Origin of the sequence: Bacillus cereus group sp. MS39 (assembly GCF_040448665.1) — a bacterium.
Taxonomy (GTDB): domain Bacteria; phylum Bacillota; class Bacilli; order Bacillales; family Bacillaceae_G; genus Bacillus_A; species Bacillus_A wiedmannii.
Map to the genome: position 1 here is coordinate 2,125,263 of NZ_CP123058.1, position 230,686 is coordinate 2,355,948.

The following is a 230,686-nucleotide window of genomic DNA, read 5'->3' on the forward strand; positions in this document are numbered from 1 at the left end:
TTTAATTACATGGACGATACCAGAATCAACCATAGTTTGTAGCTGTCTATATAGTGTTGCTTGTGGTACATTTTTAATGATTTTTACCATTTCTAATGGTGTTAGCCCATCTTCCTTATTTCTCATTAACACTTGGCAAATTTTCATTCTTACAGGATGCATTAAAATTTCAACTTTATTACTCATTATATCACCTTATGTATTGTTTTTTTATTCTCATTATAAATAATGAGAATAATGATTGCAATCCATCCGTTTTTATTTTATCATTATCAATAATGATAATGAGATTTGAAAGGAGTGATGACAATGAAAATACATTATGGATTGAATGATCTTAAAGACATTGATATTATGGCTTTTCTACCCATTATATTACCAGTTATTGCAGTCGGGGCACTTTTAGTTTTCATTGCATTAATTGATTTATACCGAAATAGAAAAACTAGAAAAAATGTACTTGTATGGACGCTAATTATTATTTTTGTTAACGTATTGGGACCTATTCTGTACTTTGTTATAGGGAGAAAGGACAGTGAGAAATTATGAAATTAGAGATTAGAAATGTAACAAAATCATTTAAAGGGAAAATTGCTGTCAATACTTTCTCGATGGAACTGCAATCAGGGGAATGTGTAGGGTTAATTGGACCAAATGGAGCAGGGAAATCTACATTAATAAAAGTGATTTCAGATATTATTAATCCAGATGTTGGTGAAGTGTTATTGAATGGGATAAAAATATCAAAAATGAAAAGGGAAATTGGCTACTTACCGCAATACCCTAATTTTTTTCATTGGATGACAGCGCGAGAAACCCTTATGTTTATGGGGCAACTTTCAGGGATGAAAAAAGAAGCATTGTCAAAGTCGATACCAAAAATTTTGGAGAAAGTTGGATTAAGTGGAGAAGAAGGTTCAAAGGTGAGTACCTTTTCTGGGGGAATGAAACAAAGACTTGGTATTGCACAAGCATTATTACATAAGCCTTCGCTTATTGTCATGGATGAACCAGTATCTGCATTAGATCCAATAGGTAGAAGGGAAGTATTAAATCTGATTGAAGAAATAAAAAAAGATACGACTATTTTATTATCAACCCATATATTAAGTGACGCAGAAGAAATCTGTGAACGATTTGTCATGATTAAAGATGGAACAAAGATAGAAGATACAACAATTACTGAGCTTTTGCACTGCAATAGCGAAAATAAATTAATCATTGAAATTACAGCTAAAGATCGAGAGTGGATTGACGTTGTAAAAAATTTGCCTTATGTGAAGGACGTAGAAGTAATTGGGCTTAAAGTCAAAGTGAAGGTTGACAGCATTGAAATAAATAAAAATATGTTACTGCAAAATGCACTTGAACATAAAGTGGACATCGTTAAATTTGAAATAAACAACGATACTTTAGAAGAAATTTTCTTGAAATTGGTGGTGCAAAAATGAATAATCTAATGGTATTGATAAAAAAAGAATGTGTTCAAATGTTACGTGATTTTAAGGTGATTTGGCTACCAATTGTTTTTATATTTTTAGGGGCAACACAGCCAATAGTAACGCATTACTTGCCATCAATTTTGGAGGCATTTGGTGGAGGACAGGGAATTACCATCGATCCAAGTATGACATCACAAAAAGGAGGCGAAGTACTAGCGAGTACTTTGGGGTCTCAGTTTGATCAGCTCGGACTTATGATTCTAGTAATCTCTATGATGGGTGCCATTCAAACAGATAAAGCTAACGGTATGTTAGCCTTTATTTTAACAAGACCTGTTACGGTTACTTCGTATATAGCTGGGAAAATAGTATCAAATTATGTAATAGTAGCGCTTAGTGTAATGATTGGATACTTTACCTCTTATCTATATACAAACTATCTTTTTACTGTTGTTCCGTTTTCGTACATGATTACTGGATTACTATTTTATTTAATTTGGGTTCTTTTTATCGTATCTTTCACAACTATGATAAGTGCTATTTTTCACAGTCAAGGTATTATTGCGCTAATTTCAATTGCTTTTCTTTTAGCTTGTAGAATAATCGTCGGTTTGATTCCAATAGTAGATCAGGTTAATCCAGCCAGTATGAGTAAACATGCAATGGAAACGTTGGTCACAGGGGAAGTGAATGCAACCGCAATGATCAATGTACTACTAACGATTATTTGGATTTTATTGACACTCTTCGTAACAAATTATTGGATTGCTAATAAAAAGTTTAATGATGAATAACTTTGATGAGGATAGTGGCTTCAAATAAAACACCCTAATAAGAAAAAGCTTCCACTACTGTGGAAGCTTCTCTAAATGATGTGCAATATCAATATACATATTTGAGTAGACTGAATGTATTTCATTACTTGGCGTAGCGTTAGAAGAGAAGTGGACAATGACCATATTTGCTTTCGGATCGATGTAAAGTGTTTGTCCGTAACTACCTAACACTTCAAAAGCACTTTGTTCATTGTGCGGAATCCACCATTGATTATGATAAGAAATGGAAGCCCCAGGGCCAACTGCAAGTTCACCTTCTTGGACATTTTTTATATCTTCAGTAATAGAAGAAGGGAGAATTTGTTTTCCGTTATATTCCCCGTTGTTTAATAGTAATTGCCCGAATCTAGCCATATCTCTAGCAGTTGCATTTAAGCCAGCGCTTGCTTGCTCTATTTTCGTTTCATCTGTAACGTAATACGCGTTTTCTTCCATACCAATTTGAGACCATATTTGTTCGCTAACATTTTCAGCTAATGATTTACCAGTGATCGTTCGAATCACCCAAGCGAGTGTTTCCGCTGATCCGTTATCGTAAGAAAAATCGGAACCAGGCGGTGCAGTTTCTTCTGCTTCTCGTAACATATCATAAATTTTCATCGGACCGTCGTAGTTTTTACCGCGTGGTAAAATATTGCTAGCTAAATATAGTTGTGCATCTTGATTTTCTAACGCTGGATGTTCATATCCATGAGTAGGGTATTCTACAGAAACTTGCATATCCATTAATTGCTGAAGTGTGGCATTACCGAACGGTGTATTTTTTAATTCTTTTATATATGCGTCAGCTGTTTTTTCTAAGTCAATACGGTTTTCTTCAGCGAGAGATTGTATAATTGCTCCGGTAAAGACCTTTGCTAATGACGCCATGCCATGAGGTTCACTCTCGTTATATCCATTGAAATATCGTTCATAAACAAGTTGTCCATTATGTACAACGACAAAAGCATCCGTTTTGTTATCGTCTAAAAGTTTTTTTAGAGGAGTTGTATTTCCAAATCTACGCTCCACAGCAAAATCGTCTAAGTTTTGCGATGTGGTAGAGAAGTGGGAAACGTGATCCGGGTTATTATTTACCTCGTTAATTAAAGTGAATTCTTTCATATGTGTGTACGACCAACGTAAGTAAGGATCATCTAACCAATTTTTCTTCGTCACGTTATTTTTCGATGGGATTGTTTTATTATGTTTGAAGTATGTAAAACCGAGCCCTGTAATTACAAATATGAATGTGATTATGAGTAAGAGTAGGGGAGATTTTTTAAGTTTCATATCGGTCCCTCCTTTTTTATTTCTATTATAAGTATACGCTTCTATTAAAAGAAATACAAAATAAGGAAAGTAAACGGGGAAGTTTACTTTCCTTATTCATGTTAAGCGGAAACTTTTTCATCTGTATGCTGTTTCTTGAATTTTTGTTTTCGTCCGTGTAATCCATAATATAGAAGTAAAGTGAAGGCAACGATAATAGCTGCGATAAAATACATATTATGGTAACTGGATTTCGCTGCGACGATACCTAAAATGAAAGAACCAAAGCCAATACCACTATCAAAGAATGAGAAGTAAGTAGCTGTCGCAGAACCACGTCGGTGGTTTGGAGCGGCAGAAATTGCAATCGTTTGGAAGCTAGGAATTAATGTCCCGTAGCCTAAACCGATTAGCATACCTGCGCCAAGGAACCAAAATGAAGTTTGTGCTTGGCTTAAAATAAACATCCCAATTGTGAAAATAATGATAGCAGGGTAAACAAGTACATTTTCACCGAAGCGATCAAAAATCTTTCCTGTAAATGGACGAGAAATTACAACAACGAGTGCGTATACAATAAAGAAGTAACTAGCAACTTCTCCTAAACCGATCTCTTTCGCATAAATAGGAATAAAGGATAAAATGCCACTATAAGAAAAGGCTAAAACAAATCCTGTTAGAGCAATCGGAATAGAGGATGGTTCAATTAAGTCCTTCCATTTCATTTTTTCTCGTTTTTGTTTGTTCACTGGTGCTTCATGCGGAATATTTACAAGTAGTCCTAATAAAAATGCAAGCAATGAAAATACGGAACAAACGATAAATAGTACAGTAAATGAAAAATGAGAAATAATTGTTAAACCTAAAAAAGGACCAATTACCATCGGCAGACTCATGAATACGCCGAAATAGGCAAGTGCTTCGCCTCGTCTATGAGCAGGCGCAACATCTGTGACAATCGTACCAGTTGCTGTCGTTGCCATACCGAACCCAATACCATGTAAGAAGCGAAGGGCAAGTAATAAAAATAAACTTTGCGCACCGAAATACATAACAGTAGCAGCTAAAAATAATGAAAGTGAAATAAATAATATTTTCTTTCTTCCTAAATCATCGAGCCATTTACCTGTAAATGGTCTACATAAAACAGATGAAATAAGAAAAACAGTTGCAACTAAACCAATTTCCTCAGGTTTTCCTTTTAGGCCGTCTATTACATAGACAGGCAGAGTAGTCATAAGCATGTAAAATGTTAAGAAGAGAAATAGACTACTAAAACAAGTTCCGAGGAAATCCTTCGTCCAAAGTTTCTCACTTTGCATCGTCATCCCTCCAATTTAATCTAAATTTTTAATGATTTTTTGTAACACTTCAAATGCTTGATGTAAATCATCTTCGTTAATACTTTCTAGTGTTTTTTCTTCGAAAGTATCAACTTCTTCTTGCCATACCGGAATCATTTTTATCGCTGTTTCCGATAAAGAAATAAGCTTCTCACGGCGATCTTTTCCTTCTGTACGAATAATCCATCCCATCGTTTCCATACGTGTTAACGTACGAGTCATCGTTGGTGATTCAACATTTAAATACTGGCATAACTCTGTTTGTGTACAAGAACCAGTTTGATTGATGCGGAAAATAACAGCCCATTGCGCACTAAATAACCCAGTGGGAGATACGCGTTCATTAAATTTCTTCGTAAACTTGCGAGAAGTCTGGCTGACAATGTGAAAAAAATGTTGTTTTTCGTCCATGTATTTTGATCCTTTCAAATTAGTTACCTAGCTAACTATATACTTTTTCATTATAATTGTCTAGTAATAGACATGTTGATTTATGTAAAAATTTCGTATAGGTTTTATGTTGCGAACGTATATTCTGTATGCTATTCTTTAAGTAAGTAAAGAATTTTCTTTCTATTAAAAAGAATGGGGGAACTTGTGATGATTAAGCCTGCAACAATGGAGTTTGTTTCACTATCGAACGGAGAAACGATTGCGTATCAGGAAGTTGGAAGGCAAAATACAGAAATTCTTGTACTCATTCACGGGAACATGACGTCGTCACAACATTGGGATTTAGTAATTGAAAAGCTGCAAGACCGATACCATATTTACGCTCTTGATTTAAGAGGATTTGGCCAATCAACATATAATCAATCGATAGATTCATTACAAGACTTTGCAATAGATGTAAAACTATTTATCGATCAATTAAAACTAGAAAAATTTTCATTAATGGGCTGGTCAATGGGCGGGGGTGTTGCGATGCAATTTACAGCAAATCATCCAACGTTTGTCGAAAAGTTAATTTTAGTAGAATCAGTGGGCATGAAGGGATATCCAATTTTTAAAAAAGATATAAACGGGCAGCCAATCGTATCAAGTTTAGTAAAGACGAAGGAAGAAATCGCGCAAGATCCCGTACAAATTGCACCGGTGCTAGACGCGATAAAAAATATGAATAAATTATATTACCGAACAGTATGGAATCTATTAATATATACACATAATCAACCGGAACCGGATCGTTATGAAAAGTATTTAGATGATATGTTAACGCAACGTAATTTCGTGGATGTAAATTATGCGCTCATTACATTTAATATTTCGGATGAACATAACGGGGTTGTAGAGGGAAATAAGCAAATTCATCATATTAAAGCTCCAACACTCGTCATACAAGGTGACAGAGATTACGTCGTACCGCAAGTAGTCGGTGAGGAATTAGCAAAACATTTACTGAATGCAGAGTTGAAGATATTAGAAGATTGCGGACACTCACCGTTTATAGACTGCTTAGATGTATTTATAAAACATGTAGAGGACTGGTTAGAATAGAAATAATCCCCGAAATGAGAGGTATTGCATATACTATAACATTGTAGGTAAAAGGGGAGATTATCCATGCATCATCCGTTCTTAATTGCGCATTCGCCATATAATCATCACTTATATACAAAAATAATGATAGCTCCGATGTATATGCAAGTTTCACCAGCTGTAGTTCCTTTACAAATGCAATACCCGCAGCCACCAATTGCTCATGCACAGCAATACGTGTATGAAACTGCTTTTTATAAACATCCGTATTTCAAGCAATTCCATAACAATGTGAAAGCTCAAGTATGGGAAGGATAAGAAGCTAAAAGGTTCATTCTTTTAGCTTCTTTTTTATTCATAATATTCGTACACGCATTTGGAGAAACAGTTTATAATGAAAAGTGGAAAGCGTGAGAAGGAGAGGGAAAAGGATGTCGATGCGTTTTACTTTTTGGATTATGGTTGGAATTGTAGCAATCTCGGGTTTATCACAAGGGATGCTTTTACCTGCCATTGCAATGATTTTTGAACAAGAAGGGGTTAGTTCAAGTATTAACGGTATTCATGCGACGGCATTATACATTGGGATATTAGTTATTTCACCGTTTCTTGAAAAACCGATGCAAAAGTTTGGAATGAAGCCAATTATCGTTATTGGTGGGTTTCTCGTTATTATTTCATTATTCTTTTTTACACAAACTTTTTCATTTTGGGTATGGTTTATTCTTAGATTTCTAGTTGGAGTCGGAGATCATATGCTTCATGTCGGAACACAAACATGGATTACGACAACATCAGACCCGAGTAAAATAGGGAGACAAGTATCGATATACGGTGTATTCTTCGGAATTGGTTTTGCTGTTGGCCCGTATTTAGCAAGCACTGTGCAGTACGGTCTTGCAACACCATTTATTATATCTACTATACTTTGCTTAATAGGTTGGCTATTATTACTTCCAACGAAAAATGCATTCCCGGCGCAAGATGAAAGAGAAATGGAGAGTGAATCATCAATTTCTCGTTATAAACAAGTTGTTGGATTAGGTTGGATTGCATTACTAGGACCACTTGCATATGGCGTACTGGAAGCAATGTTAAATAGTAACTTGCCAGTATACGGGCTTCGTAAAGGATGGTCTGTTTCAGATGTATCCTTCTTATTACCAGCGTTTGCAGTTGGGGGCATTATTACACAAATTCCACTCGGTATATTAAGTGATAAATATGGAAGAGATCGTATTTTAACGTGGACGTTCAGCGTAAGTACAGGTATTTTCCTACTTGCAGCAGTATTTGATCAATATTACTGGATCGTCTTTGCCTGTATGCTGTTAGCGGGTATGGTCATTGGATCGTGCTTCTCATTAGGTCTTGGATTTATGACAGATTTATTACCGAGGCACTTACTACCAGCAGGTAATATATTATCTGGAATCGCCTTTAGTTTAGGAAGTATTATGGGACCTGTATTAGGAGGCGTATTTATAGAAAAAATACAGTATACAAGCTTTTTTATTGCGGTTATGATTATAATGGGAATTCTCGCAATGGTATATATGGTCTACATGAAGAATCAATTCGCATCAAGAAAAATAGAAAGTAGGTTAGGGCATGACAAAACAACCTAATAAAAAGAAATTTGAAGTACTCGAAAACGAAACAATTACAGACTGCTTAGCACGTATGGAACAAGAAGGCTACGCACCGTCTCGTCGTATGGAAGAACCAATCTTTCATGAAGTGAAGAAAAACGGAAAAACAGAAGTTGAACCGTGCGGTAGAAAGATTGTTTTTGAAGGGAAATTGAAGTAATACAAATAGCAAATTCTCTTTATAGTATAGAGCCACCCAATTCATTTGAGTTGGGTGGCTTTTTTTTATACTGACCAATGAAAGACTAGGCTAAACGATCTTCATTTGTAAAGGTAGTATGGAGAGGAATTAACTACATAAAATTGAAGAAAAATGCGAAACCTTTTTATAAAATATGGAAATGTTAAAACCCCTTTGATAAAATAGCAATATGTAAAAATAATTATTTATAAATTCTCAATGTAATGAATATTCATGTTTAAATATACGAATTTAACTACATAGTTATTGTAATAAAGGGGGAGAAAGATGTTAGATGAATTGTATAATGCTTTTTTAAATGCATCGGGTTTTACAGAAAGCGCGAGGAAACGAGACCAGTATGATAAATTACATGATTATTTGAAAGATCAAGAAAGAGAGTTAAAACGATTCATTCAAGAGGCTGAATCAGCGAAAAGAGATTATGAGAGTAAAAGTAATGGTTTAGAAGCTAATAAAATTCCGGCAGTTGAATTTGAACAAAAACGTCATGAAAAGGATGAAGACTTAAATACAGTATTATCCTATTTTAAAAGTGAATTAAGCAATGTTGGATCTGCGATAGGTACAGCTTATGCAAAGTATTTGGAATATAAAGCGAAAGCAGAAGCGGAGAAAGCGTCAGCATACGCTGCCGCGACCAGAGCTTTCGAAGAAAAGAAAAAGGAAATTGAAAAACTTATCCATTAAGTATACAAAGAATGGAGGGAATCCACATGAGTGGCAAAGAGGTTGAAATTATAGGAAGTAACACTGCAAGTGCCATTTCTTACGCACAAAACATAGAGAACGGCATGAAAGATTCTTTAAATCAAGCGAAAAACTTAAAAGCATACGTTACATGTGCGAAATGGAATGGAAAAACGAGAGATGCCTTTTTAAGTTATCTTGATTTAATCATTCAATATAACTCAGAAATGGTAGAGGCATTTGAAGGACATACGAAAGCTTTGAAAGAGTTAGAGAAAAGTATTCAAACGTATGGCGATATATCGGAAGTAAGGGCGATAAAAAAATTGTGATGGAGAAATGAGGAATAAAAGAATGGGGAAAGAAATGATTTTTGCACCTGCTGAATTATATGTTCTCGCAGGTGCAGCTGGGGTTACCGATATATTTGGATTGCCAAACCGTGACGTAATTATTTTACTTGATGAAGAATGTGTCACGAAAGCAACTACGAGTTTAAAAGAAAAAGGCTTACTTACAAATGAAAACGGAATTACCCCTGCAGCTTTTCAAATGATTGAGCTATTAAAAGAATATGAAAATTGTCATGAATACACGAGAATGAATAATGTATTAATTGGATTTTTGAAAGAGGATAAAGACCGAGTGGCTGTATTAACGGAAATAGAGCCAAATAAAAAATACGAGATCGACTACATACCAAAGCCAGACGTATATTTTTCCTTATTAACACGCATCCCTTTCTTATTGAGAGAACCGAGGGAAATAGAAGATACATTTTTCTCAAAGAGAATGACAGAGGCAGAACAACAAACATTTGAGGAAAAAGATTTATCAAATAAAGATGTTATAGCGATAGAAACGTATACGAGGCCTCGGAGTAATAGAGGAGGAAAATGGGAATGTTTCTTATATTTCACTGAAGGAGAAGATTTCGTTCAAATTGATGTAGAACGTAATCAATATGACTGGGTGAGTCTCTATGCGGTAAATAAGAAATTGTATGACGTGTTAAAAATGCCGTATAAAAAATTAATTGACCCGAGACAATTTTCGTTAGGAGGTATTGAATAATGCAAGTATCAATGGGAGATGGTGGTTCTGGTGGTGGAGAAGAAGTATTAGTTAATTTTCAAGAACTACTTGATATAGTAATGAAATTAGAAGATATATATAAAATCCATGTAGACGTCATTGGAACGAATATTGAGAGTTTATTAAGCAGTGATTTTTATCAAAAAGGTGAAGCGATGAGAGTAATTGAAAAATATCCTGATATATTACACAAAACACTTGAATTTGCTCAACACTATTCTAGGTCGGCGACACTTGTAAGGAACGCATGTGTAGAAATGCTTGAAAAGGACGAACAATTACGTGAAATATTAAGTAAGTTGTAGAAATCACCATACGGCTGGGGGATGAAAACGAAATGGATGTGAAATATAGACCTGAACCATGGCAAAACATGGGAGATGGTATGAATCGAATTACAAAAGATACACTCATAAAATTACGGCACGCAAATGAATTATTGAAAAAAATTGATGGAAGAATACGAGATTTAGACTCAGATGGTAGTATACATTTTAACCCAAAAGATCAATCGCAAAAAATCGGGGAATTACTCGAGAGCTATTCGATATTACAAAAATATTGCGGAGAAGCAGGGCGATTGGTCTCTGAACATATAGATAAACCTTTTTTAGTAGAAATGGATAAATTCGCTCAAAAAATGAGAGATACATCTATTCTCAGTTTCAAAACAGATAACCGAATTGGCTCCACAACAACGACAGTATTACCAGATGCGCATGCAGGGTACGGAAGTGTACCACAAACAATAAAAACAAAAAAAGATAAAATAACAATAGAAGATATTTTTAAAGATTCACCTGCATTTGATAACGTACTGAGAGAGGAATACAAAGAACTAAAAAAACAAAATCCGGATGCAAAACTAAATTATGAAGAATACAAGAAAGTAGTCCCATCCACACGAGGATTTGAATACAAATCGATAGAAGATGAACAGAAAAAACTAGAAATGGTGCGAGACATAGGAATAGGCGTAGGAATCATCATCACAACAATCCTTTGTCCACCACTCGGGGCCGCTGCCGCAGTAGTATACGGAGGTGTACAAATAAAAAGCGGTATCGACGGAGAAGACTGGGGAACACATAGGAAATTGAGCCAAGAAGAGCGGGTAGGAAACATCATTTTTGGCGGATTAGATGCCATCCCAGTTGTTGGAGCAGTAGGAAAAGGAGTAAAAGCATTCAAAGGCACGAGTGAATTAGCTGATTTAGCGAAATTATTAAAATTCAAAGAAGGAATGCCTGGTTTTAATCCAAATTTGGGTAAAAATGTGGTACAATCGCTTAAGGAAAATAATCTATTAAAAAATTTAAAAATACAAGGCTGGAAAACCGTAGATAAGATTAATGATGCGGACTATTTCATTAAAGGTCTAGTAGCAAAAGGTGTGGACGAAACAACCGCCTTCATTAGAGGTGAAGAAGTATTACTTGATGGAAGCGTACGTAGATACGGTGGAACGAACTTCAGTGAAAGCGTAAAAGAAGCCCATGATGCCTCAAAGGCGAGTATTCAGAGTAGGATCTCGAATTTGGAGAGTGGTGGGGTTAAGGGTACTGGTAATAGAGAGGCTGAAGTTCCACCAGCCTTCAAGCAAGAGGAATTTGCCAGTACATATGAATCAAGATTCAAGCAAACACCCGCAGAAACGAATTCAAATGTCGTTTTTGAAGGGGTTAGAGGTGAGTCTTTATGTACCCTAAAACCACCACCAGATCCTACGTTACAGAAAATCTTAAATGAAGCTGGTATTAATGGAATTGAGTATAAAAATGGAGTTCCTGATTTTTCACCAGTAGCAAAAGCGCAATTTGAAATTGAATACATGTTAGGCGGGACCGGCAAGCACGGAACAAAAGCTAGAACTATTAATTTTAAACAAGCAGATCAAAAGTTGGCTGAACAGCTTAACAATTCACCAGAGTTGGCAAGCAAATTTGGAATGACTCCTGGGAAAATTAAAGCGGGAGACATTGCAGATTATCGAGAAGAATACAAGTTAACGTGGCACGAATTAAATGATGTGAAGACTATCCAACTTGTACCATCAGAAATAAATGGCAAATTTGGGCATCTTGGCGGCGTAGGAGAGATAAATGCAGGAGCGTTTAAGCCAGGGGAATTTGCCAATAAATAGAAAGGGGAAAATTTAAAATGAAAATAAATGATGAAGTTTTTGGTGAGCTTGAATATGATTATGTCTGGAGTAGAGATACTACCATTGAGTTTTGCGGCAAAGAAGCCGATATTGCTTTGATGATAGATGGTGAAGAAGATGGTGAATTTAGTGAAAAACAGTATGCTTCGTATAATTCTTTAATACAAAATTGGGGGCATCTTCAACAAAGTATTTTGCAACCAATTTTAGATTATTACAAGCAAAAACGACATGAGCTTGGGTATGATGTTTCATATAATGAAAATTATCCTTTAATTGAAACGATTGATCAGCTTCTTGAAAGGATCAGGCTAGTGGGGATTTATGTCCCATCTGCTAGACGCTTTGAAGGCAGATATATTGGACTAACATTTGACTGTACATGGGACATGGAAAATGGGTTAGGTATTCGTCTAATAAATGAAGAAGTAGCTAGGGTAGGATACCAAGATGTTGCAATTTAAGCATTACTATTTGTTATAAATACACATAACAGAGTATGAAAAATTAGTTCGTTTTGGAAGTTAATGAAAAAACAGTAGAGATAGGTACTAGAAATCTCTGCTGTTTTTTTATGCAAATGGAAAAATTAATCTTGAAGGTTATTCCTATCGTACATACCATTGAGGTCTTTTCCTAAAGATATTGAATTTGTAAATCCATCTGATAAGGGTACGGGTGAAGTTAATAGGCTTATTCCCAGTACTCCCGGAAAGGTGACAGGAGGAAGTTCTACAAAACTGGGGAAAAATATGTTTGAAGAAATGGGTTTACCTAAAACTACAAAACGAACTCCTTATGAAGCGCAACATATTATTCCTAAGGAATTTAGAAGTCATCCTGTATTACAAAAAATAGGTATGGACATGGACGATGCTTCAAATGGATTTTTTCTTCGAGTTCCAGATGCTGATGTTAGTGCAACTTCTAGACATAAAGGATATCATGCAGTTTATAGTAATTTTGTGAGGGGAAAATTGGATGAAATAGATATTAGGCAAGATATATCTATAATAGAAAAATAAGTTTTTGAATTGCAACAAAAGTTAAGACTACTTCAAGAAAAGGGATTACCACTATACATGAAGGGTAATTATCTTGAAAAAGAACTTAAAAAGATTAAAGAAATTGGATTGGAACAATACAAAATAGAAAGAATGGACAAAGAGGTTGCGACCCTTGTATGGAAAAGAGGAGGAGGGGCAACAGTTGACCTTTGGGAAAGGTGGTATAATAAGTAATGAACTATGGTGAATTTAATAATTTAGTTGAAGAGGTAATTCAGTTCTCGAAAAAATTCCAGAGCGAACTTACTAATAATATTTCCAATGAGATTGTTATTATTAATGATATAAAAAAAGCAGAGCATTTAGCTTATGATGAGCTTTTTGGCGAGGATGAGTATAATTGGAAAGATATCAGAGAATTGGAAATGAGTGCAGTTTGGGGTATTTATTACGCAATGCCAGAAAATGAAAAGCCTAAAGGATTGGAAGAATTATTAGAAATTATTGCTGATAATGTGAGAAGAAGCTCATTTAAATATAGTATATTTTATAACGATGTTGTAGCTGACCTTACTAATTGTGCCATCAATAGAGCGATAAACGGAAAGAGTAGTTCCTTTTTTGAAGAATTGTTTGAGATATATCAACTCGGTGCTTTTCCTTGCGGTTGGAATGGTGATTATCCAGAAGGAAAAATTGTAGCGTTTAAATTAGATTAATGAAATTTGTCAAGACATGCAGGGTACCATACTGTAATTATCAAATGATTGTATGTATAAACCTAAAGTGACTAACGACTTATAAACCTAGAAAACACTTGAACTTAAAGCACTTGATTGTCTATGATAGGCAACAAGTGCTTTTTTAATTGAAAGGTATGCTATAAATTTAAAGAAATTATTTTTATGAATTAAAGCTAACGAAAATTACCAGTATTATATAATTGAAAATACAGTAGCAAAAGGTGTGGACGAAACAACCGCCTTCATTAGAGGTGAAGAAGTATTACTTGATGGAAGCGTACGTAGATACGGTGGAACGAACTTCAGTGAAAGCGTAAAAGAAGCCCATGATTCCTCAAAGGCGAGCATTCAGAGTAGGATCTCGAATTTGGAGAGTGGCGGGGTTAAGGGTACGGGTGAAACTAAAGGTTTTAAGTTTAGTAGCGAAACATATTCTCATGTAGAATATCAGGGGAGAAGGGTTTACCAAAGGAATGATATTGATTGGAAGATGGTTGATCCTAATACAGGTCTTTCAAATTTAGAGAGGGCACAAATGGGATGGGCACCTTTAGGGAAGGATGGTAAGACCATTAATTTGCATCATATATTACAGCAAGAACCAGGACCAATGGTAGAGATTCTTCAAACCGTACATCGGAAAAATTATCGAATTCTGCATGGACTTTTAGAAAAAAATAAGTTTAAAAGGATTAAGCCTCTTGATAAAATAAGTTTAAAGGCTAATAAATTTATAGATGAAATTGTGGAAATTAGAAAAGAAAGAAAGAGAATAAAAAGACGAAGTTTCAGGAGCGACCCAGAGTTAGATAAACAATATAATGATTTTCGGGAACAGTACTGGAAATGGCGGTCAGATGAATATGTTAAGAAGTTTGATATATAAGGGAGGATGGTACCTTTGAGTAAAGAAACAGTTATTGAGTTAATAAAGAACGCACCAAAAAAATTTTTTGTTGGAGCTTTAGATGATAACAAAATTAATAATATTGAGAAGAAACTTGATGTGAAGTTACCAGATAGTTACAAATGGTTTTTGAAGGAATATGGAACTGGAGGAGTTTTTGGGGTTGAAATTTTCGGAGGTGGACTTCTCGATGTTCCAACTTGTGTAAGAGAAACTGAAGAATGGAGAGAATACGGTTTACCAATGGAGTTCGTTGTAATCCAGAACTATGGAGCAGGTGTGTATTGTCTTGATACTTCACGATTAGTCGATAATGAGTGTCCAGTTATTGACTGGGAGCAAGACGAAGAAGATGGAATAAATGAATATAAAAATTTCTATACATTTTTGGTAGAGAAGTTTTCAAAATAATTCATTAAACCTTGATTGGGTATTGGTCACTCAACCAAGGTTTTTTATTTAATTTCATTCCATTTTCTTAATATCAGAATGTTAAAAAAGTAAACTTGATGTGTTTTAAAGACTCAGCCTGCATGCAAGTAGTGAAAAATATATATCTATCTTATGATTCAAGCGGTTATAGTGTTCTGTTGATGGTAGTGAGGAAGAATCTGATAACAATAAAGATTTTAAGGGTACGGGTGAAGGCGGCAGTACTGTAAGTGAAGTTAAAACATTTGTGGACAAAGGAAAACATTTTACAAATGGAAGAAAAAATAGATTAAAGCCTAATATTAGATATAAAACGGGAGAGTATGATTACTTTTATGAAACAGATAAATTAAAATTAACTGATAGAGAAAAGAGATTATCTCATAGTAAAAATACGTTAGGAAAAGTAAAAGGGCAAGACCATGCAGGACATTTGGCAGGTGATAGGTTTGGAGGATCACCTAAAATTGATAATTTGGTATCGCAATTATCTGATGTTAATATGAAGCAGTATAAGAAAATTGAAAATGAATGGGCTGCAGCTTTGAAAGCAAAACCCCCTAAAGAAGTAACAGTTGATGTTGAAATAATCTATCATGGCAATGATATGCGTCCGAAGGAATTTATAGTTAATTACTCGATTGATGGTAAGGCGGACTTCAGAGTTATTAAAAATTGATTTAAGGAGTGAAAAAGTAGTATGAAAGAATTTGAAGATAAATTTAGTGAATTGCAAGCAGATATGATATCTATATGTATGGAATATATTGAAGATAGGGCGGATAAAGTGTACGTTTATGCTTCGCGTGAGGAAGGAATTATTTCGGGAAGTTTCTTTTATTGCATTAACAATAAGTATGTAGAACGTCATAAAGTAAATGATGCATTGGAAGATGAAGACGGAAGATATGATGTGTCTACCAAAAGACAGTCTATGGTATTGCGCATTATATGTGAAGATATTGAGAAAATTGAAGAATTATGCAAAGAATATGAGCGTGACATGCCAACTGAGATGAAATTGATATATGATGTTCATAGTGGCAAGTTTAAAGCTCAATATAAGTATGATTTAGTATATACGAATGATGAAGTTAAAACAGCTAGCCATATTGCTGATGAGTGGTTTGAGGAAGTGAAAAATAATAACCTTTAAAAAATTTATAGTAATAGATATATTTAAATTGAATTAATAACTCATGAAAGTTTTAGCATCCATTTGTAGAATAGTATTTGCATACAAGAGTGACAAAGTATTGCTGTAATTAGTTTAAAACATATTATGAAGTATACAGGGAAATAATGGGATGTTAGAGAATACGTACTTCATGATGGTTGTACCATCATAGAGTATTACGTGCAATGATAGAATAGAAAACGAAGTATGAGCTTAGGTAAGATGACATTTTACTTGGTGGCCAATATAAACACATGGATTGTATATTAAACTAACGAACTCGTACAAACTCGTAAGTTTTAACGTAGTAGTTGTTACCACATATAAAAGGTGTCAAACTGTTACTACAAAACTTACAAATTTATGCTATTTAAAAATACATGAACTTAAAGCACTTAATTGTCTATTTGAGGCAACAAGTGCTTTTTTAATTGAAAGGTATACTATAAATTTATAGAAATTATTTTTATGAATTAAAGCTAACAGAAATTACTAGTATTATATAATTGAAATTAAACTAGCAAAAGGTGCGGACTCCGTATCCCCAATCTTTAAAGGTGTAGAAATACTGCCAGATGGAAGTGTCGTTAGATCTGGAACGAACTATAGCGGGAAATTCCAAGAAGCCCATGATGCCTCAAAGGCGAGTATTCAGAGTAGGATCTCGAATTTGGAGAGTGGTGGGGTTAAGGGTACGGGTGAAGTTAATAGGCTTATTCCCGGTACTCCCGGAAAGGTGACAGGAGGAAGTTCTACAAAACTGGGGAAAAATATGTTTGAAGAAATGGGTTTGCCTAAAACTACAAAACGAACTCCTTATGAAGCGCAACATATTATTCCTAAGGAATTTAGACGTCATCCTGTATTACAAAAAATAGGTATGGACATGGACGATGCCTCAAATGGATTTTTTCTTCGAGTTCCAGATGCTGATGTTAGTGTAACTTCTAGACATAAAGGATATCACGCAGTTTATAGTAATTTTGTGAGGGGAAAATTGGATGAAATAGATATTAGGCAAGATATATCTATAATAGAAAAACAAGTTTTTGAATTGCAACAAAAGTTAAGACTACTTCAAGCAAAGGGATTACCACTATACATGAAGGGTAATTATCTTGAAAAAGAACTTAAAAGGATTAAAGAAATTGGATTGGAACAATACAAAATAGAAAGAATGGACAAAGAGGTTGCGACCCCTGTATGGAAAAGAGGAGGAGGGGCAACAGTTGACCTTTGGGAAAGGTGGTATAATAAGTAATGAACTATGGTGTATTTAATAATTTAGTTGAAGAGGTAATTCAGTTCTCGAAAAATTTCCAGAGCGAACTTACTAATAATATTTCCAATGAGATTGTTATTATTAATGATATAAAAAAAGCAGAGCATTTAGCTTATGATGAGATTTTTGGCGAGGATGAGTATAATTGGAAAGATATCAGAGAATTGGAAATGAGTGAAGTTTGGGGTATTTATTACGCAATGCCAGAAAATGAAAAGCCTAAAGGATTGGAAGAATTATTAGAGATTATCGCTGATAATGTGAGAAAAAGCTCATTTAAATATAGTATATTTTATAACGATGTTGTAGCTGACCTTACTAATTGTGCCATCAATAGAGCGATAAACGGAAAGAGTAGTTCCTTTTTTGAAGAATTGTTTGAGATATATCAACTCGGTGCTTTTCCTTGCGGTTGGAATGGTGATTATCCAGAAGGAAAAATTGTTGCGTTTAAATTAGATTAATGAAATTTGCCAAGACATGCAGGGTACCATGCTGTAATTATCAAATGATTGCACGTATAAACCTAAAGTGACTAACGACTTATAAACCTAGAAAACACTTGAACTTAAAGCACTTGATTGTCGACTACAGGCAATGAGTGCTTTTTTATTGAAAGGTATGCTATAAATTTAAAGAAATTATTTTTATGAATTAAAGCTAACGAAAATTACCAGTATTATATAATTGAAAATACAGTAGCAAAAGGTGTGGACGAAACAACCGCCTTCATTAGAGGTGAAGAAGTATTACTTGATGGAAGCGTAGGTAGATACGGTGGAACGAACTTCAGTGAAAGCGTAAAAGAAGCTCATGATGCCTCAAAGGCGAGTATTCAGAGTAGGATCTCGAATTTGGAGAGTGGTGGGGTTAAGGGTACGGGTGATAGTAGTAAGACAAACCCAAACAAAATTAAGCTAACTCCGGAAAGAGAAAAATACTATCGAATGAAAATAGATGAAGCCAAAGCGCGAGGGGATTATAAGGAAGCAGATAACATTAGGTATAATCGTCATTGTGAAGAAACAGAAGAGCCTTTAGAACGTAAAGAGTGGGATGTTAAGCGTGAAAATTTAAGGAAAAGTCAAGAGCGTGGAAGAGAAGAAATAAAAGGGAGAAAAGCTTTGGGAGAACACCTAAATCGTACATTAGAGGACAATAACTCTGGCAAGGTTGTTACGTATACATCCAGTGAAGGGCATCTTACGCGTCCGGATAGTATAGGTCGTAATGCTAAGGATGAAATCGATTTAGTTCATGATCACAAACACAAAATAAGTGACAAAGAACACGTTATTCATAATGACAGTCAAATGCTCGAAGATAAAAATGGAAGTCATATTGTGACAATATCAAGTGATAAACCCGATTTGAATGGGATTCCTCCTCATCCAAGACCAAGTGGGCCTTTAGCGAAAGAGAGTGACATTTTCTATACTGATCCAAATAGTGGTAAAGTAACACATAAGTGGGAAGCGCACCCAGATATCCCTGGTGGAGGTATATGGATAAAAATATAGATAAGTATGTAACTTTACTTTTTAGTATTAAGGAGGATTTAAATGAAACCTAATTATTTTACAATTGCAATGTATCCTACAGTATCGATTAATCAGGAAGAGATACTAGTTCGTCTTTTGAGCGTGTTTGATTCGAATGAAAAATTTGCTCCTACTCATTGGGGTAACAGTGAAACCGTACGGGTAGAATATAATCGTGAGGAAATTCTTGAAAAGGTGATTTTGGAACGTAAAGTATCAGAAGTACACTTATATCGTGATAAAGCAGTGCACTATAGAGGAAGCTTTAAAGTTAACTGGAGTCATAGGTCATATCTTGAGTTTGAGTTTCATAAATCAATACCTAAAAGTTTATGGTCTGCTTTTTTTGAGTTATCCGATCAAATCGCAGAAATTGTAAAACCACGTTTTGGGGTGTCGCAAATTTTTTGGAAAGCGTCTTATCCATGGAATACGGAACGTGAACGGTTACATATGTGGATGAATATGTCTGCCTTACCTATACCGGTAAGGTTTCTTCCTAACGGTCCTTTGGGGGTAGGTGCTAGAACATATTTGAGTGGTCATATTTTAGACATGTTTGATAAGGAATTATTACTAAATAGCCCAGCTGTCGTATCAGAGCTGGATTGGGGTGGGATTTGTATAGACCTTTTACAAAATCCATTAGAAGCCGATATAGATATGTTACTTGATAGTTGGTTACATGTGATGAAATACTTAGAACCAGCTCAAGTAATGGCCATGCCAAGTTTTCATGAAAGTCGAATGGTTGTAACTTATTCTCCAAATGTTGCTTGGAAGGAGTATCTGGAAAGTTAAATGAAAGGAATTTGTAATCATGGATGAGAAAAATAATGATAGAATAAGAGTCATGGAAATATTAAATAGATCTCAATACAATGATGAAATTATAGATGGGCTATATATGAGTGATTTAGATCTTACTTTTTCAGATTTGTCAGAGGTGATGGCAGAGGGTATCATGGCAAAACAAGTCCATTTAAGAGCTTCTTCACTAATGAGAGCATCTTTTTTTGATTGTGATTTTGAGTTGGCTGATTTCAGGAGCTATAATTTAGAGGAAATACATATTGCAGATTGTAGATTTGGTGAAGCTAATTTCTCTAAAGCCAATATGAAATATGCAAAGATAAATATAAGTAGTTGTTTTGAAACATGTTTTGATGAAGTTGATTTTTCATATGGAGAATTAGTTGGAACGATATTAAATCATGCTACTTTTCGACGAGCAAATTTATATAAAATAGATGCAAAACAGGCCGACTGTACGGGAACGGATTTCAGCAACGCGAATCTTACAGAAGGTAACTTTGAAAAAGCATATTTAGAAGATGCTAATTTATCAGAAGTAAACGCTAGAAATGCAGATTTTACTGACGCAGATTTAACGGGAGCGACCCTTTTAAATGGTGATTTTACTGACGCGAATTTTACCGGTGCTAAACTTGACAATGTAGTTTGGACAGGAGCAAAGGTAGAAGGAGCTAAATTTGATGAAAATGTGAAGGAACAAATCTTAAAAATGATTTAAATATGATGGGGATTATATACATTTGAGCACTCGAAAACCTATGATTGGTAGCGAGTGCTTTTTTCGTAGAGATTGATAAATAAGTGAAAATCAATATAGATTATTTTTAAGGATTGTTAGATAGATTAAGTCGGGAATATTATATAATTGAAAATACAGTAGCAAAAGGTGCGGACTCCGTAACCCAAAACTTTAAAGGTGTAGAAATACTGCCAGATGGAAGTGTCGCTAGAACTGGAACAAACTATAGCGGGAAATTCCAAGAAGCCCATGATGCCTCTAAGGCGAGTATTCAGAGTAGGATCTCGAATTTGGAGAGTGGTGGGGTTAAGGGTACGGGTGAAAGTGGAATTCCTCCTAGGTACGGTGAGAGAGAGATTACAGATGAAGAATATAAAGCATTAAGAAAAAAACACCGACAGCAAAAATAAGAAAACAAGTAAATAAAGGCCACAATAAAAAGATAGAAACGGAAGATCAAGCTCTTCCTGGAAAAAATTTTATAGGTTCACTAGAAGCAGATCATATTGTGTCTATGGACAGAATTGCAAGTATGGATGGTTTTGGTAATTTAACAGAAAAACAACAGTTAGAAGTATTAAATAACCCAGAAAACTTTACAGGATTAAGTAAATCTGTAAACACTTCAAAGCAATCTAAATCGTATGAAGAATGGACACATTATAAAAAGGGAACACCAGATGAGATAGAAGTTAGTCCTGACTTTAGGAGCAAGATGATTACAAGAGAAAAACAGCTTGAAAGAATATTGCAAAAACAAATTGATGATTTTAACAAAGAATAATATAAAATAATATTAAAAAGGATGGGAAAAAAATGAGTTCTAAGTTAGATATATTAAGAGAGTATAATGAAGATATTCAATTGATTAATGCAAATGAATTTAAGAATATAAACGCATCTTTAATTCCTGATTTATGGGTGGAAGTATTTAGTGAACATGATAGAGAAAAGAGAATCAAGAAAATTTTAAGTATATGGAAAAAATATGTGAATAATAATTTATCTAATACTATTGCTTACTTATCAGAATACCTTGAGGATATTGAACTGATGGTAAGTGAGGACACCTATTCAATCTTGTATACAATAAAAAATCAAGGTGGAGAAGATTTATATTATGAAGGAAGAAATCCTAAAGATAGTTTTAATAATGAGGAATTAGAATCTTCATGGAGAGAAATTCCTGAATCTATTAGGGACTTTTACGAAAATGTTCATAATGGATTTTATGATTACACAAGTGAATCGATGGGATTGATGCCATTAGAAGCTATAACTTACTTTGGGGATGATGACTTAGAGTGGGGGATTATAGATGAATTGGAAGAACCGATAAGGGTTAATTTAAAAACATCTTTTGGATTCTTTAGTAATGGTATGGGGAGTTACATAGCTATAGATTATGAAAATTGTAAGAATAACAATGCTACTTTTTGGTCAGCTAAGAGTCAGCCTAAATATAATGTTCACTTTTGGAATTTTGTAGATGAATGGATTGTTATCGGTTTTGAATAAAAGGGTTTTAAAATTTTGCTACAAAGTCTATAAACTTAAAGAGATTTTTAGGTTTAGAAAACATTTCCCCCAATATGATTTAAAAGAATTATATAATGACACTTTATTACATCATCACATTGGTGGTGGAGGTCAAACTGTGGATGTACTCTCAAAGCTACATCCAGGTTTAGGAGGGATTCATAATGCTGAGAAAAGCGCAGGAATTTGGGGAAATGACCAAAAAATGCTGAACTATTAGAAAAGTGAAGGTGATTATTTTGGTAATGAAGGATGCTATGAGCAAATATTTTAATTTAAGAAAAGAATATTTTGATAAAGGGTTAGATTTTTTATTTAAAACGCCATATAACGAAGAAGTGGATTCATTTATATATCAGGGTGAAATGGGTGATGAAGAAGAGATTTCATGGAAACCTATTGAAAAAAATAATAAGAATGATTTAACGACGATTGAGGAAAGATTTGAAATTAAACTGCACACTTCAATTGATGATTATTTTAATTCTTATTGGTTTGCTGATTTAGATGGATTTATTGGTAATCATTATATTAGGCTAGAACCTGTATTACCAAATATTGAATTGGATTCCTTCGAAAGTAATTTAGAAGGGTATAAAAACAATCATAATAAGGTTGATAAGACTCCAATAGGTGTAGAAGGGAACGGTTTGATAGTTGTGTTAGATAATGTAAGTGGTAAGGTTGAATTGGAGGGTTTTGAACGAGGTTCGTTTGAAGCGCTTTCGGATAGTCTAGATGAGTTAATTTCTAATTTAAAGTTACAAAAATAATATACTAAGAACATTTATATGAAAAAATGTCTGATATGAAGTGTAGACCGAGTGTTAGATACAATTGGACTGCAGTATTTTATAGAAAGATATGATTAAGATCAAGCTAAGACCTACAAAATTTATGCTATTTAAAAAACATATGAAATTAATGCACTTGATTGTCTACTTGAGGCAAGCAAGTGCTTTTTTATTCGTGCATGCAATACTATAAACTTATTTTATATGAATTCAAGTTAACAAAATTTGCTAATATTATATAATTAAAAATAGATTAGCAAAAGACATGGACAATACCCCATTCTTCATAAAAAAGCAAGAAACATAACTTAATGGAAGTACACGTAAATAGTGTGGAACGAACTTCGGTAGAAAGAGTAAACAATAAAGGAGATATGTAATGAAAATAAATGATACAGTTTTTGGCGAACTTGAGTTTAATAATTATGATTGGATTGGATATAAAAACATTGAGTTTTTTGGGAACGAAGTTAAGGTGGCATTAATAGTCAGGGGAGAAGATGATGGTCATTTTGAGAAAGAACAATATACGGCACATAACTTTTTAATAGAAAGATGGCTACAATTACAACAAAGTATTTTAGAGTCTATATTAGATTATTATAAACAAAAAAGATATGAACTTGGTTACGATGTTGAGCCTAACGAAAGTTATCCTTTAATAGAAACAGCTACTCAAATTCTTGAAAAAATAACTTTAGTTGGAATTTTTGTTCCAGATAATGATCTTATCGATTTTCTTGATATTGGACTTATATTTGACTGTACATGGGATATGGAAAATGGATTAGGCCTTTGTCTTATGAAAGGTGAAGTAACAGAGGTAGGTTATCAGGATGTTGTACTTTAAATTTTGAAGCCTATTTTTATAGAGACAATAATATTGTTTTATTATTCATTCGTAATAAACGAGCTGCAGCTTTAAAAGAAAAACCACCAAAAGAAGTAACAGTTAAGATGGATATTATATAATTTGGAAATGAATGGTATAAATCTGAAGTATATAGGATCGGTAATTTATGAAGATTAGAAGTTTAATGTAATAATAGGGATGGAGTAAAAATGACAATGATACAATTTAATTCTTATCATCAAAAAGTAGAGATAAAGAGAAATTTAGAACTTATGAACTTAGAATATAAAAAAATTAGAGAGTATGTAAATTTTGATGTATGTTCTTTTGAGCAATTAGATGAATTTCAAGTAGGATACAGCATTGACACCGATGGAAACTCCCTTGTAACCGATGAGGAAGATACTTGGGATGCAAATTGGATTGTTATTGCATATGAAACTATGTGTGGAGATCCAATTATTATTGATTTAAATGAGGAAGGGTACCCTATATCTTCAATCATGCACGGAATGGATAGTTGGAGTGGTGGCGATTTTCTTGCAGATTCCATGGAATCATTTATTAATTTTATGAAAGATATAGGTGATTTTCTAACTGAGCAACAAGTGTTAGAAGGTAAAAGAATGATAAAAACTAAAGAATTGGAAATATTGCTAAATGAGTTTTTGGAAAGAAATAAATTTACTGATTTTGAAATATGGCACTCTTTATTAAGTCCATTATTTGATATTGCAGAAGAATATGAGCAAACAATGGAGATAAAAGTAAAAAAGATGAAGGAAGAAGGAAAGAAAATAACGGAGATTGCCCACATGCTTAATATAAAACCTAAAGAAGTGTATGAGTATATTAAGAAAGTTTAATAGCAACTCTTCACTTTTAAGAGAATAATCAAGCGCGATGATGGAGCAATACAGGCAGAAAATGCTCGAATTCTTATAAAGCCGAAACAAAAAATCTGCTGAAGAAGAAACCATTTTGCTCAATCTTTTTTCAAAATGGTTTCTTTTTATTTATCGTAAAACTTAGGATTAAGAGTTGTTTTTGATTAGACTTTATTTCTATTGATCATATAAATATTCTTGAAGAAGTAGAAAGAGACCTTGAGATGTGTGCACTAAATCGTTTAGTAAATGGAAAAGTGGATAATTTTTATCCCGCATTAACGGGCAGTAAGACCCCCACCTCAAAATTCAGCGAAAACAAAGAAGTTAGGTGGGGGATCAACTGCCAGTAAAAGCCCGATTGGTTCAACTAATAATCAGTGGGTGATGAACAAAACCCCCACTGAAAAGGTATTTAAGGTGTATAAAATGGGAGGATGGCCTTGTGGATGGAAAGGTGAGTACATGAAAGGGGAAATGATTGTCTACTTACCAAATGAAAAATGAAGGCTTACATACCGACATACTTTATGAATTTCATGAAATCTATTGCGAAACGATTATAGAGAGATGACAGGCGATACGTTTAAATATCTTGATAGTTTAGGAGGAATTATTAAATGATTAATCTATTTAATATTCCAGATTTGATAGAAAAGTCAGCAGCGAGTGATATTGAAATCCAAGCAGTAGAAAATCGTATGAATGTTACATTACCTAATGTATATAAGGAATTATTGAGATGTACAAATGGCTTTTCAATCGGTAGTGGATTACTTATTTATGGTACGGAGCATATTGCAGAAAGGAACGAGGTTTGGGAAGTAGATGAGTATGCGAGGGGGTATGTCTCAATTGGTGATGACGGTGGGGGAAATGTATTTTTAATGGCTCAACATGCAGAGGAAAAAGAGGTGGTAGTAATTGATTCTGGGGACATGAATCCAAGCCATGCTACTGTAATTACCGCTGATTTTAAAAAATGGGTGAATAGTGGTTGTGTAAGTGAAATAGAACAGAAAACAATACATAAGTCATCTGATATTTGTAATATAGTGTTAGTGAAAACTCCTAGTGAAGGTTTGAAAGATTTAATAAGAATAAAGAACGTATTAGGGTTTGAGATTGCCGCGGTAGATTTGCTAAAGGGTTCAAAAAATCTTCCTTATATATTAGTAGAGAGATTTCCATACGGTAAGGCGAAAAAACTCATTGAAAAATTAGCAATTGATAGTACTATACTGAGTATAGAAACGACTGGAAAAAACAGTTAGTGTTAGAGGGTAACTTTCATACGATTAGAGAAATCGATATGGATCCAAGAGAGTAAATGGGGAGAGTTAAAAATGATTATAAATGATGCAGTTTTTGGTGAGATTGAGTATACATATGGATGGGTTAAGGACATTACCGTTGAATTTTGTGGAAAAGAAGTTGAAATAGCATTGATAGTGAAAGGTGAAAAAGACAGTAAGTTTGATGAAGAACAATATACTGCTTATAATTCATTATTGCAAAATTGGGAACAATTGCAGCAAGTTTTTTTACAAGCGATTTTAGACTATTACAAGCAAGAACGTCAACAATTAGGATATGATATTGGATTTAATGAAAACTATCCACAAATCGAAACAACTAATCAATTACTTGAAATGATAACTTTAGTTGGAATTGTTGTTCCATATGGAGATATTCATGAAGAGCGAGATATTGGGATAACTTTCGATTGTACGTGGGATACAGAGAATGGATTAGGAATACGTCTACTAAATGAAAAAGTAATTGAAGTGGGGTATCAAGACGTTGCTATTTGAATTTTAATCTAAGGAGTGAAAAAGTAATATGAAAGAATTTGAGGAAAGGTTTAGTGAATTGCAAGCTGATATGATATCTATATGCATGGAATATGTTGAAAATAGAGCTGATAAAGTATATGTGTACGCTTCATGTGAAGAAGATATGATTTCTAGTAGTTTCTTTTATTTCATTAACAATAAGTATGTAGAGTGTCACAAGGTTAATGATGCATTGGAAAATGGGAAAAAAAGATATGATGTATCTCCAGAACGAATGTTTCAGGTTCTACAAATTATAAGTGAAGATATTGAAGGAATTGAAATGTTATGCAAAGAATACGAAAAAGATATGCCAACTGAGATGAAATTAATATACGATACTAAGAGTGGTAAGTTTAAAGCTGAATATGAGTATGATTTAATCCATACAAATGATGATATAAAAACGGCGGATGATTTTGCTGATGAGTGGTTTGAGGAAGTGAAAAATAATAACCTTTAAAAAATCAAAATCAAAATCAAAATCAAAATTAAAATTAATAGATATATTTAAATTGAATTAATAACTCATGAAGGTTATAACATTCATTTGTAGAATAGAAATAACACCAAATTCCAGATAAAGTGCAATTGGTATGAACCACTTAGATGAGTCATATAGAATGGGATAACCAAGAAAAACTTGTTAGTCGGTATTATGTGCTAGGGGGAGCCCGGAAAATGGGTGTTCATTTTCCACAAGATTATATTGAATGTGTACTTGAAAATAATGGTGCAAGTGCGGAACCAGAAGCTTTTGATGTAAATGAAGTAGTGAGGTGATTTGGCTCGTTACTTTTTTATGATGAAAAACGCATAGAGAATATATTAAAGGTTTATGAAAATTATAAAGGAACGATTCCTAATCAGGTTATTCCTTTTGCAATTGATCCTTCAGGAAATTTGATCTGTTTTGGCTATAAAAATCATGAAGAAAATCCAATTGTCATCTATGGGGAGCATGAAGGCGCATGGGAGAAAAAAGTGTTAATAGAGGGTGAAGGGATTACAACAGAAGAAGCAGAGAAAGTTAGTGAGGGTTTCCTTTTTTATGGATTCAATCTTTAATAAAGGCTCTGTTAAGGGTAAATGTTGATATTTAAAACCTATCTGAAATCTTATTATTAAATACATCATAAATAGAGAGAGGAGGAATAACAATATGAATTTAGTAGAGCAATATGATACGTTATTAATTAATGCAGAAAGTCTTTTAAATACCTATGAGGATATTGTAAAGAATAAAGATTTTTATAAAGAAGGACAACGGGTAATTGGTATATGTAAAGAATGGATAACAAATAATGAAATTACTGCTGATGATATATACGAAACTGTTGATTCACAGGATGGATACGATATAGTAGAATTTGGTTGTTTGAAAGGTATAACCGAGGAAGAATCGTATATGTGGGCTTTATTAACGAATATAGTGTGTGTATTATGTAGTCTTGCCTATCAAATGGAAAATCAAAAATATGTGCCACAGGCTATCGAGTGCATTATAGAGGAGAGAATAGAACTATTTGTAATATTTATTAATCAAAATATGGGTGTACATGAGAACGTTAAAGAGTGTATCAAGTATTTTAATGAAAACTTAGGTTATTAATATAGCCTACTATCAGCATTGTTCTTTAACAAAGCCTTAATAAAAAAGTTAGTTTGATAGCAAAAAGTAATACCCTCAAAATAAAAAATACGTTATTCTTTCTGTAGAATCAATGGAGGAAAGTAAATGAATACAGAGAACTTGGAAAGTATTTATCAAAAAGTAGTTTTACAGTTAAACAGTATTATTCCAGAACCGTGGGAAAAAGTAATGGTATATTCAGAAGTTGATGAATATAGTGATTCGACGGTATTTTTCTACTATCCAAAAAATAAGCAGGAACCGATATACAATTTAGATATTGAAGATATGGAAGGGATTGATGAAGACGAGACTGATCGTCAATTAAATATTCTTGACAGTATCTTCAGAGCGTTATGGGAAGAATTTAAAAGAAATAAGCAGGAACCTTGGACCAATTTAACATTTGAGTTATACTCTACTGGTAAGTTTGATGTTGAATTTGATTATACTTTATTAGAGGAAGAAAATAATTATAATCATTATGAGAGATTACTTATATGGAAGTATAAAAAGTTAGGAGTTTCTCCTGATGAAAAGAGAGAAAGTGATCTGAAACTAATTAAAGAATATATTCATACACAAAAATAATCTCTACTAGGTTTATAGATATAAGGTGTTTGAAAATACATACTCCATGATAGCGGTCCTATCATAGGAAACCTCGTGCAATGATTGAGGAGAAAATAGGTGAGATGAAGTTTTAAAGACATAAAAAATGGCACGTATTGTTATAGTTACGAGTACAGTGACGCGTTTTATATTGAAAATAAAACAAGCATAGCCACGCCTAAGTTTAGCAAGGTGTTATGCTCGTTTTAGGTTTTAAGATTAAATAACTTTATTGCATTTTTACAATTTCGGGTAATACTCCGATAGTTAGGAAAGATTCTAATCTTCTTCCTCTTGAGCTAAAGATAAAGAGATATCATCACGTACAACAGACAGCTTCTTCTTTTCTCCATTTGGATACACAATACTCCATAACGCATATCCATTGTAACGATCTGTGTAATTTTCATCACCTTTAACATAATTTACTGCCGCAATGGCAGCAGCTGAAGGACTACTATATTCTTTCCCTTCAAAAAGGATTTTGCCACTTGTTAAGTCGATTTCTGCTTTTGTTATGGAACCTCCATAAGTAGCCTCTAGGTATTTTTCGTCTTCGTTTAGTCGTGAATATACCTCTTTCCAAGAAATGTTTGATTTACGAATCGGAGAAGACGTTTTTACCTTTCTTTCTTCAGGTGTCTCATTTTTCACTGCATCGAATATCTCATCTAATACGTCCTTATATTTATCATATATAGCTACACACAACTCATCGTTTACTCTTGCCATCGGTTTATTCACTCCTTTATAGACCATGCGAAGATTATGGATATATTCCTCTAAAATATTTTTATTTGCTGTTGTAATTTTTGGGTGATTCACACAAGGCAATATAACAAAATCATATAGCCCTTGATAATCAATTTGAATAAATTCGGGACATTTAGGTTTTATCGTGGCATCTGGAGACAAAAAGACCTTTAGTTCATACTGATACGATTCCTCCATCTGTTTTAAGATTTTCGTATAGGTTTCAGTCTGGTCTTTGTTTTCTCTTGCCAATACCTTATTTTCCACAATGATTCTCATCGAATCATTTGTCATATATAAATCAAATCGAGCCCGCAATTCCTGGTTTGTTTCTGGAATAACTACAGACTCGGCTACCTCAGTTGCCACTTCTAATTCCTCTAGTTTAAGTGATGGATCCGATTCGATTAAAGCAAAATTAAAACTGGTTTTCTTACTTGATATATTTTCCTCACTAATATAGTAGAGAAAACGCTTCAGTGGGAAAGTACCTAGATTCAATGAAGACATTGGCGAAAGTAACCAACTGATAAAAGAACTATGCATCGTTTCGCGGTGTCCAAAACCCAATAATTGAAACAAGCTTTCTTTTTCAAAAGATTCTTGTAAGCGCAAGAAATCAGGGTCGCTAATTAACTTATTCAATTGGGTTTTCAACTCTTTTTCATTTCTTATCATCTTTTAACCTCCAAATCTTAGTAGATATAAATATCGTAAACTAAAGTTACTGTAATAATCAAATTTTTTATAAAAATAATAAAAAATACGAAACTTTTCTCCAAGTGTATAATCAATATTTCCCCTGCTATTTGTAGGTAGTAAAACTCCATCTCAACATTCAGCTAGAGTAAAGAAGTGAGAGTCAGGCTGCTCGTAAAAGCTCGATTGGTAAGTAAAGGCTAATAATTGGTGTGGGATGAACAAAAACTTACTAACTAAAGTTTTACTTTATTTTAAACCTACAATCATCAAGTGGTTGATCGCTTTATGTCACAACAGATTATTGGTAAAACCTTATAATCAAAATTTAAAAAAAATTAAACAAAATGTTAAAGTATGTAATTATTTGTTTTATAATGGAATTGTATTTTGGTAAGAATATTTTAAATGTTTGTAATGTAAATCAAACAGGAGGTTGTAAATATGGGGAGGAAATATGTAATTAGGATTCTAGCTTTACTCTCTGTCATATCTCTTTTCTTTAACTTAATGTTACCAAAGGCTAGCGCAGAAATTGAAAAGATTCCATCATTGAAAACAACAGCTACAAACAAAGCTGATGGCGGAAAAGAGATGCATGCAAAGGAGTCTATCACGATCCAAGACAAAGTAGAGTACACTAACTTAGTTGTTGGTAAAGAGTACACTGTAAAAGGTAAACTAATGAACAAAGTTATTAACAAGCCATTATTAATTGATGGAAAAGAAGTAACAGCTGAGACTAAGTTTACAGCAAAAGAAACGAATGGTGTTGTAACATTAGACTTTCCTTTCGTTGGTGCAGAGCAGCAACGAAGAGAAGTGGTAGTGTTTGAAGAACTATATGAAGATGGTGTTTTAGTGGCAACTCATGCTGACATTAATGATGTAGGGCAAACGGTTCGATTTGTAGAACCAACAATCAAAACAACAGCTACAAATAAAGCGGATGGTGGAAAAGAGATGCATGCAAAAGATTCCATCACGATTCAAGATAAAGTAGAATACAAAGATTTGATCGTAGGGAAAGAATATGTTGTAAAAGGTAAACTAATGAACAAAGTTACGAACGAACCATTATTAATTGATGGAAAGGAAGTAATAGCTGAGACTAAGTTTACAGCAAAAGAAAAGAACGGTTTTGTAACATTAGACTTTCCTTTCGTTGGTGCAGAGCAGCAAGGAAGAGAAGTGGTAGTATTTGAAGAGGTATATCAAGACGGTGTTTTAGTGGCAATTCAATCTGACATTAACGATGTGGGGCAAACGGTTCGATTTGTAGAACCAACAATTAAAACAACAGCAACAAACAAAGCAGACGGTGGAAAAGAGATGCATGCAAAAGATTCCATCACGATCCAAGATAAAGTGGAATATAAAGATTTTATTGTAGGTAAAGAATATGTTGTAAAAGGTAAATTAATGAACAAAGTAATGAACAAACCATTATTAATAGATGGAAAGGAAGTAACAGCTGAGACTAAGTTTACAGCAAAAGAAAAGAACGGTTTTGTAACACTAGACTTTCCTTTCGTTGGTGCAGAACTACAAGGAAGAGAAGTAGTAGTGTATGAAGAGGTATATGAAGACGGTGTTTTAGTGGCAGTTCAATCTGACATTAACGATGTAGGGCAAACAGTTCGATTCGTAGAACCAACAATCAAAACAACAGCAACAAATAAAGCTGATGGTGGAAAAGAGATGTATGCAAACGAATCTGTCACGATTCAAGATAAAGTGGAATACAAAGACTTAATCATAGGAAAAGAATATGTAGCAAAAGGTAAACTAATGGATAAAGCAACAAAGAAACCTTTACTAGTTGATGGTAAAGAAGTAGCAGTAGAATCTAAATTTACTGCAAAAGAGAAGAATGGTTCTATCACACTTGATTTCACATTTAATGCTTCTAAACTACAAGGTAAAGAAGTAGTAGTATTTGAAAAACTATATCAAGATGATATCTTAGTAGCAATCAACGTTGATATTGAAGATGAGGGCCATACAGTGAAGTTCAAAGCGGAAAAATTAGGAAAACCGCAGCAGGAAAAGCCGCAATTAGAGCAACCTAAAACAGGAAAAACATCAAAAGCTGGAACATTACCAGCTACAGGTGGAAATACGTCCTTTATGTGGTTCTCAGTCGGAGCCGGTCTTTTGTTATTAACTCTTGGAGCAATATTATTTATGAAACGTAGAAATGCATAATAATTAAATAGTCTTTTAGACAGAAGATGTGGATAGGAAATATAGTCATAAAGAAGGGCTCTCTTTTGATTCGTTTTTTCAAAAGAGGGTCTTTTCTTAGTAACATGCTGGTTGGTAAACGAAATGTTACTAAGGAATATATGTATAGAACTAGATACAAGTAATAGTTGAGAAAAAAACATTGTTATTTTACTAATGGGCTTGATGTATGATTACAAAAATTAATGAAAAATGGCGTTGAAGCAGCATTTGACTTTAATCGAGAGAATACTTGTAAATAAAATAGAATTCAGCCTTTTTTCTAGTATAGGGGGGATAGTTTGTGGAAAAAGATGAAATTGCAAACTTATTAGACAGTATGTTAGATAAAGAATTAGAGGATTTAGATTCCCCTTCAGATAATGATTGGAGGGAACTGGAGAAAAAATTTGGATGTCAATTTCCTAAAGAATTTAAATGCTTTATTGAACTAATGTCTGAATATGTATTTCCAGGGGATATTTTAAATGTTTCTAGTGGTAAGACTAACGGAAATGATACTATTGAATTTATTTATGATTATGAAATGAAAGAAGGTTTTTGGAAAAACGAACTAATCCCTTTTTATAGTATAGGTAATGGAGATTACTTTTGTCTTCATTCAAAAGAGGGCCAGCAAACGGGAGTTTATTTTTATTTTCATGAAGAGAATTGTGTAACTAAGGAAGCGGATAATTTTGAAGAATGGTTAAATCAATTACCAATTTATTTGAATTAATAACTAAAGATAGATTTGTATTCTAGAAGTTAATTCTTTTATTAAACTATAAATTTTTTGAAACTCATCAATAAACTCTACTCAAAGTATGGAGGGAAATAAATGTCATTAGAAAAAAAGATATTTATTTTAAAAAGAATACGTTTTCTGGATCATGAAGATGATAGTATTGAGCTATTTGAGGAAATCTTAAATGAAATATTGCAAATGGCAGATAATAAAGTAATTATTGATTTGTGCAGTATATTTCATGATGAAATAGATGAACCTTCGATTGTTGGTGATTTAATTGAATCGATTTTTTATATAATCGAAAAAAATGGAGTTGAAGATGGTTTAAGTAAACTGATTGAAGGGATAAGCATTGTTTTGTCACAAGCTAAATATTGTGCTAAAAGATTCTATAGAAGTCTTCTAGCTTCAGATGATTTTATTATTCCATTTATTAATGTATTGAAGAAGGCTAAAACTACAAATAAAGAAGACGTTATTAAAATTTTGAAAGAAATAAGTGAGAAACAACCACAACAATATTTTGAAAAAGTTGATTTGATTTGTAAAGAGGTTATTTAATACTTTAATTATAAAATAACTCTAAAGTTTGCGTGTAGGATCATGAAAATAGCTTTAATATGTTTCATTAAAATATCAATCTAGATAAATCATATGGTTAATACTAGCTAGAGTGGCTTCGAAAAATATTTGAATAGCACGCCAAAAGCAATGGGCAATTTGAAACCAATCTTTGTAATGGGGCGTACTATTGAGGATTACTTTGTGTAATTCTAGCCTAGAAAAGGATTGAATATTTATTAGAAGGTGAAGTTATGTGGAGAGAGAAGATTAGTCATATATCCAAAATAAGAGAGAAACGAAATCGAAAACTCAATTTACCTATTAACGAAAAGGAGTTATCAAAATTTCGTAAATCTGTAGTAGAAAAATTTGGTGAAGATGTCCTGCCACAGCAGTACTATGAATTTTTACAAACAGTTAATGGAATTGAATTTAATGGATTAATAATATATGGGATTGATCAAAGTTTTTTAGATTTTAAGCCAATAAATCAGGTAGATAGTTTTTTTGATGCTAATGAAATATGGGAATCAATTAAAGACGAAGATGAACTGATTTTTTTCGGAGATTCAGATATAGCTTGGTATTGTTATAATGTTTCCAAAAAGAAATTTGTTGAACTAGACAAGCCTTCAGGCGAGCATATGGAAACTTTTTGCGATTTTGATACTATGCTTAAATCTGCTCTCTCAGCAGCACTTAGCTAAATGTATAGTAGTCAATGTCTAACTGTTTAATCTAGATGAAAATAGTGCAGGGGGATTCTATGGAAAGTAAGGGAAAAGCGATAAAAATCTATGATTTCATTAAAAAAGGGGATATAGAACAAGCGAAAGAGATCATTATTACTGATAAAAGTTTGCTTGATTTTGTAACGCCTTATGGAACGTGGCTACATGCTGCAGCTAGAGCTGGTGAACTGGATATGATAAAATTTCTTGTTGAATCTGGTATGGATATTAACCTTAATGAAGGTGTACCAAAGTCAGCGCCTATTGCACATGCAGCTAGTGAAGGTGAAATTGGTATTGTAGAGTACTTATTTGATAATGGTGCAATATTAGATGTTAGTGACCCAAATAGAAATCCTCTATTCTCAGCGATTTATGGTGGGCATCTTAATATTGTAAAGTATCTTGTTCAGAATGGTATTGATAGTACTGTAAAGTATACAGGGGATACTATGAAAGAGATGGGAGCTTACGAATTTGCTATTGAAAGAGGAGAAGTGGAAATTGCTGAATATTTAAAAATGTAAACTTGAGATGGAAGCCATATATTGATGTAATAGAAAAGTTGAAAACTAATGATCATATTAATTTAATTATCCAATTCATTTAAAAGGAGAAATTTATATGGACTATCAATCTGAGGTTAAGAGATTATATAGTTGTAGATTTTTAAAAAATCAATCGGAATGTGAAGAGTTTGACAGTGTATTAGAAAACTTAGCAGATTGTGATGATGAGAAGCTTATTAAAGAGTTGTGTATAGTATTTGAGGATGAAACACAAGAGGAAGAAGTTATGTTTGGTCTAGTTCATTTTATTGAAGATTTTGAAATGGGAAAATATCTAACAGAGATGCCTAGAGCTTTACCAAAAATGGTTGAGAGTGCAAAAGAGTGGGCAATGTTACTAAACAAAAGAATTTTAAATAGTGATTTATGTAGAAGTGAGTATGCTAAAGTACTTGTAGGAATGAATCATGATATACAACTAACGATAATTAATTTACTTAATGAAATTATTGCTGATAACCCTAAAAGATTTGAGAGGACTGCCAATGAGGTTCTTAGTCAATTACAAGGAGTTCATAAAAATAAATAAGAATTGTAGAACTACTGTATTATAGATAAAACTAAGAACACCCTAGCGAAGAGCTAGGGTGTTTGTGTTATATAGTTTCACCATATGCTTCCGAATTAGGAGCAGGAGTAATCAACGAACCTTTTGTAGCGTTTCTTATAATAGAATGAAAGTGTTTAACGCTTAAATATAGGAAGAAAAACAATTAAGCTTTTATTTTATTTAAAATGGTTACTCTATTAGTAGTGAATAATAAATAATTTTGTTTTACTGTCTTAATTAAAATACGATCAGTTGTACCATATGCTGTTCCAATTCGGATTGCGCTTTTTTCTTCAACACCAGCATATGTATTATCTTCCGTTACCTCAGTGATTTCACATAATGGAATATGAATTTTAGAGAATTGCCATGAAATAATTAGTTCATCTTTTGTTTTTTCAACATGAATACCTAACATATTACCAGAACCTTTCTATAATAAAATTTTACTCGTACTATGTTATTATACAAATTTATAAATTTTATTTCTATTTTTTTACAGAGAGTATACAATTAACAACGAGAAAATGTTCATTATTACTTTCATTCCTATTATAACGAATTCTACAATAGAAAACAGAACGTATATTTGGTATAATCGAAATATACTATATGAAACGATGTACATGAGTTTGAGATTTATGAAAAAAGGTAAATACATAATAATACATACGCTATAGGATTCAGTTCATGTTATACAAATCAATCGTTAGAAAGGAAAAGAAGTATGAATCAAATTTCATTCGAAGATTTATTTGAAGAAGAAAACAAACGAGAAAAGGTGGAGGTAGCTGAGATTCCCGTACCTTTATCGCCCTTACAAAAGGATATTTTAGAATTAATTAATTCTGAAGAAATAAGTGCACTTGAGTTATGCGAACAATTAATACGAGCTGGTAAAATATCAGATGAGAGATTCACAACGAATAAGCCTAAAGCATACGGGCAAGTATGCTTACTGTTAGAAGGTTTTGTTAAAGAAGAAAAGCTTATTTTTGTCAAAAGTGATGAGAAAAGAGATAGAGTATATAAATTGAAAGACGAAGATTCTAACGAATAAAATGTATAAAGTATAGTAATGAAATAAGGAAGTCCTCATATTTGTGTTGAAAGATTATTTTCACATAAGCGTGGGGATTTTTTTGAGGGAGGATGTATGAAAGATTGGGAGTATAATGAATTATTTCATGCAATCCGGGAGGCGTATGAAGAGTTATTAGATGAAGAGAGAGGGTATCGATATGCTATAGCAAAGCTAGCGGATGAATTTGATAATGTAGGAAAGATTGAAGATGTTATCGTTGATATTGCCATAGGAGAAATAGCAGTCAATCATCATATGGTTTTTGTTGGGCGTGTTAAAGGTATAACAAAGAGGCTAAGTATGTTTAATCTTCAAGAGGCAGAAGGTGAATTGACAGTAGAGGAAATAAAAGATTTATCGATAAAAATAAATAATGTAATAGAAGAATTAAAAAATGTAAAGAGTGATTATAAATCTTTGGTTGAATAATTCATGTTTCTGCAAATGTAAGAGACATAGCTAAACAAGAGAATAGAAATCGCTGCATACATAAAACGTAAGATGGATGAGAGATAATAAAGGTTGGAAAAAGAATAAGACTAAAATAAAGAAATTAATAGTCATATGGTTATCAAAAATAAAAAAATTTATCTTATAGATAGTAAAATGGTTATTACTATATTACAAATAACCAACTTTTGGTTTATTTTTTATAGGAAAACAAAAGAGTAATCGTAAAGACTACTCTTTGATTTTTTTCTTTTCTTCCTTTTCAATTTCGGATACGGATTTTTCAGGGTCTTTTATAAGGTTTCCTAATTCCCCGGAACAGTCAAATTTATCTTCGAAATTTTCAGTAGTACTAATACGAGCTACAAAATCTAATTGTTGGTCATTATTTATATACCCTTTTAGTCTAGGTATGCCCATAGGACTAGTTTCGTGTTCTGTAAATGTAATAGATTTAACATCTTTAACATTATAATGAATATATTTTGCTACTCTTGTTTCTTGTACTTTCCAAAACTTTTCCTCTTCTTCTTTATGTTTTAAGTATTCCAAAGTAAAAAATCCTCCTGCCATGAGTAACAAAGCAGATACGCCCAAAATAACTACTTTCTTCATTGGAAATCTCCTTATGAAAAACTTACGATTGCATTCTTCTTAAAATGGGGTAGGGAAGACAAGAGTAGTGCAGAGACTATTCTTATTTCTTTTCTTTCTCTTCCTTTTCAATTTCGGATACTGATTTTTTCGGTTTTTTAACATAGTTATCGTATAGTTCTCCAGAACATCCAAAATGATCTTCAAAATTCTCTGTGGTACTAATACTTGCTACAAACCATAATTCTTGATCACCATTTATATATCCTTTTATAGTAGGGATTCCCATCGGGTTCACCTCATGTTTTGTAAACGTAGTAGATTTCACATCTTTAATATTATAATGAATATATTTTTCTACCCTTGTTTCTTGTGTTTTCCAAAACTTTTCTTCTTTTTCTTTATGTTTTAAGTATTCCATTGAAAAAAAACTCCTGCTATAATACAAATAATGGATAAAATCATTACTTTCTTCATAAAAAATCCCCTTATAAAAAACTTACCATTGCACTCTTCTTAAAATAGGATACAGAAAATAAGAGTAGTGCAAAGACTACTCTTGATGTTTTTCTTTCTCCTCCTTTTCAATTTCGGATACCGATTTTTCAGGGTCTTTTATCAGTTTTCCTAATTTCCCAGAACGCGTAAATTGGCCTTCAAAGTTTTCAGTTGTACTTATACGAGCTATGAAATCTAATTCTTTATTATTATTTATATAGCCTTTTAATCTAGGGACTCCCATAGGACTTACACTCTTTTCTGTAAACGTAATCGATTTTACATCCTGAATATTATAACGAATATACTTTTCTACCCTTGCTTCTTGTACTTTCCAAAACTTTGCCTCTTCTTCTTTTTGTTTTAAGTATTCCATTGTAAAATACCCTCCTGCTATAATACAAATAATGGATAAAATAATTACCGTTTTTTTCTTCATAGAAAATCCCCTTGTATTTAAATATAGTTAAAATATACCATGAAACGAGTTGAAACATATGGGTGAATTTAAAAAGAATCCAATTGCGACAGATGAAAATTATTTCGAACTAGCAGATCAAGTTTATGATGACCAAGTTTTAGAAAAAGGTAAAGAAATAAAAATGGCAGATGGTAAAAAGTGGGTAGTTATAGAATCAATTGATGCAGATTGTCAAAAAGTAAAAAATGGATTAGAAGCTATCGCAGTAGTACCAGCAGACAAATATGATGAAAATGCAACACATTATGATGATATAATCCTAGCATTTCGTGGAACAGAGCCTACGCAATTAGCAGATTTCGAAACAGATATCGATCAGATTACGTTTGGAATTAAAACACATTCTAAAGTAATTACTCCAAGTAACAGTCAAACTATAAAACCTGATTCTGAAACATCATTTGATACTGGATTAAAATGGGCAAAAAATGACATCGTAGCAAAATATAACCCTTCTTCTCTTCATACTACTGGACATAGTAAAGGTGGTGCAGAAGCGGACCTTATCGCTGCAGAATTAGATTGTTATGCAACTACATGGGCTGCACCGAATCCCTATGGTGTACTAAGTCCTGAAGCAAAAAAACGAGTAAATGAAGGAAAAATGGAAAATAAAGCAACTGATTATACACATGAAAATGACCCGATTGGTAACCACACTCAATTCGGTGCACCTCTAATTGGTAAGCAATACACAGTGAGACAGAACGATACAAAACAAGGACTTTTTACACGTTTAACTATGGACGGACACGGCAGAGATACATTTATGGGATCCTTTCATTCAAATGGAAGTCCCCTATTAAAATTAGAACCTGAAGATATTATAAGACAAGCACAAAAAATTCAAATGCTCAGTAATCGATTATCAGATATAGCAAAAAATATAGAAGAGTTTCAAAGAAGAGAAGCTGAAGCGGTTCAAAAGTTGAAAAGTCAATTAAAATATGAAACAGGGCCAGGTGGGAAATATCATCTATTAGAAGCCTATGAAATAGATGAAGCCATCTCACGAATTGCCAAAACGAAAGAAGGTGGAAATGACTATTTTCACGATGTATACATGGCAGAAGAATTAATTCATCTTTTAAGAAAAGAACAAAAAAGTTTAAGTAGATTTGGGGACGAAATTAGTGATGCAGCAAATTCACTTAGGGATAAAGATAATCAATTAGCGGGGAATTTTCAGTTTAGATAAGGAGAGAATTATATGATGGATTTTATGGAGGAAATTAAAAAGATAGAAAAGCAAATCGAAAGTGTTACAGGAGATTTAGCAGATCAGGTTGTTGAGGAGTTACAAGCTGCTAAAAAACAGATTGAAAGAGAAATGCAGCGTATGATGTTAAAAACAGAAGTAGGGTTTAAATCAATAGACATTATAAAAGAAGATACATATGCTCTTCAAAAAAACATAGGGGCATTTCATGAATTACAAACAAGTCTAAGAGATATAGCAGCAGAATTAGAGAAAAGTTTTGAAAGTAAAACTGGCAGTAAAATCAATGAAGAATTAAAGAAATATGAAAAACAAATTAACAACAACATTTTTAATGAACATGTTCACTTAGCAAACAGTTGTGGGAAAAAATAAGAGAAGAGGAAAAACTAAAGATAGTTTCTATTACTTTAATTTACTGAAAGAGATGCACTATGTAAATGTGAGGTTTGAATTGAACAGAAAAGTATGTCTAGTGATAAGTTATATGAATGAATAGATAATACAAATTGTATAGAAATATAGGAGTTCGTTGAAGGTGAGAGTGAATTAAGGGAAAAGGCTAAAGAAGGAAATAGATGTATTCATAGGAAGGATGCAGTTATGAATCAAAAAAAGTTAGAAATGGCTTTTAAAAGATATAGCAAAAATTTTGTGGATGGAATCAAATTTGAAGATGTTAAAGATAAGTATAATGTCAGTAAAAATAAGATTGAGAAAATTGTTGAGCAAAATGAAACAGAGAAAGATCACATCTTATTAATAAATTTAAGCAAAATTTTCTCATATCACTTGTCACTATGGAAAAACGATGTATTGATAAGCGGTGGAAACAATGTAGAAGGATTAAAGAACATGCAGAAAGTCTTATTTTACCAGTGCATGGGACAAGATCTTTATAAAATCAGATATCCAAAGATGATTTTGGGGTATACGTTTAGAGAAGTCGTCCTCACATTAGTTCATTTTGCAATGTATGGATGGGAGAAAGAAGAAAATATATTATATGATTTTATGGTTCATCACTTCGGTGAACATTTAATAGATGCCAATGAAGAGGATAGACATATTTGGTTTTTGCTAGAGCTGTACTTGCAGTATAAAAATAAAACCATCATGGGAACGAATAAAAAATTGCATCTAGCTGTGAAAAATAAGTTTAAGGAAGCTGAACTGCGATGCGGCTCAATCCCTGAAGACCTGAATATTTATGATGAAGTGCTGGAACGTTGGTCGACTGGTGATTTAGAAGAAATAGAACATCTAATTTCGATAATGTCACAGTATCATTCTGCATTAGTTTCTGAAATCGGACAACTAGGTGAATTTGGCGATTTCAGATACGGGTTTTATCCTGTTGAAATCTTATTTTTAATTCATGTAAGGAAACAACTAGGGTTGCCAGTACCTACTCAAATCGATAATTTTCTGATGAATACTCCAGAAACTAGAATGGTATTTGGGGAACATGAGTCATATCCTGAATGGGATCCCGTACTTCAGATGATTGATCAATTTTATCGTAAAAACTATCCGGAATATATTCCTAACAAGCATGGAGAATTATTTTAATAAAAAAGGAGGAAGCTAAGATGCCTGATCAAGGGATAGCGCAGATTATATTTCCTGATAGCGAGGGTTTGGAAACATTTTTGAAGGAACAAGGAGGTTATGACTTACATGAAGACCTATTAAAATATGGATTGACAACGAAACAGTTTTTATACGTTGACTATAAAGGTGAGCAATACCAAGAAATTGTCAATTTTATTCTCGATTACGAATTTGCCCACCAAATTGAATTAGCAACACAAGAAGAACTTGAGAGATTAGAAGCATTTAATTATAAATTTTTACCCGATAAGATCAAGATGGCCAACAAAATACTGTCACCAAAGGGGTATGGACTATTTTCATATCCTAATTCGGGCGATTTTTTCGCATTATTCATTGCGAAAATAGAGGATATAATAAAGTTTCTGCAAGAAGAAGTGCTGTTTGATGATAGAATCCCTTTCCAAGAAAGGTGCATTAAGTACTATAAATAAACTTAAGATAATGCAGTTTTGAAAGAGACACGACATTATCCCTATGATATAGTACGTTATCAAGAAGAGTAAATGTAAGAATCTACAGTGATATATTTTTAGACTGTAGTTTTTTTATTTGTGCGTAATTAATACATACTGTGCAAAATGAAAAATAACTAAGGGGATCTGTTAGTTCATTAGGCGATTGAGTAGTGAATTTAAAAATCAGAAAAAATATGTGAAAATAACAGAAAATATGTAGTTAAATGTTAAAATTATATATTGAAGGGAGAATTTACATGAAACCTGATTTTTTCTTTATTACAATGTATCCAACAGTATCTTTTAATGAAGAAGAGATACTGGGGCGTCTTTTGGATGTATTTGAGTCAAATGAGAAATTTACTCCTACTCATTGGGGGAACTGTGAAACAGTGAAGGTAGAATATAACCGTCAGGAAATTTTAGAAAAAGTAATTTCAGAGCGTAGAGTATCTGAAGTTCACTTGTATCGTGATAAGTCTGTGAACTACACAGGAAGTTTTCAAGTTAACTGGAGTCATCGTTCGTTTTTAAACTTTGAGTTTCATAAGTCGATACCTAAAAAATTATGGTCTGCTTTTTTTGAGTTATCTGATCAAATCGCAGAAATCGCGAAACCTCGTATTGGAGTAACTCAAATTTTTTGGCCATTGTCCTATCCATGGAATACCGAACGCGAGCGCTTACAAATGTGGATGGAAATATCTTCTCAACTCATACCAGTTAGGTTTCTTCCGAATGGTCCATTAGGATTAGGAGCTAGAACATATTTGAGTGGTCATATTTTAGACATGTTTGATAAAGAATTATTATTAAATAGCCCAGGGGTGGTATCAGAACTGAATTGGGGTGGAACTTGCATAGATCTTTTACACAACCCTTTAGAATCTGATATGGATTTGTTGCTTGATAGTTGGCTATCTGCAATGAAATATTTAGAACCAGCTCAAGTAATGGCTCTACCAAGCTTTGATGAGGATCGGATGGGAGTATCTTTTTCTCCGAATGTTGCCTGGAAGGATTATTTAACAAGATAAATGAAAAGGGATCGCAGTTATGAATGAGAATAATAGAATAAGAGTCATGGAAATATTAAATCGATCTCAATACAATGATAAAATAATAGATGGGCTAGATATGAGCAATGTAGACCTTATTTTTTTGATTTGTCAGAGGTGATGGCAGAGGATATTATGGCAAAACAAGTATGAGAGCATCGTTTTTTGATTGTGATTTTGAGTTTGCTGATTTCAGAAGCTGTAATTTAGAGAAAATACATATTGCAGATTGTAGATTTGGTGAAGCGGACTTCTCTAAAGCAAATATGAAATATGGTGAGAAGTAAATGAATTTTGAACATTTAAAGGCCTATGATGGATAGTATACGTTATAAACGAATATTGGAAAATATCTCTCATTGTATATAGAAATTACATAATAAAAATAGAAGTATATTACGATAAAAACTTACTTTTACATAACAAACAGCTTAACCATTAGCTAATATTGTAAAGGAGGATTGAAAATGTTAAATGATGTGTTAACGAAGGAGTACATAATACAGAATGGCCTTGAGTTTGAAGAGTGTTTAGAATATGGGGGACCTTATGGGTTAGGAATAGTAGAGTGTGCGGTTGATGGTAAAGAAAAATTGTTTACTGGCTTAGCTTATGATGTTTATGAGAACGGAAATATAGAATGTTATTTCTATGTAGAAAATGGTGTGAAACAAGGAAAGTATGTGGAGTTTTACATGGATGGAAATATAAAAAGAATCAGCAATATGAATAGAAGCGCGGTTGAAGGCTACTATGTTGAATTTTTTCAAAACGGAATGAAGAAGCATGAGTCTGAATATATTGCGGGACGTGAAATGACTTTTAAAAAGTATGATGAACAAGGGAATGTTGTAAAACAAAAAATAGAACCAACTGAATTCGATATATTATATGCGGAAAAATTCAGTAGCGGTTTAAACAAGTAAGGAACACTACATTAAAAATATTGAATATTAATAAAATAACGAATTATAATTCGATTGAGAGATAGTCGTAGAAAGATATAGAGGAAATGTGAAGAGGTATCGAAATATAGAAGTATGCTTATGGCGCGAACAAACAAATATAAATGAGAAAAAGACTTGAGGAGATTCAGTGGGGGGGCAAGAGATGAGTAAAGTAGAATGGAGATTACCAGATAAGCCTTTATTGCGAGAAAATGTAAAGAATGTGGAAAAAGAGTTGGGCATTCATTTTCCTTTAGATTATATAGAATGTGTAATGAAGAATAATGGAGCACATGTTAGCCCAGAAGTATTTGAAGTTGAGGAGAAGAGAAAAGTTTTTGGTACATTACTAACTTATGATATGGATGATGATGAAAATATTATTGAGGTATTCTATGACTACAATGACACATTACCGAGTGCATTGGTACCATTCGCATTTGATCCAGCAGGAAATTTAATTTGCTTTGATTATAAAAATCATGAAGAAGATCCAATTGTCGTCTTTTGGGAACATGAAGGGGCATGGGAAAAGGAAGCATTGATGGAAAGTGAAGGGATTACGGCTGAAGAAGTAGAGGAAGTAGCGAGAGAAAATGTATTCTATATTGCTAATAATTTTACGGAGTTTTTAAATAAGTTACATGGTTAATAGTGGGAAAGGATTCAAACTTATTTGGCAGTGATAAATGAAAATAGTTACATAACCTCGTTCCTAATAAAGTGGGGATTAAAATGAAACCGAATAATTTTACAATCGCAATGTATCCTACAGTAGCATTTAAAGAAGAAGAGATATTAAATCGTCTTTTAGATGTATTTGAGTCAAATGAAAAATTTGCTCCTACTCATTGGGGGAACTGTGAAACGGTGCAGGTAGAATATAATCGCCAGGAAATCATAGAAAAAGTAATTTTGGAGCAAAGGGTATCTGAAGTTCATTTGTATCGCGATAAAACAGTGCACTAGTAACCCTAAAATCAACCATTATGTATAGAGTTAATAAATTATTTAAATAAAAAACTGTTAATAAAAAACTAGAATTAATGAAGGGGTATATTCACTTAAGAATATAACCCTATTTATCAGAACCAGTAGTACATAAGGAGATTATCCCACGGGTTATTTGCAAATATTAGACGGGGGATATTTGACGCTGTAAAAGAAAAAATATTGACTCTTATATCATTATTGATGTTGTCCTCAATTTTCCTCATGTAGCACTTGAAAATCAGTAACAAGTGAAACGATTTTTCCTGCTTCATCGATTCCCCAATAGGAAGGGTAAAATCCATCTCCATAACCTGAACGGAATATAATGATATTACTTCCTGTTTCCTCACACACCACGCAATTTCCCCAATCTTCATCATGTTCTGTTAGTATGTCATCTATAAGATCATCATACAAACTAGTAAATTCTTCTCCTAGTTCTTGTTGTAACCTGTCTTCTATTTCTTCTAACTTACCAATTGCTTCAACATCTGCAAAGCACCCTAAGCCTGTATCAACTGGGTAACCAAAAATATAACCGTCTTCCAGTTCACTTCCATTTTGTCCTGGTTTTGTTGCCATCTTCCATCCTACCGCTTTTGACTCCGACAATTTCAATTCAGCACCAGCAATGACTCCATCTTCCTTATGCCACCAAGCAACAATTGGATATGTACCTGGCTGAATTGTTTGTTCGAAGTGATTTTTATTAAAAATAAGAGGATCACAAGCAACAATTTTACCTGAAGTAACTTTCAACTGTTCTAGTGCTTCGGAACGCAGGGCCTCACTATCCGGTTTAGATAATTCACGTAATAACTTTGACATAATGTTTCTCTCCCTTTCCTTTTAAAATATTTGTTGGTGCTGCCTCCCATATATTTTTACATGAGTTACATTTGTGTTCTGTGGTATTTCTAGCGCCTTTGTATGTTCCTATAACATCGCCATGAACTTCTAAAACCTCTGCGGCATATTGTACCCGCGTTTTCTAATAGTTCCGCAACATATTCTTCATGCGTTTTACGTTTTCGGATATATTGCTCCCCCGTACAAGTGTAGATAGAACAAACCTTTATTCATTGAAAAATATAACAAATGAATTTGATTTTAAAATTAGACCCAGTTTTGAGGATGTAAATAATAATCCACCCGTTGATTATATTATTTTAAGGGTAAAATTGCATTAATTAAAAATTCAATAAAATAAGATCGAACTAGATAGTCTTTCTAGATTGATCTTCTTATTTTATATTCTCAAGGGATATTCCACTTCACTGCGACTCATTGCAATATGTCTACTTCTGTGACACATTACACAATTGTACAGAGATAATGAAGTAATATGAAAAATAAAATAAAGATTTAAATTTAATCCTATATATTTTTTATAAATTCTAAAAGTAAATCCCTTATTTTTGGTATGATTGACAGATACTATTTAATTTCTTATGAATATTCTTAAAAAGGGAGTGATGCTGTATGAAATCAATAAATGTAAATGGGAATATATATCATATTGAATCTGTTCCTTTTGAAGATAAGAGTGAGCAGGATGAAGAAGGATACTACGAATATTTTTACAAAGGAGTCAATTTATCGTTTCACTCGGACAAAGAAATAATTAAAGCCCGAATTTATGACGACGAAGAAATAATATATTTCTTAAAAAATCCATTTCTTGCTTTTGGTAAAGATTTTGAAGCTATAAAAGTATATATAATTAAAGAATATGATGTAAATAAATTTAAAATTCCAGGTGAAAAAAACGCCTATATAGAATTATAGCTATAATTCTATATAGGCGTTACCATGACCAATTATAATAAAACAGGAAAACTCACAAAGTACTTATGCCTGTGGGCTATGAAAGGAATGTATTCGAAATTGAGTAAATCAAGTGAAATAAGTAGATTTGAAAATAGATTCTCAGAAAATGTGATTGAAATAGCAGCTGTCACAGGGGCATTAGGAATCGGTGCATCAAAAGGCGGTGACAACATTTTGTGGACTGCGTCAATTGATTTGATTGCGTGGAAAGACTTACATAACAATGAAACGATTACAAAAGAAGACATACGACTGGCATGGTTGGTTGATGATGCAATTAGTTATTTTGGATAAACGTGATGTGATTTGTTAGGAGGTGAAGTTAAATGAGAAATGACTTAACATGGCCAGTACCGGATGAGCCAGTTTCAGCAGAATATATAAACAATGTGGGAAAAGAGATAGGGTGTATATTTCCAAGTGACTATGTAGAATGTGCTACAAATAATAATGGTTCAGCTGTATTACCTTATAAATTTGAAATAGATACGATAACAAAGGTATTTGGAACTTTACTTTCTTATGATGTAGATAGTAGTGAATATATCGTTAAAGTATATAACCAGTATATTTCTACTCTGCCAAATGAATTGGTACCATTTGCATTTGATCCAGCAGGAAATTTAATTTGCTTTGATTATAAAAATCATGAAGAAGATCCAATTGTCGTCTTTTGGGAACATGAGGGGGCATGGGAAAAGGAAACATTGATGGAAAGTGAAGGGATTACGGCTGAGGAGGCAGAGGAAGTAGCGAGGGAAAATGTATTTTTTGTGGCTAATGATTTTACGGAGTTTTTAAATAAGTTACATGATTAGAAGAAGTTAAATCGTAAAAAAGAAATAGTAAAGAATATAGTGAGATAAAAAATACATATAAGCAGTAGGCGGTAAAAAGCATTAAAGGATAAAATAGATGAGAAATGGTTGTTGACAGGGGCAATTTGTATTTTATATAGATTAAAAGGCGGAATATAATGAAAATATGGAAAATTATTAGTGATTCACAGTTTGATCAATTAGAGTGTGAGAATGAAGAAGGACAAGAAATTTTTAATAACTATTTTCAAGGTCAATCAGTAATTAATACGTGGAATCCATTGCAAATGAAATTGTCAAACAAAGGAGAAGTATCTGATTTATTAAGTGAAATACCACTTGTTTTTACAAAAGCAGCGATAGAAGTAGTATTTGATTTAATAAAAGGGAAAGTTGAAGTTCTTCCGCTTGTTCATGAAGTATACGAATGCTATGCAATACATGTATTAAACGTATTGGCATGTATTGATTATAAAAATGCGAAACCTGATGATTTTGGTGGATTCGATAAATTTGCTTTTATTGCAGATAAAATTAAGGGTGAACATATTTTTTGTACAATGAACACAAAGCATAAATACGGAGATTTTCCAATTGTATCTGTACAAACATTCGTATCAGATGAATTTAAAGATTGTGTTGTGGAAAGTGAACTAAAGGGGTTTAATTTTCAGTTAGTATGGGAATCCGATGAGAAAAATCATGAACAAAAAATAGAAAATAACCCAGTGATACGTCCAACCTCAATAGAAGATTTTAAATCACATATTCAGCAGCATTATGGACTGATTACGAATCATATAGAAGCAAATACAAAAAGGATTACCGATGTAGAATTATATGATGTTGGACCAAATAAAATAGTTGATTACCATACAGTAGTGACATATCGGAATAGCTATTTCCGTATGCCAGCTCCATCAAGTGTAGATAGTGGTTATTCAGAACTTGTCATGCATCTACCGAAGGATTGGGATGTTTCAGTAACCGCTTTGGCGAGTTCGAAATACAGTTGGCCTTTGCGTCTTTTACAAGAATTTGGAGAAACGACAAGGGAATATGGATTAGGGCAATGGCTTATATTTCCGAATCAATTAGATGAAGGTAAGGAAGATTGCAATGCGTCAATTCATCCATATAGCAAAGAGACGGAATTTTCTGGTGTTATGATTGTGCCACCAATTCCACAGTGTTCAGGGGCATTCAAAATGGAATTTCGTGAAGATGGTAAAAGAATAGAGGGTGACTGGCCGGTTTATTTTCATACCCTATTACCGTTATATAAAGAAGAAATTCAATGTTATTTCGAAGCAGGATTAGATACGTTATTACAAAAATTACTGAAAAATGGTATTGAAGCAGCATTTGACTTTAATCGAGAGAATACGTGTAAATAAGGCAGGATCGATTGAAGAGATTTATAGTGGAAAAGTAATAAGAATCGCTATATAACTTTACTATTAGTATGAAGGTGGGATATGAAATCCAATTATTTTTCAAATATTAATAATTCAGTAGGAAATGAAATCCTATTAGGTGTTATTGGGAAGGGGAAAACATGGAAATAAAAAAAGCGTTAGATCGGTATTTTAAAGCACTTATGAATGTATGGGAGAAAAAATATGGAACGTATCCTAAAGTACCGTGGGATGCAGAAGTGGATTCTTTATTATATTTAAGTAATCCAGATGAAGAAGGATATGTATATTGGAAACCTCTTGAGAAAAATAATATAGATAATTTTATAGAAATTGAGAAAGAACTGAGTGTAAATATTCACGATGCGATAAAAGAATACTTTAATTCTTATTGGTTCTTAGACATACAAGGCTTTTACGGTACAAAATTAGTTGTCCTTGAACCTGTGGAACCGAATAAATCTATAGTAGAATTTATTCAAATAGTGAAACGGTATGAGGAGAGTGAAGGGGGAGAATTTAGGTATATACAGATAGGATTTATCTCTCCGGAAGATAAGGCTATTATTTTTGACAATGAAACAGGAGAAGTATTAATGGAAAACTTTGAAACAGAAGAAAAGGAGTTTCTTTCTAATTCCCTAGTTGAGTTGATAAGTAATTTAAAAATGGAGCAGAGATAATAATATGATATGCAGGAGGATAAAATGATCTCACCACAAGATTTTTTAGTGAATTGGAATGAAGAAATATACGGTTTAATTCATTATAATGAAAAAATCATTCACTCGTTTTCCTTCTCGAAAGAAACGAAAGACTTCTTAATTAAAGCAGGTTTTCCCGAGTCTGCTCCTCCATTTCTTACATTTGAATCTGCGGATAACGGTGGCGGGATAAGGTTGAGCGAGATACAAAATGAATTAGGTACGATGTATGATAAGTTTATATACTTTGGATTTACTGGTAGTGGAAATCCAGTCTGTATTGATGAATCTAAATCACAACTCGTATATATAGATTATGACAATGAAAATAAAGTCGTTCTTATAAATAGTACGATAGAGAAGTTTGCAGAATCTTTACTTGTCTATGTGGAATTTATAAAAGAAGTAAAGGCTGCCAATGGAAGAAAGGCTTATATTGAAAAAAATATACCTAAAGGTTTGGTGGAGTGGATTTCTAATGCACTTCGAAAAACTGATGCAGTTGCTTTAACGGAAGGATGTTTTTGGACAGAAGAAATAGGGAGTTTTAGTGAATAAGTGTAGATAATAATAGATGGTATTTTTATAGTTGTAAAAAGTTATTCTAAAAGGGGTATGTGGGGTGAATCATAGACGCAAGAAAAAGAAGCCGAAACAAATAAGAAAAGAAGCTGTTCGGATAAAACCGATAGTAGAAGAAGAAAAACCACTAAAGAAGAGTAGCAACAAGTTGGTCGATATTCTCCTAGGTATTCTTCTTTTTCCAATTCTTATATGGGCTGTCTTGGAAGGTTGTACAACACAATTAAGCAAAGGGAAGACTTTCCTTATTATCGTTTTCTTTCTCTTAATTGCAGTAGGGTTATCTATGATAGGAAACAAATAAGGGGGAGTTTAGATGTTTAAGAAGAAGGAGAAAAAAACATTTACGTTAGACTTGTAAACACACAAGGGGAAATCATTCGAGAGTTTGATTGTACAGAAAAAGACTTGCGGAAAGTAAAAGAAAATGGTGCTGAAATTCGTGTGGTTGGAGATAACTCATATGAGATGGTAGCAACCGATGAACAACTAGAAAAATTAGCAAGAGCTGAAGCAGAAATCGAAGCGGAAATTAAGGCATGGGAAGACGCTTTAAATGAGAGTTTAGATGAACGCGAAGAAAGAGAAGCGAGACAGAAGGAATTGAAAGAAAAGAATAAATGGAGTACAAAGAAGAAAGTGACCGTATTTGGGCTGATATTCTTTGTATTTATTGGATTACCTATTATCGAAGGGTATCAAAATAGTAAACTAGTTGAAGAAGGTACATCATTACATGCAGAAATTGTAGGTAGGCATGTAGAGAAGGAATTCATGTTTACACATCCAACCTTAGTAGTTGAGGTAGACAGTAAAAAGCATAATGTATGGGTAAGTGAAGAGACATATAACGGAGCAGAGTGGTTAGGTAGACTAAAAGTCATAAAAACAAAAGATGGTAAAGTTGAGAAAGACCCTAGATATGAAGGCGAAGACTTAATTACGAGTTATTAAGGGACTAGATAAGGGTAGAAGGAAATGGTTCACTAGTTGTTTTAAATAATGTAAGTGGAAAGACTCAATTGAAGGAATTTGAACGCGGGTCGTTTACAGAGGTTTCGAATAGTTTAAATGAGTTAATTTCTAGTTTGAGGTTACAAAAATAGTAAAGTGAAGAATGTTTATATGAATTATAGACCGGCTAGATGGGGTGGGAAAGTGGAATATAGTGGAATGGTTTCAGTTTGGTTTGGAATTTCTAAATCACTCCAAAATCTTGAGGATTATGTCGATATAGATTACACGATAGATGGTGATTCAGTTCATTCAAAGTTTGGGACGAGCTTTGAATTCGGTTATTTTGATGAAGATAATATTGAAATTTGTTTTTATGAGAATAATAAAAGGGAAGTTGAACATATTTTAAGTGATTTTTCTTATAGTGAACGAATTATTCCTAAAATAAAAAAGCTAGTAAATGGAGATAGTTTAGCGAACGATATTAACTTTGCTATTGTTCTTTATGATTTTAAATATAATGAAGCGAAAAGAGAAGATATGTTTGATGGTTTAGAGGTTACATTTATTGGTTCTATGCCGTACAGGTAGTTTGCAGGGAGCTGCAAATTCATTTCATAAACACATAGATAAACCTTGTAAAGGAGGGATACAAATGCATGCTTTGCCAAATCGTTTAGAAGAAGTTTTGGAAGAAGATATATATAAACGGGAAGATAAAGATCAGGTGAATGAAGTAATGAATAGATTAGGTGTAAAAGTGTCTAATACATTTAGAGAGTTTTATTATCGATTTGCAGGACCATTTTGGGAAGAGCACGTTCCTTATGAACTACTTGATATTATAGATGAAGAGAATAATATTGAATACTACACAATTATTGCTCGAAAGGAACATGGATTTCCTAATAAGTATTTAGTATTAACGGAAATGACAGCAAATGCTGCATTGGTCCTTGATAGTGTAACTGATAAAGTTTACTCAGTGAATTTTGAAGGTGGAGATGAATTACTTTTAAATGGAGAATTAAAGGAGAGTTGGCCAACGTTTTATAAGTTTTTGAAAGAATATTTCAAATGTTAAATGTTGATGGGAGTTAACAATAAGCAGGGACACCTTAGTAATAAGTGCGAGAGGAATGACGGATAAATGAGAGTGAACGATTCAGTTTTTGGAGAGATTGAATATAATTATGCTTGGGCTAAGTGTATGCCTATAACTTTTATAGGCAATGTAACTGAGATTGATTTGATGATAGATGGTGAAGAAGATGGGATGTTTGATGAAGGGCAGTATGTAGCGTATCAATCATTAATAAAAAATTGGGAAGAGGTACAAATAAGTTTATTACAGTCTATATTAGACTATTACAAACAAAGGCGATGTGAATTAGGATATGGTATTGGAGTGCGAGAAAATTATCCATTAGTTGAAACAACTGATCAAATACTAGAGATGATCAGTTTAGATGGTATTGTTGTTCCGTATGCAGATATTACGGACGGACGAGAGGTTGGAATTACATTTAATTGTACGTGGGATATAGAAAATGGTGTAGGAGTTCGTTTATTAAATGAAAAGATAATGGAAGTAGGTTATCAGGATATTATTTTTTAATATAAGTTAAAAGTAAATGTGGAGATTATATAACCTAAATGAAAAAGGTGTCAATCTTTCTCGAATTGACACCCAGATACGAATTTGTTTAACATCTTACATACTTACGTTTGAAACCTAGTCTTCCTCTATCAAGTTCTTTCTGAATACTTTCTGTAGCATGTAGCAAACTGCTTTTTTTATTATCACGTTTGACTTCAACTATACCAACTTCTTTTGCAATTTCGACTGCTTTTTCGTGTAGTGGTACATATGAAATTGCCACTGTGTTTAGGAAATTATTCATAGCGGATTTTGTTCGTTCTGGCGAATGATGAATTGTATCTTTCACCATTTCAAGCATATCGGAAATTTTACTTTCGGAAAACTCATTGTCTTTGCGATTTCCTAAAAGCCAACAGTAGCAACTCCAGCCTGCAGACATTTTAGGCTCGTCCCCACTTGCAATCCATGTATCAGCAACGTCTTGTGCAAGATTTGACTCCGATAAAGTTACTGCTACTACATAATCAGATAGCATATAAAAATAAGCTCCATCTATCCAACGATTAAAATCCGATTCACTCATAGCTTTTGGGTCGGCAATAATGCCTGCAAAGTACATAGCATCGTAGTTGCCTGTGGCATAAAGTTCTTCAGCTAATTCTTGATTTAATTTTATTTTTTTAGCGATTGGTTTCATGGCACCTGTAGCTACGCCAAAAACTGGCTCGTGGGCGCCGTTAGATATGTATATTTTTTTCGTTCGTTCCTTACCTAGAGCTTCAAGTTCTTGCATAACTGTTTTAAAATCCATAGCTGTGCACTTCCTTCCTTCATGTAAGAGCCTTTTTCAGTCTTTCATATTTCTAATGTTAATACTAATTGTATTCAAGAGGTATGTCCACTTTCTAAAGGTATCGAAACTTGGTTTGATTTTTGAATACAATAAATTGCATTTTATTGTAAATGAAAACAGAGCCTATTGAGAAGGTGGTATAATATAGAAAAAAGTGGGCGGTAAAAATATGGATAAGATTCAATTTGCGAAAAAGATTAGAGAGTCTATAAAAAATGGTCAATTGGACACGTTAAGAGATTTGCTGGGCAAAGATCGAGAAATGTTATCGTATGTCACACCATTTGGTACGTGGTTACATGTAGCGACGGCCTATGGGAATTTAGAAATAATAGAGTATTTAATCCATTCAGGGATAGATATTCATGCAAAGTGTGGGACTTTCTCTACAAATGTACTTGAAAGAGCAGCTACGAAAGGGCATTTACATATTGTAGAGTACTTTATTAAACATCAAGTTGAAATGGATACTAGTGAGCCGGATCGAAATCCTCTGTTTGCTGCCATATATAGTGGGCATTTTAAGATTGTTAAATTGCTAGTTATGAATGGGATAGATATAACGATAAAATATTCTGGTAATAATATGAAAGAAATGGACGCTTATATGTTTGCTGTTGAAAGAGGGGAGATGGAAATTGCAGAGTATGTAAAGCGTAAGTTGAATGAGAATATATATTCATAATGGAGGACGCTATTAATGGAAGTACATGGAATGGTTTCAATATGGTTAGGTAATATGAAAACGCAAGGTCAATTGGATACATATATGGATGTTACGTATGATGAAGAAGGAGACGCTATACCAGCAAGATTTTTTGTTGATTTTAATATAGATATGATTGATGTAGATGAGGATTTTATTGAAAAGGAAGTGTTAGAAGAAGCAAGTGATGACATTTCTATGTTATTAACGGGATGTTCATATGATGATAAAATACTATCTCGAATTAAGGGAGTAGTTAAATTAAATAAATCCTATAATTCTATCGTTTTAATTTATAACTTTCAATATGACAATTCAGTTAGTAATTTTGAAGGCTTTGATTTTGCAACTGCTACAAGCTATCTATAATGGTAAGAAGGTCACTGTAAGGTAAGGAAGAATGAAAAGTATGTATAGTTTTTCCAATAAATATTTGGTATGATGGTGAATGGGAAAATATACAAGTTGTTAGTGGCTCATAAAAGGGGGATTGAATTGAAAAGAACGCTTGAATTCGTACTAGGTTTAATTGGTGGCATTATAGGAATTATTATTTCCATACTATTAATAGTTGTAGCGTTTAATATTATGGAAGGTTTTGATTATGAACTTTTAGCTTATTACTCTATTATTTTAACGGTTCAAATAGGGTTGCTTATTTTATCATGTTTAGTAAACAAGGTTAATAATAAAGTTTATGGAGTTTGTATGATTGTGATTCCTATAGTTACGTTATTTATGTCATTATTCTTTTTACTTATTCCAACAATATTACAAATTATGTCTGGTTCATTTGCATTTAGAACACTAAAGTTAGAATCGAATGTAGGATAAATATAATTGTTCACGTCTGAATATTCGGTTTTTTTAATGTTTTCGTTTGCAGTTCAAATTAACATAAGGTACAAAGTTGTGCGCTTTAGGAGGAGAAATAGATGATTATTTGGTCTGGTTGGGGTTTTTTAGTCGCAATTATTGTAATTATTAATACTCTTTTGGGTAAGGTTATCTTTGGATCTATAACGGGGGACGCTACATATTTTCAAGACCATAGTTGGCCAATGGCGGTAATGTTAATTATATCAGGGGTTATGTCTTGGTATTTAGGAAGATATATTAATAAGCCAAATGGGAAAGTTTATATAGATGCCGAAACTGGTGAAAAAGTTATGTTTAACAAAAAGCATTCACTATTTTTTATAAAAATGGAATATTGGGGACCGATTTTAGGAGTTATTGCGATTGTAACTTTAATTACAAGATAAAAAAGAGGATGGGTATAGTAAGAGTAATCTATTTAAGTAGAAGGAGAAATCAGTCATGAATGCAAAGAAACTACTAGGGGTAGCAGTTCCGGTCATGTTGTTATTTGGTTGTGGAGTGTCTGAGAAAACGAACACTTCTAAACAGGAGAAAACGGAAGAGTCTAAAGTAAAAGAATCGAAGTCTAATAGTAAGAAAGAAAAAGTTTCAAAGGAAGACTATCCTAATAAAGTGTATAAATTAGGGGTAGAGTTTGATAAGTTGTTTGCGGAGCATAACAATATTACAAGAGAGGTTTTTGACGGTAAGAAAAAGAAATCAGATGTAGTAGATAGTGTGAAAGAATTAAATAAAATGTTAGATAAATTCGAGTCGATAGATCCCCCTGCAGAGTATGTAAATCAACAAAAGGATTTTGAAAAAGCAATTGGTTATTTTAGAGAGTCTTTTTCTTTAATAAATGAAGTATTCACTCGAAAAGAAAAACGAGAAAAAGGCGATAAAACTGATAAAGAGTTAATCGAGAAATCCGAAAAGTTAGTGAAAGAAGGAGATATCTACTGGCTTAAGGCATTCAAAGATCTTGAAGGGGATATTAAAATCGGTGATGGTACAGTATCTGTGAAAGATTTGAAAGAGTTAGATAAGAAAGCTGGAATTAATACGGATAACGTTATGAAGAATGTGAAAGATGGTACGGAATTAATCGGTAATTGGGGATTCAAAGGAACAGACGGTTTCATTATGTCACTCATTCTAAAAGGTGATAAGACATTTGAAACGTATGGTAAAGGTGAGTATCCAAATAAAAAGAATTATATTGAAGGAACTTGGGAATATGATAAGGAAGCTTTTACAATCTATTTACATCTCAATAAACGTTTAGTAGATGGTGTAGAAGATACAATTCAAAAAAAGAAAATAGCATATAAAGTTCAAGATTATGATGGGGAAAACTTACGATTATTTAATGAGACTTCATTCAATACAATTAAGTATGTGAAGCAAAGGTAAAGTTATGTAGGACCAGGTTTAAATGGCCTGGTCCTTAATTAAATTGTGGGAATGCAACGAATATTTTATCGTTGGCTTTGCCTATTTTATATCATGTTATGTTTTAATAAGTGGATAAACGGAATTTAAATGTAAGTATGGGGAGTTGCTTATAAATGATAAAGAAATTTACTAGAGTAGTACTAACTACGGTGATGCCAATTAGTCTTATCATGGGTTGTGGGAACGCTGAAAAAACTAAAGCACAAGAGACGAAAGCGGTACAATCTGAGAAGAAGGACTATATGGATTATTCATATGGTAGCAAAGGTATATTAGTAAGCAGCAAAGCGAAAGAGCGTCAACAATACGAGGTTGGGTTTATAGATGACAACAAGTTAATTGGGGTTGATGAAAATATTGAGGACTGTATTATTTTAGATAATAAAGATGAAGCAAGTCTCGTTTGGAAACAAATAGAGCGTGGATCCATTATTGAAGTACAATATGGTAAGGACCGCAATGATATTGTAGGCGTACAATTAGTAGGAGATCGTGAGTCATACGAAATTAGTGATAAGTTTGATCGAAATACGATAAATGAGATTGTTGAAAACGTTAAAGGGAATTCGTAATAGATGTATTTCGATAGTATAGGATTCCTTATCATGAAATTGTGAATCAACGGCATTTTTTATATGAAAATGCCGTTGATTTGTGTTAAAAAGTAAATGCTATCTTATAGTCTTGTAGAAAAACACGTATTAATCATAAGTGAATTATTCTTCGTTCAGCTGTGATGATCGCCGTAAAGTTATTATCCAAAATAAAAGAGCGCAAGCACTAACAGATACACCTAATATACATACTCCATCCCAACCATATTTTGCATACATATTTGTTGAAAGAATGGCACCTGTTGCACTACCGATGGAATAAAAAATCATGTAACTGGCAGTGAGTCGACTTCTTGCTTCGGGACGCACTGTGAACAGTATACTTTGATTGGTGACATGTACAGCTTGCACAGCTAAATCTAGAAGGATAATGCCGAAAACTAGTAACAATAGAGAGTGGTTAATAGATTTAATTAGGAGCCATGAAAGTACTAATAATAATAAGGCTATGCCAGTTGTTCTTTGGCCTAAACCTTTATCAGCTAATTGTCCAGCTTTAGTAGCAGCTAATGCACCCGCCACTCCAGCAAGACCGAACGCACCAATAGCTGTATGTGAAAGATTATGTGGTGTAGCACTTAGGGGCAATACTAAAGAAGTCCATAAAATACTGAATGAAGTGAAAATAAGCAATGCTAATATTCCGCGAATGCGTAAAAGTCGTTCTTCTATAAATAATAAGAAAACAGAGTATATTAATTTTCGGTAAGATAGAGTTGTCACTTTTTTATGTTCAAGAGTAGGTAAATTTCGGTGTAACAAAAAAGTTACGCAGAGTAAAAGGATAGCAGAGGTGAGATAAACGGATCGCCATCCAGCTAAATCTGTTAATGTGCCTGCAAATGTACGAGCAAGGAGTATACCTATTACAACGCCACTTGTAACGAAACCTACTATGCGTCCACGTTCTGCTGGATTAGCTAAAATTGATGCATATGCGACAAGTGTTTGCGTAACAGTTGCAAGAATTCCTACTAAGGCCATACCTATAAAAAGTACGATGGTTGAGGGGGCGACTCCAATTATAATTAAAGCGATAACGGATAAAAGCATTTGGACAATTATTATTTTCTTTTGGTTTAATAAGTCACCAAGTGGAACGAATAAAAGTAATCCAAGTGCATAACAAACTTGAGTAATAGTAATTACAATACCGATAGTTGAATGACTAATCTTAAATTCATTTGATAAAGAATCAAGAAGTGGATGAGCGAAATATATATTTGCTACAGCCATTCCGCAAGCTATTGCGAATAATAGAGTCATATAACGAGACATTGTTGCATGAACAGGTGAATGTATATGAGTGTGAGTATGTTTTCGAATGGTCATCATTTTTTCTTTACTATTCATAAAATCAGCTCCTTTTTGTATTGTTAAAAATAACGTACCGAACGGTATGTTATTTTGTAAGTAAAATATAATCTTGAAGAAACATATATGTCAAGTTTATTTTGAATTTAATGTGATTTTTTGACACATCGTTTATAATTTAATACGATATATACTATACTGATTGGTACACAAATGGTGATGTGTAATCTTAATAACTAGATGTAGAAAGGAGATTGTTTTAAATGGCACGACTACGCGAATTTGATGAAGAAAAAGCTTTGGATGCTGCTATGCAACTCTTTTGGGAGAAGGGATACGCAGCTACCTCATTAAGCGATTTAACTGCTAAAATGGAAATACAAAAGCCTAGTTTATATTCAGCCTTTGGTGATAAAGAGGGATTATTTGAAGCGGCATTAAGGAGATACACAAATTTACATGCGGCTAATATACGAACAAAACTTCAAAACGAACAATCTGTAAAAGAAGCAATTCGGACGTTTTTTGAAAATATAGTGGAAGAGGAATATAAAAAAGAGTTCAGTAAAGGTTGTTTTTGTATTAACACAATGGTCGAACTTGCTCCTCATAATGAAAAATTTGAAGTACTGACTAGAGAACATCAAATGTATCTTGCAGTTGTTTTTCAAGAATTAATTACGAAAGGAATTCGATCAAGAGAACTTCAAAGTGATTTGAACGCTAAAGCATTAGCGCAAACATTAGTCACATCCTTAATTGGATTAACAGTGTTAATGAAATCACGTCCAGAACGTTCTGTTATAGATAATTCGGTATCAATAATAGTATCGTTAGTAAAATGATCTTTGGGTGAGGTGTTAATCAGCAAATTAGATAATAAGAAAGTCGATTCCTTATTAACATAAGAAATCGACTTGTTATAATTACTTATTTTGTAAGTTGTCTTTCCAAAAATTATAGCTATTATCAATAACTTCTTTTAATTTGAAATAGTTTTCCCAAGTATCTTGCACATGGTAGAGAGTTTCTTCATCTATAAAAACGTCTGAGTAATCAATTATATACTTCCACTCCTCATCATTATTAAAGTAATACATGGCGAATTGGTTGCCCTCATCATTTAACATGTCGTCTGCCAAAACGCCATCCCAATTCATATAAATTTCTGTGCCAGTCATTTGTCTAAGTTTAAACTGGTTAATTTCGTCTTGAGACTCTTCTTCAAATTCTTCACTACATAAATGATGTTCAATTATCCATCCTAAAAACATACCAGTATGTACAAAAGCTTGATCGATTGGTAAGTCCTCAGGAAAATTACCTTCATAATGGTACTTCGCTTTATCATAAACCATCGTATGTAACAATCAGTTCATCCCCTTTAACGTATTATCTCATAAATTCGTACTATTTGTTTTAATATTTTAACTATTTTTCAAGCCATTAGATTATTCGAGTTTGAATATATCATTGAGATTGTGAAGGTTATTTACTTAAACTGACGGGCAATAATGATCAATTAAAAAGAAAGGTAAAGTTAGCGAAAAGAACAAGGGTTGAAGAACGTATGGATTCATTCATTGTAATCCATTATAAGGTTTTACGTGGCGTGTTATTTGAGAAGTAAGAATGATTTCATCAAAAAAATCCATTGGAGTTCCAATGGATTTATACATTACAATTTTATCGAGACCTCATTCAACATCATAACAAATTATAATTAAACAGTCTATATTTTGGGTTGGATTTTTTATATAGTTTGGTTGACAGCAAAACTATATAAAAGGGGTGTTATTCATTGGGAAACACTTGTCACCTTGATCAATCTGATTTACAGGAGTATATGCAAAAGGTATTTGGTACCAGTTATTTGGTTTCTAATGTAACGAAAATGCATGGCGGTGCACAAAAGGTAGTCTATAAGATTGACTGCAGCAATGGATTTTCCAGCGTTCTGTATGTGTGGGATCTTACCATGAATTATTTTCAAGAAGAAATAGCAAACGGAGATATACATGAACAATCCTATAGTAGTGATTTATTTGAATTAAATAACAAGTATTTAATTCAACAGGGAATTCAAACCCCCATTCTATATGATCTGAATAAGGAAAGAAACCGTTATCCTTATGATTATGCTCTCGTTGAATATGTAAATGGACAAAAGGCAGAAGTGTATTTTCAAAATTCCGATTCATATGTAAAAGATAAAGTGTTTCAGCGGTTAGGAGATATGCTGACAGGCATGCATGCCAATGAGAGAAATACTCATGGGAAAGTGAATCAAAGTGGAATCAATACGAAAAAATGTCATCACTTGCAAATGAAGCATGCAAAAAAAGATTTAGATTATGCATCCCAACATATTGACAGCATCAAGGCAAGTCATAGCAAGCTACTCGATACATTGTACGAGCTTGAATCAAAAATTGAGCCAAGAAATCGATATGGATTTATACATGGGGAACTAGGCCCTGATCATGTATTAATTAATGACAAACTAGAACCTTATTTGATTGATATCGAAGGAGCAAAGTTCTTTGATATTGAGCATGAGCACAGTTTTTTACAGTTTCGATTTGGGGATTATTATCGATATTTAAAGAATGATACTCTTGATCCCAACAGGATGTTATTTTATCGGTTACATCATCATATATCCTTAACTTCAGGCGGCTTGAGATTGCTTCACAGAGGGTTTCCGAATCAACAGTTTGCAAAAGATCTAACCGATTACCATTCTCATTGTACACTGCGTTTTATTGAAGGGTGATGTCTTTAAGTTAAATATTATCTTTCCTTATAACGACAAAACTACCATGATAGTAGTTATGAAAAATTATAAAGATTCTTCTTGTTGAAGAAAATCAGTAAAAGGTATCCTCATCTATTTTTGAGAGTAGTAGTGTGTATGAGGGGAAGTGCTTTTGACGGCAATTGCAATTGGTTATAAAATAATGTCTGTTAAGGGATTTTATAGAAACTATCATTCACCTGCTGGGGATAAAATGAAAGTATTTATTAAAGGGTGGAATAAACATAGTTTTATACATACATAGTAGATTTATAGTTTTTCACGAATGAGAATATAAAGGGAGGTTGAGATACTACACGAACAGTGTAGGTATCGATTACAGCGATGAATACAATCATGAAAAAAAGAGTAATGGCACTATCAACAAGTTTAGTAATGTTAGGGAGCGCTCCTTTAGCAATATCAGCAGAAGAGAGTAAAAAAACCTCAAACTGATCAACTTCGTATCGCACAAGGAGAACGTGGAACGAGCGGGTTAAGTTATTCTAATTTCAATCTAGAAACTCCAGATCACATGCAAATTAACGAAGCGGAAGTATCAGAGAATGAGAAAATTCTCTTAGAAGAATATAAACATAAACATGATGAAACAGAAGCGTTACATAAAATGAAAGAAGCGAAAACAGGTCAAGTAGCGGAAGATGAAGCTATTTCAAACATTGAAAGGGTCTTTGAACATGTAGACGGTCGAAATGATGGTTCTACTCGCGAAATGAAGCCGGTTGAAAAGCCAAGAGCTATTCAATATAGTGCGTCGATGACTACAAAGAAATATGGAACACTTTACAGATCAACATTTGATCGCATACAAACAGTCTGTTCAACGATTATACAGCTTACAGGTAGTTACTGGTGTTGGAGATAACAAGTTTAATCTTAAAGGTACAACAACTCGTGGTGAGGCAGCTGCCTTTTTAGTGAAAATGTTAGACTCTATGCAGAAATAAATGAATGGTATGTAAAAGTTTGTACTGATGCAAGAAAAAGTAATAAGGATGTTAAAGGAGCTATCCAAAATGAAAATTTGGAACAGCTCCTTTTTATTTTAGCCCCTATGAAGCCCCTTCTAAGCCCCTTCTAAGCCCCTTCTAAGCACCTACCAAGTAATAAATCACTAAGAAAAAACAAAACAAAAACAAAAACAACTACAAGAACAAAAAAGCGCGAAAAAATAAAACTGGCGTTGTAGTAGTTAAAAAAATTTGGAATTCAAATGCAAAAACAAAGCGCTCATTCCTATATGTATATTGAAGGGTTGAATTCTGTCTTTTTATGAATAAAAGGAGGGGGTAAACATATGGCGGTGTACCGTAATGTGCAGGTGAACTTTTGGCAAGATGAATTCATATTAGATTTAACGCCAGAGGAGCGTTATTTTTACATATATTTGTTAACTGGTACGAAAACGAAGCAATGTGGAATTTACGTATTACCGAAGCGTGTGGCAGAACTGGAAACAGGCTACAGTATGGAAACTGTTGAGAAGCTGTTAAATAGATTTGTTGCATATGGAAAGATTTTATACGATGCGGAAACGAAAGAGTTATACATACTAAAATGGCTACAATATAACCCTATTTTAAATACGAATGTAGAAAAGTGTGTGTTACGGGAATTAAAGACTGTGAAAAATAAAGAGTTCATACATACGTTTTTACGTACATGTCTTGAAGAAGAATGGAAGATTCCATTGTTATTGCAGCATTTTGGTATGCCGGCAGAAGAGGATAATAGTAGTTTACAAGAAGTTGTTGAGGAGAAGGAAGAAGAGATAGAAGAGACAGAAGAGGGTACGTCGCATAGTGAAGTTTATAAGTTTTACAAACAAAATATAAGTAGTCTATCTCCATATATCGTGAAGGAATTAAAAGAGTGGATACAAAAAGTTTCAGGAAAGACAGTAATAGAGGCGCTTAAAATTGCATTTGAACATAATAAGCGAACGCTCGCTTATGTGAAGGGAATTTTGAGGAATTGGTGTAAGAAAGGGCGAGTAGATTTCATTGAAAGAAAGGAAGGCGTACATAAGAGAGCGGTATGTAGTTTGTATGATCCATAGTATGAGAAAGTATGGGTTTTTCAACTTTTCTAAAAGGTGCTTCCTTAAATAGAAGCGAATAGTTTCAGGAAGGAGGGGTTATATGTGGAAGTCGTTATAAAGAAGAAACGAACTAGGGGTAAGAGAATTTTTATTTGGTCTAGTAGTGTCGTTCTTTTGTTAGTTATTTGTACAGTGATTTTTTTGAACATATATACGCTTAGTTCTGTGCCAAAGATAGATGGAACGATAAAGATAGAGGATTTACAACATGCTGTTCAGGTAAAGCGGGATAGTAAAGGGGTACCGCATATTAAAGCGGAAAATGCACATGATTTATATTTTTCGCAAGGGTATGTACAAGCGCAAGATCGTTTGTTTCAAATGGATTTAAGTAGAAGGCAAGCTTCTGGGATGTTGAGTGAAGTTGTAGGGGAAGCAGCTGTTGATCGAGATAAGTTGTTTCGAACGCTCGGTTTACGGCGAGCAGCCGAAGCATCTGTTAGTCAATATGATGGAGAAGCGAAGTATGCCCTGCAGTCATTTGCTGATGGGGTGAACGCTTTTATACGCGAGGCAAAAGAGGAAAAGAAATTGCCAGTTGAGTTTACTGTATTAGGTTATGAGCCTGCTGAATGGTCAATCGTGGATTCTTTGACGATTGGAAAGTATATGGCGTTTGATTTAGGAGGACATTGGCACGGACAGGCGTTTCGATATTGGGCGCTGAAAAATCTACCGAAAGAGCAAGCAAATGAGCTATTTCCTACATATCCGAAAGATGCGCCTAGATTGTTAGCTGAACTGAAAAATACAAATGTGGACGTAGCGCAAAGTTTTGCAAAAACGATCATTCCGCCAGAGTTTAACGGTAGCAATAATTGGGTCATAAGTGGTGAGAAGAGTGCATCTGGTAAGCCGATTTTAGCAGACGATCCTCATTTATCTCTTGCGACACCTTCTATTTGGTATCAATCAAAACTTGAAATGAAAGATTTACATGTGAGTGGCGTTATTTTCGCTGGAGTACCAGGCGTTATATTAGGACACAATGACAAAATAGCATGGGGCGTTACGAATACAGGTCCTGATGTGCAAGATTTATATATTGAGAAGCGAAATCCTAATAATGAAAATGAATTTCTGTATAACGATAAGTGGGAAAAAGCTACCGTTGTTGATGAATCTATTAAAGTAAAAGGCGGGAAAACAATTCCGTATAACGTTACGGTTACGAGGCATGGGCCAGTTATTTCAGAGTTTGCGGATAAAGGGAAAGAGAAAACGAAAACAGTATTCGCTTTGAAATGGACTGCTTTGGAACCGTCCGCTGAATTAAAGGCTGTATTAAATATGAATAAGGCGAAAGATTGGAATGAGTTTGAAACTGCACTTCAAGATTTTCATACACCAACTCAAAACTTTGTGTTTGCATCAAACGACGGCACAATTGCGTATAAAGCGAATGGAAATATACCAGTGCGTAAAAAAGGAGATGGTAGTTTACCAGTGCCGGGATGGACAGATGAATATGAATGGGAAGGGTATATCCCGTTTGATCAGCTTCCAAAAGTAATAAATCCAAAACAAGGGTTTATTTCAACTGCGAATAATAAAATTGTTGATGATAATTATCCGTACCATATTAGTAATACGTGGGCGCAGCCATATAGGCAAATGCGTATTCAAGAGTTTTTACAAGAGAAAGAAAAGTATACGGTGAAAGATTTAGAAGATTTACAGATGGATCAAAAAAATTTATATGGGAAAGAGTTTGCTCCTATATTTTTAAAAGAGTTAAATAAAGCATCTTTAAATGAAGTAGAGAAAGAAGGCGTAAAACAATTAACAAAGTGGAATTTTTACGATAGTAAAGATGAAGCGGCACCATTACTATTCCATTTGTTAATGAAAGAGATTTCGAATACGTTATTTTCAAAAGAAATACCGAAAGATGTGATGGAGTTATTTGAAGGGAAGTCACAAGTTGTTGATGAATTGATTCGAAAAGAAGTAGCGGGAGAAAACGGCGCTTGGTTTATGAAGTACGGAGGCTTCACGAAAGTTGTGCATACTTCGTACGAGAATGTAATGAAGAAACTACAGAAGGAATATGGACTGAATGTTGCGGAGTGGAAGTGGGGCGATTACCATCAACTGGCGTTCACACATCCAATTTCAAAATCATCTAGTATGCTAGCACTACTTGCATTTAATCGTGAAAAACCAATTCCAATCGGCGGAAGCCAAGTTACCGTTCAAGCAGCGAGTTACGGAGATAACGGTATTGTAAACCATGGAGCGTCTTGGCGATTCGTGATTGATACGAAAGATATGTCAAACGGTTATCATATCGTAGGACCAGGACAATCGGGACATTTTAGAAGTGATTGGTACCATGATCAAATAGATGATTGGGTAAATGGAACGTATCATACGACTACACTGAATACGGAGGGGATAGAGGGGAAGGTGTTAACTTTACAGCCGAAATAATGTTAGAAGAGGCTCTTACTATAGGTAAGGGTCTCTTTTTCGTTATGTGACAAAATTTGACAAAATATTCTGTAGAACTTTGTTATAATTTTTTTTGGAATATTTTGTTTAAGGTTTTACAGCAATAGGGATACATGTATTCTAAATTAAAGGGTTTTATAGGGGGATAAATACAAGAATGAACGACATGGAGAAATATCGAGAGAAAATTAAAGTGATTTCTTTTGATAGAGAAAAAAATCAAATGGTTGAAGTGGAAGAGAGTAAAATAACTTTTGATGATGTTGGCGGAATGGAAGATATTAAAAAGAAAATCAATATGGACTTTATTATGCCGATTAAGAATCCGGAGTATTTTCAGGCTTTTGGTAAGAAAGTAGGAGGCAGTTTATTATTTTATGGGCCACCTGGATGTGGTAAGACATTTTTAGCGCGAGCAGTTGCAGGCGAGATAAATGCTAATTTTATTCATTTAGAGCTGCAAGCAATACTCTCGATGTGGTCAGGAGAAGCAGAGAAAAATTTACATGAAGTGTTCGAAGAGGCAAGAAAAACAAAGCCTTGTATTTTATTTATAGATGAATTAGACGCATATGGCGGGAATAGACAGAAGATGGGGGCTCATCATCAAAGAACGTTAGTTAATCAATTGCTAGTGGAGATGGACGGAAGCAATTCTTTTAATGAGGGTGTGTATATAATTGGGGCAACAAATACACCATGGTATATTGATCCAGCGTTACGACGACCAGGCCGTTTTAATTCACTTGTTTTTGTGGCACCACCAAATAACGAGGAAAGATTGACAATACTAGAGTTGAAAACAAAGGATAAACCGAGAATGGAATTGCAGTTAGATTTTGTTTCGAAGTATGCAGAGCATTTTTCAGGGGCAGATTTAACATATTTAGTGGAAGACGCTATTAATGAAGCTATTCAGCGTTCATTTGAAACGGGACAGTTACAACCCTTATCCAATGAAGATTTATTAAAAGCAATGAAAAAAAGGCAACCGACAACTTTAGACTGGTTCTCAACCGCAAAAAATTATGCAACGTTTAGTGATGTAAATAAAGATTTTGACAAAGTATTAGAGTATATGGAAGAACACCAATTGAAATAAATGATATTAGATTGGAGGGAAAGGAATAGATGGAAGAGCAACTTAGGAGAATCTCGCACTTATTGAAACTTGGTGATGTTGAGCTTGCAAAAGAAGAAGCGGAATGGATGATTAAAGAAGATCCAGAAGATGCTACTGGTTATATTTGTTTAAGTCATGTGTACTACTTTGGTTTTCGTCAAATTGATGAAGCGAGTAAATATTTAGAAGAAGCACTAAAAATAGATCACTTAGATGAAAATGTTTTGTTAACAGCGTTAGATATTTTTTATGCGCAAGAAAATTTTGAGAGATTAAAAGAGATAGCAGAAATAGGGATAAAAAATTATCCGGAAGAAGGCGTATATTACTTTTATGTGGGCGAGGCAAAAATACATACCGAATCGCTAAATAAAGGTATTACTTACTATAACAAAGCGATAGAGTTAGAACCTGAAAATGATATGTATGTAGGAAGATATGCTTTTATTCTTTTGAGTTATTATCCGAAACGAATAGAAGAGGGTATAAAGGCGGAAAAACGTGCTTTAGAGCTGAATCCGGAAAATGTAACAAATCTAGTCTCTTTTGCAAATGTAGCAAGAGAAAAAGGGAATTTTAAAAAAGCAAGAATGCTAGCTGAAACTGCAATACGATTAGAGCCGAATCATGAAGGTGCCTACAAAATTTATAGAGATACAATCGGAACGAAAAATAAGTATTGTGCTTTTATGGCAAGTTTTACGTATACATTTTGGAATGCTTTTTCTAAGTTTTGTAAAATATTTTCGTTTGCAAGTAAGAGGAATCTTAAATTGCATTATATTTTAGTTATTTTAAGCCTTTTAGGTTGGATAATCCTCCCTGTATATTTAACAGGTTGGTATGCCGGTTCCGTGTATATAGTTATTTTTATGATGTATAGCATTTCATCTATTATAAAAGGACGGATTCATAAAGAAGTAGGATTAGGAACCCCCTTTGATGCTGAATACAATGTGAAAAGAAATAAAATCATTCGAAATCGTGAAATTTCCAATATGGAGAGTACAGTTAAAAAAGAAGAGGCTACTACTATTCCGACTGCGAAACTATCAAAAGAGGAACTGGAAGCACAATTAGAAGGGTTTTGGAGTAAAGGAACTGTGTATGAGGGGCAGCAAGAGGTTGCTGCGGCAGTGAAAGAGCCAGCTTTATCATCAGCTGAACATAAAAAGATTCAATCCTATTCAGATATTGAATCACCTAAATATAATAAATGGTATATTTGTTTAATTATCGTTTTATCGATATCCTTTATATTTAAAGTTGGGAAATTGTATAGCTTAAATAATACAAATGCGACGCATACGACACCGAAAATTAGCCAAGAAACGAAGGGTATTATTGTGGAGCAACAAGATAAAGCGCTCAAAGATACAAAAGAATCATTCGATAAGTTAGAAGTAGTAACTGTATTATACGTATTAAGAAAAGGTGATTGGAATGGAAGTACAATTGAGGGAGCTATAGAGAAAAGTTATGTACCGGTTATGTTAGAAAAAGTAGGACAGCCAGCCGGGGAGAAGTTAAAAAAAGCAACTCCTATGAAAATATATAAAGAAGATACAAGAACGTATGCATTACTTCAAAATGGAGATAGCTCTTTTATTATTGAAATAACGTCAAGAAAGTTAACTCATATTTATGGTGAGAGCTGGAATAATGCGCAAGAAGAGATGCAAAAATATGAAGAGTTACTTGGGAAAATAGAGTCACAAGGTGTTGAAGCAGGGGGGATTTAGCATGAGTATTAAAGTTGTAAGGACAACAGGAATGATGGGAGGAGCAGCAAGAGTCGCTGTAAAGGTAGATAATGAAGTAGTAATGAAACTTGAAAATAACGAAGAATATACGCTTCCTTGCGAGTTAGATGAAGCAAATATAAAAGTGAAACAATTCTTTTTTGGAAGTAAAGAAAAGAAAGTAAAGGATGGCGATGTAGTAGAAATTAAGATAAATAGTATTGCCATGCTATTACTGATGGTGTCAATGATGGCTGTTTTATTTGGTTCGTCAATTGGTATAAATATTGTTGTTTTTGGTGTTATAGGAGCATTAGTTACGTTAATATATGGATTGAATAACTGGTTTAGTTTAGAAGTTAAATAAGTATGGTATCTGTTTTTGTATTAATTCATTTCATTTACTATATACGAAGTGTAATTATTTTTAAGAGGGAATGGGGAGGATCATTATGAAGAAAATGATTATAGCATCTAGTTTGGCGTTAATAGTAGGTTTGACAAGTGGTTGTAGTAGTGAGAAAACGAATGTTACAAAACCAGTATCTGTACAAAAAGAAAAAGAATTAGTAGCGAAAGATATTTTTAAAAAAGCAGGTGATAAATTAAAACAAGAGGAATTTCTCACATTAACGTCTCTTATGTCAATGAAGGGGAACAGCCAATCAGAAGAGATTAAAATGAACATTCAAATGGAGCCGAAACGAAAGAATTCTAGAGCAGAAATGAAAATAAGTGGAACAGATATTATAACGTACGAAGTAGATGGAAAGGTCGCTGTTCAAGTGAAAGATCCTAATACAGGAGAGTTAGTTACGATACCAAATGATCAATTTAATGTTGATGACGTAATGGTAAGTAAAAATTTACTTAATGAGTTAGATTTACCGGAAGCTTTAGCTAAAAAAATGAAAGCAAAGAAGGATGGAGATACATATAAACTTACACTTGACTTAAAGGGGAAAGAAGCAGTAGATACATTACAGAAAATTAATGGAGATATGAAAAAATTAACGGAAGGATTTAATATGGATGCGTTAACTGTTGAATATATCATAACAAAAGATTATAAATTTGAAGAGATGCGCACAGCTATAAAACTGAGTGAACGTAATACAGATAAGAAATCTAGTGAGGATAAAGAAAAATTGGATACAGTTGTGAGCATAAAAATTGATTCATATGATAAATTTGATCCAATTAAGTTACCTGAAGGAAGTCAATAAATTCAATCATATAAGGGAAAAAAAGGAGCGGAAATACGCTCCTTTTTTATTTACCTTACTATTTTTAGGAGGTTAGTATGAATAAGGGTTGAATAAAGGATGAATAGCATTTTTATGGATGAAAATCCCCCCTTTTTTTTATGGAATATATGTGAAACATTGTATAGAATAAGCAAGAATGCCAAAAATTATAGGGGGAAAGTTGTGAAGAAAAATAAGAGTTTAATAAGTTTTTTAGGAGTGTTTATTATGTTGCTTTCTTTTTGTTTTCAAGTAAATGTACAGGCAGATGTAAATACTGTTCAATCTGGAAAAATAAAATCAGGAAACGTAACGGTATGGGAAGTTGGAAATGTGGAGAAAGTGTTAGCTGATGTAGAGCGCTTAAATTTAAATACAGTAAATGTACCGATTCAGGTAGATATTCCGAACGTGACTTCTACGAACATGGTAATTAATCAAGAGCAAAAGCAACAGGCGATTATTTTAATTCAAGAATTATTAAAGCGTAATATTCAAGTTATTGTGGAACCGTTCCCATATATTCAGCAAGGAAATGTTGGGGAAACGGAATGGAATCCAAGTAATATTAATGATTTCTTCTGGAATTGGAAAACGGTAATTCTACAAGACATCTTTCATTCCATTACAAGTAAATACAATGTGTACGGGCTCAAGATTGCTTCTAATTTCGTTAATATGGAATATGCAGAAGGATATTGGAGCGATACGATTGATTTCGTCCGCCAGCAGTATAAAGGAAATATTTTGTATCAAATGAATTGGTGGTTAACAGCAAATTGGGATCCATCTCATGAAGCGAAGTTTGTAGAGAAAATAAACCGTCCGTATTTAAAGAAGGTAGACATTGTTAGTATCGATAGTTGGTTTGAAGTTTCAGGAAATAGAAATCCAACATACGAAGAAGTGAAGAAAAGTTTATATGCGACGACAGTATATAATCGTGGGCAAAACGTTGTTCAGCAATTGGAACAATTACATAAAGCAACAGGAAAGCCAGTTTATTTTGGTGGGTTTAACGTTCCAGCGCGTGAACTTGGACTACAAAATCCGTGGAATCCAGATGTTTCAAATGTGTTTTCAAAAGACGTACAATTAAACGGATGGCGCGCTTACCGTGATGTATTAGAACCGAAACCGTATTTTAAAGGTTTTTCAATTTGGTTTATTGGCTCTAATGATAGTACACATGCGTATCAAATACATAGTAAAGAAGCCGAAACGGTTATTAATGGCTGGTACCAAAAATAATTTTTATTAAATAGGTAAGTTTTGAATTTCACCACATATATTTCTAGTGAAAGGCCTTTCACCATCTTATCACCTAGGGGGCAATCATAATGAAATTTTTGTCTTACCTTACAGTAATTTTGGTGATTCTTGGCGGTTTGAATTGGTTATTTGTGGCGTTAGATTACAATGTAGTTGAGAAATGGTTTGGTTCTATGCCGGCGCTTGTGGACACTATTTATTGGCTCTTTGGTCTTTCTGCTATTTATCAAATTTTTGATCGGTTCTTTACGAACAATTAGCTATTATTCTTTTATTACTAGAGTGTTAAGTACGATTATGTACTTAACACTTTTTTGTATGTTTGTGAAAAAAGTATTTGCACATGCAAGCGATTCCATTGCTTCTTGCGCCGTAATAATAGAAAACAAATTGACCGTATATTATATTTCGGGTTATAATTCAGAAAGTTTAAAAAATAATAAGAATGAGAAAGAGGGAGGTTATTAGGGTGATGGAGAGAGTATATAATTTTTCAGCTGGACCATCTATACTCCCTTTGCCAGTTTTAGAGAAAGTGCAAAAGGAGCTTGTAAATTATAACGGGACAGGCATGTCTATTATGGAAATGAGTCATCGATCTTCTTATTTTCAAAGTATTATTGATGAAGCGAGTAGCCTAATTCGTGAATTAATGAACATTCCTAATGAGTATGAGGTATTGTTTTTACAAGGCGGTGCGTCATTACAATTCTCTATGATACCGTTAAATGTAATGAATACGTATAAAAAAGCAGGATACGTATTGACTGGCTCATGGTCTAAGAAGGCGATGCAAGAAGCTGAAAAAGTAGGAGAAGTGCAAGTGATTGCTTCTTCTGAAAATGAGAAGTTTACGACAATTCCTAAACTGGATGGTTTACGAAGCGATGAAAACCTAGATTATGTACATATTACAACGAACAATACAATTGAGGGGACGAAATATGTGGACATTCCACATGTAGATAAAGTACCGCTCGTTGCGGATATGTCCTCAAATATTTTATCAGAACAATATGATGTTTCGAAGTTTGGTCTTATATATGCGGGAGCGCAAAAGAATTTAGGGCCAGCGGGCTTAACGATTGCGATTATAAAAAGAGATTTAATTGGAGGAGCAGATCGCTCTTGTCCTACAATGTTAAACTATGAAACTTACAGCAAAAATAACTCCTTATATAATACACCGCCATCCTTTAGTATTTACGTAACGAAACTTGTACTAGAGTGGCTAAAAGAGCAGGGCGGGGTATCTGCGATTGAAGAACAGAATAGAATGAAATCTTCACTTCTTTACAATTTCTTAGATGAATCAAAATTGTTTACTTCACCAGTTGATCCTACGTATCGATCACTTATGAATATTCCGTTTACAACACCGTCAGAAGAGCTGAACAATGAGTTTTTACAAAAAGCGAAAGAACGCGGTCTTGTTACGCTAAAAGGACATCGCTCAGTCGGTGGTATGCGCGCTAGTATTTACAATGCGATGCCAGCACACGGCGTACAGCAATTAGTAAATTATATGAAAGAATTTGAGCTTGAGAATAGATAGGGAGATGGGGATATGTTTCGTGTTCAAACGTTAAATCAAATTGCAGAAAAAGGTTTGCAAGTGCTTAGCGGAGAGCGCTATGAAGTAGGGGAGAGAATGGACCACCCAGACGGTATTTTACTTCGCAGCTATTCTTTACATCAAGAAGAGTTTTCAAAAGATTTAAAGGCGATTGCCAGAGCTGGTGCTGGTGTAAATAATATTCCTGTAGATCGCTGTACAGAAAAAGGGATTGTAGTATTTAACACACCAGGGGCTAATGCCAATGCAGTAAAGGAACTTATTATTGCCAGCCTTATTATGTCTTCACGTAACATTATTAATGGAGTAAGCTGGACGAAAAATTTAGAAGGTGAAGAAGTACCTCAGCTTGTTGAAACAGGGAAAAAACAATTTGTTGGATCTGAAATTGCGGGGAAACGTCTAGGGGTTATTGGTCTTGGCGCAATTGGTGCTTTAGTTGCGAACGATGCGTTAGCTTTAGGAATGGACGTTGTTGGATACGATCCTTACATCTCAGTTGAAACAGCTTGGCGTCTTTCTACACATGTGCAAAGAGCATTTAGTTTAGATGAAATTTTCGCAACGTGTGATTATATTACACTGCATATTCCGCTTACGAATCAAACGAAGGGGATTATTGGTGAACACGCTATCGGGACGATGAAAAAGGGAATGCGTCTATTCAATTTCTCTAGAGGAGAACTTGTAGATGAAAAGGTTCTTCAAAAAGCGTTAGAAGAAGATATTATTACACATTACGTAACGGATTTCCCGAATGAAAATGTGATAAAGATGAAAAATGTAACAGCGACGCCACACCTTGGTGCATCTACGTCTGAATCGGAAGAAAATTGTGCAGTCATGGCAGCGCGTCAATTACGTGAATATTTAGAGACAGGAAATATTCGTAATTCAGTCAACTATCCAAACGTCGAACTGCCGTATATCGGAAAAAAACGAATTACGATTATGCATCAAAACGTTCCGAACATGGTAGGACAAATTACAGGATGTTTAGCAGAACATCATATTAATATTGCGGATATGATTAATCGTAGTAAACATTCTTGGGCGTACACGATGATTGATATTGATAACGGAATTGATGATATAATAAAAGAGAACATTGTGGAAAATATAAGCAAAATTACAGGTGTTGTAGCCGTTCGAATGATTGTGTAAAGGAGAGAGGGAAACTTGGCAAAAATCCGACCGTTTCGGGCCATTCGTCCAGTAGAAGAAAAAGCAGCACAAGTTGCAGCTTTACCGTATGACGTATTAAATAGTGAAGAAGCAAAAGAGGTTGTAAAAGGAAATCCGTATTCTTTCTTACACGTTGATAAAGCAGAAATTGATTTAGACCCGGCACTTTCACCGTATGATGATCGTGTATATGAAAAAGCGGGTGAAAATTTAAATCAATTTATACGAGAAGAAGTGTTCATTCAAGATGAAGAGCCAGCGCTATACATTTATGAATTGACGATGCAAGGAAGAACGCAGTCAGGTCTTGTCGTTTGTACATCTATTGATGAGTATGAAGATGATACAATTAAAAAACATGAAAGAACGCGTCATGAAAAAGAACTAGATCGCATTCGTCACGTAGATGTGTGTGACGCAAATACAGGTCCTATCTTTTTAACGTATCGTACAAAAGAAGAAGTGAAACGTTTCATTGCCAGCTGGAAAGAAGAACATGCGCCAATCTATACATTTACAGCAGAAGACGGCGTTAGGCATGTTGCTTGGAAAATAGCTGATGAAGAAGTAATTGCAAGTTTAGTAAACTTATTTGAAGATATTCCTAACTTGTATATTGCAGACGGACATCACCGCTCTGCCTCAGCGGCAAAAGTAGGGCTAATGCGAAGAGAACAATATCCAAATTACACAGGAGAAGAGGAGTTTAATTTCTTCTTATCGGTTTTATTCCCTCACGATGAATTATCCATTTGGGACTATAACCGAGTTGTAAAAGACTTAAACGGCTTATCAGAAGATCAGTTTTTAAAGCAAATCACGCAATACTTTTATGTAGAAGAAGCAGCTGTTTCTCCGTATAAACCAAATGAGCCAAAAACTTTTGGAATGTATGTAAATGAGAAGTGGTATAAGCTTACAGTGAAAGAGGAAACGTTTGATGCGAACGATCTTGTGAAAGGATTAGATGTATCTATCCTGCAAGATCATTTATTAAGCCAAGTACTTGAAATACACGATCCGCGATCTGATTCACGCATCGATTTTGTCGGAGGAATCCGCGGATTAGAAGAACTAGAACACCTTGTAAATAGCGGTGAATATAAAGCAGCGTTTTCATTATATCCGACATCAATGGAAGCTTTATTAGCAATCGCAGACGCCGGAGAAGTTATGCCACCAAAATCAACGTGGTTTGAACCGAAACTGCGTAGTGGGTTGTTTGTACATTCTTTAAAGTAAATATAGACTTCTTTAGATTGAAAAACCGAAATGATTATAGTTTCGGTTTTTCTTATGTTAAAAGTGTTTTTGAGGAGGGGTATAGATGAAATTGCAAGTAGGCGAAAAAATCACCTTTGAGCGAACTTTTACGAAAGAGGATGTTGTTTTATTTACGGAAGTATCTAAAGATGAAGGTGTTCATCATGTTACTCCAGATGAGCAGGGGAGATTTGTTGTACAAGGGCTGTTAACATCAACGCTGCCTACAAAAATTGGCGGTGATTATAACGTACTAGCTAGCAAGATGGATTTTGAATTTTTACGTCCTGTTTTTAGCGGTGATACAATTCGTTGTGACGTAACCATTGAACAATTTGAGCCCGATGAAAAAAATCGAACAAAAATTATTGCGATGTTTACTTGTATAAATCAAATTGAAAAAGAAGTAATGAAGGGGAGTTTTTCTGGGATTATTCTTTAGTTAGTAGGAAAAGTAATGAATAAGTGGGGGCTTCATGCCTCTCAGACTTAGAGTTTTAATTCCTCTCAGAACGAAAATTTTATGTAATATACTCTGTTCTTTTCTTAACTATTAGGAAATAGTTGAATAAGCTCGTCAACAAAAAGGACATTCCTAGTATTACAAGAAATGTCCTTTCCGCTAAAATGTAAGGTATTTTGTTAAAATTCAAACTCTAAAATTAGTTTACTAGTTTGACCTGTAAACTGATAATGATAGGATCCTCTCAGATTTTCTAAGTTACCAGTAGCTTTAATAATTGTTCCTGGGGAATCTAGATTTCCTTTATCAAATATTCCTTGCTCTATAGCTGTAAATGTCCCTTGTTGCCCCTTATAAATTCCTTCAAAGTGTAAAAATCCAGAAATTTTAGCAGTAGCCAAGTGACCATCATTTATATTTGAGTCTAAATAATATAATAAGTATTCAACAAAAGCTTTTCCTTTTAATTCACCATCAATATCATATTCAACATGAGCGATATTAATAGGGAAATCTTTTCTAGTATCATCGATTAGTTTTTCATCCCATTTACTTACTGTAAATGTTACTTCCATACACGTAATCTCCCTCCAATTAGATACTTATTTAAAGTTCCCCTTTATTCCACGCCACTCTCTAAAATAGAGAAAGACCCATTTTCACAATCAATTTCTGCCATTGCACCGTAAGGTAAAATAAACTTCGGTTCAGTATGGCCAAAATTTAAATTATAAAGAATCGGCAAATCTTCTAAATGATGTTCCTTCATAACTGTAAGTATTTCATGTTTATATTCTTCATAATATGTTTCGTCTTTCGGTTTACCGAAGATGATCCCTTTTGCTTTTTGCAGAATGCCTTGCGCTGCGTAATTTCGTAACCAATACTTTATATAACTTGGTTCTGGATGATCTTCAGAAGTTTCAAAGAAGAGAATACTATTCTCCCAATGTTTTTTCTCAGGCCAAAGTTCCGTTCCTTTTGCAAATTCCAATACTTCTATACAACCACCAATTAAGCGCCCTTGTACAGTAGTAGAGCCTTGAAGTAGCTCATATCCACTGTTTTGCTGCATTGTACGTCTTGTATCCTTATTTATCTCTATCCATTCTAAACGCTCACTCGTCCATTCATGAGCTGATTGAATCTCGCCAATCGTTTCATTTGAAAAGAGAGTTCGATTTACCATTTCAATTGTATATGGATCCATCTCTACATTTTCGGCAAAATCGGTTAAAATGGCTGGACCGTAAAAAGAGGAAATTCCTGCTTTATGACAAAACAAGTGTGAAACGGTAACGTCAGAGTATCCCATGAAAATTTTTGGATTTTCACGGATTACATTAAAATCTATATAGGGAAGTAAGCGAATGCTATCTTCACCGCCAATATTCGCAATAATTGCTTTCACGCGCGTATCTTTAAATGCTGTCATTAAATCTTCCGCACGAGCCTCTGGGTTGTTATAAAGGTATTCGCTACCTTTTAAACTATTTGGCATGGGAATAACCGTAAGACCAAAAACTTCTTCTAATCTTTTTACTCCTTGCTCATATCGCCATCTTATTTCAGAATCACCTGCACCGCCCCATGAAGGGCTTACTGTCGCCACGATATCTCCTGCTTGTAACCTCTTTGGTTTTATTAACATGTTAACTCCGCTCCTACATAATGTAATGGACTACGATTATACAAACTGTATCATTGAAAAAACATGATGCATGACATTAGTTTCTGCATCATCCATCCGTTTACCTGCTGGTATTCAAGAATTCAGTCTTAGTGTTGAGTTGCATTTGAAAATTACAGTATGCAACATTGCATGAGAAAGAGGGTTGCTATTTTCTGCAATCTGTAACTGTAATGATTATAAGTTGGTCGTATTCAATCCAAAAAATAAAATCATCATGAATGGAAAGGGTACAGTTTTTCCTGAACAAGAAAGCTATCGCCTTTAGGCACTTGGGATGAAAGTGAGATTGGATACGGAGTGTCACTAAAAATCGCAACGTTCGTAGTACTTTAAGTGTCTGAGGTATAGGTAGTTTCTTCGGTTTTTTTGTTGGGATTTTTAGGGGAGTATTCTTTAATTATTAGATAGAGAGGTAAAATAAAAATACACCTAATTACTAGGTGTATTTTTTAGACTTGAAAACCACATAACATCGAATAGTTTTCTTGTAAACATATAGGAACGTAATCTAAATTGTTTTTAATTTTGTTAACTTACCAACCTGTACCATGCTCAGAATTAGCAGGAGCGCCGCCAGTATTGCCATGAGATTCAACTTTTGGAGCAGGGAAATGTGCATGCCCTTCTTGTTTAGGAGCCCCACCAGTGTCACCGATGTTTAATGCAGGAGCGCCGCCAGTATGGCCCTCAGAAAAAGAAGGAGCTGGTGGAGACGGGAAGTGAGTATGTCCAGCTTGATTTGTGAAACCTGCGTTTAAGCCAAATGCAGCAATACCCGTAAATGCAATACCTAAAGCGATTTTACCAATTGTTTTTTTCATTTCTTTAACCCTCTTTCATTTGATTTTTTTGCTATTGTACTATTAAAGAAGTATAAACTTGCTTTTTCATGTTGTTGTTTGTTATAAAACGCAAGAGCTAGTTTTTCAAGATACTCAGAAACATAGATATATAAAGATTCTTTATTGAAGTATTCAATTCCTTCTAAAACAATCGGTTCAATTTTGTCTAATTCAGTTTGATTCGTAAAAGCTTCTAATATAGCAAAGTGATGTTTGTGCTCTTCATTACCAAGTTCAGAAATAAGTTGTTTCCCTATTTTAATGTAGTGGTTTGCTTTGTCGATAAGTCCTAATTTTTCATGTTCTTGTGCAAGTAAGAATATAGCTTTGTAGTGAGATGGGATTTTTTCAACAACTTGTGTCAAGTGACGAATCGCTTCTTCAGAAAGATTCTGACTAGCATATAGATGACCTAGATTACCGCGCACATACAGTTGTAATGATTCTTCATTTAATTTTTGGAGAATATCTAACGCTTTGTTATAGCTTTCCTCAGCTTGTTCAAAATGTCCTACGTCTACATAAGAAGCACCAAGTACACTTAAACAGGATGAAATATTTCTTTCACATCCGTGTTGCGTTTCAAAAAATTCTAATGCTTTAGAAGCATTTACAATCGCAAAACTTGGTTGTTGTTGGTGACAATGATAAGCAGCGTATCGGTAATAGAAATCAGCTTGTTCAATTTGACTGTGTCCGGATAAAAGTGCTTGTGCTTTTAAGAAATATTCTTCTGCTTCTTGATAATGATTAATTGCTGCAAAATGAATCGCTTTATAATAATGATATAGATAAGATAAATGTTTATCTTCTGGTTTTTCCTGGTCTTCTATGATTTGAAAACTATCTTTCGTGATTGATAGTCCATCTGTCAGAGCTGTATGTCGGAACTGGAGTAATGCGTAATATAAGTGATAAAGTGGAAATGTTTCTGTGTCTTTCAAAAGCATTTCTTCATGTTCTTTTTTAGCTTCTTGAAACTGAATTTGTGCTTCCTTAACGTTTTGCGTTAAGATTGCATGGTACCAAGCTTCTAAATGTTTTGTTGTATAAGTATGTCCCGTTAATGAAATGTTCATATTAGCCCCCTTGTATATTTTTCTATATAATTGTAACTATAATGGTAACATATTAAAAAGTAATTATATGGAATTTTTTCTTGATAAACAATATTCTGAATTTTCAAAGCTTGTAAAACCTGTCAATCCTTGTGTTTTTATGAAGAAAAGGACACAATTGACTATAGAATCTTAATACAATGATGTCACATACACAATGCTAAAATAAAAGTTGAGAAAGTAGGCATGAGGTGTGAATAGGGTAAGAAGGTAAAAATCCTAGCTACAGTAGCTAGGATTTTTGTGTTAAATAGTCTCACCGTGAGCTTCTTGTTTAGGAGTAGGGAAATGTTCGTGCCCTTCAAGCTTCGGAGCAGGAGTATCCCCATGAGCATCTAATTTTGGAGCAGGAAAATCGCCATGTCCTTCAAGTTTCGGAGCAGGAGTATCAGCATGGCTCTCAAGTTTCGGAGTCGGCGTATCACCAACATTTAAAGCAGGAGCGCCAGTATTACCATGCGCTTCTAACGTAGGAGCAAAGAAGTCAGCGTGACTCTCTTGTTTAGGAGCCATTCCTTCTCCATGAGTATTTGTATAAGAAGGAGCGCCACCGTCGCCTCTATTATAAGAAGGGGCCCAAGTGTCGCCATGTGAATCTAATTTCGAGCTTAAATCAGCATGTGTCTCTAGTTTAGGAGCAGGGAAATCACCATGTCCCTCAAGCTTAGGAGCAAAGAAGTCAGCGTGACTCTCTTGTTTAGGAGCCATTCCTTCTCCATGAGTATTTGTATAAGAAGGAGCCCAAGTGTCCCCTTTATTGTATGATGAAATAGGAGGTCTGCCATGATCATAAGAAGGAGCGCCACCGTGGTCCCCATGGCTTTCTAATTTCGGAGCAAAAGTTTCACCGTGCTCAGCTTTTACAACGCCGCCATCCCCAATATTTACACCAAAAAGACCGAAGCTAAATACCGATAAACCTACAACAGCTGTACTAATTTTTCTTTTCAATCTATATCTCTCCTTTTGTTATGTTTTTTCATTTTGTCTAAACATGGTAGATAAAATGAAATGAATCGTAAAAAATTACCAATTATATTACGATATACGAATAATTCTGTGTAATATTTTGTAAAACCTCCTTGAAATTTGAATTTTATGAAAATAAAATTCGACATGGTTCATTTTTCAATTCGTTGAATAGATTTTGATTGAGTTTTTATAAAGCTATTCGTTAACCTTAGGACCGAAAGTAGTTCTTAATTTCTTTATACCGTGGTCATAAGGTTATTTTAGCTTTGAATTAAATTAAAGCCCTCTTGCTGTATATTTAAAAAGTACAGTATGCAACATTGCATAAGAAAGATGGTTGCTATTTCGTATAACCTGTAACTATAATAGTTACAGGTTGGTCGTATCCAATCAAAAATAAAATCATCATGAATGGAGATGTTTCATAATGGGTATGAAAAAATTAATTTTAGCAGGTGCTTTAGGGATCGCAGCATTATCAGGAACAAATTTACCAGGACTAGAAGTAACAAAAGCGAGTGCGGCTTCTATTGAGTCGAATTTCTCGACGTTAGAAGGACGAGTAATAGAAGTAGATAACGGTGTAATTGTTGTAAAATCTAAGCAATATGAGGAGCCTGTAAGTGTGTATATAGATACCCTTTCAAATGTGAAAGTAGGGGATGAGGTTAAAGCTACTGGATCTATGATGCGTAATTTTACAGAATATATGGTTGCAACTGCAGTTGAAAATACAACAAACAAGTTGGGCATGCATATGAAAGAAGACGGTTCTCCTGATTATGTAATTGGTGAAGTATCAAAAATAGGAACGATGGAAGATGAGGGAGATGGTGCTACTACATATGTTGTAGTTGAGTATCCATCACTAAACGGGAAAAAAGATATTATTGATGTTTTCTTAACGAAGGGACAAGTATTTCATACAGGTGAGAAAGTAAAAATTGATATGAAGTATGTAGGATGGGGCGGAAGTTCTATTAACTGGAACACAACGGACAACATTGAAAAGGTTCATGAGGTAAAGAGCAACGCTGAAAATAATGATGATGTTTGGATTTGGTCTTAATTAGACTTCTGTAAATAACAAATGTATCATGCAGTATCCATCAAATGATCATGTGTATGATTATTTGATGGGTACTTTTTTGTTTTGTATTTTATTGAGAATAAGGGATTTCCGATTTGAATATGATGTTTAAATCGGAGCGAATTTAAAAAATACAATAATGAAAGAGGTGTTTATATATGGAGCGAGATGAGAATTATTTACGAGCTAAAAAAAGGGTGGAGAATTTAAAAGCGTTTTATATTCATTTAACGGTGTATATACTAGTTAACTTAATGCTTTTTTTCATAAATATAAGCTCTGATTCAAGTAAATTATGGTTTTTATATCCACTTGGAGGTTGGGGGATCGGTATCGTTATACATGGTTTGACAACTTTTCCAGTTGGGATATTCGGAAAAGAGTGGGAAGAACGAAAGATTAAAGAATATATGGAGAAAGATAAGTAAATTTATTTCTGGAATGTATGAATATAAATCTCTGGGATCAAATGTTTGATGCGAAGTCTATTCTATAGCTTCGCCTGTTTGCTTTGTATTCGAAGTTTGTGCGAGTGAGTGTTCATATTCATTTTTTTAGCATCAACTGCATGTGAAATCAAAACTTTACTTGTGGTACATAATAAATACAGTTGTTTTACTTTTTAAATTACATGTGGATATAGGATAAAGTTGTTTTATCATCCTATATTAAAATAAAAATAAACCACTGTTCGATTTGAATATTCCACGATATAATAGTGAGAGTTTATGACAGAATAAATATTTACATAAGAAGTGAGGTACTGTATGAAAAAAAGAACGACAGACATTATTTTTATTATTATCGGTGCATTTCTTTTTGCGTTAGGTGTCAATTTGTTTGTTATTCCGAACGAGTTTGGTGAGGGCGGGGTAACAGGTATCACGATTATTACGTACTATTTATTTGAGTGGTCACCAGGCTTAGTTAACTTAATTTTAAATGCGATATTGTTAATAGCTGGTTATAAATTTTTGAATAAGATCACAACAATTTATACGATCATCGCTGTAGTTACGAACTCGCTATTTCTTCATTTAACAGAAGGATGGACGATTGCTTCTGATGAAATGCTCGTAAATGCCATTTTCGGTGGAATATTTATCGGATGCGGGATTGGTCTTATTATTCGCGTTGGCGGAACAACAGCAGGTACTACTATCTTAGCAAGGATGACGCATAAATATTTAGGATGGAGCATTAGCTATGGTTTACTGTTCTTCGATTTAATTGTTGCGTTTTCATCTTATTTCATCATTGGTGCAGAAAAACTGATGATAACAATTATTATGCTATATGTAGCAACGAAAGTGATGGAGTTTGTAATTGAAGGTTTAAATCCGAAGAAAGCCATTACGATTATTTCTGATAACCCGAATGAAATTGCCGGGAAGGTAACTACCTTAATGGGCAGAGGGGTTACTGTGTACTCAGGTCATGGCTATTACACGAAAACTCCGAAGGAAATTCTTTATGTTGTTATTAATAAGCAAGAAGTAGTGAAGCTAAAACGGATTGTTCAAACTACAGATCCGGCTGCGTTCATCGCTATACACGATGTTCGTGACGTATTTGGAGAAGGATTCGTTGATATTTCTAAAGCATAGAAATTACTTTTCATTAAAATAATCTTAATACTAAAACGTAAGAATCTATTTTGAATAATCTTTTTTCAAAATAGATTCTTTTTATTTATCTTAAAATGTTGGTTTGTTTTTCTTTTTCTTGCAAAAAATCCAATTGTTTCTTAAGGTAAGGATGTAGAAGGATGAACGAGAGAGGGTTTAATGAAGATGATACATATTTTATTAGCTGATGATGATAAGCATATTAGAGAGTTACTACATTACCATTTACAAAAAGAGGGGTTTAAAGTTTTTGAAGCGGAAGATGGGAAGGTAGCGCAAGAAGTATTAGAGAAGGAAAACATTCATCTTGCGATAGTAGACATTATGATGCCGTTCGTTGATGGCTATACGTTATGTGAAGAAATTCGTAAGTATCATGATATCCCTGTTATTTTATTAACAGCAAAGGATCAGTTAGTCGATAAAGAAAAAGGATTCATTTCTGGTACGGACGATTATATTGTAAAGCCATTTGAACCAGCTGAAGTCATTTTCCGTATGAAAGCACTATTGCGTCGTTATCAAATGCTGAGTGCTGACATTATTACACTTCACGGAACGACAATTGATCGTAAAGGTGTTGAAGTGAAGTGTAACGGTCAAACGATTTTACTTCCGTTAAAGGAATTTGAGTTATTATCACAACTTGCTAGTTATCCTGGAAGAACATTTTCAAGAGAAGAATTAATTGAATTAGTATGGGGAATGGATTTTGAAGGAGATGAACGAACAGTTGATGTTCATGTGAAGAGACTACGAGATCGTTTCTCAAAACGAACAGACGATTTTCACATTACAACGGTGCGCGGACTCGGTTATAAGTTGGAGTTGAAATAAAATGAAATCACTATACTCTAGATTTGTATTTATGACGGTTGGGATTATGCTTCTTAGTAGTATTATCGGTTTTTTATTAACAAATGTGTACTATCAAGTGAAGTTAAAACCGTATAACAGTGAAAAGATTTTAAAGTACGCTGAGGAAGTTAAATCGTTATATGAAAAGCAAAGTGAAGAAAATAAAGAGACGTATTTACATTCTATTGCGAAATTAGGATATGAAATTTATATTGTCGATGATCAAAAGAATGGAAAGCGTATCGGAAATGCGTTTCGTAAGACGTCTATTAGCGACGATACAGTTCATAAAGTATTACAAGGGGAAACGTTTAATGGTGTTTCCACATATCCAACGCGCTTATTTATTACAGGATTTTTCGATAATGAATTAATAAATAGTGTCGGTGTACCAGTGCAACACGGTGATAAGCAGTACGCTTTATTTATTCGTCCCGACATTCAGAACCAATTTGGCGAGATGCGAATTTTCTTAGCGGTATTACTTGGATTTATCGTACTATTAAGTATTATCTTTATTGCGATTGCAGCAGGTTACATCGTTCGTCCCATTCGTAAATTTACGAAGGCTACGCAAAAAATTGCGAGTGGTAAATATGAAATTGAATTAGATGTAAAACGAAAAGATGAAATTGGTACGTTATCTACAAGCTTCCAGAAGATGACGAAGAGTATAAAAGAATTAGATGAAATGAGACAAGAATTTGTTTCGAACGTCTCGCATGAATTTCAATCGCCACTTTCTTCTATACAAGGTTTTTCGAAAACATTGCAATCAGAAAAGATGAGTGAAGAAGAAAGAAATCATTACTTACGAATTATTGAGGGTGAAAGTAAGCGAATGTCTAGTTTATGTAAACAGTTACTTACGCTCGCTTCTTTAGATAAAGAAGAGAAAGTATTACAAATAAAAGAATTCAATTTGCAGAAGCAAATTAAAGACGTCATTTTTATGCTCGAATGGAAATGGCGGGAAAAAGATATCGCTGTGGAATTTGATGTGCCGGACATTACAATACAAGGTGATGAAAACTTACTTCATCAAGTATGGAGCAATATTTTTACGAATAGCATTAAGTTTTCAAATGATGCTGGAACGATTGAATTTGTTGTAGAAGAATTAGAATCAAGTGTGATGATCTCTATATCAGATAACGGAATCGGTATGGAGCAAGAAGAAATGGATCGTATTTTTGAACGTTTTTACAAAGTAGATACAGCAAGAGCAAGAAACGTAGAAGGTAGTGGTTTAGGATTATCGATTGTGCAGAAGATTGTGGAACTGCATAATGGAAATGTTTCAGTGTATAGTACGAAAGGGGAAGGGACGACCGTTCAGGTTGAGCTTCCGAAATAGATGGAAGAGGCTGCTTCGGAAGGGCCTCTTTTTTTTGGTTTCTAGTATACGTGTAAAGTGAAAAAATGTGAGTCATTTTCATTACATAATCGGACGAGTTTGTGGAGTGAGCTCAGGAGGAAGTTTATTTAAACATGTAGAATCTCTACAGAGTTATAAGGATTTCATTGAGACTTTAACTATTTAGGGAGGAAATTACTTTGAAACGAATTGACTTGTTATTAAACGTACTAGATTCAACATTCGATAAAGAGAGTTGGTATGCACCGTTTAAACATGCTATAGAAGGACTTACAGCCGAACAGGCTATGTGGAAACCATCTGGTGAGGCAACGAATACCATTTGGGAGAACGTTAATCATCTCATTTATTACAAAGAGAGGCTTGCTGCAAAATTGGAAGGCCATGAATGGACACATAATCTTGACGGTAATGACACTTTTTATCTTACTAAGCAATCTAATGATGACACAGAATGGAAGGAAGTCGTTGAACGTTCTGAAAATGCTCAGCGTAATTTAAGGCAGGTATTAAGTGCAATTTCCGAAAAAGAGCTGGAACAAAATTCATTAGAGGGGAAATTACTAGACATCATGCTTCATGATGCTTATCATACAGGCCAAATTATTCAATTAAGGAAAATGCAGGGGTCTTGGCCATCAAATCGATAATTGAACGTTTTAGTTGGTGCTATTGTTATATTTTTAGTGAAGGATTTTTCATTCAAAATTAAATAATTATAACCCCGTCCCCAATTTAGAACGGGGTTAAATTTGTTCCTGCTATAAAGCCGTACCTTTCCCGCGCTCTACTTTAAACCGAACCCCAAAAGTATCCGCTGTAATTTCATCAGCTTTCGGCAATGCTCGTAATTTTGGATGAAGCAGCCATACGAGAGAAATAAAGAAAATACCGATGCTAGCGAGTGCGAAAATGAGTTGGCTACTAAATACATTTGCGGTGTATCCGCCAATTAAGGAACCGAACGGCATAGCAATTTTGCCCATACTTCCTATGACTGTATTGATGCGTCCGATATATTGATTTGGGATTACAATTTGACTAATTGTCGCGAATAATATGTTGGTCGCACCAATTGGAATCCAAGCTAGGCCGAATAAGAAAATAGATAGCCATTGAAACGGTACAATGGTAGAGAGAAACCAAAAGATAGCGCCAGTCGCAAAGCCAATAATAGAGACGTGGCCAACATTGCGTTTACCAACCCATGAACTGAATAATGCTCCAATTAAACTGCCGGCTGATATAGCGGCTAAGAAGAAGCCATATGATTTCACGCCTCCTAAAGAATCAGCGAAAGAAGGGAGTATCGCCATCGTCATACCAATTGAAAAATTAGCGACTACTGAACCGATTAAGAATACGCCTATTAATGAACGGAAGACGATCGAAAAACCTTCTTTTAAATCAGAGAAATATTGTTTAGTTGAAAGTGATGTATTGGTTTCTACTTGCTTTGGCATTTTCAATGAAAAGAACAAAAGGGCAGTAATTGCGAATGTAAAAGAGTCGATTACGTATAAAGTGATAGCGCCAAGTAGTGCTACTAATATGCCAGAAAGCGTCGTGCAAATTAAATCAATGCCTTGATACGCAAATGAAAAGAGTGAATTTCCTTTTAATAATTGTGTTTTATGCAGTAGAAGTGGTAAAGCTTTTGATTGTGCGGGATAGGCGAATTGTTCGATAAAGGCTACGATGGGCATAATAATCAGTAGTAGTTGAACTGTTAATAGATCGAAGTAGTGTGTAATAGGAATGATTAAAATAAGAATGCATTGCAGAACTTGTGTGATGACGAGGGTGTTTTTGATTGACCATCTATCAACGAATGGACCGGTAAGAAATTGAAGTGTAGAAGGTAATAACGTAAGAAAACCAGCTAATCCAGAATAAAAAGGATTACCACTCAGCTTGTATACGAGCCACATCGCGGCTACATAATACAAGCTATCTCCTATGTTTGTAAAAATTCTCCCTAAAAATAATAAGAGGAAATTCCGGTTTTTTAATATGTCCATTTAATCTACTCCTTTATAAAAAAATTATTCGGTAGAATAAATTTGACCGTTAGTGTAAAAAAAATCGTATTACGATTTTTCTTCTTTTTTCACAAAGCGCTGCATCGCTCGTTCATCGATTTGTAGTGCAGTAGTAGAAATGTAATAAGATTTACTATTTGGATCTTTATCTGCGTCTTTTGCAATCTCATTTAATTCAGCCATTAATTCATGAAACTTTTTCACCCATACTTGAAATTGTTCTGGCGTTGCATCAAACTCCCAGCAAGACGAAACGTAATTCCACTCAGCGGGATCTTCGCTTACTTTTCGTAATGTAAAAGCTTCTTCTGGTGCAGCGAGAATATGGCTTTTCGTTCTTTCTGTCATTTGTAAAAAGATTTGGCGACCTGATTCACTTAATATTTCTAAATGAGGTAATAGTTCAGCAGCAGGGGTAAAACCTCTAGCGACAGATTGATAAAACTTTTGAACGATGCCATTCTTTTCTTCTGTATAAACAATTTCTATAAAACCATTCTTCTCTAATTCTTTTAAATGATAATGAATTTTAGCCCTTGAAATGCCGAATTTTTCAGATAGTAGTTGTCCTGTATAAGGTCGTTCGCATAGACGCATCATCATTTCGACACGTAGTGGATCGCTTATTGCTTTTAGTTGGCTATAAGTAGTTAGTGTTAACATGGGCTTCAAAATGATCAACTCCTCAAATAAAATTACTCGGTCAATATTATTTGACTGAATTGTATCAAGGATTCAAATTATTTTCAATACTTTCTGAAAATTTAATCTTATCCTCTGTAATCTTCTGTTCATATTCCGTTCATATTTCTTTTTTATGATGAGTGCATAGAAAGAAAGAGGAAGGAGCGAGCGAAATGTTTTTAGCTCTGCGTGAATTAAAACAATCAAAATTAAGATACGGATTAATCGGACTGATTATGGTGTTATTATCATTTTTAGTTCTTGTTATTTCAGGATTAGCAAATGGATTATCATATGATAATGCTTCATCGATTCAAAATATGGAGGCAAATAAGTTCGTCTTAGCAGATGATGCGGAAAATAAATTACTTCGTTCACAAATTAAGCAAGATGATGTAAATAACGTAGTAAATCAAGTAGGCGAGAAAGAGGCCGTTCCGTTTCGTGTGAAAGTTTCAACGTATGAAAAGAAAGACAGTTCGAAAAAAGTGGATGTTGCTATTTTCTCAAGTGAACGCGATTCATTTTTAGAACCGAAAATTGTAAAAGGTGAGAAATTAGGTACAGCAAACAACGAAATGGTTGCTGATGAATCAATTAAAGAAAAAGGAATCGATATTGGAGATACAATTATCGATCCTGTTTCAAAGAAAGAATTTAAAATCGTTGGATTTACGAAAGATCAAATGTTTAGCCATACACCAGTCGTTTATGTAAATGAAGACGTATGGGGTGCTATTTCACAACCAAACCAAAAAGATTATAGTGCAATTGCGCTGAATACAGATAAAGACATTAAAAATGCACATGTTATCGACAAAAAAGAAGTATTACAAAGTATTCCAGGATTTAAAGAAGAGCAAGGAACATTAACGATGATTATTGCGTTCTTACTTGTTATCGCTGCGTTACTAATCGGTGTATTCTTCTACGTCATTACACTGCAAAAAACACAGCAATTAGGTGTATTAAAAGCAATCGGTACAAAGAACTCTTATTTAGCAAATAGCTTAGTCGTACAGGCGTTATTCTTATCAGTTGTGGCGATGGTAATCAGCATTGTTCTTGTACAAGGATTAGAACAAATTTTACCAGCAGGTATGCCGTTCTTATTAACAACACCGATGATTGCACAATATGCAGCAATCTTTATCGTCATTAGTATTTTAGGAACACTGATTTCGTTATATCAAGTATTAAAAGTTGATGCATTAGAAGCAATTGGAGGCGGGATGTAATGACTTCATTATTAAAATTAGACAAAGTAAGTAAAGTGTACGGAGAAGGGAATACGGAAGTAACAGCCCTTCATCCGATGTCGCTTGATGTGAAAGCTGGAGAGTTTATCGGAATCGTCGGTCCTTCGGGATCAGGGAAAAGTACATTATTATCAATCGCGGGTGCTTTATTATCACCATCAAAAGGGGATATTTACATTCGTGAGCAAAATATTACGAAGTTATCAGAAAAGGAAATGACAGACATTCGTTTGAAAAAAATCGGTTTCATTTTCCAATTCGCAAATCTTGTTCCATATTTAAATGTAAAAGAACAATTACTTTACATTGCTAAGCTGAAAAAAGAAAACAAACAAGAATCTGAAAAGCGCGCGGATCACTTATTAGCAGCATTTGGATTAGGAGAAAGAAAAAATCATTATCCAAATCAACTATCTGGTGGAGAAAAACAAAGGGTAGCAATCGCTCGCGCGTTCATGAACAACCCAGATTTAATATTAGCGGATGAACCAACGGCAAGCTTAGACTCAAAACGCGCACGTGAAGTTGTAGAAATGATGAAACGTGAAGTGAAAGAAAGTCAAAAAGCAGCAATTATGATTACGCATGATGAAAGAATGCTTGATGTATGTGATCGTATATTGACGCTTAGAGATGGGAAGTTAATATAAAGAAAAAGGACAATCGCACATAAATGTGCGGTTGTCCTTTTTATAAAATATAGTTATAAGGGCCTTATTTTGAGAATAACGCTTTAATTTTATTTCGTGTTACTAATAAAACGCCGCCTAAGACAGATAACATACCTAAAGCCATATTGTTTGATTGCTCACTACCAGCGTTAGGGAGTTCTCTAGCATTATTGTTTGTGTTTGTAGTACCAGTCTTTGTTTCAGTTTGTTTCGCTTGAGATACTTCATTAATTTTGTTATCTACATTTTGCTTCGTAGTATGTACCTCAGCTAATTTGTCATCAATTTTTTTCTCAGTATGTTTAAAGTCGTTGATTTTAATATCTAAGTCTTGTTTTTTCTTTGTTAAATCGTCTGAAACAGTTTGTTTCGCTTGTTTCATTTCGTTAATTTTATTTAGTAAATCTTCTCTAGCTTTTTGTAATTCAGCTAGTTTGTTTTTTACATCTTGTTTAGCTAGTTCTAAGTTAGCGGAAAGACTATCTAAATTGCCTTTAATTTTCTTAAGTTCCTCTAACGTGTTTCCAGTATTCGGCTTGTTTTCTTTTAGCTCAGCAAGTTTGTCCTCAGCAGTTTGTTTTGCTTTCTTTACCTCAGCTAATTTTTCATCTACCTGTTTTTTAACTTCCTTAAGTTCATTAACCTTTTGATCGATATTTTCTTTATGTTGTTTAATTTCATTCACTTTTTCATCGACAGTTTGTTTATGTTCTTTAATCTCATTAACCTTATTATCGATATTTTGCTTATGTTCTTTCACTTCAGCAACTTTATCTTCTACTTGTTTTTTATGCTCTTTAATTTCAGCGATTTTATCTTCGGCGATTTGCTTGTCTTGCTGAAGTTTTGCATCTAACTCTTGTTTACGTTGTTTCATTTCGTTAATTTTTTCATCAGCAACTTGTTTACGCTCATGTAGTTCATTAACCTTCGTATCAACATTTTCCTTAACCTTGTTAAGTTCATTCAATGTTTGATCCACGTTTTCTTTGTGTTGCTGCAATTTCGCATCTAACTCTTGTCTATGTTGCTTAATTTCAGCTAATCGATCTCCCGTACTTTGCTGAGGAGTAGCATCAGTTACTTCCGCATGAGCAGAGTTTGCGCCAGCAATCATTGCTAAAGCTAGTGTAGACGCAGCGATTGTTTGTTTTGTTTTCATATTTTTATACCTCTTTTCTTTCATATGCATGAGCTGTTTTGTGTAAAATTGAGCATATAGAAGTAGATTATCTTATCATTATATACCATGTTAAGTGGTTAGAGGAAGGATTTGCATAATAATCTATGATTATGTAATTTTTAAATTCTTTTATTTTGGAGTAGGGGGCAAATCTTTAGCTAGATGAATAATTTCTTCTATAGTAGAGTTTACATCCTTACTATTACGAATGACAAACAAATAATTAGCCTCGTTTTCTATCGGATCCACCACATCTTCATGTTGCGATTCAGCCTGTTGTCGATCGAGTACTTCTTTAAAACTAGAATAACCACCTCTAAAAATATTGGTACTTCGCGTGCTTCGAGCTATTCTTTCGTAAAGTACTTCATCAGGAATGTCAAAATGAACGAGTATGCGTACATATTTATTTTGTGGAAATAATTCGTTTAGTAAATATAATCTTCCGTTTTTACTGCGATTGGAGTTGCAAATAATAAGGTGTAGATTTGTATATTCTTTTGCATAATCAACAATGAATTTCGAAAGACCGTGCTTAAATGTATTTGGGCCTTCGTCCGGCTGTAATTTTTCATAATGCGTGTTAATGAATTCAGCTTGGTTATCTTGATCCATAACGAAAGAGTGGGGTAACTTTTTTTCTAGTTCTTTAGCAAATGTAGTTTTTCCGCTGTGTGTTTTTCCTACGGTAATGATCACTAATCTTTTCATATTGGCCTCCATATGTATTGTTATAATTTGGGTATTCGGTGTGAATCGACAATTTTCCTGTTAGAGAATATTCAAATTGTTGGCGTGCTAGCAGGCTGAAAACTTGACAAAAAAACTTATTTATGCTATAATTTACCAATATAAAAATAAAGTGTATAATAGGGTTCTCCTGGCCAGGGGAACCCTATTTTTGTTGTGAAAATGAAGGAGTGTATGTGTGTGAAAAAAGGTGAAGCGAGTGTAACGTCGCTAGTATCAGCTTTCGGAAGGGCGTATCATAGTGAATTTGATCGTCCTAAAATCTTTGATGATTATGTAGCTAAAGATTTCATTCCACAAAAAGAACGTAACGATATTGAAACGAATATGGTTCAAGGAATACAGTTTTTCAATACAGACATTGCACAGAAGTTTCAAGACAATCCACAAGAAATATTAAAATGGATTACACAAGTTCAATTATCACCAACACCTTTGGCACGCGCGGCATATTGTGAAAGAGTATTACTACATGAGATTACATTAGGAGCAAAACAATACGTCATAATCGGTGCGGGCTTAGACACATTTAGTTTTAGACACCGAGAATTAGAAAATAAAATAGAAATATTTGAAGTGGATCATCCTTCTACGCAAGCGTTTAAAATACAAAGAGTGAAAGAAGCAGAGTATGAAATGCCAAGCAATCTTCATTTTGTTTCGATGGATTTCACTAAAGATTTCTCGAAGCAAACATTAGTAAATGAAGGGTTTGAAAATAAAAAGACTTTCTTTAGCCTATTAGGTGTTACGTACTATTTAACGAAAGAAGAGCTTTCTAGTTTAATAGAATACTTATTCGAGATGATTCCAGAGGGGAGCTCTATCGTATTCGATTATCCAGATGAAAACTTATTTACAGAAAAAGGATTGTCCAATCGAGTTGAAAATATGGTAAAAATGGCTGCAGTAGGCGGAGAACCGATGAAATCATGTTTTTCTTATACCGAAATGGAAGCACTATTAGATAAGGCGGGCTTACTCATTTATGAGCACTTAGCACCAAAGGATATTCATACATTATATTTTGAAGGACGAAACGATTATTTAAAAGCTTTTGAGACGGTGCATTATGTGCATGCGGTGAAGAAGTAGGAATTAGTAGGCATGGGGAGAAATCTCTGTGTCTTTTTTTGTGGAAAAAGGAGATGGGGAGTATTAATTGGAAGGGAAATTCGATAATTTACAGAATATGCAATATGAATGTAAAAGTTTAAGTAGCGATGTTAAAGGAGAACGTAATGTACACAATTGGACAGGTTGCAAAATTTTTAGATGTATCTAGAGATACTTTGAAGTTTTATGAGGAAAAAGGTTTGGTCAAGCCGAAGCAAAATATTGAGAATGGGTATAGAAAATATAATCATTTTGATATATATGATATAACAACGGTCAATTTCTATAGGGAAATGGATATCGAAATAAAAAAAATTCAGGAATTAAGGAAAAGTAAAAGTATAGAGGGAATAAAATCATTGTTAGAAGAGAAAGAACAAGAAGTTTTAGAGGAGATAGAATATAAAAAACTTCTTTTAAAAAAGCTTCAGATTGTAAAAGAAGATTGCGAAAAAACAACGCAATTCTTAGGGAAATACGTAGTAAAAGAAATGAAGCCGTTAGAAGTAAACGGAGAAATAGAGCATTTTACTGCGTATGATGAATATGAATCTTTGAAAAAGAATACGGATAGTTTAAAAAAAGCAGTTACTTTAACATCTTTACGAAGAGTTATAAATTTCAACGAAGAAGGTATTATAGAAGATAAATTTATAATTGTAAGAAAGATAGAGGACTTTGATAAAGAATTAGAAGGGGAAATTCTATCGCATCCAAAATGTATTTATACAGTTATTGAAGATGGAAGATGGGCAACTGGTGGGAAAAGTATTGATCATAATGTGGAATCCAGTTTAAGAAAAGCAGCAATAGAACAAGGACATGAACTTTTGGGGCTAGTGTATATAAATATATTACTTACCACATATGAAGAGGGACTTGAGCGTATATTTTTAGAAATTTATGCGCCTGTAAAATAATGCTGACATGTATTGACCTGTGAGTAACCCCCAGGTTTAAGCTGAGAGTATCTGTAAATATAAATACTATTATGTTTACGAAATACTTAGTTTGAAATGGGGATTGCGCATGAATAGGGAAAAGAAACTAAAAAAACCAGTAGCGAGTTTTATTGTACTAACCAATATCATTTTTCTGCCACTTTTTTTGCTTGTAGGAGCTATAAGTATGCTAGGATTCCCAGCATGGGTTTTTGATGTAATGTTTTGTATATCGTCTTGGTCCTCAACTTTTGCTTTTGCCGTGTTATTTAAAAAAATCTATCCAGGGCAGAGCTTTATACAGTTTGTAAAAGACAAGTTCAAGAATAAACTTAAAGTTTCTATAATTCTTATTGTGAGTATGATTCAAACTTTCATATTTTTAATGATTTTGTTTGTCGTGTCTAAAAATAGTGAAGTAGATTCTATTTTCACTGTCACTTCATGGGGAATGCTAATCTATTTCTTTGCTAAAAACTTTCTTGCGGGGCCATTAGGAGAAGAACTAGGATGGAGAGGCTTTGCACAAATTGAGCTTCAAAAGAGGCATTCACCACTAAAAGCTTCGCTAATTATAGGGTTTTGGTGGGGGATGTGGCATCTACCTATTTGGTTTACTACAGGATTTGTAGGCATGGACCTAATTAAATATATTCTATTTTTTATGATCTCTATCATATCTATAAAAATCGTCATGACTGCATTTTATAATTTAAATCAGAATTTAATTATCCCAATCATCATTCATCAATTTTTTAATTTCTTTATTGGTATTATAAAAGGAAACTTAATCGATTTAATTATGTATAACGCGATTTTTTATTTAGTAGTTGCAGTTTTTCTGATTATTATAAATCCAAAGAGGGCTCTGTATGGAGCGGAAGATATAAATCGCAGGAATGGAAAGTATTATAGGGCATAGTGATGTATTTATGAAAGAAAAGGAAATCAAGTTTAGTGATGGTAAATATATTTGTCTTTTGCAGTATCCCTTAAAGCTCCGCCAATTTAATTATAGAAATCATTTTTTTGTGGAAACAAAAGAAGAGATAGAAAATGTTGAAATGAGATGTATATACGTTCCATATGTGTATATTCGCTGCCCAATAAACTACCATCTCACGTAAATTCATACCACATTTTCACTTTTATTTACAAAAAATACTATTAAATATTTTCGGATAATTGTTATAATATAATTAAATTGCTATAAAATTTTTTTCTAGAGTATGTATTTGAAGAATTCTCATGCAAAAAGAGCAAGTTCTCAAGTAGAGAATTTGCTCTTTTTTGAAGAGAAATAGGATTAGAAGTACATAAGGGGATAGCAGAATTTTATAAAAGGACTTTCTGTATGTATCCACAACGATGTTTAGATGTAAAGGATTTTTAAATTTATAAAAAGATTAAGAGGCGATAGAAAATGAAAAGATATATTAGTATAAAAGGAATCGGTACATATCTTCCAAAAAGAAAGGTAGATTCTTTTGAAATAGATCGTATGCTACATGTGCCAGAAGGCTGGACATTAAAAAAAGCTGGGGTAAAAACAAGATATTTTGTTGATGGGGAAACGTCTTCTTATATGGGGGCTGAAGCTGCAAAAAAAGCTGTAGAAGATGCTAAGTTAACTTGGGAGGATATTGATTGTATTATTTGCGGAAGCGGAACGATTCAACAGGCAATTCCTTCTACAGCATCACTTATTCAAGAACAGCTCGGGCTACAGCATTCTGGTATTCCATGTTTTGATATCAATTCAACATGTCTAAGTTTCATAACAGCACTTGATACGATTTCTTACGCAATGGAATGCGGAAGATATAAAAATGTTGTTATCATTTCTTCTGAAATTTCTTCCGTTGGATTGAATTGGGGACAAAATGAAAGCAGCATTTTATTCGGTGACGGTGCGGCAGCTGTAGTCATAACAAAAAGCGATCATACATCTTCTATTATTGCTTCCCATATGGAAACATATAGCTCTGGTGCGCATTTATCAGAAATTCGTGGCGGTGGAACGATGATTCATCCTCGGGAGTATAGTGAGGAACGAAAAGAAGACTTCTTGTTCGATATGAATGGAAGAGCTATTTTTAAACTATCTTCTAAGTATTTGTTGAAGTTTATCGACAAGCTACTTATGGATACTGGTTATTCCCTGGCTGATATTGATTTAATTGTTCCTCACCAAGCAAGTGGACCAGCTATGAGACTCATTCGTAAAAAATTAGGGGTTGATGAAGAGCGCTTTATGACTATTTTTGAAGACTACGGTAATATGATTTCCGCATCTATTCCAGTCGCTCTTTTCGAAGCGATTAAGCAAAAGAAAGTGCAACGCGGAAATAAAATATTATTACTAGGTACTTCTGCGGGACTTTCTATCGGAGGCATCCTTCTTGAATACTAAGAAAACAGTATTAATTACAGGGGCACGTGCACCAGCAACTCTGCATGTATGCAGACTGTTTCATAGCGCCGGACATACCGTTATTATTGCAGATAGTATTCCTTATCCATTAAGTAAAGTCTCATCCAGTACGGATTACTTTTATGAAATTCCTTCTCCAAAGTGGAAAACAAATGAAAGTATCCGTGCGCTACTATCCATTATTCAACGTCATAATGTGGATTTGCTTATTCCTACTTGTGAAGAAATATTTTATATATCTAAATATAGAGAAGAGTTAAGCGCGTTTTGTCATATATTAGTAGATGATTTTCAAAAACTTTCATTACTGCATAATAAGTGGGAATTTATTCAGTTCGTAGCGAATTTAGGGTGGCAAGTACCTGCAACATATAGAATAGATGATGAAGAAGCGATACGTTCAATGATGCACAAAACACCAGCTCATACTCCTTTTGTACGAAAGCCAATTTTCTCCCGTTTTTCTGATAAAGTGGAATTTATTACAAAAGAGGATGCTCTAAAAGAAAGCATGATAGATAAGTCGAATTATATTATGCAAGAGTTTATACAAGGGACGCAGCATTGTTCCTACAGCATCGCACAATCTGGGGAAGTGTTAGCGCACTCTACGTATAAAACGGAATTTACGGCAGGCTTAGGCGCTACCATTGCGTTTCAGCATATGAATCATCCTAAAATTGATCAGTTTGTTACACATATTGTAAAAGAGCTAAATTTCTCAGGACAAATTGCTTTTGATTTTATCGTTACAGAGGATGGAGATGCAATTCCAATTGAATGTAATCCACGTACTACAAGTGGATTACATTTATTCGATGAGGAAATATTGCCGGCCTTCTTTCATGAAAAGGTAAACAATACCCTCATTCCAAGACCAAACTCCGAGTGTGCAATTCGGTTAGCGATGCTTTTATATGGATTTCCTTATTTAAAAAGTAAACAAAAACGTAAGCGATGGTTAAGAGTTCTATGCTCTTATCCAGATATCGTTTATCGTCACAATGATTGGAAACCATTTTTTTATCAGTTCTTTAGCATGTATAAATTGTGGCGTGAAAGTTATAAACAGGAACGGACTATTTTAGAACAAACAACATATGACATATCGTGGGATGGTGAAGATGTATGAAAATGCTAGTAACTGGAGGAACGGGATTTCTAGGACAAAAACTCGCCTTTCGACTGAAGAATATGGGCTATGAAGTAACGGCAACGGGGAGAAATAAAACAATCGGTAAGGTATTAGAACAAAATGGAATCGAGTTTGTTCATTGTCCTCTTGAAGACAGGGATCGTGTGCTACAAGTTTGTAAAGATAAAGATTATATCTTTCATAGCGGCGCACTTTCTTCTCCTTGGGGCAAATATGAAGATTTTTATAATGCGAATGTGTTAGGAACGAAACATATTATCGAGGGAAGTCAAAAGTACGGTGTAAAACGCCTGATCCACGTATCAACACCAAGTATTTATTTCTATTATGATGAGCGACAAAATGTAGTAGAAAACGCGAAACTCCCTGATACATTTGTAAATCATTATGCAACAACGAAGCACATGGCTGAACAAGCTATTGATCAAGCTTTCACACATGGCTTACCAGTTATCACAATACGCCCGCGCGCTTTATTCGGACCAGGAGATAACGCGATTCTTCCGCGTCTTATTAAAGTATGTGAAAAGGGTGCCTTACCGAGAATTGGTACAGAAAATGTTCTTGTTGATATTACGTATGTTGAGAATGTTGTAGATGCTTTACTTCTTTGTATGCATTCCCCAAAACATACATTAGGACAAAAGTACAATATAACAAATGACGAACGTGTAAATTTATATGAGGTCATAGAAAATGTAATGAAGCGTCTGGATAAGGAAGTAAGATATAAAAAAATTTCCTACAAAACTGCTTTTTCACTAGCGGCTATACTAGAAGGAATCTCAAAAACTATTTTATTTGGAAAAGAACCTATTCTCACAAAATATACTGTTAGTGTCCTGTCAAAAAGCCAGACATTAAATATTGATAAAGCTAAAGAAGAACTAGGATATACTCCAAAGATCACTATAGAAGAAGGAATTACAAAATTTGTAGACTGGTGGAAAATACAATGAAAATCAAATCTTTAAAGCTATATGATACAGGATATTGCACACATCCAGAAAAAATTGCATATTCCAAGGGCAGTTGGAAACAAATATGCTTTCCTGCTACAGTAGGGTTACTCGAGCATCCAGTATTAGGTTATATTTTATTTGATACTGGATACGCGGGGCATTTTAAAGAGGCGACAAAAAAATTTCCTTACTCTGTATATGCAAAACTTACGCCTGTTCATTTTACGGAAGAGCAATCTATTAAACAGCAACTTCTTCTTGATGGTATTCAGCCAGAAGAAATTAAATATATTATTCTTTCTCATTTTCATGGCGATCATACAGCTGGTTTACCTGACTTTCCAAAAGCGAAAATAGTAACCTTCGCAAAAGCTTATGAGGATATTAAAAAGAGAAGTAAATTTGGTGCTCTATTAAAAGGGTGTCTAAAAGATACACTGCCGATAGATTTAGAGAAAAGGATGTCATTCATTGATCAAAAGCCATCCTTTAACTTACCTTCTACATATGGAAAGTTTGAAGAGGGGTATGATGTATTTGATGATGGCTCATTATTTGCTGTTGACTTAACAGGACATGCAACAGGACAATTCGGTATATTCGTCCATTTACAGAGTGAAAAAATTGTCTTTCTTTGTGCAGACGCAGTGTGGCTAAGTAAAACGTATCAAAATCTTGTATTTCCTAGTAAGATTGCCAACCTTTTAACTAGCGATCCAAAATCTTACCGAAAGAATATTGAAAAGTTACACCATTTATCACAAACATTACCTGAGATTGAAATTGTACCAACGCATTGTGAACATACATGGGATAAAATTAAAGCAGGGGTGTACTATGAATAAACTACGAATTCTCAAGCAATATTTGAAAACTAAATATGGCTTGCGTTTTTCAAATCGCAAACAATTGGAACAGTTTCATAAACAACAAATAGAAAAACAACTTTTGTTCACGATAGAGGCGTCTCCTTTTTATCGCCAGTTATATACACCGTTTTTAAATGAAATTCAAAAGGGGAATTTGGCTGCACTCCCTATTATTGATAAAGAAGTAATGATGGAACATTTTGATACATTAAATACAGTCCATATTTCAAAGGAAGAAGCGTTTCACGTAGCATTTGAAGCAGAAAAGACCCGGAATTTCTCACCAACCATTCGTAATATAACTGTCGGTTTATCATCAGGCACTAGTGGAAATCGTGGGGTTTTTCTCGTTTCCGAGGAAGAACAAACGTTGTGGGCTGGCTCGATTATAGGAAAGGTGCTTCCTTCTAGCATTCTACATAAACACACGATTGCTTTTTTCTTACGTGCAAATAGCAATTTATACGAAGCGACAAAAAATAAGCGAATCTCATTTCATTTTTTGGATTTACTAGATTCGTTTCAGCAGCATATCACGCGATTAAATGAAATACAGCCATCTATTTTAATTGCACCGCCGTCTATGTTACGGAAAATCGCTTATTGGCAGCAAGAAGGACTGATTACGATTTGTCCTAAGAAAATTATCTCTGTAGCAGAAGTGCTTGAAGATATTGATAGAGACTTTATTTGTGCAACTTTTAAGCAAACAGTACACCAAGTTTACCAATGTACAGAAGGTTTTCTTGCTACCACCTGCAAGCAGGGGACGTTACACATTAATGAAGATCTCGTTCATATTGAAAAAGAATACTTAGATCAAGAGAAAGGGATATTCGTTCCCATTATTACTGATTTCATGAGGAAAACACAGCCGATTATACGCTATCGTCTCAATGACATATTAATTGAGAAAAAAACGCCGTGCAGCTGTGGCTCACCATTCTTAGCGTTAGAACGAATTGATGGTCGATGTGACGATATATTTATTGGAATAAGTGAATTGGATAATAAAGAAATATCTATTTTTCCAGATTTCATTAGAAGAGCAATTTTGTTTGCATCTAGTGACATTCAAGAATTTAAAGTAATACAGCATAGCGTAGACAAAATCGAAATTAAACTTAAAGCACTACCTGAAAATCTGGAATTATGTCAATCAAATGTAATGAAAGAGTTACATACACTATGGTCTACTAAAAAGTGTGCGATACCACAGTTCTTCTTTTCACATTACGATATTCAAGTATATGATAAAAAATTAAAAAGAATAGAGAGTCTTGTAAGGCGTGGTGAGCATAAATGATTCAGTTACATGATGTTCATTCTTTGCATAGTATTGATTGGGAATCCAAAAAAGATGGGGCATATGTGCGAGATAGTTTCCTGCCTCTTTTTCAAAAGGGCGTTACAGCATGTATTGAAAATGTTAACACGGAGCTCTTTCTATTAGAAATCGATGATCTCATCTTGCCAGTTACTCTTAATAACGCAGAGTTCGAAAATTCATATGTATGTTCTCCTTATACACATTACGTATCTTATGCGTTAGAAGAGCTATGGGAGTTGAAAAAACCATGGCTAGAGAAGCTATTAACCTATCCGATTCATCTTATGGGAAGTTGGCTACGACGAACGAATATTAATAAAGTAATTGTCGTAAATAATTGGATGCTTTCAACAAACCTTTATCACTCTATCAACGAACAACAAATCGAACAAATTACGAATCTATTTGTTGAGAAATTTCCGGAGCATACAATTTTATTTCGCTCTTTAAATAACGCATTATATCCTGTAACGACAGAAGCACTATCTACAGTAGGTTACAAGAAAATTATGTCTCGTTCTATATACTTATTTGATCCGAAACACTATAAAAAAATGAATCGAAAAAAACGAAAAGACTTATTAAACGATAAAAGCTTATTAGAGAAAAGCAATTATGAAATCATTACGAATGAAGAATTAACAAAGGAGGATATTTTACAAATTTCCCATTTATACAACCAACTATATATCGAAAAATATTCTGCCCATAACCCAATGTTTACACCCGCTTATTTATGGAATGCTCTTCAGCATCGTTTATTTGAGATAAAGGCCATAAAAAAAGGGGATACAATTGATGGTGTCATTGCTTATTTCATTAGGGATGGAGTTATGACAACGCCGATCCTTGGCTATAATACAAACTCTGACCAGCAACAAGGTTTATACCGTATACTTTCCTTCCTTATTACAATGGATTCTATCGAAAAGAATTTAATTTGCCATTGTAGTGCTGGGGCTGGAGAGTTCAAACGAAATCGTGGTGCAACACAGCAGATCGAATACAGTTATGTATATAACGATCATCTACCACCTAGCCAACAAAAGGTATGGAAAGTATTAATGTGGATATTAAATACATATATAGAACCGATGGCAAAAAAACATCGCTTTTAAACAAAAAAACTTTTATGATTGCTTGTTACCTGGAACTCTTTATTTAAGTGTAGCTCCACTACCTACGTTATGGAGTTTATATAGTATATTTTTAATAATTTATTTTATATGTATCGTTTGGATGAAAGAGAGAAGTACTTGAAGAGTAGTTCTCTTTTTTCAGTTTTTGAAACGGAAATGAAAGGGTGAGAGGTGTAGTGAAGCAGAGATTATCGAAATTAGCAGATATACTAGTCAATCATTCTACGAAAGTACAGCCTGGTGATCAAGTGTTGATCCAAAGTGTTACAGAAATAGATCCTGCAGTCGTTCGTGAAATTATTAAGTCAGTGGAAAAAGCAGGTGGATATGCGCATGTATCAATGCGCGATGTGTCTGTAACGAGGCAATTAATTTTGTCAGGATCTGAAGAACAATTTTAGTTGTTAGCAGATTGGGAGTGTTACCGATTAAGTAAGATGCAAGTGTATATTAATCTCCGAAGCCCTAGAAATGCATATGAATTAGCAGATGTACCAGCAGAAAAAATGAAATTATATCAAAAGGTATTTGGAAAAGCGCATAGTGAAGCAGTGTATAAAACGAGATGGGTGACAACGCGAATTCCGAATGCAGCATCTGCACAAGAAGCGAATATGAGTACTGAGGCTTATGAAAAATTTTATTTTGATGTATGTACGCTAGATTATAATAAAATGTCCAAAGCAATGGAGCCATTAAAAGAATTAATGGAAAAGACAAAACGAGTGAGGATTATTGGAGAAGGAACGGATTTGGAGTTTTCCATTGAAGGAATAGGCGTTTTAAAGGGGGATGGCACGGATAATATTCCGGATGGCGAAATATATACAGCACCTGTCAAAGATTCTGTAAATGGAGTAATAACATGTAACACAGTATCTGTTCAACAAGGTTATGCATTTCGAAATATAAAGTTACATATGAAGCATGGGAAAATAATAGAGGCATATGCAAATGATACAGAACGAATAAATCGAATTCTTGATACGGATGAGGGAGCAAGATATATTGGAGAATTTGCACTGGCGTTTAATCCCTATATATTACACCCGATGAATAATACGTTATTTGATGAAAAAATAAACGGTAGTTATCATATAGCAATTGGAGATTCGCTACAAGGTGCAGACAACGGGAATAAATCAGCGATACATTGGGATTTAGTAAACATTCAAAGGCCAGAGTATGGCGGCGGTGAAATTTGGTTTGATGATGTACTGATAAGAAAAGATGGACGGTTTATTTTACAAGAGTTGTTCGGATTAAATGAAGAAAATTTGAAGGGGTAAAGTGCGTTATTGAAACGATTGTCACTTTACCTATAAGTGACCGTTTAGGCCATCTTATTCTTCTTGTTACAATGATGTAACGCAAATTAAAATACAACGCATTGAATTAAGTGATTTTTCGCATAATTTTACATTTAGTTAACATTAATAGGTTAATAGAAAAATTAGTACGAATTGTTATATAAGACGTGTAAAAAAGACAAAACCCCTTAAAAAACTCTTAATTTTTTACCCAATCAACCTTTACAATCTCTCCCTATAATGTGAATTGGACAAGCACCTAAGAGAAAGCAGAACATGTCAGTTTGTACATTTTATTATTAGGGGGAGAATTTGTATGAAAAAGGCAGTTGCTTCATTAGCTGTTATGGCGGCGTTATTACCGACATTTTCAGCACATGCGGAAGGGAAAGAGCAAATCCGAAAATCAGCTACAACTTTTAACGTTATTAGTGATATTCAAGGGGACTTAGGGGATTTTGATCACGTATTAAAAGATATGAACAAAGTGACGCCACTTTCTAGAGCGCTTATTATGAATGGAGATATAACGCCAACTGGACAGCAGTCGCAATATGATGATGTGAAGCGTGTGTTAAACAAAAATAAGCATCCAGAGAATGTATGGTCAACTGTTGGGAATCATGAGTTTTATGCTGGTAAATGGACAGCTGATGGGAAACTCTCTCAAAGTACATGGCCAAATGGTGTAACGGAAGAAACGCTATTCAACCGCTACTTACAATTTAGCGGGCAAGAAAAGGTATATCATAAAAAAGAATTAGGCGGTTATCCGCTTTTATTTTTAGGAACTGAAAAATATATGAAATACCACGATTCAAAAATGTGGGATGAAGTATTTATGAGTGATGAGCAATTAGGATGGTTAAAACAAAATTTAGAAGAGTACAGTCAAAAAGATAAAAATAAGCCAATCTTCATTTTCTCTCATCACGTTTTACCTGATACAGTATCTGGATCAAGACAATCACCGTACTTACAAGATTATTTAAACGTCGATAAGTTGTACGATATATTAAAAGACTATCCGCAAGTTGTTTTCTTCACGAGTCATACGCATTGGGATTTAAACTTACCAGACTGGGCTGGTAAAAAGAAAATTGCAGGCGGAGATGAAAAAGGATTTACAGTTGTAAATACGGGTGGGATTGAAACAGGCTGGATGTCAGCTGGACCAAATGGCGGAGAGAAGACTGCTCCAGATGGATATTCATTTAAACAAGGATTACAAGTGAAAGCATATGGTAACGATGTAATGGTAACAGCTTACGATTATAAACGTGATAAGGATATAAAGAAGCTATTAATTAGTGATGCGAAAGTCGCACAAATGGCACCAAATGTAACAGCTGATGATAGTAAAAATGTAATTGTCGGTGCAACGGAATATATGGAGTACTCTGTAGAAGGAACGAACGAGTGGTTGACGTATAATCCAGCGAACCCTCAAAAATTTGATGGGACCAAGACTGTATACGTACGTCATAAAGGCGAAATGAACTTAGAACCAGGATTAACGCAGCTTCTTCGATTTTCGGCAAATAAGTGATTAGTAAGGGCCTACTTTTGAATGAGTGGGCTCTTTTTGTTTTGTCACTTTTTGTCGGCAAGTCGATATCTCATGTCGAATCGTCGATATATTGAAAAAATCGTTGATATATTTCAAGTTATGAACGATATATTTGAAAAATCGTCGATATAAATTTCATGTACCGTAATTAGGTTAAAATCATTAATGTAATTTCATGTACCGTAATAAAGTTAAAATCCTTAATACAATTTCATTCACAAAAACCAAATTCCAACACATTTTTCACCCAGAAAGATGACTTCATCATTTTTACATGTAATAATAGTATCGTTACATACATTGTGAAAGAAGTACAAAAGGAGCGTTATTAATGAATTTAGCTAAATTCCCGAGAAAAAAATATACAGAGTCATATACACCAATTGAAAAATTAAACAATTTTTCTGAAGCACTTGGTGGGCCGACTATTTATTTTAAACGAGATGATTTACTTGGTTTAACAGCTGGTGGTAATAAGACGAGAAAGTTAGAGTTTCTAGTTGCGGATGCACAGGCAAAAGGTGCAGATACGTTAATTACAGCTGGTGGTATTCAGTCAAATCATTGCCGTCTAACACTTGCAGCTGCGGTAAAAGAAAAAATGAAATGTATTCTTGTATTAGAAGAAGGGCTTGAGCCAGAAGAGAAGCCAGACTTTAACGGAAACTATTTCTTATATCATTTACTAGGTGCTGAAAATGTAATTGTTGTACCAAACGGAGCAGATCTTATGGAAGAGATGCATAAAGTAGCGAAAGAAGTAAGTGAAAAAGGTAATACACCATATGTAATACCAGTTGGTGGATCAAATCCTACTGGTGCAATGGGATACGTTGCTTGTGCGCAAGAAATTATGGCACAATCATTTGACCAAGGAATTGATTTCAGTACAGTTGTTTGTGTAAGTGGTAGTGCTGGTATGCACGCTGGTTTAATTACTGGTTTTGCTGGAACACAAAGTCACATTCCTGTAATCGGAATCAACGTAAGTAGAGGAAAAGCAGAACAAGAAGAGAAAGTAGCAAAACTTGTAGAGGAAACGGCAGCTCACGTTGGTATTCCGAACTTTATCCCGCGCGAAGCTGTTACATGCTTTGATGAATATGTAGGACCAGGTTACGCGTTACCAACGCCAGAAATGGTGGAAGCAGTTCAATTACTTGCGAAAACAGAAGGTATTTTACTCGATCCAGTGTATACAGGTAAAGCGGTAGCGGGATTAATCGACTTAATTAAAAAAGGTACATTTAATAAAGAAGACAACATTTTATTCGTACATTCAGGTGGTTCACCAGCGTTATATGCGAATACATCTTTATTTGCGTAAGTGTAAAAAAGCATTGGGTATCCAATGCTTTTTTGTTATATACTGGAATTATTAGGAGGTGAGAGGAGGGAGTATATGAGTTCAAATGTAAAATGGACCATATATACGGTACTTAGCATTTCTATGTTACTAATTTTATTTGTGGCTTATGGAGTTTATTTATATTTCAATTAAGTGAAATGGTAACCAAACCAAAGGAAAAATAAAATAATTGCTGTGTTAAATAGAGTAAAACATAAACCGATAATGGCTAAAATTTTTTTCTCAGATTGGCTACAAAAAGAGATGACCGCTAATAGGATCGCTATAACAGCGGAAGCTAATATGAAGTAGGCGAAAGGCACGACATATTCTACTCCAACTCTGTCTAAAATAGGTGCGAAGAGAAAGAGATTAATAGTAACGAATATACTTACAATGAGAAACATATAACTTTTCCAAGTGTATGTTTTTAACTGCATAGAACGACACTCCTTTCTCTTTATTATTTATATTTTTAAGTTTAAATTAATTACCTTTATTTTACAAATCGAAATATTTTGTATTGAAAAGAGGGTATTAATATGAAAATTAGAAATTGGTCTCAAGTCTTTATTGCGATCTGTATACTCATAATAACCGGCTGCTCAAATATATCAGAAAATGAAGATCAAAGAATTCAAGTTAAAAAACATATTGGTGATAATGAATATGAAGATTTTAAGGCAGTGGCAGATAATAACGAAGTGTTGCAAGTAAAGAAAATATTAAATGATGCTAATTTTGAAAATAAAAAAGTGGAAATGTCTCGTCCAGCTGATTATCACTTTATTTTTCAATTTAAAAATCCGAACATAGAGGCGAAAGTTGTGTTGTATCAAATTTGGGTAAGCCCTAATAAGGATAAAATAGAAATCAAGACGGGGGATAATCGGTACGCTCAATTAGAAGAGAAACATGCGGCCACTTTGTTTCAGATTGTTACAGGGGAGAACCTAGTTGAATAAAAGTATATAGGGTTATAGGAACTCAGCTCGTATTTTTCATTTTGGAGATAATTAGTATTCAGCAAAAATAGCTATCTTTTTATATTGGAATAAATATTGAGAATCGGATAAAATGGAAATTGGACATTGACTTGATGAGCATGAGGTTCTCCGCTTATAAGCAGATTAATGAACCTTAAGGTTTCCATTAATCCGCCATTGAATAATAATACTAGGAAATATATTGTTTTTACAAAGATTCGATGTTATGTTTAATTTTCTCAATATAATATTTTCCTTATATAGGAGTGGCTATTTGAAGAAGTTAATATTATTAGTTTTATTGGCTACATGCTGTCTCACCATTGCAGGATGTTCTAATAATAGGATTACACCAAAGAATGAGTCTAAAACTTCAACATCTGTAAAGATTAAACGTATCAACAAAGCGTGGTACAAACATATTTAATAGTTTTAAGAAACTTGAAATTGTTGATGATAAAGGTCATAAGGTGAAATTCGTTAGGCTGATAGTAGAGGTTGTGAAACCTGGTGAAAAGCGGGAAGAATAGTTTGCATTTGGATTTATAAAAAATGCGACATTAAAATATTCACAAAAAAGAGTCTACATGTAGTCCTTTTTTTGTGGATATTTTTCATAAATAATATACATTCTATGGTGCCTGCCTCTAACTTTAACCTTCTAAAAATTATTTTACTAGGTTAAAATGTTTATAGAGAGTATCGCCCTTCAAAATTCAGTGAATGTGAGGGGCTCATAATAACTCGATTGGTGTGGTCCTTTTTCACTTTATCTACCATCTTTATATATCTTTCTATTAAAAAATCTAACTTTAATCGATTAAATGGAATAAAACTTGGTTAAAAATAATGAAATTTCAGGAAAAATAAGGTACACTAATCAATGGTTTTGGTTTAAATCAATTGACGTTTATGTATACGGGGGAAAGATTGATGAACAACAATATAGTAAATGAATCTGTTGAAGAAGTTGAGAAAAAACGGGTAAGATCAAAAAAACGTTTTACAAATTGGAAGCTAATCGCAGCGGGTGGCGGTGTAATTGCACTTCTTATTGGAGGAATGAGCTATTATCAAGCAACTCACTTCAATTCGAATGTTACGATTAACGATACAAAAGTCGGTGGTTTGAGCGCTGATCAGGCAATACAGAAATTAAAAACATCTGGACTAGCAAACAAAGTCTATATTGATCAACAACAAATTTTAGATGAACAAGATACAAAAACGGAACTGACGGAAAAAGACTTGCCACAAGTTAAGAAACTATTAAAAAGTCAGTGGACATTTTTCCCTTCCACAAAGGAAAAAGATTATTCATTGCTACCGAAAGAAGCGGATCAGTATCGTAGTGAAACGATGAAAAAACTTGTAGAAGAAAAGCTTGTTTCTATGAATGAAAAATTAAAAGCGCCTCAAGATGCTATGGCTAAGCTCGAACAAGGAAAAGTTGTTATTGCGAAGAGCGTTGATGGAAAACAGTATGACGTTACGAATCTACTAAAAGATTACGACAAGCAGAAGCATAAAAGCGAAATTCATCTAAAGTCTGCATACATACAGCCTATTAAAGAAGACGATCGAATCATCAAAAAAGAAGAGAAAGCATTACAGAATCTTCTTACGCAGTCTGTTGATTATAAAGTGCAGGATGAAGTGTATTCATTAAAAGCGAAAGATTTAATTCAAAATGCTACTATGTCAAAGGATATGAAAGTAACAATCGATGCGAGCGAAATTAAGAATAAGGTTGCTGAAATTAATAAGGCTAAATCTACATTACATAAAGACTTCGCTTTTAAAACACATTCTGGCTCGGTTATTTCAGTAAAAGGACAAGGATACGGCTGGGCACTAGATGTGGAAAAAGAAACAAAACAAGTTCAAGAAGCCTTTGAGAAAGGCGAAAAATCGCTTTCTGCTTCTAATATTCACGGGAATGGTTGGAAGAAGGAAGGGATCGGCTATGAAACAACAGCAAACAATGGCATCGGAGACACATATGCAGAAGTTTCAATTGCAGATCAACAAATTTGGATTTATAAAGATGGGAAATTAGTCGTCACAACAAATGTAGTAACGGGTAAACATAGCACGAGTGAAGATACATCACCAGGTGTGTGGTACGTTCTATATAAACGAACACCATACACGCTTAAAGGAAGCGCAGTAGGTAAAGCTGATTATGCAGTTAAAGTAGATTACTGGGTTCCATTCACAAATAGCGGTCAAGGATTCCATGATGCAGGCTGGCGAAAAGACTGGGCAAATAATGCTTATTTAACAGGAGGATCAGGCGGGTGTGTGAACCTTCTACCTAATGTTGCAAAAACTGTATATGATAGTTTGAACACGAATGATCCAGTTATTGTGTACTAGAAAATAGGTACGTATCAAGAAATAAATAAAGCAGGAAATCTTACCTGATGGTATATGAAAAAACACCTCTTGAATTCGCATACGAAGTATGTAAATTCAATGGAGGTGTTTTTGTTTGAAAACAAGAGTTCATTGCTTCTAAGAAACAAAGTAGAAAGTGATTGAGATGAAGAAACAAGTATTCAAATAGTCAATAAAATTGACATTGAATATCATTTTCACTTAATATAGAATCGTCGCATTTAATTAGACATGACTTTTTTATTAATATAATAGATTTTTAATAAGGTGTCCCATTAAAGAATTTAAACGTAGGAAAGGGTAATATAAAAATGAACTGGAAAAAAGGCGGATTATGGATTATTATTTTTTTCATTGTAAAAGGTACGATTTCTACACTGTTAATCGTTACAGGTGCTAAATATTTTGATTTATCATTTATGCAACTTTTCGTACTAATACTGGTCTTATTACTGATTTCTCTCATAAGCCGAAAATTGCTGTATAAACATAAACAAAACAAAAAGCAAAAAGAGCTAAATATATAATGAAGCCCCAGAGACCTTTGGATTTCTGGGGTTTTATTTCGATAGTTTTTTCTACATGTATATCAACTTAACAGAAAAGGTTGTCCAAAATGATAAAGTCGATGCTGATTAAAATGCGTCGGTTACTTTTATATAAGGATTGAAGAATCTTTATTCTGGAGCTACACACATTCATAAATTATGCTTGTTTTTCAATTGGTAGTTTAAATGTAAAAGTACTGCCTTCTCCTAATTTACTTTCAACTGTAATTTCTCCTCCGTGTAGTTCGACAATCCATTTTACCATCGACAATCCTAAACCTGTGTTTCCGGTGCTTGAAGATGTTCGTGCTGCGTCAACTCGATAGAAGCGGTCCCATATTTTCGTAATATGTTGCTCGCTGATGCCTATGCCATTATCGGAGACTTTACCTATTATGTTGGTTTCATCACGGAACAGTTGCATATGCACAGTGCCGTTCGCTTTGCTATAAGCAATCGCATTCGTTAGTAAATTCATTAATAAACGCATCATCAATGTTTGATCTGCTTTCATAAACAGGTCTTCCTCTATATGAGTTGTTATATCAATCGAAGCTTCTTGAACCATTAATGAAAGCTCTTCTACAACGATTTCCGTTAATTCACTCATATTGATACATTCAAATTGGAAATTATTATGCTTTCCTTGGTCAGCTCTTGCTAATAATAAGAGTTGTGAGATTAGCGCGGACATTTTACGTGATTGCTTTAAAATTACTTCTAACGATTCTTCCATTTCTTTCGGATTATTCCTCAGTGATAAAGCGTATTCGCATTGTGAAATAATAACAGATGTTGGTGTTCTTAATTCATGAGATGCGTCAGATGTAAATTGTTTTTCACTTTCGAACGATGTTTCCAATCGCTCAAACATTTTGTCAAAGGTTTGTGCTAAATGATACATTTCGTCTTTCGGTGAACCTTGTAAATGAATTCTCTTCGAAAGGTCTTTACCATCACCAATTTTACTAGCTGAATCACTCATTTGTTGCACAGGTCGAAACGCTCTTTGTGTAATAAAATATCCTCCCACTGCGGCAATGAGAATAAGTAATGGGAATGAGATGAGTGTTATCACGATAAGCGTATTCATCGTTGATGATAATTGGCTCATAGTCATTATTCCACGAATCCAGACTTGCTCATCGCCGCCTGCATTATGGAGAAAATCATATACAATCCATTCTTTATTACCGTCTTTAATAGTTTGTATTTCATCGGATTTAAGCGATATCTTTTTATTAAAGCTTGTTGGACTATTTCCTGCCAGCGGCTCACCTTGTTTACTATAAATGATGATATTTACTCCATCTTCAAAGGTTTCAAAATCATCGTCCATCTTTAATTGACCATGCTTATACTCGATATCTTCAATACTTTCTTTTACTGTGCTCTTCAATTGATCTTTCATATTAAAAAGCAAAACTTTATCTGAAGAAGTTAAAATAAAAGCTAACACGAGTGCCATAATAATTACAATTAGCCCCGTATACCACAGGGTCACTCTCATTTTGATTGATAGTCTTTTCATGATTCTACTCGCAATACGTAACCAGTTCCTCGTACTGTATGAATTAACTTCGTTTCAAACTGGCTATCAATTTTTTTACGAAGATAGCGGACGTAAACATCAATAATATTCGAGCCACCTTCATAGTCGTAATTCCACACATGTTGCTCAATTTTATCTCGTGTCAACACAACTTCCTTATTACGAATCATATATTCTAAAATAGCAAATTCTTTACTGGAAAGAGTGATAACCTGGTCTCCTCTTGTTACTTTATGCGTATTACAATCTACCACTAGGTCAGCGATTTCAAACACATTAGATGTGTTTCCTGTATTTCTTCGCATTAACACTCGAATTCTTGCTAGCAGTTCGTCAAAAGCAAACGGCTTTACTAAATAATCGTCTGCACCTAAGTCGAGTCCTGTTACACGATCATCAATTGTATCTTTAGCTGTAAGAAGCAAGACAGGAGTTGTATGATTGTCCGCGCGTAATCTTTGTAATACTTGTAAGCCATCTATTCCGGGAATCATAATGTCAAGTACAATCAAATCGTAGGTAGCCATGTTTATATAATCTAAGGCATCTTCTCCATTCCCACATGCATCGACACTATAATGTTCAGCATTTAATCGTTTTACCAATATATTTTGTAAGTCTTGTTCATCTTCGACAATAAGAACTCGCATTAACATTCTCCTTTTCTTCTTATTAATATGTATCAGTATAATTCCAAAACATTAAAGAAAGATTAGAAACTATTTAATTATATCATTTTATTTTTTTGTACATTAATCTTCCTTTAATGTTTGTTCAGTAATATAAAGGCAAGGATAAGGTGCACATGTAAAGGGAGGAAAACAGAATGAGAAAGTGGATGTTGATTGGAGCAATGTCTTGTTTAATTTTAACAGCTTGTTCTACTCAAGCTGATAACAATACAGAAGTACAACAGCTGAAAGTGGAAAATGATACATTGCAAAAAGAAAGTGCTCAACTACAACAAGACCCACACAAAACAGGGCCTGCTACGAATGATACGAAGCAAATACAAGATTTTAAAAACGAAGTCACATCTATCGTTGAAAAGGCAAATAACACGAAACCAGTTGGAGCTAAAGAAGAAAACTTAAATACGTACTTAGCAGCAAAAAAAGAAATTGATCAATTGGATGACAAAATAGATCTATCGGATAATCAGCTAGAAGCAGATTATCACGCCGGAACGATAACTATTGAACAATATAAAGCGCAAGAAAGAGAACGCGATATACTGGAAGATCAATTAGAGCAAGCAGAAAATGCGCTTGAAGCAAGATTTGGAATAGATGATTAATTATTAAGGAGTGGATGAACATGTTAAAACATAAAAAGAAAATAATGATAAGTGTAATTGCTATTTTAGTAAGTGGTATTGCTATTGTTGGGGGATATTATGGTATGGGTTACAATTATGCAAAAAAGAATGAAAACTACACAGAGAAACAAGTTCGTGAAATTTCTTTAGCGCATACAAATGGAGAAATTATGAATGTGAAAAAGGAATTCGAATTAGAAGATGACAACTTAGCACAATCTACATTTGAATATGAAGTGGAAATCAAGACACCTGATAATCTGTTAAATAGTTTAAAGGTTAGTGCTAGAACAGGTACAATAGAAATCAATAGTGAAGATTAAAAAAATATCGCGTATTTGAAAAAACTCCTAACAAAATTTGTTAGGAGTTTTTTCATGTTTATACTCTACTATTTTAAAAGAGGGATCGCTACAACACCATCAAGCTAATATTTTGATGTCCCCAAAAACAAAAATTTTATCTCTTCACAGTTAGTTGTCTATGAGAATTGAGTTCATTTTTTTGTGTTTGGATATTCGCTTTTCTTAGCATGATGGCAATGTGGTTCTACCCCTTATAAATGTTACAAAAATCTTTCAAATAGCTCTAACTTGCACAATGCTTCCCATTAATATAATACGCTGATTCTGTGAAAACCGTAAATACAACCTCTACTTCTGGAAGTCCAAAATCCATTACATATGTAGTAATGGCCTTGGCAAATCGATCACGAATTTCCTGTCCACGCTCGAACCATTTCACTTCAATAAGAGGAAACGCTTCTATTTCTTCTCCATTGAATACAAACGTAGAACTTGGTAGTTCCAACGTAAAATTATCCGTACCACACTCACAAATCTCTGCGAGCTCTTCTACTAATGGCTTGCTTATGCGTTTTAATTGTTCAGTAGTAATTCCACGAAACACAACATGCGGCATGTGAATCCCTCCGTTAGATAGCTTTATATTTGCTCACATCATAACACAATTTATTTTGCTGCACTAACATCTATTGGTACATTTCAATGACATTCTTAAGAATAATCATAAGTTATTGAAGCAATACATGTATTGTAACTATTTAAAATATTTGAGAGCTCGGTAATTGGGTAAATAAAAAAGCCTTATCATTCTCCCTGTAAGGAGGCTGGAGGGGAGGCCCCTATTAGGAAAGGGATGGTGCGCTTATATATTTTAAAAAGAAAAGACACACTAAGGTACCTTCCTCCGACTTGATAACCACTTTAATTTTAATAACATTGGATTCCCATCCGAATAATATTTTACCACGTTAAGTAATGTTGGTCATTGAGAAAGTCAAATACGTAGCGTTCATATATAGTGACCCCTAGGAGTATGCAAAATTTAATACAATTTTTGTTGTTGATCCAACAACAAAAAAGAACCCTAAAACCGTGCCAGGATAGGAATGTATAAAAAATGCATAGGTCGATAGAACAAAGAAAGGAGGTTCCCTTGTAAGGGGAAGATTCCTCCTTGTCCTTGCTACTGATAATGATGCGTTATGTTAACTCCATATGTGTAGAGTATACAGTCAAAAAAGTACAATACATCGCTTCTTCTAAATGGTACAATTAGGGAAAAAGAGGTGGAAGGATATGTATGATTACAAATTTGTGAAAGTCGAAATTGATGGATGGAAAGGGCAACCCAAAGAAGATTATAAGCGTATTATTATAGAACATGCTGAGGATGGTTGGGAATTTGTTCAAGTCCTTACGCTAACACTCGCAGGATATACGACTTCTTTGGAGATTATCTTCAAACGAACCAAAGAACTTCTTTAAAAAACGAAAGAGGTTTGCCTTAAATAACATACAAAAAGAACTGAAATATTTTGGAATCTAATTGTTCTCGATTTAACTTATAAGACAAATAAGCTAATATTAATCAACTTCCGATATCGATAATTATGTAAATCAGCTGTCCACATGGACAGCTGATTTTATTTTTCGGCATAGCATAGATTATTTTGAAAAATGCTGACGGTATCCTAGGGAGCATAAAAAGCAATAAAATACTAAACTTTAGAAGTTGAATATAGGATTATTAAAAAAGTATATGGAGCCAGATACTTTATAATTGTGATACATATTTTAAGGTTGTTAGAATACTCAAAATTTATCGTAAGAATCGCTATTTTTTTATAGTCTATTTACGTAATTTATGTTATGGTTTCATATGTTAATTACTTACAATTTTTTTGGGGGTGTAGGGGTTTGAAGGTAAAGAATCTAATATTATTAGCATTTTCACTTATGTTTGTAGCAGGGGGAGCAGCAGGGTGTACTACAAAAGAAAAACAAGTAGACAGTAAAATTTCTATTGAGCAAAATAAGAAAGAAGACTATGAAGAAAACTTAGCCTATCTAATGAAAGATGTTTCTGAACAGTCCAAGGTCGTAAGTGACATATTAACAGGCCAAAAGTCAGTAGAAGAGAAGAAGAAAGAATTTGATTTAGCTTCTAAAGACTTACTTGAAACATCTGAAAAGGTTAAAAAATTAAAGCATGACGAAAAGTATAAAGATGTGCAATTTACAATGGATACTGCTATGGGTTTACTAGATATGTCACTTAAATCAATTGGAGACGGTCTAGAATTAAAAGATAGAAAATTAATAGAAATAGGTAATGATGCAGTAGTTAAGGCTTCTAAGAAGATAGACGAAGCAAACGAGATGATGAAAGACATCAAATAGAAAGATAAATTAATACAGTGGTAATTTTGTTATCTTCTGAACTACTAGAAAATGAGTTTGAAGAAAGCAGGGAGAGATGTGAAACGAAAGGCACTAAAACTTGCGTTATCCTTCATGCTATTAGTAGGAGGAGTTGGTTGTGGAAGTAATGCAATAGATGAAGAGCACGCTATTGTTTCGAAAGATGATGCAAAAAAGGAAGACATTTATGCAGGTAACCTACTCCAATTAAATAAAGAGTTTAACACTATTATTGAAGATCTAGCTATAGCTGAGGAAAAGTGGAATGGATAGAAAAAGCATTCTAAAACAAAGGGGTATATGTCAATGAAACGTAAGATTTTATCTTTTTTAGTAGTTCCAATGTTAATGTTAACTGGGGTTGGATGTGAGACTAAGGTTAAGAAAGATGAAGCAATGGAAGCTTCTGTTAAACAGAATAAAAAAGAAGACTTCAGTAAGAACCTAGCATATTTAATGAAAGATTTCTCCGAACAATCTAAAGAAATAGACGGTATTGTAAAAAGTAGCAAGTCAATGAAGAAAAAGTCAGAAGAGTTAAAAGAAGTATCTAAACCTTATTTACAGTTAGTGGACAAAATAAGTAAGTTAGAGTATGAAGTAAAAGATCACCCAGTACAACATAATGTAGGTTTAGCGATGATTCATGTAAAAGATGGGGTGGAAATCATACAAGAAGGTTTAGATAAGGGTAAAGAATATGAAGTTGATGGTGGGCTTGAAAGATTAGAGACTGCTTCTAAGTTAATAGATAAAGCAAACAAAGAATTGAAAAAATCTAAGTAACCTAACTATAGGGGAATGTGTTAAATCTATAGGCTATCCTATAATTAATGGATCCTAAAGCTTAATACCATTTAAAATACCGGTTCTAATAAGAACCGGTATTTTAAATGGTATTATTTTGAAGTACACACTAAATGAAAATTCTCTTTCTCTACAATTAGTTATTTTGAGAATTCAACTCATTTTTTCTTTTTGGGGGTATTTACTTTTCTTAAGTTGATGGGCATGTGGCGGTACCCCATACCCATCAAGTTAAAAGCTCACACCACCCCCAGAACGATAATTTTGTGTTTTGTACAGCACCGAGGTTCATTTTTATCGTTTTGAGGAAACTTTTTCTGTTAGGTTTATAGATTATAAAATAGAGTACTAAGCATCCGATTTGAAAGCAGATATCCCTCTTTTGGTTACCCAGGCGCAGGAGGATCATTCTGTCTTGCCGATCCAGATGAAAAGTTAAGTTATATTTATGCGATGAACAAACATGGATTTGGCATGGCCAATGAACGAAGAGAACTTGCACTAATAAAAGCTCTTATACGGTTGCCTCTGAAAAAATGAAAATATGTAAAAATAGTTGGGGATATTTTTATGTTGTACGGTTTTTGGCTATGAATAGTGGAATAAATATTAAGTATTCAACAGTTCAAATAAAACGAGTCATCTTTTTATTTTAAGAAAAAAGATGACTCGTTTTATGCTAAAATTCACTTAGTGTATATTTTCGTTAAAATGTGGGTGGGCCCCCTTTTAGCAAAACCGGAGTGGAAATGATGAGTATAAACAGTTTTGTGGGATTGATAAAGGACGAATTATTAAAAGAGGTAAGTATAAGAAGTGAGGATGAATTCGAGCCTGTAGTAGTTAAAGATATTCCTAGACTTTGGAAGTGTTTAGGGATGGGTAATTATGCCGCAGTATTTATGCACAAAGAATATAAAGATTGGGTAGTGAAAGTTTACGCACGAGAAGGAGAAGGAATTGAAAAAGAGTCAGAAGTATACCGAAGAATCGGAAATCATCCTTCTTATTCGAAGCTTATATATAAAGGAGAAAATTTCATAGTATTGAAACGTTTAAAAGAAATTACCTTATACGATGCTGTTCATAAGGGGATTAAAATTCCTAAGCAGGTGATCCTTGATATCAATGCAGCTTTAGAGTATGCAAGGGAACAAGGATTAACTCCTTGTGATGTTCACGGAAAAAATGTGATGATGGAAAACGGAAGAGGATATGTAGTCGATGTATCTGATTTCTTAAAAACAAAAGAAGATAGTAAGTGGAGAGACCTAGAAAAGGCATATTTTACATTTTATTTGCCTTTCATTTATAAATTTCCTTTTCCTATTAAAATACCGTATTTTATGTTAAACATCGTTAGACATTCGTATAGAAAATATAAGAAGTTTAAAAAGAAATTCAAATTGTAAAAGGACCACATACTTATTTTTAGGTTAGGTAAGTGAACCACTAGTAAACAAAAGGACCGTACATTTTAGATATGTCTAATATGTACGGTCCTAATTTTATAACTTCATGAAGTAATCAGTAAGCTTTACATTTCCTTTTTCACGCAATTACTTATTTTCTTCCTCAAACCCTTTATTCTTTTTCTCTAACTTTTCAATTCTTCTTTTAAGTAAAGCAATGACGGCATTTTGATTGTTCTCGCTCCGTTTAATCTTAGGGTCCACAAATCCTTTTTATTGTTGATTTTGCAAGGAATTGATGCGTTTTATGAGCACTGTATGGTTTTATTCACTCCGGCTTCTTTCTGTCACACTCTTGAAGTTAATTATATTTTTCTACGTACTAAATAAAAAGATAAGGCCCCCATAATAACAGGTGCAACGAAATCAAAGAAATGGGAAAAATTAAAAGGAAAAAGAAAAAGAAATGGTATAAGTGTATAGATAACTGCTAGTCCTATAAATACAGGAATTCCAAATTGAAATTCTCTACATCGTTTGATTTTCCTGTATAACACTTCCCCAATTAGACAAGCTACAAGAGTCGGTATACTACCATAAGTGACGATCATTTTAATGAATCCTAATACAATGTTTGGGTGAATAAAGCTAGGATGAGAAATATATGAAATCAAGAACCATCCAAAAATAAAAGCAAACAGACTTGCAGCATAACTAATTGCAAATTTTATCAATGTAATCATCCTCACAGTTTTCTAGTATTAACTCTATCGTATGACATGAAATCCTATTATTAGTAGTAAGAAAAAAGCGGATCCCTACTCTAAAAAGGCATCCACTCATCCTTCTATACTTGTTTTATTTTCTTTGCCCTTGCAAACTTCCAAAAAGCTGCAAGTAGTATGAGCAGTGGAATTCCCTGAATAAAGAGAAATCCTCCGAAAAAATAAAGTGCACGACTAACTAGAGGAGGGGCTGTTGCCGACTCACCCGCAAAATAAGCCCCATAATTAGCCGCTACACCTGCATAATCAGCTATCCCACCTATAAGAAAAGCCGCTGGACTTATGATTAGATTTATCCCTAAACAGATCATTATTGAAGATAGGTTTTTAGCCTTAATTTTTGGTGAAACAGACAAGAAAAATAAGAATATTGCAGTGCCGTTTATAAGAAGTAGTGTTATTACAAAATAAATTCCCATGATATCCCTCCATGATTTTAATTGTACCATCAGCAAGGACAACTTTGTGTAAATTTGGATGAATAGGGTCTTCATGTGAGGTTAACATAACGTCTCATTAACAGTAGTCAATGATGCATATAATTTTCGTTTTTGCTTTCTTTTCTGAGCTGGATAGCGGTGGGGGTGAGTCATAAATTGTGGAACACATTCTTAAGTTATTTAATATGAAAAAATGAAATTCTCCTTCTGCAATTCATTCAAATTGGCCAATCTCCACATCTTTTGAATTCCCTGAAGCGCTAAGCATAAGCAAAATAATTAACTATCCTATGCAAGAAAGTTAGGCTAGTTAATCGCATATGTTTTATTGAAGGGATGTGATTGCATTATGGAACGACCGAATTGGGGAATTGGAGGATTAGTATTCGTTGGCTGCATGTTTCTTGGCGGAGGAGTGGGATCTATATTAGGAGATACGCATGCTGGATGGCTAATAGGGATGGGTGCTGGATTTATTGGGATGGCTTTAACGAGACTGGTCAGAAAGTAATATAACGGGATTCTTCTTCGGGTAAATAAGGGAATATGTACGTAAGTAATTCATGGTATAAGAGCTCTATAAATTATAGTTAGAAACTTCTCTTTTCAAAATTTCTCCATACATAGATATGATTCTCAAGTCGGAGGATGGCACCTTAGGGTGTTTTTTTTATGCTCTCTAAAAATGTTTTACCATATAATAGATTTCGTGAGATTCCGATAATCTTTTTTGTAATAGAATAGATTCATTACCGTTTCAGACCGACGTATTCATTCATAACCTAACAGTAAAAGGGGGATGATTCAAGGTATGGCGTGTAATGATGAATTAATTTGTCAACAGTTTGCAAGAATTATCGGTGGCCAAGAAGGATTCGCCGGTGGAAAATGCGTGGCTACAATAAATCGGGATGAAATACAAGCAACTATCTTAGGAAAACGTTTTAGAGTAACAACTTCCTTCTCATTCGAATCACGAGATAATAAAACTGGACGAGCATTATGTTTAGGCCGGGTAGCGCTATTGCAAAGAGAAGTCAATGGGTTTGTTGCTACAATTATTAAACAAGGAATAATCGTTTCGTCTATACACAATGAGTGGTTATGTGATGAGCCGAATTTAATTTACGTTAATATCGAAGACGTTGATGATCCGCTAAGCTTCGCAAGGAAAGTTAGAAAAGCGTTATGTAATTAACCAATTTATCCCACTTTAATGGGCAGTAAGACCCCCACCTCAAAATTCAGCGAAAGCAAAGAAGTTAGGTGGGGGATCAACTGCCCATAAAAGTCCGATTGGTTCAACTAATAATCAGTGGGGGATGAAGAAAACCCCCACTGATTAAAGTTTCACTTTATTTAGTTAAATGAGCAATATGAAGGTTTTTCCTTGTATTTTATTAATTAAGTTCACTTGATTAGCAAACGGACGTAATTCCTATGCACGAATCGATATAATAATAATCTCCGCCTTTATTGTAGCGTGAGTGTTAGTCAAAATTAAATATACACGACAAATTTTGACAAAGAAATACATGCATTTTTGTTATGCTATGAAAGTTATTGATTTGTAATGTATATATAGGAGGATTTTTTAATGTTAAAGAAATTGTTATTTTTTGTACTTTTGAGTTTGTGTGTAATGTCTTTAAGTGCTTGTAAAGGTGATGAAGAAAAGTTAAAAGTAGCATCAGATGAGCAAAAAATAGATGAAGATAAAAAAGTAGCGGAGGAAGAAAAACGTAAACAAGAAGAGCAACAAAGAGCAGAAGAAGAAAAACGTAAACAAGAAGAGCAACAAAGAGCAGAAGAAGAGAAGCGTAAACAAGAAGAGCAGCAAAGAGTAGAAGAGAAGCGTAAACAAGAAGAGCAGCAAAGAGTAGAAGAAGAGAAGCGTAAACAAGAAGAGCAGCAAAGAGTAGAAGAAGAAAAACGTAAGCAAGAAGAGCAACAAAGAGTAGAAGAAAAGCGTAAACAACAAGAGCAGAAGACTCAGCAACAACAGTCTATACAACAAGAGAGAACACAAAAACAAGAAAAAACCACACAAGCAACAGGTGGGAAACCAACAAGATCACAAATTTCAGTTGGTTCACATGTAGTTATTCAATTAGATAATGACTATAGTAAAACTGTAAGTGGTGTTGTGAAAGACATTTTAACACATAGTGAAACACATACATACGGCATTAAAGTTCGATTACAAGATGGACAAATTGGCCGTGTTCAAAGTGTTAATTAGTGAAAAAAGATTTGACTACTTTTCAAATAAATAAACGCTACAAAAAACCGGTTCTTTCGTAAAGGAACCGGTTTTTTGTAGCGTTTTGCTTAGCGTACGAAATTGGCGTTTTGTTGATGTCACCACACCTCTATCAAGTTACCACATACAAGGTAATAGATGTTTTTATAATTTGAAAGGAGAGGAAACGAGCTTGGAGGGAGTACTGGAACCATACAATAAATACATTGAGGGGACATGTTTATCCGCCCGTTCTAATTAACTAAAAGAAGAACTTTCCCATACCGATTAGACTACTAAGCATTCCGATTCCATTCATGGTGCCTTTTCCTACTGTCAGTAAGTTTCCAAGCATTCCTGGCTGACCGTTATTCCCCCATCCCATAGGACTTACCTGTCCTCCCCATCCTGGAGGGTTTCCAAAAATACCCCAGTTATTATTGGTATTAAAATTAAAAGCTTTAGCTGGTGGCGATAGTAAAGCGGCGAGATGACCTTGTGCGAACATCCCTGTATGATTGAATGGTTGAGCCCAGGGTAAGGGAGGTTTTTGGAAATTACCTGAATGGCCTGGTAATGGAGTCCAATTAGCAGGATGTCCTTGGGGCATCATCCCTGCATAATGGATTGGCTGACCTAAAGAGAAGGGAGGAGTTTGAGGATTGAAACCCGTATAATTGGCTGGTGAATCCCAACCAAATGGATAGACTCGAGGACTACAATTCTCAGAGATCCTCAGACCATTCATTCCCTCGGCTTTAGTTATTAGGGGCTGTGAATATAATGATGACATTGCAATTTGGTTATTATAGTGTTCCTCGTCGCCCTTTGAATTCAAATACCAATATTGGTGCATAAGCTTATTCCCCTCACTTTAAAAATGTAATGTTAGACTTAGCCTATGTAATATTCCTTTTTATGGATGGTTACATAACTAGATTTACAAGCCTGTATTTAGAGGAATAGGTGTATGGTCTTGTTGATTTATCCTACTATTTGCGGGCAATAAGACAACTCCACCTCAAAATTCAGCCTAATTTAATTTCGGTTAACAAACGCGTTTATAAAGGTTTAATCAATAAAAAAGATTTTAAAATGTTATGTTGAGCAAATAGAATTGCTAAAAAGAGAATATCCATTCGAAGAGTTTGGCAAAATACTGCAAGGATAATGTATTCTTGTGCAGATATACAAACGACTTAAACGAATTAATGGAATTTATAATGAAGGGGTAAATGAATATATGAGTGAAACATTACATAAAAGAAAGCCACCATATTTAATGCTTGTAATCCTTTTTATTGGAGCATTTGTTTCGTTTCTAAATAACTCGCTTTTAAATGTAGCCTTGCCATCAATAATGAAGGATTTAGACATAAAAGATTATTCAACGATTCAGTGGCTTTCTACAGGGTATATGCTTGTAAGTGGTATATTAATTCCAGCCTCAGCATTTTTAATAACCCGCTTCTCCAATAGGAGCTTATTTATTACATCTATGTTGATTTTTATTCTTGGTACGGCCTTAGCGGCTTTAGCACCGAACTTTAGTTTATTACTTACTGGTCGGATGGTTCAAGCAGCAGGTTCTTCAGTCATGGGGCCTTTGTTAATGAATATTATGCTAGTAAGCTTTCCAAGAGAAAAAAGGGGAACAGCGATGGGGATTTTTGGGTTAGTTATGATTACAGCTCCAGCAATTGGACCGACACTATCAGGTTATATTGTAGAGTATTATGACTGGCGTTTGCTTTTTGAAATGATTTTACCGTTAGCAATCATTAGCTTACTGTTAGGGATTTGGAAGTCGGAGAATGTCATGAAACAAAACAAAAATGCAAAACTTGATTATCTCTCATTACTATTATCTTCTGTCGGTTTTGGCGGTTTGTTATATGGATTCAGTTCTGCAAGCTCCGACGGTTGGACGAATAAAGTGGTCTTAACAGCCTTAATCATAGGCGCTATTGCCCTAATTGCTTTCATTATACGTCAATTAAAAATGAATGAGCCGTTATTGGATTTACGTGTTTATAAGTACCCAATGTTTGCACTTGCGTCTGTAATTGCGATTGTTAACGCAGTGGCCATGTTCTCGGGTATGATTTTAACCCCAGCTTATGTACAAAACGTCCGCGGTATTTCACCGCTGAGCTCTGGGCTGATGATGCTTCCAGGTGCGGTAATAATGGGGATTATGTCACCAATTACAGGTAAACTATTTGATAAATATGGCCCTCGCATTCTTGGTATAGTAGGACTTTCCATTACAGCCGTTTCAACTTATATGCTAGCAAATCTGCAACTCGACTCTAGTCACACGCATATTATTCTTATTTACACACTGCGGATGTTTGGGATGGCGATGGTGATGATGCCACTTATGACAAATGGTCTTAATCAATTGCCAACGCGCTTAAATCCGCACGGTACAGCTGTTAATAATACAGCTCAACAAGTATCCGGTTCAATTGGTACTGCTATCCTTGTTACGATTATGAATTCGGTAACAAAAACAAAAGCTGAAAGTCTAATGGCTGATGTAGATCCAACAACCTTCACAGAAGCTACGAAGGCAATGTTAACTCAGAAGGCTTTATTATCTGGAATTCAATATTCATTTTATGTAGCGCTTGGCATGAATGTTGTTGCACTACTATTAGTTTTTTTCGTTAAACGTGTAGATACAAGCGCGGAAGCTGTCGAGAGGTTAAATCGGTAGAGTAAAATAAAACTTTAGATCATGATTCCTATAAGTTTTTACTGTTTAGTTAGACTATGAAGAAATGCAAATTTCTGCTGCTAAGGCGCTGGTATTTAAATTTGGAAAAGAACCAGTGAAATATAGTAAAAAGGATCTGATATTCATATCAGATCCTATTTCATTAGTAACACAGTATACTTGCTTATCGTATTTGTTTGAATTGACATTAGGAACTACTGGTTTTCCCAATACTACAATCTTTAGCTCTCAATTTCTGATAAACATTATAATAATACGCTTCATTTTAATTTAGTATTTTCTCTGCAAGTTATAAATCTAATATCAACAAACAACTTAGATTAACAACCTGATAAGCAATATCATAATCGTGAATAGTTAGGGAAAAGATAAAATAAGGTAATCAATTACATATCTTTATCCCAGGCGATTCATTGCTATCTTCTTTTTATTGAATGGGATATTTTATTTCATGCTTTTTTGAAAGGGTGTTTTTAATGGATAAAAAAGTATCTGCCATTCCTCAACCTAAAACATATGGATTGCTGGGGAATCTCCCATTAATCGATAAAGATAAACCGACCTTATCGTTTATCAAGCTGGCGGAAGAGTATGGTCCCATTTTTCGAATTCAAACTTTAAGTGATACCATCATTGTCGTTTCTGGACATGAACTGGTAGCAGAAGTCTGTGACGAAACAAGATTTGATAAAAGTATAGAGGGTGCTTTAGCGAAAGTTCGCGCCTTTGCTGGAGACGGATTATTTACAAGCGAGACTCACGAGCCTAACTGGAAAAAAGCTCATAATATTTTGATGCCTACATTCAGCCAACGAGCAATGAAAGATTATCATGCTATGATGGTCGATATTGCTGTACAACTCGTTCAAAAATGGGCACGGCTTAATCCGAATGAAAACGTAGATGTTCCGGAGGATATGACTCGCCTTACATTGGATACAATTGGTCTATGTGGTTTTAATTATCGATTTAATAGCTATTATCGTGAGACCCCTCATCCTTTTATTACTAGCATGAGCCGTGCTCTAGATGAGGCGATGCACCAATTACAGCGGCTGGATATAGAAGATAAACTCATGTGGAGAACGAAACGTCAATTTCAGCATGATATTCAATCTATGTTTTCTTTAGTAGATAATATTATTGCTGAACGTAAAAGTAGTGGAAATCAGGAAGAAAATGATTTACTTTCTCGTATGTTAAATGTGCAGGATCCGGAAACTGGTGAAAAATTAGATGATGAAAATATTCGTTTCCAAATTATCACTTTTTTAATAGCAGGGCATGAAACAACAAGTGGATTATTATCTTTTGCAATCTATTTTTTATTAAAGAATCCAGATAAATTGAAAAAAGCCTATGAAGAAGTAGATCGGGTTTTAACAGATCCCACTCCAACATACCAACAAGTTATGAAATTAAAGTATATCCGGATGATTTTAAATGAATCGCTACGTCTATGGCCTACTGCTCCAGCATTCAGTCTCTATGCAAAAGAGGATACAGTGATTGGTGGGAAATATCCAATTAAGAAAGGAGAAGATCGTATTTCTGTTCTTATTCCACAGCTACATAGGGATAAAGACGCGTGGGGAGACAATGTGGAAGAATTCCAACCTGAACGATTTGAAGAGCTGGATAAGGTTCCTCATCATGCTTATAAGCCATTTGGAAATGGTCAACGAGCATGTATTGGTATGCAGTTTGCACTTCATGAAGCCACACTCGTAATGGGAATGCTTCTTCAACATTTTGAATTCATCGATTATCAAGACTATCAGCTGGACGTAAAACAAACATTAACGCTAAAGCCTGGTGATTTTAAAATTAGGATTCTATCCCGAAATCAAACTATTAGCCATACTACTGTTCTTGCGCCTACAGAGGAGAAACTGAAAAACCATGAAACCAAGCAGCAAGTTCAGAAGACTCCTTCTATTATTGGGGCCGATAATCTTTCACTTCTTGTTCTATATGGATCGGATACAGGGGTAGCAGAAGGTATTGCAAGAGAACTAGCAGATACAGCTAGTTTAGAAGGTGTTCAAACGGAAGTGGTAGCTCTTAACGATCGAATTGGAAGTCTGCCAAAAGAAGGGGCGGTTCTTATTGTAACTTCTTCTTATAATGGAAAACCACCAAGTAATGCAGGGCAGTTTGTGCAATGGTTGGAGGAATTAAAACCGGATGAGCTAAAAGGTGTTCAATACGCAGTTTTTGGTTGTGGAGATCATAATTGGGCTAGTACTTATCAGCGAATTCCAAGATACATTGATGAGCAAATGGCTCAAAAAGGAGCAACAAGATTTTCTACACGTGGAGAAGCGGATGCAAGTGGAGATTTCGAGGAACAGCTCGAGCAATGGAAACAAAGTATGTGGTCTGATGCGATGAAGGCATTTGGATTGGAACTTAACAAAAACATTGAGAAAGAACGCAGTACATTAAGTTTACAATTTGTTAGTCGTCTTGGAGGATCGCCTCTTGCGCGAACATATGAAGCAGTTTATGCATCTATATTGGAAAATCGTGAACTTCAATCATCTAGCAGTGAAAGAAGCACGCGACATATTGAGATATCCTTGCCAGAAGGCGCTACGTATCAAGAAGGTGACCACCTTGGGGTGCTGCCAATTAATAGTGAGAAAAATGTCAACCGAATTTTAAAACGCTTTGGATTAAATGGGAAGGATCAAGTCATACTGAGTGCAAGTGGACGGAGTGTAAATCACATACCTTTAGACAGTCCTGTTAGTTTATTTGACCTTCTTAGTTATAGTGTAGAAGTTCAAGAAGCAGCCACTCGAGCACAAATACGAGAAATGGTGACATTCACAGCATGCCCTCCTCATAAAAAGGAATTGGAATCATTATTGGAAGAGGGAGTTTATCATGAACAAATATTAAAGAAACGTATGTCAATGTTGGATCTTCTTGAAAAGTATGAGGCTTGTGAACTCCGATTTGAACGCTTTTTAGAACTTCTTCCTGCGCTCAAACCGCGTTACTATTCTATTTCAAGCTCTCCACTCGTTGCACAGGATCGTTTGAGCATTACGGTTGGTGTTGTTCATGCACCTGCATGGAGTGGGGAAGGGACATATGAAGGAGTCGCTTCTAATTATTTAGCTCAGCGTCATAATAAAGATGAGATTATCTGTTTCATTCGAACGCCACAATCGAACTTTCAATTACCTGAAAATCCAGAAACACCAATTATCATGGTTGGACCAGGTACTGGAATTGCACCATTCCGTGGATTCTTGCAAGCGCGTCGTGTTCAAAAACAAAAAGGTATGAACTTAGGACAAGCACATCTATATTTTGGTTGTCGTCATCCTGAAAAGGATTATCTCTATCGTACAGAACTAGAAAATGATGAAAGAGATGGATTAATCTCTTTACACACAGCTTTTTCTCGCCTAGAAGGATATCCAAAAACATATGTACAGCATTTAATAAAACAAGATAGAATCAATTTAATTTCACTATTAGATAATGGAGCTCACCTTTATATATGTGGTGATGGAAGTAAAATGGCTCCTGACGTAGAAGATACGCTGTGTCAAGCATATCAAGAAATTCATGAAGTCAGTGAACAAGAAGCAAGGAATTGGTTGGATCGTGTGCAAGATGAAGGGCGATATGGAAAAGATGTTTGGGCTGGTATCTGAATGTTTCTTAATTAGATAAGTAATATGTAACAAATGAACTTCTTTCGAATAAGTGTTAATTTAAAAAATAAACTTATGTATAAAAATCCCGTATTATTATTGAATACGGGATTTTCTTATTTTTAAATAAGCTGAACTGATACTGTAGAAAAATAATAGTTAATTCATTTGACAATTAAAATGACCTAATTTAATATATATGTCATAGCATATAAATAGTGAAACAAACAAATTCATTGTGAATAATTGACTGGTATGCTATATCCTTTTATATCTTAATTTATAGAGGTGATATATGAATTTACATGATTTAATAGGCTATCTTGTTCATCGTACTGATGTGAAAATGACGAATTATTTTACGAAGAAATTAAAGCCTTATGGAGTTACGCCAGAGCAGTGGGGGATTATTAGTGTTCTTTGTAGCCAAAGGGGCACTACTCAAAAGGAGTTAGCAGAAGCGATTGATAAAGATCAAACTACTGTCGTAAGAATGATACAGTCAATGGAGAGAAAAGGGATTGTAAAGAAGGCTTTGAATGACCAAGATAGGCGTTCACACAACCTATTTTTAACTGAAAAAGGTGACGAGTTAAAAAAAGAAATCCTGCCTGTAGTAAAAGATGCTCACCATTTCGTTACGAGTAATCTGAGCGAGGAAGAGATTAAAGTATTACAATCATTATTAAACAAATTGTATGATACACGCTATTAATACTTGTTCCTTATTGATGCTATGCTATTTATAAGGAACAAATTGTATTTTAGGTAAAATATATGCTATAGCATATATTTTTATTTGAAGGAATGGAGAGATAGCTTTATTTTGTATGATAATTGATTCAGAATCACCTTTTTTCCTAGTACCAGTCAAATTTTCATATTATATATGCTATAGCATGTTAATTTTATCAAATAAATAAGAAAGATGTGATTGCAATTTTAATATTAATCAATGTAGTAAAAGTTGTATTGTTTGTTTTCTTTTTAATGACAGGTACGAAAATTATATCTGGGAAAATGGCAGAGGAGTTCAAGCGATTTGGTTTACCTTCGTTTTTTAATTTCTTAACCGGAGCTTTTGAGAGTGTAGGAGCGATTGGAATGTTGATAGGAATTTGGGTTCCAATGGCAGCTTTATTAGCAGGATTGTTGTTAGGTGGTACGATGCTTGCAGCTGCATTAACTCTTATTGTACTAGTGAGAGATCCCTTTAAGAAAGCAATACCTGCGCTTGTTTTGTTTGTCCTTAGTTTAGGGATCAGTTTGTATCATATTTTTTAAACATAACCGAAAACTGTTAAACTTTATGCGTTCAAGTTACTTATTTTCAGCTGGAGCCAGTAAAACTTACCAACGTGTTATGCTTGCAATATTTAATTTAGGTTACTATTTTGCACTTTACATCTATATGATATACACTTTTTAAAATACTTTTATATTTGTTTATGAACATATATTTTGGGAGAAAATCATGAAAAATAAAACATACTATTTATCAATAATTTTCACAAGTCTTGTTTGTTTATTTTTATTTACAAAAGCTTTAGGATTTATCTTTTGGATAAATGGTGCACCAATAGACAAATGGGTAGCTTTGGTTGGTTTATTTACTATTCCGATTTTTACCTACTACTCTTTTACAGGACAAAATTTTAAAAAAACACAAAAAACGGTAACCATAGTTATAATAATAGTTCAAATAATATGGATGAAATGGGCCATTAATCAATCCAAATATTATGTACATGTTAACAGTAATAACATTCTCCCATCTCCATATATAATTCAGGAGACTCCAAATTCAGATACTCCTATTTCTCTTGGTCAAAGACTTTTAACTAACTATACTTTTTATAAATCAATTCATTCATATCTATATGTAAGAGAAAATGTCACAGAAAGTGATCGAGGGATTGTTGATTGGATAAAATATTTTGATAGCGAAATAAAAGAAGAAAAAGAAGGACGCATCTATATCGAAACTTATAAGGGGACATTATTTTTCAAGTAAATTGTAAAGGGAGAATTCAATTTGAAATCTCCCTTTTACATTCAACCATTTACTATCTACTCTCCAAATATGAAAATATCAATAGAGTAGATACAATAATTTTTATTCTATAAACTATCCTTAATATTTGTTTATGGCATCTGACATCGTAGATTTCATTGTTTGTAACAGTTCTTCTTTTGTTATTATTTTTTGTACATTTTTAAAAGGTCCGCCTAAAGATTCACCATTTTGATCCTTAATCTCTAGTTCTGTTATCTTTTTATTATTCTTCTGAATGAGTTGAAATAGAGCATATAAACGATCTAATTCTACTGAATCCAATTGGCTAAAGTCAATCTCGTTACTCATTTGCAAAGTTAATAATAATTCATTAGTTGGTTTTCCTTCATCTGGATCTTTACTATCTAAAATATATTGAAGAGCATTTTCCGTTTCAGATTCCACGTAGCCTAATTTTTTCATTTCTTCTAGTGTTGGTTTGAATTTCTTATATTCCTCATATGTTTTTTTTCCATATTGGTATTCATCACCTACTGGATATGAATAGAGGAGACCTTGTACCTTTACTCGGAATTTTAGATATTTGTTATTTTTTTCTTGCACAGTATGGTAGGTATTACCACCATTATTTTCATTTATAGGGCTCCAATCTGTTACAACAACATCAATACCGTGTTTTTTTTTTATATATTCTTGTACCTCAGCTCCATTTGCTTGATTACAACTACTTAGACATAAGAAACATAATACTAGCAATATTACATGTTTCAATCTTTTCATATAAGCACTCCCTACGTAAGAATTAATTCTTGAATGTGCAGCACACTACAAAACCTTCTTTTCCTGAGTCGTATACTTTAACTTTTATATAGTTTGAATCTTATTGAATCATTTAAGTTCCTGACGTTCCCAACTATACTGCTTGAAGCATTACAGTATTAAAATAAACAACTTATTTATTTTAAGGTCTTTCTCAATTCTATAAGCACATGGTTCATTGGGCTTATATCTAAAATGTACATTCATACGATGGTATCTATTTTACTATAAAATTTAGTTCTATTATTAAAATGTTCCTTTTTTCTTTCCTAGTATAGATGTTCGCTCTACTTCAATGAGGGAGGATTTATGGAAGGACATTATACAATTTCAAGGTGTGCACCATATATAAGAAGAAAAAACATAGCTACAAACTAAATATAACAAAAGTTGTATATACGTATAATCTCATTTAAAAGCACTAATGATAATGTTATACTACTATCAACCAAGAAGAATCCAACAAACTATGATTAATCACTACATTTTCTTTCATAGCATGTCAACGTAAAAAAGACACTTTCCATTGTGTCTTTTTTTACGCTTTGAGATGAATACATTGACTCAATACTTATATTTGGGGTAGCATCACATTAAGAAAAGAAATAGGAGAGAATATCCTATTTCTTTTTATTAATATAATAAAATGTAATGGCTAAATCCAAGGTAATGATAATAATGAGAAGTAACAAGTGTATAAATGCATCAGTTTTACTGTGTAATAAAGACTTTATAAAGAAATCCCATTCTGTTTCATAGGGAGGTTCTACCCAATTTCGTTGCAGTCCTAACACCATTCCATTTATGAAATAGAAAATACTTAATAGAATCCTTCCAACAAATAAAGCAGCTACTTTTATATTCCACTTCTTTATTAGGATTATATAAAGAAGTGGAAATAGTATAAGTGCCCAAAAAACGATAATAAAAACTGTATTCATCAGTTTCTACTCCTTATGTTGATCATAAAGTTATGATCCCGCTATTTGCCGGGCAGTAAGATCTCACTTCAAAATTCAGCGAAAGAAAAGAAGTTAGGTGGGGATCAACTGCCCGTAAATGCCCGATTGGTGAGGGCTGATAATCATTGGGGGATGAAGCCCCCAATGATTAAAGCTTCACTTTATCTCTCTGTCTCAAAAAACTCAATCCATTCCCCATCGGGACCCGCGAAGAATATGTAACGTGTTCCATCTGGTAATGTTTCAATTTCCTCTCCTAGTAGGAAGGTTACGCCGTGTTTCTGTATTCTTTCGATTTCATCCTCTAATGAATCCACTTTAAAGCAAATGTGATGTACTTTTCCTTCTGCCGGAAGAGAAGAGTTGTAGCCTTCAATGAGTTCGAGTATCGTTTCCTTCGATTCTTCTACACCTAAAAAAGCGAGTTTTAAGTCTGGATTCGGGTGACCCATACGTTTAATGAGCTGTAAGCCAACTACTTCTTCATAAAATGAAATAGATGTTTCTAAGTTTGCGACCATAAGACCGATGTGTTCAATTCTTCTAACTGGCATGTAGATCCCTTCTTTCTGAAAATTATATACAACATGTTATTGAAAATTAAGAAAATAAGCAAGATAAAAACCTTACAAATTTTAGCGTGTTATATGGTATAGTGAGAAAGTATGTTTGGGGAGAAGGAAGGAGATTATACGATGAATACACCTACTCAAACTCCTTCATTATCGGCAACGATGAAAGAGTGGCATTATGCATTAGCGTATGAAATTAAACATTGGAAAACGATAGGTGGTAGTAAAATTTCTATCATGAACGGTCGTTTTTTATATACAGATTATGAAAGTACAGTATACGTATTTCAGCTCATATCGGAAGTAAGCTTACCGGAAGGTTCACCAATTCGGATTGAGTTTGATGGTGAAGAAGCGACAGGAGAAGTATTATCTGTACATGGATTAGAAATAGAACTGAAATTAAATGATTATATACAAGGTGAAATACGAGAAGCTGTTTTATACAGTGAACCGTGGCAATTGTTAGAGCAACTACAAGAGCGATTGAAAGAGGCACATAAAGATAAGCTAAAACGTAGTCGTATAAAGCGTCTTGTTGATGGGACGAGCAGTCCAAAACATATTGAGAAGATGAAAAATCCGAAAAATGAATTGGCGTATCGTTCATTTTACAATCCGACAACGTACGTGTGGGGACCACCTGGAACAGGGAAGTCTTACAATTTATCACGTATTATTTCGGCTCATTATCAAAAAGGAAAATCGGTACTTGTATTAGCTCATAGTAACGCGGCAGTAGACGTATTAATGAGTGAAGTAACGAAGCAAATTGAGAAGAAAAATAAATGGACACCTGGCGAAATTGTTCGTTACGGTTATAGTCAACATGAACATATACGAAATCATGAAACATTACTTACGTCGAAGCTAGTTGAAACGACGAACGGATCATGGGGAGAAGAAAGACTCTATTTAGAGGAAACACGACAAGATCTTCGTGAAAAGATTTTATCATATAAAGCGACTTCTGCTGATAAGAAGCGTATACAAGAGATTGAAAGTGATCTTCGAAAGCAAAAAGCGAAAATTAAAGAAGTAGAAAAAGAATATATTGAAAATGCAAAAGTAATCGGCGCAACTTTATCGAAATGTGCCATTGATTCACTTATTTATGAGCGTACATTTGATTTAGTTGTCGTAGATGAAGTGAGTATGGCATATGTTCCGCAAATTGCATTAGCTGCTTCACTTGGAAAACGTATCGTCGTTTGTGGGGACTTTTTACAGTTACCTCCAATTGCGATGGCGAACCATGAACTCGTTCGAAAATGGCTTGGGGAAGATATGTTTTACCATGCAGGGATTGTTGATTCTGTCAATAAATCAGAAGCACATCCGAACCTATTTATGCTGCAGGAACAAAGACGTATGCATGCGGATATATCGAAGTTTACAAACTCATTTATTTATAAAAATAGAGTATACGATCATCCGTCTGTTTCAGAACGTAAAGAACTTGCGAAACTACAACCGTTCGCAAATGAGGCAAGTGTTTTATTTGATACGAGCTTAATGGGAGCCTTTTCGTTAAAGGACGCTGCTTCTGGTTCTCGATTTAACATTATGTCTGGTTTAGTAGCGATGCAAATGATGTTAATCGGGCTGTTAGATGGTGTTCAATCGATTGGTGTTGTTACACCTTACAGGGCACAATCCCGCTTTTTATCAACGTGTATTAGAGAAATGTTGCAGAGAACGAAATATCAAAACATACCAGTTTTAGCGGCGACGGTTCATAAGTTTCAAGGGTCTGAAAGAGATATGATGATTTTTGATACGGTTGATAGTTATCCGCAAGAACGACCTGGCGTGTTATTCTTTGACCATAAAAACCATCGCCTCGTCAACGTTGCAGTAACGAGAGCGAGAGGGAAGTTCATTCAATTATCAGATTGCCATTATATGCGTAAAAACTTATCGAGAAAACAAGCGTTATCACAATTAACAGCTCATATAGAACGACACGGAGATGTGTATGATCGTACGACATCAAGACAATTGTGGGAACGGAAAATTTCGAAACGTTTACGTTGGTTTATGGAAATGAATCTTGAAGAGCCGAAAGGACTATTGAAAGATATTTTGGCCGCAAAACGAAAAATTATTATTTCACTTCCAAGCACAAAACAAGTGGATAAGCGAGTATGGCAAGCGTTAATGCGTACAAATGCGCAAATAACAGTGTATAGTGATGGACCAGTTCCATTAAAAAATGTAAAGTTACAAAGGCAAAATAAAGCATTCCCGTTTATCGTAATCGATGATGAAATCTTTTGGGCAGGCGCACCGCTCACATCACAAATGATATTTGAAGGTAGTATGGAATTTCCGTACGTATGTGCAAGATTACAAGCACCGGAAACAATTGGTGTGTTAAAAGGATTTTTAGATATTCGGTAAATTCGGATAGGAATTCCTTGACTTTTAATCGGAATGAACATAGAATGAATGTAATTTAATATAATCTTATGAAAATTCTTATCACGAGAGGTTGAGGGACTGGCCCTATGACACCTCGGCAGCGGATTCTTTTATGAATACTGTGCCAATTCCAGCAAGGTAACTTGAAAGATAAGAAAGAAGCTCATTTTGACTGTAAATGCAGAAGCCTCTTTCTATCTTTTAGAAAGAGGCTTTTTTATGTGAAAATATAAGGGGGAAGACAAATGGGAGCGACTGGAGTAACGTCACAAAGAAAAACAATTGAAGAGAGTATAGAAAGAAATAAGGAAAAGTACATAGAAACAAGTCATGATATTCATGCGAATCCGGAGATTGGTAATCAAGAGTTTTACGCATCAAGAACGTTAAGTTTATTATTAGGAAGCGCAGGGTTTCAGCTGCAGCACAATATAGCTGGACATGAAACAGGTTTTATCGCGCGCAAAAGTTCAGGAAAACAAGGACCGGTCATCGCATTTTTAGCTGAGTATGACGCTTTACCAGGACTCGGTCATGCGTGTGGTCACAATTTAATTGGCACAATTAGCGTTGCAGCAGCGATCGCATTATCAGAAACGCTTGAAGAAATTGGCGGGGAAGTTGTCGTATTCGGAACGCCAGCAGAAGAAGGCGGGCCAAACGGTAGCGCAAAATCGAGTTATGTAAAAGCAGGTTTATTTAAAGATGTTGATGCGGCGCTTATGATTCATCCGAGCGGAAAGACAGCGACAACGAGTCCTTCACTAGCAGTCGATCCACTTGATTTTCATTTTTACGGAAAAACAGCTCATGCCGCAGCTTCACCAGAAGAAGGAATTAACGCATTAGATGCGATCATCCAGCTGTACAACAGTATTAACGCACTTCGCCAACAACTTCCGTCAGATGTGAAAATTCATGGCGTGATTACTGAGGGCGGAAAAGCGCCGAATATTATTCCAGACTACGCAGCAGCAAGGTTCTTCATCCGTGCAGCAACGAGAAAAAGATGTGCAGAAGTAACAGAAAAAGTAAGAAACATCGCACAAGGAGCAGCGCTAGCAACAGGTACGAAAGTGAAAATTCATCAATTCCAAAATGAAATCGATGAACTACTCGTAACAAAAACATTTAATGACGTCGTAGCCGAAGAATTAGAATTACAAGGTGAAGACGTAAATCGTAAAGAAAGATTTGGCATCGGCTCAACAGACGCAGGAAACGTAAGCCAAGTCGTACCGACCATTCATCCGTACATTAAAATCGGTCCAGACGATTTAATTGCGCATACGAATGAATTTAGAGAAGCAGCACGTTCAGAACTTGGAGATAAAGCATTAATTACATCCGCAAAAGCACTAGCAAATACAGCGTATCGATTAATTACAGAAGAAGGGTTGTTAGAGAAGGTGAAGGAGGAGTTTAGAGAGGCGCAGAGAAATCAGGGGTAGGTGATTAAAAGGAGTGGATGATCCACTCCTTTTTCTTTTTTTGGAAAGCTGGTGCCTGTCAATTTAAATAAAGTGTTCATTTTCACATTGAGATGTCAATTCTCTTATTCCTTTATCAGAACGACAATTTCTCCTCAAACTCACTTTTTAAAACAATTAAAGGAGATGATAATCCGAATTGCATTAAAGAGTCTAAAAATGTAGCGAGAGAATCCATCGAATCGCTCATGACCTTCATCATATAATTAAACTCCCCGCTAATTCGATATAAATCTATTACTTCAGGAGCGGCATTACAAAATTGGATAAAATCAGAGCATTGGCTCGTTTTAAACATGATGAATGCTTGAATGTTCTTATTAATTTTAGAAGGCTCAAATTTCGTTCGGTAAGCTGCTATAACTCCTTGATCTTCAAGTTTATTCATACGCTCTTTTACAGCAGGTTGCGTCATGGATATAATTCGTCCTATTTCTGAAACAGAAATTCTCGCATTTTCATACAACAAGTTCATTATTTTATGGTCGATTTCATCCAGTTTTACAGCGTTTTGCATTGTGTAGCCTCCTTGTTTTTATTTTCTAAAGTAAATTACGAATTATAACTATAATATCATAGGTGGATGAACTAGATTGCCTATAAATATATATTTAAAATGATTGGTGTTTGCATGAAAATATAAGTATAGGTTTTTATCAAACGGAAATTTAGGAAGGATGGAAAAAATGAAGAATCTTGATGGAAAAGTAGCGTTAGTAACAGGGGCGAGTCGAGGAATTGGTCGTGCGATTGCGATGAGATTGGCAAACGACGGTGCATTAGTTGCGATTCACTACGGACGAAATAAGGCAGCTGCAGATGAAACAATTCGTGAGATTGAATCTAATGGAGGAAAGGCATTCTTAATTGAAGCTGATCTTAATTCAATTGAAGGTGTTAAAAAGCTAGTAGAACAATTGAAGAATGAATTACAAATAAGAGTTGGTACATCAGAGGTTGATATTTTAGTAAACAATGCAGGGATAGGTACACAAGGAACAATTGAAAATACGACAGAAGAAGTTTTTGATGAAATTATGTCTGTAAATATGAAAGCACCATTCTTCTTAATTCAGCAAACATTACCGTTACTACGAGCAGAGGGGCGCGTTATTAACGTTTCATCAGCTGAAGTACGACTTGGTTTTACAGGTTCTATTGCATACGGCTTAAGTAAAGGTGCATTAAATACGATGACACTGCCTCTAGCTAAACATCTTGGAGAAAGAGGGATAACAGTGAATACAATTATGCCTGGATATACGAAGACAGATATCAATGCAAAATTGCTAGATGATCCGGAAATACGAAATTTTGCTGCGAATTCATCTGTGTTCGGACGAATAGGGAAAGTTGAAGATATTGCAGATGCAGTAGCATTTCTTGCTTCTTCTGATAGCCGCTGGGTAACGGGGCAGATTTTAGATGTTTCTGGAGGATTTTGTTTATAGGGGCACTACGCCATACCCATCAAGCTAATCAAGTAAATTACTAGTTATGAAACGATCCTTGTTTCATAGCTAGTAATTTATAGAAAGGTAGGCATGCTAAAGAAGCCTATTAAAACGTGATTTTTTCGCTAGACAACTTGAATAAGGGGTCTATTTTTAATTATTCGTAATCTAACATAATCAAATTTTATTTTACAGTAACAATAAAACAAAATTATTGACCGCGTGGTACAAAAAGGGTATTCTATTCATGTTATCTTTAAAATGAGAGGAGGATACGGGTGAATAAACGCGGCAGACCTCGAGAGTTTGATTATTCCTCAATTGTAGATGTTGCAATGAAAACATTTTGGTTAAGAGGATATGAAGGGTGTTCTACACAAGATTTATGCAGTGATACAGGACTTGGAAAAGGAAGTTTATACAATACTTTCGGTAGTAAACATGAACTGTATAAACAAGTATTAGAACGCTACCATGAAATTGGGATTAAGGAACAAAGGAAATTGTTACATACTCCAATTCCAGTTAAAGAACGATTAAGTAATTTTTTTGAATGGGCATTGAAAGAAGACTTTCAGAATGTTGATCAAAAAGGATGTTTATTGATTAATGCCAGTATAGAACGTGCTAAAAACGATTTAATGGTACAAGAAATTTTCTCGAAGCATGTTGAACTTCTTAAACAAGCTATTGTAACAGTGATGGAGGAAGGATTGCAAACAGGTGAAATTTCAAAGAAGCAATCAGCTGAGGAATTAGCTAGTCTGCTTTTAAGCAGTTATTACGGATTCCGTGTTCTTAATGTATCGATGCAAAATCGGGTGTTGTCTGAACAAGTTATCAAAGGAACAATAGAGTCTATTTGTGGCGCTTAGTGCGCTCTTTTTTCGCACTATTTTTGTACCAATCATTACAATAATGAATAAGGAGTGTTTTTATGCCATCGATTATTTATTTATTAGCTTTAGCAATCTTTTGTATGACTACATCAGAATTTATGGTTGCAGGTATGATGAATGAACTTGCTCTTGCATTCCAGGTTTCTGTATCATCTATTGGGTATTTAATTTCAGCTTATGCAGGAGCAATGGTAATAGGAGGCCCCATTTTAACTGCAATCCTCTTACGAATGCGCAGCAAACAAGCATTATTGTTTTTAATGTTCGTATTTTTAATTGGTCAATCGCTCGGAGCTATTGCTTGGAACTATGATATTATGATGATTTCACGTATTATAACTGGTATTGCTTCAGCTTCAGCTTTTGGAGTTGCGATTTCCTTTTCTGCGACATTGGTTCACTCTGATTCAAGGGGAAAAGCTGCATCAATTGTACTTGCAGGTTTAATGTTCGCAACTGTATTAGGTTTACCTATAACAACCGTTATTTCCCAATCTTTTGGCTGGCGTATTAGTTTTGGGGCTGTTTCTGTTCTTGTGCTAGTATCAGGGCTTATGATTCAACGGTTGTTACCATCATCTTCAAATAAAGAGCAATTAAATTGGAAAGACGAACTTCTGCGATTTAAGAATATTCATCTTTGGGCAGCGTACGTAACAAGTATGTTCATTATTGGTGGTACGTTTGCAGCATTTAGTTATTTCACTCCGATCTTTACAAATGTCACAGGCTTTTCAAGTGCAAGTATTCCATATTTACTTGCTCTCTATGGTAGTGCGACGGTAATTGGAAATATAATAATCGGCAAGTTTGCTGATAAATTTACAATGAAAATACTTATGGGTGGATTAATTATATTAATCATAGCGTTGTCTGTATTTGCTTTAAGTGCAGAGAATAAATACATTGCAGTGATTTCTACAATTTTTATTGGTTTAACTGGTGTAGCATTGAATCCAGCTATGGTTGCGAGGGTGATGAAAACAGCTAGTAATGGAATAATGATAAATACCGTTCATAGTTCTTTTATTACGCTAGGTATTGTTATTGGTTCGTCACTAGGTGGTCTTGGAATCAGTAAAGGATATGGTTTTGTATCTCCGCTATGGATTGGAGCTTGCTTAGCTATCCTTGGGGTAATTTCATTATTCCCATATTTACATAAAGGAAAGGCAGATTAAGATGTTTAAAATTTCTTTATATGGGGGAGCACCACATTACTAGCTTGGTAGTACCACACATCCATCAACTTAAAGGACTATTTTTGAACTTGATTTTTATGAAATATGCACCCGGAAATTTATAGTAATAATTCTAATGTTACCTCTCTAGTTAGTAGGATATTTTTTCTTAATATATGCATACTAAACATACTATAAAAAGTACATAGAAAGTGAGAGAATCATGGCTAAATTTTTGAGGCGTTTAAAATATAGAGATAATCCTAAGTCATTTCCAATACTAGACAATACTCATTTTCAGGAAAAAAATATTGAAGATGCCCTCTTAGACGCTGATTTAACCAAAAACATAGCTGATATTCAGAATATATTTCGTCAAGCGCCTGATTTAGTAATTCGGCGGTTTCAAATAACAGTAGATGGATTAGAAGCAGCTTTAGTATATTTGTCTGGATTAACAGATAAAGAATTGATTCAGAATCATGTCCTAAGTCCTTTGATGAATAGTGATTTTGATACCAATACAGAACTTCCAATTCCATTAGGACAAATTAAAATTATTAATACATTGAGTCAGATTGAAAATGCTATTTATGGGGGAGATAGTGTTTTATTAATCCACAGTCGAACAACAGCACATCAATTGGATACAAAAGGATGGCCACAAAGAAGTGTTGAAGATGCACATAACGAAATAGCTCTAAAGGGTACACATCAAGCATTCATAGAAACTGGAAGTCAAAATATCGCAATGATTCGAAGATATATTCCTCATCGTGAATTAGCGATAAAAGAAATAGTAATTGGTGTACGAAGCAAAACCAAAATTTCTATTTTATATTTGAAAGATGTAGCTTCTGAAGATGTGCTGAAGGAATTAGAAACACGAATTCAAAATATTACAATCGACGCTGTGACTAGTAATGGCGAACTTATAGAATTCATTGAAGATCACCCTTACTCGCCGTTTCCGCAATTTATATTAACTGAAAGACCTGATTTGGCTGTATCTCACATTTTACAGGGCAGATTTGTAACTGTAATGGATCATTCACCTAATGTATTAATTACTCCAACAAATTTTATTTCCTTTTTTCAAGGAGTTGATGATTACGGTACAAGGTGGTTAGTTGCTTCGTCTATTCGGTTGCTTCGTTTTATCGCCTTTATGGTTGCTTTATTTCTGCCGGCGAGTTATGTTGCGTTTATTGCCTTTAATTTTGAAGTTATTCCTGTAGAGCTATATTTATCTATTGCTGAATCAAGAACGCGTGTACCCTTTTCTCCAGTTATGGAAGCATTACTTATGGAAATAACATTGGAAACGATGAGAGAAGGGGCTTTACGGATACCTACTCCGATTGGTCAGACAGTTGGAATTGTAGGTGGTATTGTCATTGGTCAGGCGGCTGTTCAGGCGGGAATTGTAAGCAATATTATGATTATTGTTGTCGCTGTTACCGCCATCTCTTCTTTTGTTATTCCTAACTATGATATGGGAGCGGCAGTAAGACTTTTACGTTTTCCAATGATGCTAGCAGCTGCCTTATTTGGAATTGTAGGACTTGTTATCGGGTGGATGACTTTAATTGGGCATCTAAGTAGTCTTAAATCGCTAGGTACTTCTTACGGAACACCATTAGCACCCTTTCGTTTTGCAGATATGAAAGATGCTTTTGTACGCTTTCCTTTATGGACAATAAGAAGGCGTCCTAAGGGGAATGGAACCATTCAATCTATTCGACAAGGAAAGAATCGTAATAAAAGGTGAAATTATGAAAAAGTATGCTTATAATGAAATCTCTCTTATGCAGTATATTGTTTTAATCAATGGAATGCAGGTGGCCACTGGCGTTTTATCGCTTCCCCGTGTGCTTGCAGAAAAAGCCGGAACAGATGGATGGATAGCTATATTGATTGGTTGGATATTCTCCACAATATCAGGTGTATTTATAGTCAAAACTGCTGCAAGATATCCCGAGGACACGATTTATGACATTCTTATACGAGTGTTTGGAAAAATAGTAGGGAGAGCATTCGTTGTTATTTACATGATGTACTTCTCTTTTTATTCTTGTGTAGTTCTTGTGAACGCTATGCTTTATCTTAAGGGATGGCTTCTTCCAAAAACGCCTGACTATCTCGTTATCTTTTTGTTTTCGATTCCTACCTTTCTTGTCGCACGTAACGGCCCTCGTATTATAGGGCGGTACTCCGAACTTACTTTTTATACGATGCTTTGGATTCCGTTATTTTTCTTGATACCTCTTAAAGAGAACGGAAGTTGGATGCCATTCTTTCCGCTCTTAAAAGATGGGTGGAAACCTATATTTACAGCTGTACCGACCACTATTTTTGCTTATTTAGGATTTGATATTGCGTTCTTTTTATATCCCTTTTTACAAAAAAAACAGTATGCAGTCCATGGAATGGTTATTGCAAATACTTTAACGATGTTATTTTATTTATTTGCTACTTTTGTTTGCTTTGCCTATTTTAGCCCTGATAGCATTACGCAATTTAACCAACCAGTACTAAATTTACTTAAAGTAATTGAGTTTCGTTTTTTAGAACGTTTTGACATGATTTTATTGGCTCTTTACTTACCCGTTGTTTCCACAGCATGGATTCCCACCATATATTGCGCTGTATTTTGTTCAAGCCAATTACTTGGAAAACAAGACCATAGCTCTCATGTAGTAATTCTCTTATTGCTCATTATCGGATTCATATTTTGGACTCATCCTAGTTGGAATGAAGCCGAAATTTGGCAACAGGTATTATCGAATGCTGGATTAGGATTAACCTATATATTACCTATCATTTTATGGCTGTACTGCTGTCTATATGAGAAGTTTCGCCAGGGGAGGATACATTGAAAAGAAAAGTACTGTGTTGTATTTTGTTATCGGTATTCATGATGACTGGATGCTTTGATCAAACAAATGTTGAAGACGTTTCTCTTACTCTTGTTCTTGGTATTGATTTAGATCGTAATGATAATTTATTAGTGTATATATCAAGCCCTGTTTTTAATAAAGAAGCAAAAGTAAAAGAAGAAACTACTGTTGTAAAATCTGCTACGGTTCGAAAATCTAGAGACCAATTTGATGCTACTGTTATGGCACTTACCTCGGGAAGCAAAACACAGGTTATTTTAGTTGGAAAACGGTTACTGAAACAAAAAAATTGGATGAAATATCTCGATCCATTTTACCGAGATCCCAAAAATACAGTTACCACAAGGGTTGTTGCTGTAGATGGACCTGTTTCAGACGTCATCTATTATAATCCAAATGATAAGCCGCGTCTTCCTCTATATTTAACAAAACTAGTTGATACCGCCTCTTTAAGAAATATAACAGTAAAAACAAATCTTCAAGAACTACATGAACAAATAGCAGACAAAGGGTTAACAGCAAATATGACTGAGATGAAAAAAACGAAAAAAATATTTGTGACAGGTACAGCTTTGCTAGATGAAAAAGGACGGTATAAACTAACACTAAAATACGATGAAAATAAATTATTACGCATTCTGCAACAAAGAACTACAGGCGATTTTCCATTTACAATTGCAATTAAACTAAAGTCGAATAGCCAGGATAAAGATTGGATAAGTTTTACTGCATATAATATTAAAGTAAAGACAAAGGTAAGATATGATAATAAGTTTATATTTAATACAGATATAAAGATGAGGGTTGGCATTACAGAACGGCTTTTTTCGTTCAATACAAGAAAGGATGCAGCAAAATTACAAAAGGCGATCGAAACTAAGCTGGAAGCTGATTTCAAACAATTAATAAAGAAAATACAAACTGCCAATATTGATCCTATTGGGCTTGGGAGATATGCAAGAACTTACACATATCCAGAATGGAAAAAAGTCCAAAATAAATGGAATAACGAATTAGCAAAAGGCGATGTCAACGTCAAGGTTAACATTAAAATTTCCGGAATGGGTACGATTAAGTAACATGAATTCAACTGTGATTCGTACTAAGATTGCAAGTACTGTCTACTTTAGAAGGAGAAATGTCTTTAATAGGAGTACCGTCACATCGCTATGAACCTTAAATTTTATAGTACCCCCAGAACGAAATTTTGTGTTAACTTGTAACAAAAACGCTCATTTTTTCGTCTTGGGGTAATTCTGAATTCTTAAGGTGATGGCGATGGGGTATTGCCCCTACCTATCAACTTAAAAATTTTATAACACCTCAAGCTAAAAATTTCGTGTATTTTTGACAGAAGGCAGCTTATTTTTCGTTTTGGGGGTATTTGCATTTCTTAGCTTGATGGTGATGTGACGGTACCCCAATCGTAATTTATATGAAAAGAACTCCTCAACAGATGAAAGAGTTCTTTTTTATTTTCACATTCATCTTTCATTGATCAATAGACATTCCAACAAATACCTCTAAAAAGAACATAAATTCGTAAATGATCAGAACAAACTTTCAAAAGATCCTTACGCAATCTATTACCATGCGTACTACTCAATAGGAAAAAATGCCTGCCACTCCCTGGGAAATGTCGAATCTGCAAAATTCATTCAACATTTCCAGGATGATGACAATGGATTATTTTTATAATTCTATTTTCTGGTCACCACGTTTCTCTAGGTCTTTAGCAGTTTTACTTTGGGCAACATCTTTTTGGTCTTTAAAGGTTCCCATGAGAAAATCATAGGCTGGATTCGTAACACCATACCAGTAATTTTCATTTTTGAAGTGATGCCATAAATGAACTTTTTTCATCCATCGCCCCCATGGTGATATTGGTTGAAGGGGGCGATGCGCGATATAATGCTTCCACTCATAAAATAATAAAAAGAGCATAATACCTGCAATAAATGCGTTTGTCATGACAAAGCTGGATGAAAGAAAATAAAAAATCGCTCCTGAAATTGCAATGTTTGGCACACTATACCATAAGGGTAAAAATAATAAATGTAATTCATTCGGATTTGTATGATGGTCATAATGTAGGCGCTTAAGCGTTTTTAATAAAAATGCATTCTTTGGTGGCTTTAGATGAAAAATAAACCTGTGAGTAGCGTACTCAGCTAAGGAATACATAATCATTCCCAAAATAAAAGCACCCCAAATTCCGATAGAGGTTAAATGTAAAATCATAAATCCAAAGCTAGTGAGGAAAAGACAGCTCATAATCAAAATATCAGGATAGGAAAAATATTCTTTAAAATATTTTAGTTTCATTTTTCACGCCTCCAGCTTTCTTTATTTTTTTCTATCTTTCCAAAGAGCCAAGCTTTTCTCCAATGTTGTCTTACACAATCTTTCTGCTTCAATCGCATCTCCCTTTAATGCAGCTTTTAATAAATCGTGATAATAGTGGAAGGATAACTCACGATGATCTTTTACAGAAAAATACCTTTTTGCCATATCTACATAAATGGAATCAAAGCTATTTAAAATGAGTAGAAAGATTGGATTGGCAGCAAGCCCAGCACACCTTTTTTGCAAATCCCAATCAAATGCTGCATAGCTTTCTGCACTATCTTCAAGTTGCTCAAGATTAGCAAGGAGAGCAACCACTTTAGGTTGATTAAACGTAACAGCATTACGAATATAAGTCGGAGTCAACGAACTTCTAAATTCTAATAAATACATAATAAATTCATCTGTAATGGTATGATGATTCTCAACAATATTAATAAGTGTCGTTAGATTACCATTGCTCCAATAATCATTAATAATCGATGGCATTCCTTTTCTCCCTGTTATCCATCCACTTCTTCCTAAACGTTGAAGCGCCTCACGAATAGTTGGGCGACCAACACCAAATTCTTTCGCAAGCTCTCTTTCTGGCGGTAAAGTGCTTCCTATAGAATAAACACCGGCCAATATGGATTTAATTAATTCGTTCACAATTTTATCTGAGGTGCGTTCCTTTTCTTTCAAGTCATCGTCTCCTTTATTTTATGGTAATACATGTTGAAGACATTGGTAATACCAAAATTATATAATGAATTTGAATTTTCCGTCAATTATAAAGGAGTAAATTTTTATAATTAGGATTGTCGAACTTTCTATATATTTCTATGAAAAGAATAGTTTATTTTCATTGCTTTCGCGCTCAATTTCTTTAATTTTAAGAAAATTCATTTATCAATTCGCTATTTTAGAACAAGGAAAAAACCATCACTATAGAACCAGGAGAAGATCCATTTTATTTATGATTAATGACAATGACAAGATAGAGAATTATGAACTGGAAGGAATATAAAGGGGATGAAAATAATTGTTCCTGCAAAAGGAAAGGACAATGCCTATCAAGTTGTAATTATTGAGGATGTTTTAAATAAAGCTGAATTAGAAAAGATTATACTTTCCATGCTAAATCAAAAAATAGGGTTCTTAAGATACTTATCTTAAGAACCCTATTTTTTGAAAAGAACTTCTAAATTGGACTGAGGAAATTTAGGAATCCTAAAATAACTAAGATCTAATTAACCATAGAAATATAAAATTCCCATTTTGGGCGTACTTCAGAATATTAGCTTGATAGCGATGGGGGAGCACCCCATCACCATCAAGCTAATACTTTCATATCCCCCTAAATTAAAATTTTCTTTCTCTACAGATAGCTATTCTGAGAAGCCGCTCATTTTTTCGTTTTGGGGGCATTTCTTTTTCTTAAGTTGATGGGCATGTATGGTGACCCCTATTAGACGATAGTGAATTAACAATTTCGGGGTTCAGTTCAACTTTATTCAAAATAAGATTTTTTTGCAGTAAAATCAATGTTAGTGGAACTTTTTTAATCAAACTTTTTTCTAAATTAACATAAATACTTGCAATATTTAAATTAGTACTATATAGTTCTAGTTATGACAAAGGTAAAATTAATGAATCAAAAACGTGTGATTGAAGTAGCTGCAACATTATTTTTAGAAAAAGGGTTTGCTTATACAAGTATGGATGAATTAGTACGTGTAAGCAAAGTTTCAAAGTCTAATGTGTATTATCATTTTTCTAATAAGGAAGTATTATTAGAAGGGGTCGTTGATTATTGGATTGAAATGTATCAATCTGCAATTGATGACGTACTTTCTCAGAACCAATTTTTAGTTGAAGATCGTATCCAACTGTTTTTAAAGCAATTATCACAAGGAGTTCAGTCGAGAGAGTATAAGGGGAGCTGTCCATTTATCACTCTTTATATTCAAAGTCCTAAACAGGCCACGCAAATAAAAGAAAAAATAGGTCTTTTTTTTATAGGATTACAAAAGAAAGTTTCTCTATTACTTAAACAAGGGGTAGAGAATGGAGAATTCAGAAATACGATTAATATTGATGAGGTTGCATCACTTTTTATTACAAATCTTGAAGGAGCGTTATTTATTTCAGAAACATTGAAAGATGCAACTGTAATCACGAAAACAGCAGATCATTTTTTAAAATTGCTTCGATAAAAGAAGCATTTTTTTTACATTAAATTAGTACTGATTAGTACTAAAAAGGAGATCTTATATGAGAACAGTATTTTTAATTGGTGGAACAGGCTTTATTGGAAAGCAATTAGTGAAAGAATTAGCCAAAGAGGATGTTAAAATTCTTCTTTTAGTGAGGTCGAAAAGTAAAGCAATACGCCTTTTTCAAGAAAGAGGCATCTTAAAAAAGGAAGTTATGCACTTTATTGAAGGTGATTTGACGAAAATAGATTTAGGTCTAAGTGCTGAAGATAAGGAGAGGGTATTGAAAACGGATGTGATTATTCACGCAGGAGGCCCCATGGATATTCAAGCGGCAAGTAAAGAGGCAGCTTCCGTATTTTTAAATGGCGCAAAACATATTAGTGAATTAGCTAAAAGTATTTATCAATTGAAGGGCTTGCAACAATTTATTCATGTTGTAGGTTATATGAGTCCCTTTGATGATAAAAATAGCAAGATTGCAATTGATGTGTTTAAAGAAGGAAACAATTATTTGAAAATAAAAAATCCATATGAGAGAACAAAATTTTTAGCAGATCTTTATATCCGTCACCAGGCATCAGCAGTAGGTTATCCGCTTTCTGTAATTAATCCGCCAACTGTAGTCGGTAGTAGTAAAACAGGGAGTACAGAGCAGATAGCAGGATTAGGTTTGCTTGTGATGAGTATGCGAAGAGGGCTCATGCCAGTGATTCCTGGAGGTAAGGGATATAGGTTACCACTTATTTCAAACGATGAGCTTGCGAAGTTTATTGTGCAGGTTTTCAAATTGGAGCAACCGACTATTCAAACATATACACTTGTTGAAGACAAACAGCACGATCCGAACATTGCTGAATTATTAAGTATTATGTCGGAAAGTATGAATATGAGGGCACCAAAACTCTCTGTCCCAATGCCACTTATGAAAGCAATTATGAATAGTGGAGTAAGTAAAATAACAAAAATTCCTTCTGATGGACTGAATTTTATTACAAAACGAAAATTTTCAAATGTTTCAGCGGAAAAAATTATGGGAGGAGATTGGTTTAAGAAGACGAGTGTAATGAAATTTTTCCCTGCCGTAGTAGCTGATCTGGATTATCGAATGATGTATCAAAATGGCCAGCATAATCATTTATTTAAACGAACATTATGCGATAACACTACCCTTTACCAATTACAAGGAGAGGGTAAACCGTTTATTTTATTACATGGTTTATTGAGTGATGGAGAGGATTTATTTCCTTTAGCACAAGAACTTCATGAAAAAACTGGTCAACCTGTATGGATCTTGGATCTTCCAGGTTTGGGACGTTCTCCTTTTAAACGAGAGAAAAATCTTCTAGATATCTATTTGAATGTAGTGAAAAAGTTATTGGAGAAAGCTACTAATGGTGCACATCTAATTGGCCATTCATTCGGTGCGTTTATTCTTCTGGAAGCATTGGTACAAGAGTACATAGATAAGAAGTATTCAATCACTTTACTTCAGCCACCTGTTGTTAAAAAAAATGCTAAATCGCTAAATGTTCCTCAATTTATGAACAAATGGACATTAAAATTGGCAACTACTAATCTGATAGGGCGTTATTTATTAAGTAATGGTTTGTTTGAAAGTACGGAGAGCATCCCTGAACATTATATTGAAAAAATAAGTAACAGTTTTACTTCTCCTAGAATTTTAAATACTACGGTTCAGCTTAACAGTTTACTACTGAAAAACGATCAAGTTGATTTCAATGAAGTAACAAAGTATAATCTTCACATTATTTGGGGGGATTATGACAGAGGCTATTCTGCTCCATCGCATCTTGGTAAGGTTGATTTTGTTCCATATGGCCATCATTTTCCTCTTAGCCATCCGAGTGAAACGGCAACATTAGTAATAAAAAATAGTAATACTAGCAGATGAGAGTGTGGGATAAATAAAAAGTGTGTAATAAGATCGTTGTGTCTTTGAAATAAAATCGTACTGTTTGGGGTCCCTGCCCATACCTATCAAGCTATACTTCTGAAATATCCCCAAAACGAAAATTTTATCCTTTCATAGTTGTCCATAGGATCTTAGGTCGATTTTCATTTTTGAGAAGAATACATTTCTCAAATTGATGGCAATATGGGGGGGGGAATAATGTTACGATGTTTATAAAAAAGTAGTTAGACTAGTGTGTTTTACTCCGGTTCATTTCAAAATATAACTGAAAATCCATCTTTAAATTAAAAAAGAAGGTGTTACCTTTATATATTAATAACTTCGAAATATTGTATAACAGATAATTTTTATGCATTATTGATTAGCATTGCTTATTGTGCTAACGAATCAGGATAGTGTGGCGACCGACAAACTAAATAGTTGCTTATCCTCAATTATTAGAAGGAAAGTTCTATCATTTCGAGAATTTATTAGACATAGACGAGTGCTATAATTTTCTATATCTACATATAAGAGGTGACTACGCATGAATCAAAGACCGTCAGAAGAAGAATACGCTGGGAACTCCGGCGAATATATCCGTTTGGTACCAGACGGTAACATCATCGATATTCTGCTCGCCCAGGAAAAGCAAATGACCGAGCTCCTGGCATCGTTGACCGAAAGCCAGTACGCGTATCGGTATGCGGAAGGAAAATGGACGCTGAAAGAAGTCGTGGGCCACATTGCAGACTCGGAACGCGTCATGACCTACCGCCTGCTCCGGTTCGCAAGAGGGGACCAGACGTCTCTGACTGGTTTTGATCAGGAATTGTTCATGCCTCCTTTCGGAAGTTGGACAACCGAGCAATTGGCCGAAGACTACCGGGCCGTACGGCAATCAACGATCACATTGCTGCGCGGGCTACCGGCGGAGGCATGGACCCGCAAGGGCACAGCCAACAACCTAAGCATTACGGCGCGCGCCCTCGCGTACGGCATCGCAGGACACGAACTTCATCACATGGGGGTCATCCGAAACCGGTACTTGAGTTAATCGTCGGCTGAGGCTTTTGGAATGGAACTAACACCACTCATACAACCTTAGATACCGTTCTTATTAGGGTCCCGCCCTACAACCATCAACTTAAGGATTTAGACTATTTTTGAAATAAAAAGCACGTTACTATTCTCTTATGTTAATGAGAAAGGGTGACGTGCTTTTTATGAATATGCACCAAAAACAAGAGTTATATCGATTTTTCTCATTTTGGGGTATTTATTTTTCTTAGATTGAGGGTGACGGGGCACTACTCTATAATGATCAAATTAAAATTTAAAACAGTTATAGAGACTCCATTCCTTCGAAATATTGTAACTATTAAGTTGTAAAAAGAACCATAGTTTTTCATTTTTGAAAAGGCTATGGGCTTTTTTAGTTGTAGCAAAGATAGGATGCGAGGAAGTTTTTTTGATAAATCAAAAAAACTTGATGAACTAGTTGCATATAGAACTCATCTGCGTATATACTATAAATATCAAAAAAAATTGATGAAGGGAGAGTGAACTACAGTGGCACAAGATTTTCAGCTCTATGAGAAAAAGTTTAAAGCGCTGGCGGATCAGAAGCGTCTAGAAATCATGTATGAACTTTGCCAGCGAGGCCAGACTTGTGTATGTGATTTAACAGAGATTTTTGAAATGACGCAATCTAAGTTGTCATATCATTTAAAGATTTTATTAGATGCAGGTTTAATTGTAAAAGAAACAAAAGGTACGTGGAGTTATTATGATTTAAATGATGCGGAAGTAAATAATTTATTATCAGAAGAATTATGTTGTATCTTTAGAAAAACAGGAAAAGGTAGCTGTTGTTAAAATTTTGCACTATTAATCAAAAAAACTTGATTAATAACATATAAAGAGGAGGAATAAGCTATGAGATATGTTCATGTTGGTATAAATGTTACGGATTTAGAGAAGTCTATCGAATTCTACGAAAAGGTATTTGGTGTGTCACCAGTTAAGGTGAAAGTGGATTATGCAAAATTTTTATTAGAGACGCCAGGACTTAACTTTACGCTGAACGTACGAGATGAAGTGAATGGAAATCAGGTAAATCATTTTGGTTTCCAAGTGGATACAGCTGAAGAAATTACATTACATAAAGAACGATTAGAAAAAGAAGGTTTCTTTGCACGTGATGAGATGGATACGACTTGTTGCTATGCGGTTCAAGATAAGTTTTGGGTAACAGATCCTGATGGGAACGAGTGGGAATTCTTTTATACAAAAGCACATAGTGATGTTCATAAAATAGAAGAGGCATCTTGTTGCACGACTTCTAACGTAGTAGAACAAAATTCTTGTTGTTAATAGGAGATGGAAAATAAAATGAAACGTTTATCTTTTCTAGATCGATATTTAACGCTATGGATTTTTCTAGCTATGGCTGTTGGGATTGGTTTAGGGTTTGTGTTTCCTAGTGTAGTAGACGGACTGAATACATTACAAGTTGGAACGACGTCCATCCCGCTCGCTGTTGGTTTAATTGTCATGATGTATCCACCATTAGCGAAAGTTCGTTACGAGGAAATGGGCCGAGTATTTAAAGACGTAAAAGTATTGGTTTTATCTTTAGTACAAAACTGGATTATTGGTCCTGTACTTATGTTTGTTTTAGCAATTATTTTTCTTCCAGATAAGCCAGAATACATGGTCGGGCTCATTATGATTGGTTTAGCACGTTGTATTGCAATGGTAATTGTTTGGAACGATCTTGCAGATGGGGATAAAGAGTATGCAGCAGGTTTAGTAGCTTTTAACTCAGTATTCCAAATGTTATTCTTCTCCGTTTATGCATACGTGTTTGTAACAGTCATTCCAGAATGGTTAGGGATTGAAGGGGCTATTGTCGATATTACAATGATAGAAGTAGCGAAATCAGTATTTATCTATTTGGGAATTCCTTTTATAGCAGGTATGTTAACACGCTTTGTACTCGTTAAGTTAAAAGGAAGACAGTGGTATGAAAAGGTATTTATACCGAAGATTAGTCCACTGACATTACTTGCATTATTATTTACAATCATCGTTATGTTCTCTTTAAAAGGGGAAATGATTGTTAGCGTACCATTAGATGTAGTAAGAATAGCGATTCCATTATTAATCTATTTTATTGTAATGTTTTTTGTTTCTTTCTTTATGGGAAGAAAAATTGGTGCAAACTATCCAGTGACTACAACGTTAGCATTTACAGCAGGTAGTAATAACTTTGAATTAGCAATTGCTGTAGCAGTTGGTGTGTTTGGTATTCATTCGGGTGCAGCATTTGCAGCTGTTATCGGGCCGTTAGTTGAAGTACCTGTAATGATTGCACTTGTAAACGTTGCTTTTTGGTTTAAGCGTAAATATTTTAATGATCAACCAGTATAATTTAAAAATAAAGGCGGAAAACAACATGAAAAACAAAAAGACAATCTATTTCTTATGCACAGGAAATTCATGCCGAAGCCAAATGGCAGAAGCATGGGGCAAACAATATGTAGGCGATAAGTGGAATGTATATTCTGCAGGAATCGAAGCGCACGGAGTAAATCCAAATGCTATTAAAGCAATGAATGAAGTAAATATCGACATAACGAATCAAACATCAGATATAATTGATGCAAATATTTTAAATAACGCTGATTTAGTCGTTACCCTTTGTAGTCATGCGGATTCTGTTTGTCCTTCGACACCTTCGCACGTAAATCGTGTTCACTGGGGATTTGATGACCCGGCAGGAAAAGAATGGTCTGAATTTCAACGTGTTCGCGATGAAATTGGGGAACGTATAAAACGATTTTCTGAAACAGGGGAGTAAATAAAGGGAAGAGCCAATCTACTATTTTGTTGGAGATTGGCTCTTTTTTTACTACACATATTTACTATTGGGGATTAGTTGAAAAAGAGATAATATTTTGTAAAATGACAAAGTTAAGATAAGAAATTTTGAAGAATGGTGAGGCGTTACTGATAACAAATACTAAATCAGTCAGTTTAGAAAAAATGATGGTTTAATCTATTCAAAAGAAAAATAAAAGTTATTTTTTGAAAAGCTGAATGATTTTTTGAGAATTATCCTCACGTAAATCATATCCTTTAACGTGCGTTTCATCACTTGCCTTTGCTATTACGATGCCATCGTCAGATTCTATCCAAACAAAGAATTCTTGAATAGAATTATCTTCATAAGTAACCTTCATTTTTGAATGCATATAGTTTTTGGCATCTTGATCTAGAAGGAGTGTTTTTTTCTCTGCGCTTTCCATACTTGTAAAAATTGTTTTCATATTTTCATTATTTATGACGTTGTAAACACCTTTTGAATTTACGCGACTAATTTCAAGTTTTTTCACTTGTTTTTGTTCAAACATAACTTTTTCAGATACAGTTTCTCCTTGCGCTGTTTTGGATACTTCTTTATTTAAAGCCTTCGTTTCATTTGTATCACTTGTGCAGCCAACTAATCCGATGAAAAATAAAGCTCCAATTAAACCGGATTTTAAGTTTTTCAATAATAGGCCTCCCATCTACTATTTTCTATAATTCTATTTCATATTTGTAATATCCTAGGTATGCTTAATTAAGTGAAATAAATTTTGTTATGGGAAGCGTAATGAATTACATGTACCCTAATTTTTTGTATGGAAGGAGAGAATCGGATGAAACACATAATAAGAAATGTAGTAATGAATTATTTTGAAGAAATTTATTCACTAGTAGTGGAAGAAGAATTACATAATAATAGTTGGCATACAGATTTACACTATAAAATTATGGTGAATGGAAAGCGGTATTCCGCAAGGTTTATAAAAAGTAAGCGAACAATCAATCCAGCTTTTGGGACGTTATCAAACGAACAACTGATAGAGAAAGTACGGTTTACGCATTATTTACGAGAGCATGAAATTCCTTTTATGCAGATAAACAAGAATAGGGCAGGAGAGCCATTTACACTTGTCGTTTGGAATGATGAACAATACCGATTTGTATTGTCTAATTGGATTGAGGGAGAACATATTACACATTGTACAGAAAATATCGCAGAAGCCTTTGGAACGGAAGCAAGAAAGATTCATGATATTTCTAATGCATTTCAAAGCTCGATTTTTCAAAAGAAATCGCATTTGGATGGGTATGCCCAGTTTATAAGTATGTTAGAAAGTAAGGCTAGCGCATGTAAAGACGTACGGGAGTATATAAATCTAGCTAAATATCATATAGAGTGCGCATATACGAGTGAATTAGAGTTTATCGTACAAACAGACTTAAATCCTTTGAATGTTTTATGGGACTCAAATCAACAGGTAAAAGGAATTGTAGATTTTGAATCAATTGGATATGTAGACCGCATTGAAGGACTAGCCTTTTTAATAAAATGGTACTCGCGAACAGAAGGAATACAGTCTCATGAAGTATGTTCAAGTGTTGCTAGTTCATTTTTAGAAGGATATAAGGCTAGTAATATTGTAACTTCAAATGATTATAAAAGACTGTCTTCATTACTATGGCTATCCGGTAGTTTGAATTGGAATTTTGTGAAGAAAACGCTAAGTGTAATAAGTGATGAAAGGCAATTAGAAGAACATTTGGAAGTTTACAGAGTAAGAGGAGAAAGACTATCTTCATTGTTAATTTGTACATAACATGTATTCTACAAATTTAGGATTCAAAAAAGAAACCATATGAGGTGTTCTAAAAATGAAAATACAAATTGTGTTGTTTGATGGTTTCGGAGAACTTGTCTCCTTTGCACCTTTTGAGGTACTCAAAAGAGCGATAGAAGAAGGTGCTCCATTTAAGATTGAACTCGTATCAAGTGAACCGAAACAAGAAATTACTACTTCGTTTGGAGTTACGGTTAAATTACATGATTTTTTACGAATGGATAATCGTCCAGATTTGTTAATTGTACCTGGTGGTGGCTGGAATCATAAAGCTGAGCACGGGGCACGCAAGCAAGCAGAGCTTGGTACTTTGACCGAAATGATTAAAGAGATGCATAATGAAGGAACGATTGTTGCTGGAGTTTGTACAGGAGGTATGCTACTAGCTGCATCCGGTATATTGAATGATAAAAAGGCAACAATGCATCATTTGGCACAAACTGAAATGAGTGAATATGGAGCAGAACTTCTTCCTTACAGAATTGTAGATCAAGGCGATATTATTACTGCAAGAGGAGTTACTTCAGGCATTGATTTAGGTCTTTGGATTACGGAAAAGTTCGCAAGTTCTAAAATTGCAGCTGCTGTTGAATATAGAATGGAATATGAGCGGCGAGGTGTTGTTTGGAAGTGATTTGACTGTAATCATAGTTTTTTTGCTGTAGAGTGTATTAGATATTGTAAAAGAGAAAGAGCTAACTCATACGAGCCGGCTCTTTCTTTTATGTATTCATTTTCTATGTTTAATAATTTGGCTGAATATAACCTAATTTTATTCCCTTTGTGACACCTCCCAAAATCCAATTAGCCTATAAAATGAGGAAAGTTCCACATAATGGACATAAACGGTGCTTATACATGTAAAGTAAGAGGTCAGGAAAATGAATAAAGACTGCTAAATTTCGTGCGCTTTGATTATATAGAAATAGGGGGAACAACATGAAAGACAATACTCCTAAGAAAATTTTATTTATTCAATCGGGAATTCCTTTTTATTATCCAATGATCGAAGCAGCAATTTTGAATAGTTTACAAAAGGTAAACAGCAATACGATTATGGTGAGTCCGGAAAAAGCTATAAAAACCGCATTGAAAATGAAACCAGATTTTATTTTGGTACTAAGTGGTTTAAGCGAAGAATTTAGTAGTGTCATGCCAGTCTTAAAGAATGCAGGCTTTACTACTGGAGTTTGGTTGACAGATGATCCTTACTATACGGATTTAACACAAAATCTTGTTCTGTATTACGATTACATATTTACGCAAGATTTAAATTGTATCAAGTTTTATAGAGGATTAGGATGTAAGAATGTATTTCATCTTCCGTTAGCAGCAAATCAAGATGTGTTTAAACCTTCTCAGGAAGAAGATACATATAAATATGATCTTAGTTTTATAGGTACAGCATTTGAAAATAGACTTACCTTTGTTGATTCTATTTCAGAGTATTTAGCGGAAAAAAATACAAAAATTGTGGGATTTGGTTGGGAGAAGTTAAAGAATTATGAAAGATTAAAGGATAAAATACAACTCTTGCCACTTGCAAAGTATGAAGATGCGTTACAATTTTACGCCTCTACTAAAATCAATATAAATTTACATCGTTCACCAAGTGATAAGGAATTGAATTGTAATTCTGCAAATATCCAAGCATATTCAGTAAATAATAGGACGTTTGAAATTAATGCCGTAGGTTCTTTTCAATTAACGGATATACGTCCAGATGTAGCAAAGCATTACATACCAGGTGTTGAAATAGAAAGGTTTAATAGTGCACCAGAGTTTATACAAAAAGCGGAGTATTATTTGGAGCATGTACAAGAAAGAAAACAAATAGCAAAAAATGGGCTGGATAGGACTTTGAAAAATCACACATATGATAGACGTATAATACAATTATTAAAATATATTAATTTCATAGGCGTGAAGATGTAGTTTAACCATTAACTTAAATGATAAGCGGTCATTAGAGGAAGAAATCACCCATTACGAAAAAGATTTTGATGAATATATTGTTGACAGTAAAGAAGCATTCATTCAATCAGAAAAAATGGTTTACAGTAGATGGTCACCATTAATAGAACGTGCGGTTTATGACTTAATGCGAGAAGAAGATAATAAAGTGAAATGGCATGCTAATGGCGATACCGCTAGAAGTGTAATTAAGTTTCAATATACAGTGTATAAAACGTTGAAATCGGATAAAATTAAAAGCGATATTTTATTATTGTATTGTGATCTTCCAGATAATTATTTAGAAATAAGAGAATTACAGATTGAGGAATTTAAAAAGCATATTGATATTACGACTAAGCTTTATATAGATACAGGGCACCTAATGCATTGGGATAGACCAGAAGAGATTGCTGAGGATGTTTTAAATTGGTTCATATAAAGAAGGTCCGTTGTTCGAATTTGAGCAACGGATTTTCTTTTGAAAAACTTAATATAGTTGTCATAATCAGTTCCTTGTAAATAGAGATAATAAAGCTAGCTATAAGTCCAAACAGTTGTAAGCCTAATACCCAAAATTTCATGTATCTCAACTGTAACCCATATTAGAAAAAACGATATTTTGATGCAAAGTTATCGTGCGAGCAAGAACGATTTTTGGCTTTTTATTATCGGCAGGATTATTAATCAGTTACTTGTTTTAAATAAAAAATATTATTACGTGACTAAACTTCGATTTCTCGATTTAAATATAGAGATATTGGATTTTTATTTTTATAGCGTGTATTTTCTCTTTTAATCAAAAGCAAACTTTAAAAACAAATAAAAATATCAAGCATGTGAGCATCAAGAACGAAAGTGCATGGAATATACATTGTTAGCTTGATGGGTATGTGGCGCTACCCCATCGCCATCAAGCTAAAAATATGAATTTCCCCAAAACAATAAATACGAGCAAAATGCACAAAATTTTCGTTCTGGGGGTTATATGAGATTTTAACTTGATGGGCATGGGGTATCGTCAGCATTTCGGAAAAAAACTACGCTAAGAAAAAAATATAATAAGCTGCCATATGGACCATAGCCATCAACTTAAGGAAATGAATAAAATTTAACTAAATGGGTCATCCTTCCATGCATACCGCATGGAAGGATGACCCATTTTATGTCTAAAATTAATGATGTTACACAAGAAGAGTTACGTTTACTAGGTGAAGAATTTAAAAGTAAATTTTCGATTCACCACTTACAACTACTAGCAGTTAAAACTGGAATGATTCGACGAAAACGAAAGTGTAGAGCACAAGACCTTGTTTCATTATGCGTGTTTCTCAGCCAAACAATTGGGACAGAATCCCTAGTTAGTTTATGTGCGAAACTAACTAGAGCTAAGGGAATCCAATTATCTAGTCAAGGTCTGAACGAACGATTTAATGCACAGACTGTACAATTCTTAAAGGAATTATTTTCACAAGTATTTCGAAAGAAGTTTTCTCCAATGACTCCTTTATCTAACCGTTTTACACGTATCCGTATACTAGATTCAACAGCCTTTCAGCTTCCAGCTCAATATGCATCTTCTTACAAAGGGGTAGGAGGAGGTGGTTCAGAAGCTGGTGTAAAAATTCAATTAGAGTATGAACTGATTTCTGGAGAATTTTTAGAAACAGCTGTAAAAGATGGAACAAGTAGCGATTGCCGTTATGGACAGGAACGTACGCAAACATTAGAGCCAGGGGAACTTTCTCTTCGTGATCTTGGTTATTTTTCTATTTATGATTTAGAAAAAATTGCGGATCGACAAGCATTTTATGTGTCACGTATTCGCTGGAATACACAAGTCTATCAAAAAGAGAAAGGTGGAAAATGGACTCTTCTCGATTTAGAAAAATTGACGAAAGATCTATCTGAAGGACAAATACTAGAATTACCGGAAATCTATATAGGACTTCACCAAAAACATAAAACACGCCTTGTCATATATCGTCTAACACAAACTGAGTGGGCGAAACGTTTGGAACATCACAAGAAAGCGAAAAAGAAGATGCCGAAATATGCAAGTCGTATCAACCTTCTTATTACGAACGTATCTAGTAAACACCTTCCGCACAATGAAGTGTATGAACTGTATTCTTTACGGTGGCAAATTGAAATTATATTTAAAACATGGAAGTCTATTTTTAAAATTCATGAAGTGAAACCTGTGAAACTGGAACGATTTCAATGTCATTTATATGGGCAATTAATTGGTTTGTGTTTCGTAGCTAGCATTACATATCGAATGAGAAGACTTATATGGGAGAAAAAACAAAAAGAGGTTAGTGAGTATAAGTGTACATATATCGTCAAAATTTACTTCTCTAGTATACACGACGTGCTTTTCACAACCTTTCAACACCCTGTATCAGTGCTAACCAGGCTCTTTCAGGATCTTGCCAAAAACGGACGAAAAGCACGAAGGTATAAGTGTCGTACACCGTTCGATATCCTTAGTATCACTCAAGAATGTACGAAAAGACTTCACAAAGCCGTATAAAAAATACGAAATCCAGAGAGTCTTATTTGAGTATGTCCAAAACCGTAATCTTCTACTCTCAAGTTTAAAAAAATAAGTCCGATGCCAAAAGGCATCGGACTTATTTTTTAAACTTGATGGCTATGGCCCATATGGACAGCTTATTTACATAATTATCGTTAGCGGAAGTTCCATTTTTCAAAACGACTCCATTAAATATGATTGGATGTATAAAACACATTAATAAAGAATTATACTTGACTTTGGTCTACCGCAGATGCTTTCTCTTAATCATCGATATGAATAAATGACTTACTTATGATCAATTTGTAGTTGTTGTTTTTCGTTAAAACACATTGAGAATTGTGGATGTTTTTCTGCTTCTTTCTTTGTTCCTATAAAGAATTGCGAATATGTCAATCCAGCTTGCGATGATACTGATGTATTGTGAATATCTTTGCCTTCTTCTAACCTCTTAATTTGGTTTCCGCTTTTGTCAACATAATAGTATTTTACATTACCCCATCCAGAATCAAGGTCACTTTTCCTACCAATCCTTTCATTCGATGATGTTTTTAATAGTCCATCTTTAGTTACTTGATATATAATTTTCTTATCTTCAATTTTTAGGGGTGGTGCATCCTTGATGTTATAAAGGACACCCACACATCCTTTGTAACCATCAGGTATTAAAAAGACCTTCTTAGCGAAAGAATTATACATATCATATATCCAAACAATAGGGGTACCTAGTATGATAACAGACAAAAAAAAGGCTATTCCAGCATAAGCATATTTATTCTTACGGATAAAGTACCATGCCAAAAATATAAACAATAAGAAAAGTGGTATTGCTTGAATGAAGAGAACTCCTTTTAAAAAATCAAGTTCAGTACTGTCTGGAGGGTCTGTTGTCATCCCGCCTATAAACAATGCTAATGGAGCTGTGATGAGATTCAATCCTAAACTAAGATAAATCAATAACAACAGGTTTTTATTTTTATTTTTTGGTACTTCATCCATCCGAATTCCTCCTACACTTAATTCAATGAAATTCATGTTGCACCGTAAATCCTATCCCATTTTGAGGGAGACATGATCTGCTCTCAATATTTTTTCTTTTTAAGCCGATAAAGCCCTTCAGATTGGTTCCCAGTGCAATCAAAGTCATAACGATATAGATACTTAGGGAAGTAACCTGATTTGGAATCAAATTAGCAAGGTTTGCCCAAAGTAATGCAATGCTTGCTAGCCATGTTAAACGGATGATATAAGACCAACCTGTTCACTTCCCTTTTCCTAATTGTACCATTTGGGGCAATCGATTTGTTAGGATTTTTGAATGTATATTCTATACATGCTCGGTTAACATAACGTCTCATTATTGGTAGCAAGAAAAAGGCGAATCCCCTTTAAAAGTAGGGATTCGCCTTTTTCTTTTTCTATAACCCTATTCATCTTTTTATACATTCTTGTCCTGGCGTGGATTCAGGGCTCTTGTTTGTTACTGTATTAGCCCAAAAACTGTATAAAATCTTGCATACTCTTAGCGTGGTTTTTTTCCGAAATGCTGGCGATACCCCTTTACATACTTATCGTTAGCGGAAGTCATTTTAAAATTCTATGTGTCGATTTTTTCTTTGCCCTTGCGGATAAACCACCATATCAAAGCTACAAGTAGTAGGAGGAGCGGTATTCCCTGAATAAAGAGAAATCCTCCCCAAAAATCAAGTTCAGTACTATATGGAGAGTCTGTTGCCATCACACCTATAAATAAACCCACTGGAATTGTGCATAGATTTACCCCTAAACTGACCATTATGAATGTTAGATTTTTATCCTTAGTTTTCGGTGAATCAGAATTGAAGAATGAGAATACTGCAAGGCCGATTATAAAATACAGTATTACATAAAGCTGATTAAGATATCCCATAATATTCCTCCGTTATCCTAATTGTACCATTAGCAAGGCCTATTTTGTGTACATTTGGATGAATAGGATATGCATATAAAGTTAACATAACGTAACATTATTGATAGCAAGAAAAAAGTGGATCCCTACTCTCACAAGGAATCCACCTATTCATTATATGCTTCTATATTTGTTTTGTTTTCTTTGCTAGTGCCAACTTCAAAAAAGCTGCAAGTAGTATGAGAAGCGGTATTCCCTGAATGAAGAGAAATCCTCCCTAAAAATCAAGTGCAGTACTATCTGGAGGGGCTGTTGCCATCCCGCCTATAAAAAAAAGCCATTGGACTTGTGAGTAGATTTATCCCTAAACAGACCATTATCAACGATAGGTTTTTAGCCTTAATTTTTGGTGAACCAGACTTAAAAAATAAGAATATTGCAGTGCCGAATATAAGAAACAGTGTTACATAAAAATTTAACATAATATCCCTCCATGACTTTTTTACAAATGGCTGTATTTACGTCTGCATACAGTAATTTTAGAATGGCTTATCTGTTCACTAAACAAAAAACATAAGAGGCCTCACCATACATGTCCATCTCCCGAAAAGAGGGAATAAGAAAAAATAACGTTTTTTTGTACTTAGGGGTAGTGAAAATTCTTAAGTTGATGGCGATGTATGTTGCCCCCTAATACAACGATTATTGTGTTTTAAATAAGGAACGACTTCTCACAAGAGAGTCCCTTTTTTATCTTTAAAAATGGTAAAATGTAGTTTAAGGAAGGGTAAGAATGAAAAATGAACATAGGGAGATTTAAATAAGGGATGGGCAAAAATCCCAACTATGATTGTATGAAGTATATAATAGAAAAGGGAGAACTTGAATGAGGAAACCAAAAGTAACTGTTTTTATCTCATTACTGAGCATACTACTATTCCTATTAAGTGGTTGCTCTATAGACACAAAACCATTAGAAAAACCAATAGGAGATTATTTGTCCGAAAACTACGGGATAAAGAATGGGGATTTTAAAATTCTTGCTGCTGATAGTGGGTTTGGAGCTTCTGATCTAGAGACTTACGTGGAAATAAAAAAACCATACCGCACTCTTGCTTATTTAATTGTAGACAAAGAGTCACATGAAATAGTTAAAAATGGAAGCGATGATGTTTTTCTAGAAATATTCAAAGGAGCTTATGTTGAACAACATCGTGATGTTTTGAAACAATCCGATAAGATAATAAAAAAGTATAACTTATTAAGTGAATTCTCCTATCGTAAAAATAAACCAAATTTCTATTACTATTTAAATATACATATAGATAAAGAAAAAGAAAAGGAATTAATTGAAAATTTCAAACGTGATCAAAAAATAAACACTGACAATATAATGAAAATGTTAAAAGATAGTAAACCTAGAGATCATGCTAATTATATAGGAGTTATCAATTTTAATTACTATTACAATACCTACAAAAATAGTGAAACTGCTCCCAATGCTCAAAGTATTATGGATGATTTCGAAAAGAGCCACGTGCTAACAGAGGGCATTTATAAGATAGCTGTTGTGACCATGTATTCCAGCCCTAATGAAACAACCATAGGAGGAACGGACAGTCGTAATAATAATGTCATGTTTACCGTGGATAAACATGGGAAATTCGAAATATTAAAAACAACTGTAGATTCTTGATAAAATACGTCAATTGTTGTGTTTTAAAAAAGGGTCGACTTCCCACAAGGAAGAGGAGGCACTGAAAAAGTCCTCATGGTTTAAAAAGTGAAACCGACTTATGAGCAGCCCTTTCCTTTTTGAGTATACAAAAAAAAACGGCCATCCATTTTTAAAGAAATAAAAAAACCAGCTATATTATGCAAGGCTCTGGTGCAAAAATAGAATAAAAGATAATAAAGCGCATAGATTCCTAACGGAATCATATCTTATGTTGCAAGTCCAAACAATTGATGGATGAATTCTTTCTGATTTTGGACAGACTGATCCTGTAAATCAACCTATTCTTTTTTAATCATATGCATGGCTTCTACTCCAGAAAGAATGGATGTAGCTGTGTCAAAACATTTGAATCCTAGCATAGAGCGTACTCGTTTCTTAATAAAACGATGATCTTGTTCCACAATGTTATTCAGATATTTTATCTGCCTGATTTGGATGCCTAGTGGCATCTTTTTTTCTTCCTTCAATTTTTCTATGGCTATTGGATAAGCTGGATTTTTATCAACTGTAATCACACGAAGTTTAGAGGCATGGAAAGACCGCAAAGCTTTCTTGAAGAATCGCTTTGCAGCCTTTTGGTCTCTTGTTTTGCTTAGATAAAAATCGATTGTGTTTCCTTTCGAATCAACAGCACGGTACAGGTACATCCATTGCCCTTTAACTTTGATATATGTTTCATCGACTCTCCAAGAGTCATTGGTTTGCTTGAGGTGACGACGAATTCGTTTGTCCAATTCAGGACCATACTGATGAACCCAACGCATAATCGTGGTATGAGAAATAGATAAGCCCCGTTCCTCCATCATTTCCACCAAATCACGAAAGCTTAGGTTGTACCGTAGGTATCATCTTACCGTTAATAAGATAATATCAGTCTGATAGTGCTTCCATTTAAACGGATTTTCCTTTTCCATACTGATCACGCACCTTTTTTAGAGTTATACTATCAGTATGTCCAAGATTAGGAGATTACTTGCAAGGATTTTGGAGTTTTTGCACCAGAACCACCACTTTAATTTAAATAATTTATATTGAACTCCCATTCAAGTATTATTTTTCCTAATGAATAATTGGTATATTCTGTCTTACTCCACCTTTTCGGGGGATGGGCAAAAACACCCATATAGTGTCTCATTATCAGTAGCAAGAAAAAAGCGGATCCGTACTCTCAAAAGGAATCCAATCTCTCTTTTTCTATAACTATATTTTTATATGGGGTAGCACCCCATCGCTATCAAGCTAAAAAGGATGGGTTACCTCAAAACAATAAAAACGAGCATAATACACAAAATTTTCGTTTTGGGGTATTTCAAAATTTTAAGTTGATGGGCATGTGCCGTACCCCTATTAAAGTGGAAATTTCTCAAACGAAACTTTAATATATATAATTAATATACTATTCATATTAAAAAATTGAAAAGAGGTGGCACTTTGAACAAATGGGCTATATTATCTTTATTGTGTGTACCCTACGCTCTTTTAACTATAATAAATGAGGATACATTAGAGATAGGTGGATCAGCAAATATCTTTTGGAAAATTGGTTTATTTGCACCACTTATAGGCGTTTTATTTTCAGCTGGAGCCAGTAAGACTTACCAACGCGTTATGCTTGCAATATTTAATTTAGGTTACTATTTTGGGCTTTACATCTATATGCTATACACTTTTTAAAATACTCTTTTTATATTCGTTTTGTAAAAATATATTTAGGGGAGAAAACAATGAAAAAGAAAATATACTATTTATCAATAATTTTCACAAGTCTTGTTTTTTTATTTTTATTCATAAAAGCATTAGGATTTATCTTCTGGATAAATGGTGCACTAATAGACAAATGGGTAGCTTGGGTTAGTTTATTTGCTATTCCCACTTTCATTTACTACTCTTTCCCAGGACAAAACTTCAAAAAAACACAAAAAACGGTAACCATAATTATCATAATAGTTCAAGTAATATGGCTAAAATGGGCAATTAATCAACCTAAATATTATGTATATATTAACAATGATAACATTCTCCCATCTCCATATATAATTCAGGAGACTCCAAATTCGGATACTCCTATTTATCTTAGCCAAATAATTTTAACTAACTATACATCTTATAAATCAATTAATTCATATCTATTTGTAAAAGAAAACGTTACAGAAAACAATCGAGGCTTGGTTGATTGGATAAAAAATTTTGGTGGCGAAGTAAAAGAAAAAGAAGACGGGCGCATTTATATAGACACTTATAAGGGATATTTATTTTTCAAGTAAATTGTAAAAGGGAGAAATCGGTGTGAAATCTCCCTTTTACGACTCTCAATCGCTATAGGATAGGCCTGATTTTTGTCTACTGTAATCACACTGGGTTTTGGAACATGAACAGATTGCAAAGCTTTCTTAAAAAAAAGCCATTGATAATAGCTATTATTTTTGGAAAAACAACTTACAAAAAAGATAATTATAAAAAGTCGATTCCTTATCTCAAATAAGGAATCGACTTTCAAATAAATCATATACTCGTTCTGGTGTCGATATGTATTTATTACAAATTACCTTTAACTTTTCCAACGATCTCGTTTATCGTATTTCGATCTAGCTTGTCACTAATTTCGAATAGCTCACGATCTCCTACTAATTGTACGCCTACGATGTCGTTGCGGTCTTTACCGTATTGCACTTCAATAATAGATCCGCGCTCTATTTGTTTCCAAATGTAACCAGCTTCATCTTTATTGTCTAAAGTAATACAGTCCTCAATGTTTTCATTGATTCCAATTAACATATTATCGTCAATATACCCAATCTCGTATTGTTGACGCTCTTTCGCTTTGCCGCTTACTAAAATACCCGCACGACCATATGAGTAATCCCAATAGTCTGCTTTCGGCTCTTGTGCCTCAGCTTTTTCAGTAGTGCCACAACCGGTAATAAGACCAATTGGCATAACTGCAATTAATACTACTCTAGTAAATTTCTTTATCATCTAAAACCAACCTTACATGTTTAAGTGAAAATTCCATTTATTCCCTCATTAAAGGATAACATGATACTACGGGGAAAGCAAAACGAAAAAATGAGCTGACTTCTCAAAATAACTAACTATAGAGAAAGAAAATTTTCATTTAGGGGGTACTTCAAAATCTTAGTTTGATGGCAATGCGATTTTACTTCCGCCTGCTAAAAAACATTCGTAATGATTGTTAATATTTGTTAACATTAAACAAGAAGTGCTTGTGAAGGATAACATTCCTTTCATAATAGTGCTTTTTGTTTTTTGATTTATTTTATAAGGATAAGAGGGAAGATATATGCGTTCTAAGAAGTACAACACCATAGCATCAAGCTGTCTAATTTTGTTTCTTGTTTGTTGGATCCTGCTATCTACATATGGTAAATACAATTATACTGTTGGTGATTTCACTCCAGCTGATGTGAAATTAACCGTTGGACTGGATATTTTACAGATGACTCTCCTTTTTATGTCTTTGGTCTTCGGCTTGATAGCATATGCTTTACAAGACGAAGGAGGCTACGCAGGGATTAATATTATAATATCCCTCGCTTTGTTTGTTTTAACAGGTATGAGTGATATTTTAACAATTTATATACTGTTTACTGAGCCTGTCCATTTACAAATGTTATTTAAGTAATAATCTTACTTGAGCTTGAATTACCTTACCGACATGAAGAAATAGAAGTTCTATAAATGTACAGAGATAATAAAGTTGTTTTAAAAATACCGGTCATTTTATTCAGTAATTAGGCCAGATTATGAAGTGATTTTATTAATTGTTTCGTTAAGAATGTAAAGAAGTGGACTTTAGCCAACCTGGCAGTTTAGTTGAATGGGAATGTTATAATATTATTAAAATTTTAGAAATGTAGGGTAAAAAAATGAAGAGTACTAAAAGATTGATTCAAGTTATCTTAGTAAGTACACCAATCCTAATTCTTAGTGGATGTTTCTCTAGTTTCTCTAAAGATGATCTGAATCAACCAATACAAGAATATTTAAAAACAAACTATGGAATACAAGGTGGGTTTTCTGTTGTTGAGACAGATAATTATTGGTTTCAAGGGGTTGACCATCAAACTTATGTAGAAATGAAAAAGCCATATCGTGCTTATCCGTTTCTAATGATTGAAAGAGGTACTTGGAAAATTTTAAATGATGACAGTGACGATATCTATCTTGAACAATTCAAGGGTGCATATATTGAGCAACATCCAGAAGTAGTTCAAGTAATTGAACAAATCATAAAAAAATATGGATTAGTGAAATATCCTAATAAATTTATTTCGGTAGAGAATGGTCCTGTTTATATATTTCCTTACGACAACCTTGAGTTTAATATAATTTATTCTCAAGAACTACTTGATGATTTTAAAAAGACCCAAAAGATAGATACTACTAAACTTTTACCTACATTAATACCAAGTGACCCCCGACGTGAAAATTATAATGTCAGGTATTTAGGTGTAGTAAATTTTCTATTTAAATTTGACATGTCTAAAACTATTCCAAAGGCCCAAGATCTAATTGAGGACTTTCAAAAAAGTGGAGTATTAACAAAAGGGATATACAACATAGATATGTTAGTAGATGATTCAAATGGGGGATCGGAATATAATAATGTAGCTTTGTTTGAAGTTGATGAAAATGGTAAATACACTATAATTGCTTCTCCTAAATACGGTGAGTTAGAGAACACTTACTTTTATGGTGATTATGCAGCAAAAAAAATATAAAATAGAACTTTAGGTTGAATTATCCCAAAGTCCAATCGCTTATTTAATTATGTAGACGAAATAATTATTTTCCCTAAAAAATATTGGGGACTTAAGGGGATAGAATGAATCTTCTTCAACAATTGGGCGCTATTTTTGAATAAACCTTAGATTTTCAAACGACTTTATTGTTATATTTTTGAGTAAAGTTAAGTATCTTATATCGAAAATTAAAAAACTATATTTTAACCCCGTCCTAAATTTAGAACGGGGTTATGCTTGTTTTAGGTTTAAAAATTTAACAACTTTGTTGTCTTTTTACAATAAAGGGTACCGCCCACATGCCCATCAACTTACGAAAAATAAAAGCCAAAACGAAAAAAATTAGCTGACTTCTCAAAGTAACTACCTATAAGGGGGCACCATATCATTTAATGTTAAGACTTGTAGCGCTTAACCATAAATACACATAAAAAGAAACCAGGCGGTAGTGAATATCAAAAATATTACGGAAAAGTGTATATTAGGAACCAACAATTTTGCGTGATCTTTATTTTTTTTCAATGCCATAGTTGAAGAAATAATGGCGATAACTAATGGGAGCATTAAGGCATAAATTATATATGTGAGATCACGTCCAGTATCTAAATATGGTTCACCAGGGTGAATATAAATAAGTTCATAATGATAAGTAAAATAAATATACAAAGCTATACAAAATATGAAATTTGCTCCTACGGCAACCCAAAAAGTTGTATTGTTTAATCTTTTCATCTGTCTACTCCTTTAAGTAATCCCTTCCTAATATTACAGCAAATAAAAAAATTTTACATCGTAATATTATGTTAAATTCAAATAAAAAAGGGTTCAGTCGAGATGCGTGTAATTTAAGGTTATGGGCTATATTTTATTTCCATTATCAGATTTCGGTGTAACAAAAAGCTGTTTTACTAATAATGTTACGAATTATTTTTGATACAGTATTTTGTTACAGCTAGTTCAACAATTAGGATATTTCATATTTTCAAACACAAAACGTAACAATAACGAACGCGTTTATGTTACAAATGTCTCTGAAAAATAACGTCTGGAAAAAAATGTATCACTATGACCTATTTTTACACGTATCTCGGCTGTACCCCTTTTTAACATAAGGGTAATTTATGTCGTGTTTAGCAATTATTCATTACATAATGCAAATGATTGTTTACATTTTGTTAGTAATCATTTACAATTACAGTAATTGTAAATGAGGAAAGGGGAATTATGATACTAGAAAACAGAGTTAGAGAATTACGAGCACGATTTAGATGGACTCAGCAAGACTTGGCCGATGCAATTGGGGTCACAAGGCAGACAATTGGATTAATAGAAAAAGGTGATTATTCTCCATCTGTCACTATGGCGTTAAAATTAGCTGCTGTATTTCAAGTTACCGTAGAAGAGGTTTTTTATTTAAAGGGAGAGGAACGATTATGATAAAACAGGTTTTAAGATCTCCACTTATAGGGGCCAGTATATTTGTGTTGATTATTGCATTTTTACTATTTTCTCTTATGAATACACAAGTCATTTTAGCTAAGTTATGTTTCGGGATTTTAGTGACGGTTACTTTTTTATGGCTCATTCTCACAAGGATTTATAACCGAAAGAATCCTCATGATAAGATTAGGCTATTTGGTTTTATACCATCCGAATTTCGTGAAATAGATGAAGGGCAGCAGTGGGTAACCTATAAGGCTTGCCGAAATGTGTATATTTACTATAGCATTGCGCTTCCAGTAACGGCAGGGATTTGCTTTCTCTTTTCTCAACATAATTTTGTTCCATTATTGTGCATTGGTTTACTAGGTGCAGGTCAATATATTGTCTATTGGTTAACCACTATTTTTATTTTAAATCGTATTTAACAAAGGGGATGAAACAATATGGTGGAGTGGGCTCAAAATGCGGGGGCATTATGGCAATATGTAGTGTTATTTCTTTTAGCATTTGCCCCATGGATGGATGTATCAATTGTTGTACCACTTGGTATCGCATGGGGATTACAACCATTTGCAGTAGGAGTAACAGCATTTGCAGGAAATCTTATCTTGGTTCTATTACTCGGTTTTTTCTTTAAACAGTATGCAAAATGGCAAGCAGCAAGAAAACAAAAAAAAGGTATAACAACACCTTCTAAAAAAGAAACCCGATCAAGAAAAATATGGGATCGATATGGTGTTCCAGGTTTGGCTCTTCTAGCTCCAATTCTCGTAGGAACTGATATTGCAGCCGTATTAGCTTTAACATTTGGATCTAACCGGACACACGTCATAAGTTGGATGACGGTCAGTCTAGCAGTATGGACAGTCATTTTTACAGTTGCTGCGATGTATGGACTTAGCTTTTTAAATATTATTTAGGATATCATAGTGATTTTAGGTAATCTAAAATCGTTCACTACCTAAAAATTATGGAGTGATGAAGTGAGTTCATATGATATTAGGAGAAAAGCTTTGACCAAAAACATTTGAACACTCAACTAGCTGTACGATATGGTCATAGTACCGTAATTCACGAACCTATATGGATAGAGACACATTGCTATCAAACTAATATTTTGAAGCATCCCCAAAACAAAAAAATTGTACATTTTCATCTGGAAATGTCAATTTTCTCGTTTTGGGGTATTTGCTTTCCTTAGGTTGATGGGCATGTGGCGCTACCCCTATGCCAATCAAGCTAACATTTTGAAATGCCCCAAAAACGAAAATTTCATCTTTTCATAGGTGTCCATGAGAGTTGAACTCATTTTTTCGTTTTGGGGTAATTTTGAATTCTTGAATTGATGGCAATATGGTGAGAACCTTTAATCGTAATCAGCATTATGATAATCGTTATTTAAGCTGGGCACTCTTCCATGGGGACGATATTCTATGTGAAAGGTATTATGTTATTACTTGTACTGAGGCTCTTCATGTTCAATTTGTTGAAGACGAGGATTTAAAGATTCAATAATTTCTTGAGTTTGTTGTGCTGCACCTGTATATAATTGTTTTGCTTGTTTGTTATCAGTATCAAGAACAAATCCTTCTAGGCATGCTTGAGCACTCTTTAATCCAGCGATAGTTTGTTTAAGTTTAGTACTTACTGTCATGTAGTATTCCTCCTTGTAAATGTACTTCAAAATATAGAGTGCCTATTTTGTTATCATCGTACGACTTCCAATTTTAGGGTTATGCGAATGAGAAATTTTATAGTTAATCATTCAAAGAAGGATTTTTTTAGCTAATAGATACATGGAATAGTTTTGTCCCAATAACAAAAACTAACAGAAATAAAACGATAATATATAAAGGAGATTAAATATGCTAAAAAAGATAGGAAGAATTTTCCGAGTATTCCTCTTTTTATTTATCGGTGGATGTTTAGTTCTGTTTGTTTGGGGTGAAATTGAAAGAACGATAGCCGAAAAAAATGGGGTATTTAGCCAGAATTCTAGTCAATACCCTATGCGTCAAAGTGATATTACTTTGTATACAGATGGGAAACAGTTAAACAATCAACTATTCTCAGATATAGAGAAAGCAAAGCATTACGTGCATGTTAACTTTTTTTCTATTGCTGATGATAAAGTAAGCCATCAGTTTCTAGAGTTATTGCGGAAAAAAAGTCAAGAAGGTGTAGAAGTATACTATGCTTTGGACAGGTTAGGTGGAATTTTACTAAAGAAAAAGGAAAGAGAATTATTAGTTAAAAAAGGAGTTCATTTTACATATTACAATAAACCTGCTTTCCCTTATCTTTTTTCTTCTTTGGATCATCGGAATCATCGTCGTATTTCAGTTATTGATGGAAAGGTTGGTTACATTGGTGGATTCAACATCGGAAAGAAGTATTTGGGAGAAAAAGAAAAACTTGGTTATTGGAGAGATTATCATCTTCAAATACGAGGAGAAGGAGTTCAAGATTTAGAACAACAATTTGTATTAGACTGAAAGAGAAACTCAGAGAAACCGATTCCGATACACAATGCGGTAAAGGAAAAGGGAGCAACCTCGCAACGATTTACTGCATATTATAGTGGAGAAAAACTTGGGCAAGATTATAAAATGCTGTTTCAACAAGCAAAAGAATCCATTATTATATTAACACCTTATTTTATACCAAAAGACAGAACTATTTGGAACGCATTAGTAGATGCAAGAAAGAGGGGAGTGCGTGTCAAAATTCTATTCTCACCTCATTCGGATGCACTATTAGTTAAAGAAGCAGCATATCCATATATCCGAAAAGCATTAAAACAGGGGATGGAAGTATATGGTTACAAAAATGGGGTGTTACACGGTAAAGTATTTTTGATTGATGAAAAAGTATTGATGGTTGGGACCGTGAATTTTGATTCACGCTCGTTTCATTTAAATGAAGAAATGAACTGTTATATTCATGACCCTATCTATATTTCGAGAATAAAACCAGTGATTAATGCAGACTTACAAAATTCAAAGCAAGTAACATCCTCTGACGTCAATCAATTATCTATAAAAGAAAAAATAAAAGAAAAGGTTGCAAAAATATTTGAGTATTATTTGTAAAGACAATGTATTTTTATACTTGGATAACAGGGGCTATATGCTTAGTGATTTTACATATTTTCCATGGAATCAGCTGGGCAGTTGCTACAAGTTCGATAGAAAAGGCTGTGATTGATGTATTCCACGATCTCTTCGTGGAGAAGTAATGGCATGGCTTTTTAGATCTTTGGGTAATCTTAGGTTGATGGCGGTACCCCATCAACCTAAGAAAACAGGTCACCCCCAAAATGATAAATAGGCTTTTTTCACAATAAAACCTAAAAATTTCGTTTTGGGGGTGTTATAAAATTTTATCTTGATGGAAATGGGGCGGTACCCTGGTTTTAAGTTGAAAAATCCCCGGAAATAAACCTTTTATCAATATGATTATTTTATTTCGAGGGGCTCCTTATAAATCTTAGCTATATATTTTACGAAATCAATGACGGGATAGTGTATGAGTGAACGGTGCTGTGTAAAACGGATCCCTTCTTTTTCCATTTTCGAAATGAGTTGTTCAATTTCCAACTCTTTTTGTTGTATCCTATTATAATTTTGATATACAATGTTTTTCCATTGATAGGAAGAACCGTGAAAAAAATTCTCTCCTTTTACCATGTGACTAAATATAATTTCTATTTTTTCTCTACGTTGTTTTTCCTTCATATGCGCTTCCGTTGACTGCATGTTTATCGCCTCGTCCCTTTTTGTTGTATACTGTTTCACAAAATTTGGTCTAACTCATCATAGCCAATGTGCATTAAGCTTGTTGGGAATTGTCGTTTAAGGCTATCTCATCAACTGTATTTTTTTCAAGCGCTTAATCTAATATATTGGATTATAATCTTACGTCTAAATAAGTTGATAGTGTATATAAAACACTATCAATCTTTATTATAAAACGATTCTTTATAGGCATGCACCTTTTTACACTCACCAAAATTTACAACATGACGAGTATCTTTATCCATGAATGTTATTCTGTATTTACTGAGGTTAGTTTTTTATTTTGACTAACTAACATATTGTTTGCCTCAATATCTATTTTATAAAAAAGAAAATAGATGTAACGGTCCCTCTTTTGATAAAAAAATTCTATGAAAATATAGCGCTCTTAAAGAGTTTTGTTACAAGTTTGTTATGTTGGATTAAAAAAAAGGAAAGTAATATTTATTTGTAGAAAATTTTTAGAGATAAAAATAAGCTGAATATTCATGGTAAGAAAAGGGGGCACTTATATGCTAACAAATGATTTAGATTTCCGATTAGAACCACGTTTAAAAGAACTGTATGAACAACATAAAATAAGAGCGCAGAAGATAGACTGGGGTTATCATGAGTTTTTACCATGGGATAAGGGAATGGACTTTAAAAGAGTTCCTTGGGATGAAAGTCAAGTTACTCTCCCTTCTGGTGTAATTACGGCCATTGAAACAGCTTTATTAACAGAAGTGAATTTACCGTGGTTTACAACGTATTTATCTGCGACTTTTAAAGGTTCCCTTTCTGTTATTACAGACTTTATTCATACTTGGACCTCAGAAGAGGATCAACATTCGAATTTATTAGAGACATATTTACTACTCACTCGAAGTGTAAACCCTAAACGTATACATGAATTAAGAAAATCAGTCGTTGAGTGTGGATTTGAGCCTGATTTTCATACACCAATCGAAGCCATGACGTATACGACGCTACAAGAACTTGCAACAATGGTGTTTTACAATAATGTAGCTAAGGTGGCAAGTAAGCATGATCCAGATCTTGCTACATTATTACGCCGTCTTGCAAAAGATGAAACACTTCATTATGCGTTTTATCGAGATGTTATTCGAACACATTTAGAATTGGAACCAAATTATTGCTACCATATTGCCAATGTGATTAGGAATTTTAAAATGCCAGGTGCCGTCATGCCTGATTTTGAAAATAGAATGGCTGTGATTGCAAAAGAAGCAAACTATGGGCCACTACAATATTTTGATCAAGTACTTGATGTAGTGGTTGAGTATTGGGGGTTAAAAGACTTACGACCAATTGCCCCTCTAGCAGAAAAAGCAAGAATTGAGATTTTGGAGTATCATATAAGATTGAAAAAAATACGGGATCGATTTGGCCGTTTTCAAGGAAAAACTGATCTACGTTAATGAGTAGAGATTTCAGAATATGCGCGTGGGAATTCCCTTTTCTTTTATTTGAAATCTAGAACGCTCTCTATTATATTGCGGCTGTTTTACTTAATTTAACTTCTAAATAAAAAAGTGATTGACACCAAAAATAAACTCATGATATTATTGAATATTTGATAAAAAATAACATATGTGTTAAGCTTGAGAAGGTTACCACATATGGAGGTGGGTTATATGTTTCAAATTGGCGATAACATTGTTTATCCAATGCACGGAGCAGGTATAATTGAAGCCATAGAAGAAAAAGAGTTCTCAGGGAAAAAGCAACTTTATTATGTCATAAAAATGTCCATTAGTAATATGCAAATCATGATTCCTAAGGGCAAAATATTGAGTTCGAATATACGCCCAGTTATTGATATACTTACATTAACGCGCATTATACACATTTTTCAGCATGGAGAATCAGGCGAATTAATGCCTTGGAAACAAAGGTATAAAGTAAACACAGATAAAATAAAAACGGGTGAAATACAAGAAGGTGCTGAAGTTATACGTGATTTAATCCGTATAAAGAAGGAAAAAGCACTGAATACAAGCGAAAAAAAATTGTTGGATGATGCATATAAATTTTTGGTCAGTGAGCTAGAATTAATTAAAGGAATCACTGAAAAACAAATAAAAAGTTTCTGTTGAGATTTATTATAAATACTGTATGACATCTCTCGGAAATATCCTGAATTTTCTGGGTATATGTTGATTATTAAAAGGAAAGTATTTCAAAGATATTCAATTTCTTCAACTCACTTTTAGAGTAGATACCTCTTTTGTTATTACTTCAATCTAATCCATTTTTATTTTTAAATTTCTTTTACGAACGTTTGAAGTTTCATCAAATAACTCGATTAAATAGTCACTTGATTTTTACAATCCTGATTCACACTGGCACGGACAAGGAGCCGTAAGGATGAAAGAGAGGTAGGGCTTTCATTGTTTTAGGTAAATACTATCTAAGTCATTATTTCTAGAAGAAAAACAATCAATCTCACCACTATCTGTAAGAGTGCCTTATATCTACTGAGACGGTGAATAGTAATTGTTTATCTTCTTTACGTAAAATTGATAAACGAACTGGTAACACCATATGGTCAACTACAAAAAATTGGTTTCCAGAACAGGAAACCAATTTAAATTTTATTTACATACCAATAGTAAATTAAGCAGTAAGAAGGAGTACACACATGAAAAAAATGTTAACAAAAGAATTAAGTAATGAATTAAAGAAGCGAGAAGGGATCATCTCTATTACAGTTGAGTCTTATGAAAAAATCGAAGTTGGTGGAATTCGTGTAGATGGACCAGCTATTATTCTAATTAATCAAGAATAGGTAAAAATAGTTGCATACAAGGAGAAAAGGATCGGCCTTTAAGAGAAGGGGGATCCTTTTTGCTTGTTGCAGCTAATATGGGATATACATAACTTTTATCTGATGTGTTGGGATTAGAAGGAAGGAGAGGGTCGGGATTATCATGGTGGAGAGCTTAGTATTGGTAGGATTTCTTTTTACGTTATATAAATTAGTTGATAAAAAACAAACTAATTATTTAAAACGATAGATTGTTTCCTTTTTAAGGGCTAGATTTATTTGAGAGTGAAATGGATTATTTAAAGGAGGAATTTAGATGGATGCAAGGAAAGAACGCATAAAATACGAGAAGATGTCAAAGAATTATGATCGTATTTATTTAGTTTCGTTTATCCTATTAATTGTACTTGTTTGTAGTAGTGTGATTATCATAGGAGCTACAGGGGGAAAATATGGAGTGTTTTTATTGTTAGCAATTTTACTTAACGCACGTATTACGAAAGAATCTCAAAAAAAGTATGAGTACTATTCTAATAAAGGGCGTATTTAAAATGATACATATCCTGAAAGGAACAACCTAGATGTACATTCAAAATATCCCTATATCATCACCTATTAACTAGTAAAAGTAACTTTATATAAATAATTTTTTAGCAATGTAGAAATAGAAACCGTATCTTATTAAAATGTTATTTCCGTTCATATAATGAATTATCCTTCTAGCATATTTATAAGATTTACATCATATATTAGGAGAAAGAATGCGAGTTAGAAAGGAGTCTTATAGAATGAGTTATTTGGAGGGAAATGACTTTAGTAAACAAAATATGGTAAGTGTGCCTAATCCCTATGTATATCAGACATTACAATCAGTAATTGGTAAACATGTGGTTATTGAAACTGTAAGAGGAAATATAAGAGGTAAATTAAAGGATGTGAAACCCGATCATTTGCTCATTGAAGATACGGTGCCATATATTGTACGCATTCAACAAATTGTATGGATTATGCCAAAACAATAATCAAATTACATGTAATTTGATTTATAACTGATTAGCGTCATAGAACATCAAATAAAAACACAGGGTTTTATCTCTGTGTTTCTTCAAATTTTCGTTTTTGGATATATGCTTGAGCATGGATAATTTCTTTCTGAAGTTCTTTTAATTCTTTCGTAGATCCAGATTCAATTCTCATGTACGTAGTAACTAGACTAATCATCATATCCATTTTCTCTACTATATTTTGAATGACCTGTTCAGATTGCTCTTTTTTAGGGTGTTGTATTGCTATTAAAGCATTTTCTATATAATTGTTCTTTCGTTGCTGGATATCATAAATAAACTGTTTTGTGTTTGAGTTCATTTGTTATTCCTCCGTTTTGGATATACTTCTATTCTATCATATTTGAATGGAAAATATTAGATTACCCTAAATTCACACCTGTCTCGGTTTTAAGGTATTCATAATGTGTTCTAAATCAACTTTGATGTACTGAGACTGTTTTTTTTTACTGTTCCACTTCGAAAGTATTCAGGAAACTCATTTTTGATATACACCATATTATTTAGTTTAAGTCGCGATATATAATAAACGCCTCGTTGGTCCATTTGATCTAAATCTTCCAGTGAATAATAGCCTAAATCCCGAATACATAAATCGCCAGGTCGTAATGTTGCTAAACATTCTGTTCCAAAGGTCTTATCATTGTTCTTACCTGATTCAACTTAAAAATTTAAAACCTGTCCACTATGTAAATCATATTCTAATTGAATCTTTATACCTGCTGTTTGTGCACAACCACCTAATCCAGGATACACACTAGCTAAATGTTTTGGTACTTGAAAAATCGTCGCATCTAAAATACGAATCCGTTGAAAATAGGTAATTGAAGAGCTTGGAATCACTGATGTTTCACAAATTTTATTTTTTAATAATATAGAGAAGATATGTTTTAAAAAGCAAACATCCTTCTTATTGAAGCGTTTATTTAGTCCTTCTGGACTCATAAGAGTTCCTGTAACAGCATGAAGTTGACTACACAGTCGAACTAAGGAATCACTCGCTACACGTTGACTAATCCACACACAAATAATAGCTAAATCCTGTCCTGAAAATTTACGCTTTCTTTGTACAAAAGCTAGTTCTCTAGCGAGTTTTTCTAAAAATGATGGGGTAAGATGTTGATGTAATTCTTCAGCAAATAATTGTAGCTCGCTTCGAATTGAAAGATTCATAAAAATCTCATCCTTTCTAATAATCAAGCTTGTTTAGAAAGAATAACGTTTTTTTATACCTGAGGATAGTGAAAACTTTGAGTTTTCCTTACAAATATCGTGAATTCATTTCGAATTCGCGCAGTTTTCTGTTAATTTAAAGAGATAAACTTGGATATATATGCTAATATCAGGGGGGGTTGTAAAGAAAACTGGAAAAATGGAGGCAATTATGAAAACTTTCATATATATGGTGAGACACGGGGATTCACCGAAATTTGGAAAAGAAGAGATAAGAGGATTAACTGAAAAAGGAAAATTAGATGTTCAACGAATAACAGATGTATTACAAGGTGAGGGAATCGACGTTGTTATCTCGAGTCCATACAATCGCTCAATTCTAACTGTTCAGCAGTTAGCGAAGCAACTAGGACAAGAAGTTATAGTATTTGAGGACTTAAAAGAGAGAATTTTTATTACTGAAGAGGAACGAATGTCGGATAAAGAATTATTCCCTTTGATAGAAAAGTCATTCATAGACCCCGACTTTTCTTTAACGGGAGGAGAGTCGAATGTCGACTGTCAGAAACGTGCTATAAAAGTTTTAAAAGAATTATTAAACACCTATCGAGGACAGAAAGTAGTATTAGGCACTCATGGAGCTGTAATGACTTTGATGATGGGGTATTATGACAGTAAGTATGATTTGAATTTTTTACTACAGACATCAAAACCAGATATATATAGAATGGAATTCAATGGGCAGGAATTGGTGGAAGTTAAAAGATTGTGGGAAATTTCATAGATTGACTTTATTCATCCATAGCTTACCTAAATGACGTGTATTATAAGAAAAAGGGTTACTGCGGTAACCCTTTTTCTTATGGCATTGATTTCAACAATATAAAAATTCGGTTTCTTAGCGTACAAAACTCACGTTTTGTTCTTGCTATCCCGAGGTGAAATGGGAGGGAATGTTTTGGGCAGAATATTTTTAAAGTTATTTTTTAAATCAATCCTATTTGTTTTCTTATGCGGTATTGTTGTTTTTTCTATATTTCAGATTATTTTTGTCTGGAGTGTTTCGACAGGATTAGGGAGAGATGATATAGTCGGATTTTCTGATAATAAGTATGTAATTGGTCGTCCGCCTGTTAGCTATAATTTATATAAAAAAGATAGTGGGGAAACTATATTAGATAATGTTATTGGTTATAAAAGAGGGAAAACTAAAAGCTATATTCGGAATGAAATTGAATTTGTAGTGATAAATGAGACAAAGGGTAGCTATGAATTGTATAAAATAGAAAAGGCTTCAGAAAAAGATATAGAACGGCTGAAAGAAATGAAGAAATTAGAATAAAAGAGACTATCTGAAAGGTAAAAATGTACACTTGTTATTGTTAGATCTAAAAAATGGTTTAGACTGATAACTGGGTTTTATTTTATGAAAAGAATTATTATTAAAATAAAGCATTAGGGGTTCAGTCCCATACCCTCAAGCTAATATTTTGAAGTGTCCTCAAAACGAAAATTTTCTTCGTTTTGGGGAACTACCAATTTCTTAAGTTGGGCATGGGGTATCGCCAGCATTTGGGAAAAAATCAAGCTAAGCAAAAATAAAATAAGACATCTGTTTGGACAGCTCATTTACATAATTCTCGTTAGCGGGAGTTATCAATAATTCATATATGATAAAACTCTTAATTTAGTAATTTGCGTAGTACAAGCCGTAACCAAATCTATTAATCTGACATACCATATGAAGGTAACTTTAAATCGATAAAAAAGTTGCAAAGGAGGTGAATATAAAGTGGCATCATTTGAAATTGGAGCAAGATCTCTTTTCAATTTTCGAAACCAACGTTTTTTCTTATTAGTTGAAGATGAAATTACAATTCCAGATAAAGGTGTAGAAATTGATCCAGTTAATATCTACGAAATTGACGAGCAAACTTTCAATCTTATCAGAGATGAAGGTGATACACCTGTAATTGTACCAAGTGATGAATTTCCAACTGTACCACCTGGATTTAAATTAGAACGAAAATGTATTTTTACAGTCGATAATGCATACTTTGTAATCTATGATTTAGAAGATGGAACTGATAACAACGTCCTATTAAGAATCAGTGCAGCTTTATTTAACTCATTGAAAAATTCCGGTGTTCGTGAATGTGTACCTCAAAATTTCATTTGAGAACATAATTTGATTAAACCTCAAATGGAATACCCTTTGAACAATTTAACCCTTAGTAGAAAACTACGAGGAGTTAAATTGTTATGTAAAAAGTTTTTTTAATTATTAGCAGTTTTTGGCGGTTCGGCAGGTACAATTGCTAGTCCAAGTCGAGCAACCTAAGAAAAGCAAATACCCCAAAACGAGAAAATTAGCATATCCAGGTGAAAATGTACAATTTTTTTGTTTTGGGGGTATTATGAAATTCTTAAGTTGATGGGCATGCAACTGTACCCCATATTAGAAAAAACGATATTTTGATGCAAAGTTATCGTGCAAGCAAGAGCATTAAAGTTCTATCGTCAATTCATTTTTTGCTATAATAGATGCGTGGCAGGAAATAGATAGAAAGATACTGCTAGTAATTTATACTTACAATGTAGGGAGATTGAACAGAGTTATGGGGACAGAAAAAGAAATTAGTTCCGCTAAATTAATATGGAAGATGACGCGCCCGCATACGTTAACGGCGACGTTTTCTCCTGTAATTTTAGGGACAGTAGCATCACTTTATGTTGCTAAAATTGATTGGCTTTTATTTATTGCGATGATGTGCGCATGTTTAGCATTGCAAATAGCAACGAATTTATTTAATGAGTACTATGATTTCAAACGTGGATTAGATACAGCTGATTCGGTTGGAATTGGTGGTGGAATTGTCCGTCATGGATTGAAACCAAAAAATGTGTTAACAGTTGCGCTTTTATTGTATGTAGTAGCAGCACTTATTGGAATTTATATTTGTATGAATAGTAGTTGGTGGTTAGTTGTTATTGGTTTAATTGGGATGGCGGTTGGCTATTTATATACAGGTGGTCCATTACCAATTGCGTACACTCCGTTTGGAGAATTAGTTTCTGGATTGTTAATGGGGACATGTTTTGTACTCATTGCTTTCTTTATTCAAACGAATACGATAACGACTGAAAGTGTATTGATTTCCATTCCAATTGGAATTTTAGTCGGTGCAATCAACATGTCGAATAACATCAGAGATATCGAAGAAGATATTAAAGGTGGCAGAAAGACATTAGTAATCCTCCTTGGGAGAGAGAAAGCAGTGGTAACACTAGCTGTAGCCTTCCTAATTGCTTATTTATGGATTGCCGTGATTGTGTTGATGGGTTATATAAGCCCTTGGGCATTAGTTATGTTCCTAGGTTTGAGAAAGCCAATCTCTGCCATTCAAAGTTTCCAAAAAGGGGCAAAGGATCCTGGGTATATGCGCATCGCCATGAAATCAACAGCGATGACAAATACGATTTTCGGCTTCTTATTATCAGCGGGGTTATTAATCAGTTACTTGTTTTAAATAAAAAATATTGTTAAATAACTTAACCCCAATTTCTCAATTTTAATATGGAGAGATTGGGGTTTTATTTTGAGTTTTTTAACGTTATAAACTATTCTCATTTGAAATGCAAATACCAATAAATTGCAACTTCATCATTTTCAATATCCAAACCTTTATAAACAAGAAAATCAAACCCACCAATTACAAATCCACATTTTTCATAAAATTTACATGCTGCGACATTATTATTTTGCGTTTCAAGCATGATCCCGGGCATATTGCCTTCTTTTGCCCACTTCTTTGCTTGGTCAACCAATCCTTTACCAACTCCGAGTGTACGATATTTTTTATCCACCGTTATCTCCTCTATGTAAGCATAGTGATTCCAATTCTTTTTCAATACCATAAATCCAATGATTTGGTTATGTAACAGTGCTATGTAAATTACTTGATTAGGGTTATTAATATATTCATTGTACGCTAGTTCTTCATTATCATTTTGATTTTGTAAATAACTTTTTTCATAACTCGGAACGTCTTCTATTGTATATTCTATGCGTCTATTTACTTTTGAAAGAGAAAGCATTAACCGAGCATTCACTATAAAGCTGTCATCAATCTCCGGGAAATTGTCTAAATCATTTTTTTCTAACTCTCTAATTAAAAGGTTCATCGAAGTACCTCCAAATCATATTATTTCTTCCGGTTCTTTATGTAATTCAAATTCATTCCAATTACAAAATGATAATAGAATTTCAATAGTAAGGCTATCATTACAAGTTCTTCCTAAAATCATTAAATTTTATAAAGAGAAAGGGTATGAATTTAGGGTATACAATGATGAGGTTCATTTTCATTTAAACTTCCAGAAAGATTAACGTCTATAGTATAAACTTATTTCTTTTGAAAAGTGTTTTTATTACTAAATCAATAACTAAGACAAAAGTCGATTTACTATTTTATAAAGAAATCGGCTCTTTCGTTTATGTATTACGTTACAAGAGCTTTCTTATTTTCCACGGAATGTCCTTTTTAGAAATCTATGCAACAGAGTCTTTATAGTAAGAGTATCTTGTTGGGAATAATCAAAAAAATCTATATTGTAATATAAAAAATCGCTATGATATTAAAGGATACCTTACAACAATCCCAATAAATTCTTCTCAATAATTGAAAATAAAATCAATCCAGATTATTATATTGTTATTGTAAATTTATTTTATTTAAGGAGGATATATAGATGAAAAACTCAAAAGGCTCTATTGAATCAGAGATAAGTAAAGCAATTACTCACTGGGAAAAGGACTACTTAGGACGCGGGTCTATATCCGTTAAGACAGATATATTACGGGATATGATTATCGTAAATTTACAAGGTATTTTAACACCGGCTGAATATACTGTTTGCGAAACGAAAGACGGTATGCTAACGATAAAGAAAAATCGTTCGGAGCTAGTTGAATCTGGAATTGAAGATTTGAAAGAGATCATACTAGAATTAACTGGAGAAAAAGTGAAAAGTTTTCATACGGATATAAGCTCTCGTACAGGTGAACGAGTAATGATTTTTAAATTGTTTCATAATCTTGAGGAAAAGTTTTAAAAATTAAAACCACCGTAGTGTTAGTGGGAGATAATTAAGAAACCTAAAAGTTTTGCACTTTATTTACAATTATTAACATGATAATAATTAAAAACTTGAAATTATTTACGTATAATGAATTTCGATTGAAATAACGCTTGGAAAAATGGATAAATAAATTGACAAACTGCTTAATATGGTTTATCTTATAATTGTTTTAAAAAATTGATAGATGCTCATTTTAACAGTTTGCTATAATTAAGGCTTTAGCATTTTTTTAATATGTAATATTGATTAAATGAAAAAGTTTCTTAATTGAAAGATAGCACATAACATAAATTGATATATTGATTGCATAATCTAGGAGATCAGAAATATACTTTTCTTTTTAACAGGAGTAATACATACATTATTATCCTCTATAAAATGGGAGCTCTTCAAAAAACTTTATTGAAGTTAGTTGAAGTGAAACCGACAATCTCCATAATTCAATGATGATATAAAATCATTGAATTATGGAAGTTGTCGGTTTTTTTTATGGGAAAAAACGATGTACGAAAAAGAGTGAATGAAAATTGAAATTAAAAAACTATCTTACTTAAAAGGAATTTTTATAGGTTATTTTCGTTTAGAAGGGAGTATTATACATGTTAATTTCGCTGAGTTCATCAACACTGTTAACATTATTTTTTATGGCGCTTAGTGCTTCTTGGCTAAGTGGATTATTGTTTTTACATGCAAGGATGCCTTTGCGTTTTGTTCATATCCACATTGGTATCGCTGCTTTGCCTTCATTGGTTTCTTTACTCGCACTTGTTAATCACAATGGAGATAGAGTTGTGGGGCCTTGGCATCTAGATACTTTAGCTTGGTTCATGGCTTTCTTTGTTCTTACAATCGGTTTAATCATTCAGCGTTTTTCTATACGTTACTTACTGGGAGATCGCTCATATCGAAAATACTTTGCACTTTTTACATTTACTACAGGTGTATCTTCGGTTGCATGGTTAAGTGATGATCTTCGTTTCATGATTATTTGTTGGGGAGCAACTTTTATAGGATTGGTTCTACTCATAGGGCTAAATAAAGGGTGGAAAGTAGTTAGTGAAGCAACAAAAATTTCTAGTTATTTATTTACAATAAGCTGGATTGCCTTACTAGCAGCTATCATTTGGCTTTTTCAAGTCACTGGACAGTGGCAGTTAACATCAGTTTTAACGAATGAAAATGTAGCTCAATTTGGAACATTGGAGAAAACAGGAATTAACTTATTCATTATATTAGCTGTGATGATTCCAGCAGCACAATGGCCTTTTCAAACATGGTTAATTGAGTCTGCTGTTGCTCCAACTCCTGTTTCTGCTATTATGCATGCGGGGTTAGTAAATGCTGGCGGTATCATGTTAACTAGATTTTCACCTCTTTTTCATGATGATATTGCACAAATCATTTTACTAATTTTCTCTAGTATTTCTGTCTTAATAGGAACAGGAATTAGCCTAGTTCAGGTTGATTATAAACGTCAGCTAGTGGGGTCAACTATTGCACAAATGGGGTTTATGCTTATTCAATGCGCATTAGGAGCTTATTTGGCGGCTGTTATTCATTTAATTTTACATGGTTTGTTTAAAGCTACATTGTTTTTACAAGCTGGTTCTTCCGTACAACGTTTTGGGGCAGTGAAGCAGTCTAATGAAAAAATATCTAATTTATGGATTATGGTCGGACGTGTTTTCGGATTATTTATAGCGATTGCTTTTTGGTTTACGACTTCTGGAGAAGGGTATGAATTAGTTAGTGCGTTCATCTTAGGGTGGTCATTATACTTTTCATGGAAACAACTTGTTGTTTTTGGAGAGGGAAGAATGGGACGAATTGTTGGCGTATTTATTTTAGTTGGATTTTCTCTCATTTACTTTACCGTTCATAATTCTCTTTATAAATGGTTGCATACTGACATGTATCAAAATGTTCAACCTTCAGCTCCAGCCGTTATTTTTGTTATATGTCTCTTATTATTTGGTAGTGCTATTAGTACTCTCGTTACTCGTAATCAATCTTCTACTATATTTGCTGTAATGTATCTTTGGTTCGTTCGAGTAGGTGAGGCGAGACAAAAGTCAGTAGAAAGTCATCCAAGCTATCTTAAACATTATGTATCAAAGGGAGGTAATCAGTGATGAGCATATCGTCAATCGTAACGAAAGAGACTTTAAAAAAGAAAGATACAAACATTGAAATACAAGAAAAGAATATAAATGATTTAGTTGAATCTGCTAGCCGAGTGATTGCACCACTTTGGCCGATTGCTACATTTGCAGCTCATCACCCTTGGATGGGACTTGAAAAACAATCATTTGAACAAGTTGCAGATTGGTTAAAAGAAATTAGTAATGTGGATATATATCCTAGTGATTCTATGATTCATTCGGCAAAGGCGAAAGGTGAAATTGAGGAATCATTTTTACAAAGTGGCTTGTCTCGTTGGCTTGATTCACAATCTTTTCATATCCCGCGAAAAAAAGCGGAGCAGTTTTGCCAAGCAGCTTTAAAATTAGAGGAATTACCTTTTAGTTTATTATCATCGCCACAATTAAATAAACTGGCAGAAGAAATGAGTTATATAAATACAGGAAATATGAAAGACTCTTCTATGCAATCAATAGGTTCGCTTATAGAGAATGGAAATAGTGAAAATCTATCTGATATTCTTAATTATCATATTATTAAATGGTGTAAATTATATTTGGATGACTCCGGGTCAAGTTGGACGATGCCAAATCGAGAGAAAGGTTTGTATCGCGCATGGCATCACCTTATTAAATTTGATTCAGCGCTCAGTAAAAATGAGCGTAGAGTGTTAAAAGATTGGCCAGAGGATGCCCAGATAGCTTTAACAAAAGCTTTATCTGAATTAGGAATTTCTGAATCTAACATGCAAGCATACCTTGAAGGGCACTTGCTCGCTTTGCCTGGATGGGCAGGAATGATACTATGGCGTTCCCAACAATCAACTCAGGAACAGGAACTTATGATTGAATATTTAGCAGTTCGAATTTCTATGGAACTGGCCATTGTAAAACCTTATTTACCTTTAAAAAATCAAAAGGTTGAGAAAAAAGTTTCGATTGTCCCACTTATAGCTTCTTGGATCTATTGGGGGAATATTTCAACTCTGGAATGGTCACAAATGTCTGCAGCTGAACAAAGCGAATTATTAGCATTTGCCTATCGTTTTGATGAAAATATTCGCAGGAAACTTTGGTTAGAAGCTTGGGAACAGACGCATGCAGAGCAATTAAGGGAAAAGATTGTTTCTAAGCAACGTGCAACTAATGATAAAAAACGTGTATTAGCTCAATTAGCATTTTGTATTGATGTACGTTCAGAACCGTTTCGTCGCCACCTAGAAAAATTAGGTCCGTTCGAAACGTTTGGAATAGCTGGTTTCTTTGGGTTACCAATTGCGACTAGTGAACTAGGTAGTAATGACAGTCATCCTTCTTTGCCAGTTATATTAAAACCGAAACATCAAATAAAAGAGCTCACGGATGAAAATGAATGTAAATCTTATGAACAACGTAAGATGGTAGGCAGTTCGTTACGTTATACATTTAAAACGATGAAACAGAACGTATTGACAAGTATGTTGCTACCTGAAGTAAGTGGTCCTTTACTTGGTTTACAAATGGTGACAAGGAGTTTTGTGCCAAGAAGAGTAGGTGGTTTCATTCGTAACCTTCGTAAAAATATGTTGCAAAAGCCTGATACAACCTTCTCGCTTAATCATGTTCATGATACAAAATGCGAGATACCGATCGGTTTTACGAAAGAAGAAAAAGTGAATTATGTGCGTCAAGCTTTAAAGATGGTGGGATTGACAGAAAAATTCGCGCCTTTAGTTGTAATGTGCGGACATAGTAGTCAAAGTACGAACAACCCTTATGCAGCAGCGCTTGAGTGTGGTGCTTGTGGCGGAGCAGCAGGGGGATTCAATGCAAGAGTTTTCGCTACTTTATGTAATCTTCCAGAAGTAAGAGAGGCGTTGTCTGCTGAAGGCATTAAAATTCCTGAGGATACCATTTTTGCGGCAGCTGAACATAAGACAACAGTGGATGAATTGGAATGGATTTATGTCCCAGAACTTTCGGAAACTGCGCAAGAAGCATTTGATTGTATTGAGTCGGTTATGCCAAATGTGAGCCAAGATGCAAATAGAGAGCGCTTAACGCAATTACCTAATTTTAAAAAGAAAATAAAAAATCCAGGTAAAGAAGCACAGCGATTTGCAGAAGATTGGAGTGAAATACGTCCAGAATGGGGATTAGCCCGTAATGCATCTTTTATTATCGGACAGCGTGAATTAACTCAGGATTGCGACTTAGAAGGTAGGGCTTTCCTTCATAATTATGATTGGAAACAGGATGAAAGTGGCGATATATTAGCTAACATCATTGCGGGACCAGGAACAGTAGCTCAGTGGATAAATTTACAATATTACGCTTCAACTGTAGCTCCTCATTATTATGGTAGTGGAAACAAAACAACCCAAACTGTAACGGCAGGTCTCGGTGTTATGCAAGGAAATGGAAGTGACTTGTTGCCAGGCTTACCTTGGCAATCCGTTATGCAGTCAGATAGTGAGACATATCATTCACCACTGCGTTTACTAATTGTAATTCAAGCACCTATTGAATATATAGAGCGTTTGTTAAATGCCAATCTCACATTTCGAGAAAAAGTTCAAAATGGATGGGTTAGACTGGCAAGTGTTGATCCAGAAGGACAATGGAAAAATTGGTAACAATCATGTCATAAATAATCAACTATCATTACTAGTTTAAAAGTTCCATAAATACAATCGTGAAGAAGGAGTGCTCCATATGAATTCAAAGAATAAAAAAGTATTATTATTAACGGACATTGAACACGGAATAGAGCCTATTATCCAACAAGTAACCAACATTCAACAAGAAAACATGTTGACTATACACAGCTATGATTCTGTAATTGTACATCCTTATGGAGATATAATGAGATCTGTTATTATTGCTATTTATCAAGAAAATGTTGAAGAGATTTTTGTTGTAGGAATAGAGGATAAAGAAACTGATGTAGTTAATCTACAAATTCAACGTGACTCCATAAAAAATAACAGAGAAATAGAATATCTCTTTAAAAATTGCATGCCTGAATTTTCAAGTGGTAGCCTTAATGCATGGCTAAGTGGACAAGAAAATGTTAGTGAAAATATTGAGAAGAGTATAGATATGATTCGTCATCATCCGTTAATACCTTCTGATATTAAAGTTCATGGTTTCATGATTGATAGAACAGGTGAAAAAGAAATGGTTGTTAAAATTCCTACTAATAAAATAGTTGAAAAAGTCAATTAAACTATTAAAGACAAATAAATTCTTATGTATAAATTACTGTTATATAATGAAATTTAATATGTTTTAAGAATTAGAAGGGATAGTTATGCAAAATAAAATTATCGTTATGTTTCAAAAAGATTTTCGTTTATATGATAACCCAGCTTTATTTGAGGCTGTTCAGTCTGGTGAGGTTCTTCCGGTATATGTACAAGATGAAACTTTTTCAATAGGAAGTGCATCAAAGTGGTGGTTACACCATGCTATAATAGATGTCAAAAAGCAACTTGAGGCATTGGGATCTACTTTAATAATTCGCAAAGGAAATACGCTGGAAGAAATACTTTCTCTCATAGAACAATTAGGTATAACGGCTGTATATTGGAATATTTGTTATGATCCAGATAGATTACAATGTAATCAAAAAATGAAAATAATGTTAGAAGAGAAAGGTATTATTTGTAAGGAATTTAATTCGCATTTATTATTAGAACCGTGGATTATTAAAAAGAAAGATAACACTGAATATAAGGTGTTTACGCCTTTTTACAATGCATTTCAAAAGCAGGAAATACCTAAGCCTATTAGTAAAGTGCAGCGTATAAAGGGAGGAAGCTCTTTACCAGCAAGCTTATCTGTTTCAGAATTACATTTGCTGCCGACTATACCGTGGACATCCCATATTGAATCAATATGGGAGCCTACAGAAGAAGGGGCATACAAAGCATGTAAGAAATTTTTCTCTAGCAAATTAGCCTCTTATAGTGAAGGAAGAGACTTTCCAAATCAAAATGCTCATTCGATGTTGGCACCATATCTTTCATTTGGCCAAATATCAGTGAGGTGGATGTATCATTACTTAATCAATAAAAGTACCGAAAGACAATGTAGTCTTTTTGAAAAACAAGTGAATAGTTTTATACGTCAATTCATTTGGCGAGAGTTTTCTTATTATTTACTATATCATTATCCATTTACAGTATATAAACCTCTTAATAAGAGCTTTGAACATTTTCCATGGAATAATGAAGAGGAGTTATTAACAGTATGGCAGAAGGGTGAAACTGGTTATCCGTTTATTGATGCGGGAATGCGGGAACTATGGCAAACAGGTTTTATGCATAATCGAGCAAGAATGGCTGTAGCCTCTTTTCTTGTAAAGCATTTGTTAATTCCGTGGCAAGAAGGAGCAAAATGGTTTTTGGATACATTACTAGATGCTGATATTGCAAATAATACAATGGGGTGGCAATGGGTTGCTGGAAGTGGAGCAGATGCATCACCGTACTTTCGTATTTTTAACCCCATCACACAAGGAGAAAAGTTTGATAAAAATGGAGAGTATATAAGAAAATGGGTACCAGAATTAAAAGATATGCCGAATAAATATATACATAAACCTTGGGAAGCACCTGAGCATATTTTACAAAAGGCCAATATAAAGCTTGGTCATACATATCCTTTGCCAGTTGTTGATCATAAGGCCGCACGGGAGAGAGCCCTTTGTGCATATAAAAGTATGAAAGAGTTCGTATAAAATAGATTAAACAATATGTATTTGAAATTTAAATATTAGAATTTTATCCATTACAAGGACATACTAATCATATAAAGTTTCTATAATCTTCTAGTAAAAAGGAGAATGTTTATGAAAAAGTCTAGTATTCTAGTATTTTTACTAACATATGGTTTGTTTTATGTTTCTAGTATTTTATTTCCTATTGATCGCACTTGGTACGATGCGCTAGAAAAGCCGTCTTGGACACCTTCTGGTATGACAATCGGAATAATTTGGGCTGTATTATATGGACTTATTGCATTATCAGTTGCAATTATTTACAACAAATATGGATGTAAGCCAAAAACATTTTGGTTTGTATTCCTTTTAAATTATATGTGTAATCAAGCGTTCAGCTACTTTCAATTCAGTCAAAAAAATTTATTTTTAGCAACAGTAGATTGTTTACTAGTCGCTATTACTACGTTACTTCTCATAGCGGTTTCTTCCAAATTATCTAAAGTATCGACATGGTTGCTAATTCCATATTTTTTATGGTCCGCATTTGCTACATATTTATCTTGGATAATTTATAGTATAAATTAAAGACGTAAATAAAAACTTGAGCATAATAAAAATGCTCGAGTTTTTATGTTTATTAATGGTAATCTAAAATATAGAATATATACATCTTAGGGAGGTCATCTTTTTGAAGAAATGGATAAAAATTATTCTGTACTCTTTACTAGGTATTTTACTTATAGGAAGTATTACGTTTTTGACTTGGTCACAGTTTACTTATAAACCGACGAAAGAGGCTTTGTCGTTAGTAGATGGTAAAAATGATGAAGATCATATAGTTTTTGGAGAGAAAGGTGCTAAAGTAGGGGTTATTTTTTATCAAGGTGCTAAAGTAGAAGCTGAGGCTTATAGTTACTTAGGGGAAGCTCTTGCAAAAGATGGGCATTTTGTAGTAATGCCTAAGTTACCATTAAATTTAGCGATATTTGGAATCAATGCGGTAGACAGTGTAATGGAACAGTATCCTGCAGTTCAAAAATGGTATGTCGCAGGGCATTCAATGGGGGGAGCTATGATTTCTAAGTATGCCTTTCAACATGAAGACAAGGTAGACGGGATCATTTTCTTAGGTTCGTATCCTGCAGATGACTTCTCTACAAAATCGATTCCGATGTTATCAATTTATGGGGAAGTAGATGCTTTAGCAACTGTAGAAAAAATAGAGAACAATAAAAAGTTAATGTCAAAGAATACAACTATGCACATGATAAAAGGCGGAAACCATGCTCATTTTGGCATGTATGGTGAGCAAAAAGGTGATAATGCAAGCTTAATTACGCCAAAAGCACAACGAGATGAAACAGTAAAGGTAATGGAAGAATGGCTATTAAAACAGTGATAGCGAATGTAATAAATTGATCGAAAGAATTCTCCTTCCTCAAGCGATAGCCCAACGGTAGAGTAGGTAAGAGAGAGAAAAACTGGAAACAAAGAGCCAACTCATAAGAGTGGGCTCTTTGTTTATATACTATCTTCTACTAGTTTTCTTATTTTCTCCGGAATGTCTTTTTCAGAAATAACTTCGTAAGAATAGACATACTTACCTTTTACATGGATTTTTAAGTAAGTTTTTCTTATAAAATCATTAGGAGTATTCGTTCCTACTGTATACTCTTCTTCATTTCCAGATTCATCAATGCCTTTTAACGAGTATATAGCTCTACCGTTCGTATGATAATCGGGAACACCATATCCTTCCGCAACGGCATATACATTTTTCTCTTCAGCAAGTGGATTTAATATGTCTAGATCCCCGCGTAACATGAAGGGGAGTAAGTATATAAGAAGGCCTATTCCTATTATGCAAAGTATAAATTTCTTCATAATTGTTTCTCCTTTTGTTCATTTACATGATTCAGTATAGAAAAAAATTCTTATGAATTTAGAAGTGAATTTCTTAAGTTTTTCTTAAATAGGTTTTTAAAGGAGGGATAACATTGTATGGTTATTCTCTTGTGCAAATCGTGTTATGAGCTTAGATTTGCAATGATAAATGTTTTTTCATTAGATAATTACTTTACCAATAATCGAGATGTTTGCGGATACATTTATTTTTGGGATACATAATTATATTTAGAGAATACCCAGTTACAGTATTTGAATTTTTAATAAGAAGGGATGCGAAGGAATGAACTCACAGAGACAAGGCTATGCAGGCTGGTGGCAAGGCGGACACGGTGGTTGGCCGGGTGGACACGGTGGTTGGCAAGATGGACATGGTGGTTGGCAAGGCGGACACGGTGGTTGGCAAGGTGGACACGGCGGTTGGCCGGGCGGACATGGTGGCTGGCAAGGTGGACACGGTGGTTGGCAAGGTGGACACGGCGGTTGGCCGGGCGGACATGGTGGCTGGCAAGGCGGACATGGTGGTTGGCAAGGTGGACACGGTGGTTGGCAAGGCGGACATGGTGGTTGGCAAGGTGGACACGGTGGACACGGTGGTTGGCAAAGTGGACATGGATATTAAAAAGATACTATAAAATCATTTTTTTATGCAAAGTTTGTATATTTTCATTTGTATAGTAAGGATATAGTGAAAACAGCAAAGAAATCCTGTGAAGTAAGGATTCTATCCGTAAAATTAAAGCAGTGGAAATGTCAAAAGAACAAAAGACACCGCTTTTTATTATTCAAGGAGAAAGAGACTATCAAGTTCAATCGAAAATCGAAATCCCTCTTTGGAAAGAACAATTAAAAGAACGACATAACATTGATTATCGACTATATCCAAAGTTAAATTCCTTATTTACAGAAGATTATGGAGAAATAAGTAAACCGGATGAATATTATAATTCTGCTAATATCTCTGAGTATGTTATAAATGATATTGCTACTTGGATGCAAGGAAGATTGCAATTAAATTAGCAACCATATGTTTTAATAAAGACTTTCTTTCTGTAATCAAAATAGAAACATTTTTATTAGGTTATATGTTTTTTAAAAGCACTCTTTGAAAAGGAGTGTTTTTTGATTTTGATTTAATTAACGAAAAAAGTATCTTGTACTTCTTTTGTAACTTTTTCTAAATAGAAATTTTCTATAAAATAAGGGGCTTGCCTTCCAAACAAATCGTTATTTGTAACACTTTTATCAAAGCAAATTTCTCGTGACATTTCTTTGATATTCAAAAACATTAATAACCTATTGTGTGAAGTTTTTTGAAAATTTAGGTTTAACATCTTTAAAATAGGTGTATTACATATTACATAACAACTAAATAAGAAAATAAAAAATCTAAGGGAGGAAAAATATAATGCATAAGAATGAAAGAAAACCGGTAGTTCATGAATATGAAAATGAACAGGAAGTAGTTATGAAAGTAAAAGAGCTAGAATTGCAAGGGATTCGCCAAGATGACATTTACGTCTTAACACATGAAAAACATCTAACAAAAAAGATTGCGGATGATACAAACACAAATACGATTGGAGTAAAAGAACAAGGATTGGGTACAAGTATTATCAACTTTTTCTCCAAAAAAGGGGACGAACTCCGAAATCAAATGGAGGAAATGGGGTTGTCGAAGGAGGAAGCTAACTTATATGAAGAAAAACTAGATCAAGGGAGAATTTTACTCCTAGTAACAGCTGAAACACCAACGGCAAGTGATAGGCAGCCGCAAAACTATCATTCTCTCTAATAGATTGCAACATCTGATAAATAGATAAGTTAATTATTTTAGGTTGTAGCATGGAAGAAAATAAAAGTAGAGAAGGGTGAGAAAAATGAAACATACAATATTTAAATATGCTGTGATTGGGATTACGACCGGAGTCATGGTCTCCCTGTTAAAAAAAGGAAATCGGAAAGCTATACAAACAAAAGGAAAAAGAGTAAAAGACAAACTACAAGAAGGAAACATAAAGGAAACATTAGAGAAAGTAACTGAGACAAGTAAACAATTCTCTGTAACTGCAGCTAATGTTGCAAAACAAACATTACCACAACTGCTTACAGCCACACCGGTTGTCATTTCTACTATTAAAGATTTAACAGAAAACGAAAATAACAAAAAGAAAAAAGATGAAAAGGATAACGAAATAAATCAAAATAGTAAGGACATAGACGGAGAAAAAACGAAAAATGAAAAGAAATATATGAAAGAAGAGAAAGAAGAGAGTGCCTAGATTGAATTCTAAAAAGAGAAAGTGAGGAAAAAGTATGAAATCTCTGTATGCAATTGATGTAGGAATTGGCTTTACCAAGCGGGCATATCGACAGGATGTAGATTCTGAGGTGACGATTAAGAGTGAAGTTTCCACACTAGCCCCTGTACCTAACCATGCTGAAAGTGAAGATTTAACAAAGGTGAGTTTTATAGACTTAGACTTTGCATACTACATGGGAAATGAAGCGCATCAATCTGACGCTTCATTTCTTCCTCCATTTGACGAAGAAATAGAAAATTATTATGAAAGCGAACAGTTTAAACAACAAATATTTGGTTGCATTGCAAAGGATTATAAAGAAAATGTCGTGTTACCTTTAGTTGTGACCGGGCTTCCCGTTACTTGTTTTGGTAGTCAGCATGAGCAATTACAAAATGTATTAAAAAAAGAAACTTCCGTGCAAATTGATGGGAAATTTATTAATATTACGGTGGAAAATGCTTTGATTCTTCAGCAACCGGTCGCTTTACATGCCTATTTCTTAAAAGAGGGAATCATTCAGGAACGAGATCGTATCTTAATTATTGATGGTGGATTTCGTACATTAGAAATGACAGATATGAAACAGAATGTCATTTTAAATCATTATGAGACAGAACTAGGATGTAGCAAGCCTTTGAAAAATATTAAGAATATCCTGCAGAATCATGCGGGTGAAAGTAATCAATTGCATATTAACGACATGCCAAAAATATTAGAAAAAGGATATGGAGGTCGAGAAGAAAATCATGAGACAAGTCAGGTTGATACTTTGATTCAAAAAGAGTTGGATGCACACTTCCAAGACGTTATGCGTGTATTACAAGAACAATTTAAGTTAGACCAGTATGAAACTATTATTTGGACAGGAGGAATAGTAGATATCCACAAAAAACGAATTGAAAAAATGCAAGGTGAAATTTCTTCTTTCCGTATGGTAGACGCTTCGAAAGAGGCTGCACTTCATGGATACTATATGATTGGAAGTCAAGTATTTGAGGACATCACCAATCAATCTGCATATGAATCTAAATTATAATAACGACCGAAATAGAGTTCGTTGAATAGACGTGCTAAATTATGTGGCTTCTTTTCCACATATAAATAAGAAAAGATGAAAAGTGCTTGTATAGAGGAAATGTTTAAAATTGAGAATAAAAATAACTAATATATAGGGGGTCTTCCTTGTAATAGAAGAAGACCTCCTATGCCATTTAGCTTGTAATTTAGATGATCTAAAAACTTTTCCTCCAAGACATGAATACCTACATACAAATTTCATATTACGGATATTATTCGATCAAACATAAAACTATTCAGAAAGGAAGAATAATATGGAATGCATAAAAATGCCGAAATGGAATTGGTATCATGTGAAAACTAGTGAGCTTGAAAAACTTTCTTCTATAATCCCTCGTGATGTAATATCTTATTTCTCTCAATTTGTAAAGAAAATAAGTTCTCCTTGTGAAAATGGCTTATATGTTTATACGTTATCACCAAGTCAAACTTGTGTATATGGTTCTTTTTTATATGATCAAGATAAAAAAGACGCCAAAATTCAAAAATTTCTTCATTATTTCGTAGCTCATGAAGTACTGATAACGGTCCAGGAAAAAGAGGAAGAGGATTTTCAAGAATTAATACATAATTTCCCGGTGGGTACAAAAAATTGTAATAGTTCCGCTGAAGGAGTATGTACTATCTTATCAATGTTTATTTCTCACTATTTGCGAGAGGTTGACTATTTTGAAAACAATTTCAGAAATGTATTATGGGATTTTTATCATCATAATAACATAGCAGTTTTAGAAAGAATTTATCATATTCGTCATGAATTATTTATGAACACACATGTGTTTCGCTTAATACAAGAAGTGTTACAAGGCTTGGAGGAAGCTTGGTTAGAAAATATAACAAAAACTCTTTGTTATAAACAAACACACTTGAAATTAGAGCGTGGATTACAACTTGTTAAAGAGTACCAAGAAGAATTAGACACGATGATTCATTTACAAGAAGTTGTTTCTTCTCATCGTGGGAATGAAATTATGAAAGCTCTTACTGTATTAACGGCTGTGAGTACGCCTTTGACAGCCTTAGGAGCATTGTGGGGGATGAATTTTAAATACATGCCTGAACTAGAATGGAAATATAGCTATTTAATTGCTCTCTTATTTATTATTTTTACAACGGGAGGTATGTATATGTATATGCGATTTAAAGGATGGACAGGTGATTTATTACAAGTAAAGAAAAAGAAATCTTTTTTTAAATCTAATTAATCCTGTTTATAAAAAATATGATAAATATTAACCTAGATATAAGGTTAGTAATATTTATTAATGGGGGGAGTGCCATATCCCCATCAAGTTAAAGTTTTGATGTCCCCGCATTTAAAAAGATGCTCTTGGATAAATCCAGGAGCATCTTTTTAAATGCGGAGTAGTGCACCACTGTAATCAATTTAAAGAATCGAAATCTTCCATAACGAAATTTTTATTCATTTTTAAATGGTGATATTGAGATGTTAGGTTGATAAACCTCTATTAGTTTCGAATTGAATATTCTTCTTACCAGCTAAAATGTATAGATTAGCTTTTTTTAGGTCTCTTAGGTGGATTGTTATATTACTATCAAGATAATATTTTGAATAATCCTCAAAACAAAGAAAAGTTTTGTCAGAAAAAAATAAAATCTTATTAATTTTTATAATTAGTTGAATTTTTATAGAAATAATCCTCTTAATATATTAAAATAACATCGTATTATGTCTGATTTTAATTAGGGGAGAGAAATTTTATGTTGAAAAAAATTATTCCAGTTGCTTTAGCAATAAGTACAGTTACTTTTACTAGTGTATTTGCTGCGCCTTCAGCCCAAGCAAGTACAGAACCAAACCGCTACATAGATGTGCAAATGCTCGGTATTAACGATTTTCATGGGCAACTAGACACTGTAAAAAAAATTAACAATAAAGATGCAGGGGGAATTGAGTACTTAGGGGCTTATTTACGTGATCGTGAAAAACAAAATCCGAATACATTAAAGGTACATGCTGGCGATGTTGTTGGAGCAAGTACTCCTGTTTCAGCATTATTACAAGACGAACCTACGATTGAATTTCTAAATGATTTGAAATTCGATGTTGGAACTATAGGAAATCATGAATTTGATGAAGGTGTTGCGGAAATGAACCGCCTTATTTATGGTGGATACCATGAGAAAACAGGGGATTTTAAAGGAGCAAAATTCCCATATGTTGCTGCAAATTTCTATAATAAATCCACCGGTCGTTTATTTTTACCACCATTTACTATAAAAAAGGTACAAGGAGTTCCTGTTGGATTTATCGGAGTCGTAACAACGGATGTTCCTAACCTTGTTATGCCTACTATGCTAAAGAATGTAGAAATTACAGATGAAGTTGAAGCTATTAACAAATCAGTAAAGCAATTAAAAAAACTAGGCGTTAAATCTATCGTTGTTCTTGCGCATAACGGAGGTACAACAGATGGGAACGGCGTAACAAATGGTGATATCGTCCGATTAGCAAATGAGACTGATTCAGAAGTCGATGTTATTTTTGGTGGGCATAGCCACACCTATGTAAATGGAACTGTTAATAATAAACTTGTCGTACAAGCAAATTCTTATGGTATGGCTTTTGCTGATGTTGATGTAAAGATTGATCGTAAAACAAAAGATATTGTTGAGAAAAAAGCAGAAATTGTTACAACTTACCATGAAGGCATGGAGCCTGATAAAAAAATAAAGAAGAAGATGGAGAAATATCAAGCAAAAATCGCACCTCTTGTTAATGAAGTTGTAGGTAAGTCTATTGCTCCACTAGATCGCAAACTCAATACGGCTGGTGAATCTACTCTTGGAAATTTAGTTGCTGATGCCCAGCGTACAACAATGCAATCCCAAATTGCACTTATGAATCCTGGTGGTATTCGTAATGACTTAGATGCTGGTGATATTACATGGGGAGAGATATATGGTATTCAACCATTCGGAAATCAATTAATAAAAGTAAATTTAACAGGCCAAGACATTCGTGATATTTTAAATCAACAATGGCAAAAAGACATAACAAGAATGCTTCAAATTTCAGGGATCCAATACACTTGGGATGCGAACAAGTCTAATGGAGAAAAAGTAACAAGTATTCGCTTAACAAATGGAGAAGAAATCATTCCTTCTAAAACTTACAGCGTCGTTGCTAACGCATTTCTAGCTTCAGCTGGAGATGGATTTGTATCCTTTAAAAACGGTAAAGATGCTGAAACAGGACCAACTGATTTTGAAGCATTAGTAGATTATATAAAAAAATCAAAAGAACCAATTCAGTCTGTTATTGATGGAAGAATTCAAAGAATAAATTAGTTTTTTATTAATCTCAAAAACAAATAGATTACCTGTGCGCTATATTTTTTAGTGTGCAGGTAATCTATTTTTTTGCGCTTTCGGGCACAGATGCTACTTCAATCCTATTATTATAGAAGCGATTTCGAATGTAAGAAATTTGTAAGGGATAGGTAAGGAAAAAGAGATTTTCAATATGTAGGATAAAAATATGAGGAGGCATGAAAGGGGGGAATAAGTACGGCCTACATATAAAACAATCAGTAACAAGAGTGTTTTGTGAAAATAATGAGTACAATGATTGCAAATGCATTGTTGCCTTTTCATCATTGGGAGAATTGATAGCTGTGTGGTTCGTATATGACACTGCTATCAACTATCTATACAATTTTAATAGAAGAGAGGAATTCTTTATGAAAACACGCAGTAAAATTACATGTGCAAGTCTAGCACTTTTAATAGCTGGAAGTTCCCTGTTATACATAACACCAGGCTCAATTGTAAAAGCAGAACCCGCGCAAAATGTATCTAGTTCGTTACAAACAAGTACTCAAAGCGATCGTACTTCCGTTAAGAAAGCAATGCGGGATACACTGCAACTTGGATACCCGGGAATACTCGCTCAAATTTCTAAGGGTGGTAAAACTTGGAGTTATACCGCTGGGGTAGCAGATCTGAGAACTAAGAAACCAATGAAAGCAGATTTTCGCTTTCGTATTGGCAGTGTGACGAAAACGTTCATTGCAACAGTTCTACTTCAATTATCTGGAGAGAACCGTTTGAATCTAGATGACTCCATTGAAAAATGGTTGCCTGGTGTCATTCAAGGAAACGGATATGATGGTAACCAGATTACGATCCGGCAAATATTGAATCATACAAGTGGTATTGCTGACTATATAAATTCAAAAGACTTTGATATTACGGATATAAAAAAATCGTATACGGCTGAAGAATTTGTAAAGATGGGGATTTCTCTTCCTCCAGACTTTGCTCCAGGGAAGGGTTGGTCTTATTCAAACACAGGATACGTAATACTAGGGATCCTTATCGAAAAAGTAACAGGAAACAGCTATGCGGAAGAGGTTGAAAATCGGATTATTGAACCGCTTGATTTGTCAAATACATTCCTACCTGGCAATTCAAGCGTGATTCCAGGCACCAAGCATGCTCGTGGCTATTTGCAACTAGACGGAGCAAGTGAGCTAAAAGACGTTACTTATATTAATCCAGGTAGCTCGGATGGAGATATGATTTCTACTGCTGACGACTTAAACAAATTCTTCTCTTACTTACTCAGTGGCAAATTACTGAAGGAACAGCAACTAAAACAAATGCTTACTACAGTTCCTACAGAAAGAGAGGGAACTGGATATGGTCTTGGAATTCTTGAAATTAAACTTCCGAACGGTGTCTCGATATGGGGACACAGGGGTGCCGTTCCAGGGTTTTCTACTTTTGCTGGTGGAACACTTGGAGGCAAACGTACATTTGCTATCAATTCGAACAGTTTAAACATTAATAATCCGGAATTTTTTAAAAACATTTTACTTGCTGAATTTAGCAAGTAGGCAAAAAGGAAAACGGATAAATTTTGTCATTTGTAATCAAAGAATGTTTAAGTTTGGAGATATAATTGAAGTGAATTAGAGGGGGAGAAATAAAAAAACTATCTCTTCCTAACTTAATTATATCATGTAAATCACGTTCGAAATAGACTGTTTATTCGTATTTACTACTGCTACAATCAAGAACACATGCATAGTAAGGAGAGATGGTAAATGAGTTCTTTCGTTCTCGATTTTCAGGAAATAGAAAACACGCAGCTTGCACTCGTTGGTGGAAAAGGATTGAATTTAGGGGAGTTATCAAGCGTTCAAGGGATACAAGTGCCAGAAGGATTTTGTGTTACAACGGTAGGATATGAAAAGGCCATCGAGCAAAATGACGAGCTTCAAACTTTGTTGCAGCAGCTAACAAAGTTGAAACGTGAAGACCGAACTCAAATTGGTGGAATTAGTAAGAAGATTAGAGAAGTCATTATGGCAGTAGAAATCCCTTCTGAAGTAGTGGAAGCGGTAGCTCATTATCTCTCACGTTTTGGAAATGAACATGCGTATGCCGTGCGTTCTAGTGCTACGGCTGAAGATTTACCATATGCCTCGTTCGCTGGTCAACAAGATACGTATTTAAATATTATCGGTAAAGAAGCGATTTTGCAGCATGTAAGAAGGTGCTGGGCTTCTTTATTTACAGAGCGAGCAGTTATGTACCGCATGCAAAATGATTTTGAACATAATCAAGTTTCTATATGTGTTGTCGTTCAAAAAATGGTTTTCCCTGAGGCTTCGGGCATTTTATTTACTGCTGATCCGGTTACTTCTAACCGAAAGGTAGTATCAATCGATGCCAGTTTTGGACTTGGTGAGGCATTAGTATCAGGACTGGTCTCTGCCGATAATTATAAAGTAAAAGAAGGAAAAATTACCGGAAAGATGATAGCAACTAAAAAATTAGCTATTTATGCTTTAAAAGAGGGCGGAACGGAGACGAAACAGATTGATCCGGCTCAGCAAAAGCTTCAAACGTTGTCTGAACAACAAATTTTACAACTAGCACAGATCGGAAGGCAGATTGAATCTTATTTTGGTTGTCCGCAAGATATTGAATGGTGTGTAGTGGATGATACATTTTATATTGTCCAAAGTCGCCCGATCACGACTTTATATCCAATACCAGAAGTAAATGATGGGGAAAATCATGTGTATGTATCGGTTGGTCACCAGCAAATGATGACTGATCCTTTGAAACCATTAGGAATGTCTTTATTCCAGTTAACATCCTTTGGACAGCGGTTTCAAGCTGGAGGAAGGTTGTTTGTTGATGTTGCACAAAGATTGGCTTCGCCTACTAGTAGAGAACTTTTATTAAATATGATAGGGAATTCGGAACCGCTTATTAAAGATGCATTAACGACTGTAGTCGAGCGAGATGATTTTATTACATTGTTACGAGATGATGAAAAAGAAAAGAGTGTTGGTAAAAGTGGACCACCTGCAAGTTCGCAACCACAAGTCGAAAACAATCCAGCAATCGTTACGGATTTAATAGAAATGAATCAAGCATCAATTGAAGAGTTAAAACGAAACATGCAAACGAAATCAGGGGTGGATGTACTTGATTTTATTTTGGAAGATATCCAGCAATTAAAGAAAATATTATTTCATCCGCAAAGTATGGCAGTCATTATGGCAGGTATGGATGCTTCAACATGGATCAATGAAAAGATGGGGCAATGGTTAGGCGAAAAGAATGCAGCAGACACGCTTTCTCAATCAGTACAAAACAATATTACGTCAGAAATGGGTTTAGCATTAATGGATGTTGCAGATGTAATTCGACCATATCCAGAAGTTATTGCATATTTACAACATGTAGAAAATGATAACTTTTTAGATGAATTAGTTCAGTGTAAAGGCGGAGAAAAAGCTCGAGATGCCATTCGAACTTTTCTAAATAAATACGGAATGAGATGCAGCGGAGAAATCGACATTACGAAAACGCGCTGGAGTGAAAAACCAACAACCATTATCCCGATGATTTTAAATAACATAAGAGACTTTGAAGCTGGTGCTAGTAAGCGGAAGTTTGAAAAAGGGCTGCAGGAAGCTTTGAACAAAGAAGAAGAGTTATTAGAGCGATTGCAACATTTGCCGGATGGTACACAAAAAGTAGAAGAAACGAAGCGAATGATTCGTAACATCCGTAATTGTATCGGTTATCGTGAATATCCAAAATACGGCATGATTAATCGTTACTTCATATATAAGCAGGCATTATTGAAAGAAGCTGAGCAACTTGTACAGAGCGGTGTCATTCATGAAATCGATGATATATACTATCTAACCTTTGAAGAACTTCACGAAGTTGTTCGCACGAATAAACTAGATTACGAGCTTATTCATAAACAAAAAAATGAGTACAAATTATATGAAAAACTAACGCCTCCCCGCGTTATGACGTCTGATGGAGAAATCATTACAGGTAAATATAAACGAGAAAATCTTCCGGCTGATGCGATTGTTGGTCTGCCTGTTTCTTCTGGAGTAGTTGAGGGAAGAGCTCGCATTATTTTAAACATGGAAGAAGCGAATTTAGAAGAAGGGGATATATTAATTACTGCTTTTACTGATCCTGGCTGGACACCATTGTTTGTGTCTATAAAAGGGTTAGTCACCGAAGTTGGAGGACTTATGACGCACGGGGCAGTGATTGCACGTGAATACGGATTGCCAGCAGTCGTCGGAGTAGAGAATGCTACGAAACGAATCAAAGATGGGCAACGAATTCGGGTACATGGAACAGAAGGGTATATTGAAGTGTTGTAATGAAATAAAAGATCATCCGCTATTATAGTGGATGATCCTTTATTATATAGCTGACTTATTGTTTTAAGCCAGCTGCATAAAAAGGGCCATGAACTGCAATTGTTGATAAAATACGAGCAATTTCCTCAGGTGTTTCTTTTTGGCCATTATTTAACCATTGCTGAATGACACCAATATGAGCAGAAGCCATGTAAGAGGCTAAGTATTGGCTTGGGACAAGTAAGTTCTCTTTATTAATGAGAGCACCATTCGTATCTTCAAATAGTGTTTTCCACATAAAATCTTTCAGTTTTGTTTGGAAAGATAAATCTCCTTTTGGGCTTAGCACAGCTTTCATAAAATCACTATTTTCATTTAGAAATTCAAGAATAGAAGTGATAAGTATAAACGGCATTGTTGGGGAAGGATTTGATCCAAGATCCGCAATAACTTCTGGAAACTTCCGTTTTGCAATGCTAGAAAATTCATACATAATCTGTTCTTGACATTTCGTCATTAAATCAAATTTATCTTGATAGTGCGCATAGAAAGTACCGCGATTTATGTTCGCTTTCGTTGTAATATCTTTCACTGTAAGGGCGTCAAAACCTTTTTCTTCAATTAATTCCACCAATGCATTTCGTATGGCAGTTTTCGTACGAACAACACGTAAATCTAAATTATTATCACGCAAAGTATGTCCCTCCTTCATTTTAGCCAACACTTTTCAAGAATGTGTATGATAACCGACACATTCACGATTTTTGATTATTGTATAAGGTTCAACTCGAACATATAATTCAAAATATAAATAAACAACACGTTGTTGGTTATTATAAATCAAATTATAGGAGGAGAAAAGAAAATGTTTAAAAATAAACTTTTATTGTTATCACCGGTTATTGCACTACTTGTTGTTTTTCTTTTTTCATTAACGTTATTTCCAACCGTTCAACCACAGCCGAAAAATTTGCCAATCGCAATTGTAAATGAGGATCAAGGAGTAGAAATTCCGAATCAGCCAAAAATGAATATGGGGAAAACGATCGTTGATAATATGAAAAAGACATCAAAATTAGAGGAAGAACCTGCAGTAAAGTGGGTAGAAGTAAAAAATAAGGAATCCGTGCAAAAAGGCTTAAATAATCAAGAGTATTACGCAGCATTAGTTATTCCGAAAGACTTTAGCACAAAACAAGCATCATTACGAACACCACAGCCATCTTCGCCAGAGGTAGAAATATTCATAAATCAAGGAATGAATACAGCAGCATCCACTATGGCAGGACAAATGTTAAATGCGATCGTTGATAATATGAACAATACTGTTCGCGCGCAACTATTAGAAGGATTAAAAGCAAAAGGAGCTACTTTAACAGCAGATCAAGTTTCAAATGTAGTAACACCGATTACGAAGAAAGTGACAAATGTGAATGAAATCGGAAAAAATAGTGCAAATGGTAACTCGCCAATGTCTTTATTCCAACCGTTATGGATTGCAAGTTTAGCTAGTGCAGCGATTATCTTTATTGCGATTAGTAAAATGCCAGTAGGTACAAGAAAAGAAAACTTCGTATTAAAACTAAAGCAAATCGTAACAGGTGCAATTGCCGCATTTGTTATTGGATTTGGCCTTACATGGATTGCGGATGGTATGGTAGGGTTAAATATATCGAATTTCACCAATACAGCTTTATTTTTATCCATTACGTCCTTTAGTTTCTTCTTAATGATATCAGCGGTACTTTCATTAGTTGGATTAAAGGGAATCGGTGTATTCGCTCTCTTACTATTCTTCGGTGCACCGTTATTATCATTAGCACCTGAAATGTTGTCACCATTTTACCAAGACTGGGTGTACGCATGGTTGCCAATGCGATTTATGATTGAGGGACTTCGAGAAATATTCTTCTTCGGAAAAGGGTTAAGCTGGGGTACACCTGTTACTGTGCTCGTTTGGATTGGTGCGGTAAGTATGGCTATTATTTTAGCGACTGCTTTCAAACGTAGTGCAATAAAGGAACATAAAACAGAATTACACGCATAAAGGATAAAAACGTTTCACTAGGAGTGAAGCGTTTTTTGATTTTTATTAACCTATAGAGAAATCAAGCAAGATAGGTTTTTCTATATTTTAAGGGGAATAGAAGAGTTCGGATTTGCGGTGCTTTTTGTATACATGCTCCTACTATTTCAAATTGCATAAAATGTAATGCGAAATAATGGAGGGGATAAGATGTATAATTCGAATTATTATGATTGGTATAGGCAAAATGATAAGTTGATTCGTGATATTGAGAAAGCAATTAATGGAGAGTTTAGTGCTATAAGTTGCTATGCGAAATTAGCTAATATGGCTCCAAATGTGGCGGAAAGAAATCAAATTCTTGAAATTCGTAATGATGAAATAAAGCATTTTCATCAGTTTGTACAGATCTATACAAATTTAACTGGTCAGCAGCCAAAACCACAAATTACAGAAGAATGTCCGAATACGTACTTACAAGGATTAGAATTCGCAATACAAGATGAACAGAAGACAGTAGATTTTTACTTGGAAATTTCAGATGAAGCATCAGATGCACATTTGAAAGAGTTACTGCGTAGAATAGCTGCCGATGAACAAAATCATGCAGTGTGGTTTTTATATTATTTTGTGAAGACGAAGTGAGTATAAAGAATGAATGGCTGATGTGATGAATATATTAGAAATTATTTTAAAGCGCAGTGCAACAATTGAATGGAAAACTTAAATATAAGCAGAAAAAAACCGTTTCATAAGTAGTGGGACGGTTTTTTCGCGGTGAAATACAAGTTACATAGGTATCGACAAAATATAGTAGTTGAATTTGGTATATAATGTATGGAATGAAAACGAAAATAAATAAACTAGGAGCAAATAAATGAAAAGAGGAATTACAGTAGATATTCCAAATGAATATGATAATTTACTTTGGAGAGTGTTAAAGCCGATTGATATTTCTTCATTTGATTGGTGGGTGGGGAGTGAGGAGTCATACTTAGTAGCACGTGGTGGATTGGATGAGGCATTATTTCCAGAAGAACCAAGTATAGTGGAAGGATCAGGTTTGAAAAAATTATTTAAAGACAATATATATTATGTTATTTTTGCAGATTTAAAAGCGTATCCAAAAGGGGAAGTACTAGGAGATATTGAAACATATGAAGAATTTAAAGAGAGCAAGTGTGAATTAGTTTTACTAGTTGCGGATTGTACATACGTCACAATTTACGCTAAAGATCAAAAAGCGATTGAGTTGATGTATGAAAACGCACTGAATCAAGATCTTTACGTTGAATACGTGACAGACGAAAATGACGGTAGAACGCGATTATCAGTATAGTAGTAATTTGAAAGGAGACATGAAAATATGAAGAGCAATACAATAACAAAAGAATATAAGATTCGAACTGCTACTGAAAATGAAAGCGATAGCATTATTGCTCTATTAAAAGAAGTAGCAAAGTGGTTACAACATAAAGGAGTTGATCAGTGGCAGTATTTGTTAGGTGGGGAAGCTACAGCTGAAATATTAGAAGGGATAAGGGAGAAATATACATATGTGATTACAAAGGAAGATGAAATTATCGGTACAGTGACAGTATCTCCTAAACAAAATGAATGGGATGAATATATTTTTGGTAAAGAGGAAGTTTCTAATTCATTATATATTCATAGATTTGCGGTGAAACGGAAGTATAAGGGCAACGGAATAGGAGAATGGATTTTACGGTGGGTAGAAGAGAATGTAAAACATGACAAAGAGTTTTTGAAACTAGATTGTGTAGGGCATAATCGCATATTGAATGATTTTTATAAGAGAAATGGTTTTGAATATGTTGGGAGTATAGATGGACTTAGTAAGTTTCAAAAGAAAAGGGGATAGTGAATGGATCAAATTAATACCGATTTAGTTAAAAGGTTAATAGGGGAACAGTTTCCTGAATGGGCACATTTAGAAGTGAAACCTGTAAAGTTTAGTGGGCATGATAACAGAACATTTCACTTAGGGGATGAGATGAGTGTAAGATTGCCAAGTGACGTGGCATATGCACCACAAGTAGAGAAAGAAAATAAGTGGCTACCTATATTAAGTAAGGAGCTTTCTTTACCGATTTCTACACCACTTGCGAAAGGAAATCCATCTGAGGAGTATCCCTGGCCTTGGTCTATTAATAAGTGGATAGAAGGAGATACTGTTACGAAACAAAATGTCCGTGACCTAAATGAATTTGCGGCGGACTTAGGAGCATTTTTAATAGAATTGCAATCCATTGATGCGACTAACGGACCGATAGCTGGAGCACATAATTTTTACCGAGGCGGGCTTATATCTGTATATGATGAAGAGGCGAGAGGTGCTATCGAAAATAATAAGGATGTTTTTGATGAAATAGTATTAAAGCATCTTTGGGATTTAGCACTTCAGTCAACGTGGGAGCGTAAACCAGTTTGGGTTCATGGAGATGTTGCACCAGGAAATCTACTCGTTAAGGATGGAAAGCTTTGTGCCGTAATTGATTTTGGTATTTTAGGAGTAGGGGATCCTGCTTGTGATGCGGCGATGGCTTGGACGTTTTTTGATAAGAATAGTAGAAATGTATTTAAAGAAGTATTGCGCATAGATGAAGAAACGTGGAATAGGGCGAGAGGATGGACACTTTGGAAGGCGTTAATTACGTATGATGCGAATAAGATTAGTAATAAGATAGTGGCGGAAGAATCGTATCGTGTCATTCAAGTGATTGTGGATGATTATGAGAGGTAATAGAAAAAGCCTATTTCAAAATAGGCTTTTTCATATGATTAAATATTAGAAATCAAAAGAAGGAATCTAACATGATTATACAGAATATTTAGATAAATAGGAGGTGTCGAATTTTGAGTGAAATTGAATTAAAAAGGAATGTAATTAAGACAGGGAGTGAGAAGAGGATCATTCTTCGGTTTATACTCGCTAGTCTCGTTGGGGTGTTTATGTTTTTCGTACCAGTTACGATAAATGGTGCTTCGTCCATTATGATTGATCATATCGTATCTTGGGTCCGGGCTTCGGTTCCAGGAGTAGTACCTTATTACGCACTACTTGTTATGGTAATGGGTGCAATTTATCCGTTTTATACGAAGAAATGGAATACGTCCCTCGTAGACATTTGTTTTTCTATTTTAAAAGTAGTTGGCGTCGTTTTCGGTGTACTGTATTGTTTTAAAGTGGGACCAGCCTGGTTCTTTGCGCCAGATGTAGGGCCGTTTTTGTATGAGAAACTAGTAATATCGGTAAGTTTACTCGTTCCAATTGGCTCAGCTTTTTTAGCGTTATTAGTCGGGTACGGATTACTAGAATTTATCGGTACATTTTGCCGTCCGATTATGAGACCGTTATGGAAAACACCGGGAAGATCAGCAATCGATGCGGTTGCTTCCTTTGTAGGGAGCTATTCATTGGCGTTATTAATTACGAACCGCGTGTATAAAGAAGGAAAATATACGACAAAAGAAGCAGCCATTATCGCTACAGGTTTTTCTACAGTATCCGCAACATTTATGATCATCATCGCAAAAACATTAGACATTATGCATTTATGGAATGTTTATTTTTGGACTACTCTTGTTGTCACATTCATCGTAACTGCTATCACCGTAAGAATCCCACCCCTTAGTAGAAAACCAGATACATATGTAACAGAAGAAGGGTTCCCAGAGCCTGTTTATAAAGAAAAAATGCTAGAACGAGCTTGGGAAGATGCGTTAGAAGTATCAAAGTCTGCACCGAGTATTATGAAAAATATTGCAGTGAACTTAAAAGACGGTTTTATCATGACGATGGGAATTTTACCATCAATTATGTCAGTAGGGTTAATGGGTATCATCTTAGCAAAGTTTACACCAATATTTGATTGGATCAGCTATATTTTTTATCCATTTACATGGCTATTACAATTACCAGAAGCAGACTTAGCTGCTAAAGCGGTATCCGTTGGTATTGCGGAAATGTTTTTGCCATCATTATTAGTAGTAAGTGCACCACTTGTGACAAAGTTTGTCATTGCGGTTGTTTCGGTATCATCTATATTGTTCTTCTCAGCTTCCATTCCTTGTATTTTATCGACAGACATTCCGTTAAAAGTATCGGAACTTATTATTCTCTATGTACAAAGAACGATATTAACGTTACTTATTATTACGCCGATTGCTTACATACTTCTATAAAGAATGAACTCGCTTTAAAGAAAAGCGAGTTTTTTATGTTTGTTAGTTTACGATATGTAGATTATAAGATGTTTTTTGTATGATATAGTTAAAAAAGAGGAGGGGAACAAATGGAAATAATTCATGAAAGAGCAAAGTTACAGTTAATAGATAGTGATGATGTCGAAACTTTGTTTTCGATTGTAGAAGGAAATCGAGATATTTGGGCGTATTTAATTTCTAAAATGGATACTGCGCAAGATATGCAGCAATATGTTCAAAAAGCGATACAAGGTTATGGGAAGGGGACTCAAATACCTTTCGTTGTAGTGGATCAACAGACGAATACGATTGTAGGAAGTACACGTCTATATAATATTTCAGTAGAAGATAAAACAATCGAGTTAGGACAAACGTGGTATCATCCAAGTGTGCAACGTACGAGTATAAATACTGAGTGTAAGTATTTGCTTCTCCAGTATGCTTTTGAAAAATTGCATATGCTGAGGGTACAAATTAAGACAGATGTAAGAAATGAAAAAGCACAGCGAGCAATTGAAAGGTTAGGTGCAGTTAAAGAGGGTGTGCTTAGAAATGAAAGAAAATTGCCGAATGGCTATGTGAGAGATGCGGTTGTGTATAGTATCATCTCGAGTGAATGGCCAGGCGTAAAAGAACAATTGTTAGAAAAATTAGAGTTGTATAAAGAAAAGTTATAATTCGTGTTTTGAAAGGTATATTGTTCGTGAGGTATGAAAAATATACCTTTTTTCTTACAAAATGCTACTTTATTTTAATTCCTTTTGTTTCATCGTTCCCTTCTGAGAAAAAATTCGTTACAATGTAGTTGTATGGTAATAAACTTATGAATTTTAAAATGTAATGAAAACCGCAAATGAAAATGAATTGATAATCCTCAATTTTAAATGAAAACCCTTTTATATATAAATAACAAGTAAAGTTCCTTCTTTTAAATAAATTCAAACAAAACGATTTGATATAAATGTTTTTTTATAGAAGTATGGATGATGTACGGAGGCAATTACAAATGAAAGAAAATAAGAAGAGTAAGAAAAGACGAATCTTTCAAGTATTTTTACTAATGATTTGTTCTGCTATTTTATATGTAAGTTACGCAGCTTACGATATTTGGAGCTATCGTTTTAAAACAGATGATAGCGTGAGAACGGATGCTGGTATCGTACTAGGAGCAGCTTCATGGAATGGAAAACCATCTCCTGTATTTAAAGAAAGAATTAATCATGCGATTTCTTTATATAAGAACGGAAATATTAAAAAGATTATTTTTACAGGTGGTACAAAGTTTGAGGCAGAGCTTGAGGAAGCGCGTACTGCAAGAGTATATGCAATGAAACAAGGTGTAAAAGAGGAAGATATTTTAATTGAAACAAAATCACTTTTCACTGAAGAAAATTTAAAGAATGCGAAGGAAGTTGGAATAGAGAACGGAATACGCACATACACGATTGTAAGTGATCCACTTCATATGAAACGCGCAATGAGAATCGCAAAACATATTAATATTGAAGCGTATGCTTCACCAACGCCGACATCAGCATATAAAACGTTAGATACAGAAATACCATTCTTCTTTAAAGAATTATTCTCGTATATTGGATATGTAACCTCTTTGCCGTTAAAGGCATTGAAGGGAGACTAATAAGAAAAGAACCTATCTTTCAATAGGAACTTTTCTTATTAGTCAAAAACATTGTATTTTTATCGGAATAGTGAAACAATAGAGAGGTAGCTTCATATAATCATAATGACAAAATGAACGGTTTATGAATCGAACATAAAGGAGATTATAGTATGGCACTCTCATTTGTTGAAACAGAAAAACAATCTTTCATTATTGAGCAAATAAATACATTGATTCCGAAGTTCATGGAAAGAGAGCATCAATTAAGTGAATTAGGATCATTTCCGTATGAAAATATAAATGATTTGAAAGATATTGGATATACGAAATTAACGTTACCGAAGGAATTTGGTGGTAGTGCGATTTCTTTATATGACTTCGTTTTATTTCAAGAGAAAATCGCGGAAGGCTGCGGAGCTACTGCATTATCGATTGGCTGGCATCTTGGCATTGTGAAAGAGCTAGCGGAAAATCGCTCTTGGAATGATGAGATGTTCAAATGGTTTTGCGAAGAAGTACGTAACGGGGCGCTCTTTAACAGGGCGGCAACAGAGCCGAAAACAGGGAGTCCGACGCGTGGTGGAAAACCAGAAACAATAGCGGTTCAACAAGGCGAGAAGTGGATTATAAATGGAAGAAAAACTTTTACAACGATGGCGCCAGTACTTGATTATTTTATTATTTCAGCAAGTATGGAAGGCCGTGAAGAAGTTGGTGAGTTTGTCATTCCAAGAAATACGCTCGGTGTATCCATTGAAGAAACGTGGGATAGCGTTGCGATGCGAGGGACTGCTAGTCACGACCTTGTCTTACAAAATGTAGAGATAGAAAGTCGCTTTTTTACAGATGTAAAGGGCGGGAAAGTGAAACAAAAGGGTATTGGCTGGTTGCTACATATACCAGCATGTTATTTAGGAATTGCACAATCAGCAAGAAATTATGCAGTTCAGTTTGCGGGATCATACAAGCCAAATAGTTTAAACCATTCTATTAGTTTATTACCGAATATTAGAAGATTAGTTGGAGAATTAGAACTCGAGCTTATGCAAGCTCGCGTCTTTTTATATCAAATTTCGAAAAAGTACGATGAGGCAGAAGATAAATTATCACTGCAAGCAGAACTAGCAGCAGTGAAATATGCCGTAACGAATGCAGCGATATCTATTGTTGATAAAGCAATGCGCATCGTAGGAGCAAAAAGTTTATCAGAAAAAAATCCACTTCACCGTTACTATTTAAATGTCAGAGCAGGATTGCACAATCCGCCGATGGATGATGCAACACTATCTATATTAGCGGATGCGGCGTTTCGGTCGTAGTTTTTTTAACTTGCATTTTATTGTTTATGGACAATATAGTTATTTTGAAAGCACGTGTTTGATTATTAATCAAACACGTGCTTTTTATGTGTACGACGTACCAAATTCAGATGTAGATTTTTAATATAAATGGTTATCGTGATTTTGGATTGTTATTGGCTGAAAGAATATTTATTGCAATGTTAGTTGGGAAACTTTTAATCCCAAATTAAAGGTCTTTCCAAGTTTATCATGCGTAAATATTGTAAAAATTGCCCTGCATGGACCGCATCATGATAGGCAATTCGTAATAGCATGTCGCCTAAATATCTTTGATAGCCAACATCGCTTCGATCAATAAGGGTTGAATCTAGCTCAGCTATGCTTATGGATTGTACATATTCTATGAAGTCAGTAAAGTATACTTGTGCCAATTCAGTTTCTTTTTTTACACAAGTAATCGGCTCGTCATCATACGGGAAATATATATCATTTATTGAGCCGTTGTTTTTTAAAATCATATGATAGTAAAAAGTTGAGCTCCATACATGACGAATCATTTCACCAAAGGACATAGCCTCATGATCAGGCTTCCAATTAAGAAAATTATTGGGAAGAGAATTCCATAATTTTTCTGAGCGCCTTCTCGTTTCTTTTAAATTTAATATACTAAGATCAATTGCATTCATAATACATTCTCCTTTACTATTAAACTTAAAATAATTGTATCAATTTAATAGTTAGGGTATCATCGAAATATGAATGTATATCCGAATATCTCATACATAGCTAAACTAATTGCTGAACCTACAAGAGCAATTATCTTAGATTGTTTAATGAACAATCAGGCACTACCTGCTAGTGAATTGGCTTATAAGGCAAAAGTTTCACATCCAACGATTAGTTCTCATCTTTCTAAATTAGTAGAGGGGAATCTACTTACAGTTGAACAACATGGTAGACATCGTTACTATCGACTTGCTAATCAAGAGGTAGCAGAAGTTCTTGAAAAGTTAGGAACAATTGCACCAACAGTCCAAGTTCGGTCTTTAAAACAATCGGATCAGTTAAAACAAATTCGTTATGCTCGAACTTGCTATGATCATCTTGCAGGCAGACTCGGTGTAGAGATAACTGAAAAATTACTACATAGGGAATTTATAATTTTAAAGGAAGGAGAATACATTGTAACGGAACAAGGTAAGCGGTGGTTTCTGAATTTTGGAATAAATGTTGAAACGGCAGATATAAAGAGAAGGGTATTTGCAAAACCTTGTCTTGATTGGAGTGAACGACGCTACCATATTTCTGGTTGGTTAGGATCTGCAATAGCAAAACTATTTTTTGAACAGGAATGGATTACAAAAACGGATAAGAATCGGGCTGTTCATCTTACAAAAAAAGGTATGAAGTTATTGAAAGACCAATTAGGCATTGATATGGACAATAAAAAAGTCCATATCAATGCAGTGCCTCCTGTCGAGTAAACAGTATTAAATAACCTGAGTTCTATATTTATATAGACTCAGGTTATTTAATTTCTTTTAAAATTTTTGAGGGTATCTGCGCAAGGCAACTTTAACCTCATTCGCTTTACGGAAAGAGCTTAAATGAAAACATAGTAGTTGAAGCAATTCTATTAAATTATTAATCATATTACTTAAAAATTATGCGTAAGAATATAGTAAATGAAGGGAGATATAAAATGAATAAAGTGAAACTGAAAGTATTTAATATAAAGTATGTCATGATATGTCTTTTATTCACGATTATATGTATTCTCACTTCATTCTTCATTTCTAGTAATTCAAACGTATTTAAATCTTATTATATTAACCAATTATTAGGAACGAATTCTACTAAAGGCCTTATGTATATGATAGGCAGTGAAAATCGTTATTTTGCAGAAGAATTTCATAAAGAAAAAGGACGAGCGTCTTTGGAATCTTTTTTACTTTCACTTTCTACAAATATTAATGTAAATGACCTTCGAAGCTTATTAACTCGAGAACTTCCAAATATGAATCAATTTTATTCGGAAATATTAATTGCTGGGGAAGGAACAGATTATACGAACATTCCTGAAGAATCCAGCATTCCTTTAGAGAATATTAAGGATAAAGGTTCTGCTATTGAGCACCCAAAGAGTGAGAAAGAAAACAATTCAAATACACAAAATAACGGTGAAAATAAAGTTTTTATTTATCATACACATAGTTGGGAGTCATTTATTCCTCTCATTCCAGGTGCTACTATACCAGATGATGCCTCTAGTACAAATAATGAAGTGAATATTACGTTTGTTGGAAACTATTTAAAACAAAAGTTAGAAGAAAAAGGAATAGGCGTTTCACATGATACGACAAATATGAGGGATTTTCTGCGAAATAAAAATTTAAATTGGGCACAATCTTACAAGGGATCCCGTCAAATATTACAAGATAAATTGGCGCAAGATAAAAATATTATGTTTCCAATGGACCTTCATAGAGATGATGCACGAAAAAATATTACAACAAAAAAGATTAATGGAAAGAATTATGCTCGTCTCTATTTTATATTAGGACGAGAGAATCCTAACTTTGAACAAAATAAAAAAATAGTAACGGCAATAAATTCATATTTAGATGAGAAGTATTACGGTTTAAGCCGAGGGATTTTTATTAAAGATCGTAAAAGCGGGAACGGAGTATATAATCAAGACCTTTCTCCAAATGCTTTACTTATTGAAATGGGAGGGGTAGATAATACACCAGAAGAACTGTATGCTTCAGTTGACGCATTAGTAGAAGCATTTAGCCACTATTATAATGAAGTAACAAAGAAAAATAACTAAATGTATAGGGAAAACTAGTATTTTTGTAAAATAAAAAGGAGTGACACCTAGTCAGGCGTTCTAGGGGGTTACTCCTTTTTTGTAGAATATGAGAAATATAACACTACCAATACACGTTATCAATTGAAAAAATCTTTCTTTTCATTCTTCTTTTTATCGTTTTATAGGAGAATGCTATGCTTCTTATTTCACCTACTGTATAATAAGAAAAAAGCAAGAAAAGAGGTCATCTCATGCTAGAAGTTATTGCAACATGTTTAGAAGATGTGAAACGAATTGAACGAGCTGGCGGGAACCGAATTGAATTAATTTCATCTTATACAGAAGGCGGTTTAACACCGAGTTATGCTTTTATTAAAAAAGCGGTAGAAGCAGTACATATACCGATTCACGTTATGATTCGTCCGCATGCGAAGTCTTTTACATATACGGAAGAAGAAATTGAAATGATGAAAGAGGATATTGTAGTTGCTCAAAATCTTGGAGTAGCTGGTGTTGTATTAGGTGTATTAAATGAAAAAAATGAAGTGGATGAAGAGAAACTAGCAGATTTACTATCTGTTGTAGATGGAATAAATGTAACGTACCACCGTGCGATAGATGATATAGAAAATCCAGTAGAAGCGATGAGAACTTTAAAGAAGTTTCATAAAGTGACTCACGTTTTAACTTCAGGTGGACAAGGAAATATAGTTGATAATATTCCGGTGCTTACAGATATGCAAAAGGTAAGTGATGGCCAAATTCAGCTTGTAGTTGGAGCTGGTGTGACGAAAGAAAATATAAAGAAATTACTAGATGAAACTGGAATTTCGCAAGCTCATGTCGGTACAGCGGTAAGAGAAGGGAAATCATGTTTTTCTGAAATTGATCTTAATTTAGTGCAAGAATTAGTTCAAATCATACAATAAACACGTAAGAAAGAGGAGAAACGATGAAGGAAAATACGAAGAAAGAATTATTCTCATGGGCTAAAACGATAGGATTTACACTAGTATTAATCGCTATTATTCGCGGTGTTTTATTTACACCTTCATTAGTACAAGGTGAATCGATGATGCCCACTTTAGAAAATAACGAGCGAGTTCTCGTAAATAAGATTGGTTATAGTATAAGTGGATTAGAGCGCTTTGATATTATTGTCTTCCACGGAAAAGAAGGATACGATTTAGTAAAACGAGTAATTGGTTTACCAGGCGATACAGTGGAGTATAAAAACGATGTTTTATATGTAAACGGAAAAGCGATGGAAGAACCATATTTAAAAGAGTTTAAAGAAAAAGCAGCAGGCCGTGTATTAACTCCAGACTTTACGTTAGAACAAATCACTGGAAAAACGAAAGTGCCAGAAGGCCAAGTGTTTGTTTTAGGAGATAATCGTGAAGTTTCGAAAGACGGTCGAATGTTCGGATTTATTTCAGAAGATGAAATTGTCGGAAAAGGCCAAGCTGTTTTCTGGCCGTTGAAACAAGTAAGAGCGTTATAAAGAAGTATGGGAGAAATATTCTTCCAGTGGATTTACATCACATTTTTTGTAAAACTGAATGTTCATTTAAGAAAGACAGAGGTCATTTTGATTATTATTTTTCAGAATGGCCTCTGTTTATTTGAAGATAGTATTGAAAGGAGGGAATTAAGATGACAACGAAAGAATCAAAAGTTATCTTAAACAGGAAAGGAGCCAGGAAAGTAAACGAAATTCCTAAAGAGGTCTTACAGTTACTACAGCAAGGGAAAATAGAAAGTGTTAATCTAACAGAATGGCTAGCTATAAATCATATTGAACTACTTAAAAATGTCTTACCTTCAATAGGACTCAAGAATAGTTTGGAATATATAGTAGGTGAATTGGAAAAACAGAACGTTGAAACAGGAATGAAAGTCATACGAATAATAGGCACTTTACTAGATGAAATTATAATCAAAGAGAATGAAGGAAACAAGGAAGACGTACTGTTAAAATTATCTAAGCATATTTCAGATAGTGTACGATGTTGGGCAGCGTTTATGAATAAAAAATCAAATAACACATTAAAAGATACATTAACGTATATTCGACCTTTTGCGGCGGATCATCATTTTGGTGTTCGAGAAATTGCTTGGATGTCAATTAGAGAAGATCTTTCACAAAATATAGAAGAAAGTGTGGAATTGTTAGTAGAATGGGCAAAAAGTGAAGATGAGAATATTCGCAGGTTCTCTGTAGAATCTATTCGTCCTCGAGGTGTATGGAGTAAACATATTGAAATATTAAAACAAGAACCTGAAAAAGCACTTCCCATTCTTAATTTACTTAAATCAGATCCATCAAAATATGTACAAGATTCGGTTGGAAACTGGTTAAATGATGCAAGTAAAACGAAACCGGATTGGGTAATGAACCTGTGTGAAGAATGGGAAAAGGATACTGACATAAAATCAACTAGTAGAATGATTAAAAAAGCTAAAAGAACGATTTTGAAAAATAAGTAATATGTAACTAATAGACTTGTTAGTTCTACGAAGGAACAATCAATCATGTTAAAAAAAGAATACTTTGAATAACTATGAGAAGAGCATGTATTGATTAATACATGCTTTTTATATTTTCTTTTCTATCGGTGTTATGAATGAAAGGTGATCAAATTTTATTTCAAATCTAAACTTCCGTACTTTTTTATTGTAATTTTTATTCTAATAGTTTTGTGGCAATATGTACTTTGGAAAGTGAACCGTCGTGATTTCTAAAGTTAATTTTATATTCACTGTCAGGAAGCGAATCACTCCAATATAAATTACATTCACTAATAGTTCGTTCTTCAGGTGTTAAAGTTCTATCAATCATCCAAGAGATTTTCATTTTATATAAATCACATATTATATGTGTTTTTTTAATAGCGGACAAAATATATCGGATTATGTACGTGAAAAAAATATTGATAGAATTGAAAGAATATTTTATAATTTTAAATTATATGTTTGTTTCGAAAAACGGAATTCAAGTTCCGAAATTCGGAACAAGAGGGAGATAGAATGAGTATAAATAAAACGGCAGTTAAGACAATGGATATTTTGGAATTGTTTTATGAGCATGAAGAACTAAGTTTAACAGAGATGGTTCAGCTTACGAGTATGCCGAAAACATCTGTTTATCGTTTAATTGGCTCGTTAGAAGAAATGGAGTTTTTACAAAAAAATGAGAAGGGGAAATATCGTCTCGGAGTCGTTTTTTTACGGTTCGGTCAACTTGTTTCACAAAGATTATCCGTAAGAAATATTGCGATTCCATATATGAAAGAGCTTAGAAATAGTTTAGGACAGGCAGTTAATTTAATTATTCAAGATGGTAATGACGCGATTTATGTGGAAAAGATGGAAGGCGTTCAGCCTGTACGCGTGTATACGGCGGTTGGAAGAAGAGCACCACTTTATGCTGGTGCATGTCCGAGAATTTTACTATCGTATTTCTCTGAGGAAGAGAAACGGAAATACATAGAGGAAACGGATTTAAAGCAGTTTGCAGATGGAACAATCGTGGATAAGAAGCAATTGCTAGAAGTGTTACAAATGGCGAAAAAGGAAGGACATACCATTAGCTACTCTGAGTTAGAAAATCATACTGCGGCTATAGCAGCGCCTATTTTTGCAAGCGATGGAACGGTTGTAGCAGGTATTAGTATTTCGGGATTAGCAATTGAGTATAGCGAAAGTAATATTTCATATTTTATCGCGAAGGTGAAAGAAACAGCACATCGCATTTCGAAAGAACTCGGCTTTTTGGCATAGAAAGAGGGAGTGGGATGAAATTTTCTGCGTTAGGGGATCAAGCAATTATTGTTACATTTGGTGAAGAAATTGGGATGGATACGTACGAACAAGTGCAACGATTATTTCAAGCATTGCAGCAACATCAGTTTGCAGGAATGATTGAATGCGTTCCGTCGTTTACTTCATTAGCTGTTTACTACAATTTATATGAAGTATGGAAGGGAAATGATAGAAAGATAAGACCGTATGATTACGTATGCCAATACATAACAGGAATGTTCGATACGTATAAGGAAGAGTTGAAACGAGATGTGAAACATATTTCTATACCAGTTTGCTACGGAGGAGAATATGGACCTGATTTAGAAGAGCTCGCACATTATCACGGTTTGCAAGTAGAAGATGTAATTCGAATACATAGTGAAACAACATATTTTGTGTATATGCTAGGTTTTACACCAGGGTTCCCGTATTTAGGAGGACTATCAAAAGAACTAGAAACACCTAGAAAAGAAATACCACGGTTACAAATCTCTCCTGGTTCGGTAGGTATTGGCGGAAATCAAACAGGTATATATCCGCTTGAAACACCAGGAGGATGGAATATTATTGGCCGAACTCCTATTTCATTATTTAATCCAGAACAAGAAACACCGACCTATATTCAAAGTGGTATGTATTTACGATTTATCCCAATAACGAAGGAAGAGTATGTATCACTTGAGGGGGCTAAAGAATGGATGTAGAGGTTTTACATGCAGGAATGTTTACAACAGTCCAAGATTTAGGGCGAGCTCATTATCAACAATACGGTGTACCAGTTGGCGGGGCCATGGATCAAAGTGCACTCCGGATGATCAATATGTTAGTCGGTAATGAAGAGAATGAAGCGGGACTCGAAATGACGATCAGGGGGCCTAAATTGTTAATAAAGAAAACGACTTTACTTGCGATTGGCGGAGCAAATATGGAGCCGTTACTGAATGGGAAGCGTATTCCATTATGGCGTCCCATTTTAGCGGAAGAAGGTAGTATGCTTTGTTTTGGGAAAGTGAAAAGCGGTTGCAGAGCGTATGTGACTTTTGCAGGTGGTATACATATTGATCGTACGATGGGAAGCAAAAGTACTTACATACGTGCTGCAATTGGTGGTATTGAAGGAAGAATGCTGAAAAAGGGAGATTATTTTCAAATTGGAACGCACACAGAAATGGCGAGTCATTGCATTCAAAACTTACAAAACGATGAGCGAAACAAAACGAAATGGGCAATTAGCAGCAGCATACTGCCACAGTATAAGAAGTACTCTAAGCTTCGCATCATAACTGATTTTGAATATGATCAATTTACAGAAGAAAGTATACAAGCATTTTTTACGAAAGAGTATAAAGTATCTAATTACGCTGACCGTATGGGCTATAGAGTTGAAGGAGAAGTTTTAAATAGAGTGGAAGAAAAAGAAATTTTATCGAGTCCCGTTACATTTGGGACTATTCAAGTTCCTAATGGAGGACAGCCGATTATATTAATGGCAGATAGGCAAACGACAGGTGGCTATCCGAGAATGGGAAATATTATTTCAGTAGATTTACCACTTCTTGCTCAGTTAAAACCGGGGGACTATGTTTCTTTTGAGAAAATTACGCTTGAGGAAGCGGAACAATTGTACATAGAACAAGAAGTAAATATGAATCTATTAAAGAAATTCATCACTTTACGAAGTTGACATTAGGAGGGAAATATCGTGACGACAATCGATTTAAATTGTGATTTAGGAGAAAGTTTTGGAGCTTATAAAATGGGGAATGATGATGAAATTCTTCCGTTCGTTTCCTCTATAAATGTTGCTTGTGGTTTTCATGCGGGTGATCCGGCCGTAATGAGGAAAACGGTCGAAAAGGCACTGCAGCACAATGTAGCAATAGGCGCACACCCTGGGTTTCCAGATTTAATTGGATTTGGTAGAAGGAACATGAATGTTTCAGCAAGTGAAGTATACGACTATGTTTTATATCAAATTGGCGCATTAGACGCTTTTGTGAAAGCGGCAGGCGGGAAAATGCAGCATGTAAAGCCACACGGTGCCTTATATAATATGGCGGCGACTGATCCGGAAATTGCAGATGCAATTGCAAAGGCAATTTCTCATGTGAATCCAAGTCTATTACTTTACGGATTAGCAAATAGCGAGGCGTTTATACAGGCTGCAGAAAAGTACAATGTAACTCTCGTACAAGAAGCCTTTGCAGATCGTACGTATAAGCAAGATGGAACGCTGACAAGCCGTACAGAAGAAAATGCGCTAATAAAAGATGAAGACGAAGCGATAAAACAAGTGCTTCAAATGGTGAAAGAAGGATATGTAAATTCGGTGAATGGCGAGAAAGTAGCGGTTCAGGCGAAAACGATTTGTTTACATGGTGATGGGGAAAAAGCAGTTCAATTTGCGGGGAAAATATACAGAACATTCGTACTTAATGGTATTTCTATTTGTGCACCAAAATAAAAAATAGGGGGAAGTGCTGGAATGATTAAATTAATCGGGATACTACTTGTTGCAGTTGGCTTTTTATTTAGATTAAATACACTGTTAGTCGTTATGGTTGCAGGTATTGTTACTGGTATGGTTTCAGGATTAAGTTTTTATGATGTGATCAGCATGTTCGGTAAATTTTTCATAGAAAATAGATATATGTCTATGCCAATTATATTAACTTTACCGGTAATCGGAATTTTAGAGCGTTACGGTTTAAAAGAAAGAGCAGAAGCACTTATAACGAAATCAAAAGGTGCAACAACTGGAAGAGTATTAATGTCATATTTTACGATAAGAGAATCATCAGCAGCACTAGGGCTTAATATTGGTGGTCATGCGCAAACAGTAAGACCGCTTGTTGCACCGATGGCAGAAGGGGCTGCGCAAGGTAAATACGGTAAACTTCCTGAAAAATTAAGAGAGAAGATTAAAGCAAACGCAGCGGCTGCGGAAAATACAGCTTGGTTTTTCGGAGAAGACATTTTTATCGCAACTGGTGCCATTTTATTAATGAAAGGATTCTTCGATTCAGTAGGTATGCATGTCGGTGTATGGGATATGGCACTTTGGGGTATTCCAACTGCAATATCTGCACTTATCGTGAGCTGGATTAGGTTTAGAAGGTTTGATAAATATATAGAGAAAACAATGAAGACAGAAGGAAAAGAAGAGAAGGAGGCAATATAATATGAACATCATAACTATGGATACAATCTATTATGTATTAGGTATAATCGTTGCCTTTATCGCTGTTCGTATTGCGTTTAATCGTGAACATCCAAATCGATTTGGTTCTAGCTTATTTTGGGCGTTATTTGCAGTTACATTTTTATTCGGAAATGTAATCCCTTCGTTTTACGTTGGCTGTATTGTGCTCGCAATGGTTATTTTAGCTTCACTAAATAAAGTAACAAAGTCTCAGGAGAAAGAAGTTCCAGTACAAGAACGTGTAAAACATGCTGAGAAATTAAAAAATAAAATTTTTATGCCTGCACTATTAATTCCTATTTTTACAATTATCGGTACGTTAACGTTAGGGAAAATTAAATGGGGGAATGTCTCCCTTGTTGATCCGGATAAAGTAACGCTAGTAGCTTTAGCACTAGGAGCATTACTTGCATTCGTTGCGGCTATGCGTATTACAAAATCGAAAATAACAACGCCTGTGCAAGAAGGAAGTAGACTATTACAAGCTGTCGGCTGGGCTGTTATTTTACCACAAATGCTAGCAGCACTTGGCGGTATTTTCGCAAAATCTGGCGTTGGCCAAGTCGTTTCTGATTTAGTCGGCCAAGTGTTACCGACAGAGTATCCGTTTGTTGCTGTTATGGCGTATTGTTTAGGAATGATGCTCTTTACAGTCGTAATGGGAAATGCTTTCGCGGCGTTTGCCGTTATTACTGGCGGAATTGGCTTACCTTTAATTGTTCAAATGCACGGGGGGAACCCAGCAATTATGGCAGCACTCGGTATGTTTGCTGGATATTGCGGAACGCTACTTACACCAATGGCAGCAAACTTTAATATCGTTCCGGCAATGCTTTTAGAGCTAAAAGATAAAAATGCAGTTATTAAAGCGCAAGTACCAATTGCTCTTTCAATCTTTATCATAAATATGTTTATTATGTATGGCCTTGTATATCGTTTCTAACTAGGAGGATAAAACTATGAAAACAGTATTATTAACAGGGTTCGATCCGTTCGGCGGAGAAAGTATCAACCCAGCTTGGGAAGTCGCAAAAAGTTTGCATGAAAAAACAATCGGAGAGTACAAGATTATTAGTAAACAAGTACCGACCGTATTTCATAAATCAATACAAGTTTTAAAAGAATATATAGAAGAACTAACCCCTGAAATAATTATATGTATCGGACAAGCTGGGGGTAGACCAGATATTACGGTAGAGCGTGTCGCAATTAACATTGATGATGCAAGAATTGCTGACAACGAAGGGAATCAGCCGGTAGATGTACCGGTTATAGAAGAAGGACCAGCTGCTTATTGGTCTACACTTCCGATGAAAGCAATTGTAAAAAAACTACAAGAAGAAGGCATACCGGCCTCCGTTTCACAAACAGCAGGTACATTCGTTTGTAATCACATCTTTTATGGTCTTATGCATGAACTAGAGAAACATGATACAAAAATGAAAGGCGGATTTATTCATATTCCGTTTTTACCAGAGCAAGCGAGTAACTATCCAGGCCAACCGAGTATGTCACTTACTACTATTAGTAAAGGGATAGAATTGGCGATTGAGGTAACGACGATAGTTGAGGTGGATATTGTGGAAGTTGGAGGTACGACGCATTAAGTAGAATGAATTGTACAACACCTCCTGTAAACAACTGGTATAATAAGAATAGGAAAATACATAGAGGTGATTGTTGTGCAGCAATTTGAAGAAGTACGTTCAATTTTAGAGCAAGCGAAGAAAATTACAGTGTTAACAGGTGCAGGAGCAAGTACGGAAAGTGGTATCCCAGATTTCCGTTCAGCAAATGGATTGTATGCTGATGCGAATGTCGAGATGTATTTATCAAGAGGATATTATAATAGAAGCCCGAAAGAATTTTGGAAGCATTATAAAGAAATATTTCAAATTAATACGTTTCATCAATATAAACCAAATCGTGGGCATCGCTTTTTAGCTGAATTAGAAGAGCAAGGGAAAGATATTACAATTTTAACGCAAAATATTGATGGTTTACATCAATTAGGTGGTAGTAAACATGTTATTGATCTACATGGAACACTGCAAACAGCGCATTGTCCAAAATGTAAAGCGGGATATGACTTGCAGTATATGATTGATCATGAAGTGCCTCGCTGTCAGAAATGTAATTTCATTTTAAATCCAGACGTTGTTTTATACGGAGATACATTGCCGCAATATCAAAATGCGATAACACGTTTATATGAAACAGATGTACTTATCGTTATGGGAACGTCATTAAAAGTACAACCCGTCGCTTCATTCCCGCAAATTGCAAAGAGGGAAATAGGGGCAACGACCATTTTAGTAAATGAAGAGTTAACAGGGCAAGAATATAACTTTGATTTTGTTTTTCAAAATAAGATTGGTGAGTTTGTTGAAGGTGTATCGTCGGTTAAATAAGTTATTATTTTTATGAAAAACTGAGGTGTATAGAGAACACCTCAGTTTTTTGTTTGAATAAAATTCATGTTATGACGAATTAAGGGGAATGGTAATAAATAGGACATAAAATTAAAAAACTGAAAATTAAATCTTTTATTTCTTTAGTAATTAATATAAAATTCTATATATATCATATAAATAAATTTGATACATAATGGTTCTATGTAGAAATGTTAATAGAATGAAGCGAGGGAGCGAAATGAGACAGAAAAAGGAGCAGAAGAAACAATCGAAAAAGAAAAAGACTCATATTCCTTTTCGATTAAATGTACTATTTTTTATCGTCTTTCTTTTATTTTCAGCTATTATAATTCAATTAGGTAAAGTACAAATCATTGATGGCGAAACGTATAGAAATGAAGTGAACAAAAAGGAAGATGTAACGGTAAGCACGCCTGTTCCTAGAGGAAAAATGTTTGATCGGCAAGGTCAAGTGATTGTAAATAACAAACCGCTACGAACCGTTACATATACGAAAATGAAAGGAGTAGATTCGAAAGAAGTTTTACAAGTAGCAAGAAACTTAGCACAGCTAATTGAAATGTCGCCAGAAGATATAAATAAGTTGACAGAAACAGATAAAAAAGATTTTTGGATGCAGTTAAATGAAAAACGAGCAGCAGAAAAAGTAACGAAAGAAGATGAGAGTGCATTTAGGAAGCAAGAGATAGAAGGGAAAGAATTAGATAAAAAAGTTGAAGAGTTGCGCCGTGAAAGAATTACGCTAGAAGAATTAAGCGAACTATCAAAAGAGGATTTAGAAGTACTAGCAATTAAAAGTAGGATGAATGCGGGATATAAAATGACGCCGCAAATTGTTAAAAAAGATGTAAGTCAAAATGAATATGCAATCGTAAGTGAAAGATTGGCAAGTTTGCCAGGAGTAGATACGACAGTGGATTGGGAACGTGAATACCCAAATGATAAAATACTTCGTTCCATACTTGGTAGCGTTTCGACTGAAAATGAGGGCTTGCCGAGAGAACAGTTAGATTATTATTTAGTGCGTGATTATAACCGAAATGATCGCATTGGTAAGAGTTACATCGAGAAACAGTACGAAGATGCATTACATGGAACGAAAGAACAGTCTAAAAATATTACGGATAAAGCGGGAAATATTATTCGGACAGAAAAGGTGACTGAAGGAAAAAGTGGAAATAATTTAATGTTAACAGTAGATATGGAGTTACAGAAAAAAGTAGAGGAAAGTCTTGAAAAGAATTTACGAGCATTTCATTCTGCAGAGCCGATGATGGATCGCGCGTTCGTTGTAATGATGAACCCGAAAAACGGCCAAATTTTATCAATGGCAGGAAAGAAAATTGTAAATAAAGATGGCGGAATGCAAATAGAAGACTTCGCTTTAGGAACGATGACAAGTTCTTATGAGTTAGGATCAACTGTGAAAGGGGCTACGTTATTAGCCGGATATCAAACTGAAACAATTAAGCCGTATACGCATTTCTTTGATGCACCAATGTATTTTAAAGGAAGTACTAAGCCAAAGAAATCGTGGAAAGATTTTGGTGATATTGATGATTTAAGAGCTTTACAAGTTTCATCAAACGTTTATATGTTTAATACAGCATTAAAAATGGCAGGTATTAATTATGTGCCAAACAATCCGTTAGATATTAAAAAAGAGACATTTAATAAAATGCGTTACTACTTTAGACAGTTTGGCTTAGGTGTACCAACTGGTATTGACTTGCCGAATGAATCGATTGGTCAAATGGGTAGAACGGATAACATACCTGGCTTTTTACTTGATTATGCGATTGGACAGTACGATACATATACGCCGCTTCAGCTTGCTCAATATATGTCAACAATTGCAAACGGCGGATACCGAATGAAACCACAAATTGTGCAAGAAGTGAGAGAGCAACCACATAGACCAGAGGATGTTGGAAAAGTTGTTCGGTCTATTGAACCAGTTATTTTAAATCGAGTGGATATGGACACTTCATACATTAATCATGTAAAAGAAGGATTTAGAAGAGTTTTTCAAGAAACTGACGGAACAGGTACGGCAACGTTTAAAGGATTACCATATAAACCAGCTGGAAAAACAGGAACAGCTGAAACTGTATACGGTGGAGAAAGTGATATTGGAAGAGATGAAAACAATAACCGGAAAAAATGTTATAATTTAACTCTTGCCGGTTATGCACCATATGATGCTGATCCGGAAGTAGCTTTTTCAGTTGTTGTACCTTGGGTGAATGATGACAAATCAGGAATTAATTCCGCGATTGGTAAAGAGATTTTGGATGCGTATTTTGAATTGAAAACGAAAAGAGCGGGTGGAAATCCAGTCCCAGTAGAACAACCGAACAAGGCCCAGTAAAAATAGTATCACTGCATGGAGACATATTGTGCAGTGATATATTTTTTGAGTTAAAAAGCGTTTAAATAAGGTGGGAATGGATATGAAACAGGAGATTAAAAGAGGCTGGGGGAAATACATACTCTTCGTGTTTGTTTTGGTAGTAGCCTATCATTCTTTTACTTTATGTAAAGTGGAAGGGAAATCGATGCAACCGACTTTATATGAAGAAGACTACGTATTTGTAAATAAAGCAGCAGTACATTTTTCAAATTTAGAGCACGGAGAAATTGTCATTATAAAGGAAGAGGATGAGTCGAAATATTATGTAAAACGAGTAATAGGACTTCCTGGTGACGTAATTAACATAAAGAATGGATCAGTATATTTGAATGATAAAAAGCAAGAAGAACCGTATACAAATAAAGATTTATTCAATAATACGCAAGTGTTTTATAACTTTCAAAAGACGAAAATCCCGCCAAATAAATTATTTGTAATGGGAGATAACCGTGAACTTAGTAGAGATAGTCGAAATGGCTTAGGATATATTGAAGAAGATAATATAATAGGCAAAGTGGAATTTGTATATTATCCTTTTTCAAAAATGAAGATTATAGAATAAGTGGGGTTATACACAACCCCACTTATTAAAGTTTCACTTTACCCCGCATTAACGGGCAGTAAGCCCCCCCACCTCAAAATTCAGCTGTACAAAGGAGTTAGGTGGGAGATCAACTGCCCGTAAAAGCCCGATTGGTTCAACTAATAATAAGTGGGGATGACCCCCCCACTTATTAAAGTTTCACTTTATCTTCTTTAAAAAACCTTTTGGATTAAATGATATGAAAAACTTATGTTTAGATTCATCAATTATGAAGTTGTTGTTTTTAGCTAAAAACTCTTCTACAGCTTCCATTGGGCCAGGGCCCCAATCGGGAGAAACAGGATTTCCATTAATAGATGTATCCTCTACAATAATATAACTACCAGTAGTAACGATAGATTTATAAAGTAAAAGTTCTTTTGATACATGCTCTTTACTATGATTAGAATCTAAAATAACTAAAATCACATCATCAGGTTTGCGCATATTTAATATAGTTTGAACGGCATGTACAGAAACAGAAGAAGCTGTTACATACGTAATTCGGTCATGGGATGGACGATTTGGTTGAGGGAATATATCAATAGTAACAACGTGACCCTTTCCAATTAAATCTAATATAGAAGCTAAATACAATGCGCTACCACCATAACAAGTGCCACATTCAATAATTAAATCGGGTTTTAATTCGTAAATAATTTCTTGATACAAAAAAAGATCAGAGGGAAGTTTGAAAATGGGGACCCCAAGCCAGTGTGTATCATGTAACCAAACGTTGCTGTCGTAATAAAGTTTTAGAAATTCATTGCTTATAGTATCGATGTTAATTCTCCTTTCTAAAAAGGATTCTTTCGCTTTACGTAAAGTGCTTACGTATGAAAGTTGTACTATATATTATGTGATAAGGAATTGTAAGGCGAGTGTTTTCACTTAAAAATAAGCTAAATAACTCATGTGTAAAGGGAAGGAAATGGACGTATGTATAAGTATACAATTTGCTTCATTAGAAAAGGAAATGAAAATGATGTGAAGGAGATAACTTAAACTATGGCATTCAAAAGCGAGGAAGAACTGAATAAAGCTTTCGAGGCAGCTAAAGCGAGCCTAGAACTAGAAGGTATGACCATTACAAAAGAAATGGAAAAAGTTATAAAAGAAAAGTTAGCCGGAAAGATAACGCACGAGCAACTTATTACATTAGCTGATGCGATTGCGAGAAGCGAACTTACTTAACGAACTAGAGGCGCTACAAACTATTTTTGGAGAGTTCAGATACTAAAAAAATAGTTTGTCTCTTGCTTTATAGAAAATTTATCCAACAATATATATACGTAGTACGTTCTATGCTACAATTTACTATAAGTGAGGAAGGAAGGTGTCTTATGAAAATATCTGTTTATGTTGCAAGTGCATTTAGCAAGGATCATAAAGGCGGAAATAAAGCAGGAGTAGTATTTATGGAGAATACATTGACCACTACTCAAAAAATGGCAATAGCCAAACAACTGGGCTATGCGGAAACTGCATTTATATCAGAGTCCGAAATTGCTGATTATAAATTTGAGTATTTTACACCAAAAGAGGAAGTTGATTTATGTGGTCATGCCACAATTGGCTCTTTCGCGATACTGATGCATGTAAATAAACTTTTCAAGAATCGCTATACGATTGAAACGAACAGCGGTGTTCTTACTATTACCATAAAAGATGACATCATATTCATGGAACAAAACGAACCGATATTCTATGATGTTATATCTCCAAATGAGTTTATCGACTGCTTTGACATTAAAGATATAGACAATGCATACCCAATTCAAATTGTCTCCACGGGCTTAAAAGATATTTTAATTCCTATAAAAAGCGAAACACAATTACATACAATGCAACCTAATTTTGAAAAAATTAAAGAAATCAGCAAGTATTATAATGTTGTCGGGATGCATCTATATACTTTTAATGACAATCGAATTATATGCAGAAACTTTGCTCCGCTATACGATATCAATGAAGAAGCAGCGACTGGAACTTCAAACGGTGCATTAGCTTGCTACCTTTATGAACAGCGCTACTTACAAAAAGAAGTTTATGTATTTGAACAAGGTTATTCTTTACACTCGCCTTCCGAAATATTAGTTAAATTAGCAACCGATAGCGAGAATAAAATAGAAAAAGTTTATGTTGGTGGCAAAGGCTATTACTGTGAAACGAAGTGTTTAAATATAGAAAATATTGAGTGAAAATAAAAAAAGAGATGGTAGATCCATCTCTTTTTCATATGCTCCATGATTAACCGCGAATCGCTTTAATCATAAAACGATGTTGCTTCACATCAAAATATCCTTTTTGCAAGATGATCTCATGTATACGATATAATTCCTCATAGTAACCTTCGACAGTAAAATCAGGAATTTGCCACGGAACTGCTTTTAAATAATAGACGATCGCACCAATGTCATAAAAACGTTGAAAAGGGAACTCTTCTTTTGCTTCTAAAATAGTAAATCCATTTTCCTCTAATTGACTACATGCCGTTTCAAGCGACCAACTTGCAAATTCGCTATTTAGCGGTGCGCTAAACTGCTCATTTAGTTCCGCACAATCGAGACCACCAACTTGTTGTGTAAGGAAAATTCCATTTGGAGAAAGGATTCTGTTTACCTCAGAGGCAGCATATGATTCATGCTGATTTATAATGAAATCAAACTGACCATCTTGAAATGGTAAAGCAGTATCATCCGTTACCTCTATAACTGTAACCCCTAAAGGTTCTAATTTCTTCCGAGCAATTGGCACGTTTGGAGCATAGCCCTCAGTCGCAAAAATAGTTGATGGGAACGGTTGTAACATAGATAAAAATTCTCCGCCGCCAGTGCCCATATCAAGCATTGATTTTGCACGCTGCATAAGCTGGAAAGCAGTGCTGCCGTACGACCACGATAAAGGCTCGCTATTCATTCGACCCGTTTCTGAAATGAAAGAAAAATCCCAGCCGCTAAAATGTGTATTTGCACTTTCTAATAAAGTTAAAAATAATGGATCACGTTTCATAATTGTATCCTCCTATTTTGTAAGTAAATGATATGATGAGAAAAGAAAAAAGGAGGACCTCTTATTAAAGTGGAACGGTTTTACGTTTCATGTTCGAATAGATTCATATAAATTCGCTCCTTGATAGAGTGATTATTTGTATATTCGGGATAATCGAGTGGAAATC

The 230,686-nt window shown here is 34.2% G+C and carries 246 protein-coding genes, 23 pseudogenes and 1 riboswitch (1 of these 270 running past the window's edge); of the genes and pseudogenes, 213 read left to right on the forward strand and 56 right to left on the reverse strand.

Annotated elements, in window-relative coordinates:
* Positions 1–186, reverse strand: the 5' end (the start) of a protein-coding gene (locus tag QEP67_RS11075; RefSeq protein WP_000066856.1) for a transcriptional regulator. 360 nt of this gene lie to the left of the window's left edge; the window shows 186 of its 546 coding nt (coding positions 1–186); the start codon lies at positions 184–186; the stop codon falls past the left edge of the window.
* Between the two features lie 123 nt (positions 187–309).
* Here QEP67_RS11075 and QEP67_RS11080 point away from each other — a divergent pair, with 123 nt between their 5' ends.
* The 3 genes from QEP67_RS11080 to QEP67_RS11090 are packed head-to-tail and all read left to right on the forward strand — an operon-like array spanning position 310 to position 2,236.
* A complete protein-coding gene (locus QEP67_RS11080) occupies positions 310–549 on the forward strand; it encodes a PLD nuclease N-terminal domain-containing protein (protein WP_000690908.1) in 240 nt (79 codons plus the stop codon).
* On the forward strand, positions 546–1,451 hold the full coding sequence (locus QEP67_RS11085) for an ABC transporter ATP-binding protein (protein ID WP_000764128.1): 906 nt from the start codon (positions 546–548) through the stop codon (positions 1,449–1,451). Before QEP67_RS11080 ends, QEP67_RS11085 begins: the two co-directional genes overlap by 4 nt.
* Positions 1,448–2,236 (forward strand): ABC transporter permease subunit, encoded by a 789-nt coding sequence (locus QEP67_RS11090; protein ID WP_353706581.1) that lies wholly within the window; start codon positions 1,448–1,450, stop codon positions 2,234–2,236. Before QEP67_RS11085 ends, QEP67_RS11090 begins: the two co-directional genes overlap by 4 nt.
* 54 nt (positions 2,237–2,290) lie before the next feature.
* Here QEP67_RS11090 and QEP67_RS11095 read toward each other — a convergent pair whose 3' ends face one another.
* The 3 genes from QEP67_RS11095 to QEP67_RS11105 form a co-directional block, all read right to left on the reverse strand.
* The gene (locus QEP67_RS11095; RefSeq protein ID WP_000768708.1) at positions 2,291–3,550 is read right to left on the reverse strand and encodes a serine hydrolase domain-containing protein; all 1,260 of its coding nucleotides are present in this window, start codon (positions 3,548–3,550) and stop codon (positions 2,291–2,293) included.
* A gap of 101 nt (positions 3,551–3,651) precedes the next feature.
* The gene (locus QEP67_RS11100; RefSeq protein WP_048566003.1) at positions 3,652–4,851 is read right to left on the reverse strand and encodes an MFS transporter; all 1,200 of its coding nucleotides are present in this window, start codon (positions 4,849–4,851) and stop codon (positions 3,652–3,654) included.
* A gap of 15 nt (positions 4,852–4,866) precedes the next feature.
* Positions 4,867–5,283, reverse strand: coding sequence for a MarR family transcriptional regulator (locus QEP67_RS11105; protein WP_048566004.1), 417 nt, complete (start codon positions 5,281–5,283; stop codon positions 4,867–4,869).
* A gap of 174 nt (positions 5,284–5,457) precedes the next feature.
* Between QEP67_RS11105 and QEP67_RS11110 the strand changes: the two genes are divergently transcribed.
* From QEP67_RS11110 to QEP67_RS11295, 38 genes and pseudogenes are all read left to right on the forward strand, one after another.
* Positions 5,458–6,369, forward strand: a complete 912-nt coding sequence (locus QEP67_RS11110; RefSeq protein ID WP_116867874.1) for an alpha/beta hydrolase — start codon at positions 5,458–5,460, stop codon at positions 6,367–6,369.
* A 66-nt stretch (positions 6,370–6,435) separates the two neighbouring features.
* The gene (locus QEP67_RS11115; protein WP_000546484.1) at positions 6,436–6,669 is read left to right on the forward strand and encodes a hypothetical protein; all 234 of its coding nucleotides are present in this window, start codon (positions 6,436–6,438) and stop codon (positions 6,667–6,669) included.
* 113 nt (positions 6,670–6,782) lie between these two features.
* Positions 6,783–7,979: an MFS transporter gene (locus QEP67_RS11120; protein WP_064459706.1), complete on the forward strand. Its 1,197-nt coding sequence runs from the start codon at positions 6,783–6,785 to the stop codon at positions 7,977–7,979.
* Positions 7,963–8,163, forward strand: a complete 201-nt coding sequence (locus tag QEP67_RS11125; protein WP_000166305.1) for an NETI motif-containing protein — start codon at positions 7,963–7,965, stop codon at positions 8,161–8,163. Before QEP67_RS11120 ends, QEP67_RS11125 begins: the two co-directional genes overlap by 17 nt.
* Before the next feature lie 309 nt (positions 8,164–8,472).
* Positions 8,473–8,895: a hypothetical protein gene (locus QEP67_RS11130; protein ID WP_000883452.1), complete on the forward strand. Its 423-nt coding sequence runs from the start codon at positions 8,473–8,475 to the stop codon at positions 8,893–8,895.
* 26 nt (positions 8,896–8,921) lie between these two features.
* Positions 8,922–9,227, forward strand: a complete 306-nt coding sequence (locus tag QEP67_RS11135; protein ID WP_000014540.1) for a WXG100 family type VII secretion target — start codon at positions 8,922–8,924, stop codon at positions 9,225–9,227.
* A gap of 22 nt (positions 9,228–9,249) precedes the next feature.
* Positions 9,250–9,969, forward strand: a complete 720-nt coding sequence (locus tag QEP67_RS11140; RefSeq protein WP_098705063.1) for a DUF5081 family protein — start codon at positions 9,250–9,252, stop codon at positions 9,967–9,969.
* Complete coding sequence (locus tag QEP67_RS11145) at positions 9,969–10,295, forward strand: hypothetical protein (protein ID WP_001198194.1); 327 nt, start codon at positions 9,969–9,971, stop codon at positions 10,293–10,295. Before QEP67_RS11140 ends, QEP67_RS11145 begins: the two co-directional genes overlap by 1 nt.
* A 32-nt stretch (positions 10,296–10,327) precedes the next feature.
* Positions 10,328–12,133, forward strand: coding sequence for an HNH endonuclease (locus tag QEP67_RS11150; protein ID WP_353706582.1), 1,806 nt, complete (start codon positions 10,328–10,330; stop codon positions 12,131–12,133).
* A gap of 17 nt (positions 12,134–12,150) precedes the next feature.
* Positions 12,151–12,618 carry a DUF2004 domain-containing protein gene (locus tag QEP67_RS11155; protein WP_000700052.1) on the forward strand — a complete coding sequence of 156 codons (468 nt, stop codon included), beginning with the start codon at positions 12,151–12,153 and terminating at the stop codon, positions 12,616–12,618.
* Between the two features lie 288 nt (positions 12,619–12,906).
* A complete protein-coding gene (locus tag QEP67_RS11160; RefSeq protein ID WP_002108037.1) occupies positions 12,907–13,179 on the forward strand; it encodes an AHH domain-containing protein in 273 nt (90 codons plus the stop codon).
* A gap of 9 nt (positions 13,180–13,188) precedes the next feature.
* A complete protein-coding gene (locus QEP67_RS11165) occupies positions 13,189–13,395 on the forward strand; it encodes a hypothetical protein (RefSeq protein WP_241033898.1) in 207 nt (68 codons plus the stop codon).
* Positions 13,395–13,880: a hypothetical protein gene (locus tag QEP67_RS11170; RefSeq protein WP_098705060.1), complete on the forward strand. Its 486-nt coding sequence runs from the start codon at positions 13,395–13,397 to the stop codon at positions 13,878–13,880. Before QEP67_RS11165 ends, QEP67_RS11170 begins: the two co-directional genes overlap by 1 nt.
* Positions 13,881–14,127: 247 nt before the next feature.
* Positions 14,128–14,790 (forward strand): HNH/ENDO VII family nuclease, encoded by a 663-nt coding sequence (locus QEP67_RS11175; RefSeq protein ID WP_353706583.1) that lies wholly within the window; start codon positions 14,128–14,130, stop codon positions 14,788–14,790.
* Positions 14,791–14,805: 15 nt separating this feature from the next.
* Complete coding sequence (locus QEP67_RS11180; RefSeq protein WP_064057219.1) at positions 14,806–15,222, forward strand: SMI1/KNR4 family protein; 417 nt, start codon at positions 14,806–14,808, stop codon at positions 15,220–15,222.
* A gap of 268 nt (positions 15,223–15,490) precedes the next feature.
* Positions 15,491–15,922 carry a DNA/RNA non-specific endonuclease gene (locus QEP67_RS11185; RefSeq protein ID WP_353706584.1) on the forward strand — a complete coding sequence of 144 codons (432 nt, stop codon included), beginning with the start codon at positions 15,491–15,493 and terminating at the stop codon, positions 15,920–15,922.
* A gap of 21 nt (positions 15,923–15,943) precedes the next feature.
* Complete coding sequence (locus QEP67_RS11190; RefSeq protein ID WP_353706585.1) at positions 15,944–16,399, forward strand: immunity protein YezG family protein; 456 nt, start codon at positions 15,944–15,946, stop codon at positions 16,397–16,399.
* A gap of 286 nt (positions 16,400–16,685) precedes the next feature.
* Positions 16,686–16,877 (forward strand): hypothetical protein, encoded by a 192-nt coding sequence (locus QEP67_RS11195; RefSeq protein WP_353706627.1) that lies wholly within the window; start codon positions 16,686–16,688, stop codon positions 16,875–16,877.
* 54 nt (positions 16,878–16,931) lie between these two features.
* On the forward strand, positions 16,932–17,681 hold the full coding sequence (locus tag QEP67_RS11200; protein ID WP_353706628.1) for an AHH domain-containing protein: 750 nt from the start codon (positions 16,932–16,934) through the stop codon (positions 17,679–17,681).
* The gene (locus QEP67_RS11205) at positions 17,681–18,166 is read left to right on the forward strand and encodes a hypothetical protein (protein ID WP_097914999.1); all 486 of its coding nucleotides are present in this window, start codon (positions 17,681–17,683) and stop codon (positions 18,164–18,166) included. Before QEP67_RS11200 ends, QEP67_RS11205 begins: the two co-directional genes overlap by 1 nt.
* A 246-nt stretch (positions 18,167–18,412) precedes the next feature.
* The gene (locus QEP67_RS11210) at positions 18,413–19,222 is read left to right on the forward strand and encodes a hypothetical protein (protein WP_000344621.1); all 810 of its coding nucleotides are present in this window, start codon (positions 18,413–18,415) and stop codon (positions 19,220–19,222) included.
* Between the two features lie 42 nt (positions 19,223–19,264).
* On the forward strand, positions 19,265–20,044 hold the full coding sequence (locus QEP67_RS11215) for a hypothetical protein (RefSeq protein ID WP_000804111.1): 780 nt from the start codon (positions 19,265–19,267) through the stop codon (positions 20,042–20,044).
* A gap of 19 nt (positions 20,045–20,063) precedes the next feature.
* The gene (locus tag QEP67_RS11220) at positions 20,064–20,777 is read left to right on the forward strand and encodes a pentapeptide repeat-containing protein (protein ID WP_098953619.1); all 714 of its coding nucleotides are present in this window, start codon (positions 20,064–20,066) and stop codon (positions 20,775–20,777) included.
* A 113-nt stretch (positions 20,778–20,890) separates the two neighbouring features.
* Positions 20,891–21,124, forward strand: a pseudogene (locus QEP67_RS11225) (hypothetical protein); the annotation flags it as partial.
* 188 nt (positions 21,125–21,312) lie between these two features.
* On the forward strand, positions 21,313–21,582 hold the full coding sequence (locus QEP67_RS11230) for a hypothetical protein (protein WP_002108047.1): 270 nt from the start codon (positions 21,313–21,315) through the stop codon (positions 21,580–21,582).
* A gap of 32 nt (positions 21,583–21,614) precedes the next feature.
* The gene (locus QEP67_RS11235; RefSeq protein WP_000095659.1) at positions 21,615–22,316 is read left to right on the forward strand and encodes a superoxide dismutase; all 702 of its coding nucleotides are present in this window, start codon (positions 21,615–21,617) and stop codon (positions 22,314–22,316) included.
* Positions 22,317–22,368: 52 nt separating this feature from the next.
* Positions 22,369–22,557, forward strand: a pseudogene (locus tag QEP67_RS11240) (hypothetical protein); the annotation flags it as partial.
* Between the two features lie 37 nt (positions 22,558–22,594).
* The gene (locus QEP67_RS11245; protein ID WP_002108052.1) at positions 22,595–23,110 is read left to right on the forward strand and encodes a SecY-interacting protein Syd; all 516 of its coding nucleotides are present in this window, start codon (positions 22,595–22,597) and stop codon (positions 23,108–23,110) included.
* A 400-nt stretch (positions 23,111–23,510) separates the two neighbouring features.
* Entirely contained in the window at positions 23,511–23,981 is a 471-nt protein-coding gene (locus tag QEP67_RS11250) for a DUF2004 domain-containing protein (RefSeq protein WP_000700063.1), read from the forward strand.
* Between the two features lie 212 nt (positions 23,982–24,193).
* Positions 24,194–24,850, forward strand: a complete 657-nt coding sequence (locus tag QEP67_RS11255; RefSeq protein ID WP_000177841.1) for an SMI1/KNR4 family protein — start codon at positions 24,194–24,196, stop codon at positions 24,848–24,850.
* A gap of 188 nt (positions 24,851–25,038) precedes the next feature.
* Positions 25,039–25,143 (forward strand): annotated as a pseudogene (locus tag QEP67_RS11260) (cytoplasmic protein); the annotation flags it as partial.
* A 133-nt stretch (positions 25,144–25,276) separates the two neighbouring features.
* Positions 25,277–25,378, forward strand: a pseudogene (locus QEP67_RS11265) (cytoplasmic protein); the annotation flags it as partial.
* Positions 25,379–25,491: 113 nt separating this feature from the next.
* Entirely contained in the window at positions 25,492–26,145 is a 654-nt protein-coding gene (locus QEP67_RS11270) for an SMI1/KNR4 family protein (RefSeq protein WP_000609056.1), read from the forward strand.
* A 72-nt stretch (positions 26,146–26,217) separates the two neighbouring features.
* Positions 26,218–26,685: a DUF2004 domain-containing protein gene (locus QEP67_RS11275; RefSeq protein WP_000586120.1), complete on the forward strand. Its 468-nt coding sequence runs from the start codon at positions 26,218–26,220 to the stop codon at positions 26,683–26,685.
* A gap of 28 nt (positions 26,686–26,713) precedes the next feature.
* Entirely contained in the window at positions 26,714–27,169 is a 456-nt protein-coding gene (locus QEP67_RS11280; protein ID WP_000657444.1) for an immunity protein YezG family protein, read from the forward strand.
* Positions 27,170–27,315: 146 nt separating this feature from the next.
* Positions 27,316–27,774, forward strand: a pseudogene (locus QEP67_RS11285) (SMI1/KNR4 family protein).
* Positions 27,775–27,868: 94 nt separating this feature from the next.
* Positions 27,869–28,318 carry an Imm6 family immunity protein gene (locus tag QEP67_RS11290; RefSeq protein WP_001054912.1) on the forward strand — a complete coding sequence of 150 codons (450 nt, stop codon included), beginning with the start codon at positions 27,869–27,871 and terminating at the stop codon, positions 28,316–28,318.
* 126 nt (positions 28,319–28,444) lie between these two features.
* A complete protein-coding gene (locus tag QEP67_RS11295; RefSeq protein ID WP_001091056.1) occupies positions 28,445–28,930 on the forward strand; it encodes an immunity protein YezG family protein in 486 nt (161 codons plus the stop codon).
* Positions 28,931–29,230: 300 nt separating this feature from the next.
* On the opposite strand, the gene QEP67_RS11300 is transcribed toward QEP67_RS11295, so the two are convergent.
* Positions 29,231–30,382 carry a PD-(D/E)XK nuclease family protein gene (locus tag QEP67_RS11300; protein WP_000620679.1) on the reverse strand — a complete coding sequence of 384 codons (1,152 nt, stop codon included), beginning with the start codon at positions 30,380–30,382 and terminating at the stop codon, positions 29,231–29,233.
* A 465-nt stretch (positions 30,383–30,847) separates the two neighbouring features.
* Here QEP67_RS11300 and QEP67_RS11305 point away from each other — a divergent pair, with 465 nt between their 5' ends.
* From QEP67_RS11305 to QEP67_RS11330, 6 genes are all read left to right on the forward strand, one after another.
* Positions 30,848–32,611: a VaFE repeat-containing surface-anchored protein gene (locus QEP67_RS11305; RefSeq protein ID WP_000532979.1), complete on the forward strand. Its 1,764-nt coding sequence runs from the start codon at positions 30,848–30,850 to the stop codon at positions 32,609–32,611.
* A 322-nt stretch (positions 32,612–32,933) separates the two neighbouring features.
* Entirely contained in the window at positions 32,934–33,368 is a 435-nt protein-coding gene (locus QEP67_RS11310; protein WP_000409723.1) for an SMI1/KNR4 family protein, read from the forward strand.
* A gap of 102 nt (positions 33,369–33,470) precedes the next feature.
* Complete coding sequence (locus tag QEP67_RS11315) at positions 33,471–33,941, forward strand: Imm30 family immunity protein (RefSeq protein WP_000051083.1); 471 nt, start codon at positions 33,471–33,473, stop codon at positions 33,939–33,941.
* A gap of 254 nt (positions 33,942–34,195) precedes the next feature.
* Entirely contained in the window at positions 34,196–34,651 is a 456-nt protein-coding gene (locus QEP67_RS11320; protein WP_000267973.1) for a YrhA family protein, read from the forward strand.
* Between the two features lie 59 nt (positions 34,652–34,710).
* Positions 34,711–35,202 carry an ankyrin repeat domain-containing protein gene (locus QEP67_RS11325; protein ID WP_000444063.1) on the forward strand — a complete coding sequence of 164 codons (492 nt, stop codon included), beginning with the start codon at positions 34,711–34,713 and terminating at the stop codon, positions 35,200–35,202.
* A gap of 97 nt (positions 35,203–35,299) precedes the next feature.
* Entirely contained in the window at positions 35,300–35,773 is a 474-nt protein-coding gene (locus tag QEP67_RS11330) for an Imm30 family immunity protein (protein WP_000386363.1), read from the forward strand.
* A 184-nt stretch (positions 35,774–35,957) separates the two neighbouring features.
* On the opposite strand, the gene QEP67_RS11335 is transcribed toward QEP67_RS11330, so the two are convergent.
* A complete protein-coding gene (locus tag QEP67_RS11335) occupies positions 35,958–36,212 on the reverse strand; it encodes a hypothetical protein (protein WP_000900620.1) in 255 nt (84 codons plus the stop codon).
* Between the two features lie 309 nt (positions 36,213–36,521).
* Between QEP67_RS11335 and QEP67_RS11340 the strand changes: the two genes are divergently transcribed.
* Both QEP67_RS11340 and QEP67_RS11345 read left to right on the forward strand, forming a co-directional pair.
* Positions 36,522–36,854, forward strand: coding sequence for a DUF3895 domain-containing protein (locus QEP67_RS11340; protein WP_016087139.1), 333 nt, complete (start codon positions 36,522–36,524; stop codon positions 36,852–36,854).
* Positions 36,855–36,950: 96 nt separating this feature from the next.
* Entirely contained in the window at positions 36,951–37,307 is a 357-nt protein-coding gene (locus QEP67_RS11345; protein ID WP_064459891.1) for an Imm3 family immunity protein, read from the forward strand.
* 252 nt (positions 37,308–37,559) lie between these two features.
* On the opposite strand, the gene QEP67_RS11350 is transcribed toward QEP67_RS11345, so the two are convergent.
* From QEP67_RS11350 to QEP67_RS11360, 3 genes and pseudogenes are all read right to left on the reverse strand, one after another.
* Positions 37,560–37,943 (reverse strand): DUF1433 domain-containing protein, encoded by a 384-nt coding sequence (locus tag QEP67_RS11350; RefSeq protein ID WP_000758183.1) that lies wholly within the window; start codon positions 37,941–37,943, stop codon positions 37,560–37,562.
* An 82-nt stretch (positions 37,944–38,025) separates the two neighbouring features.
* Positions 38,026–38,399: pseudogene (locus QEP67_RS11355) on the reverse strand (DUF1433 domain-containing protein).
* Positions 38,400–38,475: 76 nt separating this feature from the next.
* Complete coding sequence (locus QEP67_RS11360; RefSeq protein WP_046957991.1) at positions 38,476–38,859, reverse strand: DUF1433 domain-containing protein; 384 nt, start codon at positions 38,857–38,859, stop codon at positions 38,476–38,478.
* A gap of 58 nt (positions 38,860–38,917) precedes the next feature.
* On the opposite strand from QEP67_RS11360, the gene QEP67_RS11365 reads away from it, so the two are divergent.
* The 9 genes and pseudogenes from QEP67_RS11365 to QEP67_RS11405 all read left to right on the forward strand — a co-directional run.
* The gene (locus QEP67_RS11365) at positions 38,918–40,099 is read left to right on the forward strand and encodes a cytoplasmic protein (RefSeq protein WP_060487697.1); all 1,182 of its coding nucleotides are present in this window, start codon (positions 38,918–38,920) and stop codon (positions 40,097–40,099) included.
* Between the two features lie 12 nt (positions 40,100–40,111).
* Complete coding sequence (locus QEP67_RS11370) at positions 40,112–40,495, forward strand: hypothetical protein (protein ID WP_064057234.1); 384 nt, start codon at positions 40,112–40,114, stop codon at positions 40,493–40,495.
* A 228-nt stretch (positions 40,496–40,723) separates the two neighbouring features.
* Positions 40,724–41,692 carry a hypothetical protein gene (locus QEP67_RS11375; protein WP_064459889.1) on the forward strand — a complete coding sequence of 323 codons (969 nt, stop codon included), beginning with the start codon at positions 40,724–40,726 and terminating at the stop codon, positions 41,690–41,692.
* 20 nt (positions 41,693–41,712) lie between these two features.
* Positions 41,713–42,168: a hypothetical protein gene (locus QEP67_RS11380; RefSeq protein WP_048566048.1), complete on the forward strand. Its 456-nt coding sequence runs from the start codon at positions 41,713–41,715 to the stop codon at positions 42,166–42,168.
* 281 nt (positions 42,169–42,449) lie between these two features.
* Complete coding sequence (locus QEP67_RS11385) at positions 42,450–43,229, forward strand: hypothetical protein (protein WP_048566049.1); 780 nt, start codon at positions 42,450–42,452, stop codon at positions 43,227–43,229.
* A 19-nt stretch (positions 43,230–43,248) separates the two neighbouring features.
* A pseudogene (locus QEP67_RS11390) lies at positions 43,249–43,534 on the forward strand (pentapeptide repeat-containing protein); the annotation flags it as partial.
* 183 nt (positions 43,535–43,717) lie between these two features.
* Complete coding sequence (locus QEP67_RS11395) at positions 43,718–44,176, forward strand: hypothetical protein (RefSeq protein ID WP_048566050.1); 459 nt, start codon at positions 43,718–43,720, stop codon at positions 44,174–44,176.
* A 184-nt stretch (positions 44,177–44,360) separates the two neighbouring features.
* Positions 44,361–44,849: an SMI1/KNR4 family protein gene (locus QEP67_RS11400; RefSeq protein ID WP_064459888.1), complete on the forward strand. Its 489-nt coding sequence runs from the start codon at positions 44,361–44,363 to the stop codon at positions 44,847–44,849.
* 83 nt (positions 44,850–44,932) lie between these two features.
* Positions 44,933–45,163, forward strand: a pseudogene (locus tag QEP67_RS11405) (hypothetical protein); the annotation flags it as partial.
* A 237-nt stretch (positions 45,164–45,400) separates the two neighbouring features.
* Here QEP67_RS11405 and QEP67_RS11410 read toward each other — a convergent pair.
* Positions 45,401–46,018, reverse strand: a complete 618-nt coding sequence (locus QEP67_RS11410; RefSeq protein WP_064459886.1) for a DUF4241 domain-containing protein — start codon at positions 46,016–46,018, stop codon at positions 45,401–45,403.
* A gap of 654 nt (positions 46,019–46,672) precedes the next feature.
* Here QEP67_RS11410 and QEP67_RS11415 point away from each other — a divergent pair.
* The 12 genes and pseudogenes from QEP67_RS11415 (at position 46,673) to QEP67_RS11470 (ending at position 53,117) form a co-directional block, all read left to right on the forward strand.
* Positions 46,673–46,978, forward strand: a complete 306-nt coding sequence (locus QEP67_RS11415; protein WP_064459885.1) for a hypothetical protein — start codon at positions 46,673–46,675, stop codon at positions 46,976–46,978.
* A gap of 78 nt (positions 46,979–47,056) precedes the next feature.
* Positions 47,057–47,296 (forward strand): annotated as a pseudogene (locus QEP67_RS11420) (hypothetical protein); the annotation flags it as partial.
* 50 nt (positions 47,297–47,346) lie between these two features.
* Positions 47,347–47,838, forward strand: coding sequence for an SMI1/KNR4 family protein (locus QEP67_RS11425; RefSeq protein WP_064469101.1), 492 nt, complete (start codon positions 47,347–47,349; stop codon positions 47,836–47,838).
* A 158-nt stretch (positions 47,839–47,996) separates the two neighbouring features.
* Complete coding sequence (locus QEP67_RS11430; RefSeq protein WP_064469100.1) at positions 47,997–49,235, forward strand: suppressor of fused domain protein; 1,239 nt, start codon at positions 47,997–47,999, stop codon at positions 49,233–49,235.
* A gap of 161 nt (positions 49,236–49,396) precedes the next feature.
* Positions 49,397–49,939: a SecY-interacting protein Syd gene (locus tag QEP67_RS11435; protein ID WP_064469099.1), complete on the forward strand. Its 543-nt coding sequence runs from the start codon at positions 49,397–49,399 to the stop codon at positions 49,937–49,939.
* Positions 49,940–49,963: 24 nt separating this feature from the next.
* Positions 49,964–50,518, forward strand: a complete 555-nt coding sequence (locus QEP67_RS11440; RefSeq protein ID WP_064469098.1) for an SUKH-4 family immunity protein — start codon at positions 49,964–49,966, stop codon at positions 50,516–50,518.
* A gap of 64 nt (positions 50,519–50,582) precedes the next feature.
* Positions 50,583–50,846 (forward strand): hypothetical protein, encoded by a 264-nt coding sequence (locus tag QEP67_RS11445; RefSeq protein WP_001016550.1) that lies wholly within the window; start codon positions 50,583–50,585, stop codon positions 50,844–50,846.
* Positions 50,847–50,950: 104 nt separating this feature from the next.
* The gene (locus QEP67_RS11450) at positions 50,951–51,496 is read left to right on the forward strand and encodes a hypothetical protein (protein WP_016134927.1); all 546 of its coding nucleotides are present in this window, start codon (positions 50,951–50,953) and stop codon (positions 51,494–51,496) included.
* Positions 51,497–51,504: 8 nt separating this feature from the next.
* Positions 51,505–51,648, forward strand: a pseudogene (locus QEP67_RS11455) (SecY-interacting protein Syd); the annotation flags it as partial.
* A gap of 19 nt (positions 51,649–51,667) precedes the next feature.
* A complete protein-coding gene (locus tag QEP67_RS11460) occupies positions 51,668–52,090 on the forward strand; it encodes an immunity 22 family protein (RefSeq protein WP_048566060.1) in 423 nt (140 codons plus the stop codon).
* Between the two features lie 64 nt (positions 52,091–52,154).
* On the forward strand, positions 52,155–52,583 hold the full coding sequence (locus tag QEP67_RS11465) for an SMI1/KNR4 family protein (protein ID WP_048566061.1): 429 nt from the start codon (positions 52,155–52,157) through the stop codon (positions 52,581–52,583).
* Between the two features lie 66 nt (positions 52,584–52,649).
* Positions 52,650–53,117: a DUF2004 domain-containing protein gene (locus tag QEP67_RS11470; RefSeq protein ID WP_048566062.1), complete on the forward strand. Its 468-nt coding sequence runs from the start codon at positions 52,650–52,652 to the stop codon at positions 53,115–53,117.
* 88 nt (positions 53,118–53,205) lie between these two features.
* Here QEP67_RS11470 and QEP67_RS11475 read toward each other — a convergent pair whose 3' ends face one another.
* Positions 53,206–53,913 (reverse strand): DNA alkylation repair protein, encoded by a 708-nt coding sequence (locus QEP67_RS11475; protein ID WP_048566063.1) that lies wholly within the window; start codon positions 53,911–53,913, stop codon positions 53,206–53,208.
* Positions 53,914–54,124: 211 nt separating this feature from the next.
* On the opposite strand from QEP67_RS11475, the gene QEP67_RS11480 reads away from it, so the two are divergent.
* From QEP67_RS11480 to QEP67_RS11505, 6 genes are all read left to right on the forward strand, one after another.
* Positions 54,125–54,640: an ankyrin repeat domain-containing protein gene (locus QEP67_RS11480; RefSeq protein WP_048566308.1), complete on the forward strand. Its 516-nt coding sequence runs from the start codon at positions 54,125–54,127 to the stop codon at positions 54,638–54,640.
* 15 nt (positions 54,641–54,655) lie between these two features.
* On the forward strand, positions 54,656–55,030 hold the full coding sequence (locus tag QEP67_RS11485; protein WP_048566064.1) for an immunity 22 family protein: 375 nt from the start codon (positions 54,656–54,658) through the stop codon (positions 55,028–55,030).
* Between the two features lie 126 nt (positions 55,031–55,156).
* Positions 55,157–55,495 (forward strand): DUF4064 domain-containing protein, encoded by a 339-nt coding sequence (locus QEP67_RS11490; RefSeq protein ID WP_000831563.1) that lies wholly within the window; start codon positions 55,157–55,159, stop codon positions 55,493–55,495.
* A gap of 101 nt (positions 55,496–55,596) precedes the next feature.
* On the forward strand, positions 55,597–55,926 hold the full coding sequence (locus QEP67_RS11495) for a hypothetical protein (RefSeq protein ID WP_000587858.1): 330 nt from the start codon (positions 55,597–55,599) through the stop codon (positions 55,924–55,926).
* 55 nt (positions 55,927–55,981) lie between these two features.
* A complete protein-coding gene (locus QEP67_RS11500) occupies positions 55,982–56,938 on the forward strand; it encodes a DUF3994 domain-containing protein (RefSeq protein WP_000992215.1) in 957 nt (318 codons plus the stop codon).
* A gap of 155 nt (positions 56,939–57,093) precedes the next feature.
* Entirely contained in the window at positions 57,094–57,552 is a 459-nt protein-coding gene (locus tag QEP67_RS11505) for a hypothetical protein (protein ID WP_000591653.1), read from the forward strand.
* Positions 57,553–57,696: 144 nt separating this feature from the next.
* On the opposite strand, the gene QEP67_RS11510 is transcribed toward QEP67_RS11505, so the two are convergent.
* Complete coding sequence (locus tag QEP67_RS11510; RefSeq protein WP_001085010.1) at positions 57,697–58,947, reverse strand: MFS transporter; 1,251 nt, start codon at positions 58,945–58,947, stop codon at positions 57,697–57,699.
* A 224-nt stretch (positions 58,948–59,171) separates the two neighbouring features.
* Between QEP67_RS11510 and QEP67_RS11515 the strand changes: the two genes are divergently transcribed.
* Positions 59,172–59,753: a TetR/AcrR family transcriptional regulator gene (locus QEP67_RS11515; RefSeq protein ID WP_000113324.1), complete on the forward strand. Its 582-nt coding sequence runs from the start codon at positions 59,172–59,174 to the stop codon at positions 59,751–59,753.
* 81 nt (positions 59,754–59,834) lie between these two features.
* Here the strand turns inward: QEP67_RS11515 and QEP67_RS11520 are convergent, their stop codons facing one another.
* Positions 59,835–60,278 carry a hypothetical protein gene (locus QEP67_RS11520; RefSeq protein ID WP_000903405.1) on the reverse strand — a complete coding sequence of 148 codons (444 nt, stop codon included), beginning with the start codon at positions 60,276–60,278 and terminating at the stop codon, positions 59,835–59,837.
* Positions 60,279–60,754: 476 nt separating this feature from the next.
* On the opposite strand from QEP67_RS11520, the gene QEP67_RS11525 reads away from it, so the two are divergent.
* The 16 genes and pseudogenes from QEP67_RS11525 (at position 60,755) to QEP67_RS11600 (ending at position 76,131) form a co-directional block, all read left to right on the forward strand.
* The gene (locus QEP67_RS11525) at positions 60,755–61,684 is read left to right on the forward strand and encodes a phosphotransferase (protein ID WP_002008056.1); all 930 of its coding nucleotides are present in this window, start codon (positions 60,755–60,757) and stop codon (positions 61,682–61,684) included.
* Between the two features lie 154 nt (positions 61,685–61,838).
* Positions 61,839–61,970 (forward strand): hypothetical protein, encoded by a 132-nt coding sequence (locus tag QEP67_RS11530; protein ID WP_000123988.1) that lies wholly within the window; start codon positions 61,839–61,841, stop codon positions 61,968–61,970.
* Between the two features lie 80 nt (positions 61,971–62,050).
* Positions 62,051–62,510: pseudogene (locus QEP67_RS11535) on the forward strand (N-acetylmuramoyl-L-alanine amidase); the annotation flags it as partial.
* Entirely contained in the window at positions 62,500–62,673 is a 174-nt protein-coding gene (locus QEP67_RS11540; protein WP_096001615.1) for an S-layer homology domain-containing protein, read from the forward strand. The pseudogene QEP67_RS11535 and the gene QEP67_RS11540, both read left to right, overlap by 11 nt.
* Before the next feature lie 350 nt (positions 62,674–63,023).
* On the forward strand, positions 63,024–63,785 hold the full coding sequence (locus tag QEP67_RS11545) for a DnaD domain protein (RefSeq protein WP_000312117.1): 762 nt from the start codon (positions 63,024–63,026) through the stop codon (positions 63,783–63,785).
* An 84-nt stretch (positions 63,786–63,869) separates the two neighbouring features.
* Positions 63,870–66,260 (forward strand): penicillin acylase family protein, encoded by a 2,391-nt coding sequence (locus QEP67_RS11550; RefSeq protein ID WP_064469097.1) that lies wholly within the window; start codon positions 63,870–63,872, stop codon positions 66,258–66,260.
* 178 nt (positions 66,261–66,438) lie between these two features.
* Positions 66,439–67,383 carry an ATP-binding protein gene (locus QEP67_RS11555; RefSeq protein ID WP_044443441.1) on the forward strand — a complete coding sequence of 315 codons (945 nt, stop codon included), beginning with the start codon at positions 66,439–66,441 and terminating at the stop codon, positions 67,381–67,383.
* A gap of 29 nt (positions 67,384–67,412) precedes the next feature.
* On the forward strand, positions 67,413–69,146 hold the full coding sequence (locus tag QEP67_RS11560; RefSeq protein ID WP_064459882.1) for a hypothetical protein: 1,734 nt from the start codon (positions 67,413–67,415) through the stop codon (positions 69,144–69,146).
* A gap of 1 nt (position 69,147) precedes the next feature.
* Positions 69,148–69,513, forward strand: coding sequence for a hypothetical protein (locus QEP67_RS11565; protein WP_064459881.1), 366 nt, complete (start codon positions 69,148–69,150; stop codon positions 69,511–69,513).
* A gap of 85 nt (positions 69,514–69,598) precedes the next feature.
* Positions 69,599–70,372, forward strand: a complete 774-nt coding sequence (locus QEP67_RS11570; protein WP_016087181.1) for a DUF6612 family protein — start codon at positions 69,599–69,601, stop codon at positions 70,370–70,372.
* 204 nt (positions 70,373–70,576) lie between these two features.
* Positions 70,577–71,644 carry a hypothetical protein gene (locus tag QEP67_RS11575; RefSeq protein WP_151035478.1) on the forward strand — a complete coding sequence of 356 codons (1,068 nt, stop codon included), beginning with the start codon at positions 70,577–70,579 and terminating at the stop codon, positions 71,642–71,644.
* 89 nt (positions 71,645–71,733) lie between these two features.
* The gene (locus QEP67_RS11580; RefSeq protein ID WP_000670802.1) at positions 71,734–71,925 is read left to right on the forward strand and encodes a DUF378 domain-containing protein; all 192 of its coding nucleotides are present in this window, start codon (positions 71,734–71,736) and stop codon (positions 71,923–71,925) included.
* Between the two features lie 212 nt (positions 71,926–72,137).
* A complete protein-coding gene (serC, locus tag QEP67_RS11585; protein WP_048566309.1) occupies positions 72,138–73,220 on the forward strand; it encodes a 3-phosphoserine/phosphohydroxythreonine transaminase in 1,083 nt (360 codons plus the stop codon).
* A 12-nt stretch (positions 73,221–73,232) separates the two neighbouring features.
* Positions 73,233–74,405, forward strand: coding sequence for a 3-phosphoglycerate dehydrogenase family protein (locus QEP67_RS11590; RefSeq protein WP_048566071.1), 1,173 nt, complete (start codon positions 73,233–73,235; stop codon positions 74,403–74,405).
* 15 nt (positions 74,406–74,420) lie between these two features.
* On the forward strand, positions 74,421–75,668 hold the full coding sequence (locus QEP67_RS11595; protein ID WP_064459879.1) for a DUF1015 family protein: 1,248 nt from the start codon (positions 74,421–74,423) through the stop codon (positions 75,666–75,668).
* Positions 75,669–75,753: 85 nt separating this feature from the next.
* A complete protein-coding gene (locus tag QEP67_RS11600) occupies positions 75,754–76,131 on the forward strand; it encodes an enoyl-CoA hydratase (RefSeq protein WP_151035477.1) in 378 nt (125 codons plus the stop codon).
* 200 nt (positions 76,132–76,331) lie between these two features.
* Here QEP67_RS11600 and QEP67_RS11605 read toward each other — a convergent pair whose 3' ends face one another.
* The 5 genes from QEP67_RS11605 to QEP67_RS11625 all read right to left on the reverse strand — a co-directional run bounded on the left by QEP67_RS11605 (position 76,332) and on the right by QEP67_RS11625 (position 80,756).
* A complete protein-coding gene (locus tag QEP67_RS11605; protein WP_000454078.1) occupies positions 76,332–76,727 on the reverse strand; it encodes a DUF3224 domain-containing protein in 396 nt (131 codons plus the stop codon).
* Between the two features lie 44 nt (positions 76,728–76,771).
* Positions 76,772–77,803, reverse strand: coding sequence for a S66 peptidase family protein (locus QEP67_RS11610; protein ID WP_151035476.1), 1,032 nt, complete (start codon positions 77,801–77,803; stop codon positions 76,772–76,774).
* Positions 77,804–78,378: 575 nt separating this feature from the next.
* Positions 78,379–78,666 (reverse strand): hypothetical protein, encoded by a 288-nt coding sequence (locus QEP67_RS11615; RefSeq protein ID WP_000750944.1) that lies wholly within the window; start codon positions 78,664–78,666, stop codon positions 78,379–78,381.
* The gene (locus QEP67_RS11620; protein WP_074650850.1) at positions 78,663–79,766 is read right to left on the reverse strand and encodes a tetratricopeptide repeat protein; all 1,104 of its coding nucleotides are present in this window, start codon (positions 79,764–79,766) and stop codon (positions 78,663–78,665) included. Before QEP67_RS11620 ends, QEP67_RS11615 begins: the two co-directional genes overlap by 4 nt.
* 285 nt (positions 79,767–80,051) lie before the next feature.
* Positions 80,052–80,756 (reverse strand): hypothetical protein, encoded by a 705-nt coding sequence (locus tag QEP67_RS11625; RefSeq protein ID WP_074650849.1) that lies wholly within the window; start codon positions 80,754–80,756, stop codon positions 80,052–80,054.
* A 448-nt stretch (positions 80,757–81,204) separates the two neighbouring features.
* Between QEP67_RS11625 and QEP67_RS11630 the strand changes: the two genes are divergently transcribed.
* From QEP67_RS11630 to QEP67_RS11655, 6 genes are all read left to right on the forward strand, one after another.
* Positions 81,205–81,846 carry a F0F1 ATP synthase subunit alpha gene (locus QEP67_RS11630; RefSeq protein ID WP_000525521.1) on the forward strand — a complete coding sequence of 214 codons (642 nt, stop codon included), beginning with the start codon at positions 81,205–81,207 and terminating at the stop codon, positions 81,844–81,846.
* A 179-nt stretch (positions 81,847–82,025) separates the two neighbouring features.
* Positions 82,026–82,295, forward strand: coding sequence for a 2TM domain-containing protein (locus QEP67_RS11635; protein ID WP_000438995.1), 270 nt, complete (start codon positions 82,026–82,028; stop codon positions 82,293–82,295).
* A gap of 339 nt (positions 82,296–82,634) precedes the next feature.
* Positions 82,635–83,474 (forward strand): YitT family protein, encoded by an 840-nt coding sequence (locus QEP67_RS11640; RefSeq protein ID WP_000747488.1) that lies wholly within the window; start codon positions 82,635–82,637, stop codon positions 83,472–83,474.
* A 180-nt stretch (positions 83,475–83,654) separates the two neighbouring features.
* Positions 83,655–84,332, forward strand: coding sequence for a response regulator (locus QEP67_RS11645; protein ID WP_000781965.1), 678 nt, complete (start codon positions 83,655–83,657; stop codon positions 84,330–84,332).
* 1 nt (position 84,333) lies between these two features.
* The gene (locus QEP67_RS11650) at positions 84,334–85,710 is read left to right on the forward strand and encodes a HAMP domain-containing sensor histidine kinase (protein ID WP_000839488.1); all 1,377 of its coding nucleotides are present in this window, start codon (positions 84,334–84,336) and stop codon (positions 85,708–85,710) included.
* A 200-nt stretch (positions 85,711–85,910) separates the two neighbouring features.
* On the forward strand, positions 85,911–86,381 hold the full coding sequence (locus tag QEP67_RS11655) for a DinB family protein (RefSeq protein ID WP_000821003.1): 471 nt from the start codon (positions 85,911–85,913) through the stop codon (positions 86,379–86,381).
* Positions 86,382–86,492: 111 nt separating this feature from the next.
* Here QEP67_RS11655 and QEP67_RS11660 read toward each other — a convergent pair whose 3' ends face one another.
* Both QEP67_RS11660 and QEP67_RS11665 read right to left on the reverse strand, forming a co-directional pair.
* Positions 86,493–87,752 (reverse strand): MFS transporter, encoded by a 1,260-nt coding sequence (locus QEP67_RS11660; protein ID WP_048566078.1) that lies wholly within the window; start codon positions 87,750–87,752, stop codon positions 86,493–86,495.
* 69 nt (positions 87,753–87,821) lie between these two features.
* Positions 87,822–88,445, reverse strand: coding sequence for a winged helix-turn-helix domain-containing protein (locus tag QEP67_RS11665; RefSeq protein WP_000803873.1), 624 nt, complete (start codon positions 88,443–88,445; stop codon positions 87,822–87,824).
* Between the two features lie 185 nt (positions 88,446–88,630).
* Between QEP67_RS11665 and QEP67_RS11670 the strand changes: the two genes are divergently transcribed.
* Positions 88,631–89,695: an ABC transporter permease gene (locus QEP67_RS11670; RefSeq protein WP_016087195.1), complete on the forward strand. Its 1,065-nt coding sequence runs from the start codon at positions 88,631–88,633 to the stop codon at positions 89,693–89,695.
* On the forward strand, positions 89,695–90,366 hold the full coding sequence (locus QEP67_RS11675) for an ABC transporter ATP-binding protein (RefSeq protein ID WP_000202604.1): 672 nt from the start codon (positions 89,695–89,697) through the stop codon (positions 90,364–90,366). The genes QEP67_RS11670 and QEP67_RS11675 overlap by 1 nt, the downstream gene beginning before the upstream one ends.
* A 64-nt stretch (positions 90,367–90,430) precedes the next feature.
* On the opposite strand, the gene QEP67_RS11680 is transcribed toward QEP67_RS11675, so the two are convergent.
* Both QEP67_RS11680 and QEP67_RS11685 read right to left on the reverse strand, forming a co-directional pair.
* Positions 90,431–91,549: an LPXTG cell wall anchor domain-containing protein gene (locus QEP67_RS11680; RefSeq protein WP_151035474.1), complete on the reverse strand. Its 1,119-nt coding sequence runs from the start codon at positions 91,547–91,549 to the stop codon at positions 90,431–90,433.
* Between the two features lie 150 nt (positions 91,550–91,699).
* Positions 91,700–92,293 carry an ATP-binding protein gene (locus QEP67_RS11685; protein WP_170771119.1) on the reverse strand — a complete coding sequence of 198 codons (594 nt, stop codon included), beginning with the start codon at positions 92,291–92,293 and terminating at the stop codon, positions 91,700–91,702.
* Positions 92,294–92,494: 201 nt separating this feature from the next.
* Between QEP67_RS11685 and QEP67_RS11690 the strand changes: the two genes are divergently transcribed.
* The 12 genes and pseudogenes from QEP67_RS11690 to QEP67_RS11745 all read left to right on the forward strand — a co-directional run bounded on the left by QEP67_RS11690 (position 92,495) and on the right by QEP67_RS11745 (position 106,474).
* The gene (locus QEP67_RS11690) at positions 92,495–93,415 is read left to right on the forward strand and encodes a class I SAM-dependent methyltransferase (protein WP_081113548.1); all 921 of its coding nucleotides are present in this window, start codon (positions 92,495–92,497) and stop codon (positions 93,413–93,415) included.
* A gap of 146 nt (positions 93,416–93,561) precedes the next feature.
* A complete protein-coding gene (locus QEP67_RS11695; protein WP_000288011.1) occupies positions 93,562–94,356 on the forward strand; it encodes a MerR family transcriptional regulator in 795 nt (264 codons plus the stop codon).
* A gap of 109 nt (positions 94,357–94,465) precedes the next feature.
* Complete coding sequence (locus QEP67_RS11700; protein WP_001078405.1) at positions 94,466–95,299, forward strand: type II CAAX endopeptidase family protein; 834 nt, start codon at positions 94,466–94,468, stop codon at positions 95,297–95,299.
* 501 nt (positions 95,300–95,800) lie between these two features.
* Positions 95,801–96,790: a beta-ketoacyl-ACP synthase III gene (locus QEP67_RS11705; RefSeq protein WP_000833197.1), complete on the forward strand. Its 990-nt coding sequence runs from the start codon at positions 95,801–95,803 to the stop codon at positions 96,788–96,790.
* Positions 96,780–97,943, forward strand: coding sequence for an ATP-grasp domain-containing protein (locus QEP67_RS11710; protein ID WP_001093165.1), 1,164 nt, complete (start codon positions 96,780–96,782; stop codon positions 97,941–97,943). Before QEP67_RS11705 ends, QEP67_RS11710 begins: the two co-directional genes overlap by 11 nt.
* Positions 97,940–98,926 carry an NAD(P)-dependent oxidoreductase gene (locus QEP67_RS11715; protein ID WP_000783218.1) on the forward strand — a complete coding sequence of 329 codons (987 nt, stop codon included), beginning with the start codon at positions 97,940–97,942 and terminating at the stop codon, positions 98,924–98,926. The genes QEP67_RS11710 and QEP67_RS11715 overlap by 4 nt, the downstream gene beginning before the upstream one ends.
* Positions 98,923–99,774 carry an MBL fold metallo-hydrolase gene (locus tag QEP67_RS11720; protein ID WP_000695238.1) on the forward strand — a complete coding sequence of 284 codons (852 nt, stop codon included), beginning with the start codon at positions 98,923–98,925 and terminating at the stop codon, positions 99,772–99,774. The genes QEP67_RS11715 and QEP67_RS11720 overlap by 4 nt, the downstream gene beginning before the upstream one ends.
* On the forward strand, positions 99,767–101,104 hold the full coding sequence (locus tag QEP67_RS11725; protein ID WP_001038115.1) for a F390 synthetase-related protein: 1,338 nt from the start codon (positions 99,767–99,769) through the stop codon (positions 101,102–101,104). Before QEP67_RS11720 ends, QEP67_RS11725 begins: the two co-directional genes overlap by 8 nt.
* Positions 101,101–102,246, forward strand: coding sequence for a hypothetical protein (locus tag QEP67_RS11730; RefSeq protein ID WP_000615352.1), 1,146 nt, complete (start codon positions 101,101–101,103; stop codon positions 102,244–102,246). The genes QEP67_RS11725 and QEP67_RS11730 overlap by 4 nt, the downstream gene beginning before the upstream one ends.
* Before the next feature lie 197 nt (positions 102,247–102,443).
* Positions 102,444–103,556: pseudogene (locus QEP67_RS11735) on the forward strand (aminopeptidase).
* 337 nt (positions 103,557–103,893) lie between these two features.
* Positions 103,894–105,126 carry a DUF4073 domain-containing protein gene (locus QEP67_RS11740; protein ID WP_000710416.1) on the forward strand — a complete coding sequence of 411 codons (1,233 nt, stop codon included), beginning with the start codon at positions 103,894–103,896 and terminating at the stop codon, positions 105,124–105,126.
* A gap of 352 nt (positions 105,127–105,478) precedes the next feature.
* Positions 105,479–106,474, forward strand: coding sequence for a D-cysteine desulfhydrase (locus tag QEP67_RS11745; protein WP_001046584.1), 996 nt, complete (start codon positions 105,479–105,481; stop codon positions 106,472–106,474).
* A 170-nt stretch (positions 106,475–106,644) separates the two neighbouring features.
* Here the strand turns inward: QEP67_RS11745 and QEP67_RS11750 are convergent, their stop codons facing one another.
* Complete coding sequence (locus QEP67_RS11750; RefSeq protein ID WP_048566083.1) at positions 106,645–106,935, reverse strand: hypothetical protein; 291 nt, start codon at positions 106,933–106,935, stop codon at positions 106,645–106,647.
* Positions 106,936–107,037: 102 nt separating this feature from the next.
* On the opposite strand from QEP67_RS11750, the gene QEP67_RS11755 reads away from it, so the two are divergent.
* From QEP67_RS11755 to QEP67_RS11765, 3 genes are all read left to right on the forward strand, one after another.
* Positions 107,038–107,460, forward strand: a complete 423-nt coding sequence (locus QEP67_RS11755) for a hypothetical protein (RefSeq protein WP_048566084.1) — start codon at positions 107,038–107,040, stop codon at positions 107,458–107,460.
* 954 nt (positions 107,461–108,414) lie between these two features.
* Positions 108,415–109,860: a L,D-transpeptidase family protein gene (locus QEP67_RS11760; protein ID WP_151035473.1), complete on the forward strand. Its 1,446-nt coding sequence runs from the start codon at positions 108,415–108,417 to the stop codon at positions 109,858–109,860.
* A 332-nt stretch (positions 109,861–110,192) separates the two neighbouring features.
* Entirely contained in the window at positions 110,193–110,408 is a 216-nt protein-coding gene (locus QEP67_RS11765; RefSeq protein ID WP_001104092.1) for a hypothetical protein, read from the forward strand.
* A 178-nt stretch (positions 110,409–110,586) separates the two neighbouring features.
* Here the strand turns inward: QEP67_RS11765 and QEP67_RS11770 are convergent, their stop codons facing one another.
* Together QEP67_RS11770 and QEP67_RS11775 are read right to left on the reverse strand one after the other, a co-directional pair.
* On the reverse strand, positions 110,587–111,960 hold the full coding sequence (locus QEP67_RS11770) for a HAMP domain-containing sensor histidine kinase (protein WP_002108096.1): 1,374 nt from the start codon (positions 111,958–111,960) through the stop codon (positions 110,587–110,589).
* Positions 111,957–112,631: a response regulator transcription factor gene (locus QEP67_RS11775; protein WP_001264520.1), complete on the reverse strand. Its 675-nt coding sequence runs from the start codon at positions 112,629–112,631 to the stop codon at positions 111,957–111,959. Before QEP67_RS11775 ends, QEP67_RS11770 begins: the two co-directional genes overlap by 4 nt.
* Before the next feature lie 176 nt (positions 112,632–112,807).
* Here QEP67_RS11775 and QEP67_RS11780 point away from each other — a divergent pair, with 176 nt between their 5' ends.
* Positions 112,808–113,278 (forward strand): hypothetical protein, encoded by a 471-nt coding sequence (locus tag QEP67_RS11780; RefSeq protein WP_048566086.1) that lies wholly within the window; start codon positions 112,808–112,810, stop codon positions 113,276–113,278.
* 20 nt (positions 113,279–113,298) lie between these two features.
* Positions 113,299–113,622 carry a hypothetical protein gene (locus QEP67_RS11785; protein WP_000912144.1) on the forward strand — a complete coding sequence of 108 codons (324 nt, stop codon included), beginning with the start codon at positions 113,299–113,301 and terminating at the stop codon, positions 113,620–113,622.
* 265 nt (positions 113,623–113,887) lie between these two features.
* On the opposite strand, the gene QEP67_RS11790 is transcribed toward QEP67_RS11785, so the two are convergent.
* Complete coding sequence (locus QEP67_RS11790; protein WP_001120967.1) at positions 113,888–114,220, reverse strand: DUF1904 family protein; 333 nt, start codon at positions 114,218–114,220, stop codon at positions 113,888–113,890.
* A gap of 680 nt (positions 114,221–114,900) precedes the next feature.
* Between QEP67_RS11790 and QEP67_RS11795 the strand changes: the two genes are divergently transcribed.
* The 5 genes from QEP67_RS11795 (at position 114,901) to QEP67_RS11815 (ending at position 118,244) form a co-directional block, all read left to right on the forward strand.
* A complete protein-coding gene (locus tag QEP67_RS11795; protein ID WP_000272493.1) occupies positions 114,901–115,089 on the forward strand; it encodes a DUF4177 domain-containing protein in 189 nt (62 codons plus the stop codon).
* Positions 115,090–115,521: 432 nt separating this feature from the next.
* Complete coding sequence (locus QEP67_RS11800; RefSeq protein ID WP_000865351.1) at positions 115,522–116,004, forward strand: hypothetical protein; 483 nt, start codon at positions 115,522–115,524, stop codon at positions 116,002–116,004.
* Between the two features lie 78 nt (positions 116,005–116,082).
* A complete protein-coding gene (locus tag QEP67_RS11805; RefSeq protein ID WP_000822989.1) occupies positions 116,083–116,298 on the forward strand; it encodes a hypothetical protein in 216 nt (71 codons plus the stop codon).
* Positions 116,299–116,325: 27 nt separating this feature from the next.
* Positions 116,326–116,811 carry a hypothetical protein gene (locus QEP67_RS11810; RefSeq protein WP_048566087.1) on the forward strand — a complete coding sequence of 162 codons (486 nt, stop codon included), beginning with the start codon at positions 116,326–116,328 and terminating at the stop codon, positions 116,809–116,811.
* A 773-nt stretch (positions 116,812–117,584) separates the two neighbouring features.
* Complete coding sequence (locus QEP67_RS11815) at positions 117,585–118,244, forward strand: serine/threonine protein kinase (RefSeq protein ID WP_000026520.1); 660 nt, start codon at positions 117,585–117,587, stop codon at positions 118,242–118,244.
* A gap of 365 nt (positions 118,245–118,609) precedes the next feature.
* On the opposite strand, the gene QEP67_RS11820 is transcribed toward QEP67_RS11815, so the two are convergent.
* Positions 118,610–118,987: a hypothetical protein gene (locus QEP67_RS11820; protein WP_033658739.1), complete on the reverse strand. Its 378-nt coding sequence runs from the start codon at positions 118,985–118,987 to the stop codon at positions 118,610–118,612.
* Positions 118,988–119,091: 104 nt separating this feature from the next.
* Positions 119,092–119,448, reverse strand: a complete 357-nt coding sequence (locus tag QEP67_RS11825; RefSeq protein WP_000513488.1) for a hypothetical protein — start codon at positions 119,446–119,448, stop codon at positions 119,092–119,094.
* A gap of 370 nt (positions 119,449–119,818) precedes the next feature.
* Between QEP67_RS11825 and QEP67_RS11830 the strand changes: the two genes are divergently transcribed.
* From QEP67_RS11830 to QEP67_RS11840, 3 genes are all read left to right on the forward strand, one after another.
* Complete coding sequence (locus QEP67_RS11830) at positions 119,819–119,980, forward strand: hypothetical protein (RefSeq protein WP_000441005.1); 162 nt, start codon at positions 119,819–119,821, stop codon at positions 119,978–119,980.
* Between the two features lie 300 nt (positions 119,981–120,280).
* Positions 120,281–120,667 (forward strand): DUF1259 domain-containing protein, encoded by a 387-nt coding sequence (locus QEP67_RS11835; protein ID WP_002108098.1) that lies wholly within the window; start codon positions 120,281–120,283, stop codon positions 120,665–120,667.
* 399 nt (positions 120,668–121,066) lie between these two features.
* Positions 121,067–121,711, forward strand: a complete 645-nt coding sequence (locus QEP67_RS11840; protein WP_064459997.1) for a YwbE family protein — start codon at positions 121,067–121,069, stop codon at positions 121,709–121,711.
* Between the two features lie 262 nt (positions 121,712–121,973).
* Here QEP67_RS11840 and QEP67_RS11845 read toward each other — a convergent pair whose 3' ends face one another.
* A complete protein-coding gene (locus tag QEP67_RS11845; RefSeq protein WP_000554424.1) occupies positions 121,974–122,567 on the reverse strand; it encodes a hypothetical protein in 594 nt (197 codons plus the stop codon).
* 387 nt (positions 122,568–122,954) lie between these two features.
* Between QEP67_RS11845 and QEP67_RS11850 the strand changes: the two genes are divergently transcribed.
* The 5 genes from QEP67_RS11850 to QEP67_RS11870 all read left to right on the forward strand — a co-directional run bounded on the left by QEP67_RS11850 (position 122,955) and on the right by QEP67_RS11870 (position 130,142).
* Positions 122,955–124,433: a DHA2 family efflux MFS transporter permease subunit gene (locus QEP67_RS11850; RefSeq protein ID WP_000005093.1), complete on the forward strand. Its 1,479-nt coding sequence runs from the start codon at positions 122,955–122,957 to the stop codon at positions 124,431–124,433.
* Positions 124,434–124,930: 497 nt separating this feature from the next.
* The gene (gene cypD / locus QEP67_RS11855) at positions 124,931–128,128 is read left to right on the forward strand and encodes a bifunctional P-450/NADPH--P450 reductase (RefSeq protein WP_000359048.1); all 3,198 of its coding nucleotides are present in this window, start codon (positions 124,931–124,933) and stop codon (positions 128,126–128,128) included.
* A gap of 295 nt (positions 128,129–128,423) precedes the next feature.
* On the forward strand, positions 128,424–128,843 hold the full coding sequence (locus tag QEP67_RS11860) for a MarR family winged helix-turn-helix transcriptional regulator (protein ID WP_001048560.1): 420 nt from the start codon (positions 128,424–128,426) through the stop codon (positions 128,841–128,843).
* A 218-nt stretch (positions 128,844–129,061) separates the two neighbouring features.
* On the forward strand, positions 129,062–129,412 hold the full coding sequence (locus QEP67_RS11865) for a DoxX family protein (protein WP_033658832.1): 351 nt from the start codon (positions 129,062–129,064) through the stop codon (positions 129,410–129,412).
* 190 nt (positions 129,413–129,602) lie between these two features.
* Positions 129,603–130,142: a hypothetical protein gene (locus QEP67_RS11870; RefSeq protein ID WP_000792409.1), complete on the forward strand. Its 540-nt coding sequence runs from the start codon at positions 129,603–129,605 to the stop codon at positions 130,140–130,142.
* Positions 130,143–130,265: 123 nt separating this feature from the next.
* On the opposite strand, the pseudogene QEP67_RS11875 reads toward QEP67_RS11870, so the two are convergent.
* The 3 genes and pseudogenes from QEP67_RS11875 to QEP67_RS11885 all read right to left on the reverse strand — a co-directional run.
* Positions 130,266–130,925: pseudogene (locus QEP67_RS11875) on the reverse strand (hypothetical protein); the annotation flags it as partial.
* Positions 130,926–131,584: 659 nt separating this feature from the next.
* Positions 131,585–131,905, reverse strand: a complete 321-nt coding sequence (locus QEP67_RS11880) for a hypothetical protein (RefSeq protein WP_001098754.1) — start codon at positions 131,903–131,905, stop codon at positions 131,585–131,587.
* A gap of 182 nt (positions 131,906–132,087) precedes the next feature.
* Positions 132,088–132,480 carry a VOC family protein gene (locus QEP67_RS11885; protein WP_001145261.1) on the reverse strand — a complete coding sequence of 131 codons (393 nt, stop codon included), beginning with the start codon at positions 132,478–132,480 and terminating at the stop codon, positions 132,088–132,090.
* 111 nt (positions 132,481–132,591) lie between these two features.
* On the opposite strand from QEP67_RS11885, the gene QEP67_RS11890 reads away from it, so the two are divergent.
* Positions 132,592–134,901, forward strand: coding sequence for an AAA domain-containing protein (locus tag QEP67_RS11890; RefSeq protein WP_141542954.1), 2,310 nt, complete (start codon positions 132,592–132,594; stop codon positions 134,899–134,901).
* Between the two features lie 75 nt (positions 134,902–134,976).
* Positions 134,977–135,079, forward strand: a riboswitch (SAM riboswitch).
* Between the two features lie 88 nt (positions 135,080–135,167).
* Positions 135,168–136,373 carry a M20 family metallopeptidase gene (locus QEP67_RS11895; RefSeq protein ID WP_000501378.1) on the forward strand — a complete coding sequence of 402 codons (1,206 nt, stop codon included), beginning with the start codon at positions 135,168–135,170 and terminating at the stop codon, positions 136,371–136,373.
* Positions 136,374–136,488: 115 nt separating this feature from the next.
* On the opposite strand, the gene QEP67_RS11900 is transcribed toward QEP67_RS11895, so the two are convergent.
* Entirely contained in the window at positions 136,489–136,929 is a 441-nt protein-coding gene (locus QEP67_RS11900) for an Lrp/AsnC family transcriptional regulator (protein WP_001178572.1), read from the reverse strand.
* Positions 136,930–137,098: 169 nt separating this feature from the next.
* On the opposite strand from QEP67_RS11900, the gene QEP67_RS11905 reads away from it, so the two are divergent.
* The 6 genes from QEP67_RS11905 (at position 137,099) to QEP67_RS11930 (ending at position 143,925) form a co-directional block, all read left to right on the forward strand.
* The gene (locus QEP67_RS11905; protein ID WP_000792657.1) at positions 137,099–137,863 is read left to right on the forward strand and encodes an SDR family oxidoreductase; all 765 of its coding nucleotides are present in this window, start codon (positions 137,099–137,101) and stop codon (positions 137,861–137,863) included.
* A gap of 281 nt (positions 137,864–138,144) precedes the next feature.
* Positions 138,145–138,741, forward strand: coding sequence for a TetR/AcrR family transcriptional regulator (locus QEP67_RS11910; RefSeq protein WP_001042189.1), 597 nt, complete (start codon positions 138,145–138,147; stop codon positions 138,739–138,741).
* A 62-nt stretch (positions 138,742–138,803) separates the two neighbouring features.
* Positions 138,804–139,946, forward strand: a complete 1,143-nt coding sequence (locus QEP67_RS11915) for an MFS transporter (protein ID WP_001139235.1) — start codon at positions 138,804–138,806, stop codon at positions 139,944–139,946.
* Positions 139,947–140,169: 223 nt separating this feature from the next.
* Positions 140,170–141,717 carry a spore germination protein gene (locus QEP67_RS11920; RefSeq protein ID WP_353706586.1) on the forward strand — a complete coding sequence of 516 codons (1,548 nt, stop codon included), beginning with the start codon at positions 140,170–140,172 and terminating at the stop codon, positions 141,715–141,717.
* 4 nt (positions 141,718–141,721) lie between these two features.
* Positions 141,722–142,825: an endospore germination permease gene (locus QEP67_RS11925; RefSeq protein ID WP_033658833.1), complete on the forward strand. Its 1,104-nt coding sequence runs from the start codon at positions 141,722–141,724 to the stop codon at positions 142,823–142,825.
* Positions 142,822–143,925, forward strand: a complete 1,104-nt coding sequence (locus QEP67_RS11930) for a Ger(x)C family spore germination protein (protein ID WP_000824428.1) — start codon at positions 142,822–142,824, stop codon at positions 143,923–143,925. The genes QEP67_RS11925 and QEP67_RS11930 overlap by 4 nt, the downstream gene beginning before the upstream one ends.
* Before the next feature lie 613 nt (positions 143,926–144,538).
* Here QEP67_RS11930 and QEP67_RS11935 read toward each other — a convergent pair.
* Both QEP67_RS11935 and QEP67_RS11940 read right to left on the reverse strand, forming a co-directional pair.
* Complete coding sequence (locus QEP67_RS11935) at positions 144,539–145,171, reverse strand: sterol desaturase family protein (protein WP_000770119.1); 633 nt, start codon at positions 145,169–145,171, stop codon at positions 144,539–144,541.
* 21 nt (positions 145,172–145,192) lie between these two features.
* Complete coding sequence (locus QEP67_RS11940) at positions 145,193–145,876, reverse strand: GntR family transcriptional regulator (RefSeq protein ID WP_000659654.1); 684 nt, start codon at positions 145,874–145,876, stop codon at positions 145,193–145,195.
* Between the two features lie 330 nt (positions 145,877–146,206).
* Here QEP67_RS11940 and QEP67_RS11945 point away from each other — a divergent pair, with 330 nt between their 5' ends.
* The 8 genes from QEP67_RS11945 (at position 146,207) to arsC (ending at position 153,170) form a co-directional block, all read left to right on the forward strand.
* Positions 146,207–146,350, forward strand: a complete 144-nt coding sequence (locus tag QEP67_RS11945; protein ID WP_002108101.1) for a hypothetical protein — start codon at positions 146,207–146,209, stop codon at positions 146,348–146,350.
* A gap of 473 nt (positions 146,351–146,823) precedes the next feature.
* Entirely contained in the window at positions 146,824–147,390 is a 567-nt protein-coding gene (locus QEP67_RS11950; RefSeq protein WP_001072317.1) for a TetR/AcrR family transcriptional regulator, read from the forward strand.
* A gap of 58 nt (positions 147,391–147,448) precedes the next feature.
* Positions 147,449–149,305: an alpha/beta fold hydrolase gene (locus tag QEP67_RS11955; RefSeq protein WP_064459993.1), complete on the forward strand. Its 1,857-nt coding sequence runs from the start codon at positions 147,449–147,451 to the stop codon at positions 149,303–149,305.
* Between the two features lie 547 nt (positions 149,306–149,852).
* Entirely contained in the window at positions 149,853–150,362 is a 510-nt protein-coding gene (locus tag QEP67_RS11960; RefSeq protein ID WP_001076301.1) for a DinB family protein, read from the forward strand.
* A 515-nt stretch (positions 150,363–150,877) separates the two neighbouring features.
* Positions 150,878–151,183: an arsenical resistance operon transcriptional regulator ArsR gene (arsR, locus tag QEP67_RS11965; RefSeq protein WP_000046014.1), complete on the forward strand. Its 306-nt coding sequence runs from the start codon at positions 150,878–150,880 to the stop codon at positions 151,181–151,183.
* A gap of 60 nt (positions 151,184–151,243) precedes the next feature.
* Complete coding sequence (locus tag QEP67_RS11970; protein ID WP_001270996.1) at positions 151,244–151,681, forward strand: ArsI/CadI family heavy metal resistance metalloenzyme; 438 nt, start codon at positions 151,244–151,246, stop codon at positions 151,679–151,681.
* Positions 151,682–151,699: 18 nt separating this feature from the next.
* Complete coding sequence (gene arsB / locus QEP67_RS11975; RefSeq protein ID WP_000826571.1) at positions 151,700–152,740, forward strand: ACR3 family arsenite efflux transporter; 1,041 nt, start codon at positions 151,700–151,702, stop codon at positions 152,738–152,740.
* A 25-nt stretch (positions 152,741–152,765) separates the two neighbouring features.
* The gene (gene arsC / locus QEP67_RS11980) at positions 152,766–153,170 is read left to right on the forward strand and encodes an arsenate reductase (thioredoxin) (protein ID WP_000791429.1); all 405 of its coding nucleotides are present in this window, start codon (positions 152,766–152,768) and stop codon (positions 153,168–153,170) included.
* 220 nt (positions 153,171–153,390) lie between these two features.
* Here arsC and QEP67_RS11985 read toward each other — a convergent pair whose 3' ends face one another.
* Entirely contained in the window at positions 153,391–153,864 is a 474-nt protein-coding gene (locus QEP67_RS11985; protein WP_064459992.1) for a hypothetical protein, read from the reverse strand.
* A gap of 147 nt (positions 153,865–154,011) precedes the next feature.
* On the opposite strand from QEP67_RS11985, the gene QEP67_RS11990 reads away from it, so the two are divergent.
* The 5 genes and pseudogenes from QEP67_RS11990 (at position 154,012) to QEP67_RS12010 (ending at position 159,505) form a co-directional block, all read left to right on the forward strand.
* The gene (locus tag QEP67_RS11990) at positions 154,012–154,995 is read left to right on the forward strand and encodes an aminoglycoside phosphotransferase family protein (RefSeq protein ID WP_000680501.1); all 984 of its coding nucleotides are present in this window, start codon (positions 154,012–154,014) and stop codon (positions 154,993–154,995) included.
* A gap of 55 nt (positions 154,996–155,050) precedes the next feature.
* Positions 155,051–155,650, forward strand: coding sequence for a DJ-1/PfpI family protein (locus QEP67_RS11995; RefSeq protein WP_000701555.1), 600 nt, complete (start codon positions 155,051–155,053; stop codon positions 155,648–155,650).
* A gap of 305 nt (positions 155,651–155,955) precedes the next feature.
* The gene (locus QEP67_RS12000; RefSeq protein ID WP_064459991.1) at positions 155,956–156,951 is read left to right on the forward strand and encodes a DUF3880 domain-containing protein; all 996 of its coding nucleotides are present in this window, start codon (positions 155,956–155,958) and stop codon (positions 156,949–156,951) included.
* A gap of 25 nt (positions 156,952–156,976) precedes the next feature.
* Positions 156,977–157,411, forward strand: a pseudogene (locus QEP67_RS12005) (alpha/beta hydrolase); the annotation flags it as partial.
* Positions 157,412–158,134: 723 nt separating this feature from the next.
* Positions 158,135–159,505, forward strand: a complete 1,371-nt coding sequence (locus QEP67_RS12010) for an IS4 family transposase (RefSeq protein ID WP_098629514.1) — start codon at positions 158,135–158,137, stop codon at positions 159,503–159,505.
* Positions 159,506–159,796: 291 nt separating this feature from the next.
* On the opposite strand, the gene QEP67_RS12015 is transcribed toward QEP67_RS12010, so the two are convergent.
* The 4 genes and pseudogenes from QEP67_RS12015 to QEP67_RS12030 all read right to left on the reverse strand — a co-directional run bounded on the left by QEP67_RS12015 (position 159,797) and on the right by QEP67_RS12030 (position 161,878).
* Entirely contained in the window at positions 159,797–160,207 is a 411-nt protein-coding gene (locus QEP67_RS12015; protein ID WP_244980312.1) for a hypothetical protein, read from the reverse strand.
* A 72-nt stretch (positions 160,208–160,279) separates the two neighbouring features.
* A pseudogene (locus tag QEP67_RS12020) lies at positions 160,280–160,498 on the reverse strand (hypothetical protein); the annotation flags it as partial.
* Positions 160,499–161,105: 607 nt separating this feature from the next.
* Positions 161,106–161,417 (reverse strand): hypothetical protein, encoded by a 312-nt coding sequence (locus tag QEP67_RS12025; protein WP_000541005.1) that lies wholly within the window; start codon positions 161,415–161,417, stop codon positions 161,106–161,108.
* A 163-nt stretch (positions 161,418–161,580) separates the two neighbouring features.
* Positions 161,581–161,878 (reverse strand): annotated as a pseudogene (locus QEP67_RS12030) (hypothetical protein).
* Between the two features lie 404 nt (positions 161,879–162,282).
* Here QEP67_RS12030 and QEP67_RS12035 point away from each other — a divergent pair.
* Entirely contained in the window at positions 162,283–163,092 is an 810-nt protein-coding gene (locus QEP67_RS12035; RefSeq protein ID WP_001231110.1) for a hypothetical protein, read from the forward strand.
* A gap of 248 nt (positions 163,093–163,340) precedes the next feature.
* Here QEP67_RS12035 and QEP67_RS12040 read toward each other — a convergent pair.
* Positions 163,341–164,048: pseudogene (locus tag QEP67_RS12040) on the reverse strand (IS6 family transposase).
* A gap of 517 nt (positions 164,049–164,565) precedes the next feature.
* Between QEP67_RS12040 and QEP67_RS12045 the strand changes: the two are divergent.
* Positions 164,566–164,808 carry a hypothetical protein gene (locus QEP67_RS12045; protein ID WP_001045664.1) on the forward strand — a complete coding sequence of 81 codons (243 nt, stop codon included), beginning with the start codon at positions 164,566–164,568 and terminating at the stop codon, positions 164,806–164,808.
* A 50-nt stretch (positions 164,809–164,858) separates the two neighbouring features.
* A complete protein-coding gene (locus QEP67_RS12050) occupies positions 164,859–165,398 on the forward strand; it encodes a hypothetical protein (protein ID WP_064460027.1) in 540 nt (179 codons plus the stop codon).
* A gap of 29 nt (positions 165,399–165,427) precedes the next feature.
* On the opposite strand, the pseudogene QEP67_RS12055 reads toward QEP67_RS12050, so the two are convergent.
* A pseudogene (locus QEP67_RS12055) lies at positions 165,428–165,532 on the reverse strand (IS6 family transposase); the annotation flags it as partial.
* 137 nt (positions 165,533–165,669) lie between these two features.
* On the reverse strand, positions 165,670–166,110 hold the full coding sequence (locus tag QEP67_RS12060) for a hypothetical protein (RefSeq protein WP_000591645.1): 441 nt from the start codon (positions 166,108–166,110) through the stop codon (positions 165,670–165,672).
* A gap of 325 nt (positions 166,111–166,435) precedes the next feature.
* On the opposite strand from QEP67_RS12060, the gene QEP67_RS12065 reads away from it, so the two are divergent.
* Together QEP67_RS12065 and QEP67_RS12070 are read left to right on the forward strand one after the other, a co-directional pair.
* On the forward strand, positions 166,436–166,777 hold the full coding sequence (locus tag QEP67_RS12065; RefSeq protein ID WP_001256766.1) for a hypothetical protein: 342 nt from the start codon (positions 166,436–166,438) through the stop codon (positions 166,775–166,777).
* A 244-nt stretch (positions 166,778–167,021) separates the two neighbouring features.
* Positions 167,022–167,876, forward strand: coding sequence for a hypothetical protein (locus QEP67_RS12070; protein ID WP_064460026.1), 855 nt, complete (start codon positions 167,022–167,024; stop codon positions 167,874–167,876).
* Between the two features lie 432 nt (positions 167,877–168,308).
* Here QEP67_RS12070 and QEP67_RS12075 read toward each other — a convergent pair whose 3' ends face one another.
* Complete coding sequence (locus tag QEP67_RS12075; RefSeq protein WP_064460025.1) at positions 168,309–168,629, reverse strand: hypothetical protein; 321 nt, start codon at positions 168,627–168,629, stop codon at positions 168,309–168,311.
* A 492-nt stretch (positions 168,630–169,121) separates the two neighbouring features.
* Here QEP67_RS12075 and QEP67_RS12080 point away from each other — a divergent pair, with 492 nt between their 5' ends.
* Genes QEP67_RS12080 through QEP67_RS12090 form a run of 3 tightly spaced genes read left to right on the forward strand, consistent with a single transcriptional unit; the run spans position 169,122 to position 170,260 of the window.
* Positions 169,122–169,334 carry a helix-turn-helix transcriptional regulator gene (locus tag QEP67_RS12080; RefSeq protein ID WP_000599740.1) on the forward strand — a complete coding sequence of 71 codons (213 nt, stop codon included), beginning with the start codon at positions 169,122–169,124 and terminating at the stop codon, positions 169,332–169,334.
* On the forward strand, positions 169,331–169,765 hold the full coding sequence (locus tag QEP67_RS12085) for a hypothetical protein (protein ID WP_000595642.1): 435 nt from the start codon (positions 169,331–169,333) through the stop codon (positions 169,763–169,765). Before QEP67_RS12080 ends, QEP67_RS12085 begins: the two co-directional genes overlap by 4 nt.
* 18 nt (positions 169,766–169,783) lie before the next feature.
* Positions 169,784–170,260 carry a small multi-drug export protein gene (locus QEP67_RS12090; RefSeq protein ID WP_064460024.1) on the forward strand — a complete coding sequence of 159 codons (477 nt, stop codon included), beginning with the start codon at positions 169,784–169,786 and terminating at the stop codon, positions 170,258–170,260.
* A gap of 533 nt (positions 170,261–170,793) precedes the next feature.
* Here QEP67_RS12090 and QEP67_RS12095 read toward each other — a convergent pair.
* On the reverse strand, positions 170,794–170,994 hold the full coding sequence (locus QEP67_RS12095) for a DUF1657 domain-containing protein (RefSeq protein ID WP_000218935.1): 201 nt from the start codon (positions 170,992–170,994) through the stop codon (positions 170,794–170,796).
* Positions 170,995–171,205: 211 nt separating this feature from the next.
* Between QEP67_RS12095 and QEP67_RS12100 the strand changes: the two are divergent.
* A pseudogene (locus QEP67_RS12100) lies at positions 171,206–172,432 on the forward strand (phospholipase D-like domain-containing protein).
* Positions 172,433–172,798: 366 nt separating this feature from the next.
* Here the strand turns inward: QEP67_RS12100 and QEP67_RS12105 are convergent.
* Positions 172,799–173,098, reverse strand: a complete 300-nt coding sequence (locus tag QEP67_RS12105) for a hypothetical protein (RefSeq protein ID WP_064460023.1) — start codon at positions 173,096–173,098, stop codon at positions 172,799–172,801.
* A 551-nt stretch (positions 173,099–173,649) separates the two neighbouring features.
* On the opposite strand from QEP67_RS12105, the gene QEP67_RS12110 reads away from it, so the two are divergent.
* The 5 genes from QEP67_RS12110 to QEP67_RS12130 all read left to right on the forward strand — a co-directional run bounded on the left by QEP67_RS12110 (position 173,650) and on the right by QEP67_RS12130 (position 176,929).
* Positions 173,650–174,558 (forward strand): acyl-ACP desaturase, encoded by a 909-nt coding sequence (locus QEP67_RS12110; protein WP_000957101.1) that lies wholly within the window; start codon positions 173,650–173,652, stop codon positions 174,556–174,558.
* Positions 174,559–174,774: 216 nt separating this feature from the next.
* A complete protein-coding gene (locus QEP67_RS12115) occupies positions 174,775–175,236 on the forward strand; it encodes a CarD family transcriptional regulator (protein WP_000486298.1) in 462 nt (153 codons plus the stop codon).
* Positions 175,237–175,781: 545 nt separating this feature from the next.
* Positions 175,782–175,928 carry a BC1881 family protein gene (locus tag QEP67_RS12120; protein WP_000738548.1) on the forward strand — a complete coding sequence of 49 codons (147 nt, stop codon included), beginning with the start codon at positions 175,782–175,784 and terminating at the stop codon, positions 175,926–175,928.
* A 295-nt stretch (positions 175,929–176,223) separates the two neighbouring features.
* Positions 176,224–176,457, forward strand: coding sequence for a hypothetical protein (locus QEP67_RS12125; protein ID WP_000340034.1), 234 nt, complete (start codon positions 176,224–176,226; stop codon positions 176,455–176,457).
* Positions 176,458–176,695: 238 nt separating this feature from the next.
* Positions 176,696–176,929 carry a YuzF family protein gene (locus QEP67_RS12130; protein WP_000120818.1) on the forward strand — a complete coding sequence of 78 codons (234 nt, stop codon included), beginning with the start codon at positions 176,696–176,698 and terminating at the stop codon, positions 176,927–176,929.
* Positions 176,930–176,996: 67 nt separating this feature from the next.
* On the opposite strand, the gene QEP67_RS12135 is transcribed toward QEP67_RS12130, so the two are convergent.
* Complete coding sequence (locus QEP67_RS12135) at positions 176,997–177,272, reverse strand: hypothetical protein (RefSeq protein WP_001087713.1); 276 nt, start codon at positions 177,270–177,272, stop codon at positions 176,997–176,999.
* A 78-nt stretch (positions 177,273–177,350) separates the two neighbouring features.
* Positions 177,351–178,144: pseudogene (locus tag QEP67_RS12140) on the reverse strand (IS4 family transposase); the annotation flags it as partial.
* 211 nt (positions 178,145–178,355) lie between these two features.
* On the opposite strand from QEP67_RS12140, the gene QEP67_RS12145 reads away from it, so the two are divergent.
* The 4 genes from QEP67_RS12145 (at position 178,356) to menA (ending at position 181,674) form a co-directional block, all read left to right on the forward strand.
* Positions 178,356–178,928 carry a histidine phosphatase family protein gene (locus QEP67_RS12145; RefSeq protein WP_064460030.1) on the forward strand — a complete coding sequence of 191 codons (573 nt, stop codon included), beginning with the start codon at positions 178,356–178,358 and terminating at the stop codon, positions 178,926–178,928.
* 174 nt (positions 178,929–179,102) lie between these two features.
* Positions 179,103–179,486 carry a hypothetical protein gene (locus tag QEP67_RS12150; RefSeq protein WP_064460022.1) on the forward strand — a complete coding sequence of 128 codons (384 nt, stop codon included), beginning with the start codon at positions 179,103–179,105 and terminating at the stop codon, positions 179,484–179,486.
* 450 nt (positions 179,487–179,936) lie between these two features.
* Positions 179,937–180,323 (forward strand): hypothetical protein, encoded by a 387-nt coding sequence (locus QEP67_RS12155; RefSeq protein WP_000135755.1) that lies wholly within the window; start codon positions 179,937–179,939, stop codon positions 180,321–180,323.
* Positions 180,324–180,762: 439 nt separating this feature from the next.
* Entirely contained in the window at positions 180,763–181,674 is a 912-nt protein-coding gene (gene menA / locus QEP67_RS12160) for a 1,4-dihydroxy-2-naphthoate polyprenyltransferase (protein WP_064460021.1), read from the forward strand.
* 97 nt (positions 181,675–181,771) lie between these two features.
* Here menA and satA read toward each other — a convergent pair whose 3' ends face one another.
* Positions 181,772–182,329 carry a streptothricin N-acetyltransferase SatA gene (gene satA, locus QEP67_RS12165; RefSeq protein WP_064460020.1) on the reverse strand — a complete coding sequence of 186 codons (558 nt, stop codon included), beginning with the start codon at positions 182,327–182,329 and terminating at the stop codon, positions 181,772–181,774.
* Positions 182,330–182,426: 97 nt separating this feature from the next.
* Between satA and QEP67_RS12170 the strand changes: the two are divergent.
* The 8 genes and pseudogenes from QEP67_RS12170 to QEP67_RS12205 all read left to right on the forward strand — a co-directional run.
* A pseudogene (locus QEP67_RS12170) lies at positions 182,427–182,534 on the forward strand (polysaccharide deacetylase); the annotation flags it as partial.
* Positions 182,535–182,896: 362 nt separating this feature from the next.
* Positions 182,897–183,259: a DUF2294 domain-containing protein gene (locus tag QEP67_RS12175; RefSeq protein ID WP_000798162.1), complete on the forward strand. Its 363-nt coding sequence runs from the start codon at positions 182,897–182,899 to the stop codon at positions 183,257–183,259.
* Between the two features lie 626 nt (positions 183,260–183,885).
* Positions 183,886–185,418 carry an NADH dehydrogenase subunit 5 gene (locus QEP67_RS12180; protein ID WP_000908930.1) on the forward strand — a complete coding sequence of 511 codons (1,533 nt, stop codon included), beginning with the start codon at positions 183,886–183,888 and terminating at the stop codon, positions 185,416–185,418.
* On the forward strand, positions 185,418–188,042 hold the full coding sequence (locus QEP67_RS12185) for a putative inorganic carbon transporter subunit DabA (RefSeq protein ID WP_000028389.1): 2,625 nt from the start codon (positions 185,418–185,420) through the stop codon (positions 188,040–188,042). Before QEP67_RS12180 ends, QEP67_RS12185 begins: the two co-directional genes overlap by 1 nt.
* A 79-nt stretch (positions 188,043–188,121) precedes the next feature.
* Positions 188,122–188,634 (forward strand): carbonic anhydrase, encoded by a 513-nt coding sequence (locus tag QEP67_RS12190; protein ID WP_001086238.1) that lies wholly within the window; start codon positions 188,122–188,124, stop codon positions 188,632–188,634.
* An 85-nt stretch (positions 188,635–188,719) separates the two neighbouring features.
* Positions 188,720–190,150 (forward strand): deoxyribodipyrimidine photo-lyase, encoded by a 1,431-nt coding sequence (locus tag QEP67_RS12195; RefSeq protein ID WP_001179989.1) that lies wholly within the window; start codon positions 188,720–188,722, stop codon positions 190,148–190,150.
* 111 nt (positions 190,151–190,261) lie between these two features.
* Positions 190,262–190,717 (forward strand): tryptophan-rich sensory protein, encoded by a 456-nt coding sequence (locus QEP67_RS12200; protein ID WP_000749773.1) that lies wholly within the window; start codon positions 190,262–190,264, stop codon positions 190,715–190,717.
* Positions 190,718–190,820: 103 nt separating this feature from the next.
* Positions 190,821–191,531, forward strand: a complete 711-nt coding sequence (locus QEP67_RS12205) for an alpha/beta hydrolase (protein WP_000758808.1) — start codon at positions 190,821–190,823, stop codon at positions 191,529–191,531.
* A 122-nt stretch (positions 191,532–191,653) separates the two neighbouring features.
* Here QEP67_RS12205 and QEP67_RS12210 read toward each other — a convergent pair whose 3' ends face one another.
* On the reverse strand, positions 191,654–192,016 hold the full coding sequence (locus tag QEP67_RS12210; RefSeq protein WP_000713517.1) for a YxeA family protein: 363 nt from the start codon (positions 192,014–192,016) through the stop codon (positions 191,654–191,656).
* A gap of 304 nt (positions 192,017–192,320) precedes the next feature.
* Between QEP67_RS12210 and QEP67_RS12215 the strand changes: the two genes are divergently transcribed.
* Together QEP67_RS12215 and QEP67_RS12220 are read left to right on the forward strand one after the other, a co-directional pair.
* The gene (locus QEP67_RS12215) at positions 192,321–192,659 is read left to right on the forward strand and encodes a hypothetical protein (protein WP_064473334.1); all 339 of its coding nucleotides are present in this window, start codon (positions 192,321–192,323) and stop codon (positions 192,657–192,659) included.
* Positions 192,660–192,757: 98 nt separating this feature from the next.
* Positions 192,758–193,057 (forward strand): annotated as a pseudogene (locus QEP67_RS12220) (hypothetical protein); the annotation flags it as partial.
* 113 nt (positions 193,058–193,170) lie between these two features.
* Here the strand turns inward: QEP67_RS12220 and QEP67_RS12225 are convergent.
* Positions 193,171–193,326, reverse strand: coding sequence for a hypothetical protein (locus tag QEP67_RS12225; RefSeq protein WP_064473419.1), 156 nt, complete (start codon positions 193,324–193,326; stop codon positions 193,171–193,173).
* Positions 193,327–193,445: 119 nt separating this feature from the next.
* Between QEP67_RS12225 and QEP67_RS12230 the strand changes: the two genes are divergently transcribed.
* The 7 genes from QEP67_RS12230 to ppsA all read left to right on the forward strand — a co-directional run bounded on the left by QEP67_RS12230 (position 193,446) and on the right by ppsA (position 203,099).
* Positions 193,446–193,832, forward strand: coding sequence for a general stress protein (locus tag QEP67_RS12230; protein WP_048566116.1), 387 nt, complete (start codon positions 193,446–193,448; stop codon positions 193,830–193,832).
* Between the two features lie 85 nt (positions 193,833–193,917).
* Positions 193,918–194,319, forward strand: coding sequence for a hypothetical protein (locus QEP67_RS12235; protein ID WP_048566117.1), 402 nt, complete (start codon positions 193,918–193,920; stop codon positions 194,317–194,319).
* Positions 194,320–194,353: 34 nt separating this feature from the next.
* Positions 194,354–195,379 carry a ParM/StbA family protein gene (locus QEP67_RS12240; protein WP_064460016.1) on the forward strand — a complete coding sequence of 342 codons (1,026 nt, stop codon included), beginning with the start codon at positions 194,354–194,356 and terminating at the stop codon, positions 195,377–195,379.
* A gap of 295 nt (positions 195,380–195,674) precedes the next feature.
* Positions 195,675–196,625, forward strand: a complete 951-nt coding sequence (locus QEP67_RS12245) for a magnesium transporter CorA family protein (protein ID WP_000388887.1) — start codon at positions 195,675–195,677, stop codon at positions 196,623–196,625.
* Between the two features lie 517 nt (positions 196,626–197,142).
* Positions 197,143–198,732 carry a 5'-nucleotidase C-terminal domain-containing protein gene (locus QEP67_RS12250; protein WP_000913744.1) on the forward strand — a complete coding sequence of 530 codons (1,590 nt, stop codon included), beginning with the start codon at positions 197,143–197,145 and terminating at the stop codon, positions 198,730–198,732.
* 392 nt (positions 198,733–199,124) lie between these two features.
* Positions 199,125–200,282 (forward strand): serine hydrolase domain-containing protein, encoded by a 1,158-nt coding sequence (locus QEP67_RS12255; protein ID WP_033658834.1) that lies wholly within the window; start codon positions 199,125–199,127, stop codon positions 200,280–200,282.
* A 210-nt stretch (positions 200,283–200,492) separates the two neighbouring features.
* On the forward strand, positions 200,493–203,099 hold the full coding sequence (gene ppsA / locus QEP67_RS12260) for a phosphoenolpyruvate synthase (protein WP_064057516.1): 2,607 nt from the start codon (positions 200,493–200,495) through the stop codon (positions 203,097–203,099).
* A 55-nt stretch (positions 203,100–203,154) separates the two neighbouring features.
* Here ppsA and QEP67_RS12265 read toward each other — a convergent pair whose 3' ends face one another.
* Positions 203,155–203,772, reverse strand: a complete 618-nt coding sequence (locus QEP67_RS12265) for a TetR/AcrR family transcriptional regulator (protein ID WP_064449318.1) — start codon at positions 203,770–203,772, stop codon at positions 203,155–203,157.
* A 132-nt stretch (positions 203,773–203,904) separates the two neighbouring features.
* Between QEP67_RS12265 and QEP67_RS12270 the strand changes: the two genes are divergently transcribed.
* The 9 genes from QEP67_RS12270 to QEP67_RS12310 all read left to right on the forward strand — a co-directional run bounded on the left by QEP67_RS12270 (position 203,905) and on the right by QEP67_RS12310 (position 212,271).
* The gene (locus tag QEP67_RS12270; protein WP_353706629.1) at positions 203,905–205,125 is read left to right on the forward strand and encodes a DUF3533 domain-containing protein; all 1,221 of its coding nucleotides are present in this window, start codon (positions 203,905–203,907) and stop codon (positions 205,123–205,125) included.
* A 189-nt stretch (positions 205,126–205,314) separates the two neighbouring features.
* Positions 205,315–205,749 (forward strand): ferritin-like domain-containing protein, encoded by a 435-nt coding sequence (locus QEP67_RS12275; protein ID WP_048566121.1) that lies wholly within the window; start codon positions 205,315–205,317, stop codon positions 205,747–205,749.
* A 232-nt stretch (positions 205,750–205,981) separates the two neighbouring features.
* On the forward strand, positions 205,982–206,443 hold the full coding sequence (locus QEP67_RS12280) for a DUF2691 family protein (protein WP_000820209.1): 462 nt from the start codon (positions 205,982–205,984) through the stop codon (positions 206,441–206,443).
* 27 nt (positions 206,444–206,470) lie between these two features.
* Positions 206,471–206,986, forward strand: coding sequence for a GNAT family N-acetyltransferase (locus QEP67_RS12285; protein ID WP_000841644.1), 516 nt, complete (start codon positions 206,471–206,473; stop codon positions 206,984–206,986).
* A gap of 3 nt (positions 206,987–206,989) precedes the next feature.
* Positions 206,990–207,868 carry an aminoglycoside phosphotransferase family protein gene (locus QEP67_RS12290; protein ID WP_064057520.1) on the forward strand — a complete coding sequence of 293 codons (879 nt, stop codon included), beginning with the start codon at positions 206,990–206,992 and terminating at the stop codon, positions 207,866–207,868.
* Positions 207,869–207,981: 113 nt separating this feature from the next.
* Entirely contained in the window at positions 207,982–209,310 is a 1,329-nt protein-coding gene (locus QEP67_RS12295; RefSeq protein WP_048566125.1) for a YjiH family protein, read from the forward strand.
* 110 nt (positions 209,311–209,420) lie between these two features.
* Entirely contained in the window at positions 209,421–210,008 is a 588-nt protein-coding gene (locus QEP67_RS12300) for a GNAT family protein (RefSeq protein WP_000402564.1), read from the forward strand.
* A 329-nt stretch (positions 210,009–210,337) separates the two neighbouring features.
* Positions 210,338–210,970 carry a YdcF family protein gene (locus QEP67_RS12305; protein ID WP_000662227.1) on the forward strand — a complete coding sequence of 211 codons (633 nt, stop codon included), beginning with the start codon at positions 210,338–210,340 and terminating at the stop codon, positions 210,968–210,970.
* A 152-nt stretch (positions 210,971–211,122) separates the two neighbouring features.
* On the forward strand, positions 211,123–212,271 hold the full coding sequence (locus tag QEP67_RS12310; RefSeq protein WP_001218401.1) for an acyl-CoA dehydrogenase family protein: 1,149 nt from the start codon (positions 211,123–211,125) through the stop codon (positions 212,269–212,271).
* Positions 212,272–212,468: 197 nt separating this feature from the next.
* On the opposite strand, the gene QEP67_RS12315 is transcribed toward QEP67_RS12310, so the two are convergent.
* Positions 212,469–212,939 carry a DinB family protein gene (locus QEP67_RS12315; RefSeq protein WP_000991280.1) on the reverse strand — a complete coding sequence of 157 codons (471 nt, stop codon included), beginning with the start codon at positions 212,937–212,939 and terminating at the stop codon, positions 212,469–212,471.
* Between the two features lie 69 nt (positions 212,940–213,008).
* On the opposite strand from QEP67_RS12315, the gene QEP67_RS12320 reads away from it, so the two are divergent.
* The 5 genes from QEP67_RS12320 to QEP67_RS12340 all read left to right on the forward strand — a co-directional run bounded on the left by QEP67_RS12320 (position 213,009) and on the right by QEP67_RS12340 (position 217,558).
* Positions 213,009–213,737 carry a helix-turn-helix transcriptional regulator gene (locus QEP67_RS12320; protein ID WP_001103791.1) on the forward strand — a complete coding sequence of 243 codons (729 nt, stop codon included), beginning with the start codon at positions 213,009–213,011 and terminating at the stop codon, positions 213,735–213,737.
* A 218-nt stretch (positions 213,738–213,955) separates the two neighbouring features.
* Positions 213,956–215,086, forward strand: a complete 1,131-nt coding sequence (locus tag QEP67_RS12325; RefSeq protein WP_001045275.1) for a stage II sporulation protein P — start codon at positions 213,956–213,958, stop codon at positions 215,084–215,086.
* A gap of 233 nt (positions 215,087–215,319) precedes the next feature.
* The gene (locus QEP67_RS12330; RefSeq protein ID WP_048566128.1) at positions 215,320–215,997 is read left to right on the forward strand and encodes a copper homeostasis protein CutC; all 678 of its coding nucleotides are present in this window, start codon (positions 215,320–215,322) and stop codon (positions 215,995–215,997) included.
* A 23-nt stretch (positions 215,998–216,020) separates the two neighbouring features.
* Positions 216,021–216,572: a signal peptidase I gene (gene lepB, locus QEP67_RS12335; protein ID WP_000662493.1), complete on the forward strand. Its 552-nt coding sequence runs from the start codon at positions 216,021–216,023 to the stop codon at positions 216,570–216,572.
* Positions 216,573–216,724: 152 nt separating this feature from the next.
* Positions 216,725–217,558 (forward strand): DNA alkylation repair protein, encoded by an 834-nt coding sequence (locus tag QEP67_RS12340; RefSeq protein ID WP_074650743.1) that lies wholly within the window; start codon positions 216,725–216,727, stop codon positions 217,556–217,558.
* Positions 217,559–217,754: 196 nt separating this feature from the next.
* On the opposite strand, the pseudogene QEP67_RS12345 reads toward QEP67_RS12340, so the two are convergent.
* A pseudogene (locus QEP67_RS12345) lies at positions 217,755–217,934 on the reverse strand (hypothetical protein); the annotation flags it as partial.
* Positions 217,935–218,098: 164 nt separating this feature from the next.
* On the opposite strand from QEP67_RS12345, the gene QEP67_RS12350 reads away from it, so the two are divergent.
* The 10 genes from QEP67_RS12350 to lepB (QEP67_RS12395) all read left to right on the forward strand — a co-directional run bounded on the left by QEP67_RS12350 (position 218,099) and on the right by lepB (QEP67_RS12395) (position 227,487).
* Positions 218,099–218,851, forward strand: a complete 753-nt coding sequence (locus QEP67_RS12350; protein WP_353706587.1) for an IclR family transcriptional regulator — start codon at positions 218,099–218,101, stop codon at positions 218,849–218,851.
* A 14-nt stretch (positions 218,852–218,865) separates the two neighbouring features.
* Positions 218,866–219,579 (forward strand): 5-oxoprolinase subunit PxpB, encoded by a 714-nt coding sequence (gene pxpB, locus QEP67_RS12355; protein ID WP_000672248.1) that lies wholly within the window; start codon positions 218,866–218,868, stop codon positions 219,577–219,579.
* Positions 219,570–220,559, forward strand: a complete 990-nt coding sequence (locus QEP67_RS12360; RefSeq protein WP_064057522.1) for a biotin-dependent carboxyltransferase family protein — start codon at positions 219,570–219,572, stop codon at positions 220,557–220,559. The genes pxpB and QEP67_RS12360 overlap by 10 nt, the downstream gene beginning before the upstream one ends.
* An 18-nt stretch (positions 220,560–220,577) precedes the next feature.
* Positions 220,578–221,339, forward strand: coding sequence for a 5-oxoprolinase subunit PxpA (gene pxpA, locus QEP67_RS12365; protein WP_064057523.1), 762 nt, complete (start codon positions 220,578–220,580; stop codon positions 221,337–221,339).
* 21 nt (positions 221,340–221,360) lie between these two features.
* Positions 221,361–222,056, forward strand: coding sequence for a DUF969 domain-containing protein (locus QEP67_RS12370; RefSeq protein WP_000593393.1), 696 nt, complete (start codon positions 221,361–221,363; stop codon positions 222,054–222,056).
* A 1-nt stretch (position 222,057) separates the two neighbouring features.
* A complete protein-coding gene (locus tag QEP67_RS12375; protein WP_353706588.1) occupies positions 222,058–223,020 on the forward strand; it encodes a DUF979 domain-containing protein in 963 nt (320 codons plus the stop codon).
* Between the two features lie 16 nt (positions 223,021–223,036).
* Positions 223,037–223,684, forward strand: a complete 648-nt coding sequence (gene pcp / locus QEP67_RS12380; protein ID WP_353706589.1) for a pyroglutamyl-peptidase I — start codon at positions 223,037–223,039, stop codon at positions 223,682–223,684.
* Positions 223,685–223,759: 75 nt separating this feature from the next.
* On the forward strand, positions 223,760–224,488 hold the full coding sequence (locus QEP67_RS12385) for an NAD-dependent protein deacylase (protein WP_064460340.1): 729 nt from the start codon (positions 223,760–223,762) through the stop codon (positions 224,486–224,488).
* Between the two features lie 241 nt (positions 224,489–224,729).
* On the forward strand, positions 224,730–226,883 hold the full coding sequence (locus QEP67_RS12390) for a penicillin-binding protein 2 (protein ID WP_001249200.1): 2,154 nt from the start codon (positions 224,730–224,732) through the stop codon (positions 226,881–226,883).
* Between the two features lie 82 nt (positions 226,884–226,965).
* A complete protein-coding gene (lepB, locus tag QEP67_RS12395) occupies positions 226,966–227,487 on the forward strand; it encodes a signal peptidase I (RefSeq protein ID WP_000806884.1) in 522 nt (173 codons plus the stop codon).
* Between the two features lie 180 nt (positions 227,488–227,667).
* Here the strand turns inward: lepB (QEP67_RS12395) and QEP67_RS12400 are convergent, their stop codons facing one another.
* The gene (locus tag QEP67_RS12400) at positions 227,668–228,291 is read right to left on the reverse strand and encodes a CmcI family methyltransferase (RefSeq protein ID WP_353706630.1); all 624 of its coding nucleotides are present in this window, start codon (positions 228,289–228,291) and stop codon (positions 227,668–227,670) included.
* Positions 228,292–228,516: 225 nt separating this feature from the next.
* Here QEP67_RS12400 and QEP67_RS12405 point away from each other — a divergent pair, with 225 nt between their 5' ends.
* Both QEP67_RS12405 and QEP67_RS12410 read left to right on the forward strand, forming a co-directional pair.
* Positions 228,517–228,702 carry an antitoxin VbhA family protein gene (locus QEP67_RS12405; protein WP_000874723.1) on the forward strand — a complete coding sequence of 62 codons (186 nt, stop codon included), beginning with the start codon at positions 228,517–228,519 and terminating at the stop codon, positions 228,700–228,702.
* Positions 228,703–228,851: 149 nt separating this feature from the next.
* Complete coding sequence (locus QEP67_RS12410; RefSeq protein ID WP_000704332.1) at positions 228,852–229,709, forward strand: PhzF family phenazine biosynthesis protein; 858 nt, start codon at positions 228,852–228,854, stop codon at positions 229,707–229,709.
* A 49-nt stretch (positions 229,710–229,758) separates the two neighbouring features.
* Here the strand turns inward: QEP67_RS12410 and QEP67_RS12415 are convergent, their stop codons facing one another.
* Positions 229,759–230,520 (reverse strand): class I SAM-dependent methyltransferase, encoded by a 762-nt coding sequence (locus tag QEP67_RS12415; RefSeq protein WP_000817581.1) that lies wholly within the window; start codon positions 230,518–230,520, stop codon positions 229,759–229,761.
* Between the last annotated feature and the right edge of the window lie 166 nt (positions 230,521–230,686).

Coding starts and splice junctions, on each gene's coding strand:
- QEP67_RS11080 (WP_000690908.1), top strand. CDS start 310: ATGAAAATACATTATGGATTGAATGATCTTAAAGACATTGATATTATG.
- QEP67_RS11085 (WP_000764128.1), top strand. CDS start 546: ATGAAATTAGAGATTAGAAATGTAACAAAATCATTTAAAGGGAAAATT.
- QEP67_RS11090 (WP_353706581.1), top strand. CDS start 1,448: ATGAATAATCTAATGGTATTGATAAAAAAAGAATGTGTTCAAATGTTA.
- QEP67_RS11095 (WP_000768708.1), bottom strand. CDS start 3,550: ATGAAACTTAAAAAATCTCCCCTACTCTTACTCATAATCACATTCATA.
- QEP67_RS11100 (WP_048566003.1), bottom strand. CDS start 4,851: ATGCAAAGTGAGAAACTTTGGACGAAGGATTTCCTCGGAACTTGTTTT.
- QEP67_RS11105 (WP_048566004.1), bottom strand. CDS start 5,283: ATGGACGAAAAACAACATTTTTTTCACATTGTCAGCCAGACTTCTCGC.
- QEP67_RS11110 (WP_116867874.1), top strand. CDS start 5,458: ATGGGGGAACTTGTGATGATTAAGCCTGCAACAATGGAGTTTGTTTCA.
- QEP67_RS11115 (WP_000546484.1), top strand. CDS start 6,436: ATGCATCATCCGTTCTTAATTGCGCATTCGCCATATAATCATCACTTA.
- QEP67_RS11120 (WP_064459706.1), top strand. CDS start 6,783: ATGTCGATGCGTTTTACTTTTTGGATTATGGTTGGAATTGTAGCAATC.
- QEP67_RS11125 (WP_000166305.1), top strand. CDS start 7,963: ATGACAAAACAACCTAATAAAAAGAAATTTGAAGTACTCGAAAACGAA.
- QEP67_RS11130 (WP_000883452.1), top strand. CDS start 8,473: ATGTTAGATGAATTGTATAATGCTTTTTTAAATGCATCGGGTTTTACA.
- QEP67_RS11135 (WP_000014540.1), top strand. CDS start 8,922: ATGAGTGGCAAAGAGGTTGAAATTATAGGAAGTAACACTGCAAGTGCC.
- QEP67_RS11140 (WP_098705063.1), top strand. CDS start 9,250: ATGGGGAAAGAAATGATTTTTGCACCTGCTGAATTATATGTTCTCGCA.
- QEP67_RS11145 (WP_001198194.1), top strand. CDS start 9,969: ATGCAAGTATCAATGGGAGATGGTGGTTCTGGTGGTGGAGAAGAAGTA.
- QEP67_RS11150 (WP_353706582.1), top strand. CDS start 10,328: ATGGATGTGAAATATAGACCTGAACCATGGCAAAACATGGGAGATGGT.
- QEP67_RS11155 (WP_000700052.1), top strand. CDS start 12,151: ATGAAAATAAATGATGAAGTTTTTGGTGAGCTTGAATATGATTATGTC.
- QEP67_RS11160 (WP_002108037.1), top strand. CDS start 12,907: ATGTTTGAAGAAATGGGTTTACCTAAAACTACAAAACGAACTCCTTAT.
- QEP67_RS11170 (WP_098705060.1), top strand. CDS start 13,395: ATGAACTATGGTGAATTTAATAATTTAGTTGAAGAGGTAATTCAGTTC.
- QEP67_RS11190 (WP_353706585.1), top strand. CDS start 15,944: ATGAAAGAATTTGAAGATAAATTTAGTGAATTGCAAGCAGATATGATA.
- QEP67_RS11205 (WP_097914999.1), top strand. CDS start 17,681: ATGAACTATGGTGTATTTAATAATTTAGTTGAAGAGGTAATTCAGTTC.
- QEP67_RS11215 (WP_000804111.1), top strand. CDS start 19,265: ATGAAACCTAATTATTTTACAATTGCAATGTATCCTACAGTATCGATT.
- QEP67_RS11220 (WP_098953619.1), top strand. CDS start 20,064: ATGGATGAGAAAAATAATGATAGAATAAGAGTCATGGAAATATTAAAT.
- QEP67_RS11230 (WP_002108047.1), top strand. CDS start 21,313: ATGGACAGAATTGCAAGTATGGATGGTTTTGGTAATTTAACAGAAAAA.
- QEP67_RS11235 (WP_000095659.1), top strand. CDS start 21,615: ATGAGTTCTAAGTTAGATATATTAAGAGAGTATAATGAAGATATTCAA.
- QEP67_RS11245 (WP_002108052.1), top strand. CDS start 22,595: ATGAGCAAATATTTTAATTTAAGAAAAGAATATTTTGATAAAGGGTTA.
- QEP67_RS11250 (WP_000700063.1), top strand. CDS start 23,511: ATGAAAATAAATGATACAGTTTTTGGCGAACTTGAGTTTAATAATTAT.
- QEP67_RS11255 (WP_000177841.1), top strand. CDS start 24,194: ATGACAATGATACAATTTAATTCTTATCATCAAAAAGTAGAGATAAAG.
- QEP67_RS11270 (WP_000609056.1), top strand. CDS start 25,492: ATGATTAATCTATTTAATATTCCAGATTTGATAGAAAAGTCAGCAGCG.
- QEP67_RS11275 (WP_000586120.1), top strand. CDS start 26,218: ATGATTATAAATGATGCAGTTTTTGGTGAGATTGAGTATACATATGGA.
- QEP67_RS11280 (WP_000657444.1), top strand. CDS start 26,714: ATGAAAGAATTTGAGGAAAGGTTTAGTGAATTGCAAGCTGATATGATA.
- QEP67_RS11290 (WP_001054912.1), top strand. CDS start 27,869: ATGAATTTAGTAGAGCAATATGATACGTTATTAATTAATGCAGAAAGT.
- QEP67_RS11295 (WP_001091056.1), top strand. CDS start 28,445: ATGAATACAGAGAACTTGGAAAGTATTTATCAAAAAGTAGTTTTACAG.
- QEP67_RS11300 (WP_000620679.1), bottom strand. CDS start 30,382: ATGATAAGAAATGAAAAAGAGTTGAAAACCCAATTGAATAAGTTAATT.
- QEP67_RS11305 (WP_000532979.1), top strand. CDS start 30,848: ATGGGGAGGAAATATGTAATTAGGATTCTAGCTTTACTCTCTGTCATA.
- QEP67_RS11315 (WP_000051083.1), top strand. CDS start 33,471: ATGTCATTAGAAAAAAAGATATTTATTTTAAAAAGAATACGTTTTCTG.
- QEP67_RS11320 (WP_000267973.1), top strand. CDS start 34,196: ATGTGGAGAGAGAAGATTAGTCATATATCCAAAATAAGAGAGAAACGA.
- QEP67_RS11325 (WP_000444063.1), top strand. CDS start 34,711: ATGGAAAGTAAGGGAAAAGCGATAAAAATCTATGATTTCATTAAAAAA.
- QEP67_RS11330 (WP_000386363.1), top strand. CDS start 35,300: ATGGACTATCAATCTGAGGTTAAGAGATTATATAGTTGTAGATTTTTA.
- QEP67_RS11335 (WP_000900620.1), bottom strand. CDS start 36,212: ATGTTAGGTATTCATGTTGAAAAAACAAAAGATGAACTAATTATTTCA.
- QEP67_RS11340 (WP_016087139.1), top strand. CDS start 36,522: ATGAATCAAATTTCATTCGAAGATTTATTTGAAGAAGAAAACAAACGA.
- QEP67_RS11345 (WP_064459891.1), top strand. CDS start 36,951: ATGAAAGATTGGGAGTATAATGAATTATTTCATGCAATCCGGGAGGCG.
- QEP67_RS11350 (WP_000758183.1), bottom strand. CDS start 37,943: ATGAAGAAAGTAGTTATTTTGGGCGTATCTGCTTTGTTACTCATGGCA.
- QEP67_RS11360 (WP_046957991.1), bottom strand. CDS start 38,859: ATGAAGAAAAAAACGGTAATTATTTTATCCATTATTTGTATTATAGCA.
- QEP67_RS11365 (WP_060487697.1), top strand. CDS start 38,918: ATGGGTGAATTTAAAAAGAATCCAATTGCGACAGATGAAAATTATTTC.
- QEP67_RS11370 (WP_064057234.1), top strand. CDS start 40,112: ATGATGGATTTTATGGAGGAAATTAAAAAGATAGAAAAGCAAATCGAA.
- QEP67_RS11375 (WP_064459889.1), top strand. CDS start 40,724: ATGAATCAAAAAAAGTTAGAAATGGCTTTTAAAAGATATAGCAAAAAT.
- QEP67_RS11380 (WP_048566048.1), top strand. CDS start 41,713: ATGCCTGATCAAGGGATAGCGCAGATTATATTTCCTGATAGCGAGGGT.
- QEP67_RS11385 (WP_048566049.1), top strand. CDS start 42,450: ATGAAACCTGATTTTTTCTTTATTACAATGTATCCAACAGTATCTTTT.
- QEP67_RS11395 (WP_048566050.1), top strand. CDS start 43,718: ATGTTAAATGATGTGTTAACGAAGGAGTACATAATACAGAATGGCCTT.
- QEP67_RS11400 (WP_064459888.1), top strand. CDS start 44,361: ATGAGTAAAGTAGAATGGAGATTACCAGATAAGCCTTTATTGCGAGAA.
- QEP67_RS11410 (WP_064459886.1), bottom strand. CDS start 46,018: ATGTCAAAGTTATTACGTGAATTATCTAAACCGGATAGTGAGGCCCTG.
- QEP67_RS11415 (WP_064459885.1), top strand. CDS start 46,673: ATGAAATCAATAAATGTAAATGGGAATATATATCATATTGAATCTGTT.
- QEP67_RS11425 (WP_064469101.1), top strand. CDS start 47,347: ATGAGAAATGACTTAACATGGCCAGTACCGGATGAGCCAGTTTCAGCA.
- QEP67_RS11430 (WP_064469100.1), top strand. CDS start 47,997: ATGAAAATATGGAAAATTATTAGTGATTCACAGTTTGATCAATTAGAG.
- QEP67_RS11435 (WP_064469099.1), top strand. CDS start 49,397: ATGGAAATAAAAAAAGCGTTAGATCGGTATTTTAAAGCACTTATGAAT.
- QEP67_RS11440 (WP_064469098.1), top strand. CDS start 49,964: ATGATCTCACCACAAGATTTTTTAGTGAATTGGAATGAAGAAATATAC.
- QEP67_RS11460 (WP_048566060.1), top strand. CDS start 51,668: ATGAATTATAGACCGGCTAGATGGGGTGGGAAAGTGGAATATAGTGGA.
- QEP67_RS11465 (WP_048566061.1), top strand. CDS start 52,155: ATGCATGCTTTGCCAAATCGTTTAGAAGAAGTTTTGGAAGAAGATATA.
- QEP67_RS11470 (WP_048566062.1), top strand. CDS start 52,650: ATGAGAGTGAACGATTCAGTTTTTGGAGAGATTGAATATAATTATGCT.
- QEP67_RS11475 (WP_048566063.1), bottom strand. CDS start 53,913: ATGGATTTTAAAACAGTTATGCAAGAACTTGAAGCTCTAGGTAAGGAA.
- QEP67_RS11480 (WP_048566308.1), top strand. CDS start 54,125: ATGGATAAGATTCAATTTGCGAAAAAGATTAGAGAGTCTATAAAAAAT.
- QEP67_RS11485 (WP_048566064.1), top strand. CDS start 54,656: ATGGAAGTACATGGAATGGTTTCAATATGGTTAGGTAATATGAAAACG.
- QEP67_RS11495 (WP_000587858.1), top strand. CDS start 55,597: ATGATTATTTGGTCTGGTTGGGGTTTTTTAGTCGCAATTATTGTAATT.
- QEP67_RS11500 (WP_000992215.1), top strand. CDS start 55,982: ATGAATGCAAAGAAACTACTAGGGGTAGCAGTTCCGGTCATGTTGTTA.
- QEP67_RS11505 (WP_000591653.1), top strand. CDS start 57,094: ATGATAAAGAAATTTACTAGAGTAGTACTAACTACGGTGATGCCAATT.
- QEP67_RS11510 (WP_001085010.1), bottom strand. CDS start 58,947: ATGAATAGTAAAGAAAAAATGATGACCATTCGAAAACATACTCACACT.
- QEP67_RS11515 (WP_000113324.1), top strand. CDS start 59,172: ATGGCACGACTACGCGAATTTGATGAAGAAAAAGCTTTGGATGCTGCT.
- QEP67_RS11525 (WP_002008056.1), top strand. CDS start 60,755: ATGCAAAAGGTATTTGGTACCAGTTATTTGGTTTCTAATGTAACGAAA.
- QEP67_RS11540 (WP_096001615.1), top strand. CDS start 62,500: ATGGAACACTTTACAGATCAACATTTGATCGCATACAAACAGTCTGTT.
- QEP67_RS11545 (WP_000312117.1), top strand. CDS start 63,024: ATGGCGGTGTACCGTAATGTGCAGGTGAACTTTTGGCAAGATGAATTC.
- QEP67_RS11555 (WP_044443441.1), top strand. CDS start 66,439: ATGAACGACATGGAGAAATATCGAGAGAAAATTAAAGTGATTTCTTTT.
- QEP67_RS11560 (WP_064459882.1), top strand. CDS start 67,413: ATGGAAGAGCAACTTAGGAGAATCTCGCACTTATTGAAACTTGGTGAT.
- QEP67_RS11565 (WP_064459881.1), top strand. CDS start 69,148: ATGAGTATTAAAGTTGTAAGGACAACAGGAATGATGGGAGGAGCAGCA.
- QEP67_RS11570 (WP_016087181.1), top strand. CDS start 69,599: ATGAAGAAAATGATTATAGCATCTAGTTTGGCGTTAATAGTAGGTTTG.
- QEP67_RS11580 (WP_000670802.1), top strand. CDS start 71,734: ATGAAATTTTTGTCTTACCTTACAGTAATTTTGGTGATTCTTGGCGGT.
- serC (WP_048566309.1), top strand. CDS start 72,138: ATGGAGAGAGTATATAATTTTTCAGCTGGACCATCTATACTCCCTTTG.
- QEP67_RS11590 (WP_048566071.1), top strand. CDS start 73,233: ATGTTTCGTGTTCAAACGTTAAATCAAATTGCAGAAAAAGGTTTGCAA.
- QEP67_RS11600 (WP_151035477.1), top strand. CDS start 75,754: ATGAAATTGCAAGTAGGCGAAAAAATCACCTTTGAGCGAACTTTTACG.
- QEP67_RS11605 (WP_000454078.1), bottom strand. CDS start 76,727: ATGGAAGTAACATTTACAGTAAGTAAATGGGATGAAAAACTAATCGAT.
- QEP67_RS11610 (WP_151035476.1), bottom strand. CDS start 77,803: ATGTTAATAAAACCAAAGAGGTTACAAGCAGGAGATATCGTGGCGACA.
- QEP67_RS11615 (WP_000750944.1), bottom strand. CDS start 78,666: ATGAAAAAAACAATTGGTAAAATCGCTTTAGGTATTGCATTTACGGGT.
- QEP67_RS11620 (WP_074650850.1), bottom strand. CDS start 79,766: ATGAACATTTCATTAACGGGACATACTTATACAACAAAACATTTAGAA.
- QEP67_RS11630 (WP_000525521.1), top strand. CDS start 81,205: ATGGGTATGAAAAAATTAATTTTAGCAGGTGCTTTAGGGATCGCAGCA.
- QEP67_RS11635 (WP_000438995.1), top strand. CDS start 82,026: ATGGAGCGAGATGAGAATTATTTACGAGCTAAAAAAAGGGTGGAGAAT.
- QEP67_RS11640 (WP_000747488.1), top strand. CDS start 82,635: ATGAAAAAAAGAACGACAGACATTATTTTTATTATTATCGGTGCATTT.
- QEP67_RS11645 (WP_000781965.1), top strand. CDS start 83,655: ATGAAGATGATACATATTTTATTAGCTGATGATGATAAGCATATTAGA.
- QEP67_RS11650 (WP_000839488.1), top strand. CDS start 84,334: ATGAAATCACTATACTCTAGATTTGTATTTATGACGGTTGGGATTATG.
- QEP67_RS11660 (WP_048566078.1), bottom strand. CDS start 87,752: ATGGACATATTAAAAAACCGGAATTTCCTCTTATTATTTTTAGGGAGA.
- QEP67_RS11670 (WP_016087195.1), top strand. CDS start 88,631: ATGTTTTTAGCTCTGCGTGAATTAAAACAATCAAAATTAAGATACGGA.
- QEP67_RS11675 (WP_000202604.1), top strand. CDS start 89,695: ATGACTTCATTATTAAAATTAGACAAAGTAAGTAAAGTGTACGGAGAA.
- QEP67_RS11680 (WP_151035474.1), bottom strand. CDS start 91,549: ATGAAAACAAAACAAACAATCGCTGCGTCTACACTAGCTTTAGCAATG.
- QEP67_RS11685 (WP_170771119.1), bottom strand. CDS start 92,293: ATGGAGGCCAATATGAAAAGATTAGTGATCATTACCGTAGGAAAAACA.
- QEP67_RS11690 (WP_081113548.1), top strand. CDS start 92,495: ATGTGTGTGAAAAAAGGTGAAGCGAGTGTAACGTCGCTAGTATCAGCT.
- QEP67_RS11695 (WP_000288011.1), top strand. CDS start 93,562: ATGTACACAATTGGACAGGTTGCAAAATTTTTAGATGTATCTAGAGAT.
- QEP67_RS11700 (WP_001078405.1), top strand. CDS start 94,466: ATGAATAGGGAAAAGAAACTAAAAAAACCAGTAGCGAGTTTTATTGTA.
- QEP67_RS11705 (WP_000833197.1), top strand. CDS start 95,801: ATGAAAAGATATATTAGTATAAAAGGAATCGGTACATATCTTCCAAAA.
- QEP67_RS11715 (WP_000783218.1), top strand. CDS start 97,940: ATGAAAATGCTAGTAACTGGAGGAACGGGATTTCTAGGACAAAAACTC.
- QEP67_RS11720 (WP_000695238.1), top strand. CDS start 98,923: ATGAAAATCAAATCTTTAAAGCTATATGATACAGGATATTGCACACAT.
- QEP67_RS11725 (WP_001038115.1), top strand. CDS start 99,767: ATGAATAAACTACGAATTCTCAAGCAATATTTGAAAACTAAATATGGC.
- QEP67_RS11730 (WP_000615352.1), top strand. CDS start 101,101: ATGATTCAGTTACATGATGTTCATTCTTTGCATAGTATTGATTGGGAA.
- QEP67_RS11740 (WP_000710416.1), top strand. CDS start 103,894: ATGAAAAAGGCAGTTGCTTCATTAGCTGTTATGGCGGCGTTATTACCG.
- QEP67_RS11745 (WP_001046584.1), top strand. CDS start 105,479: ATGAATTTAGCTAAATTCCCGAGAAAAAAATATACAGAGTCATATACA.
- QEP67_RS11750 (WP_048566083.1), bottom strand. CDS start 106,935: ATGCAGTTAAAAACATACACTTGGAAAAGTTATATGTTTCTCATTGTA.
- QEP67_RS11755 (WP_048566084.1), top strand. CDS start 107,038: ATGAAAATTAGAAATTGGTCTCAAGTCTTTATTGCGATCTGTATACTC.
- QEP67_RS11760 (WP_151035473.1), top strand. CDS start 108,415: ATGAACAACAATATAGTAAATGAATCTGTTGAAGAAGTTGAGAAAAAA.
- QEP67_RS11765 (WP_001104092.1), top strand. CDS start 110,193: ATGAACTGGAAAAAAGGCGGATTATGGATTATTATTTTTTTCATTGTA.
- QEP67_RS11770 (WP_002108096.1), bottom strand. CDS start 111,960: ATGAAAAGACTATCAATCAAAATGAGAGTGACCCTGTGGTATACGGGG.
- QEP67_RS11775 (WP_001264520.1), bottom strand. CDS start 112,631: ATGCGAGTTCTTATTGTCGAAGATGAACAAGACTTACAAAATATATTG.
- QEP67_RS11780 (WP_048566086.1), top strand. CDS start 112,808: ATGAGAAAGTGGATGTTGATTGGAGCAATGTCTTGTTTAATTTTAACA.
- QEP67_RS11785 (WP_000912144.1), top strand. CDS start 113,299: ATGTTAAAACATAAAAAGAAAATAATGATAAGTGTAATTGCTATTTTA.
- QEP67_RS11790 (WP_001120967.1), bottom strand. CDS start 114,220: ATGCCGCATGTTGTGTTTCGTGGAATTACTACTGAACAATTAAAACGC.
- QEP67_RS11795 (WP_000272493.1), top strand. CDS start 114,901: ATGTATGATTACAAATTTGTGAAAGTCGAAATTGATGGATGGAAAGGG.
- QEP67_RS11810 (WP_048566087.1), top strand. CDS start 116,326: ATGTCAATGAAACGTAAGATTTTATCTTTTTTAGTAGTTCCAATGTTA.
- QEP67_RS11815 (WP_000026520.1), top strand. CDS start 117,585: ATGAGTATAAACAGTTTTGTGGGATTGATAAAGGACGAATTATTAAAA.
- QEP67_RS11820 (WP_033658739.1), bottom strand. CDS start 118,987: ATGATTACATTGATAAAATTTGCAATTAGTTATGCTGCAAGTCTGTTT.
- QEP67_RS11825 (WP_000513488.1), bottom strand. CDS start 119,448: ATGGGAATTTATTTTGTAATAACACTACTTCTTATAAACGGCACTGCA.
- QEP67_RS11830 (WP_000441005.1), top strand. CDS start 119,819: ATGGAACGACCGAATTGGGGAATTGGAGGATTAGTATTCGTTGGCTGC.
- QEP67_RS11835 (WP_002108098.1), top strand. CDS start 120,281: ATGGCGTGTAATGATGAATTAATTTGTCAACAGTTTGCAAGAATTATC.
- QEP67_RS11840 (WP_064459997.1), top strand. CDS start 121,067: ATGTTAAAGAAATTGTTATTTTTTGTACTTTTGAGTTTGTGTGTAATG.
- QEP67_RS11845 (WP_000554424.1), bottom strand. CDS start 122,567: ATGCACCAATATTGGTATTTGAATTCAAAGGGCGACGAGGAACACTAT.
- QEP67_RS11850 (WP_000005093.1), top strand. CDS start 122,955: ATGAGTGAAACATTACATAAAAGAAAGCCACCATATTTAATGCTTGTA.
- cypD (WP_000359048.1), top strand. CDS start 124,931: ATGGATAAAAAAGTATCTGCCATTCCTCAACCTAAAACATATGGATTG.
- QEP67_RS11860 (WP_001048560.1), top strand. CDS start 128,424: ATGAATTTACATGATTTAATAGGCTATCTTGTTCATCGTACTGATGTG.
- QEP67_RS11870 (WP_000792409.1), top strand. CDS start 129,603: ATGAAAAATAAAACATACTATTTATCAATAATTTTCACAAGTCTTGTT.
- QEP67_RS11880 (WP_001098754.1), bottom strand. CDS start 131,905: ATGAATACAGTTTTTATTATCGTTTTTTGGGCACTTATACTATTTCCA.
- QEP67_RS11885 (WP_001145261.1), bottom strand. CDS start 132,480: ATGCCAGTTAGAAGAATTGAACACATCGGTCTTATGGTCGCAAACTTA.
- QEP67_RS11890 (WP_141542954.1), top strand. CDS start 132,592: ATGTTTGGGGAGAAGGAAGGAGATTATACGATGAATACACCTACTCAA.
- QEP67_RS11895 (WP_000501378.1), top strand. CDS start 135,168: ATGGGAGCGACTGGAGTAACGTCACAAAGAAAAACAATTGAAGAGAGT.
- QEP67_RS11900 (WP_001178572.1), bottom strand. CDS start 136,929: ATGCAAAACGCTGTAAAACTGGATGAAATCGACCATAAAATAATGAAC.
- QEP67_RS11905 (WP_000792657.1), top strand. CDS start 137,099: ATGAAGAATCTTGATGGAAAAGTAGCGTTAGTAACAGGGGCGAGTCGA.
- QEP67_RS11915 (WP_001139235.1), top strand. CDS start 138,804: ATGCCATCGATTATTTATTTATTAGCTTTAGCAATCTTTTGTATGACT.
- QEP67_RS11920 (WP_353706586.1), top strand. CDS start 140,170: ATGGCTAAATTTTTGAGGCGTTTAAAATATAGAGATAATCCTAAGTCA.
- QEP67_RS11925 (WP_033658833.1), top strand. CDS start 141,722: ATGAAAAAGTATGCTTATAATGAAATCTCTCTTATGCAGTATATTGTT.
- QEP67_RS11935 (WP_000770119.1), bottom strand. CDS start 145,171: ATGAAACTAAAATATTTTAAAGAATATTTTTCCTATCCTGATATTTTG.
- QEP67_RS11945 (WP_002108101.1), top strand. CDS start 146,207: ATGAAAATAATTGTTCCTGCAAAAGGAAAGGACAATGCCTATCAAGTT.
- QEP67_RS11950 (WP_001072317.1), top strand. CDS start 146,824: ATGAATCAAAAACGTGTGATTGAAGTAGCTGCAACATTATTTTTAGAA.
- QEP67_RS11955 (WP_064459993.1), top strand. CDS start 147,449: ATGAGAACAGTATTTTTAATTGGTGGAACAGGCTTTATTGGAAAGCAA.
- QEP67_RS11960 (WP_001076301.1), top strand. CDS start 149,853: ATGAATCAAAGACCGTCAGAAGAAGAATACGCTGGGAACTCCGGCGAA.
- QEP67_RS11970 (WP_001270996.1), top strand. CDS start 151,244: ATGAGATATGTTCATGTTGGTATAAATGTTACGGATTTAGAGAAGTCT.
- arsB (WP_000826571.1), top strand. CDS start 151,700: ATGAAACGTTTATCTTTTCTAGATCGATATTTAACGCTATGGATTTTT.
- arsC (WP_000791429.1), top strand. CDS start 152,766: ATGAAAAACAAAAAGACAATCTATTTCTTATGCACAGGAAATTCATGC.
- QEP67_RS11990 (WP_000680501.1), top strand. CDS start 154,012: ATGAAACACATAATAAGAAATGTAGTAATGAATTATTTTGAAGAAATT.
- QEP67_RS11995 (WP_000701555.1), top strand. CDS start 155,051: ATGAAAATACAAATTGTGTTGTTTGATGGTTTCGGAGAACTTGTCTCC.
- QEP67_RS12000 (WP_064459991.1), top strand. CDS start 155,956: ATGAAAGACAATACTCCTAAGAAAATTTTATTTATTCAATCGGGAATT.
- QEP67_RS12010 (WP_098629514.1), top strand. CDS start 158,135: ATGTCTAAAATTAATGATGTTACACAAGAAGAGTTACGTTTACTAGGT.
- QEP67_RS12015 (WP_244980312.1), bottom strand. CDS start 160,207: ATGTATAATTCTTTCGCTAAGAAGGTCTTTTTAATACCTGATGGTTAC.
- QEP67_RS12025 (WP_000541005.1), bottom strand. CDS start 161,417: ATGGGATATCTTAATCAGCTTTATGTAATACTGTATTTTATAATCGGC.
- QEP67_RS12035 (WP_001231110.1), top strand. CDS start 162,283: ATGAGGAAACCAAAAGTAACTGTTTTTATCTCATTACTGAGCATACTA.
- QEP67_RS12050 (WP_064460027.1), top strand. CDS start 164,859: ATGAAAAAGAAAATATACTATTTATCAATAATTTTCACAAGTCTTGTT.
- QEP67_RS12060 (WP_000591645.1), bottom strand. CDS start 166,110: ATGATAAAGAAATTTACTAGAGTAGTATTAATTGCAGTTATGCCAATT.
- QEP67_RS12065 (WP_001256766.1), top strand. CDS start 166,436: ATGCGTTCTAAGAAGTACAACACCATAGCATCAAGCTGTCTAATTTTG.
- QEP67_RS12070 (WP_064460026.1), top strand. CDS start 167,022: ATGAAGAGTACTAAAAGATTGATTCAAGTTATCTTAGTAAGTACACCA.
- QEP67_RS12075 (WP_064460025.1), bottom strand. CDS start 168,629: ATGAAAAGATTAAACAATACAACTTTTTGGGTTGCCGTAGGAGCAAAT.
- QEP67_RS12080 (WP_000599740.1), top strand. CDS start 169,122: ATGATACTAGAAAACAGAGTTAGAGAATTACGAGCACGATTTAGATGG.
- QEP67_RS12085 (WP_000595642.1), top strand. CDS start 169,331: ATGATAAAACAGGTTTTAAGATCTCCACTTATAGGGGCCAGTATATTT.
- QEP67_RS12090 (WP_064460024.1), top strand. CDS start 169,784: ATGGTGGAGTGGGCTCAAAATGCGGGGGCATTATGGCAATATGTAGTG.
- QEP67_RS12095 (WP_000218935.1), bottom strand. CDS start 170,994: ATGACAGTAAGTACTAAACTTAAACAAACTATCGCTGGATTAAAGAGT.
- QEP67_RS12105 (WP_064460023.1), bottom strand. CDS start 173,098: ATGCAGTCAACGGAAGCGCATATGAAGGAAAAACAACGTAGAGAAAAA.
- QEP67_RS12110 (WP_000957101.1), top strand. CDS start 173,650: ATGCTAACAAATGATTTAGATTTCCGATTAGAACCACGTTTAAAAGAA.
- QEP67_RS12115 (WP_000486298.1), top strand. CDS start 174,775: ATGTTTCAAATTGGCGATAACATTGTTTATCCAATGCACGGAGCAGGT.
- QEP67_RS12120 (WP_000738548.1), top strand. CDS start 175,782: ATGAAAAAAATGTTAACAAAAGAATTAAGTAATGAATTAAAGAAGCGA.
- QEP67_RS12125 (WP_000340034.1), top strand. CDS start 176,224: ATGGATGCAAGGAAAGAACGCATAAAATACGAGAAGATGTCAAAGAAT.
- QEP67_RS12130 (WP_000120818.1), top strand. CDS start 176,696: ATGAGTTATTTGGAGGGAAATGACTTTAGTAAACAAAATATGGTAAGT.
- QEP67_RS12135 (WP_001087713.1), bottom strand. CDS start 177,272: ATGAACTCAAACACAAAACAGTTTATTTATGATATCCAGCAACGAAAG.
- QEP67_RS12145 (WP_064460030.1), top strand. CDS start 178,356: ATGAAAACTTTCATATATATGGTGAGACACGGGGATTCACCGAAATTT.
- menA (WP_064460021.1), top strand. CDS start 180,763: ATGGGGACAGAAAAAGAAATTAGTTCCGCTAAATTAATATGGAAGATG.
- satA (WP_064460020.1), bottom strand. CDS start 182,329: ATGAACCTTTTAATTAGAGAGTTAGAAAAAAATGATTTAGACAATTTC.
- QEP67_RS12175 (WP_000798162.1), top strand. CDS start 182,897: ATGAAAAACTCAAAAGGCTCTATTGAATCAGAGATAAGTAAAGCAATT.
- QEP67_RS12180 (WP_000908930.1), top strand. CDS start 183,886: ATGTTAATTTCGCTGAGTTCATCAACACTGTTAACATTATTTTTTATG.
- QEP67_RS12185 (WP_000028389.1), top strand. CDS start 185,418: ATGAGCATATCGTCAATCGTAACGAAAGAGACTTTAAAAAAGAAAGAT.
- QEP67_RS12190 (WP_001086238.1), top strand. CDS start 188,122: ATGAATTCAAAGAATAAAAAAGTATTATTATTAACGGACATTGAACAC.
- QEP67_RS12195 (WP_001179989.1), top strand. CDS start 188,720: ATGCAAAATAAAATTATCGTTATGTTTCAAAAAGATTTTCGTTTATAT.
- QEP67_RS12200 (WP_000749773.1), top strand. CDS start 190,262: ATGAAAAAGTCTAGTATTCTAGTATTTTTACTAACATATGGTTTGTTT.
- QEP67_RS12210 (WP_000713517.1), bottom strand. CDS start 192,016: ATGAAGAAATTTATACTTTGCATAATAGGAATAGGCCTTCTTATATAC.
- QEP67_RS12215 (WP_064473334.1), top strand. CDS start 192,321: ATGAACTCACAGAGACAAGGCTATGCAGGCTGGTGGCAAGGCGGACAC.
- QEP67_RS12225 (WP_064473419.1), bottom strand. CDS start 193,326: ATGTTTTTGAATATCAAAGAAATGTCACGAGAAATTTGCTTTGATAAA.
- QEP67_RS12230 (WP_048566116.1), top strand. CDS start 193,446: ATGCATAAGAATGAAAGAAAACCGGTAGTTCATGAATATGAAAATGAA.
- QEP67_RS12235 (WP_048566117.1), top strand. CDS start 193,918: ATGAAACATACAATATTTAAATATGCTGTGATTGGGATTACGACCGGA.
- QEP67_RS12240 (WP_064460016.1), top strand. CDS start 194,354: ATGAAATCTCTGTATGCAATTGATGTAGGAATTGGCTTTACCAAGCGG.
- QEP67_RS12245 (WP_000388887.1), top strand. CDS start 195,675: ATGGAATGCATAAAAATGCCGAAATGGAATTGGTATCATGTGAAAACT.
- QEP67_RS12250 (WP_000913744.1), top strand. CDS start 197,143: ATGTTGAAAAAAATTATTCCAGTTGCTTTAGCAATAAGTACAGTTACT.
- QEP67_RS12255 (WP_033658834.1), top strand. CDS start 199,125: ATGAAAACACGCAGTAAAATTACATGTGCAAGTCTAGCACTTTTAATA.
- ppsA (WP_064057516.1), top strand. CDS start 200,493: ATGAGTTCTTTCGTTCTCGATTTTCAGGAAATAGAAAACACGCAGCTT.
- QEP67_RS12275 (WP_048566121.1), top strand. CDS start 205,315: ATGTATAATTCGAATTATTATGATTGGTATAGGCAAAATGATAAGTTG.
- QEP67_RS12280 (WP_000820209.1), top strand. CDS start 205,982: ATGAAAAGAGGAATTACAGTAGATATTCCAAATGAATATGATAATTTA.
- QEP67_RS12285 (WP_000841644.1), top strand. CDS start 206,471: ATGAAGAGCAATACAATAACAAAAGAATATAAGATTCGAACTGCTACT.
- QEP67_RS12290 (WP_064057520.1), top strand. CDS start 206,990: ATGGATCAAATTAATACCGATTTAGTTAAAAGGTTAATAGGGGAACAG.
- QEP67_RS12300 (WP_000402564.1), top strand. CDS start 209,421: ATGGAAATAATTCATGAAAGAGCAAAGTTACAGTTAATAGATAGTGAT.
- QEP67_RS12305 (WP_000662227.1), top strand. CDS start 210,338: ATGAAAGAAAATAAGAAGAGTAAGAAAAGACGAATCTTTCAAGTATTT.
- QEP67_RS12310 (WP_001218401.1), top strand. CDS start 211,123: ATGGCACTCTCATTTGTTGAAACAGAAAAACAATCTTTCATTATTGAG.
- QEP67_RS12315 (WP_000991280.1), bottom strand. CDS start 212,939: ATGAATGCAATTGATCTTAGTATATTAAATTTAAAAGAAACGAGAAGG.
- QEP67_RS12320 (WP_001103791.1), top strand. CDS start 213,009: ATGAATGTATATCCGAATATCTCATACATAGCTAAACTAATTGCTGAA.
- QEP67_RS12325 (WP_001045275.1), top strand. CDS start 213,956: ATGAATAAAGTGAAACTGAAAGTATTTAATATAAAGTATGTCATGATA.
- QEP67_RS12330 (WP_048566128.1), top strand. CDS start 215,320: ATGCTAGAAGTTATTGCAACATGTTTAGAAGATGTGAAACGAATTGAA.
- lepB (WP_000662493.1), top strand. CDS start 216,021: ATGAAGGAAAATACGAAGAAAGAATTATTCTCATGGGCTAAAACGATA.
- QEP67_RS12340 (WP_074650743.1), top strand. CDS start 216,725: ATGACAACGAAAGAATCAAAAGTTATCTTAAACAGGAAAGGAGCCAGG.
- QEP67_RS12350 (WP_353706587.1), top strand. CDS start 218,099: ATGAGTATAAATAAAACGGCAGTTAAGACAATGGATATTTTGGAATTG.
- pxpB (WP_000672248.1), top strand. CDS start 218,866: ATGAAATTTTCTGCGTTAGGGGATCAAGCAATTATTGTTACATTTGGT.
- QEP67_RS12360 (WP_064057522.1), top strand. CDS start 219,570: ATGGATGTAGAGGTTTTACATGCAGGAATGTTTACAACAGTCCAAGAT.
- QEP67_RS12370 (WP_000593393.1), top strand. CDS start 221,361: ATGATTAAATTAATCGGGATACTACTTGTTGCAGTTGGCTTTTTATTT.
- QEP67_RS12375 (WP_353706588.1), top strand. CDS start 222,058: ATGAACATCATAACTATGGATACAATCTATTATGTATTAGGTATAATC.
- pcp (WP_353706589.1), top strand. CDS start 223,037: ATGAAAACAGTATTATTAACAGGGTTCGATCCGTTCGGCGGAGAAAGT.
- QEP67_RS12390 (WP_001249200.1), top strand. CDS start 224,730: ATGAGACAGAAAAAGGAGCAGAAGAAACAATCGAAAAAGAAAAAGACT.
- lepB (WP_000806884.1), top strand. CDS start 226,966: ATGAAACAGGAGATTAAAAGAGGCTGGGGGAAATACATACTCTTCGTG.
- QEP67_RS12405 (WP_000874723.1), top strand. CDS start 228,517: ATGGCATTCAAAAGCGAGGAAGAACTGAATAAAGCTTTCGAGGCAGCT.
- QEP67_RS12410 (WP_000704332.1), top strand. CDS start 228,852: ATGAAAATATCTGTTTATGTTGCAAGTGCATTTAGCAAGGATCATAAA.
- QEP67_RS12415 (WP_000817581.1), bottom strand. CDS start 230,520: ATGAAACGTGATCCATTATTTTTAACTTTATTAGAAAGTGCAAATACA.